Origin of the sequence: Pseudomonas syringae (assembly GCF_023278085.1) — a bacterium.
GTDB lineage: Bacteria > Pseudomonadota > Gammaproteobacteria > Pseudomonadales > Pseudomonadaceae > Aquipseudomonas > Aquipseudomonas syringae_Q.
In genome coordinates this window covers 3,180,001-3,409,643 of sequence record NZ_CP066265.1, presented here as the reverse complement: position 1 = coordinate 3,409,643, position 229,643 = coordinate 3,180,001, and the positions used below count along the sequence as shown (strand labels likewise).

201 protein-coding genes, 1 other RNA gene and 6 pseudogenes (2 of these 208 only partly in view) are annotated in these 229,643 nt (G+C 59.5%); 102 read left to right on the top strand and 106 right to left on the bottom strand.

Annotation, left to right across the window (positions count from 1 at the left end):
• Window positions 1-667: the 5' portion of a DMT family transporter gene (locus I9H07_RS15140; RefSeq protein WP_236425372.1), read on the bottom strand. Its footprint begins 266 nt before the window's first position; only the first 667 of its 933 coding nucleotides appear in the window; the start codon lies at window positions 665-667; its stop codon lies off the left edge, out of view.
• 74 nt (window positions 668-741) lie between these two features.
• Here I9H07_RS15140 and I9H07_RS15135 point away from each other — a divergent pair, with 74 nt between their 5' ends.
• Entirely contained in the window at window positions 742-1,596 is an 855-nt protein-coding gene (locus tag I9H07_RS15135) for a LysR family transcriptional regulator (RefSeq protein WP_236425371.1), read from the top strand.
• 16 nt (window positions 1,597-1,612) lie between these two features.
• Here the strand turns inward: I9H07_RS15135 and I9H07_RS15130 are convergent, their stop codons facing one another.
• The gene (locus I9H07_RS15130) at window positions 1,613-2,629 is read right to left on the bottom strand and encodes a 1-aminocyclopropane-1-carboxylate deaminase (RefSeq protein ID WP_024672013.1); all 1,017 of its coding nucleotides are present in this window, start codon (window positions 2,627-2,629) and stop codon (window positions 1,613-1,615) included.
• A gap of 184 nt (window positions 2,630-2,813) precedes the next feature.
• Here I9H07_RS15130 and I9H07_RS15125 point away from each other — a divergent pair, with 184 nt between their 5' ends.
• Both I9H07_RS15125 and I9H07_RS15120 read left to right on the top strand, forming a co-directional pair.
• Window positions 2,814-3,320, top strand: coding sequence for an Lrp/AsnC family transcriptional regulator (locus I9H07_RS15125; protein ID WP_024672014.1), 507 nt, complete (start codon window positions 2,814-2,816; stop codon window positions 3,318-3,320).
• Window positions 3,321-3,467: 147 nt separating this feature from the next.
• Entirely contained in the window at window positions 3,468-4,376 is a 909-nt protein-coding gene (locus I9H07_RS15120) for a DUF808 domain-containing protein (protein ID WP_058825084.1), read from the top strand.
• Window positions 4,377-4,539: 163 nt separating this feature from the next.
• Here I9H07_RS15120 and I9H07_RS15115 read toward each other — a convergent pair whose 3' ends face one another.
• The 6 genes from I9H07_RS15115 to puuE all read right to left on the bottom strand — a co-directional run bounded on the left by I9H07_RS15115 (window position 4,540) and on the right by puuE (window position 10,305).
• Window positions 4,540-5,325 (bottom strand): outer membrane protein OmpK, encoded by a 786-nt coding sequence (locus tag I9H07_RS15115; RefSeq protein WP_024673698.1) that lies wholly within the window; start codon window positions 5,323-5,325, stop codon window positions 4,540-4,542.
• Between the two features lie 365 nt (window positions 5,326-5,690).
• A complete protein-coding gene (locus tag I9H07_RS15110) occupies window positions 5,691-6,968 on the bottom strand; it encodes a urate hydroxylase PuuD (protein ID WP_236427092.1) in 1,278 nt (425 codons plus the stop codon).
• Between the two features lie 5 nt (window positions 6,969-6,973).
• Complete coding sequence (locus tag I9H07_RS15105; RefSeq protein WP_024673700.1) at window positions 6,974-7,486, bottom strand: ureidoglycolate lyase; 513 nt, start codon at window positions 7,484-7,486, stop codon at window positions 6,974-6,976.
• A 343-nt stretch (window positions 7,487-7,829) separates the two neighbouring features.
• A complete protein-coding gene (gene alc, locus I9H07_RS15100) occupies window positions 7,830-8,825 on the bottom strand; it encodes an allantoicase (RefSeq protein WP_024673555.1) in 996 nt (331 codons plus the stop codon).
• Window positions 8,826-8,851: 26 nt separating this feature from the next.
• Complete coding sequence (uraD, locus tag I9H07_RS15095) at window positions 8,852-9,382, bottom strand: 2-oxo-4-hydroxy-4-carboxy-5-ureidoimidazoline decarboxylase (RefSeq protein ID WP_236425440.1); 531 nt, start codon at window positions 9,380-9,382, stop codon at window positions 8,852-8,854.
• Entirely contained in the window at window positions 9,379-10,305 is a 927-nt protein-coding gene (gene puuE / locus I9H07_RS15090) for an allantoinase PuuE (RefSeq protein ID WP_236425441.1), read from the bottom strand. The genes uraD and puuE overlap by 4 nt, the downstream gene beginning before the upstream one ends.
• A gap of 369 nt (window positions 10,306-10,674) precedes the next feature.
• On the opposite strand from puuE, the gene uraH reads away from it, so the two are divergent.
• Together uraH and I9H07_RS15080 are read left to right on the top strand one after the other, a co-directional pair.
• A complete protein-coding gene (gene uraH / locus I9H07_RS15085) occupies window positions 10,675-11,028 on the top strand; it encodes a hydroxyisourate hydrolase (protein ID WP_024647445.1) in 354 nt (117 codons plus the stop codon).
• Between the two features lie 122 nt (window positions 11,029-11,150).
• Complete coding sequence (locus tag I9H07_RS15080; RefSeq protein ID WP_236425442.1) at window positions 11,151-11,900, top strand: GntR family transcriptional regulator; 750 nt, start codon at window positions 11,151-11,153, stop codon at window positions 11,898-11,900.
• Window positions 11,901-12,068: 168 nt separating this feature from the next.
• Here the strand turns inward: I9H07_RS15080 and guaD are convergent, their stop codons facing one another.
• From guaD to xdhA, 4 genes are read right to left on the bottom strand one after another with little or no spacing between them, the layout of a single operon-like run.
• Window positions 12,069-13,382: a guanine deaminase gene (gene guaD / locus I9H07_RS15075; protein ID WP_236425443.1), complete on the bottom strand. Its 1,314-nt coding sequence runs from the start codon at window positions 13,380-13,382 to the stop codon at window positions 12,069-12,071.
• A gap of 26 nt (window positions 13,383-13,408) precedes the next feature.
• Window positions 13,409-14,248, bottom strand: coding sequence for a xanthine dehydrogenase accessory protein XdhC (xdhC, locus tag I9H07_RS15070; protein WP_236425444.1), 840 nt, complete (start codon window positions 14,246-14,248; stop codon window positions 13,409-13,411).
• Window positions 14,241-16,619, bottom strand: a complete 2,379-nt coding sequence (xdhB, locus tag I9H07_RS15065) for a xanthine dehydrogenase molybdopterin binding subunit (RefSeq protein WP_236425445.1) — start codon at window positions 16,617-16,619, stop codon at window positions 14,241-14,243. The genes xdhC and xdhB overlap by 8 nt, the downstream gene beginning before the upstream one ends.
• Window positions 16,612-18,066 (bottom strand): xanthine dehydrogenase small subunit, encoded by a 1,455-nt coding sequence (gene xdhA / locus I9H07_RS15060; RefSeq protein WP_236425446.1) that lies wholly within the window; start codon window positions 18,064-18,066, stop codon window positions 16,612-16,614. Before xdhA ends, xdhB begins: the two co-directional genes overlap by 8 nt.
• 275 nt (window positions 18,067-18,341) lie before the next feature.
• Here xdhA and I9H07_RS15055 point away from each other — a divergent pair, with 275 nt between their 5' ends.
• The 6 genes from I9H07_RS15055 to I9H07_RS15030 all read left to right on the top strand — a co-directional run bounded on the left by I9H07_RS15055 (window position 18,342) and on the right by I9H07_RS15030 (window position 29,535).
• Entirely contained in the window at window positions 18,342-19,001 is a 660-nt protein-coding gene (locus I9H07_RS15055) for a GntR family transcriptional regulator (RefSeq protein ID WP_024675430.1), read from the top strand.
• A gap of 4 nt (window positions 19,002-19,005) precedes the next feature.
• Complete coding sequence (gene smc / locus I9H07_RS15050; protein ID WP_024675431.1) at window positions 19,006-22,494, top strand: chromosome segregation protein SMC; 3,489 nt, start codon at window positions 19,006-19,008, stop codon at window positions 22,492-22,494.
• A gap of 250 nt (window positions 22,495-22,744) precedes the next feature.
• Window positions 22,745-23,608: a cell division protein ZipA gene (zipA, locus tag I9H07_RS15045; RefSeq protein ID WP_236425447.1), complete on the top strand. Its 864-nt coding sequence runs from the start codon at window positions 22,745-22,747 to the stop codon at window positions 23,606-23,608.
• Window positions 23,609-23,738: 130 nt separating this feature from the next.
• A complete protein-coding gene (ligA, locus tag I9H07_RS15040) occupies window positions 23,739-26,102 on the top strand; it encodes an NAD-dependent DNA ligase LigA (protein ID WP_236425448.1) in 2,364 nt (787 codons plus the stop codon).
• Between the two features lie 127 nt (window positions 26,103-26,229).
• A protein-coding gene (locus I9H07_RS15035; RefSeq protein WP_432760452.1) for an IS3 family transposase occupies window positions 26,230-27,560 on the top strand; the annotation gives its coding sequence in 2 pieces (ribosomal slippage) (window positions 26,230-26,685 and window positions 26,688-27,560; 1,329 coding nt in all).
• An 808-nt stretch (window positions 27,561-28,368) separates the two neighbouring features.
• Window positions 28,369-29,535 (top strand): zinc-binding metallopeptidase family protein, encoded by a 1,167-nt coding sequence (locus I9H07_RS15030; RefSeq protein WP_024675434.1) that lies wholly within the window; start codon window positions 28,369-28,371, stop codon window positions 29,533-29,535.
• Between the two features lie 55 nt (window positions 29,536-29,590).
• Here the strand turns inward: I9H07_RS15030 and I9H07_RS15025 are convergent, their stop codons facing one another.
• On the bottom strand, window positions 29,591-30,079 hold the full coding sequence (locus I9H07_RS15025) for a GNAT family N-acetyltransferase (protein ID WP_024675435.1): 489 nt from the start codon (window positions 30,077-30,079) through the stop codon (window positions 29,591-29,593).
• Window positions 30,080-30,305: 226 nt separating this feature from the next.
• Here I9H07_RS15025 and ffs point away from each other — a divergent pair.
• An RNA gene (gene ffs, locus I9H07_RS15020) (signal recognition particle sRNA small type) lies at window positions 30,306-30,402 on the top strand.
• Window positions 30,403-30,610: 208 nt separating this feature from the next.
• Here ffs and I9H07_RS15015 read toward each other — a convergent pair.
• Window positions 30,611-31,489, bottom strand: coding sequence for an ImmA/IrrE family metallo-endopeptidase (locus I9H07_RS15015; protein ID WP_236425422.1), 879 nt, complete (start codon window positions 31,487-31,489; stop codon window positions 30,611-30,613).
• On the bottom strand, window positions 31,489-31,845 hold the full coding sequence (locus I9H07_RS15010; protein WP_236425423.1) for a helix-turn-helix domain-containing protein: 357 nt from the start codon (window positions 31,843-31,845) through the stop codon (window positions 31,489-31,491). The genes I9H07_RS15015 and I9H07_RS15010 overlap by 1 nt, the downstream gene beginning before the upstream one ends.
• 131 nt (window positions 31,846-31,976) lie before the next feature.
• Here I9H07_RS15010 and I9H07_RS15005 point away from each other — a divergent pair, with 131 nt between their 5' ends.
• Entirely contained in the window at window positions 31,977-32,264 is a 288-nt protein-coding gene (locus I9H07_RS15005) for a DUF3892 domain-containing protein (protein WP_236425424.1), read from the top strand.
• A gap of 491 nt (window positions 32,265-32,755) precedes the next feature.
• Here the strand turns inward: I9H07_RS15005 and I9H07_RS15000 are convergent.
• A pseudogene (locus I9H07_RS15000) lies at window positions 32,756-33,069 on the bottom strand (recombinase family protein); the annotation flags it as partial.
• Between the two features lie 31 nt (window positions 33,070-33,100).
• Entirely contained in the window at window positions 33,101-33,745 is a 645-nt protein-coding gene (locus I9H07_RS14995; RefSeq protein WP_236425425.1) for a hypothetical protein, read from the bottom strand.
• 278 nt (window positions 33,746-34,023) lie between these two features.
• Here I9H07_RS14995 and I9H07_RS14990 point away from each other — a divergent pair, with 278 nt between their 5' ends.
• A complete protein-coding gene (locus I9H07_RS14990) occupies window positions 34,024-35,148 on the top strand; it encodes a mechanosensitive ion channel family protein (protein WP_024647635.1) in 1,125 nt (374 codons plus the stop codon).
• A gap of 11 nt (window positions 35,149-35,159) precedes the next feature.
• Here I9H07_RS14990 and acpA read toward each other — a convergent pair whose 3' ends face one another.
• On the bottom strand, window positions 35,160-36,842 hold the full coding sequence (gene acpA, locus I9H07_RS14985) for an acid phosphatase (RefSeq protein ID WP_058391689.1): 1,683 nt from the start codon (window positions 36,840-36,842) through the stop codon (window positions 35,160-35,162).
• Window positions 36,843-36,934: 92 nt separating this feature from the next.
• Entirely contained in the window at window positions 36,935-37,729 is a 795-nt protein-coding gene (locus tag I9H07_RS14980) for a substrate-binding periplasmic protein (protein ID WP_058391690.1), read from the bottom strand.
• Between the two features lie 100 nt (window positions 37,730-37,829).
• On the opposite strand from I9H07_RS14980, the gene dnaX reads away from it, so the two are divergent.
• Together dnaX and I9H07_RS14970 are read left to right on the top strand one after the other, a co-directional pair.
• Window positions 37,830-39,992, top strand: a complete 2,163-nt coding sequence (dnaX, locus tag I9H07_RS14975; protein WP_236425426.1) for a DNA polymerase III subunit gamma/tau — start codon at window positions 37,830-37,832, stop codon at window positions 39,990-39,992.
• A gap of 60 nt (window positions 39,993-40,052) precedes the next feature.
• Window positions 40,053-40,379 carry a YbaB/EbfC family nucleoid-associated protein gene (locus tag I9H07_RS14970; RefSeq protein WP_002552818.1) on the top strand — a complete coding sequence of 109 codons (327 nt, stop codon included), beginning with the start codon at window positions 40,053-40,055 and terminating at the stop codon, window positions 40,377-40,379.
• A gap of 276 nt (window positions 40,380-40,655) precedes the next feature.
• Here I9H07_RS14970 and I9H07_RS14965 read toward each other — a convergent pair whose 3' ends face one another.
• The 5 genes from I9H07_RS14965 to I9H07_RS14945 all read right to left on the bottom strand — a co-directional run bounded on the left by I9H07_RS14965 (window position 40,656) and on the right by I9H07_RS14945 (window position 45,896).
• On the bottom strand, window positions 40,656-42,122 hold the full coding sequence (locus I9H07_RS14965) for an aldehyde dehydrogenase family protein (RefSeq protein ID WP_236425427.1): 1,467 nt from the start codon (window positions 42,120-42,122) through the stop codon (window positions 40,656-40,658).
• A gap of 155 nt (window positions 42,123-42,277) precedes the next feature.
• Window positions 42,278-43,135: a GNAT family N-acetyltransferase gene (locus I9H07_RS14960; protein WP_236425428.1), complete on the bottom strand. Its 858-nt coding sequence runs from the start codon at window positions 43,133-43,135 to the stop codon at window positions 42,278-42,280.
• Between the two features lie 38 nt (window positions 43,136-43,173).
• On the bottom strand, window positions 43,174-44,358 hold the full coding sequence (locus I9H07_RS14955) for an NAD(P)/FAD-dependent oxidoreductase (protein WP_058391694.1): 1,185 nt from the start codon (window positions 44,356-44,358) through the stop codon (window positions 43,174-43,176).
• Between the two features lie 19 nt (window positions 44,359-44,377).
• The gene (locus I9H07_RS14950) at window positions 44,378-44,770 is read right to left on the bottom strand and encodes a RidA family protein (RefSeq protein WP_236425429.1); all 393 of its coding nucleotides are present in this window, start codon (window positions 44,768-44,770) and stop codon (window positions 44,378-44,380) included.
• Entirely contained in the window at window positions 44,760-45,896 is a 1,137-nt protein-coding gene (locus I9H07_RS14945) for a DSD1 family PLP-dependent enzyme (RefSeq protein ID WP_236425430.1), read from the bottom strand. Before I9H07_RS14945 ends, I9H07_RS14950 begins: the two co-directional genes overlap by 11 nt.
• 96 nt (window positions 45,897-45,992) lie before the next feature.
• Here I9H07_RS14945 and I9H07_RS14940 point away from each other — a divergent pair, with 96 nt between their 5' ends.
• Window positions 45,993-46,877, top strand: a complete 885-nt coding sequence (locus tag I9H07_RS14940) for a LysR family transcriptional regulator (RefSeq protein ID WP_236425431.1) — start codon at window positions 45,993-45,995, stop codon at window positions 46,875-46,877.
• 110 nt (window positions 46,878-46,987) lie between these two features.
• Entirely contained in the window at window positions 46,988-47,590 is a 603-nt protein-coding gene (gene recR, locus I9H07_RS14935) for a recombination mediator RecR (protein ID WP_024675799.1), read from the top strand.
• 21 nt (window positions 47,591-47,611) lie between these two features.
• On the opposite strand, the gene I9H07_RS14930 is transcribed toward recR, so the two are convergent.
• Both I9H07_RS14930 and I9H07_RS14925 read right to left on the bottom strand, forming a co-directional pair.
• The gene (locus I9H07_RS14930; RefSeq protein ID WP_024647434.1) at window positions 47,612-47,935 is read right to left on the bottom strand and encodes an EscU/YscU/HrcU family type III secretion system export apparatus switch protein; all 324 of its coding nucleotides are present in this window, start codon (window positions 47,933-47,935) and stop codon (window positions 47,612-47,614) included.
• Window positions 47,935-49,566: a flagellar hook-length control protein FliK gene (locus I9H07_RS14925; RefSeq protein ID WP_058391697.1), complete on the bottom strand. Its 1,632-nt coding sequence runs from the start codon at window positions 49,564-49,566 to the stop codon at window positions 47,935-47,937. The genes I9H07_RS14930 and I9H07_RS14925 overlap by 1 nt, the downstream gene beginning before the upstream one ends.
• A 190-nt stretch (window positions 49,567-49,756) precedes the next feature.
• Between I9H07_RS14925 and ccmA the strand changes: the two genes are divergently transcribed.
• The 10 genes from ccmA to I9H07_RS14875 are packed head-to-tail and all read left to right on the top strand — an operon-like array spanning window position 49,757 to window position 57,139.
• Window positions 49,757-50,398 (top strand): cytochrome c biogenesis heme-transporting ATPase CcmA, encoded by a 642-nt coding sequence (gene ccmA / locus I9H07_RS14920; protein ID WP_236425897.1) that lies wholly within the window; start codon window positions 49,757-49,759, stop codon window positions 50,396-50,398.
• Entirely contained in the window at window positions 50,395-51,066 is a 672-nt protein-coding gene (ccmB, locus tag I9H07_RS14915; RefSeq protein ID WP_236425400.1) for a heme exporter protein CcmB, read from the top strand. The genes ccmA and ccmB overlap by 4 nt, the downstream gene beginning before the upstream one ends.
• 54 nt (window positions 51,067-51,120) lie before the next feature.
• Complete coding sequence (gene ccmC, locus I9H07_RS14910; protein WP_024675795.1) at window positions 51,121-51,924, top strand: heme ABC transporter permease; 804 nt, start codon at window positions 51,121-51,123, stop codon at window positions 51,922-51,924.
• Window positions 51,921-52,097: a heme exporter protein CcmD gene (gene ccmD, locus I9H07_RS14905; protein ID WP_058391701.1), complete on the top strand. Its 177-nt coding sequence runs from the start codon at window positions 51,921-51,923 to the stop codon at window positions 52,095-52,097. The genes ccmC and ccmD overlap by 4 nt, the downstream gene beginning before the upstream one ends.
• Window positions 52,094-52,579, top strand: coding sequence for a cytochrome c maturation protein CcmE (ccmE, locus tag I9H07_RS14900; RefSeq protein WP_236425401.1), 486 nt, complete (start codon window positions 52,094-52,096; stop codon window positions 52,577-52,579). The genes ccmD and ccmE overlap by 4 nt, the downstream gene beginning before the upstream one ends.
• Window positions 52,576-54,549, top strand: coding sequence for a heme lyase CcmF/NrfE family subunit (locus I9H07_RS14895; protein ID WP_236425402.1), 1,974 nt, complete (start codon window positions 52,576-52,578; stop codon window positions 54,547-54,549). Before ccmE ends, I9H07_RS14895 begins: the two co-directional genes overlap by 4 nt.
• Window positions 54,546-55,082, top strand: coding sequence for a DsbE family thiol:disulfide interchange protein (locus I9H07_RS14890; RefSeq protein ID WP_236425403.1), 537 nt, complete (start codon window positions 54,546-54,548; stop codon window positions 55,080-55,082). Before I9H07_RS14895 ends, I9H07_RS14890 begins: the two co-directional genes overlap by 4 nt.
• Window positions 55,079-55,549 (top strand): cytochrome c-type biogenesis protein, encoded by a 471-nt coding sequence (locus tag I9H07_RS14885; RefSeq protein WP_236425404.1) that lies wholly within the window; start codon window positions 55,079-55,081, stop codon window positions 55,547-55,549. The genes I9H07_RS14890 and I9H07_RS14885 overlap by 4 nt, the downstream gene beginning before the upstream one ends.
• Window positions 55,546-56,721 carry a c-type cytochrome biogenesis protein CcmI gene (ccmI, locus tag I9H07_RS14880; protein ID WP_236425405.1) on the top strand — a complete coding sequence of 392 codons (1,176 nt, stop codon included), beginning with the start codon at window positions 55,546-55,548 and terminating at the stop codon, window positions 56,719-56,721. Before I9H07_RS14885 ends, ccmI begins: the two co-directional genes overlap by 4 nt.
• 10 nt (window positions 56,722-56,731) lie before the next feature.
• On the top strand, window positions 56,732-57,139 hold the full coding sequence (locus I9H07_RS14875) for a hypothetical protein (RefSeq protein ID WP_024675788.1): 408 nt from the start codon (window positions 56,732-56,734) through the stop codon (window positions 57,137-57,139).
• Between the two features lie 59 nt (window positions 57,140-57,198).
• Here the strand turns inward: I9H07_RS14875 and I9H07_RS14870 are convergent, their stop codons facing one another.
• Window positions 57,199-58,197, bottom strand: a complete 999-nt coding sequence (locus I9H07_RS14870; protein WP_236425406.1) for a sulfate ABC transporter substrate-binding protein — start codon at window positions 58,195-58,197, stop codon at window positions 57,199-57,201.
• Window positions 58,198-58,311: 114 nt separating this feature from the next.
• Window positions 58,312-59,145 carry an ion transporter gene (locus tag I9H07_RS14865; RefSeq protein ID WP_024675786.1) on the bottom strand — a complete coding sequence of 278 codons (834 nt, stop codon included), beginning with the start codon at window positions 59,143-59,145 and terminating at the stop codon, window positions 58,312-58,314.
• Between the two features lie 223 nt (window positions 59,146-59,368).
• Here I9H07_RS14865 and I9H07_RS14860 point away from each other — a divergent pair, with 223 nt between their 5' ends.
• Window positions 59,369-59,914: a GNAT family N-acetyltransferase gene (locus I9H07_RS14860; RefSeq protein WP_236425407.1), complete on the top strand. Its 546-nt coding sequence runs from the start codon at window positions 59,369-59,371 to the stop codon at window positions 59,912-59,914.
• A 526-nt stretch (window positions 59,915-60,440) separates the two neighbouring features.
• Here the strand turns inward: I9H07_RS14860 and I9H07_RS14855 are convergent.
• From I9H07_RS14855 to I9H07_RS14835, 5 genes are read right to left on the bottom strand one after another with little or no spacing between them, the layout of a single operon-like run.
• Window positions 60,441-61,874 carry an efflux transporter outer membrane subunit gene (locus I9H07_RS14855; protein WP_058391114.1) on the bottom strand — a complete coding sequence of 478 codons (1,434 nt, stop codon included), beginning with the start codon at window positions 61,872-61,874 and terminating at the stop codon, window positions 60,441-60,443.
• A complete protein-coding gene (locus I9H07_RS14850) occupies window positions 61,871-62,755 on the bottom strand; it encodes an efflux RND transporter periplasmic adaptor subunit (RefSeq protein ID WP_236425408.1) in 885 nt (294 codons plus the stop codon). Before I9H07_RS14850 ends, I9H07_RS14855 begins: the two co-directional genes overlap by 4 nt.
• The gene (locus I9H07_RS14845; RefSeq protein WP_024643362.1) at window positions 62,752-62,961 is read right to left on the bottom strand and encodes a DUF1656 domain-containing protein; all 210 of its coding nucleotides are present in this window, start codon (window positions 62,959-62,961) and stop codon (window positions 62,752-62,754) included. Before I9H07_RS14845 ends, I9H07_RS14850 begins: the two co-directional genes overlap by 4 nt.
• Window positions 62,958-65,045 (bottom strand): FUSC family protein, encoded by a 2,088-nt coding sequence (locus I9H07_RS14840; RefSeq protein ID WP_236425409.1) that lies wholly within the window; start codon window positions 65,043-65,045, stop codon window positions 62,958-62,960. The genes I9H07_RS14845 and I9H07_RS14840 overlap by 4 nt, the downstream gene beginning before the upstream one ends.
• Window positions 65,042-65,494 (bottom strand): MarR family winged helix-turn-helix transcriptional regulator, encoded by a 453-nt coding sequence (locus tag I9H07_RS14835; protein ID WP_024672322.1) that lies wholly within the window; start codon window positions 65,492-65,494, stop codon window positions 65,042-65,044. The genes I9H07_RS14840 and I9H07_RS14835 overlap by 4 nt, the downstream gene beginning before the upstream one ends.
• A gap of 556 nt (window positions 65,495-66,050) precedes the next feature.
• Here I9H07_RS14835 and I9H07_RS14830 point away from each other — a divergent pair.
• Window positions 66,051-66,719, top strand: a complete 669-nt coding sequence (locus I9H07_RS14830; RefSeq protein WP_024672323.1) for a polysaccharide lyase family 7 protein — start codon at window positions 66,051-66,053, stop codon at window positions 66,717-66,719.
• A gap of 19 nt (window positions 66,720-66,738) precedes the next feature.
• Here I9H07_RS14830 and I9H07_RS14825 read toward each other — a convergent pair whose 3' ends face one another.
• Together I9H07_RS14825 and I9H07_RS14820 are read right to left on the bottom strand one after the other, a co-directional pair.
• The gene (locus tag I9H07_RS14825) at window positions 66,739-68,127 is read right to left on the bottom strand and encodes a heavy metal sensor histidine kinase (RefSeq protein WP_024672324.1); all 1,389 of its coding nucleotides are present in this window, start codon (window positions 68,125-68,127) and stop codon (window positions 66,739-66,741) included.
• Window positions 68,106-68,795 (bottom strand): heavy metal response regulator transcription factor, encoded by a 690-nt coding sequence (locus I9H07_RS14820; RefSeq protein WP_024672325.1) that lies wholly within the window; start codon window positions 68,793-68,795, stop codon window positions 68,106-68,108. Before I9H07_RS14820 ends, I9H07_RS14825 begins: the two co-directional genes overlap by 22 nt.
• A 170-nt stretch (window positions 68,796-68,965) precedes the next feature.
• Between I9H07_RS14820 and I9H07_RS14815 the strand changes: the two genes are divergently transcribed.
• The 3 genes from I9H07_RS14815 to I9H07_RS14805 all read left to right on the top strand — a co-directional run bounded on the left by I9H07_RS14815 (window position 68,966) and on the right by I9H07_RS14805 (window position 71,044).
• Window positions 68,966-69,571 carry a hypothetical protein gene (locus I9H07_RS14815; RefSeq protein ID WP_010434348.1) on the top strand — a complete coding sequence of 202 codons (606 nt, stop codon included), beginning with the start codon at window positions 68,966-68,968 and terminating at the stop codon, window positions 69,569-69,571.
• A gap of 85 nt (window positions 69,572-69,656) precedes the next feature.
• Complete coding sequence (locus tag I9H07_RS14810) at window positions 69,657-70,277, top strand: cytochrome b/b6 domain-containing protein (protein WP_024672326.1); 621 nt, start codon at window positions 69,657-69,659, stop codon at window positions 70,275-70,277.
• Window positions 70,274-71,044, top strand: a complete 771-nt coding sequence (locus I9H07_RS14805) for a molybdopterin-dependent oxidoreductase (protein WP_236425410.1) — start codon at window positions 70,274-70,276, stop codon at window positions 71,042-71,044. Before I9H07_RS14810 ends, I9H07_RS14805 begins: the two co-directional genes overlap by 4 nt.
• Before the next feature lie 369 nt (window positions 71,045-71,413).
• Here the strand turns inward: I9H07_RS14805 and efeO (I9H07_RS14800) are convergent, their stop codons facing one another.
• The 4 genes and pseudogenes from efeO (I9H07_RS14800) to efeU form a co-directional block, all read right to left on the bottom strand.
• Window positions 71,414-72,238, bottom strand: a complete 825-nt coding sequence (gene efeO, locus I9H07_RS14800) for an iron uptake system protein EfeO (RefSeq protein WP_024646255.1) — start codon at window positions 72,236-72,238, stop codon at window positions 71,414-71,416.
• 29 nt (window positions 72,239-72,267) lie between these two features.
• Window positions 72,268-73,590, bottom strand: a pseudogene (gene efeB / locus I9H07_RS14795) (iron uptake transporter deferrochelatase/peroxidase subunit).
• 24 nt (window positions 73,591-73,614) lie between these two features.
• Complete coding sequence (efeO, locus tag I9H07_RS14790) at window positions 73,615-74,823, bottom strand: iron uptake system protein EfeO (RefSeq protein ID WP_058392779.1); 1,209 nt, start codon at window positions 74,821-74,823, stop codon at window positions 73,615-73,617.
• An 8-nt stretch (window positions 74,824-74,831) separates the two neighbouring features.
• Window positions 74,832-75,686 carry an iron uptake transporter permease EfeU gene (gene efeU / locus I9H07_RS14785; RefSeq protein WP_236424290.1) on the bottom strand — a complete coding sequence of 285 codons (855 nt, stop codon included), beginning with the start codon at window positions 75,684-75,686 and terminating at the stop codon, window positions 74,832-74,834.
• Between the two features lie 277 nt (window positions 75,687-75,963).
• On the opposite strand from efeU, the gene I9H07_RS14780 reads away from it, so the two are divergent.
• Both I9H07_RS14780 and ada read left to right on the top strand, forming a co-directional pair.
• Window positions 75,964-76,662 carry a DNA-3-methyladenine glycosylase family protein gene (locus tag I9H07_RS14780; protein WP_024675455.1) on the top strand — a complete coding sequence of 233 codons (699 nt, stop codon included), beginning with the start codon at window positions 75,964-75,966 and terminating at the stop codon, window positions 76,660-76,662.
• A gap of 69 nt (window positions 76,663-76,731) precedes the next feature.
• A complete protein-coding gene (gene ada / locus I9H07_RS14775; RefSeq protein ID WP_236424292.1) occupies window positions 76,732-77,829 on the top strand; it encodes a bifunctional DNA-binding transcriptional regulator/O6-methylguanine-DNA methyltransferase Ada in 1,098 nt (365 codons plus the stop codon).
• Here the strand turns inward: ada and ampC are convergent.
• Window positions 77,818-78,975 carry a class C beta-lactamase gene (ampC, locus tag I9H07_RS14770; protein WP_236424294.1) on the bottom strand — a complete coding sequence of 386 codons (1,158 nt, stop codon included), beginning with the start codon at window positions 78,973-78,975 and terminating at the stop codon, window positions 77,818-77,820. The genes ada and ampC overlap by 12 nt on opposite strands.
• Before the next feature lie 143 nt (window positions 78,976-79,118).
• On the opposite strand from ampC, the gene I9H07_RS14765 reads away from it, so the two are divergent.
• Both I9H07_RS14765 and zapE read left to right on the top strand, forming a co-directional pair.
• The gene (locus I9H07_RS14765) at window positions 79,119-80,564 is read left to right on the top strand and encodes a SulP family inorganic anion transporter (protein ID WP_024675452.1); all 1,446 of its coding nucleotides are present in this window, start codon (window positions 79,119-79,121) and stop codon (window positions 80,562-80,564) included.
• Window positions 80,565-80,629: 65 nt separating this feature from the next.
• Complete coding sequence (gene zapE / locus I9H07_RS14760; protein ID WP_236424296.1) at window positions 80,630-81,745, top strand: cell division protein ZapE; 1,116 nt, start codon at window positions 80,630-80,632, stop codon at window positions 81,743-81,745.
• A gap of 3 nt (window positions 81,746-81,748) precedes the next feature.
• On the opposite strand, the gene rarD is transcribed toward zapE, so the two are convergent.
• Window positions 81,749-82,633: an EamA family transporter RarD gene (gene rarD, locus I9H07_RS14755; protein ID WP_024675450.1), complete on the bottom strand. Its 885-nt coding sequence runs from the start codon at window positions 82,631-82,633 to the stop codon at window positions 81,749-81,751.
• A 341-nt stretch (window positions 82,634-82,974) separates the two neighbouring features.
• Between rarD and I9H07_RS14750 the strand changes: the two genes are divergently transcribed.
• Window positions 82,975-84,126, top strand: a complete 1,152-nt coding sequence (locus I9H07_RS14750) for an MFS transporter (protein ID WP_058392786.1) — start codon at window positions 82,975-82,977, stop codon at window positions 84,124-84,126.
• Window positions 84,127-84,132: 6 nt separating this feature from the next.
• Here the strand turns inward: I9H07_RS14750 and I9H07_RS14745 are convergent, their stop codons facing one another.
• Together I9H07_RS14745 and I9H07_RS14740 are read right to left on the bottom strand one after the other, a co-directional pair.
• A complete protein-coding gene (locus tag I9H07_RS14745; protein ID WP_236424297.1) occupies window positions 84,133-84,963 on the bottom strand; it encodes a PhzF family phenazine biosynthesis protein in 831 nt (276 codons plus the stop codon).
• A 127-nt stretch (window positions 84,964-85,090) separates the two neighbouring features.
• Complete coding sequence (locus I9H07_RS14740; RefSeq protein WP_236424299.1) at window positions 85,091-85,573, bottom strand: multidrug/biocide efflux PACE transporter; 483 nt, start codon at window positions 85,571-85,573, stop codon at window positions 85,091-85,093.
• Window positions 85,574-85,672: 99 nt separating this feature from the next.
• Between I9H07_RS14740 and I9H07_RS14735 the strand changes: the two genes are divergently transcribed.
• Both I9H07_RS14735 and I9H07_RS14730 read left to right on the top strand, forming a co-directional pair.
• On the top strand, window positions 85,673-86,557 hold the full coding sequence (locus I9H07_RS14735) for a LysR family transcriptional regulator (protein WP_024675446.1): 885 nt from the start codon (window positions 85,673-85,675) through the stop codon (window positions 86,555-86,557).
• A gap of 77 nt (window positions 86,558-86,634) precedes the next feature.
• Window positions 86,635-86,859 (top strand): DUF6434 domain-containing protein, encoded by a 225-nt coding sequence (locus I9H07_RS14730; protein WP_058392788.1) that lies wholly within the window; start codon window positions 86,635-86,637, stop codon window positions 86,857-86,859.
• Between the two features lie 42 nt (window positions 86,860-86,901).
• Here I9H07_RS14730 and I9H07_RS14725 read toward each other — a convergent pair whose 3' ends face one another.
• Together I9H07_RS14725 and katB are read right to left on the bottom strand one after the other, a co-directional pair.
• Window positions 86,902-87,456: an ankyrin repeat domain-containing protein gene (locus I9H07_RS14725; protein ID WP_024675444.1), complete on the bottom strand. Its 555-nt coding sequence runs from the start codon at window positions 87,454-87,456 to the stop codon at window positions 86,902-86,904.
• Window positions 87,457-87,517: 61 nt separating this feature from the next.
• Window positions 87,518-89,023 carry a catalase KatB gene (gene katB / locus I9H07_RS14720; protein WP_024675443.1) on the bottom strand — a complete coding sequence of 502 codons (1,506 nt, stop codon included), beginning with the start codon at window positions 89,021-89,023 and terminating at the stop codon, window positions 87,518-87,520.
• A gap of 562 nt (window positions 89,024-89,585) precedes the next feature.
• On the opposite strand from katB, the gene I9H07_RS14715 reads away from it, so the two are divergent.
• The 4 genes and pseudogenes from I9H07_RS14715 (at window position 89,586) to I9H07_RS14705 (ending at window position 93,109) form a co-directional block, all read left to right on the top strand.
• Entirely contained in the window at window positions 89,586-90,296 is a 711-nt protein-coding gene (locus I9H07_RS14715) for a GNAT family N-acetyltransferase (protein WP_024675442.1), read from the top strand.
• A 129-nt stretch (window positions 90,297-90,425) separates the two neighbouring features.
• A pseudogene (locus tag I9H07_RS25105) lies at window positions 90,426-91,277 on the top strand (MCP four helix bundle domain-containing protein); the annotation flags it as partial.
• Window positions 91,272-92,135 (top strand): methyl-accepting chemotaxis protein, encoded by an 864-nt coding sequence (locus I9H07_RS25100; RefSeq protein ID WP_418903485.1) that lies wholly within the window; start codon window positions 91,272-91,274, stop codon window positions 92,133-92,135. The pseudogene I9H07_RS25105 and the gene I9H07_RS25100, both read left to right, overlap by 6 nt.
• Before the next feature lie 119 nt (window positions 92,136-92,254).
• Window positions 92,255-93,109, top strand: coding sequence for a CAP domain-containing protein (locus I9H07_RS14705; protein WP_236424302.1), 855 nt, complete (start codon window positions 92,255-92,257; stop codon window positions 93,107-93,109).
• 34 nt (window positions 93,110-93,143) lie between these two features.
• Here I9H07_RS14705 and I9H07_RS14700 read toward each other — a convergent pair whose 3' ends face one another.
• The 3 genes from I9H07_RS14700 to I9H07_RS14690 all read right to left on the bottom strand — a co-directional run bounded on the left by I9H07_RS14700 (window position 93,144) and on the right by I9H07_RS14690 (window position 96,088).
• Window positions 93,144-93,572, bottom strand: coding sequence for a nuclear transport factor 2 family protein (locus tag I9H07_RS14700; protein ID WP_024675440.1), 429 nt, complete (start codon window positions 93,570-93,572; stop codon window positions 93,144-93,146).
• Between the two features lie 143 nt (window positions 93,573-93,715).
• On the bottom strand, window positions 93,716-95,344 hold the full coding sequence (locus tag I9H07_RS14695) for a methyl-accepting chemotaxis protein (RefSeq protein WP_236424304.1): 1,629 nt from the start codon (window positions 95,342-95,344) through the stop codon (window positions 93,716-93,718).
• A 126-nt stretch (window positions 95,345-95,470) separates the two neighbouring features.
• The gene (locus tag I9H07_RS14690; RefSeq protein ID WP_236424306.1) at window positions 95,471-96,088 is read right to left on the bottom strand and encodes a TetR/AcrR family transcriptional regulator; all 618 of its coding nucleotides are present in this window, start codon (window positions 96,086-96,088) and stop codon (window positions 95,471-95,473) included.
• A gap of 210 nt (window positions 96,089-96,298) precedes the next feature.
• On the opposite strand from I9H07_RS14690, the gene I9H07_RS14685 reads away from it, so the two are divergent.
• Window positions 96,299-96,817 (top strand): DUF3237 family protein, encoded by a 519-nt coding sequence (locus tag I9H07_RS14685; protein WP_058825055.1) that lies wholly within the window; start codon window positions 96,299-96,301, stop codon window positions 96,815-96,817.
• A gap of 256 nt (window positions 96,818-97,073) precedes the next feature.
• On the opposite strand, the gene I9H07_RS14680 is transcribed toward I9H07_RS14685, so the two are convergent.
• The 3 genes from I9H07_RS14680 to I9H07_RS14670 form a co-directional block, all read right to left on the bottom strand.
• Window positions 97,074-99,191: a TonB-dependent siderophore receptor gene (locus tag I9H07_RS14680; RefSeq protein ID WP_236424308.1), complete on the bottom strand. Its 2,118-nt coding sequence runs from the start codon at window positions 99,189-99,191 to the stop codon at window positions 97,074-97,076.
• A 117-nt stretch (window positions 99,192-99,308) separates the two neighbouring features.
• Complete coding sequence (locus I9H07_RS14675) at window positions 99,309-99,749, bottom strand: GNAT family acetyltransferase (protein WP_058825053.1); 441 nt, start codon at window positions 99,747-99,749, stop codon at window positions 99,309-99,311.
• A 54-nt stretch (window positions 99,750-99,803) separates the two neighbouring features.
• A complete protein-coding gene (locus I9H07_RS14670; RefSeq protein ID WP_058825052.1) occupies window positions 99,804-100,748 on the bottom strand; it encodes an alpha/beta hydrolase in 945 nt (314 codons plus the stop codon).
• 393 nt (window positions 100,749-101,141) lie between these two features.
• Between I9H07_RS14670 and I9H07_RS14665 the strand changes: the two genes are divergently transcribed.
• Window positions 101,142-101,624, top strand: coding sequence for a GNAT family N-acetyltransferase (locus I9H07_RS14665; RefSeq protein WP_024675149.1), 483 nt, complete (start codon window positions 101,142-101,144; stop codon window positions 101,622-101,624).
• A gap of 404 nt (window positions 101,625-102,028) precedes the next feature.
• Window positions 102,029-102,295 (top strand): DUF1652 domain-containing protein, encoded by a 267-nt coding sequence (locus I9H07_RS14660; protein ID WP_024675148.1) that lies wholly within the window; start codon window positions 102,029-102,031, stop codon window positions 102,293-102,295.
• Window positions 102,296-103,239: 944 nt separating this feature from the next.
• Here I9H07_RS14660 and csrA read toward each other — a convergent pair.
• The 3 genes from csrA to I9H07_RS14645 all read right to left on the bottom strand — a co-directional run bounded on the left by csrA (window position 103,240) and on the right by I9H07_RS14645 (window position 105,887).
• A complete protein-coding gene (gene csrA / locus I9H07_RS14655; protein WP_002554157.1) occupies window positions 103,240-103,428 on the bottom strand; it encodes a carbon storage regulator CsrA in 189 nt (62 codons plus the stop codon).
• A 519-nt stretch (window positions 103,429-103,947) separates the two neighbouring features.
• On the bottom strand, window positions 103,948-105,300 hold the full coding sequence (locus I9H07_RS14650) for a GntP family permease (protein ID WP_024675147.1): 1,353 nt from the start codon (window positions 105,298-105,300) through the stop codon (window positions 103,948-103,950).
• Between the two features lie 98 nt (window positions 105,301-105,398).
• Window positions 105,399-105,887, bottom strand: coding sequence for a gluconokinase (locus I9H07_RS14645; protein ID WP_024675146.1), 489 nt, complete (start codon window positions 105,885-105,887; stop codon window positions 105,399-105,401).
• 282 nt (window positions 105,888-106,169) lie between these two features.
• Here I9H07_RS14645 and I9H07_RS14640 point away from each other — a divergent pair, with 282 nt between their 5' ends.
• Together I9H07_RS14640 and I9H07_RS14635 are read left to right on the top strand one after the other, a co-directional pair.
• On the top strand, window positions 106,170-107,186 hold the full coding sequence (locus I9H07_RS14640) for a LacI family DNA-binding transcriptional regulator (protein WP_024675145.1): 1,017 nt from the start codon (window positions 106,170-106,172) through the stop codon (window positions 107,184-107,186).
• A gap of 296 nt (window positions 107,187-107,482) precedes the next feature.
• The gene (locus tag I9H07_RS14635) at window positions 107,483-108,454 is read left to right on the top strand and encodes a YncE family protein (protein ID WP_024675144.1); all 972 of its coding nucleotides are present in this window, start codon (window positions 107,483-107,485) and stop codon (window positions 108,452-108,454) included.
• 115 nt (window positions 108,455-108,569) lie between these two features.
• Here the strand turns inward: I9H07_RS14635 and I9H07_RS14630 are convergent, their stop codons facing one another.
• The 5 genes and pseudogenes from I9H07_RS14630 to glcD form a co-directional block, all read right to left on the bottom strand.
• Entirely contained in the window at window positions 108,570-110,747 is a 2,178-nt protein-coding gene (locus I9H07_RS14630) for a malate synthase G (protein WP_236424310.1), read from the bottom strand.
• Between the two features lie 55 nt (window positions 110,748-110,802).
• Window positions 110,803-111,210 (bottom strand): heme-binding protein, encoded by a 408-nt coding sequence (locus I9H07_RS14625; RefSeq protein ID WP_024675142.1) that lies wholly within the window; start codon window positions 111,208-111,210, stop codon window positions 110,803-110,805.
• Between the two features lie 36 nt (window positions 111,211-111,246).
• Window positions 111,247-112,479, bottom strand: a complete 1,233-nt coding sequence (glcF, locus tag I9H07_RS14620; protein WP_024675141.1) for a glycolate oxidase subunit GlcF — start codon at window positions 112,477-112,479, stop codon at window positions 111,247-111,249.
• A 3-nt stretch (window positions 112,480-112,482) separates the two neighbouring features.
• A pseudogene (gene glcE, locus I9H07_RS14615) lies at window positions 112,483-113,534 on the bottom strand (glycolate oxidase subunit GlcE).
• A complete protein-coding gene (gene glcD / locus I9H07_RS14610) occupies window positions 113,534-115,033 on the bottom strand; it encodes a glycolate oxidase subunit GlcD (protein ID WP_024675139.1) in 1,500 nt (499 codons plus the stop codon). Before glcD ends, glcE begins: the two are co-directional and overlap by 1 nt.
• Window positions 115,034-115,361: 328 nt before the next feature.
• Between glcD and hppD the strand changes: the two genes are divergently transcribed.
• A complete protein-coding gene (hppD, locus tag I9H07_RS14605; protein WP_024675138.1) occupies window positions 115,362-116,438 on the top strand; it encodes a 4-hydroxyphenylpyruvate dioxygenase in 1,077 nt (358 codons plus the stop codon).
• Window positions 116,439-116,494: 56 nt separating this feature from the next.
• Here hppD and I9H07_RS14600 read toward each other — a convergent pair whose 3' ends face one another.
• On the bottom strand, window positions 116,495-118,693 hold the full coding sequence (locus I9H07_RS14600) for a putative bifunctional diguanylate cyclase/phosphodiesterase (protein WP_024675137.1): 2,199 nt from the start codon (window positions 118,691-118,693) through the stop codon (window positions 116,495-116,497).
• The gene (locus I9H07_RS14595; RefSeq protein ID WP_236424312.1) at window positions 118,690-118,983 is read right to left on the bottom strand and encodes a hypothetical protein; all 294 of its coding nucleotides are present in this window, start codon (window positions 118,981-118,983) and stop codon (window positions 118,690-118,692) included. Before I9H07_RS14595 ends, I9H07_RS14600 begins: the two co-directional genes overlap by 4 nt.
• Window positions 118,984-119,016: 33 nt before the next feature.
• On the opposite strand from I9H07_RS14595, the gene I9H07_RS14590 reads away from it, so the two are divergent.
• The gene (locus tag I9H07_RS14590) at window positions 119,017-120,573 is read left to right on the top strand and encodes a sensor domain-containing diguanylate cyclase (protein ID WP_058825044.1); all 1,557 of its coding nucleotides are present in this window, start codon (window positions 119,017-119,019) and stop codon (window positions 120,571-120,573) included.
• A 92-nt stretch (window positions 120,574-120,665) separates the two neighbouring features.
• On the opposite strand, the gene I9H07_RS14585 is transcribed toward I9H07_RS14590, so the two are convergent.
• The gene (locus tag I9H07_RS14585; protein ID WP_024675134.1) at window positions 120,666-121,454 is read right to left on the bottom strand and encodes an IclR family transcriptional regulator; all 789 of its coding nucleotides are present in this window, start codon (window positions 121,452-121,454) and stop codon (window positions 120,666-120,668) included.
• A gap of 139 nt (window positions 121,455-121,593) precedes the next feature.
• Here I9H07_RS14585 and hmgA point away from each other — a divergent pair, with 139 nt between their 5' ends.
• Window positions 121,594-122,898 carry a homogentisate 1,2-dioxygenase gene (hmgA, locus tag I9H07_RS14580; RefSeq protein ID WP_236424314.1) on the top strand — a complete coding sequence of 435 codons (1,305 nt, stop codon included), beginning with the start codon at window positions 121,594-121,596 and terminating at the stop codon, window positions 122,896-122,898.
• Window positions 122,898-124,193, top strand: coding sequence for a fumarylacetoacetase (gene fahA / locus I9H07_RS14575; protein ID WP_058391875.1), 1,296 nt, complete (start codon window positions 122,898-122,900; stop codon window positions 124,191-124,193). Before hmgA ends, fahA begins: the two co-directional genes overlap by 1 nt.
• An 18-nt stretch (window positions 124,194-124,211) precedes the next feature.
• Here fahA and I9H07_RS14570 read toward each other — a convergent pair whose 3' ends face one another.
• The gene (locus I9H07_RS14570) at window positions 124,212-124,826 is read right to left on the bottom strand and encodes a TetR/AcrR family transcriptional regulator (RefSeq protein ID WP_024675131.1); all 615 of its coding nucleotides are present in this window, start codon (window positions 124,824-124,826) and stop codon (window positions 124,212-124,214) included.
• A gap of 195 nt (window positions 124,827-125,021) precedes the next feature.
• Here I9H07_RS14570 and I9H07_RS14565 point away from each other — a divergent pair, with 195 nt between their 5' ends.
• Entirely contained in the window at window positions 125,022-126,113 is a 1,092-nt protein-coding gene (locus I9H07_RS14565) for an MBL fold metallo-hydrolase (protein ID WP_236424316.1), read from the top strand.
• 94 nt (window positions 126,114-126,207) lie between these two features.
• Entirely contained in the window at window positions 126,208-127,143 is a 936-nt protein-coding gene (locus I9H07_RS14560; protein ID WP_236424318.1) for a LysR family transcriptional regulator, read from the top strand.
• 78 nt (window positions 127,144-127,221) lie between these two features.
• Here I9H07_RS14560 and I9H07_RS14555 read toward each other — a convergent pair whose 3' ends face one another.
• The 6 genes and pseudogenes from I9H07_RS14555 to I9H07_RS14530 form a co-directional block, all read right to left on the bottom strand.
• Window positions 127,222-127,365, bottom strand: coding sequence for a hypothetical protein (locus I9H07_RS14555; protein ID WP_236424320.1), 144 nt, complete (start codon window positions 127,363-127,365; stop codon window positions 127,222-127,224).
• Window positions 127,366-127,484: 119 nt separating this feature from the next.
• Window positions 127,485-128,162 (bottom strand): type 1 glutamine amidotransferase domain-containing protein, encoded by a 678-nt coding sequence (locus I9H07_RS14550; RefSeq protein ID WP_024675128.1) that lies wholly within the window; start codon window positions 128,160-128,162, stop codon window positions 127,485-127,487.
• A 165-nt stretch (window positions 128,163-128,327) separates the two neighbouring features.
• Window positions 128,328-129,545: an aldose 1-epimerase family protein gene (locus I9H07_RS14545; protein ID WP_236424322.1), complete on the bottom strand. Its 1,218-nt coding sequence runs from the start codon at window positions 129,543-129,545 to the stop codon at window positions 128,328-128,330.
• 211 nt (window positions 129,546-129,756) lie between these two features.
• A complete protein-coding gene (locus I9H07_RS14540; protein WP_236424324.1) occupies window positions 129,757-130,086 on the bottom strand; it encodes a DUF7693 family protein in 330 nt (109 codons plus the stop codon).
• Window positions 130,087-130,172: 86 nt separating this feature from the next.
• A complete protein-coding gene (locus tag I9H07_RS14535; protein WP_236424326.1) occupies window positions 130,173-131,090 on the bottom strand; it encodes an EthD domain-containing protein in 918 nt (305 codons plus the stop codon).
• 50 nt (window positions 131,091-131,140) lie between these two features.
• Window positions 131,141-132,317, bottom strand: a pseudogene (locus tag I9H07_RS14530) (TDT family transporter).
• A gap of 122 nt (window positions 132,318-132,439) precedes the next feature.
• Here I9H07_RS14530 and I9H07_RS14525 point away from each other — a divergent pair.
• A complete protein-coding gene (locus I9H07_RS14525) occupies window positions 132,440-133,393 on the top strand; it encodes a LysR family transcriptional regulator (protein WP_236423503.1) in 954 nt (317 codons plus the stop codon).
• On the opposite strand, the gene I9H07_RS14520 is transcribed toward I9H07_RS14525, so the two are convergent.
• The 11 genes from I9H07_RS14520 to I9H07_RS14470 all read right to left on the bottom strand — a co-directional run bounded on the left by I9H07_RS14520 (window position 133,327) and on the right by I9H07_RS14470 (window position 147,562).
• Window positions 133,327-134,742, bottom strand: coding sequence for a lipid II flippase MurJ (locus I9H07_RS14520; protein WP_236423501.1), 1,416 nt, complete (start codon window positions 134,740-134,742; stop codon window positions 133,327-133,329). The genes I9H07_RS14525 and I9H07_RS14520 overlap by 67 nt on opposite strands.
• Before the next feature lie 15 nt (window positions 134,743-134,757).
• The gene (locus I9H07_RS14515) at window positions 134,758-135,579 is read right to left on the bottom strand and encodes an acyltransferase (RefSeq protein ID WP_058391884.1); all 822 of its coding nucleotides are present in this window, start codon (window positions 135,577-135,579) and stop codon (window positions 134,758-134,760) included.
• The gene (locus I9H07_RS14510; RefSeq protein ID WP_058391885.1) at window positions 135,576-137,006 is read right to left on the bottom strand and encodes an O-antigen ligase family protein; all 1,431 of its coding nucleotides are present in this window, start codon (window positions 137,004-137,006) and stop codon (window positions 135,576-135,578) included. Before I9H07_RS14510 ends, I9H07_RS14515 begins: the two co-directional genes overlap by 4 nt.
• Complete coding sequence (locus tag I9H07_RS14505) at window positions 137,006-138,106, bottom strand: glycosyltransferase family 4 protein (protein WP_024675119.1); 1,101 nt, start codon at window positions 138,104-138,106, stop codon at window positions 137,006-137,008. Before I9H07_RS14505 ends, I9H07_RS14510 begins: the two co-directional genes overlap by 1 nt.
• Window positions 138,097-139,314, bottom strand: a complete 1,218-nt coding sequence (locus I9H07_RS14500) for a glycosyltransferase family 4 protein (RefSeq protein ID WP_236533848.1) — start codon at window positions 139,312-139,314, stop codon at window positions 138,097-138,099. Before I9H07_RS14500 ends, I9H07_RS14505 begins: the two co-directional genes overlap by 10 nt.
• A gap of 3 nt (window positions 139,315-139,317) precedes the next feature.
• A complete protein-coding gene (locus tag I9H07_RS14495; RefSeq protein ID WP_236533847.1) occupies window positions 139,318-140,631 on the bottom strand; it encodes a cellulase family glycosylhydrolase in 1,314 nt (437 codons plus the stop codon).
• Window position 140,632: 1 nt separating this feature from the next.
• Entirely contained in the window at window positions 140,633-141,811 is a 1,179-nt protein-coding gene (locus tag I9H07_RS14490; protein ID WP_024675116.1) for a glycosyltransferase, read from the bottom strand.
• Window positions 141,811-143,802, bottom strand: a complete 1,992-nt coding sequence (locus I9H07_RS14485) for a GumC family protein (RefSeq protein ID WP_236423497.1) — start codon at window positions 143,800-143,802, stop codon at window positions 141,811-141,813. Before I9H07_RS14485 ends, I9H07_RS14490 begins: the two co-directional genes overlap by 1 nt.
• Before the next feature lie 17 nt (window positions 143,803-143,819).
• Window positions 143,820-144,596 (bottom strand): polysaccharide biosynthesis/export family protein, encoded by a 777-nt coding sequence (locus I9H07_RS14480; protein ID WP_024675114.1) that lies wholly within the window; start codon window positions 144,594-144,596, stop codon window positions 143,820-143,822.
• A 72-nt stretch (window positions 144,597-144,668) separates the two neighbouring features.
• A complete protein-coding gene (locus I9H07_RS14475) occupies window positions 144,669-146,126 on the bottom strand; it encodes a mannose-1-phosphate guanylyltransferase/mannose-6-phosphate isomerase (protein ID WP_236423495.1) in 1,458 nt (485 codons plus the stop codon).
• Window positions 146,126-147,562, bottom strand: a complete 1,437-nt coding sequence (locus I9H07_RS14470) for an undecaprenyl-phosphate glucose phosphotransferase (RefSeq protein WP_236423493.1) — start codon at window positions 147,560-147,562, stop codon at window positions 146,126-146,128. The genes I9H07_RS14475 and I9H07_RS14470 overlap by 1 nt, the downstream gene beginning before the upstream one ends.
• A 527-nt stretch (window positions 147,563-148,089) precedes the next feature.
• Here I9H07_RS14470 and yegS point away from each other — a divergent pair.
• Window positions 148,090-149,010, top strand: a complete 921-nt coding sequence (gene yegS / locus I9H07_RS14465; RefSeq protein WP_024644054.1) for a lipid kinase YegS — start codon at window positions 148,090-148,092, stop codon at window positions 149,008-149,010.
• Here the strand turns inward: yegS and I9H07_RS14460 are convergent.
• Both I9H07_RS14460 and I9H07_RS14455 read right to left on the bottom strand, forming a co-directional pair.
• Window positions 148,994-149,656: a response regulator gene (locus I9H07_RS14460; protein WP_236423491.1), complete on the bottom strand. Its 663-nt coding sequence runs from the start codon at window positions 149,654-149,656 to the stop codon at window positions 148,994-148,996. The two genes, yegS and I9H07_RS14460, sit on opposite strands and share 17 nt — an antisense overlap.
• A gap of 211 nt (window positions 149,657-149,867) precedes the next feature.
• Window positions 149,868-150,299, bottom strand: coding sequence for a hypothetical protein (locus tag I9H07_RS14455; protein WP_024675110.1), 432 nt, complete (start codon window positions 150,297-150,299; stop codon window positions 149,868-149,870).
• A 568-nt stretch (window positions 150,300-150,867) separates the two neighbouring features.
• Between I9H07_RS14455 and I9H07_RS14450 the strand changes: the two genes are divergently transcribed.
• Window positions 150,868-151,794, top strand: a complete 927-nt coding sequence (locus I9H07_RS14450; RefSeq protein WP_024675109.1) for a chemotaxis protein CheV — start codon at window positions 150,868-150,870, stop codon at window positions 151,792-151,794.
• A 102-nt stretch (window positions 151,795-151,896) separates the two neighbouring features.
• Window positions 151,897-152,706 carry an MOSC domain-containing protein gene (locus I9H07_RS14445; RefSeq protein ID WP_236423489.1) on the top strand — a complete coding sequence of 270 codons (810 nt, stop codon included), beginning with the start codon at window positions 151,897-151,899 and terminating at the stop codon, window positions 152,704-152,706.
• 60 nt (window positions 152,707-152,766) lie between these two features.
• Here I9H07_RS14445 and I9H07_RS14440 read toward each other — a convergent pair whose 3' ends face one another.
• Window positions 152,767-154,695 carry a transglycosylase SLT domain-containing protein gene (locus I9H07_RS14440; RefSeq protein WP_236423487.1) on the bottom strand — a complete coding sequence of 643 codons (1,929 nt, stop codon included), beginning with the start codon at window positions 154,693-154,695 and terminating at the stop codon, window positions 152,767-152,769.
• Window positions 154,696-154,899: 204 nt separating this feature from the next.
• Here I9H07_RS14440 and I9H07_RS14435 point away from each other — a divergent pair, with 204 nt between their 5' ends.
• Window positions 154,900-156,810 carry an ATP-binding cassette domain-containing protein gene (locus I9H07_RS14435; RefSeq protein WP_236423485.1) on the top strand — a complete coding sequence of 637 codons (1,911 nt, stop codon included), beginning with the start codon at window positions 154,900-154,902 and terminating at the stop codon, window positions 156,808-156,810.
• Between the two features lie 68 nt (window positions 156,811-156,878).
• On the opposite strand, the gene I9H07_RS14430 is transcribed toward I9H07_RS14435, so the two are convergent.
• Window positions 156,879-157,325 carry a universal stress protein gene (locus I9H07_RS14430; RefSeq protein WP_024675106.1) on the bottom strand — a complete coding sequence of 149 codons (447 nt, stop codon included), beginning with the start codon at window positions 157,323-157,325 and terminating at the stop codon, window positions 156,879-156,881.
• A gap of 143 nt (window positions 157,326-157,468) precedes the next feature.
• Between I9H07_RS14430 and I9H07_RS14425 the strand changes: the two genes are divergently transcribed.
• The 7 genes from I9H07_RS14425 (at window position 157,469) to I9H07_RS14395 (ending at window position 165,903) form a co-directional block, all read left to right on the top strand.
• Window positions 157,469-157,906 (top strand): hypothetical protein, encoded by a 438-nt coding sequence (locus tag I9H07_RS14425; RefSeq protein WP_236423484.1) that lies wholly within the window; start codon window positions 157,469-157,471, stop codon window positions 157,904-157,906.
• 639 nt (window positions 157,907-158,545) lie between these two features.
• Entirely contained in the window at window positions 158,546-160,711 is a 2,166-nt protein-coding gene (fadB, locus tag I9H07_RS14420) for a fatty acid oxidation complex subunit alpha FadB (protein ID WP_236423483.1), read from the top strand.
• A gap of 4 nt (window positions 160,712-160,715) precedes the next feature.
• Window positions 160,716-161,891 carry an acetyl-CoA C-acyltransferase FadA gene (gene fadA / locus I9H07_RS14415; RefSeq protein ID WP_024644065.1) on the top strand — a complete coding sequence of 392 codons (1,176 nt, stop codon included), beginning with the start codon at window positions 160,716-160,718 and terminating at the stop codon, window positions 161,889-161,891.
• A gap of 106 nt (window positions 161,892-161,997) precedes the next feature.
• A complete protein-coding gene (locus I9H07_RS14410) occupies window positions 161,998-162,234 on the top strand; it encodes a DUF1653 domain-containing protein (RefSeq protein ID WP_236423481.1) in 237 nt (78 codons plus the stop codon).
• A 113-nt stretch (window positions 162,235-162,347) separates the two neighbouring features.
• Window positions 162,348-164,960 carry a type I DNA topoisomerase gene (topA, locus tag I9H07_RS14405; RefSeq protein WP_024675102.1) on the top strand — a complete coding sequence of 871 codons (2,613 nt, stop codon included), beginning with the start codon at window positions 162,348-162,350 and terminating at the stop codon, window positions 164,958-164,960.
• Between the two features lie 123 nt (window positions 164,961-165,083).
• Window positions 165,084-165,605: a DUF6586 family protein gene (locus I9H07_RS14400; RefSeq protein ID WP_024675101.1), complete on the top strand. Its 522-nt coding sequence runs from the start codon at window positions 165,084-165,086 to the stop codon at window positions 165,603-165,605.
• 64 nt (window positions 165,606-165,669) lie between these two features.
• The gene (locus I9H07_RS14395) at window positions 165,670-165,903 is read left to right on the top strand and encodes a hypothetical protein (protein ID WP_024675100.1); all 234 of its coding nucleotides are present in this window, start codon (window positions 165,670-165,672) and stop codon (window positions 165,901-165,903) included.
• Between the two features lie 32 nt (window positions 165,904-165,935).
• Here the strand turns inward: I9H07_RS14395 and sulA are convergent, their stop codons facing one another.
• Window positions 165,936-166,406, bottom strand: coding sequence for an SOS-induced cell division inhibitor SulA (sulA, locus tag I9H07_RS14390; protein ID WP_024675099.1), 471 nt, complete (start codon window positions 166,404-166,406; stop codon window positions 165,936-165,938).
• Window positions 166,407-166,415: 9 nt separating this feature from the next.
• Complete coding sequence (gene lexA / locus I9H07_RS14385; protein WP_024644070.1) at window positions 166,416-167,024, bottom strand: transcriptional repressor LexA; 609 nt, start codon at window positions 167,022-167,024, stop codon at window positions 166,416-166,418.
• Between the two features lie 258 nt (window positions 167,025-167,282).
• On the opposite strand from lexA, the gene psrA reads away from it, so the two are divergent.
• From psrA to I9H07_RS14370, 3 genes are all read left to right on the top strand, one after another.
• Window positions 167,283-167,999: a transcriptional regulator PsrA gene (psrA, locus tag I9H07_RS14380; protein ID WP_024675098.1), complete on the top strand. Its 717-nt coding sequence runs from the start codon at window positions 167,283-167,285 to the stop codon at window positions 167,997-167,999.
• 141 nt (window positions 168,000-168,140) lie between these two features.
• On the top strand, window positions 168,141-169,151 hold the full coding sequence (gene nagZ / locus I9H07_RS14375; RefSeq protein WP_058391645.1) for a beta-N-acetylhexosaminidase: 1,011 nt from the start codon (window positions 168,141-168,143) through the stop codon (window positions 169,149-169,151).
• 9 nt (window positions 169,152-169,160) lie between these two features.
• Window positions 169,161-169,901, top strand: a complete 741-nt coding sequence (locus I9H07_RS14370) for an S-methyl-5'-thioinosine phosphorylase (protein WP_024675096.1) — start codon at window positions 169,161-169,163, stop codon at window positions 169,899-169,901.
• A gap of 1 nt (window position 169,902) precedes the next feature.
• Here I9H07_RS14370 and I9H07_RS14365 read toward each other — a convergent pair whose 3' ends face one another.
• Window positions 169,903-170,442 (bottom strand): cytochrome b, encoded by a 540-nt coding sequence (locus tag I9H07_RS14365; RefSeq protein ID WP_058825025.1) that lies wholly within the window; start codon window positions 170,440-170,442, stop codon window positions 169,903-169,905.
• A 202-nt stretch (window positions 170,443-170,644) separates the two neighbouring features.
• On the opposite strand from I9H07_RS14365, the gene I9H07_RS14360 reads away from it, so the two are divergent.
• The 3 genes from I9H07_RS14360 to I9H07_RS14350 are packed head-to-tail and all read left to right on the top strand — an operon-like array spanning window position 170,645 to window position 173,672.
• Entirely contained in the window at window positions 170,645-171,430 is a 786-nt protein-coding gene (locus I9H07_RS14360) for an endonuclease/exonuclease/phosphatase family protein (RefSeq protein ID WP_024675094.1), read from the top strand.
• Entirely contained in the window at window positions 171,427-172,677 is a 1,251-nt protein-coding gene (clsB, locus tag I9H07_RS14355; protein ID WP_236423479.1) for a cardiolipin synthase ClsB, read from the top strand. Before I9H07_RS14360 ends, clsB begins: the two co-directional genes overlap by 4 nt.
• The gene (locus I9H07_RS14350; RefSeq protein ID WP_236423477.1) at window positions 172,674-173,672 is read left to right on the top strand and encodes a lysylphosphatidylglycerol synthase domain-containing protein; all 999 of its coding nucleotides are present in this window, start codon (window positions 172,674-172,676) and stop codon (window positions 173,670-173,672) included. The genes clsB and I9H07_RS14350 overlap by 4 nt, the downstream gene beginning before the upstream one ends.
• 129 nt (window positions 173,673-173,801) lie before the next feature.
• Here I9H07_RS14350 and I9H07_RS14345 read toward each other — a convergent pair whose 3' ends face one another.
• A complete protein-coding gene (locus I9H07_RS14345) occupies window positions 173,802-174,710 on the bottom strand; it encodes a MurR/RpiR family transcriptional regulator (protein ID WP_236423476.1) in 909 nt (302 codons plus the stop codon).
• Between the two features lie 269 nt (window positions 174,711-174,979).
• Between I9H07_RS14345 and I9H07_RS14340 the strand changes: the two genes are divergently transcribed.
• The 15 genes and pseudogenes from I9H07_RS14340 to I9H07_RS14270 all read left to right on the top strand — a co-directional run bounded on the left by I9H07_RS14340 (window position 174,980) and on the right by I9H07_RS14270 (window position 194,521).
• A complete protein-coding gene (locus I9H07_RS14340; RefSeq protein ID WP_236423474.1) occupies window positions 174,980-176,917 on the top strand; it encodes a bifunctional 5-dehydro-2-deoxygluconokinase/5-dehydro-2-deoxyphosphogluconate aldolase in 1,938 nt (645 codons plus the stop codon).
• Between the two features lie 45 nt (window positions 176,918-176,962).
• Window positions 176,963-177,868, top strand: coding sequence for a myo-inosose-2 dehydratase (iolE, locus tag I9H07_RS14335; RefSeq protein WP_058825021.1), 906 nt, complete (start codon window positions 176,963-176,965; stop codon window positions 177,866-177,868).
• 13 nt (window positions 177,869-177,881) lie between these two features.
• Window positions 177,882-178,691, top strand: coding sequence for a 5-deoxy-glucuronate isomerase (gene iolB / locus I9H07_RS14330; protein WP_058391652.1), 810 nt, complete (start codon window positions 177,882-177,884; stop codon window positions 178,689-178,691).
• 27 nt (window positions 178,692-178,718) lie between these two features.
• A complete protein-coding gene (locus I9H07_RS14325; protein ID WP_236423473.1) occupies window positions 178,719-180,221 on the top strand; it encodes a CoA-acylating methylmalonate-semialdehyde dehydrogenase in 1,503 nt (500 codons plus the stop codon).
• A gap of 52 nt (window positions 180,222-180,273) precedes the next feature.
• Window positions 180,274-181,104 (top strand): TIM barrel protein, encoded by an 831-nt coding sequence (locus tag I9H07_RS14320; RefSeq protein WP_236423471.1) that lies wholly within the window; start codon window positions 180,274-180,276, stop codon window positions 181,102-181,104.
• Window positions 181,105-181,148: 44 nt separating this feature from the next.
• A complete protein-coding gene (gene iolD, locus I9H07_RS14315; protein WP_236423469.1) occupies window positions 181,149-183,086 on the top strand; it encodes a 3D-(3,5/4)-trihydroxycyclohexane-1,2-dione acylhydrolase (decyclizing) in 1,938 nt (645 codons plus the stop codon).
• Window positions 183,087-183,148: 62 nt separating this feature from the next.
• Complete coding sequence (locus I9H07_RS14310; protein ID WP_024645530.1) at window positions 183,149-184,159, top strand: Gfo/Idh/MocA family protein; 1,011 nt, start codon at window positions 183,149-183,151, stop codon at window positions 184,157-184,159.
• Window positions 184,160-184,211: 52 nt separating this feature from the next.
• Window positions 184,212-185,072: a sugar phosphate isomerase/epimerase family protein gene (locus I9H07_RS14305; protein WP_024675524.1), complete on the top strand. Its 861-nt coding sequence runs from the start codon at window positions 184,212-184,214 to the stop codon at window positions 185,070-185,072.
• Window positions 185,073-185,130: 58 nt separating this feature from the next.
• Window positions 185,131-186,149, top strand: a pseudogene (locus I9H07_RS14300) (Gfo/Idh/MocA family protein).
• Window positions 186,150-186,629: 480 nt separating this feature from the next.
• Entirely contained in the window at window positions 186,630-187,559 is a 930-nt protein-coding gene (locus I9H07_RS14295) for a sugar ABC transporter substrate-binding protein (protein ID WP_236423467.1), read from the top strand.
• Window positions 187,560-187,627: 68 nt separating this feature from the next.
• Entirely contained in the window at window positions 187,628-189,175 is a 1,548-nt protein-coding gene (locus tag I9H07_RS14290) for a sugar ABC transporter ATP-binding protein (protein ID WP_236423465.1), read from the top strand.
• A 63-nt stretch (window positions 189,176-189,238) separates the two neighbouring features.
• Entirely contained in the window at window positions 189,239-190,264 is a 1,026-nt protein-coding gene (locus tag I9H07_RS14285) for an ABC transporter permease (protein ID WP_024675528.1), read from the top strand.
• Between the two features lie 314 nt (window positions 190,265-190,578).
• Entirely contained in the window at window positions 190,579-190,983 is a 405-nt protein-coding gene (locus tag I9H07_RS14280) for a TraR/DksA family transcriptional regulator (protein WP_002554078.1), read from the top strand.
• A gap of 183 nt (window positions 190,984-191,166) precedes the next feature.
• The gene (locus I9H07_RS14275) at window positions 191,167-192,780 is read left to right on the top strand and encodes a methyl-accepting chemotaxis protein (protein ID WP_236423463.1); all 1,614 of its coding nucleotides are present in this window, start codon (window positions 191,167-191,169) and stop codon (window positions 192,778-192,780) included.
• Window positions 192,781-193,036: 256 nt separating this feature from the next.
• Entirely contained in the window at window positions 193,037-194,521 is a 1,485-nt protein-coding gene (locus I9H07_RS14270) for a T6SS phospholipase effector Tle1-like catalytic domain-containing protein (RefSeq protein WP_236533874.1), read from the top strand.
• Between the two features lie 19 nt (window positions 194,522-194,540).
• Here the strand turns inward: I9H07_RS14270 and I9H07_RS14265 are convergent, their stop codons facing one another.
• On the bottom strand, window positions 194,541-194,780 hold the full coding sequence (locus I9H07_RS14265; protein ID WP_024675531.1) for a DUF2789 domain-containing protein: 240 nt from the start codon (window positions 194,778-194,780) through the stop codon (window positions 194,541-194,543).
• A 437-nt stretch (window positions 194,781-195,217) separates the two neighbouring features.
• Between I9H07_RS14265 and I9H07_RS14260 the strand changes: the two genes are divergently transcribed.
• A complete protein-coding gene (locus I9H07_RS14260; RefSeq protein ID WP_024645520.1) occupies window positions 195,218-195,685 on the top strand; it encodes a hypothetical protein in 468 nt (155 codons plus the stop codon).
• An 18-nt stretch (window positions 195,686-195,703) separates the two neighbouring features.
• Here the strand turns inward: I9H07_RS14260 and I9H07_RS14255 are convergent, their stop codons facing one another.
• The 7 genes from I9H07_RS14255 to I9H07_RS14225 all read right to left on the bottom strand — a co-directional run bounded on the left by I9H07_RS14255 (window position 195,704) and on the right by I9H07_RS14225 (window position 202,871).
• Entirely contained in the window at window positions 195,704-196,084 is a 381-nt protein-coding gene (locus I9H07_RS14255; RefSeq protein ID WP_024675532.1) for a Na+/H+ antiporter subunit G, read from the bottom strand.
• A complete protein-coding gene (locus I9H07_RS14250; protein WP_058825015.1) occupies window positions 196,081-196,359 on the bottom strand; it encodes a K+/H+ antiporter subunit F in 279 nt (92 codons plus the stop codon). Before I9H07_RS14250 ends, I9H07_RS14255 begins: the two co-directional genes overlap by 4 nt.
• The gene (locus I9H07_RS14245) at window positions 196,356-196,844 is read right to left on the bottom strand and encodes a Na+/H+ antiporter subunit E (protein ID WP_024675534.1); all 489 of its coding nucleotides are present in this window, start codon (window positions 196,842-196,844) and stop codon (window positions 196,356-196,358) included. Before I9H07_RS14245 ends, I9H07_RS14250 begins: the two co-directional genes overlap by 4 nt.
• Window positions 196,841-198,526, bottom strand: a complete 1,686-nt coding sequence (locus I9H07_RS14240; RefSeq protein WP_024675535.1) for a monovalent cation/H+ antiporter subunit D — start codon at window positions 198,524-198,526, stop codon at window positions 196,841-196,843. Before I9H07_RS14240 ends, I9H07_RS14245 begins: the two co-directional genes overlap by 4 nt.
• Window positions 198,523-198,867, bottom strand: a complete 345-nt coding sequence (locus I9H07_RS14235) for a Na+/H+ antiporter subunit C (RefSeq protein WP_007251310.1) — start codon at window positions 198,865-198,867, stop codon at window positions 198,523-198,525. Before I9H07_RS14235 ends, I9H07_RS14240 begins: the two co-directional genes overlap by 4 nt.
• Window positions 198,867-201,785 (bottom strand): monovalent cation/H+ antiporter subunit A, encoded by a 2,919-nt coding sequence (locus I9H07_RS14230; RefSeq protein WP_024675536.1) that lies wholly within the window; start codon window positions 201,783-201,785, stop codon window positions 198,867-198,869. The genes I9H07_RS14235 and I9H07_RS14230 overlap by 1 nt, the downstream gene beginning before the upstream one ends.
• Before the next feature lie 162 nt (window positions 201,786-201,947).
• Window positions 201,948-202,871 (bottom strand): DMT family transporter, encoded by a 924-nt coding sequence (locus I9H07_RS14225; protein ID WP_058391662.1) that lies wholly within the window; start codon window positions 202,869-202,871, stop codon window positions 201,948-201,950.
• 111 nt (window positions 202,872-202,982) lie between these two features.
• On the opposite strand from I9H07_RS14225, the gene I9H07_RS14220 reads away from it, so the two are divergent.
• Both I9H07_RS14220 and I9H07_RS14215 read left to right on the top strand, forming a co-directional pair.
• Entirely contained in the window at window positions 202,983-203,552 is a 570-nt protein-coding gene (locus I9H07_RS14220; protein ID WP_024675538.1) for a helix-turn-helix domain-containing protein, read from the top strand.
• A gap of 69 nt (window positions 203,553-203,621) precedes the next feature.
• Window positions 203,622-205,034 (top strand): FAD/NAD(P)-binding protein, encoded by a 1,413-nt coding sequence (locus tag I9H07_RS14215; protein WP_058825014.1) that lies wholly within the window; start codon window positions 203,622-203,624, stop codon window positions 205,032-205,034.
• Window positions 205,035-205,472: 438 nt separating this feature from the next.
• Here the strand turns inward: I9H07_RS14215 and I9H07_RS14210 are convergent, their stop codons facing one another.
• Together I9H07_RS14210 and ssuD are read right to left on the bottom strand one after the other, a co-directional pair.
• The gene (locus I9H07_RS14210) at window positions 205,473-206,579 is read right to left on the bottom strand and encodes a sigma-54 interaction domain-containing protein (protein WP_058825226.1); all 1,107 of its coding nucleotides are present in this window, start codon (window positions 206,577-206,579) and stop codon (window positions 205,473-205,475) included.
• Complete coding sequence (gene ssuD / locus I9H07_RS14205) at window positions 206,579-207,718, bottom strand: FMNH2-dependent alkanesulfonate monooxygenase (protein WP_058391663.1); 1,140 nt, start codon at window positions 207,716-207,718, stop codon at window positions 206,579-206,581. The genes I9H07_RS14210 and ssuD overlap by 1 nt, the downstream gene beginning before the upstream one ends.
• Window positions 207,719-208,008: 290 nt before the next feature.
• Between ssuD and I9H07_RS14200 the strand changes: the two genes are divergently transcribed.
• Both I9H07_RS14200 and ligD read left to right on the top strand, forming a co-directional pair.
• Window positions 208,009-208,920, top strand: a complete 912-nt coding sequence (locus tag I9H07_RS14200) for a Ku protein (RefSeq protein WP_236423461.1) — start codon at window positions 208,009-208,011, stop codon at window positions 208,918-208,920.
• A gap of 36 nt (window positions 208,921-208,956) precedes the next feature.
• Window positions 208,957-211,542 (top strand): DNA ligase D, encoded by a 2,586-nt coding sequence (ligD, locus tag I9H07_RS14195; protein WP_236423460.1) that lies wholly within the window; start codon window positions 208,957-208,959, stop codon window positions 211,540-211,542.
• A 75-nt stretch (window positions 211,543-211,617) separates the two neighbouring features.
• Here the strand turns inward: ligD and pssA are convergent, their stop codons facing one another.
• Entirely contained in the window at window positions 211,618-212,961 is a 1,344-nt protein-coding gene (gene pssA / locus I9H07_RS14190) for a CDP-diacylglycerol--serine O-phosphatidyltransferase (RefSeq protein ID WP_236423458.1), read from the bottom strand.
• 785 nt (window positions 212,962-213,746) lie between these two features.
• Between pssA and I9H07_RS14185 the strand changes: the two genes are divergently transcribed.
• Window positions 213,747-215,933 carry a TonB-dependent receptor gene (locus tag I9H07_RS14185; protein ID WP_236423457.1) on the top strand — a complete coding sequence of 729 codons (2,187 nt, stop codon included), beginning with the start codon at window positions 213,747-213,749 and terminating at the stop codon, window positions 215,931-215,933.
• Window positions 215,934-215,978: 45 nt separating this feature from the next.
• On the opposite strand, the gene I9H07_RS14180 is transcribed toward I9H07_RS14185, so the two are convergent.
• Window positions 215,979-217,121 (bottom strand): glycerophosphodiester phosphodiesterase, encoded by a 1,143-nt coding sequence (locus tag I9H07_RS14180; protein WP_058825128.1) that lies wholly within the window; start codon window positions 217,119-217,121, stop codon window positions 215,979-215,981.
• 258 nt (window positions 217,122-217,379) lie between these two features.
• Here I9H07_RS14180 and I9H07_RS14175 point away from each other — a divergent pair, with 258 nt between their 5' ends.
• From I9H07_RS14175 to I9H07_RS14165, 3 genes are all read left to right on the top strand, one after another.
• Window positions 217,380-218,312, top strand: coding sequence for a 2-hydroxyacid dehydrogenase (locus tag I9H07_RS14175; RefSeq protein ID WP_024672926.1), 933 nt, complete (start codon window positions 217,380-217,382; stop codon window positions 218,310-218,312).
• A 107-nt stretch (window positions 218,313-218,419) separates the two neighbouring features.
• Entirely contained in the window at window positions 218,420-219,157 is a 738-nt protein-coding gene (locus I9H07_RS14170) for a CTP synthase C-terminal region-related (seleno)protein (RefSeq protein WP_236423455.1), read from the top strand.
• The gene (locus tag I9H07_RS14165) at window positions 219,154-219,483 is read left to right on the top strand and encodes an antibiotic biosynthesis monooxygenase family protein (RefSeq protein WP_236423453.1); all 330 of its coding nucleotides are present in this window, start codon (window positions 219,154-219,156) and stop codon (window positions 219,481-219,483) included. Before I9H07_RS14170 ends, I9H07_RS14165 begins: the two co-directional genes overlap by 4 nt.
• Window positions 219,484-219,485: 2 nt before the next feature.
• Here the strand turns inward: I9H07_RS14165 and I9H07_RS14160 are convergent, their stop codons facing one another.
• The 3 genes from I9H07_RS14160 to I9H07_RS14150 all read right to left on the bottom strand — a co-directional run bounded on the left by I9H07_RS14160 (window position 219,486) and on the right by I9H07_RS14150 (window position 222,526).
• Window positions 219,486-220,904, bottom strand: a complete 1,419-nt coding sequence (locus I9H07_RS14160; RefSeq protein ID WP_058391671.1) for a short-chain fatty acid transporter — start codon at window positions 220,902-220,904, stop codon at window positions 219,486-219,488.
• A 217-nt stretch (window positions 220,905-221,121) separates the two neighbouring features.
• On the bottom strand, window positions 221,122-221,778 hold the full coding sequence (locus I9H07_RS14155; RefSeq protein WP_058825123.1) for a CoA transferase subunit B: 657 nt from the start codon (window positions 221,776-221,778) through the stop codon (window positions 221,122-221,124).
• 46 nt (window positions 221,779-221,824) lie between these two features.
• Window positions 221,825-222,526: a CoA transferase subunit A gene (locus tag I9H07_RS14150; RefSeq protein WP_058391673.1), complete on the bottom strand. Its 702-nt coding sequence runs from the start codon at window positions 222,524-222,526 to the stop codon at window positions 221,825-221,827.
• Between the two features lie 129 nt (window positions 222,527-222,655).
• On the opposite strand from I9H07_RS14150, the gene I9H07_RS14145 reads away from it, so the two are divergent.
• The 3 genes from I9H07_RS14145 (at window position 222,656) to I9H07_RS14135 (ending at window position 224,648) form a co-directional block, all read left to right on the top strand.
• Window positions 222,656-223,546: a LysR family transcriptional regulator gene (locus tag I9H07_RS14145; RefSeq protein ID WP_024673764.1), complete on the top strand. Its 891-nt coding sequence runs from the start codon at window positions 222,656-222,658 to the stop codon at window positions 223,544-223,546.
• An 88-nt stretch (window positions 223,547-223,634) separates the two neighbouring features.
• Window positions 223,635-223,916, top strand: a complete 282-nt coding sequence (locus I9H07_RS14140) for a hypothetical protein (RefSeq protein WP_024673029.1) — start codon at window positions 223,635-223,637, stop codon at window positions 223,914-223,916.
• Between the two features lie 123 nt (window positions 223,917-224,039).
• Complete coding sequence (locus I9H07_RS14135) at window positions 224,040-224,648, top strand: LysE family translocator (protein ID WP_024673028.1); 609 nt, start codon at window positions 224,040-224,042, stop codon at window positions 224,646-224,648.
• Between the two features lie 36 nt (window positions 224,649-224,684).
• Here the strand turns inward: I9H07_RS14135 and ssuE are convergent, their stop codons facing one another.
• Window positions 224,685-225,266: an NADPH-dependent FMN reductase gene (ssuE, locus tag I9H07_RS14130; protein WP_024673027.1), complete on the bottom strand. Its 582-nt coding sequence runs from the start codon at window positions 225,264-225,266 to the stop codon at window positions 224,685-224,687.
• 407 nt (window positions 225,267-225,673) lie between these two features.
• Here ssuE and I9H07_RS14125 point away from each other — a divergent pair, with 407 nt between their 5' ends.
• Both I9H07_RS14125 and I9H07_RS14120 read left to right on the top strand, forming a co-directional pair.
• A complete protein-coding gene (locus tag I9H07_RS14125) occupies window positions 225,674-226,867 on the top strand; it encodes a cysteine desulfurase family protein (RefSeq protein ID WP_024673026.1) in 1,194 nt (397 codons plus the stop codon).
• 57 nt (window positions 226,868-226,924) lie between these two features.
• Window positions 226,925-228,733, top strand: a complete 1,809-nt coding sequence (locus tag I9H07_RS14120) for an aminopeptidase P family protein (protein ID WP_024673025.1) — start codon at window positions 226,925-226,927, stop codon at window positions 228,731-228,733.
• A 27-nt stretch (window positions 228,734-228,760) separates the two neighbouring features.
• On the opposite strand, the gene I9H07_RS14115 is transcribed toward I9H07_RS14120, so the two are convergent.
• A complete protein-coding gene (locus tag I9H07_RS14115) occupies window positions 228,761-229,075 on the bottom strand; it encodes a hypothetical protein (RefSeq protein ID WP_024673024.1) in 315 nt (104 codons plus the stop codon).
• Window positions 229,076-229,240: 165 nt separating this feature from the next.
• Window positions 229,241-229,643 carry the end of a threonine/homoserine exporter RhtA gene (gene rhtA / locus I9H07_RS14110; RefSeq protein ID WP_058825118.1) on the bottom strand. The gene runs 485 nt beyond the window's last position, so the window shows 403 of its 888 coding nt (coding positions 486-888); the start codon falls outside the window, past its right edge; it ends in the stop codon at window positions 229,241-229,243.

The window sequence follows — 229,643 nt, the reverse complement described above, 5'->3', positions numbered from 1 at the left end:
CGGGGGCCAGGCTGCCTTGGGTGCCCTGAATAATGGCGAATGCGAAGCTGGAAACACAGCATTGCAGCCACAGGTTGGGCAGCAGGTCCATCGGTGGCGATGCACTGGAGCGTTTTTGCCATAGCGTCGCGACGGCCAGCGAGAACATCCCCAGCAAGGGCAGGCCGTAGGCCCATAAGGGCGCTTCACCCCAGGCCAGTGCGCTGTGGGTGACCAGCACCACGCCGATCAACCCCACCACCAGCCCCGCCCAGATGTGCCAGCTCAATCGCTGCCCGAGAAATACGGCAGCCAGCAACGCCATGCCCATCGGCAGCAGATCGGCAAACAGTGCGGCGAGGCCTGCCGGTACGCCCAGCGCGATGCCTTGTGTAACGCCCGCCACGTAGCCAGTCATTGCCAGCAGACCGATTCCGGCGTTTTTCAGCAACAGGGCAGGCGGGATGTGTAGCAACTGCCTTGCGACAAACGGCAGCAGGATCAGCGTGACTACCACGCAGCGCCAGAACACCACCAGCAACGGCGGCGCGTAATCAAGAGAGAAACGCGCACCGACGAAGCCTGAGCTCCAGGTCAGCAGCAGCGCTGCTTCGAGCAACGGCAGAGGAATGGCCTGATGCCAGGCAGGCCGCGAGGTGTTCGGAGAGATCGATAAGTATTGGTTCATCGACACACGCTAGGTGATCAGCGTAATCTTATAAATAAAAATTATGTGCAGCAGTTATTCGGGAATACTGAAGAATGACGGCAATACTTGATATCGAACTGGTACGCACTTTTCATGCAGTGGCGCGCATCGGGAAGTTTTCTGCGGCGGCCGAGCAACTGCATAAAAGCCCGGCGGCGGTAAGCGTGCACATTCAGCGGCTTGAAGCGGTGGCAGGCGGCCGCTTGCTCAACCGTGATAACCAGGCAGTGTCGTTGACGGCGCTGGGCAAGCGCTTGCTCCTGTCCACGTCAGAGTTGTTGTCCACCCATGACCGGGTGCTGGCTGACCTGCATGGCACCCACCTGGCGGGTCGTATCACCCTGGGGGTTCCGGATGAATACGCGGTGCACGTCATCCGCGACATCCTGCCGGTATTCGCGGCAGCCTGGCCCAATGTGGTGCTGGAATTGAAAACCGCGCCCAGCTACACCCTGCGTGAGCAGGTCATGCGCGGAAAACTGCAGGCAGCGGTCATCGCCCAGCCCAAAGGGCCACTGAATGCTGAAACAGTGTTTCTGGTCTCCACCAAACCGGTCTGGGTCGGGCCGGAAAACACCACGCTGGCGTCGACAGACCCGTTGCCGCTCGCCATGCATGCAGCGCAATGTCCCTATCGTGAAGTGATGGTGGAGACATTCAAACAGGCCGGCCGCAAAACCCGCGTGGTACTGGAGAGCCCGTCCAATCAGGCCGTCAAGGCCTGTGTGGAAGCGGGGCTGGCGATCAGTCTGATTGACCGAAGCGGCGTCACAGACGCCATGCAGATACTTAACGACCTGCCGGAGATAGCCGAGCACGAAATCGTATTTCTGCGCTCGCCTGCCTCACAGGCCGACGAGGCGGTGAGTCTGCTGGCGCAGGCGATGCAGAAGTATTTTCGAATTTAAGCGGGGCAATTACCGCTCAACCATCCTTGAACAAAAAGCTGTAAGCATTCAGCGCCGGAACGCCGCCCAGGTGGGCGTAGAGCACTTTCGAACCTTCGGGGAATTCGCCGTTGCGCACCATGTCGATCATGCCGTGCATGGATTTTCCTTCGTAGACCGGGTCGGTCAATACGCCTTCGAGTCGGGCGCAGAGGCGGATGGCTTCCAGCGTGCCATCGTTGGGCAGGCCGTATTCGGGGTAGGCGTAGCGGGTGTCGAGCACCACGTCTTCGGCGGTGATTTCACGGCCGAGTTCGACCAGTTTTGCGGTGTTGCGGGCAATGCGCAGAACCTGTTCGCGGGTCTTGTCCGGTTTGGCCGAGGCATCGATGCCGATCACCCGGTGCGCACGGCCATCGGCAGCGAAGCCGACCAGCATGCCGGCATGGGTACTGCCGGTGACCGAGCAGACCACGATGTAGTCGAATTTGAAGCCCAACTCTTCTTCCTGCTGACGCACCTCGTCGGCAAAGCGTACAAAACCCAGTCCACCGTAGGGATGTTCCGAGCAACCGGCTGGAATCGGGAACGGTTTGCCGCCACTTTCAACCACGTCAGCCATGGCTTTTTCCCAGCTCGGACGAATGCCGATGTCGAAACCGGCCGAGTCCAGACGCACATCGGCGCCCATGATGCGCGACATTTCGATGTTGCCGACCCGGTCGTACAGCGCGTCCGAGTAGTTGACCCAGTTTTCCTGAACCAGTACGCACTTCATGCCCAGATGCGCCGCTACGGCCGCGACCTGACGGGTCTGGTTGGACTGAATGCCGCCGATGGACACCAGCGTGTCATAGCCGCCCTCGATGGCTTCAGGCACCAGGTATTCCAGTTTACGAGTCTTGTTGCCGCCGAAGGCCAGACCGCTGTTGCAGTCTTCACGCTTGGCATACAACTCGACTTTGCCACCCAGATGCTCGCTCAGGCGTTTCAGCGGCGTGATGGGTGAGGGGCCGAAGGTCAGAGGGTAGCGTTTGAACTTGCTCAGGTTCATATCAGGTCTCCGTCGAGAAGTGGGTGCAGGCGTTAAAGGTCAGGTGCCAGGCTTGATTACATGCCTGAGGTGAGTTCTATGATAGGAAATGGCGTGATAATCGTGGTTGCAAAGAATTGTCTATTTGCAAAATCAGCGTTAGTGTCAGGGGCTTAAAGCGAACTTTTATGTTGTGAAATCGACCATGAAAGCAATAAATGAACGCACCAGGAAGCCGGGTACTGACGCGGCACCGCTGCTGGACCGGATCGACCGCGCCATTCTCAAGACGCTGCAACGGGATGCGTCTATCTCCAATGTGGCGCTCGCCGAAAAGGTCAAACTGAGCCCGCCTGCCTGTTTGCGACGGGTAGAACGGTTGAAAGAGTCGGGGGTCATCAAGGGGGTTGTCGCGCTGCTCAACGGTGATGTGCTGGATGCCGGAATGGTGGTGTTGATCGGCGTCGTGCTGGACCGCTCGACACCGGACTCGTTTGCACAATTCGAAGCGGCGGCGCAGAAGGTTTCCGGCTGCATGGAGTTTCACGTGGTGACCGGCGAGTTCGACTATTTCATGCTGCTGCGCACTAAAGACAGCCAGAGTTTCAACCGTCTGCATGCCGAACAGTTGTTGTATTTGCCGGGCGTCAGGCAGATTCGCTCGTTCATGGGGTTGCGTCAGGTGTTGTCGACCACGCAGTTACCGATCTGATAGTTGTTCAGAGTGCCCGGCCTGGAGTTTGCAGCGTCAAACGTTCACGTCTGACAACGGTCAGAGTTGCTGACTGCAACACGATTGACCCCGGCGCGTGATTCAATAAGCGCCGTTTCTTTTTTTACTTGCTCAAGGATTTTCATTTTGGCTGCTGGAAGCTTGCTTACTCTGCTTGACGATATTGCGACCCTGCTGGATGACGTGGCGCTGGCCACCAAGAAAACCGCAGGCGTGCTGGGCGATGATCTGGCGCTGAATGCCCAGCAGGTCACAGGTGTTACCGCTGATCGCGAGTTGCCGGTGGTCTGGGCGGTGGCCAAGGGGTCCTTGCTCAACAAAGCGATTCTGGTGCCGGCCGCGCTGCTGATCAGTGCCTTCGCACCTTGGGCAATCCTGCCGCTGCTGATGATCGGCGGTGCCTTTTTGTGCTTCGAAGGTTTCGAGAAAATCGCCCATAAATGGCTGCATCCCGAAACGGGTGAGGAGCATGACCAGCGCAAGCAGGCGGCTACCGATGCCTCCGTGGACATGGTTGCGTTTGAAAAGGAACGCATCAAGGGCGCAATTCGTACCGACTTCATTCTTTCGGCGGAAATCATCGTGCTGGCGCTGGGTGTGGTCTCGGCCCGGCCGTTCATGGATCAGGTCGGTGTACTGGTGATTGTTGCCGTACTGATCACCGTCGGCGTTTACGGGCTGGTGGCCGGTATCGTCAAGCTTGACGACCTGGGCCTGTACCTGAAAAAGACCGCAAGCTCGGCTGCACAAAAAATCGGCGGCGCTTTGCTGTGGCTGGCTCCCGTGCTGATGAAGGTACTGTCGATCGTCGGCACTGCAGCCATGTTCATGGTGGGTGGCGGAATTCTGGTGCACGGCCTGCCGTTCGCCCATCATTGGGTCGAAGGCATCACTGAGGCTGCGTCTGCTGCTGTGGGTGGGCTGTCGATGATCGTCCCGACCCTGATCGATGCCATCGCCGGGATCGTTGCCGGTGCCGTGCTGGTGCTGATAGTGACGCTGGTGAGCAAGGTCTGGAAAGCGGCGAGGGAGTGACTGGAGGCTCTGACTCTCGTGCCAATGCTCCGCGTTGGCATGTATCCCGTGACGCTCCGCGTCACAAATCTGCGTTGCGCCGCCCCCTCAAGGCTGGACGCAGAGCGTCCAGAAATGCATGCCCACGCAGAGCGCGGGAACGAGAGCCATCAGCATTACCCGCTTAGAAGAACACCTTGACCAGCAAACTCGCGGTGTTCTGATCGGTGTCGAATGAACTCGTGTCCTTGATGCCGTACTTGTTGGTCCAGTAGTCGTATTCGATACCGACATACAGCTGACGCTCAGGGTAATTCAGCGCCTTGCCCAGGTCATACTTGATCTGTGGGTTGAAGTGCAGGTTGGAGTGGTAAGTGCCGCGTGAGGTCTTGTCGTTATCCACTACCCAGTCCATGAAACCGTCGATCAGCACATCCGATTTGCCGACAGGAATGGTGTAGGACCAGACTGGAGTGATCTGCCATACGCCATCACCTGGACGATTGCCTTCGGTCTGACGCTGGTAGAAGTTCAGCTGGAAGTAGTCGAACCCCGGAATCTTCAAATCAAACGCCGGGCCGATCAGGTAGGACTCGTTATCGCCTTCGCCAAACTCGTAAGTTGCTGCGATCAGCACATCGCTGATCGGGCCGAACTCAAACTTCTGGCCGAATACTTTGCCCAGCGACAGCCGCGGCGAGAATTCGCCGTAGTAGGTGTTATCGCCAGCTGTCGCGTCTTTCTTGCCGTTGTAGAAGATCTTGTCGACGAAGAAGAAGTTGTCGCCGTACTTCCAGCTGTCCGCATGCTCAAAGGTGAACGTCTGCTGATTTTCCGGGTTGACAGCAAAGTCTCGTCCATTGAGATAGGTCAGGCTATTGCTCTGCCACTGGAAGATATCCCCTGCCATGGCGGGTGCGGCGGACAGCAGACTGCTGGCCAGTAACACACTGGAAAACGTACGGTTCATGCGGTGAGCCCCTTGGTATGGATCGTGATTTTGCAGACCGGCGTTCTTTAAGTGACGCCTTGTCTGTTCTTGCAATAATTTGTCTGTCTGGTCAGCTTTGTGTTGTTAGCAAGAGCTGCGCCAATCCGTGAAAAAAGTTTAAGTAATCCCCAAACCGGCACTGATGTGTCGGTTTCAAGTCATTTTTCGAGCTGATGGGATCCTGAATGCTCGGTCAGCCAGTTGGCCGTCCGGTCAGATTCAATGATCAGGAAAGTTATGCGGCGGGTGGGCAGCGGCGGCGGAGGATACTGACTCGCGTCGCCGTGCTCAAGTGCTCCAGAGCAGGGCGTCTGGAGCGAAAACAGGGCATGTGCCCGGTGGTGTCAGTTGATGTGTGCGCCTTGATCGATCCACGCGCCCACCAGATCACGCTCCTGCTGGGTCATCTGGGTGATGTTGCCCAGTGGCATGATCGGCGCCGTGATCGCCTGCGCCTTGATGCGCGGTGCCTGTTGCTGGATCTGTTCCGGCGTATCGAACATCACGCCTGCCGGAGCGACGCTGAATAGCTGGCTGGTCGGCGTGGCCGAGTGGCAGACCGAGCAGCGTTGCTGGATCACCTCATGCACCTTGGTGAAGTCCGCGCCGGCGACTTTGGCAGGCTCCGCCTGGGCGGGCGGAGTCACTGGCTCTGGGGGGTTCTCATCGGCCCGGTGACCGCCGACCGCCGTGCCCGGCAGTGGCTGATAGACGATTTTTGCAGCCGGTTGCGCCGGGCCTGTCACATAGGCCAGGCACAACATGCCCAGCGCAGCGACCGGTAGGGTCCAGGCGAATCGATGGCTGTCATGCCGGGTATTGAAATAGTGCCGCACCAGCACCGCCAGCAGCGCGATGCCCGCCAGAATCAGCCAGTTATATTCACTGCCGTACGTACTCGGAAAGTGATTGCTGATCATGATGAACAGCACTGGCAGCGTGAAGTAATTGTTGTGCCGCGAGCGCAGCAGCCCCTTGGCCGGCAGGCTCGGGTCCGGGGTGCGGTTTTCAGCGATGGCGGCGACCAGCGCGCGCTGCGCCGGCATGATGATGCGAAATACGTTGCCGACCATGATGGTGCCCATGATCGCGCCAACATGCAGGTACGCACCACGACCGCTGAACACCTTGCTGAAGCCATAGGCCGCCGCGACCAGCAGCAGAAACAGGACAACGCCCAACAGGGCAGGGCGCTTGCCCAGTGGCGAATCGCAGAGAAAGCTGTAGATGAACCAGCCGACGAACAATGAACCCAGTCCGATGTGCACGCCTTCGGCACCGCTCAGGCTGCTGCCCGGTGCCAGCAAGTACAGCGTCGGGTTGGCGTAAAACACCACGCACAGCAGCGCGACCCCCGACAGCCAGGTCGAATAGGCTTCCCATTTGAACCAGTGCAGGTTCTCCGGCATGGTCGGTGGCGCGAGCTTGTATTTCTCCAGGTGATAAATGCCACCGCCATGGATCGCCCACAAATCCCCCGACAACCCTTCACGCGGGTTGCTGCGGTTGAGGTTGTTTTCCAGCCAGACAAAGTAGAACGATGCGCCGATCCAGGCGACACCCACAATCATGTGAACCCAGCGCACGCCGAGATTCAGCCATTCCATCAGATGTGCCAGCACAGTGTTTACCCTTCCAGTGGGTTGGGATCGAGAACCAGCAACTGGTGCTCGGCAAAATAATGTTCGTCACAGTTGTTGCCGGAGCCACTGCGATCAACCACCAGAAAATCATCCTGTTTTTCGATCGTCAGCACCGGGTGGTGCCAGACGCCGCGATGGTAATTGACACCCTGCCTGCCGTTGGAGACGAACGCGCGGGTCAACGCCGATTCAGGTGCATCGCCAAGCGGCGCGACTACGATCAGAAACGGCTTGCCGAGCAGCGGAATGAACGCCTGACTGCCCTGCGGATGACGCTCCAGCATGCGGATGGTCAGGGGCATCGGCAGTGCTTCGGCGCGGAAAATACTGATGATCGCCTTGTCATCCGGTTGCGCGGTTTCGACTTCGGCCAGACGATGAAAACGCATGGTCGAGCCGTTGTTGATCATGAAGTGATCGCTGCCGTCGGTTTCGATGACATCACCGAAAGGCGCAAAGGCTTCCTTGGTCAGCGGCTCGATTGTCAGTGTGCGCATGCGGCTTCTTCTTCAATGGTTTTGTTGATCGTGCCAATGCTCCGCGTTATACACACGTCCGCTTTTGATTCTGGCCGAAGGCCGTAGGAGCGAACTTGTTCGCGAAGACGTTGGTCCAAACGCCCTATTTGACTATCGTGGCAACGCTCCGCGTTGACATGCATTTCGTGACGCTCTGCGTCACAACTCTGCGCTGCGCCACCCACTCAAGACAGGACGCAGAGCGTCCGGAAATGCATTCCCACGCGGAGCGTGGGAACGATAATCTGTTGCCTGTTGCCTGTTGCCTGTTGCCTGTTGCCTGTTGCCTGTTGCCTGTTGCCTGTTGCCTTCTGGTGCGCCTTTACCTGGACACCTTGCCCAACACCCGCAACCGGCTCACGCCACCGTCCGGGAAAACATTGAGGCGGATATGGGTGATCGGGCCGATGGCTTTTACCTGCTCGGCGAACTCATGTTCGGCGTGCATGGTGAGTTTCTGGCTTGGCAGCAGTTCGCGCCAGAACAGGCTCTGGGTTTCTATCTGGCTGTCGGTACCGCCTTTGACAAACGCACCCTGGATAGAGCAACTGTCCGGATAGTTGCCCTTGAAGTGCAGGGTGTCGACGATGACTTTTTCGACTTCGCCCTGATGCCCCAGCGCCACGATCACCCAGTCGTTGCCCGGTGTGCGACGGCGTGCGGTTTCCCAACCGTCACCCATATTCACGCCACGGCCGGGGTTGAGGATATTGCTCATGCTGCCGTAATGCTCGTCTGAACAGGCAATCGAACGGCCGCCATTCAGCGCGGCAACCAGGTCGATCTGCTCGCTTTCGCTGACTTTCGACCAGTCGCGATGCGGTACGCCATACACCCGCAGGCGCGCTACGCCGCCGTCCGGGTAGATATTGAAGCGCAGATGGCTGAACGGCTGGTCGTGACTGATTTCATGGTAGTGATGACTGTTGCCCTTCAATTCCACCGACGACAGCACTTCGGTCCACGCCGTGTTTTCGTCCGGCTCGCCTGATGCCAGAAAGCACGCTTCCAGCGACGCAGAAGGCGGGAAGTTGCCGGTGAAGAACGAGGTGTCGATGTCCACGCCTTTGAGGGTGCCCGCCACGCCGAGGCGGATTACCGCGCTGTCATAACCTTCGAAACGCTTGCGGCGCGACTCCCAGCCGTCCATCCACTTGCCGTTGTCATCGAACACGCCTTCTTTCCAGACCGCAGGCGTTGGCTGGAACAGGCGGTTGGCGTCGGCGAACCAGTCATCGGTAACCGAAAGGATTTTTGTGCCCAGACGTGCGTCGGCCAGGTTCACGAACTTCTCGAACGGTGCGGCGTAAACTTTCATGCTTTTTGTCTGCCTTCTGAATACGGTTATGACTGCGACGCGTGAAGCGCCTGTAGACGAAACAGTGCGATCTTGTTGATCTCGGCCAGGGCGCAAGCGAACTCCGCCTCGGGCGAGTGATGGATGCGTTGCTCGAACGCCGCCAGAATTTTATGCCGGTCGCTGCCCTTGACCGCCATGATGAACGGAAAGCCGAAGCGGGCCTTGTAAGCCTCGTTCAGCTCGGTAAAGCGCTGAAATTCTTCAGGCGTGCAAAGGTGGATACCGGCACCCGCCTGTTCATCGGTACTGGCCTGAGTCAGTTCGCCCTGAACCGCAGCCTTGCCTGCCAGGTCCGGGTGAGCCTTGATCAGTGCCAACTGTTGTTCATAAGTGGCATTGAGCAGAATCTCGCTCATGCGCGCATGCAGGGTGGCAAGCTGATCCAGTTCCGGATCTGCGCCTTGGTCAAACGCTTGTTGGGCGATCCATGGCGAGTGCTCGTAGACATCGGCGAAGGTCGCGGTAAACGCATCGCGGCTGAGGGTCGAGGGCTTCAGGTTCTGCAACTCGCTCATAGCGCCGCCTTGGTAAAGGGATGTTCAGTGTGCCAGTGGCGAGCTATGTCCACACGGCGAGTGAACCATACCTGCTCGTGGCCTTTGGCGTATTCGATAAAGCGTTTGAGCGCAGCAAGGCGGGCAGGGCGGCCAATCAGGCGGCAGTGCAGGCCAATCGAAAGCATCTTCGGCGCGTCTTCACCTTCGGCGTACAGCACGTCGAAAGCGTCTTTCAAATACTGAAAGAACTGCTCGCCGTTGTTGAAGCCCTGCACCTGAGTGAAGCGCATGTCATTGGTGTCCAGCGTGTACGGGATCACCAGATGAGGCTTGCCGGTCGGGTTGTTCGGCTCCCAATAAGGCAGGTCGTCGTCATAGGTGTCGCAGTCGTAGAGAAAGCCGCCTTCCTCCATGACCAGCCGCCGTGTATTCGGCCCGGTGCGCCCGGTGTACCAGCCCAGCGGACGTTCACCGCTGATCTCGGTGAGGATCTGGATCGCCTGGCGCATATGCTCGCGCTCTTCGGCTTCGTCCATATTCTGGTAGTCGATCCAGCGGTAGCCATGGCTGCAAATTTCGTGACCGTCAGCAACCATGGCGCGGATCACGTCCGGGTGACGTTGCGCCGCCATGGCAACCGCGAAGATGGTCAGGGGAATGTCGAACTGCCTGAACAGTTTGAGAATGCGCCACACACCGGCACGGCTGCCGTACTCGTACAGCGACTCCATGCTCATGTTGCGCTGGCCTTGCAGCGGCTGCGCGGCGACCATTTCAGAGAGAAAGGCTTCGGACTCCTTGTCGCCGTGCAAGATATTGCGCTCGCCGCCTTCCTCGTAATTCAGCACGAACGACAAGGCGATGCGCGCATTGCCCGGCCAGCGGGGATGAGGCGGGTTGCTGCCGTAACCGATCAGGTCGCGAGGGTATTCAGCACTCACTGCAAGCTTCCTTATGTGCGTGGTATCAGGTGCAATGCGAGAAGCAGGCAAGGCACTGCAAAGTGAAGATTGTATACAATTTGTTTTGCAGGTTGTAACCCTGAACTATTCTTCATCAACGGTCATCGTTGCTCATCAGTTAAGCAAGAAACCTGCCTGACTGGTCAGTTAAAGCAAAAAAACCTGATGATTTTCCTTGGCTTCACTGAAACTGGCGTTCTATCGTCGTGCTTTGTTCAGGTTGATGATCAGCGGCGAATTCATTGTGTACAGGTTTTTGCAAAAGTGTCTTAATCGGTGGCAATTGCACACTGGCGGGCACCCGATTGGTGCGCTGCTTTCGATCACTCGCAGGCAAGGGGCGACGTTTTGGGAAAATTGACCACACACGTGCTGGACTCCGCCCATGGTTGTCCGGGCAGTTCGATTCGTATTGACCTGTATCGCGTCGACGATCAGCAGTTGCTGCACATCGTCAGCGTCGTGACCAACAGTGATGGACGCTGCGATGCGCCGTTGCTGCAAGGCGACGACTATCAGTCTGGCGTGTATCAGTTGCACTTTCAGGCGGGCGATTACTACCGCGCACGAGGCGTGGTGCTGAACGAACCCGCGTTTCTCGATGAGGTGGTGCTGCGCTTCGGTATTGATGCAGGTCAGGAACATTTTCATGTGCCGCTGTTAATCTCGCCCTACAGCTACTCGACTTACAGAGGCAGCTGACTCTCTTGCCCGCCCCACACTGCGGGCTTTTTTTCGCGCGCGTTTCCTGAGCCGCGTCCTGTTGCCGGCCTGTGTACAATGCGCCAGCCCCGACGCCGTCATCCATTCGCGCACGAGTATTCATGAACGATCAGTCCCTGCCCCTCAAGAAACAGCCGCGCAGCCTCGACAGTAGCCGCAGCGTTACTCAGGACGATGTCGTTTACGAGCACATTTTCGATGCAATTCTCGAGCAGCGCCTGGCGCCCGGCACCCGGTTGAGTGAAGAGGCACTGGGCGAAATTTTCGGTGTCAGCCGCACCATCATTCGTCGGGCGCTGTCGCGGCTGGGGCACGAAGGCGTTGTGCTGTTGCGCCCCAATCGCGGTGCAGTGGTCGCCAGCCCCAGTGTCGAAGAGGCGCGTCAGGTGTTCTTCGCCCGGCGCATGGTCGAGCAAGCCATCACTGAGCTGGCCGTCGAACATGCCACTGCCGAACAGCTGGCCGAGCTGCGCCAAATGGTCAGCGACGAGCGCGACAGCTTTGCCCGCGGTGACCGGGGCGCGGGCATTCGTTTGTCCGGGGAATTCCATCTGCAACTGGCGGTGGCTGCGAAGAACGCGCCATTGATCAGCTTTCAGCGCAGCCTGGTGTCGCAGACTTCACTGATCATTGCCCAGTACGAAACCGGCAGCCGCACGCACTGTTCCTATGATGAGCACACCCAACTCATCGATGCCATTGAAGCCCGCGATGCTCCGCTGGCCGTCGAATTGATGATGCATCACATGGACCATATCGACAGCAAACTCAACCTCGACCAGGACAGCGCCTCGGATGATTTGCAGGCGGTGTTTTCGCATGTGCTGGGCAAGAAAAGGCCGGGACGGTAAGGCTGCTCATCCGGAAATTTCTCGTTCCTCACGCTCTAGCGTGGGAATGCGTTGGGTGACGCGCCGCGTCACAGATCTGCGCAGCGCCACACACTCAAGATCGGACGCAGAGCGTCCAGAAATGCATGCCAACGCAGAGCATTGGCACGGTAGCCAATCACATTCGCTTCAACCCCGTTCATGCACCAACCGACCACCCGACCAAGTCTGTTTCACGGTCCGGTCGTCGCCAATTGTCATCAGCACAAACAGAATCTCTTCGATGCCTTTCGCCTGCTTAAGCCGATAGGACAGTAAAGGCGTGGCGTCGTAATCAAGCACCAGAAAGTCGGCCTCGTTGCCGGGTTTGAGGCTGCCGACCTTGTCTTCCAGGCGCAGCGCGCGTGCGCCGCCCAGCGTTGCCAGATGCAGCGATTTGAACGGGTTCAGGCGTGCGCCCTGCATCTGCATGACTTTGTAGGCTTCGTTCAGGGTCTGCAGAATCGAAAAGCTGGTGCCGCCGCCCACGTCGGTGCCCAGGCCGACATTGACCTTGTGCTTCTCGGCCATTGGCAGATTGAACAGGCCGCTGCCCAGAAACAGGTTGGAGGTCGGGCAGAAGGCGATGGCCGAGCCGGTCTGCGCGAGGCGCGCGCACTGTTCGTCGCACAGGTGTACGCCATGGGCAAATACCGAGCGCTCGCTCAGCAGGTTGAAGTGGTCATAGACGTCCAGGTAATGCTTGCGCTCTGGGAACAGGGCCTTGACCCACTCGATCTCCTGAAGGTTTTCGCTGATGTGGGTCTGCATGTACAGGCCGGGGTACTCGGTCAGCAACTGGCCAGCCAGACTCAACTGTTCCGGGCTGCTGGTCGGCGCGAAGCGCGGGGTCACGGCGTAGCTCAGGCGACCCTTGCCATGCCAGCGTTCGATCAACGCTTTGCTATCGGCGTAGCTGGAGGCTGGCGTATCGACCAGGTAATCCGGTGCGTTGCGGTCCATCATCACTTTGCCAGCGATCATGCGCAGATCGAGTGCTTGCGCCGCGCTGAAAAACGCTTCCACAGACTCCTTGTGTACGCTGCCGAATACCAGTGCCGTGGTGGTGCCGTTGCGCAGCAGCTCCTTGATGAAGATGTCCGCGACCTGCGCCGAATGCGCGGGGTCGGCAAACTGGCTTTCACAGGGAAACGTGTAGGTGTTGAGCCAGTCCAGCAGTTGCGCGCCATACGCGCCGATCATGCCGGTTTGCGGCAAATGAATATGCGTGTCGATGAAGCCCGGCGTGATCAGGGCGTTCTGATACTCGATCAGCTCGACCTCACTGTCGAGGCCGTCGAGCAGGTCAGCGGCATGGCCCACCGACACAATTTTACCGTCCTCGACCAGCAGCAGGCCGTCGGCGAAGTATTCATAAGACGCTTCGATCGCTACTTCAGCCGGGTCGGCAATGCTGTGGACGATGGCGGCGCGGTAGGCTTTACGGCTGGACACTGAACTCATGGCACTCTCGTTGTGACTGACTGCGGTCATTGCGACTGGCTGCGGCGTGAGGCAGGCAGCAGTCTGGCAATAGGTTTTGCGTTGGCACTCTGTTGGCCAAAGCTGACGTTGTAGGTGGCGATCACTTCTGCGGCGATAGACACTGCAATCTCGATGGGCAACTTGCCTTTGACCTCGGCCAGGCCCATAGGGCAACGCATGCGTTGCAGCAGGCTGGCGTCGAATCCGCGTTCACGCAAGCGATGCTCGAACTTGACCCGTTTCGTCTTCGAGCCGATCAACCCGAAATAACCGAAGTCACCTCGCGTGAGGATGGTGGCGGTCAGCTCCAGGTCGAGCTGATGGTTGTGAGTCATTACGATGCAGTAAGTGCCGACGGGCAACTGCGCAACTTCATCGACGGGCTCATCGTTGAGGATCTTCAGCACGCCCTCGGGCATTGTTTCCGGGAATTCGTGTTCACGGCTGTCGATCCAGCGCACGCGGCAGGGCAGGCTGGCCAGCAAGGGCACCAGCGCGCGGCCGACATGACCAGCGCCGAACACTGCGATCTGAGCAACGGGCTCGCCCATCGGTTCGAACAGCAGCACGTTGACGCCACCGCAACACTGACCGAGGCTTGCGCCCAGATTGAAGCGTTCGAGCCGGGTCTGCCGGGTGCCGCTGGCCAGCATCTCGCGGGCGATTTCCATGGCCTTGTATTCCAGATGCCCACCGCCGATGGTGTCGTAGATGCGCTCGGCACAGACCACCATTTTCGACCCGGCGTTCCGCGGCGTCGAACCCAGCTCCTCGATGATCGTTACCAGAATGCCAGGTTCCCTGCGGGCCTGAAGCTCGGCCAGGGCACTGATCCAGTTATTCATGACGGGTGCGCTCTGCAATGTGCAACTGACGCATCTGCTCGCACCCCCACAGCACTTTTTCCGGCGTCGCCGGGGCATCGATGTTCGGCTGATGACGGTAATCGCCCAGGCTCGCCACTGCGTCCTTGATTGCACACCATGCGGCGATGCCGAGCATGAAGGGCGGCTCGCCCACGGCTTTGGAATGGAACACCGTGTCTTCCGGATTCTTGCGGTTTTCGACCAGCTTGACCCGCAAGTCCAGCGGCATGTCGGCGACCGCCGGGATCTTGTACGACGCCGGGCCGCTGGTCATCAGTTTGCCTTTGTCATTCCACACCAGCTCCTCGGTAGTCAGCCAGCCTGCGCCCTGAATGTAGCCGCCTTCGACCTGGCCGATGTCGATGGCCGGGTTCAGCGAAGCGCCGACGTCGTGCAGGATGTCGGTGCGCAAGGTTTTGTATTCGCCGGTCAGGGTGTCGACGATCACCTCGACGCAGGCGGCACCAAACGCGTAGTAATAGAAAGGCCGGCCACGTGCCTGGCTGCGGTCATAAAAAATCTTCGGCGTCTTGTAGTAGCCGGTGCTGGACAGCGACACCTGCCCCATCCACGCCAGTTGCGCCAGCTCGGCAAAGGGCAAAACGATCTCACCGATCCGCACATGGCCGTTACGAAATTCGACTTCGGTTTCCGCCACCTCGTAATGCCGGGCGGCGAATTCGACCAGACGCTGCTTGAGGATTTCCGCAGCATTCTGCGCCGCCTTGCCATTCAGGTCGGTGCCGCTTGAGGCGGCAGTCGGCGAGGTGTTCGGCACCTTGTCGGTGTTGGTTGCCGTGATCTGAATGCGCTCGATATCCACTTGAAACACTTCCGCCACGACTTGCGCGACCTTGGTGTTCAGGCCCTGGCCCATTTCGGTGCCGCCGTGGTTCAGGTGGATGCTGCCGTCGGTGTAGATATGGATCAGCGCACCGGCCTGATTGAGGAAGCTGGCGGTAAAGGAAATGCCAAATTTGACCGGCGTCAGCGCCAGGCCTTTTTTCAGGATCGGACTGTTGGCGTTGAAGGTCCGAATGGCTGCGCGGCGCTCGACGTACTGGCTGCTTTGCTCCAGATCCGCGGTCATTTCTTCCAGCAGATTGTGCTCGACGGTCTGATAGTAATGAGTGACGTTGCGCTCGGTTTTGCCGTAGTAATTGGCTTTGCGCACCGCCAGCGGGTCCTTGCCCAGAAAGCGCGCAATGCAGTCCATGACTTCTTCGATCGCCACCATGCCTTGCGGGCCGCCGAAGCCTCGGTAGGCGGTGTTGGACGCCGTGTGGGTCTTGCAGCGATGACCATTGACCGTCGCTTCGCCCAGGTAATAGGCGTTGTCGGCATGGAACATGGCGCGGTCGACGATAGACGCCGACAGGTCTGGCGAATAGCCGCAGTTGGCGGCCAGATCCAGTTCGATGCCTTGCAGCCGGCCCTCGTCATCAAAGCCCACGTCGTATTCGATGTAAAACGGATGGCGCTTGCCGGTCATCTGCATGTCTTCGAAGCGTTGCAGGCGCATCTTGGTCGGCTGCCCGGTCAGGCGCGCAATCACCGCGCACAGGCAGGCCGGGCTGGCCGCCTGGGTTTCCTTGCCACCAAAGCCACCGCCCATGCGCCGCATGTCGACCACGATATGGTTCATCGGCACGTCCAGCACTTCGGCTACCAGTTTCTGGATCTCGGTGGGGTTCTGGGTCGAGCAGTAAACAATCATGCCGCCGTCTTCAGTCGGCATGACCGAAGAAATCTGCGTCTCCAGATAGAAATGTTCCTGGCCACCAATGTGCAGATTGCCTTGCAAACGATGGGTTGCAGCTTCCAGAGCCGCTGCAGAGTCGCCGCGCTTGTGGGTGTGGCTGTCGAGCACGAAATGCTTCTGGCGCAACGCCTGAACCACATCCAGTACGGGTTCCAGATCCTCGTACTCGATGATCGCCGCCATCGCCGCCTGGCGCGCGACATCCAGATCGCGCGCGGCCACAGCGAGCACTGGCTGGCCGAGGAACTCCACCTTGTCGATGGCCAGCAACGGGTCGCCCGGCAGCAGCGGCCCGATGTCCTTCAGGCCGGGAATATCCTCATGGGTGATCGCAATTCGTACGCCTTCAAAGGCGTAGCAGGGCGCCGTGTCGATGCTGATGATCCGCGCATGGGCGCGGTCCGACATTCGTGCATACACATGCAGCTGATTGGGAAACTCCAGGCGGTCGTCGATATACACCGCTTCGCCAGACACGTGTTTGTCGGCGCTGTCGTGCTTCACGCTACGGCCAACACCGGTGCTCAAGCCCTGTTGAAACAGCGCCAGCATCTCGGCCTGGGTCGGTTGCGGGCTGTGCTTAGACATAGTCGGTCACCCGCGTTGCTACGGCTGGATGCTGCACTTCGATGAAGTATTTGCGCAGCAGGTTCTGGGCGCTCAGCAAGCGGTATTCCTTGCTCGCGCGGAAATCCGACAGCGGGGTGAAATCTTCGCTCAGGGCCGCACAGGCATGCTCGACGGTTTCGTTGTTCCACTGCTTGCCGATCAAGGCCCGCTCGCAGGCCGCAGCGCGTTTCGGAATCGCCGCCATGCCGCCAAACGCCACGCGTGCTTCGCGAATCACGCCGTCTTCGAGGGTCAGGCGAAACGCCGCACAGACCGCCGAGATGTCATCGTCCAGTCGTTTGGAGACTTTGTAGGCGCGAAACGTCTGCCGGGGATTGGCGGTCGGCACGATGATCTTTTCGATGAACTCACTTGCCTGGCGTGCGGTGACCTTGTAATCGATGAAGTAGTCTTCCAGCGCTAGGGTGCGCTGAGTACTGCCCTTGCGCAGCACGATCTGTGCGCCGAGGGCGATCAGCAGCGGCGGGGAGTCACCAATCGGTGAGGCGTTGCCGATGTTGCCGCCCAGTGTGCCCTGATTGCGAATCTGCAACGAGGCGAAGCGCTGCAACAGCTCGCCAAAGTCCGGGTATTCAGCGTTCAGCGCCGCGTAGCAATCGGTCAGCGGCGTGGCCGCACCGATTTCCAGGCGGTCGTCAAAGCGCTCGACGCGCTTCATCTCGGCGATGTGCCCGACGTAAATCATGGCAGGCAATGGTTTGTGAAACTGGGTCACTTCCAGCGCCAGATCGGTGCCGCCTGCCAGCAGCCGGGCCTGCGGGTTGGCCTGATACAGGTTGGCAAGATCCGCCACAGTCAGCGGGATCAGGCAGTGTTTTTCGCCGTCGTCGAGTTCACCGGTCTGGTCTGGCGTGATCGCACGCAGGCGCTCGATGGTCTGCGCCTGGCGCTGATCGAACTGGTCAGGCAGACGCTGAGCGCAAGACTGCTCGGCAGCGGCCAGAATCGGTCGATAGCCGGTGCAACGACACAGGTTGCCGGCCAGCGCTTCGTGGGCCTGATGCGCGTCGGCGTCGGTGCTGTTCTTTTGCAAGGCAAACAGCGACATCACAAAGCCTGGCGTGCAGAAGCCGCATTGTGAGCCATGACACTCGACCATGGCCTTTTGCACGCTGTGCAACTGGCCCTGATGCTTGAGGTCTTCGACGCTGATCAATTGCTTGCCATGCAGCGACGCCACAAAGGTCAGGCACGAATTGAGGCTGCGGTAACGTAATTGTTGCCGGCCATCCGCGTCGCTGTGCAGCTCGCCGACGACCACCGTGCAGGCGCCACAGTCACCGCTGGCGCAACCTTCCTTGGTACCGGGCTTGTGTGCCTGCTCACGCAGGTAGGTCAGCACGGTCATGTTCGGATTCAGGGCGCGCTCGGTTTTTAGCTCTTGGTTCAAAAGGAACTGAATCACGGCGCAAAGCCCTCACATTTATTGTCATCAGACATGTCGATGAATCTATCAGCTCTGTTTATTGGGTCAATTTGTTTCTGACCTGAAAGTCAGGAAATTCAGTTTTTCGTCGATCTGCCGATCAAAGGCAGCGTGGTTCTTGCATCGTCCGCCGGGCGATGTCCAAGGTTTTGCTCATTTCGTGCCAGTTTCCGCGTTTATGGCCCTGCGCCACTCACGCCGGTTGCGATACACTTCGCGGCTAGCAGCAGAACTGGTCTTTTTGAAGGATAGTCATGACGTTCAAGGCACCGGACAGCCTCGCTGAGCAAATTGCTCATCACCTTGCCGAGCGAATCATTCGCGGTGAGCTCAAGCCTGGAGAGCGAATCCAGGAGCAGAAAGTCACGCAGGCGTTGAACGTCAGCCGTGGCTCCGTGCGTGAAGCATTACTGATTCTTGAACGCCGCCATCTGGTGGTGATTCTGCCGCGTCGTGGCGCGCAGGTGACGGTGCTCAACGCGCATAACGTCACCAGCCTGTGCACCTTGATGAGCGAGCTGTACATTTTGCTGGCCAACGCCGTGGTCGAGCGCTGGAAGACCGAAGACGATCTGCTGCCGTTCCTGCAGATTCAGCAGCGCCTGCAAGCCAGCTTCGAACAGCAGGATGCCAAGGCCTTCGTCGAGGAAAGTTTCAATGTCATGCGTGCGGCCTATCCGTTCGCCGACAACCCGTATCTTCAGGAAACCGTGGAGAACCTGCAGCCGTCCATGAGCCGCAGTTATTTCCTGGCGCTCGAACAGCGCAAGGCCGAAATGAGCGACTACCTGGCGCTGTTCGGCGACCTGCTCAATGCCGTGAAGGCGCGGGATCTGCCGCAGATTCGCACCGTGCTGGTCAGCTATGGCCAGCGCAGCTGTCAGCTCGTGCTGTCCGCGCTGGCAGCGGGCTGACGCCATGCGCCTGAAGTGCATCAAGCTGGCGGGGTTCAAATCTTTCGTCGATCCCACCACGGTGAACTTCCCCAGCAACATGGCGGCCGTTGTCGGCCCCAATGGGTGTGGCAAGTCCAACATCATCGACGCCGTGCGCTGGGTCATGGGCGAAAGCTCGGCCAAGAACCTGCGCGGCGAGTCGATGACCGATGTCATCTTCAATGGCTCGACCAGCCGCAAGCCGGTCAGCCAGGCGAGCATCGAGCTAGTGTTCGACAACTCCGACGGCACCCTGGTGGGCGAATACGCGGCCTACGCGGAAATTTCGATCCGCCGCAAGGTAACGCGCGACAGCCAGAACAGCTATTACCTCAACGGCACCAAATGCCGTCGACGTGACATTACCGATATCTTCCTCGGCACCGGCCTGGGACCACGCAGCTACTCGATCATCGAGCAGGGCATGATCTCCAAGCTGATCGAAGCCAAGCCCGAAGACCTGCGCAACTTCATCGAAGAGGCTGCCGGGATTTCCAAGTACAAGGAGCGCCGACGGGAAACCGAAAACCGCATTCGTCGCACCCATGAAAACCTGGCGCGTCTGACCGACCTTCGCGAAGAACTGGAGCGTCAGCTGGAGCGACTGCACCGCCAGGCGCAGGCCGCCGAGAAGTATCAGGAATACAAAGCCGAAGAGCGCCAGCTCAAGGCGCAGCTGTCGGCCTTGCGCTGGCAGGCGTTGAACGAGCAGGTCGGGCAGCGCGAAGCGGTGATAGGCAATCAGGAAGTCGGCTTTGAAGCGTTGGTGGCGGATCAACGCAGCGCTGACGCCAGCATCGAGCGCCTGCGTGACGGCCATCATGATTTGTCCGAGCGCTTCAACCTGGTGCAGGGGCGCTTCTATTCGGTCGGCGGCGACATTGCCCGGGTCGAGCAAAGCATCCAGCACGGCCAGCAACGTCTGCGTCAGTTGCAGGACGATCTGCGCGAAGCCGAACGCGCGCGCCAGGAAACCGAATCCCACCTGGGGCACGACACCACGTTGCTCGCTACCCTTGGTGAAGAGCTGGAAATGCTTGAGCCCGAGCAGGAAATGACCAGTGCTGCTGCCGAGGAATCAGCCATTGCGCTGGAAGACGCTGAAGCCGCCATGCAGGGCTGGCAGGAAAAGTGGGACGTCTTCAATCAGCAATCCGCCGAACCGCAGCGTCAGGCGCAGGTTCAGCAATCGCGTATTCAGCAATTGGAACAGAGCATCGAACGCCTGGCCGAGCGTCAGCGACGTCTGGCCGAGGAACGTCAATTGCTGGCGGCCGATCCGGAAGACGCGGCCATTCTCGAGCTCAGTGAAGACCTCGCCACCCGCGACCTGACCCTTGAAGAGCTGCACATGGGCGAAGAGCAGGCGGTCGAGCGTCTGGAGCAATTGCGCGACGCGCTGCAAAACGCCAGTCAGGCGCAGCAGCAGGCGCAGGGCGAACTGCAGCGGCTCAACGGCCGACTGGCCTCGCTGGAGGCTTTGCAGCAGGCGGCACTCGATCCCGATACCGGCACCGCCGAATGGCTGCGTGATCAGCACCTTGCCGAGCGCCCGCGTCTGGCCGAAGGGCTGAGTGTCGAGGCAGGCTGGGAGCTGGCCGTGGAAACCGTACTGGGTGCCGACTTGCAGGCGGTACTGGTCGATGACTTTGACGGACTCGATCTGGCCAGCTTCGAACAAGGCGATCTGCGCCTGCTCAGTGCCGGTGCGGACAACGTGCGCGTGGCTGGCAGCCTGCTGGAGAAGGTCGACAGTACGGTTGATCTGTCAGCCTGGCTGGGGCAGGTGATTCCGGTCGAAAATCTTGACGACGCGCTGGCGCGACGTGCGCAATTGAGCGCAGGACAAAGCCTGATCAGCCGTGATGGTTATTGGGTCGGGCGGCACTTTTTACGGGTCAGACGCGCCAGTGAAGCACAGAGCGGTGTACTGGCGCGTGGTCAGGAATTGCAGCGACTGGGGCTGGAACGTGACGAACGTGAAGCGACGCTGGCAACGCTGGAAGAGCAGCTGCTGAATCTGCGCGAGCAACAGTCGCAGCAGGAAGAGGCCCGTGAGCAACTGCGCCGTCGTGTGCAGGACGAGACCCGTCAGCAAAGCGAACTCAAGGCGCAGCTGTCGGCGGCCAGGGTCAAGGTCGAGCAGTTGACCCTGCGCCGCACGCGCCTGGACGAAGAACTGGCCGAGCTGGCCGAGCAGCGCGCTGCCGAGCATGAACAGCTTGGCGAGTCGCGCCTGCAATTGCAGGACGCGCTGGATGCCATGGCGCAGGACACCGAGCAGCGCGAAGTGCTGCAGGCCCAGCGTGACTCGCTGCGCGAGCGTCTGGACCGGATACGTCAGGATGCGCGCCAGCACAAGGACCACAGCCATCAACTGGCGGTGCGTCTGGGTTCGATCAAGGCGCAATACGATTCGACGCGTCAGGCGCTGGAGCGCCTGCGCATGCAGTCCGAGAGGCTTACCGAAAAGCGCGAGCAGCTCAGCCTCAATCTGGAGGAGGGCGAGGCACCGCTTGAAGAGCTGCGCCTCAAGCTTGAAGAGCTGCTGGAGCGGCGCATGGTGGTCGATGACGAAATGCGCATCGCCAAGAATGCGCTGGAAGACGCCGACCGCGAACTGCGTGAAGCCGAGAAGCGCCGCACCCAGGCCGAGCAGCAGTCGCAATTGCTGCGCGGTCAGCTGGAGCAGCAACGGCTGGAGTGGCAGTCGCTGACCGTGCGCCGTACGGCCTTGCAGGACCAGTTGCACGAAGACGGCTACGACTTGCACGGTGTGCTGGCCACGCTGACCCCGGAGGCCAGCGAACAAGCCGCCGAGCAGCAACTGGAAAGCATCGCCGGGCGTATTCAGCGGCTGGGCGCGATCAACCTCGCGGCCATCGACGAATACCAGCAGCAATCCGAGCGCAAACGCTATCTGGATGCGCAGGACGCCGATCTTGTGGAAGCGCTCGACACGCTGGAAAACGTCATCCGCAAGATTGACAAGGAAACCCGAAATCGCTTCAAGGATACCTTCGATCAGATAAATAGCGGAATTCAGGCACTTTTTCCGAAAGTTTTCGGTGGAGGCTCAGCTTATTTGGAACTGACGGGCGAAGATCTACTCGATACAGGGGTGACAATCATGGCGCGTCCCCCTGGCAAGAAAAACAGCACCATTCATTTGCTGTCGGGTGGAGAGAAAGCCCTGACTGCACTGGCGCTGGTTTTTGCGATTTTCAAGCTCAATCCTGCACCGTTCTGCATGCTCGATGAGGTTGATGCGCCGCTGGATGATGCCAACGTGGGCCGCTATGCACGTTTGGTGAAAGAAATGTCACAAACGGTGCAGTTCATCTACATCACCCACAACAAGATCGCCATGGAAATGGCTGATCAACTGATGGGGGTGACGATGCACGAGCCCGGTTGTTCGCGGCTTGTGGCCGTGGATGTGGAAGAGGCCATGGCGCTGGTGGATGCCTGAGTGAACGTTCACCGGCGCGGGGAAACCCCGTGAAAAAGCCGGAAAATGTCACAGTTGTGCGGTAGATGGCACTTCGGGCAACAAAGAGACGTAACAGACGGTGTAAAGTTACCTTTGGTCGTGCTAGTTTAGTGACCACTTTTTTATTTTCGCGTGGGCAAAATGCCAGTCAGAACATAGACTTGGCACCACGTATTAAAGGGGTTTAGGCCCTTATTTTCAGATTTCTTCATTAGAGGCACTGGATTACATGGAAATCGGTCTGCGCGAGTGGCTGATCGTCATCGGCATAATAGTCATCGCCGGTATTCTCTTTGATGGCTGGCGCCGTATGCGCGGCAGCAAAGGTAAATTGAAATTCAGGCTGGATCGAAGCTTTTCCAATCTTCCGGAGGAAGAGGAACCGACGACGGCCGAAGTGCTGGGGCCGCCCCGTGTGCTGGATACTCATAAAGAGCCGCAACTGGACGAGCACGACCTGCCGTCGATGAGCGCCAGCCCGCGTGACAAGAAGCGTGGCAGTGAAAAGCGCGGTGGTGACAAGAAACGCAAGGATGAACCGCAGCAGGGCGACCTGAATCTGGATGCCGACGGCCCGAGCCTGTTCACGGCGCACGACGATGATTTTCCGGATGACAAGCCTGCCCAGCGCATCACTGAAGACAAGGACCTGCCTCCGGTCGAAGAAGTACTTGTCATCAGCGTGATCTCGCGCACCGAAGGCGGCTTCAAGGGCCCTGCGTTGTTGCAGAACATTCTGGAGAGCGGCCTGCGTTTCGGCGAGATGGACATTTTCCATCGTCACGAAAGCATGGCAGGCAACGGCGAAGTACTGTTTTCGATGGCCAACGCAGTCAAGCCGGGCGTGTTCGATCTCGACGATATCGACCATTTCAGCACCCGTGCAGTCAGCTTCTTCCTTGGGCTGCCAGGTCCGCGTCATCCGAAGCAGGCTTTCGATGTCATGGTTGCGGCCGCTCGCAAGCTGGCCCACGAACTTGATGGCGAACTGAAAGATGACCAGCGCAGTGTCATGACCGCACAGACCATCGAGCATTACCGCCAGCGCATCGTTGAATTCGAGCGCCGTGCGCTGACCCAGCGTCGCGGCTAAGCGCTTCTTGGAGAGCTCCCTGACTGAAATCGCGCCTTGGCGTGCCTTCAGGGGGAGCTGGACCGCAACAGAACAGAACCAACAGATGAGCAGCCTCGGCTGCTTTTTTGCTTTTTGAGAGAACACCCGTATGAAGGCCGTCGAAACCCGAATCCTCGAACTGCGTGCAGAGCTGGATCAGCACAACTACCGCTATCACGTTCTGGATGAGCCAAGTATCCCGGATGTCGAGTACGACCGCCTGTTCCACGAACTCAAGGCCCTTGAAGCAGACAACCCGCATCTGGTGACCCCGGATTCACCCACGCAACGGGTGGGCAGCGCTGCATTGTCGGCATTCACCCAGGTGCGCCATGAAGTGCCGATGCTCAGCCTGGGCAACGCCTTCGAAGAGAACGACCTGCGCGAGTTCGACCGCCGGGTGACCGAGGGGCTGGACTTGCCTGCTGGTGATCTGTTCGGTTCAGGCAGCAAGGTCGAGTACAGCTGCGAGCCCAAGCTGGACGGTCTGGCGGTCAGCCTGCTGTATCGCGACGGCGCGCTGGTGCGCGGGGCAACGCGTGGCGACGGCACCACCGGCGAAGACATCAGCGTCAATGTGCGCACGGTGCGCAACATTCCGCTCAAGCTGCAAGGCAAGGGCTGGCCGGATGTGCTGGAAGTGCGCGGCGAAGTGTTTATGTCCAAGGCCGGTTTCGAGCGCCTCAATGCCAGCCAGCTGGAAATCGGCGGCAAAACCTTCGCCAACCCGCGTAACGCAGCAGCGGGCAGCCTGCGCCAGCTGGACTCCAAGATCACCGCCAACCGCCCGCTGGAGTTCTGCTGCTATGGCCTGGGTCAGACGTCGGCAGAAATTGCCGACACTCATATTGGTGTGCTTAACGCGCTTAAAAAATGGGGCATGCCGGTCAGCCGCGAACTGAAACTGGCTGATGGCGTCGAGGAGTGCCTGGCTTACTACAAAGACATTGGCGAACGACGTCTGTCGCTCAGCTATGAGATTGATGGCGTAGTGTTCAAGGTCAACAGCCTCGCGGCCCAGCGCGAACTGGGTTTTCGGGCGCGCGAGCCTCGCTGGGCCATCGCCCACAAATTCCCGGCAATGGAAGAACTGACCGAACTGCTGGACGTCGAGTTTCAGGTTGGCCGTACCGGTGCAGTGACGCCGGTTGCGCGCCTCAAACCGGTCAAGGTTGCCGGCGTCATGGTGGCCAATGCCACGTTGCACAACATGGACGAAGTGGCGCGGCTGGGGTTGATGATCGGCGATAGCGTGATCATTCGTCGCGCCGGTGACGTGATTCCTCAGGTGGTGCAAGTGGTGGTCGAACGTCGCCCGGAGACCGCGAAACCAGTCGAGGTCCCGCAGACCTGTCCGGTGTGCGGCTCGCAGGTCGAGCGCACGCAGTTGATCAAGCGCAGCAAGGGCAAGGAAACCATCAGCGAAGGCGCGGTGTACCGTTGCGTCGGGCGTCTGGCCTGCGGTGCGCAGTTGAAACAGGCGATCATTCATTACGTGTCGCGTCGCGCCATGGACATCGAAGGCCTGGGCGACAAGACCATCGAGCAACTGGTCGATGAAAAGCTTATTGGCTCGCCTGCCGACCTGTACAAGCTGAAATACGACCAGATCATCGACCTGGAAGGCTTCGCTGAAATCTCCAGCAACAAGCTGCTCAAGGCCATCGCCGACAGCAAGCAGCCGACCCTGGCGCGCTTCATCTATGCCTTGGGTATCCCTGACGTAGGTGAGGAGACGGCCAAGGTGCTGGCGCGTTCGCTGGCGTCGCTGGATCGCGTGAAGCAGGCGTTGCCGGAAGTGCTGACTTATCTGCCGGATGTCGGTCTGGAAGTGGCTCACGAGATTCACAGCTTTTTCGAGGATGAGCACAACCGCAATGTCATCGACGCGCTGCTCGGCGAATGCGGGCTGCAACTTCAGGATCAGGGCGAACTGGGTGCCGAATTTGCGGCCAGCACCACGCTGGAAGGGCTGATCGACAAGCTGCACATCCCGTCGGTAGGGCCGGGCGCTGCGCAGAAGCTGGCCGAGAAATTCGGCACGCTGGAAGCAATCATCAGCGCCGACTGGCTGGACATGCGCCAGGCGCTGCCGGAGAAGCAGGCCAAATCGGTCCGCGACTTCTTTGACGATAGCGCAAACGCCGAGCGCGCCCGCGCCATCGAAGCGCAGTTGAAAGACTTCGGCATGCATTGGCGCAGTGAGAAGAGGGCCGTCGAAGGCCTGCCTCTGGCGGGTCAGACCTGGGTGCTGACCGGTTCGCTGGAGCGCATGAGCCGCGACGTCGCCAAGGAAAAACTCGAAAGCCTCGGTGCCAAGGTCTCTGGCTCGGTATCGGCCAAGACCCACACCGTCGTCGCAGGGCCCGGTGCCGGCTCTAAATTGACCAAGGCCAACGAACTGGGACTGACCGTGCTGGACGAAGACGCGCTGCTCAAGCGCCTGACCGAGCTGGGCGTAGCGGTTGATTGAGGAAGGCCGACGCTCCGTATGCCCTGATTATCGTGCGACGCTCCGCGTCGCATGCAGTTCTGGACGCTCTGCGTCCGATCTTGAGTGTGATGGTGCGGCGTAGATCTGTGACGCGGAGCGTCACGCACTGCATTCCCACGCTGTGGACTACCCCCAAGCGTACCTGGAAGGCAACATTGGCTTTCGTAAGGTCGCCAGCCAGTTCTCTATCGATTTCAGTCTGCTTCGACGCTGGGTCGCTAATTACAAGAGCCATGGTCACACCGGCCATCGCAAGCCGGGTCTTCGGTACAGCAAAGCCTTCAAACGCTCAGTGCTTGAGCACAAGCGCGAGCACGGGCTGTCACTTCGCCAGACCGCAGCGCATTTTGGTATTGGTGATCCTGGCCAAATAGTCATTTGGGAACAGCAGCATTACAGTAACGATCTAGCCCCGTGTGTTCCCACGAGAAGAAAGCCTGCTGCCATGCCCAAGAAGCCTTATCCCACCGAACCCGTAACCGCCGACGATACGCAGAAGACGCGCGACCAGTTAATGGCCGAGCTTGAATACCTGCGCATGGAGAACGCTTACCTAAAAAAGTTGGAAGAGCTGAAGGAGCAGCAACGACGGCAAAAGAAAAAGTCCTGATCGTCAAACAACTGAAAAACCGGTTTCCGCTCTGCGCCCTTCTGAAGCTGGCGGGCTTGGCGCGCAGCACGTTTTACTATCAGGTTCAGGTGCAATCCAGGCCCGATCCAGATGCCGCTCTGAAGCAGGAGATAGAGCGTGTTTATCACGAGGAGAGAGGTCTTTATGGGGCTCGGCGTATCACGGCGGTCATTCGCAACTCAGGTACGTTGGTTAACAAGAAGGTTGTAGAGCGATTGATGGCTGAACTGGGCCTGAGATCAGTTGTGAGACCCAAAAAATACCGTTCCTATAAGGGACTTGTCGGAAAAATTGCGCCGAATTTGCTGGAGCGTAAATTCACCGCACAACGTCCGAACCAGAAATGGGTGACCGATGTGACCGAGTTTAAAGTGGCCAATCGAAAGCTGTATCTCTCGCCTGTGATGGACTTGTACAACGGTGAAATCGTGGCGTACGAAGTGTCTACCAGGCCGTGCTTTGAGCTGGTCACCAATATGCTGGACAAGGCGCTGCAGCAGCTGCAAGACGAGCCGAAGCTTGTGATGCATTCGGATCAGGGCTGGCAATATCAACACGCGCAGTACCGTCAAAAGCTGGCGGTAAAGGGCGTGAAGCAAAGCATGTCTCGTAAGGGAAATTGCTTGGACAATGCCGCAATGGAAAGCTTCTTTGGTACGCTGAAGTCCGAGTTTTTCTATTTGAAACGATTTGAAAGCATAGAAGAGCTGAAGGCAGGTCTGGATGAGTACATTCACTACTACAACATCAAGCTGAAGCTAAACGGTCTGAGCCCCGTAAAATACCGGGCTCAGGCAGCAAGCTAAAACCGTCCAACTTTTGGGGGGGCAGTCCACTGGAGCGTGAGGAACGATAATCTCGACTACCGTGCGACGCACCGTTTTCGCCCAAGCAAACGCGGTCGACGCTATCCGTCCCCGTCGCCCGATAATAACTGGGACTGAACATGCTGGACGAAGACGCGCTGCTCAAGCGCCTGACCGAGCTGGGCGTAGCGGTTGATTGAGGAAGGCCGACGCTCCGTGTGCCCTGATTATCGTGCGACGCTCCGCGTCGCATGCAGTTCTGGACGCTCTGCGTCCGATCTTGAGTGTGATGGTGCGGCGTAGATCTGTGACGCGGAGCGTCACGCACTGCATTCCCACGCTGGAGCGTGAGGAACGATAATCCGGACTACCGTGCGACGCACCTTTTTCGCCCAGGCAAACGCGGTCGACGCTATCCGTCCCTGTCGCCCGATAATAACTGGGGCTGAACGTGCTGGACGAAGACGCGCTGCTCAAGCGCCTGACCGAGCTGGGCGTGGCGGTTGATTGAGGAAGTCCGGCGCTCCGTATGCGCTGATTATCGTGCGACGCTCCGCGTCGCATGCAGTTCTGGACGCTCTGCGTCCGATCTTGAGTGTGATGGTGCGGCGTAGATCTGTGACGCGAAGCGTCACGCACTGCATTCCCACGCTGTAGCGTGAGGAACGATAATCCCTACTACCGTGCGACGCACCTTTTTCGCCCGAGCAAACGCGGTCGACGCTATCCGTCCCCGTCGCCCGATAATATTTTGAACCCCTGAACCGTCGGCATGATCTAGTCCATGCAAGGTCAACGGGAGATCGCCATGTATCGCTTTTTCGAGCAATTGAGTTCACGTATTACCGCCCCATTTGTTGGCGAGACCAAACGTAACAGCAAGGTCTGGCAGTGCACCTGTGGCCAGTCGGTGTTTTTCCCCAATTCGCAATGCCTTGCCTGTTCCGCAGCGCTGGGCTATCTGCCAGAGCAGGGGCGTGTCGCGACGCTCGAAGCGGGGCCTGCGCCGACCACCTGGCGTCTCAGTGACGAACCAGGTGCCGGGCTGTATCGACGTTGTGCCAACCTCGATACCCCGGCAGCCTGCAACTGGCTGTTCCCGGAACATAACGCGGGTGAGTTCTGCGTCGCTTGCAGTCTCAATCGCACCATTCCCGACCTGTCCGTCGCCGAAAACGGCGAGCGCTGGCGCAAGGTCGAGACCGCCAAGCGTCGTCTGGTTGCGCAACTGATCTCTCTGGGGCTGCAGGTCATCCCCAAGAGCATTGATGAAGAAACCGGCCTGGCCTTTGATTTTGTCGGCGTCGATCTGGAAGGCAAACTGCCGACCACCGGGCATGCCAATGGCCTGATCACCCTGAACATCGAAGAAGCCGACGATGCGCACCGCGAAGCGATGCGGGTGCAGATGCACGAACCGTATCGCACCTTGCTCGGCCACTTCCGCCACGAAGTCGGTCACTATTACTGGGACCGGTTGATTGCCGATACCTACTGGCAGGATGGCTACCGCAACCTGTTTGGCGACGAGCGTGCCAGCTATGCCGATGCGCTCGATCATCACTACAAGAACGGCGCGCCCGACAACTGGCAGGAAAGCTTCGTCAGCGCCTACGCCACCATGCACCCGTGGGAAGACTGGGCCGAAACCTGGGCTCACTACCTGCACATGATGGATGCGGTCGATACCGCGCTGGGTTTTGGCATGAGCGCCCGCGACATGGAACTCGACTACCAGCCATTCCCGCTGGAAGTGCTTTACGACCCGCAACACCCTGGCGGCCCGGCGTTCTTGTCGTTCGTCAACGCCTGGATCGAGCTGGCAAGTATGCTCAACGAACTGTCACGCAGCATGGGTCAGCCGGATTTCTATCCGTTCGTGCTGCCGCCAGCCGTGATTGCCAAGCTGCACTTCATCCATCTGGTGATTCAGGATGCAGGCGGCAAGGCTGACGAGGTCTTGCAGGCTCAGTAACAACCGGCACAGCGCCTGACACGCCAACGTGTCAGGCGCCCGTTCAGCAACCGCCTCAGAGCGTCAGCACCAGCCTTCGCTCAAAGCCGATCCGCCCGCGATAGGCCTCACCGGTGTCTATCCAGCCCTGACCTGTATACAGCCCGATGGCAGCGCTGTTGTCCGCGTCCACCGACAGCATCAACTGCGTGATGTCCGGCCATTTCAGTTTCAGTGCGGCAGGCAGCGCTTGCAGGCACGCCTTGCCAAGCCCCTTGCCCTGTTCACGACGATCGATCTGCAGCGCATGCAGCGTCGCAGCCAGGTCTTCCTCAGCCCAATGCGGCAGACAGTCGCCACGCTTGAGCAGGAAAAAGCCGACCGGCTTCTCGTCCGCCAGAAGCACAAAGCCACGCACATTCGGATTGGGGTTAACCAGCAGGGTATTGAGTGCGGTGTAAATGTCGCCGGAGAACTGCGTCTGTTCCTGCGTGACCTCCAGCTGTTCCAGTTGCTGGCACTGGGTGGGAGTGAGATCTTCGTAGCCGACCAATCGAGTCTGCATGAGCAACCTGCTGGCTGATGATTGTTGAGGCGCGCAGAGTACCTGATCATCACGGGGTGTTTCGAGGATTTGCAGAGCCACCGGCGAACATGGATTCCCGTTTCAGCCCCCGCACACAAGTGCTTGAGCGCTATCGAAATTTTTATCCGGGACAACGGTTGTAAACTCGCGCAAGACCGGTACAATGGCGCGGCTCGCCAACTGGTGAGTGTCGTTATGGTGACCCTATCGGTCCCCCCGCAACGATTACCCGTGAACCTGGTCAGATCCGGAAGGAAGCAGCCACAGCGGGAACATTGTGTGCCGGGGTGTGGCTGGTGGGGTTACCACCTATCTCTAGGTCCTTGAATTTACAGGGATATCTCAGTAAAGATCTCGAAGTTTGACAGCGTTCAGGCGTACCCGTCTGGTATAGACTTGATGACATATATAGTGTTCCTGAAAGTCACTGAAGCTCAAGCTTTGACTGCCTTCCTCCACAAGCCTGTGGTGGGTGACAATTCCTGGTTTTTTGGCTGACGTGCAATGTGCCTATTTCTTGAAGTGTGGTGTCCACGACTCAATTAGAGACTCCTCTTCTTCTTCGTCCTCTGGCTCAGGGACGTTGATGTCATAAAGCACGGTTAGTGTTTTGCCGTAGCGGCCAAGTCCAACTACATCTTCGCTGATCTCAATGCTTCTTCGTCCGCCAAACCAGTCCTGAAGGTTGGACGTTGCCTCGATTCGTTCAGCGTGCAAAACGTTTTCTGGCACTTGGTTGAAGGAGAAAGTAGCTGTGTTACGTGGGATTCCTGCCCGCTTCTTTAGCCAATCTATTCCTTCAACATTCTTAAGTGCCGATGACATGAAGCAGTGGTCGATGGTACTGCCCTGACTGATGATGAGTGCAACTGGTTCGCGGGTGCATTGGGTGTACCGTATGCCAGTAGCATGCAGCGACGTCTTGCAAAGCTCAGCGAGGTTCTCGATTGCCAAAAGTCCAGTACCGGCTTTTTGAATGGCTGGATAAAACAAATGTCTGGGCATCAGAAAGCTTGCGGCAAAACGGTCTGCTTCCGCTTCATACTTGTTTCCAGATGAAAATCCGGCTCGCGATTGGTGCGAGCCGCTATCACCCCTTATGACAGCATCCATGTGGCCTGGAAGGAAATAATGCCCCAGCTCATGTCCCACACTGAAGTTTTCAAAACCTTCGTTTTGAAGATGGGTAGCGTAAGCAATGGCGAAGTCGTTACCAAGGCGCACCAACATTCCTGAGACTCCTGCACTTTCCATTGGCTTTGCTATGACCTCGATGCCTCGGTCGCGAGCAATTGCTTTGGGGTCGATGGGCAAACTTACGACCCCCATCCCTTTGATGATTTGTTCAGCCGCCATCGAAGCTGAGGCGTAGGGGTCGTTCTTGGACATTACTTATCTTTTTCCAGTGCGCGTTTGGCCAGCATCATGATCAGGTCGTCAGCCATTTTTCTGTCGGAGCCATCAAGTGACTCATAGTGACGGTGCAGACGATCAGCACCAGCAAGGTCTTTGAACTCCTCAACGCGACCTAAAAGGTAGTCAGTGGTAACGTCAAGGCTATCTGCAAGGATGCGAAGGTTGTCGAAGGATGGTTTTCGAGTGCCAGTTTCAAAATGGGAAATTGCTGAAGGCTGCATACCCGTTTTTTTGCCGAGTTCGGCTTGATTTAGACCGCGATACTCGCGTGCGGTACGCAATCGACTCGGGAATGCCTCGGAGGGAGATAGGGGGGTTGACTGCTGCATGACGGAACCGTATAGTTTGAGTTGACTGTTTCGTCATTGTCTTCAAGGCCTTTTATTTTGGCCAAAAGCATGACGAATTCGTCAAACTATAGATGACGATACTTGCGCATGCAAGAAGGAAGGTAATTGTTATGGCTGATGTACAAGTGACCTGTATCACCAAACCCAATGCGCAGAGTGCGCATGAGCACATCACCCACCTGGGCAACCCTGCTGGGCAATGGGTGTGGACTCGTGAACAGGTGATTCAAAGCATCGACGATAAAACCAACACATTTTATGTGGTTGATCCTGTTAATGGTAAACGTGCAAATATCGGTGTAGTAAGGATGGTAGGGAAGGCGCCATATGTACGTACTTATTCAGATGGTGACTGGAACAACAACTTGCTATCCCTTAACCAGTGCCCACTGAAATAATCGAGGACATGCTTATGAGTACAAACAAAAAGCCAGGCGAAAGCACTGGAAGCAAGGGCGGGATTTATCAAGAGATCGGTCCACGTGGAGGTAAACTACCGAACTACACAACTGTGCCGGACAACCGTCAGCTTCCTCCAACGACAAAGCCTGGTCATGCATGGGTCCCGGTAAAAGTAACCCCCGATAGCAAGCGATAAGTCATGTACCTTTTCCACGGGTGGCTAGTCCACCCATTTTTTATCCGCCGCCAAAATTTCTGGTGCGCTTGGATAGCGGTTTAGGTTTCTAACTGGAAAAATAATTCTGGTAGTTTTGCCTGACCCGCTAAGCCATGTGCGAGGGAGCAAAATAATCGCTGTCAAAATCTAGAAATAAGCTTTGCGCCCTTTAGCTGCTGACGATACCAGCAGGCACAAGGCGAGTATCCATCACTCCACCTTTGTTTCTTTCTTGATCCTGTACGCAGTGGCAACACCACAGTCAGCCAGTCAGCTTGGCAATCTGCTCAGCGGCATGATTGGACGCTTGAGCATGAGCGACTGCATATCAGCCACTTGGCTGCGTTCCTGCTTTTACCTGTACCTGCGGGCTTCCATTCGGGATCAGCAGCACGCTTGTTTTCCAGATATTGCTTGACGCGTTCCACGCGTTTCTCTTGATCCAGTCTTGCCATGGTTGCCATCAGATAAATCAACATATTGTTGACCACATCCATGATTTGTCCCGTCATCCCCTTGGCCTCAACGAGCAGGTGGCTGGTAGGTAAATCAGCTACAACCAGACGTAACCCTCTACTTTTGATAGCTTCAGGGGATTGGAGCTCTCTCTGGAACCTAGCCTGCGAAAAACTTCGCTCCAAGCGCGAAGGACCCGACAACAAGTACTGCGATGGTGGCCAGCGTACCCCGCAGGTGAGCCGGTTTCATGTTATTGATAATCTCCCCAATTCTGAGCTCATCAGGGTTTTTGGCTAGGCTGGTTTTCTTAGATGGCTGCGTCAGCTTGTTCTTCCAGCTGGAAAGCACGCCGTTGAATTCTGGGCTAGCCAAAATGGAAGGATCAACCGGCACTGACTGAACATACCAATCATAACCTCGTTCCAGCAGCCCTTCGTTCTTCACCCCTGTTTCCACAATGACCATCAACGGATGGCCACGGCTATATGCCATAGCCGCCTCAATTTGATTCCAAGGTGTTGCTAGCTTCACATCCAAAACGGAAGATTCTTTCAAGCCTCCCCGCCTCTCAACACCATTAGGAAAATACATACGCTCTAGAGCGATTACCACCGTTCCAGAGCACTTATCTAGGAGCTCTGTCACTGTTTTCAACGGGGAGTCGACACTGAACGCATTCCGGCCAACAGTGTGTGGGATGAGCCCCTCACTGCGAAGGCGCTCTTCAACAGCACGAACAAAAGATTCCTGCTGTTCTGTTGCCGTTCCACCAACGCTGACGAAAACATTCAATTCGTTCATAACGGGAGTTCTTCCTTGGGTGATGTGGTGGGAGGCAGAGTAAGTGATCAGGCGCAGCAGCACACCCTCACATATTGTTCATCTCCAACGACTCAGCGTCGTGCAGTGTCCCGCGTCGGCCAATCACCCGCCAATCCGACTGAACCCTCACTCCCACACGCCACCTAATCCCCTTACGCGTCGCTTGAAACCGTTTTACGGCAAGGGGCAATTCAGGTCGCTGCGGGTGTCACGGGCTTTTCGGTCAGGCGTCTCGCAGCATTGGAGCCGGGGGCCGGATGGAACAGGACATCATCAGATTTTTCACAGACTCGCAATTTCTGGGCATTTCGCTCGCTAACTGGATACTCGCCATTTTCGCCTCGACCCTGAGTTTTATTCTGGTCAGGGGTGTCATCGGTTTTGTACTCAGGAAGATGCGCTCGCGACCGGATGCGCCGACTACGCATATGCGCTACATCGTCGTGCAAGTGTTGTCGGGCACCAGCAATACCTTATTGCTGCTGGCGTCGATTTTGATCGGGGTCGGCATGCTCGATTTGCCCGAGCGCTGGCTAGGGCGGGTCAGCAGCCTGTGGTTCGTGGTTGCGGCCTTGCAGGTCGGGTTGTGGGCGAACCGGGCGATTGCGCTGGCATTGCAGCGTTACTTCATCCGTCACAACGCGGGTGGGACGTTTCAGGGCAGTGCCCTTGCCACGTTGAGTATGTGGGGCGCGAAAGTGTTGCTGTGGGCCACGGTGGTCATGGCGATGCTGTCCAACGTCGGGGTCAACATCACGGCGTTTGTCGCCAGTCTCGGCGTGGGCGGCATCGCGGTGGCACTGGCGGTGCAGAACATTCTGGGTGATGTGTTCGCCTCGCTGTCCATCGCGGTGGACAAGCCGTTCGAGATCGGCGATTTCATTGTTGTTGGGGAGTTGGCGGGTACGGTGGAGCATATCGGTCTGAAGACCACGCGTATTCGCAGTCTGGGCGGCGAGCAGATTGTGATGGCCAATGCGGACATGATCAGCAACACCATCCAGAACTACAAACGCTTGCAGGAGCGGCGCATTGTGTTCGACTTCAGGCTGACCTATGACTGCTCGGTCGATCAGATTCGGGAGGTGCCGAAAAAGGTCGAGGCGATCATCAATGCGCAAAAGCTGGCGCGCTTCGACCGCTCGCATTTCCGGGGGTTTGGCGAGACATCGCTGGAGTTCGAGACCGTTTTCATCGTGCTCGACCCCAGCTACAACGTCTATATGGATGTGCAGCAGGCGATCAATCTCGAGATCATGGAAGCCTTCGCCGAGATGGAAGTGCGCTTCGCATTCCCGTCCCGCACGGTGTATGTGGCGTCCTTGCCACCCGTGAAAACCTCACGGCCTACCGCGCTGGAGGCTGCCGACGCGAACGCGTAAGGCCGCGTTTGTCAGGCGGGAAAGTGCAAGGCGTTGGTCAGGTCGCCCATGGGCGTCTGGCCACGCGCGATCATGGCGTCGTCGCGGCGTTTCAGGCCGTCGAGTTTTTCCAGGCCGTGGACGCGGGTAATCAGGCGCAGGATCGACGCGGTGTCGTAAACCGTGTGGTCCACCTTGCCCTTGCGGGCGAAGGGTGAAATGACCAGTGCCGGAATACGCGTGCCGGGGCCGAAGCGGTCGCCTTTTGGCGGTGCCACGTGGTCCCACCAGCCGCCGTTTTCGTCGACAGTGACGACGATCACCATGTTGTCCCACTGCGGGCTGTTGCGCAGTACCTTGATGACCCGGTCGATGTGTCGGTCACCCGACGCCACATCGGCATAACCGGCGTGCATGTTCAGGTTGCCCTGGGGTTTGTAGAAGGTCACGGCTGGCAACTTGCCCGCTTCGGCATCGGCCAGGAAGCGGTTAGTGCTTGACTCGTCACCCAGGCCACCGTCACGCAGACGCTTTTTGCGCTCGGTGGGGTTTTGCGGGCCTTGCTGTTTGAAGTAGTTGAACGGCTGGTGGTGGTATTGGAAGTTAGGGATTTTCGGGATGCCGGTAGAGTCCTTGAACTCGTCGAGCGTCACTTGCCAGGCGCCGGCGTACCAGGCCCAGTCGACATTCCTTTTCGACAGTTTGTCACCGATGTGCTCGTGGCTCTGCGGCACCAGCACGTTGGCCAGGTCAGGTTTCGAGTAATCAGGGTTTTGTGGGTCGCGCAACCATGTCGGCCAGTAAGGCGGGGCCATGGTGTTGACCGCGTAGCCATCCGGCGTGATCGCGCTGGGGCCGAATTGCGGCGGACCTTCCATGGCGCTGGCGGGTGACTTGTCCAGCGGTTTGAGGCGCGAGTCCAGCGGGTTCATGCTCTGCAGCGACGCGATCTGCGACTTTGCAACCGAATCGGCGGCGTTCGGATAGATCGGCGCGGTGGCCGAGATCAGGTATTGGTGGTTGAGGAACGAACCGCCAAATGCGCCCTGGAAGAAGTTGTCGCACAGCACGAACTCTCTGGCGACGTCCCACAGGCGCAGCGAGTACTGGCTCTGCGCGTAGTTGCCCATGGTCAGCCCGCCAGCATCGGCCCAGGCCACGAACCGGTCGTTCCTGCCATCGTTGATCTGCATCTGGTTCTGATAAAAGACATGCCAGAGGTCGCGGGTGACCAGGCTCAGCGGCAGGTCTTCGGCATTCGGGCCTTTCAGCGGGAAGGGCGCGTTGGGCAGATTTTCCTGAAACTGCACGCCGACCGGATAGGTCACGCCGTCGACCGTCTGAGGCCCGACCTGCAGCACGCCGCCCCAGGCTGGCGGCAGCTTGTCCAGCAAGGTGCCGTTGCGGTCGCGCTGCTGATACTCGGCAGGCCTGAGGGAAGACAGCGGCTTCTGCACCCCGGGGAAATCCCCGAACAGGTTATTGAAGCTGCGGTTTTCGGCGTAGATCACCACCACCGTTTTCACGTTTTCACGCAGAGCCCGGTCGAGTGCCGGTCCGGCAAGGTGATGCCGATCAGGTTCGGCAGGCGGCCGTTCGTGAGCCGATACATAACCGCTGAGCGTGACGCCTGCGCCCAAGGCTGCCATCCCGCCGAGAAAGCGACGACGGCTGGGGTTTTCGTTGTTGTCTTCGTCGTCTGGTCTGTCGCTCATCGCCTGATACCTGCCTGAGTTTATGTGTTACCAAAGATTTCAGGCGAGGTTAGCGGTGAAACATGACGGTTTTGCGACAGCGAAGCTGAAGGTCATGGCACCGGCAAGGCGGTGTAATGATCGATGATTTGTTGGAGTTCGCCTGACTGCTGCATCTGCACCAATGTGCGCAGAATCCTGCCGACCGGCAGGTTGGCTTCATTGCGGATCATGCAGGCGGCAGGTTGCTCGGAGACCAGCGAGATGGGCTTGAGTCGCTTGCCGGTCGGCAAGCTCTTGTTGACCCAGTCGAGGATCAACTCGCTGGTCACGGCGTAGTTGTAGCGTCCGGCCATGAGCTTGCCCAGGGTCTGAGTCTGGGTGCGTGCGTCCTCACGGACCAGTTGATGGTTGTCGAACAGATGTTGCAGGGCAGGGTAGTTGTAGCCGAGCACGGTGCCCACGGTTTCATTGTCGAACTGCTCGGGGTACGGACCGGCAGCCGTTTCGGCGGAGGCGACCAGCCAGTCGCGTTGGTAAAGGATTGGCGCACTCCAGAGGTAATCGCCGGACAGGTCCGGATACCACGCCTGGGCGCTGTAACAATACATGTCCACCTCGCCGCGCTCCAGCGCCTGCTGGATACGCGTGCGCGGCATGATGTGGTATTCGGCTTCAAGGCCGACGTGATGCGCGATGCTTTGCATGATGTCGAACAGGATTCCGGAGCGCGGCTGGTAGTTGACGATCTGTATCATCGGCATGGTCCAGCCCTCGTTCACCGCAAAACGAAGGGGAGGCTGTGCAGCATTGCCAGTGCAGGCACACAGCCACAGCAAAACCGCCGCGATTCCACGCAGTGGCCGCAGCATTGCAAAAGCCGGAATATGACGCGTCAATACATTCATTTGCCTAGCGTAGACACAATAGAGACGGACACCAGATGCAATTTTGCCCCTGCTCGGCTAGCATTGGCGGTCTTCCGCTTACCAGTCGCGACGGTTTTCAATGAGTTATCAGGTTCTTGCACGTAAATGGCGTCCGCGCTCGTTCCGCGAAATGGTCGGCCAGGCTCATGTGCTCAAGGCCCTGATCAACGCGCTGGACAGCCAGCGCCTGCATCACGCCTATCTGTTCACCGGTACACGGGGCGTCGGCAAGACGACCATTGCGCGGATCATCGCCAAGTGCCTGAACTGCGAAACCGGCATCACGTCGACGCCCTGCGGCACCTGTTCGGTGTGCAAGGAGATCGACGAAGGCCGCTTTGTCGACCTGATCGAGATCGACGCCGCCAGCCGCACCAAGGTCGAAGACACCCGCGAGCTGCTGGACAACGTGCAGTACGCGCCTAGTCGTGGCCGCTTCAAGGTCTACCTGATCGACGAAGTGCACATGCTGTCCAGTCACTCGTTCAACGCCTTGCTCAAGACACTCGAAGAGCCGCCGCCCTACGTCAAGTTCATCCTCGCCACCACTGACCCGCAAAAGCTGCCGGCGACCATCCTGTCGCGCTGCCTGCAGTTCTCCCTGAAAAACATGACGCCGGAGCGCGTGGTCGAGCATCTGACCCACGTGCTGGGCGTCGAGAACGTGCCTTTCGAAGATGACGCGCTGTGGCTGTTGGGCCGCGCTGCCGACGGTTCGATGCGCGATGCGATGAGCCTCACCGATCAGGCGATTGCCTTCGGCGAAGGCAAAGTCATGGCCGCCGATGTGCGCGCCATGCTCGGCACGCTGGATCATGGTCAGGTGTTCGATGTGCTGACCGCGCTGCTCGAAGGCGATGCGCGCGGTGTGCTGGAGGCGGTGCGCCATCTGGCCGAGCAGGGACCTGACTGGAGCGGCGTGCTCTCGGAAATACTCAACGTGCTGCACCGCGTGGCGATTGCCCAGGCCTTGCCTGAGGGCGTCGACAACGGGCATGGCGACCGCGAGCGGGTGCTGGCCCTGGCGCAGGCGCTGCCTGCCGAAGACGTACAGTTTTATTACCAGATGGGCCTGATCGGCCGACGCGACCTGCCGCTGGCGCCTGATCCGCGTGGCGGTTTCGAGATGGTCCTGTTGCGCATGCTCGCGTTCCGCCCGGCTGACAGCGAAGACGCGCCCAGGCAGCCACTAAAGCCGGTGGGGATCAGCCAGGCCACGGTTGATTCCCGAACAGCAGTGGCTGATGTGACGCCTGTTGCATCGGCAATGCAGGTAGCGCCAGTCATGGCGGCTCCCGATCCGGCATTCGAGGCGGTGGTGCCTGCGGCCGCTCCAGTGCAGGCCGCTGCGGTGAAACCCGAGCCGGTCGTGACGCCAGAACCCAAGCCCGAGCCGGTCGAAGAAATCGATCTGCCGTGGAATGAACCCAAAGCGCCGGTTGCCGATAAAACGCCCGAAGCAGAGCCAGATGTTGCGGCAGACGCAGAACCGCTAGCCGAGCCGGTGCTGGAAACTGTTTCTGAGCAGCCCGACCTCACGCCGATGCCTACCCCTGCGCCAGCCAGCCCGGTGCCGGATGCGCCGGAGGCCGAGGCTTCGCAACCGGTCGAGGAACCGCAGGCCACGCCAGCGATGCTCGAAGCGATTCCTGATTCCGCCTATATGTCAGCGCCGATGGATCGCGATGACGAGCCACCAGCGGACGACGATTACGTCGAGCCGGACATCGACATCGATCCGGCGTCCTACAGCTACCTTGACGAACTGGCGCATGAAAGCGTGGTCGAGCTGGAGGCGGTCGAGCCAGAACCGGCACCCGCTGCCATGCCTGCCACCGGTCTTGCTGCCGAATGGCTGGACGTGTTTCCGAAACTGCCGATTTCCGGCATGACCGGCAGCATCGCCGCCAACTGCACGCTGATCGCGGTCAATGGCGACCACTGGCTGCTGCACCTGGACCCGGCGCACAGCGCGCTGTTCAACTCGACCCAGCAGCGCCGCCTGAACGATGCGTTGAACCAGTACCATGGGCGCACGATCAACCTGAGTATCGAGCTGATCAAGCCCGAGCAGGAAACCCCTGCCCAGGCCGCCTCGCGCTTGCGTGCCGAACGCCAGCGTCAGGCCGAAGCCTCGATTCAGGCTGATCCGTATATCCAGCAGATGCTGCAACAATTTGGTGCTGTGATCCGGGAAGACACGATCAAACCGGTGGACGCGCCTGTGGTGCAGACTCAATAAACCAGATTTGGCGCCAATGGCGCCGTGCAAACGAACCATCCATTTTCGAGGAGATATCCCATGATGAAAGGTGGCATGGCTGGCCTGATGAAGCAGGCGCAGCAAATGCAGGAAAAAATGGCCAAGATGCAGGAAGAACTGGCCAACGCGGAAGTCACCGGTCAATCGGGCGCAGGCCTGGTGAGCGTAGTGATGACCGGTCGTCACGACGTCAAGCGCATCAATCTGGATGACAGCCTGATGCAGGAAGACAAGGAAGTACTGGAAGACCTGATCGCCGCTGCCGTCAACGACGCCGTGCGCAAGATCGAACAGGCCAGCCAGGACAAGACCGCTTCCATGACGGCGGGCATGCAACTGCCACCGGGCATGAAACTGCCGTTCTGACGGCGGGTTGCGCGATGATCAATGCCAGGCCAGGTGCCTGGCATTTTTCTGCCTGCGTTTCTTGATACACAGATCTGAAACCTGGCTGACTCTCGTGCCAATGCTCCGCGTTGGCATGCATTGGGTGACGCTCCGCGCCACACATCTGCGTCGCGCGGCATTGCTCAAGACTGGACGCGGAGCGTCGCACGATAGTTGAGGTAGCCCGATTTTTCGGGCTCATCGAGCCTCAGGTATAACGCTGAGCGCGGAGTATCAGCACAAGTGTTAGCTCGGTCAAACCGCACCAAAGCCGACAATTGCCTTGATCTCCAGATACTCTTCGAACCCATGCACGCCATATTCGCGGCCATTGCCCGAGCGTTTGTAGCCGCCGAACGGGGCCATCGGGTTCCAGGCGGGGTAGTTCAGGTGAACCTGGCCGGCACGGATGCGCGAAGCCACCGAGCGCGCCTGTTCAAGGTCCTGACCTTGCACGTGTGCGCCCAGCCCGTACACCGTGTCGTTGGCAATCGCGACCGCTTCATCAATGGTGTCGTAGGCAATCAGGCACAGCACCGGGCCGAAGATTTCTTCCTGGGCAATACGCATCGACGATTCCACCTCGGAAAACACCGTTGGCCGGGTATAGAAACCTTGCTCGTGGCCCTGCACACGCCCCGGACCGCCGCAGACCAGTTTCGCGCCTTCACTGATCCCTGCATCGATCATCGCCTGCACGCGATGAAACTGTGCTTCGTTGGCGATAGGGCCCAACACAGTGTCTTCCGACTGCGGGTCGCCGACGATAATTGTTTTCGCCGTCTCGGCAGCCAGTGCTTCGACTTCTGCCAGGCGGTCTCTCGGTACGATCATGCGGGTGGGTGCGCTGCATGACTGGCCGACATTACGGAAGGCAGCCATCACGCCCGGTGGCACCGCCTTGGCGAAGTCGGCATCCGGCAGCAGAATGTTCGGTGATTTACCGCCCAGTTCCTGCGTGACCCGCTTCACGGTCGGCGCTGCGGCCTGAGCGACCAGTGCGCCTGCGCGGTTGGAGCCGGTGATCGAAATCATGTCGATATCCGGGTGCGCAGCCATCGCCCCACCCACTTCCGCGCCGCTGCCGTTGACCAGGTTGAACACCCCCGGCGGCAGACCGGCGTCATGCACCAGTTGCGCGAACAGCAGGGCGCTCAACGGTGACAGCTCGCTGGGCTTGAGCACCACGGTGCAACCCGCTGCGATAGCCGGTGCGACTTTGGCGGTGATTTGATAGAGCGGCCAGTTCCACGGCGTGATCAGCGCGCAGACGCCAATAGGTTCGCGGTTGATGGCCGTACCGTTTTCCACCGTCTGGAAGCGATAGGTCGCCAGCAGATCGCGCGCGACCCGCACATGTTCGGCAGCCAGTGGCACCTGCATGGCGCGGGCCGAGCTGATGGCGGCGCCCATTTCCAGCGAGATCGCCTGTGCCAGTTCTTCCTTGCGCTCGATGATCAACGCATGAATGCGGCCGATAATCTGCGCCCGAGCCTCGGGTGAAGTGGCGGACCAGCCCGCAAACGCCGCACGCGCTGCTGCCACTGCACGATCCACATCGGCGGCAGAACCACTGGCGACATGCGCCACCACTTGTTCGGTCGCCGGGTTGATCACCGGAATACTGGCCGGGGCGAGCGGGGCGCACCATTGACCGTCGATATAGAATTTCTGCGAGGTGTGCGGATCAACGCGGTGGCTGTTCAAGGACTGAGTGGTCATCCAGCGGGCTCCCCGGAGCAATGATGATTTGATATCAATAAGCTAACAAAGGGTTCTGGCTAAAAAGCGTCTAACTTCAGGGCCGCAAAGAATAATCTGCTGTATGCAGCCCGCTGACATGGCGGACCTGTTTCGGCCCGCAATTCGCCCTTGTTTCAGCCAATGGCCTGCGTCACCAGGGCAAACTGCTGCACGTCGGGGCTCGCTGGCGGAGGCGTGCCGAGTACCATGCGCGGCGCGCGGTCGACACAGGGCAAACCGAGGCTTTCCAGCCATGACGCCAGCCCGCAGTCAGCCAGAATGTCGAAGCGCACAAACTGTTCAGGTATTAGTCGCAGCAAGTGGCTGATCAACTGCCTGGCCTGCCCGACATCCCGCGCGACCACCGGGCCGATGATATGCCCACGACCAAAGCGCCTCAGCAGGGCGATGCCCTGCAACTGGCCGTCATGTTCGATACCCACCGCCTGCTCGGCATCCCGCAGCAGATCGGTCAGCACGACAGTACGGTCCAGGCCGCTGCCTGCGTTGGCCAGCCGGATCAGTTGCGGATGATCATCCGGGCCTAACGTCCGAAGCTGCAAACCGTCGCTCAGTGTTTCGGTTTCAGGCAACCGAGGAATGCCCTGATGTTGCTGAATTCGGGCGAAATCGACAAACCCAAGACTCCGGTAAAGCGGCGCGCCCAGTTCCGTGGCATTGAGGATCGGCGTGCGTGGTGCTGTGGCTTGCAGACAGCTATTCATCAGTCGACGACCAATGCCCTTGCCCTGATGCTCGTCGCTGACAATCACCAGGCCAATCGACGACCAATCGCCCTGATGGCAGGTGAAGGCTACGCCAACCAGTTGCCCGTCACATTCGGCGACAAAGCCTTCGGAGGTGCGCTGCACCATCGCCCAGTCTTCTTCACGATGTGGCCATTTGAGGTGAACCGAGAGCGCATGGGCTGCCGGCATATCCGCAGCAGTCACTGGGCGATACTGATAACGGGATTCTGACGTGGCGGGCATGGCGCCTCCTTGAACATGAATTAGGTGATCGGTCGGGCTCATATCAGCTTGCCTGCACTCATCAGGCTGGAGACAAAGGGCATCTCTATGGCGCCGGGGTCGGTAAAACGGCGGATATCGAACGGGCTGATCAGCGTGCGGGTGCTGCCGGTGCTGATCAGCTCGGCCATCACGTCGCCCACGCCTGGGCCGAGCTGGAAACCGTGGCCGCAGAAACCGAACGCGTAGAACAGGCCGTCCACCTTGCCGCTGCGGCCCATGATCGGCAGCGAGTCCGGCGTGTAGCTTTCAATGCCGCTCCAGACGCGGATGATGTTCAGCTTCTCTGCGCCAGGCAGCAGGCGGCTCATCTGCTTCATCTGATTGATCAGGCTTTCCGGTTTGAAATAGGCGCGGCGGTTGAGCATGTCCGGCTTGTTGCGATTGCCGCCGCCGATGATGATGTTGCCGCGCGGGATCTGCCGGAAATAGATCACCTCTTCCTTGATCTTGGTGAACACGCCGATCACTGTGGGCAGGGCGTAGGGCACCGGTTCGGTCACCGACATCTGCGGGCCGTTCGGTTCAAGGGGCACCGGCTCGCCGAACTGCTCGGCCAGCTTCGCCGCCCACGCCCCGGCAGTGATCAGCAGTTGCTCGGCGATGAACAATTGCCCGTCGGTGGTGGTGACCTGAAACTCGCCGCCGACCTTCTGCACCTCGGCCACTTCAGTGCGTTCCTCGATCCGTGCCCCGGCGCGGATTGCTGCCCGGGCGAAGGCGGGCGCTGCCAGACGCGGGTTGGCGTGCCCGTCATGAGGCGCATAGGAGCCGCCTTTGACGTGCGGGCCGAGAAACGGGAAACGCTCATGCAGCGCCGTGCCCCTGATCACCTGCAAATCCAGTTCGCGGGCTTCCGGGGCAGCGGCGTAGGCTTCCAGTTCGGCGATCTCGTCTTCGCGATAACAGACCCGCATGTGGCCGCTGGGGATGAACTCCAGGTCTTCGCCGATCAGTTGCGGCAGGCGCTTCCACAACGCCCAGGAGCGATTGGACAGCTCCAGCTGGCCGAGAAACCGCCCTTGGCGGCGCACGTTGCCGAAGTTCACGCCGCTGGCGTACTGGCCGATCTGGTCACGTTCCAGCAAGGTCACCGAGCGGCCGTGCTGGCGCAGAAAAAACGCCGATGACGCGCCCATGAAGCCGCCCCCGATAATCAGAACATCGCTTTTCTGTGGGTTCATCTGGTGCTCCCGATTCTGTTCATTGTGCGGCGCGTGCCAGGGCTTCGATCTCGATCAGGTAGCCGTGGTGCAATTCGGGAACCGGCACCACCGCGCGGGCCGGGCGATGTTCACCCAGATAACCCGCGTAGATCCGGTCGAAGGCGGGCCAGTGCCGGATGCCTGCGACGTACACCGTGACTTTGAGCAGATCATCCGCACCACAGCCCGCCGCGCCGAGGATGGCGAACAGGTTATCCAGTGCGATGGCCGCCTGAATTTCAAACGGTTCATCAACACTGTGGCTGCCGTCGGCGCGGACCGGCAATTGCCCGGAAACATGCAGCGTGCCCTGATGCAGCACCGCATGGGAATAATGCCCGCCCGGCGCTGCGGCCGAGGGCGTGCAGATCAGTTCGATATCACCAGCCATGCAGACGACTCCAGGTGTGCACTGCGCCTTCGGCGTCGCAGGCGTGGTAGTCCGGGAATTGCGCACCGGTCGCGCACGCGTGATTGGGCAGAATGCGCAAACGGCTGCCGATGGGGAAGCGGCCCGTGAGGTTCGCGCTGTCGCCTGCCGCCAGGGTGATAATGCCGTGCTCCTGATTGGCCCCGGTCACCCGTGCGCCGTCGATCCATTCACCGCTGTCAGTGCAGACCTGACCGTAACCGAAATCCTGCCGCTGGCGCTGGGTGCCGCGATCCCGGCTCATGGCCATCCAGCCTGCGTCGACAATGATCCAGCCTTTGTCCTGCTGATGACCGATAACCGTGGTCAGCACGCTCAAGGCCAGTTCGTCCGCCCGGCACACGCCGATGTTGTGCATCACCAGATCGAAGAACACATACACGCCAGCCCGTACTTCGGTGACGCCTTCCAGACCCTGCGCAGATAACGCCGTGGGCGTGGAGCCGATGCTGACGTCAGGGCAGGGCAGCCCGGCGTCACGAATGCGTTCGGCGGCGCTGACACACAGCACACGTTCCTGCTCGGCCAGGGCCTGCAAGGCTTCCGGCGTGTCGAGGTCGTAGCTGGAGCCTGCGTGGGTCATGACCCCGCGCAATTGCATGCCGCCGTCGACCAGTATTTTCGCCACATCGATGAGCGCGCTGTCGGCGACGGTCAGCCCGGAACGGTGGCCGTCGCAATCGATTTCAATCCACACCTCGAAGCGCTCGTCATGCTGCTGGCCAAAGGCGACGATGGCCTGAGCCGCGACCACGCTGTCAGTCAGGATGCTCAGGCGGCAGCCGTTGCGCCGCAACCTGAAGGCCTGATCCAGTTTGCCGGGCGCAATGGCGACGGCATAGAACACATCGTGGATGCCTTCGGCAAAGCAGTGCTCGGCTTCTTTCAAGGTAGAAACCGTCACGCCGCTGGCGCCTGCGGCAATCTGCGCCTGAATGACCGGCAGTGACTTGCTGGTCTTGACGTGCGGACGCAAACGCACGCCCAGTTCATTCATGCGCTGCTGCATGCGCTGGATATTGCGCTGCATGCGTGGCACATCCAGCAGGGCGACGGGCGTATCAAGAGAGGACAGAGAGGCTGACATGGGCAGGGCTCGCATGGCGGGGTACGAGCAGCACTCTACTCACGGATGATGAAGCTGTGGTTCAATGAATTGTCATCAATCCTTAAGCTGAACTGAATGATTGCCATCGAAGACCTGCGCCTGGCTGTGACCCTGTCGCGTTGTGAGTCCCTCAGCGCTGCTGCTCGCGTCCTGAATGTGTCGCCGCCAGCACTGTCGATGCGCCTGCGCAAGCTGGAGACGCAGTTGGGCATCACCTTGGCCAATCGTGACGCCAGACGCCTGAGCCTGACCGCCGATGGCGAGCGGTTCGCCCGGGAAAGCGCGCATCTACTGGAACAACTGGAAGCGCTGCCGGAGTCCTTCAAACAGCGCGACGAGCGACTGGTGGGCACCCTGCGTCTGGCCGCGCCGTTCGGGTATGGGCGTCAGCGTATCGCGCCGCTGCTGTCGCGCTTCGCCAAACTGCATCCGCAGCTGTGCCTGCATCTGGACCTTCGCGAAACGCCGTGGCCAGATCGTCACGACAGCGATGCCGTGATTCATATCGGCAGCCTCAATGACAGCCTGTGGATCGCCAAACCTCTGGCACAGAACCACCGCTGGCTGTGCGCCAGCCCGTCCTACCTTGAGCAGCACGGCGTGCCTTCGACGCCGGACGAGCTGGGTGGCCATCGCTGTATCTGCATCCGCGAAAACGACGAGGACGTCACCCTCTGGCACCTGAGCAAAGGCCAGGCGAAAAAGACCCTGCGCATCGAGCCCGCGCTACTCAGCAACGATGGCTCGGTGGCGCGGCGCTGGGCCGAGCAGGGGCAGGGCATCGTGTTGCGTTCGCAATGGGATGTCAGTGATGCCATCGCCAGCGGCACTCTGCGGCGGGTGCTTGCTGACTGGCAGCTGGCTAGCGCGCCGATCAATCTGCTGGTTCCGTTGCGCAAGCACCGCAGTGCTCGAGTTCAGGCGCTGACGGAGTTTCTGGAGACGGCGTTGAAGGGCTGATCAAAGTAATCGTGTATGCGCTATTGGTCGCAGCGTTGCACACCTCAATTGACGCTCACAGCAACGCACGGGTATAAACCGCGTCTTGTGTTTTTGTCGGATTTTTCTCCATGAGCTTCAGCCCCCTGATTCGCCAGTTGATCGATGCCTTCCGCGTACTGCCGGGTGTCGGTCAGAAAACCGCTCAACGCATGGCGTTGCAGCTGCTGGAGCGCGACCGCAGCGGCGGCTCCCGGCTGGCGCTGGCGTTGGGCAAGGCGATGGATGGCGTCGGGCACTGCCGCTCGTGCCGCACCTTGACTGAAGAAGAACTCTGCCCGCAATGCGCCGATCCACGTCGCGACGACACGCTATTGTGCGTGGTCGAGGGACCAACCGATGTGTACGCAGTGGAGCAGACGGGGTATCGCGGTCGCTATTTCGTACTCAAGGGCCACCTGTCGCCCCTGGATGGTCTGGGCCCGGACGCCATCGGTATTCCACAACTGATGGAGCGCATCGCTCAGCAGGGCACGTTCACCGAAGTGATTCTGGCCACCAACCCCACGGTGGAGGGTGAGGCCACTGCGCACTACATCGCCCAGTTGCTCAACGACAAAGGCCTGGTCGCTTCGCGTATTGCCCACGGCGTACCGTTGGGTGGCGAACTGGATCTGGTCGACGGCGGCACCCTGGCGCACTCATTTGCCGGACGCAAGCCGATTGCGCTGTGAAGCCGGGGAGCGCTTCTGCTGTCACCAGCGTGGCGTGATGTCGCGTTCCACGGGCGGCGCGTCCGGGTCCTGACCCACCGGAAACTTGCCTTTCAGGTGCCAGGCAAACGCGATGATTTCGGCGATTGTGCGGTATAGCGGCTCGGGAATGCTGTCACCCAGCTCCATGCGGGCCAGCAGTTTGACCAGCTCGGCATTCTCGTAGATCGGCACTTCGTATTCCCGGGCAATCGCCAGAATGGCTTCGGCCAACTGGTCGTCACCCTTGGCGCTGAGGGTCGGCGCGCTCTGGCCGTCATAGCTGAGGGCGATTGCCTGGCGCGGGCTGTGGTCAGGTTGGGTCATCAGGCGTTCTCGTCGATCCAGCGTTGTTCAAGGGCAGTGCGGGGTCCCTGCGGCGGCGTGCCGTGGTTGCATGCCAGCTCGCCGACCGTCAGACCACAGGCTGTCAGCCGCTCGCGCAAATGCCCCAGTTCATGTTCGATCAGCGCCGCGCTGTCGGGGCGTTCGGCCCACAGTTGGCTGGACAGCGTGCCACGCAGCAGTTGCGCATTGACCTGCATAGGCCCGAGTGGCTCGAGATCGAACGCCAGATCGACTTTCCAGAGCCTTTCGCGGTTCTCGGTGATCTCAATGTTGTCCCGCTCTTCGCCGGTTTCCGGGTCCGGCTTGTCTTCGCGCTGCACTTTTACCTGCAATGGCACGATGTCATGGGCGTTGCGCATCGGCACTTCAAGTTGCCAGGTGGTCACCTGGGTGCCGTCGGCATTGGTCCGGGTCTGCTCCAGCCCGCCCAGTTGATGGCTTTGCAGGCGTGAAACGGCGGCGGCGGCCAGCTTCAGCAGGATCTCCAGATCGTCTTCTTTCTCGCCGCCGACATTGCGCGACGGCAGCGGGAAGCTGCCTGGCGGCGTGCGTGCGGCAACCATGCCCAGCGTTCCCAGTGCATAGCGCATCGCATTGGGCATGGCGCGCGCCAGGGTATTCGAAGCTGCTGCTGCACCATAAGACTGATTTTCCGGCAGCCCCGGCAGAATCTGACTGATCAGGCGCATCAGATTGGCCTTCATGTCCGGGGCTTGCATCGGGTTCAGACCGGCCAGCAGTTTGGCCTCTAGAAACGCGCCGCTGGCGTTGAGGGCCTGAGCGACACCTTTAGGCGTGGTCATTTGCTGAATGTCGGGCAGGTCGTCGAGCAACTGGGCGATGCTGGCCTGCAGCTGTGCGCTGATCGGGGAGCTGGCCGGGTTGCCATTGAGCGGGTTACTGCCCGGCAGGTTCTGCAGGGCGTTGATCAGGTTTTCCAGCGAGCCCTGACGATTTTGCTGGGTGGCCAGCTGCTGGGCCAGCGCCAGTTGATCGAAACGGCCGGGCAGGGCGACGAAGTTCAAGGCCTGGCTGCCCTGCACCTGGGCGCTGAGCAGGCTGCCGACGGTCAGGGGTTGCGGGCTTTCGATGGTCAGGCTGGAACCCGCCAGGGCGGTGTTGAGCAGCATGACGATGGAGCGATAAGTGGGCGCCGTGGCCGCCGGGTTGGTTACGGTCGCCGGATTGACCGCCGGGCTGAGTTCCTGGCTGGTCAGCACCTTGCCCTGCAACAGGGTGCCAGGGGGCAACTGCCGAGTGTCGAGGCTGGTCATCGAGTTCTTCAGCGCGTTGTTAAGTTGTTGCAGGCTCAGGGTCAGTTCGTTGGACGACGCCTGCGCCACTTGCAGCAGGCTGCCGGGCGTGAACGGTACGCTGCTGCTGACCGGCAGATTGGTCTGGGTGCCGTTGGCCAGCACCAGGCGCAGCAGCAACTGGAAATTCTGGTTGACCTGCTTGAGGGTCAGCACTTCGGCGTCGACGGTTTCGCCTTCGGGAATCAGGTTTTCCGAAGAATGCAGCAGGGTCAGGACCTGCGCAGGAGAGACGCCGGCGCGCAGCAGTGTCGTGATGGGGGTTGTCGCCGGAACGCTGGTGATGTCGCCTGTCATTGAAATGTCGACCTGAGGAAATTGCCCCTTTGATAACAGGACTCGCATGTATAATACCGGCCGAAACCGGGCCGGGCGCCATTAACTTCTCTTCATGTAACGGCTGCATCAATCCCGACTTGAACCGTCCTTCAATCCGTATGTGTCTGTTTTGGCACATTTCGCGACGCAACAGCACTGGAAATGCTCAATGATCCCGGTCTCCCCATTTTTGCAAGCGAAGGCTCTGGCCTGTGAGCGGGACTGGCGGGTGCTGTTCGAAAACCTCGATCTGCAACTGCGTGCCGGTGAGATGCTGCAGGTCAGCGGCCCCAATGGCTGCGGCAAGACCAGCCTGCTGCGGGTGTTGTGCGGGTTGATGCAGCCCACCGCCGGGCAGGTACTGCTCAACGGCCAGCCGCTGGACCGGCAGCGTGCAGAGCCCGGCCGCAACCTGCTGTGGATCGGCCATGCGCCAGCGCTCAAGGACCTGCTTACGCCGCTGGAAAACCTCGCATGGCTGTGTGCCTTGCATCAGCCAGCCAGTGCCGACGCTATTGTGCAGGCGCTGGGTTCGGTCGGGCTGACCGGTTTCGAGGACGCGCCCTGCCACACGTTATCGGCCGGGCAACAGCGTCGTGTGGCGCTGGCACGCCTGTATTTGCCTGGCCCGCCGTTGTGGATGCTCGATGAGCCTTTTACCGCGCTCGACCGGCAAGGCATCACCCAGCTGGAAAATCACCTGGCAGAACACTGTGAGAACGGCGGTATGGTCGTCATGACCACTCACCACACCTTGAGTCGCGTGCCTGCGGGTTATCGCGACTTCGATCTGGCGCAGTGTTCAGCATGAACAGTGTCTTTATATTGTTGGTGGTGCGTGAAGCAAGGCTGCTGGCGCGTGGTCCGGCAGAACTGCTTAATCCCTTGGTGTTCTTTGCGCTGGTGATTGCCTTGTTCCCGCTGGCCATCGGCCCGGACGCGCAATTGTTGCAAACCTTGTCGCCCGGACTGGTCTGGGTCGCGGCCCTGCTGGCCGTGTTGCTCTCGCTGGACGGGCTGTTTCGCAGCGATTTCGAGGACGGCTCGCTGGAACAGTGGGTCCTTTCGCCGCACCCTTTGGCGCTTCTGGTTCTGAGCAAAGTGCTGGCACACTGGGTTTTTTCCGGGCTGGCGCTGGTACTGTTGTCGCCCGTGCTGGCGTTGATGCTCGGTTTGCCGGTGAGCTGCCTGCCGGTGCTGATGCTTTCGCTGCTGCTGGGCACGCCGGTACTCAGCCTGATGGGCGCAGTGGGCGCAGCGTTGACGGTCGGATTGAAGCGCGGTGGCCTGTTGCTCGCCTTGCTGATCCTGCCGCTGTATATCCCGGTGCTGATTCTGGGCAGTGCGGCGCTGCAAGCCGCCCTGCAGGGCATGCCCGCGACCGGCTACCTGTTATGGCTGGGCAGCCTGACGGTGCTGGCGATCACCCTGACACCCTTTGCAATAGCTGCCGGCCTGAAGATCAGCGTCGGTGAATAATCGAGGTTCCGGGATCGGTACTGCCGATGCCCTGCAAAACCCTGGAAACACCTGATGAAAAGCGATGCCATGAAAAGCAGCATTGGTTGGGCCTGGTTTCATACCCTCGGCTCGCCGAAAGGGTTTTACCGGATCAGCGCACGCCTGCTGCCTTGGCTGAGCGTCGCCGCCTGTCTGTTGCTGGGTATCGGCATCGTCTGGGGCCTGGCGTTCGCGCCGCCGGATTACCAGCAGGGCAACAGTTTCCGGATCATCTACATCCATGTGCCTGCCGCGCTGCTCGCGCAGTCCTGCTACGTGATGCTGGCCGCGTGCGGCGTGGTCGGGCTGGTGTGGAAGATGAAACTGGCCGATGTCGCGCTGCAATGCGCCGCGCCCATCGGCGCCTGGATGACCGCGCTGGCGCTGGCGACCGGCGCTATCTGGGGCAAGCCGACCTGGGGCGCCTGGTGGGTCTGGGATGCGCGGCTGACCTCGATGCTGATTCTGCTGTTCCTGTATTTCGGCCTGATCGCGTTGGGCAATGCGATCAGCAACCGCGACAGCGCCGCCAAGGCCTGCGCAGTACTGGCCATCGTTGGCGTGGTGAATATCCCGATCATCAAATACTCGGTGGAGTGGTGGAACACCCTGCATCAGGGCGCCACGTTCAGCCTCACGGAAAAACCGGCGATGCCTGCCGAAATGTGGCTGCCGTTGCTGTTTACGGTCCTGGGTTTCTACTGTTTCTTTGGCGTCGTGCTGATGTTGCGCATGCGCCTGGAAGTGCTGCGTCGCGAGGCGCGGACCCAATGGGCCAAGGCGGAGATCATGCGCAGCCTGGGGCAACCGCCTGCGCAGCCGGAGAACAGGCCTTGAGCTTCGAATCGTTCAGCGATTTTCTCGCCATGGGTCGTCACGGGCTGTTCGTCTGGTCGGCTTACGGCGTATGTATGTGGGTGTTGCTGCTCAATGTGGCGTTGCCAGTACTGGCGCGGCGGCGGTACTTGAAGCAACAGGCGCAGCGCTTGAAACGGGAGCACAGGCCGTGAAGACGCTGCGCAAAAAACGTTTGCTGATCATTCTTGCCGTGCTGGCCGGTGTCGGCCTGGCCTTGAGCCTGGCGCTCAGCGCGCTGAAGGAAAACATCAATCTGTTCTACACACCGAGCCAGATCGCCAATGGCGAAGCGCCGCAGAATGTGCGTATTCGGGCCGGTGGCATGGTGGAAAAAGGCTCGTTGCAGCGCTCCGCCGACTCGCTGGACGTGCGCTTTGTGGTCACCGATTTCAACAAGTCGGTGACGATCACCTATCGCGGTATCCTGCCTGACCTGTTCCGCGAAGGGCAGGGCATCGTGGCGTTGGGCAAGCTCGATGCTCAGGGTGTGGTGGTGGCCGATGAAGTGCTGGCCAAACACGACGAGAAATACATGCCGCCGGAAGTGACCAAGGCGCTGCGTGAAAGCGGCCAGCCAGCACCGGCTGCGTCCCCTGCGCCTGCGAGCATGCCCGCAAGGCAGGCTGACAAATGATTCCCGAACTCGGCCATCTGGCCATGATTCTGGCGCTGGGCTTTGCGCTGGTGCAGGCCATCATTCCACTGATCGGTGCCTGGCGGGGCGATCATTTGTGGATGAGCCTGGCGCGCCCGGCAGCCTGGGGGCAGTTCGGTTTTCTGATATTCGCCTTCGGTTGCCTGACCTACGCCTTCATGGTCGATGACTTTTCCGTCGCGTATGTGGCGCAGAATTCCAATACCGCGCTGCCGTGGTACTACAAGTTCAGCGCCGTGTGGGGCGCGCATGAAGGCTCGTTGCTGCTCTGGGCGCTGATCCTCGGCGGCTGGACCTTCGCCGTGTCGGTATTTTCCCGGCAATTGCCACACGTGATGCTGGCACGGGTGCTGGCAGTGATGGGCATGATCAGCCTGGGTTTCCTGCTGTTTCTGATCCTCACCTCTAACCCGTTCGCACGTCTGTTACCGCAGATGCCCGCCAACGGTCGCGATCTCAACCCGTTATTGCAGGACATCGGCCTGATTGTGCATCCACCGATGCTGTACATGGGTTACGTCGGTTTTTCGGTGGCCTTCGCGTTTGCCATTGCGGCCTTGCTTGGCGGGCGACTCGACGCTGCCTGGGCACGCTGGTCAAGGCCGTGGACGCTGGTGGCCTGGGCCTTTCTCGGCATCGGCATCAGCCTCGGTTCATGGTGGGCCTATTACGAACTCGGCTGGGGCGGCTGGTGGTTCTGGGACCCGGTGGAAAATGCCTCGTTCATGCCGTGGCTGGTCGGCACCGCGTTGATCCACTCGCTGGCGGTCACGGAAAAGCGCGGCGTGTTCAAGAGCTGGACGGTATTGCTGGCGATTGCGGCGTTTTCCCTGAGCCTGCTGGGCACCTTTCTGGTCCGTTCCGGGGTGCTCACTTCGGTGCATGCCTTTGCCTCGGACCCGGCGCGTGGCGTGTTTATCCTGATGTTCCTGCTGGTCGTGGTCGGTGGCTCACTGACTCTGTTCGCGATTCGTGCGCCGGTGGTGAAAAGCCACGTCGGCTTTGGCCTGTGGTCGCGGGAAACCTTGCTGCTCGGCAATAATCTGCTGCTGGTGGTTGCCGCTTCGACGATCCTGCTCGGCACGCTCTATCCACTGGTCATCGACGCCCTGAGCGGCGCCAAGATGTCGGTCGGCCCGCCGTATTTCAACGCGTTGTTCGTGCCGTTGATGGGCGTGTTGCTGGCGGTCATGGCGGTCGGCGTAGTGGTGCGCTGGAAGGACACGCCGCTGAAGTGGCTGCTGGGCATGCTCGCCCCGGTGCTGATCGGCAGCGCGCTGCTGGCGGTGATCGCCGGGCTGGTCATGGGCGATTTTCAGTGGGCGGTGCTGGCGACCTTCATGCTCGCCGCCTGGGTGCTGCTGGCCGGGCTTCGCGACCTGTTCGACAAGACACGTCACAAGGGCCTGCTCAAGGGCGCGCGCAGCCTGACCCGCAGTTATTGGGGTATGCAGTTGGCGCACCTTGGCATTGTGGTGTGCGCGCTGGGTGTGGTCTTGTCCAGCCAGAACAGCGCCGAGCGCGACCTGCGTATGGCCCCCGGCGAGTCCACCGAGCTGGGCGGTTACGTGTTCGTGTTCGAGGGCGCAAAGCACTATGAAGGGCCAAATTTCATCTCGGACCGTGGCACTGTTCGTGTGTTGCGCGGCGGCGTGCAGCTCACCGAATTGCACCCGGAAAAACGCCTGTACACCGTGCAACAGTCGATGATGACCGAAGCAGGCATCGACGCCGGTTTCAGCCGTGATCTGTACGTGGCGCTGGGTGAACCATTGGGCAATGGCGCCTGGGCGGTGCGGGTTCACGTCAAACCCTTCGTACGCTGGATCTGGTTCGGCGGGTTGCTGACCGGGCTGGGCGGTGTACTGGCGGCGCTGGACCGCCGTTATCGCACCCGAGTCAAAAGCAGGGTGCGTGAAGCGCTGGGCCTGTCGGGAGCTACGCTATGAAACGCTGGATCATGTTACTGCCGCTGGTGCTGTTTCTCGGCGTGGCGGCGTTTCTGTATCGCGGCTTGTACCTGGACCCTGCCGAACTGCCCTCGGCGCTGATCGGCAAGCCGTTTCCGGCGTTTTCGTTGCGCGAAGTGCAGGGCGAACGAGTGTTGAGCCGTGCCGATCTGCTGGGCAAACCGGCGTTGGTCAACGTCTGGGGCACCTGGTGCGTGGCGTGTCGGGAGGAACATCCAGTGCTCACTCGTCTGGCGCAACAGGGCGTGTTGATTTACGGCGTGAACTACAAAGACGTCAACACCGATGCAATCAAATGGCTCAAGGAGTTTCATAATCCTTACCAGCTCAATATCCGTGACGACGAGGGCTCGTTGGGCCTGAACCTCGGGGTTTACGGCGCACCGGAAACCTTCCTGATCGACAGTCAGGGCATCATTCGTTACAAGCATGTCGGGGTTGTCGACGATGCGGTCTGGCGTGAAAAACTCGCGCCGCGCTATCAGGCGCTGGTTGACGAGGGGCGGCCATGAAGCGCTGGCTTTTCGTCTTGCTGCTGAACCTGTTGCCGTACGGTATCGCCCAGGCGGCCATTGATGCCTACACCTTTCGTGACGACGCCGAGCGTGCTCGTTACAGCGAACTGACCCGCGAGCTGCGTTGCCCCAAATGCCAGAATCAGGACATCGCCGATTCCAACGCGCCAATTGCCGCCGACCTGCGCAAGGAAATCTACCGCATGCTGGGTGAAGGGCAGAGCAATCAGCAGATCATCGATTTCATGGTCGACCGCTACGGCGACTTCGTGCGCTACAAACCGAGCCTCAATGCGCGCACCTGGCTGTTGTGGTTCGGCCCGGCCGGTCTGTTGCTCGGTGGCGTTGTGGTGATCGGTTTTATCGTCGTGCGTCGTCGCAAGCAGCGCTCTGAACACGCGGCGCAGTTATCTGACGACGAGCAACAACGCCTCGCCAGACTGCTGGACGAGCACCGCACATGATTGATTTCTGGATGGCGATCGGCGCGTTGCTGCTGGTGGCACTGGGCTTTTTACTGATCCCGGTGCTGCGCGGCCATCGTGCGCAGCGGGAAGAAGACCGCACCGCGCTGAATGTCGCGTTGTATCAGGAGCGACTGGCCGAGTTGCAGGCGCAACAGCAGCAGGGCGTGCTGTCGGCAGATCAGTTGCAGGACGCGCGCGCCGAAGCTGCCCGGGAGTTGCTTGCCGACACCGAAGGCGCTGAACCCGCTCGCAGCTCCCGGCTGGGCAGGCCTGCCTTGTTGCTGGCTTCGGTACTGGTGCCGCTGCTCGGGCTGGCGGGTTATCTGACTCTGGGGGCGAGTGACCGCGTCGAGCTGAGTCGTGAATTTGCTCAGCCGCCGACCTCGCTGGCCGACATGACCCGGCGGCTGGAGCGTAGCGTGCAGGCCCAGCCGGATTCGGCCGAGAACCTGTATTTTCTGGCGCGCAGCTATATGGCGCAGAATCGTCCCGGCGATGCTGCACGCCTGTTCGAGCGTTCGGTTGCCTTGGCCGGAAGGCAGCCGGAGTTGCTCGGGCAATGGGCACAGGCCCTGTATTTCGCCAGCGACAAGCACTTCACCCCACAGGTGCAAGCGCTGACCGATGAAGCGCTGCAGGCCGATCCCAAGGAAGTCACCAGTCTCGGTTTGCTGGGTATCGCTGCGTTTGAAACACAGCGTTATCAGGCAGCGGTGGATTACTGGACCCGGCTGCTGGCGGCGTTGCCGGCGCAGGATGCATCGCGTTCAGCGCTGGAGGGCGGTATTGCCCGCGCTCGGGAGCACCTTGCCGGGCAGCCGCTCAAGGCAAAGGCACTCAACGTGCGTGTCGAACTGGCTGCGTCGCTGAGAGGTAAAGTACAGCCGACTGACAGCGTGTTCATCTTTGCCCGTGCCATCAATGGCCCTGCCGCGCCACTGGCGGTCAAGCGCATCACCGTGGCTGACCTGCCTGCCGAAGTTGAACTCAGTGATTCGGATGCAATGCTGCCACAACTGAAACTGTCGACCTTTGCGCAAGTCCAACTGGTTGCGCGAGTGTCTCGCGCGGGGCAGCCAACCACCGGTGAGTGGGTCGGCCGCAGTCAGCCGCTGGCCAGCAATACCTCTGCGCAGCAGGTGTTGACCATCGAAAGTCCGGATAACTAGAGAATCGCTTATGTACCGTACCGCACGCATCACCTTGTTGGGTTTGGTCGTTGGCCTGAGTGCCTGTGCCGTCCAGCATCCGGCACCGCCGCACAGCCAGGAACCGATCCCGACTCTACCGGGCGGCCAGCAGCCCGGCGCTCCACGGCCGACGCCGACACCTGCGGAGCCCGCGAAGGCACCTCCTGCCGGGCCTAAAACCTCGGCCAGTTTCGCGCCGCCGCCGGGGGGTGGCAGCCATTGGGATGCGCGTCTGGGCGTGTACGTCATGGATGATCAGCCCAATACGTTCTACCGCCAGCGCACCTATTACCAGTGGAACAACGGCTGGAGCTGGGCAACCAGTCCCGATGGCCCATGGCAGGCGACCGACGCCAGCGGCGTACCGGCGGGGCTGGGTAAACAGTTCAGTAACTGAGTGGCGCCTTAACAAAAACGGCGACCTTGAAGGTCGCCGTTTTGCATTGCGCGAGACGTTTATTTGCCCGGATAGATCTGATCGAACACGCCACCGTCAATGAAGTGGGTCTTCTGCACGGTGCGCCAGTCGCCGAACGTTTTCTCCACTGACAGGAAGTCCACTTTCGGGAAGCGATCCTGGTACTTGGCGAGAACCTGCGGATCGCGCGGGCGCAGGTAGTTGTTGGCGGCGATTTCCTGGCCTTCTGGTGACCATAGGTACTTAAGGTATTCCTCGGCCAGTGAGCGGGAGTTCTTCCTGTCCACCACTTTGTCGACGACACTCACCGGCGGCTCGGCTTCTGCCGACACGGACGGGTAGACCACTTCGAACTGATCGCGACCGAATTCGCGGGCGATCATCTCGGCCTCGTTTTCGAAGGTGACCAGCACATCACCGATCTGGTTGGTCATGAACGTGGTGGTCGCGCCACGACCGCCCGTGTCGAGGACCGGCACGTGGCGGAACAGATCGCCGACGAACTTCTTCGCTGCGGCTTCATCGCCGCCGTTTTTCAGGGTGTAGCCCCAGGCCGAGAGGTAGGTGTAGCGGCCGTTACCCGAGGTTTTCGGGTTGGGCACGATCACTTCGACGCCATCCTTGACCAGGTCCGGCCAGTCTTTCAGGGCCTTGGGGTTGCCCTTGCGTACGATAAACACCGTGGCCGAAGTGAACGGCGCGCTGTTGTTCGGCAGGCGGGTGACCCAGTCCTTAGGCACCAGCCCGCCGTTGTCGGCCAGCGCATTGATGTCGGTGGCCATGTTCATGGTGATCACGTCGGCCGGCAGCCCGTCGATGACCGAACGCGCCTGCTTGCTCGACCCGCCAAACGACATCTGCACCGTCACGTCTTCGTTCTTTTCGGCTTTCCAGTGCTTCTGGAAGGCGCTGTTATAGTCCTTGTAGAAATCACGCATCACGTCGTAGGAGACGTTGAGCAGCGTCGGAGCTGCCTGGGCGGCGCTGGCAAAAGCCAGGCCTGCGGCCAGTAGCGAGGCGGCGAAGAGTTTATTCACTGCAGGGTCCTTGAGAGTGGTGTGACAAAAGAGTGGTGTGACAAAGCCTGATGGCGTAATGCCGCGACACTATCAGCATCGCGCCTGCGGTTTAAAGACCGAAAAGGTCTTTGCTTATGCCTTGTGCTCCAGTTTCGCAAACAACTGATTTCCGCAACGCGAACAAAACGCCGCATCGTGCTCATGGACGTTCTTCGAGCAGACCGGGCAATCGTGCTTCAACTGTTCGCCGCGCATGGCATTGGCCAGTTCGGCGGTGAATATTCCGGTGGGCACGGCGATGATCGAGTAACCGATGATCATCACCAGCGACGAGAGCATCTGACCGACCGGCGTTTTGGGCACGATATCGCCGAAACCCACGGTGGTAAGGGTCACGATAGCCCAGTAAATGCCTTTGGGAATGCTGGTGAAGCCATGCTCCGGGCCTTCGATCACATACATCAGCGTGCCGAACACCGTGACCAGGGTCGAAACGGTGACCAGAAACACGATAATCTTCTGTTTGCTGCCGCGCAGCGCTGCCAGCAGGTAGTTGGCCTGACGCAGGTAGGTGCCGAGCTTGAGCACCCGGAAAATCCGCAGCATACGGATGATCCGCACGATCAGCAGGTACTGGGCGTCGCTGTAATAAATCGACAGCACGCCCGGCACAATCGCCAGCAGGTCCACCAGGCCATAGAAGCTGAAGGCGTACTTCAGCGGCCGGGGTGAACAGTACAGGCGCAGGATGTATTCAATCGCGAACAGCAGCGTGAACCCCCATTCGACCCAGGCGAACAGCATCGCGTAATCGCGATGAATGCTCTCGATGCTGTCGATGACCGTGACCAGCAGACTGAGCAGAATCGCCACCAGCACAATCTTGTCAAACATCCGCCCGGCAGGCGTATCGGCTTCAAAGATAACGATATGCAGCCGCTCGCGACGGCTGAGAGAGGTGTCCATGGTGCTTCCCGATGCAAAGATCGGCAGAGCCTAGGAGTATTGGGTGGGTGAGTGCAAGTAGGGTGGCGAAGATCGGACGCGGAGCGTGAGGAACGATAACCTCAGCTATCGTGCGACGCTCCGCGTCGTCATGCCGTTCGGGACGCTCCGCGTCTTCTTGCCACTCAAACTCGTATGACAAACCAGGTGGAGAGCGTCGGCTATGACTGACGCGGGAGGACACATGCAGTATTCAGGCGAGGGCTTTTCTCTCAGGGTGTTGACGTTTGATGATTCTGAGTTGATCCACCGTTACGAAAATGCCAATCGCAGGCATCTGCAGCCTTGGGAACCGTTGAGAGGCGAGGACTACTTCATCCTCGAAAACGCCCGATCACGGGTTCAGCAGCAGTGGGAAAGCATGCAGGCCTGCAGCGCGTTTTTTTTCCTGATCACGGAGCCCGAGCGCGGCGAGCTGCTGGGGCGGTGCAGTTATACGAATATCGTGAGGGGGGCTTTCCAGGCCTGCCACCTTGGTTTCTCGCTGGCCGAAACGGCTCAGGGCCGGGGATTGATGAAACGGGCGCTTGAGGTGACCAATCGTTACTGTTTCGAGCAGATGGGCCTGCACCGGATTATGGCCAATCACATGCCGGCCAATGTGCAAAGCGAGCGACTGCTGCAGTCGCTGGGCTTTGAAAAAGAGGGCTATGCGCGTGCCTACCTGAACATTGCCGGGGTCTGGGAAGATCATGTTCTGAGGTCGTTGATTAACCCGGGAGTGACCTGATGACGGAGCGGAAAGTGACTTGAGTCGGGCTTTGATCTTTCTCATGACTCTCGTGCCAATCGCTCCGCGTTGGCATGCATTTCGTGACGCTCTGCGTCGCAATTCTGCGTCCATCACATGTGTTCAAGATCGGACGCAGAGCGTCCAGAACTGCATTCCTACGCTGGAGCGCGAGGAACGAGAATCTTGTAACTATCGTGCCAATCGCTCCGCGTTGGCATGCATTTCGTGACGCTCTGCGTCGCAATCCTGCGCCGCAGTATGCGCCCAGCATCAGACGCGAAGCATCCAGAAAGACGCTACCACGCTGGTGCGCTGATCGTTCAGGCTTCTGCCCGCAGGGCGTCGGAGCGAACTTGTTCGCGAAGGGGCCGGGATATTCTTTGAAAATGTATCGTCTGTATTACCGTCTTCGCGAACAAGTTCGCTCCTATGGCCTTCGGCCAGAATCAAAGGCGGACTGGTGTATAAAGATGAGCGCTGGAGCGTGGGAACGAGAGTAAAGCGTAGCATTGCCGGGCGCATCTTACTTCCCGGCCACGCCATCCTTCTCCCAACCGCCGCCCAGTGCCAGAAACAGGTTGATCTGCCCCATGGCCACTTCGGTGTTGGCCTCGGCCAGTTGCGCGCGGACGTCGGTGTAGGTCCGGGTCGCTTGCAGATCTGCGAGGAACGATGCGCGTCCGGCCTGATAGAAACGGTGGGTCTGGTCAGCCGCCTCCCTGGCCGATTGCTCGGCGTCTTTCAGCGCATCGCGGCGGTCGAGCAGGGCGGTGTATTGCGCCAGCCCGGTCTGGGTTTCGCGGATGGCGTTGAGCACCACACCATCGAAGCGTGCCAAGGATGCCTGGGCAGATGCTTCAGCCTGATGGATACGCGCCCGCGACCCATTCGACGGGAGGGTCCAGTTCAACAGCGGCCCGAAGCCCCAGCGGTTGGCGGCCGGTTTGCCGAGGTTTTCGATAAGGCCCGTGGTGCCAATGCTCGCGCCGATGCTGATGTCCGGGTAAAGCTCGCCGGTAGCCACACCAATCTCGGCCGTGGACATCGCCAGATGCCGTTCGGCCTGACGCACGTCGGGGCGGCGTTTGAGCAGCGCGGCGCCATCGCCTATCGGCATCACCTGGGCAATGTGTGGCAGCTCGTTGCAGGTGTTGACCCCGGCCGGCAATTGCTCGACCGGTCTGGCGAGCAGCATCGACAGGCGGAACATCGCCGCCTGACGGCGAGCTTCGTAACGTGGCATTTCAGCGCGCAACGATTTGAACTGGGTCTGCGAGCGTGTGACCTGGGTTTCATCGCCACGTCCGGCATCACGCAGGCGCTGGTTGAGGGTCACGCTCTGCTGTTGCAGATCCAGCGATTCGCGGGCGATATCAAGTTCTTCGTTGGCCGCGCAGATCTGTGTGTAGGCGCGCACGACATCGGCGACCACTGTGATGCGTGCTGTATCGACCGCCGCCTGATTGGCATCGACGTTGGCCTGCGCTGCCTCGATGCCACGCTGCAAGGTGCCGAACAGATCGAACTGGTAGGACGTGGTGATACCCACATCGCCGACATTGGACACCGGCACCTTGTCGGTCAGCAGAAACGACTCGCCCGATTCCTGCACCCGTTGCGCGCCGATCTTCGCACCGTTGGTGAAACCGCCCGCTGCCTCGGCTTCTGAGTTCTGATAGCGAGAGCGTTGCAGGTTGGCGGCAGCGACGCGCAGATCGGTATTGGACGCCATCGCCTGGCGCACCAGTTCATCTACACGCGGGTCCTGATACAGACGCCACCAGTGCGCAGGCACCGGCGCCGAGACGGTGTTGACCGAACGGCCCGCCAGTTCGCCCTGCAAATCCGGGCGATTGATCGCGCCGTCTTCCGGCAATCGGTAATCCGGCCCGACTGTCTGACAGGCTGACAGCAGGACGCTCAAACCGAGCGCACTCAGGCGTGCGGCGTGTTTCATCGGCTGGTCTCCTGGGTATCCGCGATGATCGACACCGTCGCGGTCCGCCCGGCGATCATGCGGAAGTCCTTGGGCACATCGTCGAAGGCGATCCGCACTGGAATCCGCTGCGCCAGCCGCACCCAACTGAACGCCGGGTTGACGTTGGGCAGCAGGTTCGAGCCGCTGGTGCGGTCGCGGTCTTCGATACCGGCGACGATGCTCACTACATGGCCGGTCAGCCGGGCGTTGTCGCCGATGACGCGAATGTCCACGCCCTGGCCGACATGAATGCCGTCCAGCTTGGTTTCCTCGAAATAGCCGTCGATGTGGAACGAAGCCGCATCGACCACCGACAGCACCGGACGCCCGGCAGTGACGAACTCATGCTCGCGGGGCGCGCGGTCGTTGAGGTAGCCGTCTACCGGGCTGCGAATCACCGAGCGATCCAGATTCAGTTGCGCAGCGTCCACGGCCACCCGTGCCTCACCCAGCGCTGACAGTGCGCGGGCTTCCCGGGACTGGCTTTCTTCCAGTTGCTCACGGGCGACCAGATTGCCGAGGCTGCGGTTACGCGTGTTCTCGCGCCGCGCCTGCTGCCAGGTTTCCTGGCGCTCGGCGACCGTGGCCTGAGCCTGACGCAACGACAGGCGGAAGCGGTCCTGATCGATGGTGAACAGCACCTGGCCTTTGTGTACCGGCTGGTTGTCAGTCACCTCGACCTTTTGAATCAGCCCGGACACGTCCGGCGCGATCTGCACGACATCGGCGCGAATGTGGCCGTCTCGGGTCCACGGCGCATACATGTAATACATCACCATCCGCCACACGACGACGGCGGCCAGGGTGACAACCAGCAGGGTCAGGACCACGCGGCCCAGTGTCAGTATCGGTTTTTTCATGTCATCAGGTATCGACTGAGAGTATCCACGGCGCCGAGCAACAAAGCGTATAGACCTACGTTGAATAAAGCCCGGTGCCAGACCAGGCGGTAGAAGTGCGCACGCAGCAGCACTGCGTGCACTCCGAGAAACAGCAGATAGGCGATGCCCATCATCGCCAGGAACGTGGGAATGAAGATCCCGCTGATGTCCAGATCACCGATCACAGGGGCGCTCCATCGATGTTGTGCGGCAGTTGCTCGGTCATTTCCCCGCCCACGGTGACGATCTCTACGCCCGGCAACAACGCCAGACGCAGGCCGCTGAGCGCGTGCAGCAGGTGGACACGGGCCGGGTTGTCGCCCATTTCCTGATCGGTCAGCGCGCGGCGCGCGCGGTCCATGGCCATCAACAGGCCTCGCGGTGCGGGCAGTCGTTCACCGGCTTTGCTGCAGTGCTTGAAATAACCGCTGACCTCATCGATCACCTGACGCAACTGCGCTTGGGCAGCGGGTGTGGCACGCCGGGTGTAGGCAAGCAGGTCGAGCATGTTCAGCGCCACTCGCAGTTCGCGCAGGGCAATGCCGGTGTCCTGCGCGGTGAGCGTCAGACGCGGCAGTTGCTGCATCAGACGGTCGAGCATCTGCACGCCCATGCGCCGGTGCTCGGCCAGCGATGATTCCTCGCTGAGGCTGGCAATGTCGCGCCAGCTGAAGCGGGTCAGGCGTTTGACTGCCAGTTCAACCCCGAACGGGCGAAACACCAGTGTCCAGATAAAGGCAAACAACAGCCCGGCCGGACCCGCCAGGTTGGAGTTGAGGAAGTTCATGAAGTCCGCATCGTAGGCGCTCTGGATGCTGATGAAGGACGAGGTGTTGACGATGGTCAGCAGCGTGCCGAGAAAGAAGCGCGGCTGCACGGTCAGGGTGCCGACACAAATGAACGGCACGGCGAAGGCCAGCACCAGCATCGGGAAGTCGTGCAGGTTGGGCAGCACCACGAACAGGTACAGGCTGGCAAACACCACCGACAGCATGGTCCAGAAAAAGAACCGGTAGATTTGCGGGGCCGGGTCGTCCATCGCTGCAAAGAAGCTGCACGACACTGCCGCCAGCGCCACCGCACTGGCGCCGTCCTTCCAGCCGAGCAGAATCCACAGCACCGATGCGGCGATGATCGCCAGCACGGTCGAGGCCACCGAATAGAGCATCAGGCCGCGATCAAGAAACGGCGTCAGCCGGCCCAGTCGCCAATGGCGATACACCGCACGCCAGGGTGTCTGATCGTCGGTCTTGATCGCGTATTGCAGGGTGCGGCAGTCCTGCCACAGATCAATCCATTCGCTGAGGCGGAACAGGGTGTTGGACAGCAGCAACTGATCACGATCGTCCAGTTGCACGGAGTCCGGTTGCAAGCGCTCCAGCTCAGCGTGCAACTGCTGCCATTGCTCGTCTTGCGGACCTTCGGCGGTATTTTTCAGCCAGTCGTAGACGTGCTGCAACAACGGCGAGACGCTAGCCAGAAGCTCGGGCGTGCGCCGTTCCAGCGCCCATAGCGCGTCGTCAAGTGCATCAATGACCGGCAGCAGATGGATCATCCGGCCGCGCAGTTCGTTGGCGTTGCGCACGGTTTGCTTGCGTGCGCCTTCGTGGCGTAACTGGCCGATCATCATTTCCAGCGAGTTGAAACTGCCGACCATCGCGTTGCGCAGTGCGCCGATTTCCTCGGCCTGACAGCTGCGACTGATGAAGCGCTCGCTGTAGGTCGAGGCGTCACTGAACCACTTCTCCGTAGTGGCCTGAAACACCGGTGCCAGGCGGCGCGGCCAGAACATCGCGCCGATGACCGCAGCGCAAATGATGCCGAGGAAGATTTCCTCGGTGCGCGACACGGCGATATCGAATACCGCCTGTGGATTGTCGACCACCGGCAGGGAAATCAGCGGCATGGTGTAGCCGGCCAGCATCAGCGCATAGCTGTTCGCGGTGCGCAGGTGCAGGGACAGAAACAGCAGCGTACCGGTCCACAGCCCGACCACGATGGCCAATAACAGCGGTGTTTGCACGAACATCGGCACCAGCAGTACGGAAGCCGCCGCACCGGCCAGCGTTCCGGCAGCGCGGTACAGCGCTTTGGAGCTGGTCGGGCCTACGAACGGGCTGGAGACGATGTACACGGTGGCCATCGCCCAGTACGGGCGGGGCATTTCCATCAGCAGCGCGATATAAAGCGCCAGCATCGACGCGCCGAAGGTGCGCACACCGTAGAACCAGTCGCGTGCCGGTGGCACGCTGGAGAAAAAACCGTTCAAACCGGGCTCCCGTGTTCACGCTGCGCGGCATCGGCAAATGCCTGCAACACTCGCACAGTGGCTTCCAGGTCGGCGGGTTGCAGGCCTTGAAGTACGTCGGCGCGCAAGCGGGTCAATTCCGCCTCGATGGCGCTGGCCAGTGCGCGGCCTTTCTCCGTCAGGCTCAAGGCCTTGGCGCGGCGGTCGTTGGGATCTTCAGTACGGCAGACGATGCCGGCCTTGCACAGCTGATCGAGCAGGCGGACCAGCGTCGGGCTTTCCATGCCAGCCGCCTGGGCCACTTTCACCTGGTGCGCGCCGTCGCCCAAGCGCGCGATGGCCAGCAGCGGCCCTGCGCAGGCTTCGGAAATGCCATAGGTCACCAGCGTGTTCTGACAGATGCGTCGCCATTGACGAGAGGCCGCCACCAGACCACTGCTGATTGCCCGATGCAGTGATTCGACAGACATGAAGGCACCAGAGATTTAGTTAGGAGCGATATTGTTAGCAAGGAGATAAATAGCTTGCTAACTAATATCCCGTAACAACTGCTTACAGTCAACCCGAAGCTGCCCGATGGCAGTGAGGTTCTTGAATCAGCGTTGAGGTAAGCCTTCGCAAAATGCCGATTTTGACGCACCTGCGCTTCTTGAAAAGGGGCGCTTTGTCAGTGTCAGGCGCGTTAAGTTCACTCAGACTGAAAATAATCGCGACCGTCTGTCGGTAATTTGCATGATTTTGTTCTGTATGGGTCGCGATACATTCAAAAAAATGACGCCGATCGCGAGAACAGTTCTCACGTTAATCGCAGTCTGCAGGCCAGTAGTGGCACTTGGCTTGGTTACGAAGTTTGATATCGAAGTAGTGGCATTTGGGCGATTTAGGCATTTTGTTGACGCCAATGTGTTGTCGTTGCTGTTTAATAATTAAACGATTAAGCCGATAGTCTCCCTGAACGCAACGGGCTTGCATGCCCGTTCCAGAGCCATCCTGCTGGTGCGCAACGCGTGCCCTGCGAGCTACTCCATGATCGACCTTGCCACCTGGAATCTTTCCGTACCCGTCGGTAGTCCTGCGACCATCATTGAGACCCCCAAATTGGTAAAGGGCTATCGGGACGGCTATTTTCAATCGGGAGACACGCTGTTTTTCTGGGCGCCGGTGACCGGGTCGACCACCGAGAACGCCAAGTACCCGCGTTCCGAGTTACGCGAGACAACGGCCGACGGCAGGGTTTTCAACTGGGCCTATTCCAGTGCCAACAATTTTCTGCGCGCTACGCTGGAAGTCGATCAAGTGCCGTCCAGTGGCAAGATCGTGATCGGCCAGATTCACTGCTACCAGAGCACCGAGCCGCTGTTGAAGGTGGAATACCAGTACAAGGAGAAGCTGAAGACAGGCAACATTGTCGCCAAGTTTCGCCGCACGCCGGATTCGGAAATCGAAGTCATCACCATCGCGCAGGGCGTGCCGCTCGATCAGCAGTTCAACTACACCATCAACCTGTCGAGTACCGGTGATCTGACGGTCAATGCTTTTGACGCGGTCTGGTACGCCAAGCTGGATTCAGCCTGGGGCAGCAAGCTGTTCTACTTCAAGGCAGGGGTCTACACCCAGGACAACACGGGCTACACCACTGAAGGCGGCTCGGCCACGTTCTACAAGCTGGCCATCGCTCACGAAAAGAAGACGTGATCTTTGCGGGCCGGAACATTTACGCCACTGGAAATATCAGGCTGAAGCGGATTCTGCCCGCGGCGGGTTGAGCGACTTCGACCCGGCCGCCATGCAGGTGCATGATCGCCGTGACAATCGCCAGGCCCAGGCCATTGGAGTCAGAGCTTTCATGGCGTGAGGCGTCGCCACGATAGAAACGATCGAACAGCCGGGCGAGGGTGGTCTCCGGCAGCACCGGCCCGCAATTTTCCACATCGATTCTCCAGTGTCGATCAACCGCAGCGACACGCATCAGAATCTCGCTGTCTTCATCGGCATAGCGAATGGCGTTGGCCACCAGATTGCTCAATGCACGGCGCAGCAGGATCGGATCGGCCAGCAGCGTCCCTTGCCCGCGGGTGCTCAGGGTCAGATTGCGTTCTTCTGCCAACCCTTCGAAATAGCCCGCCACTCGTTGCAGTTCATCGTGCAGGTCCAGCGACTGACGTTCCAGCGCGGCCTGGGCTTCATCGGCGCGGGCCAGAAACAGAATGCTTTCCACCAGCCGCGAGATGCGCTCCAGCTCTTCCAGATTCGAGGCCAGCAGCGCCTGATACTCGTCGACGCTGCGGTTCTGGCGCAGGGCAACCTGACAATGGCCCATCAGCGAGCCGACCGGGGTGCGAATCTCGTGGGCCAGGTCGGCAGAAAACTGCGTCAAACGCCGATAACCGTCGTCCAGCCGGTCGAGCATGGCATTGAAGGCGTCGCTCAATTGTTGCAATTCGACCGGCGTATCGCGGCTGTCGAGCCGCTTGTGCAGGCTGGCCGGGGTGATTGCCGCTGCGTGCGCCGCCATCCTGCGCAACGGCCGCAGACCGCGCCGCAGCAGTACATAACCCAGCAGCGCGGTGATCAGAAACACCAGCACCACAGCTATATAGATGCGTTGACGGAAGCTGGCGAGCATGGCCATTTCCTTGACCATCAGGTGCGCCGCCTGCAAGCGCACCTCGACGCCATTGGACACGACCTGTGCCGCCGCAGCACGCAAAGGCACGCCTTGCAGACTCATGCCGCTGCGCAGGTCATCGACTTGTAACGGCTGGTCCTGCGCCACGGTGGGCAGTTCCGGTAGCGGTGCATGTTGCGGGTTGACCGAAATCACCGGCGGCTTGCCCGGTTCGCCGATGATGAAGATGTCTTCCTCGCTGTCGAGCATGTTCTCGAACAGTTGCGGGCTGCCTTTGAGGTTGTCCATGGTCAGGTCGTAGCGCAGCAGCTTGCGAAAATGGTCGAGGCGCGCCAGCACCGCATGGTCGCTGCGTTGCATGACGGTCTGTTCGATGGACTGGTACAGGTAAAGGCCCGCACCGCTGACGGTCAACATTGCCACCAGCGCGAAGGCGAGGGTCGAGCGCAGGGTCAGGGAAGGCTGACGTCGCATGGCCGTACCTCGCACACGTAACCGATGCCGCGCACCGTGTGGATGAGTTTGACCGGATAGGGCAGGTCGACCTTGCTGCGCAGGCGCTTGATGGCAACGTCCACCACGTTGGTGTCGCTGTCGAAATTCATGTCCCAGACTTCCGAGGCGATCTGCGCTCGTGACAGCACATCACCTTCGCGACGCAGCAATAGATGCAGCAGGGCGAACTCCTTGTTGGTCAGCACGATGACTTGTTGCTGACGCGTCACGCGGCGACGCAGCAGATCGAGCTCCAGATCGGCCAGGTGAAAATGATCGGCCTCGCGGACCACGCCACGGCGCAGGATGGTGCGGATGCGCAGCAGCAGTTCGGTGAAGGAAAACGGCTTGACCAGGTAGTCGTCAGCGCCCAGCTCCAGGCCGCGAATCCGGTCCTGCAACTGGTCGCGGGCGGTGAGGAACAGCACGGGCACGTCCTGCCGGGCGCGCAGTACTTCGATGATCTGCCAGCCGTCGATGCCGGGCAGCATCACGTCCAGCACGATCAGGTCGTAACGGTTTTCCAGCGCCAGGTGCAGGCCGTCGGCACCGTGCTGGGTCCAGTCGACCCCGTAGCCGGATTCGCCGAGGCCCTTCTTCAGGTACTCGCCGGTTTTGGTGTCGTCTTCAATTAGCAGGATATGCATCGTTTTGTCCGCTACGCTTTTGCAGGCGCCCTTTTTGCGCCGATGCCGGAGTCTAACCAGTTGCCGACAAGGTGTCCGGCGAATGACAAAAATGTCATTGCCCGGTCATTCTACGGTGCCGGTAGCGGTGCAAGGATGGTTCTCAGATCTCAACTGCCAAGGAAGTACTGATGAAGACTGCACTCTCCACTACGTTTGGCCTGCTGTTGCTCAGCGCCGCTGTCATGACTCAAGCCGCCGATATGAAGGTGGTCAAACCGATGCGCGGGACTGTCGACAGCGTGAGCGCCGACACCCTCGATTTCACCACCCGTTCGGGTCAGCACGAAAGTATCAAACTGACTGACAAGACCGGTATCCGTCTGGTGTCCGAAGCTGACTTCAAGCAAATCAAAGGCGACAGTTTTGTCGGTTCGGCTGCCATACCCCAGGCTGACGGCACGTTGAAAGCGCTGGAAGTGACCGTTTTTGAAGCGAGCCTCAAAGGCAGCGGCGAAGGCCATTACGGCTGGGAAAACGCTGATGGCAGCACCGGCACTATGACCAATGGCACTGTCGGTACGTTGGCCGGGACCGATGGGCGTACGCTGACCGTCAAGTATGAAGGCGGCGAGAAGAAACTGGTGGTGCCACAGGACGTGCCTATCGCCTACGTCGAACCAGGCAAGGTCGATCAACTGACCAAAGGCGCCAAAGTCGTGGTGTTCCCGGCTGACGACGGCAAGTCGGCGCGCGGCGTTGCGGTCGGCAAAAACGGTTTCACACCGCCGATGTAATTGCAGCCGACCACGCGAGGGCAGGTGCCTCCGGTCGCCTGCCCTCGTTACATTCCGGCTATGCCTGATTCAGAGGGATCTCGACATGAAAACCCGTCCCATTCATCCGTGGCCGGTGCGTTTGACTCATTGGGTCAACGCGGTGGGCATGGTCTGCATGTTCATGAGCGGTTGGGCCATCTACAACGCGTCGCCGCTGATGCCGTTCACCTTTCCCAAATTCCTGACACTCGGCGGCTGGCTGGGCGGCTCCATTGCCTGGCACTTCGCGGTGATGTGGCTATTGGTCATCAACGGCCTGGTGTATGTGCTGTATGGCGTGCTCAGTCGCCATTTCAAGCGCGATCTGCTGCCGGTTCGGCCTTCCGAGGTGAAGCGCGATGCTGTTGATGCGATGCGTTTTCGACTGGTGCACGTCAAAGGCCAGTACAACGCCGTGCAACGCCTGATGTATTGGCTGGTGCTGCTCATGGGCGCGCTGGTGGTGGTGTCGGGGCTCGCCATCTGGAAGCCGGTGCAGTTCCAGGAGCTGGTGGCCTTGCTGGGTGGTTTTGATTTTGCCCGCTGGGTGCATTTTGGTGCGATGACGGCGATCGGCGCGTTTGTTGTGGTGCATCTGCTGCTGGTGGTGCTGGTGCCGAGCACCTTGTTACCGATGATTACCGGCGGCCGCCAGCCGAACGAAGAAGGGGCTGCCAAGCCATGAATGAACCTCGTAAACGCATTACCCAGCGCATCCGCCTGGAGCCTGCGCAGCAAAGCCAGTTGATCGATATTCAGCGGCGTTCGTTTCTGCGTGCCGGGCTGACCGTGGGGGCGATGTCAATGCTCACCGGCTGCAACCTGCAGGACGGCGATCAGGTGGACAAGGTGTTGTGGGCCATGTCGCGCTGGAACGACCGGGTTCAGGCCTGGCTGTTCAATGGCCAGAAACTGGCGCGGACCTATAGCAAGGCGCAGTTGACCAATCCGTTCCCGTTCAATGCGTTCTACCCTGAGTACAACGTGCCCGAGCTTGAAATTGCCGACTACCGGCTGGCCGTTTCAGGGCTGGTACGTGACAAGCAGCCGTGGACGCTGGAAGCGTTGCGCAAGTTGCCGCAACGTACCGACATCACGCGACTGATCTGTATCGAAGGCTGGAGTGCAGTAGGGCAGTGGGGCGGCGTGCCACTGAAGACATTTCTGGAGTACATCGGCGCGGACACCACAGCGCGATTCGTCGGCTTCAAGTGCGCCGACCGCTATTACTCAAGCCTGGACATGCCCACCGCATTGCACCCGCAGACCCTGTTGGCGCTGGACTTTGGGGAAGTCGCCCTGCCACCGGACTACGGCTACCCGCTGCGCGTGCGAGTCCCGACCAAACTGGGCTTCAAGAACCCCAAGCACATCGTCGAGATCTTCGTCAGCAACGAAAATCCCGGCGGGTACTGGGAGGATCAGGGTTATAACTGGTTCAGCGGGATCTAAGGGCGGGACGCAGAGCGTCCAGAACGGCATGGCGACGCGGAGCGTCGCACGATAGTTGAGGTTATCGTTCCGCACGCTGCGGAGGGAATACCTGGCGTGACGCTCTGCGTCACAAGAGGATGCAGAGCGTCCAGAGCGGCATGGCGACGCGGAGCGTCGCACGATAGTTGAGGTTATCGTTCCGCACGCTCCAGCGTGGGAATGCCTGTCGTGACGCTTTGCGTCACAAGAGGACGCAGAGCGTCCAGAACGGCATGGCGACGCGGAGCGTCGCACGGTAGTTGAGGTTATCGTTCCGCACGCTCCAGCGTGGGAATGCCGTTCGTGACGCTCTGCGTCACTTGTCTGCGTGGCGCCTTGAGCTTCAGATCAGTTCAAGCCCAGCTTGCCGCGCAGGGTCGAGAGGTCTTCGGCCAGGGTGTTGACCGGACCGACCAGCGCTTTGCGGTCGTTCTCTTTCACTTTGTCGTAGGTTTCAAAGCCGCCGTCTTTGGTCTTGTACTTGGCCAGGATTTTTTCCACGGTGGCGAAGTTCTTGTCGACTTTGGCCGAGAAGGCCTTGTCCTGCTGTTCGATCTGCGGACGGAACAGGTCGACGATTTTCTTCGCGCCGTCGATGTTGCCCTGGAAGTCGTACAGGTCGGTGTGGCTGTAACGGTCTTCCTCTCCGGAGATCTTGGTTGCGGCCACTTCTTCCAGCAGCGCGGCGGCACCGCCGACGACTTTTTCAGGCGGGAAGGTCAGTTCGGCCACACGTTTTTCCAGGTCCTTGACGTCGCTCATCAGTTTGTCGGCGATAGGGCCCTGGTCTTTGGTGCTGTTCTGCGAAAACAGCGCATATTCCAGGCGATGGAAGCCGGTGAAGTCTTCTGCCGTCACGCCCTTTTCGTGGTCATCGACACGCGAGTCGATGGAGGCATCCAGATCACTGAACAGTTCAGCAATCGGCTCGACCGACTCGTAGTACACGCGGGTGGGTGCGTACAGCTTTTTAGCCGTCGCGATGTCGCCCTTTTTAACGGCATCAGTGAATTGCTGAGTGTGGCTGACCAGCTCTTCGATGTTTTCGGTCACGTAAATCTTGTAGTCCGACACCGGGCCTACCAGGTCCAGTGGCGCGGTGGCGGCGAAGGCGGCCAGTGGGGTCTGGAGCAGGCCAAGCGTCAGGAGCAAAGCCAGAGGCGTCTTTTTCATGAGGGTCTTCCGGGTCAGGAGTGGGTAGGTCATGCGGTTTGCTTGGTCGATGCGGCCGCCAGCAGCGAGCGGCCGATGAAATCCTGGTCGCCGGTTACCCCCGGCAGGGTGAAGAAATAGCCGCCGCCGACCGGCTTGAGCTATTCCTCAAGCGGCTCGCCATTGAGACGGCTCTGCACCGTGATAAAGCCTTTTTCCAGATCGGCCTGATAGCAGATGAACAGCAGGCCCATGTCCAGCTGGCCGTTCTTGTTCACGCCGTTGGAGTAATTGAACGGGCGACGCAGAATCAGGTTGCGCTGAGTTTCGGCGGTGCGCGGGTTGGCCAAGCGGATGTGCGAGTCGAGTCGGGTTTTCTTGCCTTCCGGGTCGGCCGCGTAGTTCGGCACGTCCGTCTCGACCTTGCCGTCCATGGGCGCGCCCGTGGTTTTGCTGCGGCCGAAAATCGATTCCTGTTCCTGCAGCGGCGTGCGATCCCAGCGTTCGACGAAATTACGGATGATGCGCACCGCCTGATAGCTGCCATTGGCGGCCCAGGCCGGCTCGTCGCTGCCCGGCTGCACCCAGACCAGTTCGTTCATGGTCTTCTGGTTGTTAGAGTCCGGATTGGCCGAGCCATCGCGGAAACCCAGGAAGTTGCGCGCGCTTTCAGGCGGCTGGCCAGGTTTTTTCGGTGCCTGAGGCGGCACGGTGCCTTCCTGCTTCCAGCGCACCAGCAACAGGTCGGGCAGGTTCTTGACGATGTCGCGCAGGGCGTGAATGTTGCTGTCTGCGGTGTTAGCGCAGAACTGAATGCTCAGGTCGCCATGGCAACTGGCCGGGTCCAGCGCATCGTTGGGGAAGCCGGTCATGCGGCTCAGGCGTTTTGGCTTCACCGAATCCAGACCGAAGCGCTCATCGAACAGCGACTCACCCACCGAGACCGTGATGGTCAGGTTATCCGGGGTGACCACCGGGCCAAGGATGCCCGAGTCCAGTGGCGGCAGCTTCGGGTCGACTTCCGGGACCGGGCCGCCGGTCATCAGGAAGGCGATGCGCTCGTTCAGCGTGCGGAACAGGCGCTGCAGATCATCACGATCAGCGGCCAGTACATCGAATGCCACGAGCATGCCAGCTGCCGGGCGCGGGTTGACGATGCCGGTCTGATGCACGCCGTAATAGGTGTTGTGATCCTCGGTCTTTTCGCTGTTCGGCGCTTCGGTAACCTGTGCCGGTGCTGCGGCAAGCACATTGCCACTCAGGCTGCTGCCTGCCAGCGCGGCACCGGCAGCGCCGAGGCCCATCAGGACACGACGACGCTGAATGGAAGCAGGGGCGTTATTGGCGTCTGGATTGCTGTCCGGGTTTTTCATGGTGATGTGCTGTGCTCCAGTGGATCAGAGGTCAGAAAGGCCGAGTGCCGAGTCGATACCATTGAGTGCGTCAGCCAGCACGCCAGCCTTTTTCGCGATCTGCTGACGTTGCGCCGCGTCCACCTGGTCGTAAGGGCGATACCCGTCAGCGGTGCTCAACGCATCAAGCGTGGTGTCCAGGTCAGCCATCGCGGCATCGATCTTCTGCAACAGATCGCCTGCGCTGCGGGTCAGTAGCGGACGCAGCAGATCGACGATCTTGCGTGTGCCGTCTAGGTTGGCGGCAAAACCGTTGAGGTCGCTGTGGCTGTAGCGTTCTTCCTCGCCGTTGCTGCGCACATCGGCCAGGCTGCGCAGCGTGCGGGTTGCAATGGCGGGCAGTTGCTCCGGCTTCAGGGATTGCGCCAGCAATTGCTGTTTGAGTTGGGTGACATCGGCCTGCAAACGCTGCGCGACCTTCGACAGGCCCTCGACGCTGTGTTGCTCGAACAATGCGTATTCGATGCGGTGGAAGCCGGTAAAGCCCGGGTCCTGCTCACGCTTCTCGTAATAATCGGCGCGGGCGTTGATGGCGTTGTCCAGTTCAGACAGGCGTTGCGCGGCAGGTGCAATGCGCTGATAGGCAGCGCGGGCTGGCAGATACGCCGCTTGCGCTGCGCTCAGGTCGCCAGCGTCGATGGCCTGCTGCAGTGCGGTGACGGCTTTGATCAGCGCCGAGCCTTGCAGGCTCAGGTACACCCGGTATTCGGAAAGCGGGCCGATGAATGCCGTCATTGACGGGCGTGCCTTGGCCTTGGCGTCAGACTCGGCGGTCGGCGTGACGTGCAGGGTGCCTCGCGGGTTGCTGAGCAAGCCGCAGGTGATCGCATAATCGCCGGGTGCCAGGTTGGCGTTGATCACCTGGCTCAGGCCCGGCGCAATGTTTTCCCGTTCTTCGATCACCAGCACGCCGTCGAGAATTTCCCATTCAACGGCCCGCTCGGAGCGGTTGACGATGCGGAACGCGTTCTTGCCTGCCGCCACGGTCAGGGCGTTCGGCTCGCAATTGCGCGCGTGAATATTGACCACGGTTTCAGTACCGGCATTGGCGGCGCGCTTTTTGGCGGCCACCTGCGAGGCGTAATAGAACAGCCCGCCTGCGGCAATCATCAGGATCACGGAGCCTGCGACTGCCAATCGCAGGACATGCGGCGGCCGGGCTTTACCGGAAAGCCCTGAGGGACGGTTAGACATGAGTGCCCTTATTCGTTTGTCACGGAAGATGGGTGTGGCTGTACCGGTTTGCCGGCTTTCGGGGAGTGCGGCATGAAAAACAGCACCAGTGCCCCGATCAGGTAAATCAGATAGACGCTCAGCGTGCTGACCGTCGGCGCGTCCTGGTAACCGAACATACCGGCGAGCACCGAGCCTGTCGGCCCGTCCATCGGCAGCAGCGCGCTGATGTCGAAGACCACACCTTGCAGATGATTCCAGACCCCCGCTTCATGCAGTGCCTGCACCGAGTTGGCGAGGATGCCAGCGGCCACGACCAGAATGAACAGCCCGGTCCAGCGGAAAAACAGACTCAGGTTGAGGCGCATGCTGCCGCTGTAGATCGCCACGCCGAACCCGACCGCCAGTAACAGGCCGAGCAGGGCACCCAGCGGCGCGCCCGACCCTTCGCTCTGTTGAAACACGGCGAGCAGAAAAAATACGGTTTCCAGCCCTTCGCGGGCCACGGCAAAGAAAACCATGGCGATCAGCGCGTAGGTCTGGTTTTTTGAGCCGGCGAGGGCGGCGTCCAGTGATTCGTGCAGCGCATGCTTGATCGAACGCGCCACTTTGCGCATCCAGAACACCATCGAACTGAGGATGCCTACCGCGATAAGGCCGACAATGCCTTCGAACAATTCCTGCTGTTTCTGCGGAAACTCGGCGCTCATCAGTTCCAGCCCGCCACCGACGAACAGCGACAGGGCTGCAGCGAGAAAGACGCCAATCCACACCGCAGGCATCCACTCGCCGCGACCGGTCTGTTTCAGATAACTGGCGATGATGCCAACAATAAGCGCAGCTTCGATGCCTTCGCGCAGCATGATCAAAAACGGAACGAGCATATTCCACCGGGTCGAGACTGAAGAGTGAGCGTGCGTGCTTCGGCGAGCGATCAGCCAGAAACACTGCGTAACATAATGATACTCATTCTTGAATGGGGATAGTTGTTTTTTGTCCGCTGCTCATTTTTAGCCGGTTGTTCAGGTCAGGTTCAGCTATACGGTTTCTGGTTTTTGAACTTTTTCTGGCCCTTTGAAAACCAAACGATCATTTTCGACATCATGCGAAACCGGGGATGGCCACTGACTGGCTGTCCGGCTACCCAACCTGGAACTCACAATGGCATCAGAATCAGACGTCCTCGGCCGCGAGCCCCTGCCCAGGGATTACCCGGCAGAAGATGCGCATGCTCAGGCTGTCGAATCGCTCAAGGCTGTCGACAGGCAATGGGCGTTGCTTATCGAGCACGTCGGCCCCTGCCTGCACCCGCTGACGGCGGCACAGGATCCGTTTCAGGCGCTGGTCAAGGCCGTTGCCTATCAGCAATTGCACGCTAAAGCGGGGGACGCGATGGTCACGCGGCTGCGCGCCCTGTTCCCGGACGTCAGCTTTCCAGGCGCTCAAGCATTGATCGATCTGGATGATCAGGCACTGCGTTCCTGCGGATTCTCGGCATCAAAGTGCCGGGCAATCAAGGCGATTGCTACTGCACGGGTAGAGGGTATCGTCCCTGATGTCAGTGATGCGCTGGCGATGAGCAATGACGAGCTCGTCGAGCGTCTCATTCAGCTACCGGGGGTGGGCCGCTGGACGGTAGAGATGATGCTCATTTACGGGCTTGGCCAGCGGGATGTCATGCCCGCCAGCGACTTCGGCGTGTGCGAAGGCTACAGGCGACTGTATGCTCTCGAACGCAAACCGGGCCACCGGGAGATGGCCCGGCTTGCCGAGCGGTTTGCGCCTTACCGAACGATTGCCGCCTGGTATCTGTGGCGAGTGCCGACCGGCTTCAGCGAGATCGATCGATCTCGAATTTGAAAGCAAGACTCGGAGTGCCTGTCGGATCTGACAAGGATAGGCTCATGGAAACTCAAGGCGAGCAACAACATGGCCAGCACAGACGACACGAAAAAAGCACGTGCTCCGCGAACCGAAGACGACCCGCGCTGGGAGGTCCTCATCAACCGTCGCTCGGGGGCTGATTTTGTCTACGGCGTGCTGACCACCGGCATCTATTGCAAACCTTGCAGCCCCACCCGACTTCCGCGTCCGGAGAACGTCGTTTTCTTTGATACGGCAAGCGAAGCCGAAGCCGCTGGTTTTCGTCCGTCCAGGCGCAGCAGCGATCAGCAAGCGCTGGAACTCAAACATGCTGCAGCGGTTTCCGAAGCCTGTAGAGTGATCGATACGTCCGATTCAATGCCCAACCTTACAGCGCTTGCGGAACAGGTTGGCATGAGCAGTTTTCATTTCCATCGTACGTTCAAGAAGCTGACCGGGTTGACACCCAAAGCCTACAGCGTCGCTTCGATGCGCTCGCGGGTGAAGGTCGAGCTTGCCCATGATGTGACCATCACCCGCGCGCTGTACCAGGCGGGCTACAACTCCAACAGTCGTTTCTATGAGGCTTCGCAGCACATGCTGGGCATGAAACCTTCCGAATACCGGGCGGGCGGCGCCAATGTCGAGATCAGATTCGCCCTGGGTGAAACTTCGCTGGGGTCGATTCTGGTGGCCACCAGCAGCAAGGGCATCTGCGCCATTTCGCTCGGCGATGATCCCGACGCGCTGATTGAAGGTTTTCAGGATCAGTTCCCCAATGCCAATCTGATCGGCGCAGACGCCGGGTTCGAAGCGCTGATCGCTGTGGTCGTGGGCTTTGTGGAGTCGCCTGCGACCGGCCTTGCGCTGCCGCTGGATATTCGCGGCACGGTTTTCCAGGAGCGGGTATGGCAGGCGCTCAGGAATATCCCGGCCGGAACGACCGCCACCTACACCGAAATCGCGACGCAGTTGGGTATGCCCAGTGCCGTCCGTGCGGTAGCCAATGCCTGCGGCGCGAACAGGCTTGCGGTGGCCATTCCCTGCCATCGCGTGGTGCGCAGCGATGGCTCGTTGTCCGGTTATCGCTGGGGTGTCGAGCGCAAGCGCAAGCTGCTGGAAATCGAGTCTGACGGTGCGGCGGGGCTCTTCTCAGGGCGTTGAGCAGCAGCCTGACTGCTCGAGAATCCGGTAAGCCAGCTTCACCCGTTCTTCGTTCGGGTAGTTTCGGTTGGCAAGAATCGCGATACCTAGCTGCTTTTCCGGAATGAACGCCACGTAGCCGCCGAAACCGTTGGTTGAGCCGGTCTTGTTAACCCAGACCGCAGATTGCGCGGCCTGCGGCGGGTCGATGACTTCGGCTTTGCGGGTGTTCAGCATGGCGCTGGCGTTGCCCTCCAGCAGTTGGGGCAAGCGCGCCGGCATCGAATACTGTTCCCAGATCAGGTCCTGAGTCATGTCACCGATTTTGAAATAGCCGGTCCGTGTGTCGTTGAGGGCACGGCGCAGTGGCGCGTCGTATTGACCGAGCCCCATGTTCGCCTCAATGAAACGGATCAGGTCCCGGCTGCTCGATTTCACGCCGTAGGCTTCAGCCGCCAGCGGACCAGGGTTGACCCTGACCGGTTCATCGAGCTTGTTATAGCCCTGCGCGTAAAGCGTCTGCTTTTCGTCGGGCACCTTGACGTAAGTGCTGTTCAGACCCAGCGCCGGAAACAGCCGCTGTTGCAGGGCTTCTTCATAGGGCATGTTCATGCTGCGCGCCGCGACCATGCCGAGCAGACCGACACTGGGGTTGGCATACGTGCGGTGGGTGCCGGGCAGATACTCGGGCTGCCAGGCCTTGAAATAAGCCATCAGCTGGCGAGTGTTCTGCACCTGGTCGGGCACTTGAAGCGGGAAGCCGCCTGCAGTGTGGGTGCCCAGATGAAAAACCGGCACTTTGCCCAGGCGCGTTGCCTGCAACTGCGGCAGGTAAGTGTCGATGCTCTGCGTCAGTGACAGTTGCCCATCGGCCTGCGCCCAGGTGGCGAGTGTGGCGGTGAAGGTCTTGCTGATCGAGCCGAGTTCGAACAGCGTATCACTGGTCACCGGCTGGCCAGTGGCTTTTGAGGCAACGCCGTAGTTGTAGAACTGCTGTTTGCCATTGTGTGTGATGGCGATGGACAAGCCCGCGATGCGGTTTTCCTGCATCACCTTGCTGGCTTCTGCCTGCACAAAAGCGTCAAAGGTGGCAGGCTTGTCCTCGGCAAAAGCGATTGAACTGACCAGCACAAGCCCCGTGCAGAGCAGCGTTCCATTGCGTGACATTCGATAATTCCTTGTTGTTTTGGGTGTATGCCGATCATCAGGAGGTGTGTATCGCAGCCCTGCCGCGGTGGTCGGTCGTCAAAGGTTTGCGTAATATGCCCCCTTTTTTGCGCTTCCTCCATGGAGCGCGGCTCAGGTAAACCATGAAAACTATCCGTATGCGTGCCGAAGTGCTGGCCGGGCTGACCACATCCTTTGCGCTGGTGCCCGAGTGCATTGCCTTTGCGCTGGTTGCCCATCTCAATCCGCTGATGGGGCTTTACGGTGCGTTCATTATCTGCACGCTGACGGCCTTGTTCGGCGGGCGTCCGGGCATGGTCTCGGGTGCGGCCGGTTCGATGGCCGTGGTCATCGTCGCGCTGGTGGTGCAGCAGGGCGTGCAGTATCTGCTGGCCACCGTGCTGCTCGGCGGCTTGATCATGATCCTGTTCGGGCTGTTGCGGCTGGGCAAACTGGTGCGACTGGTGCCGTATTCGGTGATGCTGGGCTTCGTCAACGGCCTGGCGATCGTGATCGCGATGGCGCAACTCGAGCACTTCAAGGTCGGTGAGTCATGGCTCAGCGGCACGCCGCTGTACGTGATGCTTGGCCTGGTGGCGCTGACCATGGCGATTGTCTACCTGCTGCCGCGCATCACCCGCGTTGCACCGCCTGCGCTGGTGGCGATTCTCAGTGTCGGGCTGGCGGTGTACCTGCTTGGCTTGCCGACCCGCACCCTGGGCGACATGGCGCACATTGCCGGCGGTCTGCCGGTGTTCGCCTTGCCGGACATTCCGTGGAACCTGGAGACCCTGCGGATCATCGCGCCTTACGCGATTCTGATGGCATTGGTCGGCCTGCTGGAAACCCTGCTGACCCTGAACCTGACTGACGAGATCACCGAAACCCGTGGCTACCCGGATCGCGAGTGCGTGGCGCTGGGCGCGGCCAACATGGTGTCGGGTGCATTCGGTGGTATGGGCGGTTGCGCGATGATCGGCCAGACCGTCATCAACCTCAGCTCCGGCGGCCGCGGTCGGGTGTCCGGCATTGTGGCGGGCTTGATGATCCTGATGTTCGTGCTGTTTCTGTCGCCGCTGATCGAGCGTATTCCGCTGGCGGCGCTGGTCGGGGTGATGTTCGTGGTCGCCCAGCAGACTTTCGCCTGGGCGTCCCTGCGTGTGCTGCGCAAGGTGCCGGTCAACGATGTGCTGGCGATCATTGCCGTGACCGTGGTCACGGTGCTGACCGATCTGGCCACCGCCGTGGTGTTCGGCATCATCATCGCCGCGATCAACTTTGCCTGGCAGCAGGCCCGCGAGCTGTATGCCGACAGCCATGTCGAAGCCGATGGCAGCAAGGTCTACCACCTGCACGGCACGCTGTTCTTTGCCTCGACCACGCCGTTTCTGGCCCAGTTCGACCCTGCCGAAGACCCGGCACAGGTAACACTGGACTGCCGTCATCTGCGATTTGTCGACTACTCGGCCATTGCCGCGTTGAAAACCCTGCGCGAGCGCTACGCCAAGGCGGGCAAGCATTTGCGTGTGGTACACCTGTCCGAGCGCTGCAAACGACTGCTCAAGCGTGCCGGTGTGCAGCACGCTTGATTGACGTCGCCAGGCCTAGTCTCGTATAGGCTGAATATCGATCCCTGACCCAAGGTGTGTGCCTGATGGATGCCGTCTCTCCGCTGGATGCTTACGAACGTGCGGTGCAGCGTGGTTTTCAGCCCGATCAGGCGCAGTTGCAGGCGGTGCAGCAGTTGCAGGCGTGCTATCTGGCGCTGGCCGAGTCTCGCGGTCGGGCGCGGGGCGTCTATCTGTGGGGGCCGGTCGGGCGTGGCAAGACCTGGCTGATGGACCGCTTTTTCGAAAGCCTGACGGTGCCCGCCCGGCGTCAGCATTTCCATCACTTCATGCGCTGGGTCCACAAACGCATGTTCGAACTGATGGGCACGCCTCAGCCGCTGACGGTCGTCGCCAAGGAGCTGGCGCGTGACGTGCGGGTGATGTGTTTCGACGAACTGTTTGTGACCGACATCGGCGATGCGGTGATCCTCGGCGGGCTGCTGCAAGTGATGTTCGAACAGGGCGTGGTGCTGGTCTGCACCTCCAACCAGCCGCCGGATCAGTTGTACAGCCATGGGCACAACCGCGAGCGCTTTCTGCCTGCCGTTGCTGCCATCCAGAAATACATGGACGTCGTTGCGGTGGACGGAGGCGAGGATCACCGTCTGCATCCCGGCCAGTTGCACCAGCGCTACTGGATTGCCGAAGCCGGTCGGCCTAGTGCCCTGCAGGGCATATTCGAGGCCCTGAGCGCAGGCCAGCCGGTTCACGACTCGCAGGTCATGCTGGGTTACCGCAGCATCAATGTGCTTCAGCATTCCGACACGGTGGTGTGGTGCCGCTATCGCGACCTGTGCGAGCAACCGCTGGCGGCCATGGACTTCATTGCCCTGTGTGATCGCTTTTCAGTGATTCTGCTCAGCGACGTGCCGGTCCTCGGCGCTGCACAGCGCGAAGCGAAGATTGCCCGTGGCACCGAGGATGGCGTGGAGCAGGTGACCGCAGGGGATCGCGAACTGCCGCAGTTGTCGCCCAACGACGATGGCGTGCGGCGTTTCATTGCGTTGGTAGACGAGTGTTACGACCGACGCATTCCACTGTACGTCGAGGCGCCGGTGCCCATGGACGAGCTCTACACTCAAGGTTATCTATCGTTCGCCTTCCGCCGTACCCTGAGCCGACTTCAGGAAATGCAACTGGAGCGTTTCGCCGGGTCGTGATGCTCAGGCCGCATCCCGGCGACGCTGGGCCAGCATATGCTTGGCGCCTTCGATCATCAGCACCACGACCGCCAGCCAGATCGGCAGGTAAGTCAGCCATTCATCGCGGCTGATGCTTTCACCCAGCAACAGCGCGACGCCCACCAGCAGGATCGGTTCGACATAACTGAGCAGCCCGAACAGGCTGAACGGCAGCAAGCGGCTGGCGATGATGTAGCTGACCAGCGCCGAGGCGCTGATGACTCCCAGCAATGGAATCAGCAGGTACAGCAACGGTGCCTGCTGGATCGCTTGCGGATGACCGTTACTGATGAACCACAGGCCGATCGGCAGCATGAGCAGCATGTCAAACCACAGCCCGCCCAAATGGTCGGTCTTGAGCTTGCGGCGTAACACGAAATACAGCGGATAGCCGCCCGCGACCAGCAGGGTTTCCCAGGAAAAGCTGCCCAGCCGCCATATTTCATGGCCGACCCCGATCACGGCAAACCCGGCGGCGACTTTTTGCAGGTACGAGAGGTGTTCGCCATACACCAGGCGGCCGGTAAAGATCATGCTCAACGGCAACAGAAAATAACCCAGCGACACCTCCAGGCTGCGCCCGTGCAGGGGTGCCCACATGAAGATCAGCAACTGCGCGCCGAGCAACAATGACGACAGCAGCAGCCCGAAGATCAGCAGCGGTTGCTGCCTGAGCCGGGCCGCCAGATCGCGGACTAGCCGCCAGTCACCGCTGACCAGCATGAACAGCGTCGCGCACGGCACTGTCAGCAGCATGCGCCAGCCGAAGATCTCCTCGCCATCCAGCGGGCTCATCAGCGAGGTATAGAAATACATGACTCCGAACAGCACGGAAGCCAGGACCGACAGCACGACACCTTTGTACACAACGGCCTCTTGAAATTGATTTGCCCCGGAAGGGAGCAGGCGGCCGCCATTTTAGTGCGCCGGTGTATAAAAAGCTGTAGCTCCAGCCTCTATGAAGGCATGTTCTTTAAAGTTCTTTGACCGGGCAGTTGCGGCCTCAGCCAGCCGTTTCCAGAAACGGCCAGAGGGCGCTCGCGTTGAGATCAGGGATCACATCGCGCGTCCCGGCTTGTCGAAGCCGATGCAATAGCAACGGAACGCGCTCCATTTCGGCGCATCAGAGGGTTTGGTTAAACGATCAGCTTTGTTAGGCTGTTGCGCTGGCTGGTGCGCCCCTGGTCCAGTAATCACAAGGAGCATGCATGACCTCTTTCAGCACCGCAGCCCAGGATGCCAAGGCTCGGGCGGAACAGTCTTCGACGCGTATTGCGTTTTTCATTGCCGGTTTCAGTGTGGCGTCATGGGCGCCGCTGGTGCCTTACGTCAAACAGCGGATGGGGCTTGATGAGGGAACCCTCGGCCTGCTGTTACTATGCCTCGGCGTCGGTTCGATTCTTTCCATGCCGCTGGCGGGGGCGCTGGCAGCGCGGTTCGGTTGTCGGCGGTTGCTGGTCTGTTCGACGCTGTTGATCTGTCTGTGCCTGCCGCTGCTGGCGACGATATCCAGTTTGCCGCTGTTGATCGCCATTCTGTTTCTGTTCGGCGCGAGCATGGGCGGGGTGGATTGCACCGCCAACGTGCAGGCGGTGATTGTCGAGCGTGCCAGTGGCAAGACCATGATGTCGGGGTTTCATGGTCTGTTCAGTCTCGGCGGGATCGTCGGCGCTGCCGGTGTCGCGGGCTTGCTCAGCCTGGGCATCTCGCCGTTTGCGGCGATGCTGATTGTGGTGTTGCTGACGTTGATTGCGCTGGCAAAAGCGGCGCCGAACCTATTGCCCTACGGCAGTCCGTCCGATGGACCGGCCTTTGCGATTCCGCGGGGTGTGGTGCTGTTTATCGGCCTGCTGTGCTTCACGGTATTTCTGGCCGAAGGTGCGATGCTCGACTGGAGCGCGGTGTTCCTGACCTCGTTGCGCGGCGTCGAAGCATCCTATGCCGGGCTGGGCTACGCCGTGTTCGCCGCGACCATGACCCTCGGCCGGCTGTTTGGCGATGCGATCGTCAAGCGGGTCGGCTCTAACCGGGTCATCATTCTCGGCGGGCTGTGTGCCGCCGCCGGTCTGGCCGTCGCCACGCTGATCCCGGTCTGGCAGGCGGCACTGCTAGGTTACGCGCTGGTGGGCGCTGGCTGTTCGAACATCGTGCCGGTCTGCTACAGCGCGGTCGGCAGGCAGAAAACCATGCCGGAAAGCGTGGCAATCCCGGCGATCACCACCGTGGGTTACGCCGGGATTCTGATCGGTCCTGCGGCAATCGGCTTTATCGCCCACATCAGCAGCCTTGAGCTGGCGTTCATGATCGTCGCGGTGATGCTGTTGGGCGTGGCGATTGGCGGCAGCAAGCTGAGGACCTGATCGCGCTTACAACCTGCGCGCCATCCCCGAGACCCGGATCGAACTGCCCGGTTGCCCGGAAATTTCGGCGCGCAGGCGAGAAGGGCTGCCCATGTCTTCGCCTTGCAGGATGTCGATCAGCCCGCCATGTGGCCAGCGGATATCGCGTAGATAACCGCCCAGCGCTGCTGTGGCGGCACCCGTGGCCGGATCTTCGTAAACCCCGCCGAACGCAAAAGGGTTGCGGGTATGAAACAGCTGATCGGTCTCCGCCCAGGCCAGCAGAATGGTTGCCCAGCCCTCACGTGCCATCACTTCGCGTCCGGCCTGTTGGTCGTAATGCATGGCTTTGAGCGCAGCACGACTGTTCAGCGCCAGCATCAGATGCCCGGCACCGCCGTTGATGTGCGCTGGCGCGATGCGCTGATCCAGGTCGTGATGTGTATAGCCGAACAGAGCCAGGGCTTCTTCCAGCAACTGCGCGCTGACCGGTTTACTGAGGGTGGGCGGTGACTGCAATGCTGCCGAGGTCAGCGAACCCTGAGCATGCCCTTCGACTGTGATCTGCGCCTGGTTGAGTGTCAGGTTGAACACGCCGTCGCCTTGCTGCATCGCCAGCGCCGCGCCCAGCGCGATGGTCGCGTGCCCGCAGAACGGCACTTCGGCCAGCGGCGAAAAGTAACGTACCCGCCAGCCGTTCTCTAAAGGGGCGGCAAAAGCAGTTTCGGAAAAACCGACGTCGGCGGCGATCTGCTGCATCACAACATCATCAGGCAGCGAATCGCCAATCCACACGCCTGCCGGGTTGCCGCCCCGGTCTCCATCGCTGAACGCGGCCAGTTTTATTATTTCAGTCATGGGTCGGGGTCCTTGCCGTGTTGGTCAGAGGCCGACAGTGTGCTCTGGGGGCAGTGGGATAATCCAGTGAGAAAGGCTGATGCCGTGCATCTACAACGTTGATGCCTGAAAGCGCTGACGACCAGCCTCAAAGCACCTCGCATCTCGACTCGCGCCGCTCGACCAGCCTCTCGCGCAGTCTGTCGTAGGCCCAGTTGAACAGCAGGGTGTACGGCAGAAACATCAGCAGCAGGCCGATGTCCAGCAGGAAGGCTTGCAGCAGGCTGATCGACAGCCACCATGCGGCCAGTGGCACCACGGCGAGGATCAGTCCGGCTTCGAACCCCATGGCGTGCAGAACACGGGTCATCAGGTTCATGGCGAAGCCGCAGCGTTTCCGGAAGCGGTCGAACAGGGCGTTATAGAGCATGTTCCAGAGCATGGCGATGGTGGAAATCATCACCGTCATGATGCCCATCATTGCCAGTGAATGGTCCATCAGCCAGGCGAGCAGCGGCGCGACCAGAATCACGCCGCCGATTTCGAACAGGGTGGCATGCAGGGCACGTTCGCGGAGGGTTTTGTGCGGCACTGTGGTTGACTGCTCAGCGTGCTGTTGGCGGTGACTCATGATCGGGCTGTCCTTGATGTCCATTCGTGGCAGCATTGTCATCGGTATTTGCGCTAATCTGAAAATCACTACCATCGGTAAAGCCGATAAGAGACTGCCATGAGTTATTCCCCCGAAGCGCTGGAAGCGTTTGTCCAGATTGCCGCACTGGGTTCGTTCAGCGCGGCTGCACGTCGCCTGGGCAAAAGCCAGTCGACCATCAGTGAAGCGATTGCCCGTCTGGAGATCGATCTGGGGCTGGAGTTGTTTGATCGTTCGTCGCGGCAACCGGTGTTGAGCGAGGCGGGGCGGGTCATGCTCGGTCGCGTCGATGATCTGCTGTGCGCCTCCGACCGTCTGCGCCGGGCCGCGGCGCGCCTGTCAGCGGGTGTCGAGCCTCGGCTGACGCTGGTGTTGTCCGACGCCAATCAGTTTGCGGATTTCGAGCGGCTGATGAGCGAACTGGACCAGCGTTTTCCGGAGCTGGAAATGGAGTGTGTGTTTGCCGAGCACGGTGATGCGATCAGCCTGGTGCAATCGGGCAGAGCGTCGCTGGGGTTGTTGTCGGCACAGGCCAGCTATCCGCCGGAGATTGGCCACGCGACCATCGATGAGAGTGCCGATTTCGGTCTGTTCGTGTCGCACAAGCATCCGCTCGCCGCGCTGGAGCGGGTCGATTATCAGCAACTGGCTCGCTATCGCGCACTGCGCCTTAATACGCTGGTCGAGCACAGCATCCCTACCGACGACCTGCCCACCAGCGGCCACCGGCACTGGTCAGCACCGAATTATCTGTTGCTGATGGACATGGCGGCGTTCGGCTTTGGCTGGTCGGCGTTGCCGCGCTGGTTGGTGTCGCGCTACTCGGGCGGGCTGTTGAAGGAACTGACTGTCTCCGGTTGGCCACGTCGCTCGGCGGTCGACGTCATCTGGTCATTCCAGCGCAGTCTGGGGCCGGCGGGTGCGTGGTTGCTGGATTCGCTGGTGCCGTTCGCGGGGGAGTGAGGCGCAATTCAGCGTCGCGACGGTCCTGCAAATCCGCTATAAAAGAGTCTTTCCAACTGACCAAACGGGCACTGCGTATGGCATTCGATTGGCACTCAGACCAGATCACCCGTGACACTCCGGTGGACAGCCACTATCGAAACACACAGAACGTGCGCCGTTTCATGGTCGAGGAGTGCGGCCCGCTGTTCAGATTCGATCGACCATTCATGGCGTGGATCAAGGACGGCAGGCCCAAAGACATGGGGCAGGTTGCGGACCACTGGTTGCAGAGGCGTGCGCAGGCGACAGAAGCAGGTTAACACCGGACCTGCGCGCTGTTAAAAAGTACCAGCCCACCGATGTCATCGTGTGGGCGGTGCCTGAAATTCGCCTTTGGACAAACCCTGTACGTCATTGCCCATGCTGTCACGGAGGCTCAGGTCCGCGCCCTTGTCGGTCAATTCCTTGAGCACTTCGGTGCGTTTGAAGAGGGCTGCATACATGGCTGCCGTCTGCCCGGCATTGTTGGTCAGGTTAGCGCCGCAGTCAGCCTGCACCAGACGCTTGGCAATGCTCAGTTCACCTTTGAAAATGGCGCCCATGAGCGCGGTATTGCCGCGGTTGTCCTTGGCGCAGGGATCAGCCCCGGCGTCGATCAGGCGCACCACTGAGTCTTCATGGCCATGGTAAGCGGCCAGAATCAGGCCGGTGTAGCCTTGCGGGTCACGTACGTTGAGGTCGTAATGAGCTTCGATGAAGGTGTCCAGCATTGGATTGTTGCCTTCACGTGAGGCGTCGAAGAACAACGTGCGAAGCTGGCTGGCGGTCTGTTCGGCTGTGAGTTCCGGAGGCGGTGCAGGTTGCGTGGCGCTGGCGGTTGCGGCAAACAGCAGCAAACCGTAGATGAGGTTTTTCACTGGCGTTCTCCTGGCTGGAACCGTCCCGGCGCACGAGGCACCGGGACGGGACTTCAGCTCATCAGTCCTTCAGGCTGGCAGCCAGCGACTTGACCTTGGCCAGGTCGCCTTTTGCCACTTCGGTTACCCGAGTGCCGTAGGTAGGGTCAGCCTTGTACAGGTACGACAGCATGATGTTTTTGCTTTCGGTATCGGTGTCAGCCAACGATTCGCCGAAGCTCTGCACCAGGTCGGTCTGCTCTTTCGCGGTGTAGGAGCGATACACGTCGCCAGCCTGCTTGAAGTTCTGCTCGCGCGTGATCTTCGCCTGCTGGGTGGTGCCACTGATCGGCAGTTCGCTATAGCGCGCCTTGTCATCGGATGGGCGTGGTTCCAGACGGCTTGGCTCGTAATTCACGCCGCTGGTGGTGTGGCCGCTGTTCATCGCGCCATCCTGGTTGCCGTTATTCACTGCAACTTTAGGCTGGTTGACCGGCAGGCTCAGGCCGTTGGCGCCAAGGCGATACATCTGGGTGTCGGCGTAGGAGAACACACGACCTTGCAGCAGACGGTCTTCCGAAGGCTCGATGCCTGGCACCAGGTTGGCCGGAGCCATGGCGACCTGTTCGGTCTCCTGAAAGAAGTTGTCGACGTTCTTGTTCAGTACCATCTGCCCGATCTTTTTCTCCGGCACGTCAGGCCAGATCTTGGTGGCATCCAGAGGATCGAATTCGAACTTGGCAAGGTCTTCAGGCTTCAGCACCTGGATGTACAGATCCCATTTCGGGAAGTCGCCTTTCTTGATCGCGCCGACCAGGTCATTGGTCAAGTGGCTGTAGTCCTTGGACTGAACCTGAGCGACTTCTTTCGGATCAAGGTTCTTGATGCCCTGCAGCGTCTTCCAGTGGAACTTGACGTAATGCACTTCACCCTTGGCGTTGACCAGTTTGTAGGCGTGCACACCGTTGCCGTCCATGAAGCGATAGCCGGCTGGCGTACCTTCGTTGGAATACAGCAGGGTCAGCGTACGGGTAGCTTCCGGTACGTGGGAGAAGAAGTCGAAGCGACGTGAATCGTTGTCGAGGTTGGTGCGCGGGTCAGGCTTGAAGGCGTGCACCATGTCCGGGAACTTGATGGCATCGCGGATGAAAAAGGTCGGGAAGTTGTTGCCCACCAGGTCCCAGTTGCCATCGGCTGTGTAGAACTTGGTGGCGAAACCGTGGGGGTCGCGCAGGGTTTCAGGCGAATGATTGCCGTGAACCACAGAAGAGAAACGCACGAACACCGGGGTTTTTTCGCCGGATTTGAAAACCGTCGCCTTGCTCAGGTCGCTGATATCGGCCGATGCCGTGAATTCGCCTTTGACGCCCGTGCCGCGGGCGTGAACAACGCGTTCCGGGATGCGTTCGCGATCGAAGCGCTGCAGCTTTTGCAGCAACTGCACGTCTTGCAGCAGGACCGGCCCTTGGGCGCCTGCTGTCTGGGAATTCTGGTTATCGCCGACGTCGGCGCCATTGTCGCGAGTCAGGGTGTCGGCTGCATAGGCGGCCGGCATGCTGATAAGGCCGACTGCAGTTAAACGAACCATGTGTCTGGACCAGTTTAATAACGGCATTTTGAATCCCTCATATTTTTTTAGTAGGCGAAATAATTTTAAGCGGGCGAGGGCAAAACTGTGATTATAAAAATGCATCGGGTTGATTGAAATAAATGCGAGCGAAAGTGCGGGGGACCGCTTCTCTTTTTTGAGAATAGTTGAAATAGCGATCAGTCAGAATCATGGCATAAAGCCGCAGCTTGCATTTTGCTACTTTGCTATCTCTATGAAAGCACGATGCTTTTTATTGAATGTCGATGTTCATTAGAAACGTTATTTCTTCAGCACATGAGCGTTACATAAAAAAGATTATCAACTTCTTCGCCGCGTGGCCATTCGCCAATTCTGTATTCTGATATGGAACGAACGTACTGGATATTGGCCAGTAAAGCTATTGGGTAGTGGCTATTTGATGTTTTATTTGCACCATGAGATGTCTGTTTATGGCACTGATTAATCCATCGCATACCGACTCGGCCTTGCGCACCCGGAAGCGTTATCATGTCCCGTTAGCCTGAGCAGGCAACCTTCACATTCCGGAGTCCGCCGTCCCATGTCCACCGTCATGCTGCTCCAAACCCCGCCACCGGAGTTCATCCGCAGCCAGATTCAGCAAATGGTTGTCGATTATGTGACCGACATCAGCCTGGTCGCCATTGTGCCGGACAACCCGCTGTACAACCTTTATCAGTATGGCGTGGGCTATGAGGTGCATCTTTACCTGAACGCCATGGACGGGTCACAGAGTCTGACCGTCGAGCTGATCGTTGCGCTGGATGAGAACGACCCGGAGATCGTGTTGGGTTTTCTGCTTTACCTGCCGGTACAGGACGATCCGCAGGCGTGTGCCGTGGCCTATATGGCGGTACGCGAAAGCCACCGTCGTCAAGGCATTGCAAGCTCGATGCTGGAAAAAATGGTCGCTCGTTATCCGCATGCCGAGCTGTATTGCGCAGTCGACAAGGTGCCGTACTTTGAATCACAGGGTTTTCAGGTGCTGGGCGCACGTGGACCGCAGGTGATCATGAATACCCGGGACCATGGCACTGACGGCTTGCTGGCAGTCATGGATATCGCACCCATCTACAGCTCGGTGGAGGTGCGCCAGATTCATGCCTATTTGCTCAAACAGCATGGTGAGCAGGCGATGCTCGATGCGGAGGAACAGCGTGATCGCCATCTCGATGAATTGACGCGCCAGGCCAAGACGTTTGCCGGTCAGCGCCTCGCGGGAACCACGACGAAGGCGTTCCGGTTGCATTGACCGCTGGATGATTATTAGAGCGAAGTGCGCTTGATTCTCATCCTTTAGTAGCAGTTTTTGCGTTTGTCAAAGTTATTTTAAAAATAATTCCGAGGGTGGCTGAACGAATTCATATGGGGTGAAGTCATTATGACATCACTGCTGTTCGACACGTCAGTTCAGCGCCAATTTCAGCCTTCACACCCTCGGGTAAGCCTCATGAATTTCCTGCGTCAGTTAACGTTTTCGACCAAGCTCCTATCAGCGTTCATCGCGTGTGCACTGATCACGCTGGCTGTTGGCGGCCTGGGTATGACGGGTGTTACACGTTTGGCCAATGCACTTGAGCTTACTTTTTCCAATAATCTGGTATCGGTCGGTAATACCAATGAGACGCTCTCCAGTCTCACGGCGCATAACCGTGGCCTTTACCGCTTGCTGGATGCGCAGCAGGGGGGAGTACCCGAGGCAGACAAGGAACGTGTTCGTCAGGCGCTGGGCGACGACCTTGCACGTGCGCAGAAAGTCTTCGCAATCTACCGCGCCACCCCCCTGGAAGATGACGAGCGCGCCGCCGGTGATCAGCTTGAGCAAATACTGCCTGCTTATATAGCGGGCACTCAGCAGGTGGTCGAATTGATGAGGGCTGGCGATCTGGATAACGCCCGTACCCGCCTTAACGCGCTTTCCGCAGATGGCTTCACCAAGGCCCGCAGTTACCTGCGGATCATGATCGATTCCAACAATCGCCAGATCAAGGAAGGCGCGGCGGCGGCTGCCGAACTCAAGGCCAATTCGGTGCTGATGCTGGAGGCCGGTGTGGTGATCGCCTTTCTGGTGGCAATCATGATGGGCGTTTTTATCACTCGCATGATCACCCGTCCATTGGCGGTGGCCGTTGCAAGCGCCCGGCGCATTGCCGGTGGTGACCTGACTCAGCCGATCGTTTCTACCAGTGGTGATGAGGCCGGGCAGTTGCTCGACGCGTTGTCCGGCATGCAGACCGGTCTGAAAAGTACCATTCTGCAGATCGCCAGTGCCGCCGACCAACTCGCCTCCGCAGCCGAAGAACTGAGCGCGGTGACTGATGAGAGCACGCGCGGGCTGACTCGCCAGAACGACGAAATCCAGCAGGCGGCTACGGCGGTGAACCAGATGACTGCGGCTGTCGAGGAAGTGGCGCGCAACGCGGTGTCGACCTCTGAAGCCTCGAAGACCGCTACCGAGGATGCGGTTGATGGTCGTGGTCAGGTTGATCACACCGTCAAAGGCATCACCACCATGGTGCACGAGATCACTCAGTCTACCGGTGCCGTTTCCGAACTGGCCGGGCATGTGCGCGAAATCAGCAAGGTGCTGGACGTGATTCGCAGTATTGCCGAGCAGACCAACCTGCTGGCGCTCAACGCTGCCATTGAGGCCGCACGTGCCGGTGAACAGGGGCGCGGTTTTGCGGTGGTGGCTGACGAGGTCCGTGCACTGGCCCACCGTACCCAGGCGTCGACCGTCGAGATCGAAGGCATGATCAGCACCGTGCAATCCGGTGCCGACGGTGCCGTGGCGGCGATGGGCAAAAGCCTGTCGCTGGCCACCAACACTCAGGATCTGGCACTGCGTGCCGGTGCGGCGCTGGAAAAAATCACCCAAGGCGTGGCGACCATCAACGAACGCAACCTGGTCATCGCCTCGGCATCCGAAGAGCAGGCCCAGGTGGCTCGCGAAGTAGACCGCAACCTGCTGAACATTCAGGACCTCTCTACGCAGAGCGCTGCGGGGGCCAATCAGACCAGCGCTTCCAGCCAGGAATTGTCGCGTCTGGCAACGTCGTTCAATACGCTGGTTGCCAACTTCAAGCTTTGAGTGGGGTGCATTTGCCGGTTTGAACGGGCGACAGAATTTGCTGCAGAACGAAAAAGGCGTTGCGCTTGACCGGGTGATTTCGCGCATCATAGGCGTAATCAGCCCGAGAGAGACTTTTCATGCCTGTCATTACCTTCGTTCTGCGCCTGTCATTGCTGTCATTTGGAATGATGTGTGCCAACGCTGTGTTGGCCAGTGAAGAGACGCAACTGGTCGACTCCCTTAACGCCTATCGGGGGCAGGCGCAACGCTGTGGCGAGCAGGTGTCCATGGAGTTGCCGCCATTGGCGACCGATACGCGACTGGTTCTGCCTGCCAACGGCAACCTCGACCTGCAGCAGTCACTGGCCCGGGCGGCCTACCCGATGGTCACCGTGCAGGCGATAAGTCTGTCCGGCCCGCGTGATTCTGCCGCGGCCATGAAGGCGGTTCAGGAAAGCTTCTGCCAGGTGGTGCTGGACCCGCAATTCGTCGATATAGGTGTGAGCCGGGAAGGGCGCGACTGGCGCATCGTGCTGGCGCGTTCTCTGATAGCGTCGCGTCTTGGCGACTGGCAAGCCGAGGGGCAGAAGGTTCTGGAGATGATCAACACGGCTCGTACCCAGGCGCGCCAGTGCGGCGCGCAATCCTATGCGGCCACCACGCCACTGGCCTGGAACCTGACCCTGGGCACGGCTGCGCAAAGCCACTCACAGGCCATGGCCAACAATAATTTCTTCGACCACAAGGATCGGGAAGGCCGCACGCCGGGGGATCGCGCCGAGCTGGCCGGGTATGTCGGCCAGCAGGTCGGCGAGAATATCGCAGCTGGTCAGGACACCGCACGCAAGGTGGTTGACGGCTGGCTGGCCAGCCCCGGTCATTGCGCCAATCTCATGAACCCCGGCTTTCGCGAACTGGGCGCGGCGTATGCAATGGACCCTAAAAGCGATGCAGGCATTTACTGGACAGCGATGTTCGGTACGCAGCAGTGAGTGCGCTCGCTGGCTGCGACGAACAGGGTGAAACCTAGAAGCGGAATGCCTGACGGCCAATCAACTGCCACTGGCCTTTCTGCTTCTGCCAGATCTGGAAGTTTTCGATCTCGGTCGGTACCACCTTGCCGCTGTTGACCGCCTGCGCCGAGAAGTGATTGCGGACCATTGCGACGTCGCCAGAGAGAGTGATTTTCTGATTGAGCATCTTCAGATCATTGAACGCGCTCTTGCCGGTTTCGATGTCGGCGATAAAAGCCTGTTTGTCCTGGATCGTGCCGCTGGAGTGGCCATAGGTGAGGTTATCTGCAGTCAGCGCCTTGAGTTGCTCGATGTCCTTGTGCCACATGGCCTGAGTCAGCTTGTCCACGGCCTTGGCAACATCAGCTTCATCGGAAGGCGCGGCTGCGACGTAACCGGTAAACAGGCATAGAAAACCTATCAGCAGTGTCAGCTTTTTCATGATCGTCCCTTTTTCTTGTCATTGTTGGATGGCTAAGCGCACTCAAACAGACGACTATTTCATCTGTTGTCGTACAACTTAGAGCAGGGTTGCCGATCTGACAAGAAGGCGAGCCGGAAAGCGGGCTTTCCGGCTCGCGATGGTTACACGCGGAACTGTTTGGTCAGGCGGTTCAGGCCGGATGCCAGCTTCGACAATTCGGCGGTGGCGATAGCCGTCTGGTTCGAACCTTCGGACGTCTGGCTGGACAGGTCGCGGATGCTGACCAGGCTTCGGTCGACTTCACGTGCCACCTGAGCCTGTTCTTCGGCGGCGGTGGCGATCATCAGGTTACGTTCGTTGATCTGACTGATGGAGTTGGTGATTTCAAGCAGCGCCTTGCCGGCGCCGTTGGCCATTTCCAGCGTCTTGTGGGCCTGAACGCTGGTCTGCTCCATTGCCGTCACGGCATTACCGGTGCCGGTCTGGATCGAGCCGACCATCTGTTCGATTTCCCGGGTCGATTGTTGAGTCCGGTGCGCCAGTGCGCGTACTTCATCCGCAACCACCGCGAAACCTCGCCCGGCTTCCCCGGCGCGAGCGGCTTCGATGGCCGCGTTGAGCGCCAACAGGTTGGTCTGCTCGGCGATGGCGCGGATCACATCCAGGACCTTGCTGATGTCGGTGGCCATGACCGCCAGCCCTTGCACTTCGGTCGACGTGATCTGCACCCTGGAGACCATCAGGTTGATCGCGGTGACGGTTTCATCGACCTGCGCACGCCCGGCGATGGCCGCTGTGCTGGATTGCGAGGTCACTTCCGATGCCGATGCTGCGTTACTGGCCACTTCTTCGACTGCCGCGCTCATCTGATTGACGGCGGTGGCAGCCATTTCAATCTCGTTGCTCTGACGCTGAATGGTGCGTGAGGCGTCTTCAGTCACCGCATGCATTTCTTCTGTCGTGGCGGCCAGCTGTGTGGAGGAGTCGCCAATCAACGTCAGGGCGCTGCGCAGGTTGGTTTGCATGGTCGCGAGCGCAGCAATCAGTTTCGCCGCCTCATCGGTGCCATTCTGTGGAATGTCCTTGCTCAGGTCATTGGTAGCAATACGTTGCGCGATGATCAGCGATTCGCCAATCGGTCCGGTCAGGCTGCGGGTGTACATCCAGGCGAGGAGCAGGGTGGTGAGCACGCCCACTGCAATGAAGATACCGACCATCCACAACGTTTGCTGATAGGCCGTTTCTGCAGCATCGCCTGCTTTATTTGCTTTGGCATCATTGATACCGATGAGTTTTTTCAGCGTGCTCTCGACCTGATCGGCCGCGCTTTTCATCTCGCCATTGGATATGGCGACTGCTGCTTCAAGATTGCCGGCAGCAACCAACGTCAGGTAGCGATCCTGGGCCACTTGGTAATCGGCGTTTGCTTTGGAGAGCTCATCGAATGCCTGACGCCCTTGCGGGGTGACGATCAATTTGCCAAGCGCATCAGAATAACCGGCGATCAGCGAGCGTGACTGCTGAATGTCGCTGAGCGCCTTGGTCTTTCGATCCTGTGGTTCGATAGGGTTTCGCACGCGGGCATTGTTACCCCTGATGGCAACAAACTCCCGGTCCAGAGAACCGAGCAGTTTGACGCTCGGTAGCACATTGGTTTCGATGAATTTTTCGGCGGCGTTGAGTTCCGCCGCCTGCCGCAAGGCAAGTAACCCCAGGGCAATGATCATCAGGCAGAAAACACCGAAACAAAGTGCCGAGCGTGGGGCCAGGTTGAGTTTTCGCAAGATCATGGGTGTTACTCCGTTGAGGGCAAAAGGCTATCGCCCTCAAACGGATTAACTTGTTTGCAGAAGAGTGAGCAAATGTTTCAGGGTGTTGCAAACAGGGTTGCCAAGTGACAAGTCTTCAGCGCGTTATCAGCGTTTCTCCATACCCAGCATGAATGTGTCCACCGCACGCTCGACCATGGCGCGGATCTCTTCAATGCTTAGCGGCATGGGTGCCTGTTGGTAAAGCCGAATTTCGGTTTCCGCCGTCAACAGCGAGGTAAGCTGCAACGCTGCGATGTGCGGATCGGTGTCGCGAAGCTGTCCTCGCTGCATGGCCAGGGTCATCAGCGAAGTAACGGTCTGCAGGCACTCGCTGGGGCCAGACTCGTAGAACATCATGCCGATATCCGAATGCCCTGATTCAGCGACCACCATGCGATACACCGCGAGTGCTTTGTCATCATTGATAAGCACCATCAACATACGCTCTCCAAAACGGGTGAACAGCGTTCTCAATTCAATCTCTGCGTCGTCGCGGATCGCCAGCTCGGAAACCGCCTCCGCCAGATGGGCTGTCGCCAGTCTGTTGACCACCGCGATGAACAGCACCTCCTTGGAAGGGAAGTAACTGTAGATGGTTGCTTTGGAACCACCCATTCGCTTGGTGACTTCGTTCATCGAAGCGCGCTCGTAGCCCATTTCGAGAAAGACGCTTGCAGCCGCATCGATAATGGCTTCGCGGCGAGCTTCAGTACGCACCTTCATGTATATCCTCAATCCCTTAGTGAACCGTTCGGTACAGTAAGCACAAAATTCTCTAGACTGGAACTGAACCGTTCGGTACGATTTCCGTCGACTCCGTGGAGCTTACTGGAAAAGGAGGCCCAGATAAATGCTGATAGATGGATGCCCCCTTTATTCTGCCAATTGGCCATGCATTGTCAGAATGTACTCAACGATGGAGTTAACAGGCCCATGAATATCATCGATTTCAAGAAACCCGCGAAAAGCGCTCTTCGTGGACATCCGTCAGCGCCCGTGCTCGAAAAAGTACTGACCGTCGTTCTGAAAACAGATGTTCCTGTGCTCATGGGCATATGCAGCGATGGCCTGCGCAGCAACAGCATGATCCTGGGTGGCGAATTTCGCGGTGAGTTCATCAGCGGTTCGGTACTCTCCGGCGGTAGTAGTTCGCTTGTCGAGCTGTCAGCCGAGCTGATCTTTCTGGACACTCGCTTCACCCTGATCACGCAACTGGGCGAGTTGATCAATGTTGAAAGCCGGGGCGTGATGCTGATGGATGAAGCGGGGCAGCAGGAACTGCAAAACGGCATCTGGCCGATCAGCGAAGACCATTACCAATGCACCTGTACGCCGCGCTTTCAGGTTTCCCTGGGCGCTAATGAATGGCTGGATAAAAGCGCCTTCATCGGCAAGATCGAATACATCCATGCCAATGAAACGTTAATGAGCTTTTATAGAATGAAGTTCTGATCCCGGGCACGGCAAGCAATAAACGCCTGAACTCGTCGTTCAGGCGTTAAACAGAGCAAGCCTTCGGGCCTGCTCTTCCGGGTCAACCTTCTGTACGAAAAGTCGGCGAGCGAAGGTCAGGCAAGGCAAAAACAGGCGAGGACCGGCCGGGGTCGCGTTCGACTCTACGTGTTGTAAATGAGCATTCCGATCGGACTCGCGCACGAGCCTGTTTTTAACGCAGCATCACCGAGCGCAGCCACTTTACGTACAGAGCCTAGAACGTGACGCTGGCGCTGAGGCGCGCCGTGCGGGGTTCGCCTACGTTGACCTGCAGCGGGCTGTCGGTGCTGGACGGGTAGTATTGCTTGTCGAACAGGTTATCGACGTTCAATTGCAGACGGGTTTTATAACCTGCCATCGGCACATCCCAGCGCAGGAATGCATCGGCCACGGTGTAACTGCTCATGTAGAACGTGTTGGCGTTGTCACCCGCCCGTTCGCCCACATAGCGCGCGCCACCACCGGCATGCCATTCGCCCAGCCCGGACGGGACTTGCAGGTGATGGGTGAGGTACAGGCTGGCGGTATGTTTCGGTGCCTGACTCAGACGGTTGCCCTCGTTTTTCGGATCATCGAGCACTTCGGTGTGGGTGTAGGCGTAAGTGCCGATCATGTCCCAGCGCTCGGCGATGCGCCCGGTCACGTCCAGTTCCACGCCCTGTGAGCCCACCTTGCCAGCCGCTTCGCTGACGCCGGTAGCGACGGTGGTCACGACGTTTTTCTTCTCGATGTCGAACACGGCGAGGTTGACGTTGAGCTCCGGTGCCAGCGCATATTTGGCACCGACCTCGTAACTGCGGCCTTCTTCCGGGTCGAAGGTGGTGCCATCGTCGTTCACATCCTGGTTAGGCACGAAGGAACGGCTGTAATTGCCGTACAACGAGAGGTCTTCATTGACCTTGAACACCAGACCCGCCATCGGCAGGAATATATCGTCATTTTTGTCCAGGTTAGTGTTGCGGCTGGCACCCATGCCTTGGGCGATGTACTGGTCATAATGCTGATAGCGGCCGCCGAGCACCAGAATCCAGCGGTCATTCAGGTGCCAATTGTCTTTAAGGTAGACCGAAGAAGACGTCAGCTGATTGCTCAGGTTGCTGTTGGCCGCGCTGACAACACTGGGTTCAGCCAGGCCGCCATAGCTCGGCGAGAAAATATTGAAGCCGCCCTGTGCCGTGTTGCGATAGGTCTTGCCGCGATACTTGTCGGAGTCTTCCTGCTCGGCACCGATCAGCAGATCATGTTGCTGGCCAAGAATGTCCTGTTTGCCGATGAAGTCCCAGCTGGCATAACGCGTTTCGTAATCGTAATGGCCGCCATTGGCCTGCCGACGTAGCACGCCACTGCTCGACAGGGTGCTGGGCTGAGCAATCGAAAGGCTGTAACGGTCGTTGTTCCAGCCGTAGGTCAAACGGGTTTTCCAGTCATCGCTGAGTTGGTACTCGAACCGCGCGGTCGCCGTTTCGCTGATGCCGACCGTGTTTGCCCATTTTTCGTCCAGGCGCTTGTTGTAACTGATATCGGCCGGGTGGCCGTTAGTGAAGACCGTGCCGCGGTCGAACGGGCTGATGTAATCGTTGTATTCATAGGCCAGCGTCAGGCTGGCGCGCTCGCCGGTCCATGACAGGGACGGCGCTATAAGGGTGTGTTGATCAACGCCATAGTTACGCCAGTAGTCTTCACTCTGACGTTCGGCCACCAAACGATAGGCCAGCCCCGAGTCGCCCAGCGGACCGGTGGTGTCGATGCCGAGACTGCCGCCGCCTTCGCTGTAGGAAGAACCGCTCAGGGTCGTGCTTTGAACATACTGCGGCTGCTTGCTGATCACATTGATCACGCCGCCGGGTTCCATCGCGCCGTAGAGCAACGAGGCCGGACCCTTGAGCACTTCGACGCGCTCGGTGGTCGCACCGAAGTTCTTCGACACCACCGAGCGCACGCCGTCGCGCAGGATCGAGCCATCGTCGTTGGTGCCGAAACCGCGCTTGACCAGTGAGTCCTTGGTGTTGCCCAGCGTGTTGCCCTGACTGACGCCGCTGACGAACTTCATGGCATCGTCCAGCGAGCGCACGTTGTAATCGGCGATGGTCTGTGGCGTCACGACGTTGACCGACTGAGCTTCTTCCTTGACAGGAACATCACTCTTGCTCGCAGTGCTGGTGCTCTTTGCGCTGTAGCCTTCCTGGCCTTCGGTAGCGACGGCGGAAACCTGCGTGGCGGGCAGCATGGCGGTTTCTGCGGCGCTTACGGCGCCGCTGGACAGCAGCGCCAGCGACAATGCGGACAGCAGAAAGGGGCCGTTACGGCGAGTGCGTTGGGAGGAGGTGCTCAAGGGAGATGCTCTGTCAGGACGTTAATAGCAATAATTGTAATTTGATATTAATTCTCATGTAAATAAATGAATCACCCTGTGTCCCGTTTAATTGATCGCCGAGCGGACGCCGATTGCTCAGGACGGCGCGCAGACGTTGGCGTCAATCCGTCTGCCCATGCTGATGATCGCCTCCTCGGTGTAGCCCAGGGTCTTGTAAAAAGCCTGCACCGCTTCATTGAACGTGTGGATCTGCAGATTGATCTTCACGCAGCCACGTTCGATCAAGGCCTGTTCGGCGTGTTTCACCAGCGCTGACCCCAGGCCCTTGCCACGCTGTTGCGGGTCTACTGCAACCGAATACAGCCAGCCACGATGGCCGTCGTAGCCGGCAAGAATGGTCCCGGCTACAGCGTCGTTCACCATGGACACGAAGAACAGTCGATCCTCGACGGCCAGTTTCTTGTCGATCGACAGGTCCGGGCGGTTATGTGGCTGGCTGTCGTTGAAGACGGTTTTCCAGAGCTGGATGACAGAGAGGCGGTGATGCAGGTCGGAATACTCGACAATGGCGCTCATTGCACAGTCCTTGAGTGATGGGCTGCCAGATTACTGCCCGGTGCCCGAGGCTGTCTAACCGGCATCCTGCCGGGCCTGACCGTGCCTGCTGACTTGCGGTAGCGATGCTGGTGTCCTGAGCAGCGTCTGAATGGCCTGGCCGTAGGCCGGCTGTCCAAGTTGCATGCTGTTGTTGTGCGTGCCGCCGGGGACCAGCAAGAGTCTTTTCGGCTCTCTGGCCGCGTCGAACAGTTGCTCGCTGAAGCGGGAGGGCACGTAGCGATCGTCGGTGCCATGGACGATCAGTACCGGCATGTGGATGTCGGCGATCTTGTCCAGCGAGTCGAACTTCTGTGACAGCAGCCAGCGCACAGGCAACGACGTGTTGGCAAGCGCAGTGGCTACGTCGGCCAGATTGGTGAAGGTCGATTCTATGATCAGACCGCGAGCCTGAATGGGCGTCTGGTCTTTCTCGGTGTCCTGGCCCAGTTCGGCAGCCAGATCAACCGCGACCGCTCCGCCTAGAGAATGGCCGTAGATCAGCCGGCGTTGCGGGTCAGGCTGCAATTGCTTCAGGCGTGCCCAGGCAATGCGTGCGTCTTCATACACGGATTTTTCCGACGGCAACTGGCCCATGCTTTGACCGAAGCCCCGGTAATCGATGGCTAGTATCGAAAAGCCCTGTGCCTTGAGTTGCTGGATACGAAACAGCTGACCGGTCAGGTTCCAGCGTGAACCGTGCAGGTACAGCACGGCGGGTGCATTTTTGTCCGCGGCCGGCCACCACCAGGCATGAATGTTCTGCGCCGTGCCGAATGCCGGGGTACTGAGTTCGATCTCCTGCACATCGGCAGGCAACCCGCTGTACCAGCTGGCTGTTCCGGGCTCGATGCGAAACACGAGCTCGCGTTCTTTATGTTCAAGAACCGAACAGCCGACCGGCAGACCGAGAAGAATCGCCGCAACGCAGATCCATCGAAACGGACGGGCCCTGAAGCGAGCCACAGGTGAGATCGGCATAAAATGAATGTTCCAGTCAATGAAGTGAAATAAATGCCGGTTATGCGTTCGGGTTGCAAGACGAGCCTTGAAACATCGGTTACAGGATATTGCGCGGTTCGGCAACGCGTGGCCTGGTTCTTCCCGCTCACCGAAAAGTGTGCCTGAAGATGCTCGCTCCGCAGCGCAAGGATTATTCTCGACGCTTCAATACCTTGCATCGCGGGCTGGAGAGCAGCGTCAACAAAGCCACTCATTAGCACGATTTGTTATGGAGGTAGCCCTTTTAGATAGCCGGGGATTATGCTGTCGCAGTGCGAGCGCTGTGTTTTTGTCATTGCCGACGCTCGATTCGCTGGCTCACCTACGCTGCCAATTACGGTTTTTTCAGTTTCTTCAAGAGGTTACCGCCTTATGTTCAATCACCGTCCCCTGGAAGAAAAAGACATTCCCGCCGTCTGCGAGTTGCCACAGAACGCCGACGAACTGTTCTACATGTTCCCCAGAGCGACTTACCCGCTGGACGCCTCGCAGTTGCGCGATGCGCTGGAGACCCGTCACGATTCAACCGTCATCGAGATGGATGGCGAAGTCGTAGGGTTTGCCAATTTCGCGCAGTGCCATTTCCGGGGTCGTTGCACGCTGGGAAACGTGATCATCGCGCCAAAAGCGCGATCCAAGGGCGTAGGGCGCTACATGATCACCACCATGATGGGTATCGCGTTCGACAAGCATGAAGCCACCGAGCTGATTGCTTCCTGCTACAACCATAATGTGCCCGGACTTTTGTTCTACCCGCGAATGGGTTTTCGCCCCTATGCCATAGAAGAACGGCGTGACAAGCAAGGCGCCCGTGTGGCATTGATCCATTTGCGGCTTTCCGGGTCGGACCAGTAAGCCAGGCAACTTTTCTGATCGCAGCCAGGTGAGAACCTGGCTGCTGCCATGCAATCCCTCCTGACGTTTTGCACATGAAATCATCGACCGTTCGTCGCTCTTTTTTTAAAAGGCAGAGGCACTTTTATGTGGATTGATCCCCGTCATGTGATGGGTCGCTGAATAACATTAAGGTGAATCGTTTTTTCTATTAACTCTGTCAATGATTGCTTATAAACGGGCTGTTTATATTTGCGTGTACAAGTTGCCTGCCTGTCTGTTTTAGGCGTATAAAGGTTGTAAGAATCAGGCAAGTGGCGACGGATAATTGGCAAGCCTTTACTGGCTGCGTTAAAGCGTCAATTAATAACAAAAAAACGCAAGCGACCACTGTTCGATTGAGTGTTACACATAAGGAGATAAAAATGATTGCCAGTGGATTGTCTACGTTGGAACTTCGCAGCATTGTCGAAGGTGCTTTCCTGCCTTTGCAGTGTACTTGCACCATTGCACACGATCAGTCGATGACGGTGCAGGTTAAAGACCCGTCATCCGGACGAGTGGAATTGCTGGAAACAGGTATTTCGTTGAATCACCTGAAGAACAGTCGCGACATCTCTGCTCTGGTGGCCAAGCTCCGTGGCGGGCTTGCTCACGATGGAGTGGTTCAGGTTCACTACCGCACCGCCTGAATCTGCGCAAACCCGCTGGAAACGCCTGGTTGCGCTCAGGTAGCTCAAAGCCCTTGTCTTTGTTGATCGGGGCTTTTTCGTGTCTGTTTTGCGTGCTGTCTCCCCGACCACCCGATGACCTTCTGGCGTAGCGTTGCGGATCCAGCCACGGGGTGCCTCGTCAGATGGACGGCTGCGCAATACTGCGCTTTTCAACTGCGCCGACAAGAAAACAAGAACACCTCTGCCGCGGCGGCACGTCGCCAGTCACATACCATCGCGCGTTATAAAAACAACAACACCATTCAAATCATGAGCTTGCCAATCGAACAAAAGGCTTGCTCAACGAAACGCCTTGTTTGACACATTCGGTATTGTTTGCACGCATTAACGCGGTGTTGCACGGGCACTACCTTGCGAGCATCCAATAGTTGCAAAAAACATTAATCTAAATGATTGGCGGTGTCCTCGGTTTTTGTTTGGCCAACCTTGCAGTCTGGTCATCAGTTGCCTGCCAGGCTGTTACCGCAAGTGCCCTTATGTTCGAACATGTAACATCCTATTACTTCAGTGCCAGCGCTCTGATACTTCGGAGCTGCTTTGTCTTCCCGTTTGATCGTGCAGGCGCACTGTTTCGTCTCGATCATCCAGCCTGCTGGATGGCGCCAACGTATGAAACGACGGTGGAGCACAACCCTGTCTACAAATCGTGTGGAAACAGCCGTTCGGCCTGTGAGCCAGGCTTGGGGGCAATTCAAGATCGGGCAGCTAACTGACGTTTGAGGGTCGTATCAGCGTGTGGTCATTTCATCATGACGCCAGCCGAGCGGTGCTGGAGGCTGTCATCGCACGGGTGCATCAAAAACCAGCTTCAAGATGCCCATAAAAAACGGCGCCCCAAGGGCGCCGTACGACAGATCCGCCAAAGGCTGGCAGGTCTGCATTGAATAAGGTGTTGGCAGGATTTATTGTGGGTCCTGGTTAGGAGCCAGTTCTGCCTGGATACGTTTGTAGATTTCTTCGCGATGCACAGAAACATTTTTTGGCGCGTTGATGCCCAGGCGGACCTGCAGCCCTTGAACGCCAAGAATGGTGACGGTGATTTCGTCACCAATGTTTATGCTTTCGCCTACTTTGCGAGTGAGTATCAACATAATCTTTTCCTTGATGGCCTCTTGAAAACGCCTCTATCAAGAGGCTGGCGTTTGCCTTTGCGTGGTGATTGTTGCCGAGTGCATCCAGATGCATCCGTCATATGACGTTGCACAGGTGAATTTAATTCCCTCGGTTCATTTTCCTGTCATCGAGATTTGCATGCCCGATACGACGAGTGCGCCAATTCTGCCCGTTTTGACGTGAAAATGCCCGCGTTTACTGGCGCTACATAAAAAGTAACGTGAACAGGGGGCACGTTCAGGCAGCCATTGCCTTGCCGGACGAGATCGGACGGCTCAAATTCCAGATACTTATAAGCGTAGGCTCGACTTGAGAACCTTGCCCGAGCTTTCTGAAAAATCAAATGGAATGCAGTGCGGGGAGGCGTAGGAAGGGGGTGTTGTCGCGTAGCCAATATGAACGCAGGTGGCGTTCTACCGGCCCTGTCGCAGCCCGCAAGCTGCAGTCTAAACCTGTGCCTTCGCGGGTTGTGGCCCGCGAAGGCCTGGTTTTTCGGGCTATACCAGTGTCGACAGCAGCATGATGAAGATCAGGCCGACCACCGAGAGCAGTGTTTCCATCACTGTCCAGGTCTTGAACGTTTCGGCAACGGTCATGTTGAAGTATTGCTTCACAAGCCAGAAGCCGGCGTCGTTGACGTGCGACAGGATCAACGACCCTGCGCCGGTTGCCAGCACCAGCAGCTCACGATTGACGCCAGGAATCAGGCCGACCACCGGGGCGACGATTCCTGCGCCTGTGATGGTTGCGACCGTGGCCGAACCGGTTGCCACGCGAATCACCGCCGCCACCAGCCAGGCCAGCATGATCGGGTTGATCTGTGCCTGCACTGCCATGTGACCGATGACATCACCTACGCCACTGGCTACCAGCATCTGCTTGAAACCACCGCCCGCGCCGACGATCAGCACGATGGCCGCTACCGGTGCAAGGCTCTGGTCAAGCAGCTTCATGATTTTCGAGCGGTCGAAGCCGCGTGCCGCGCCGAAGGTGTAGAACGCCAGCAACAGGGCTGCCAGCAGGGCGGTGATCGGGTGGCCGATCAGGTCCATCCAGATGCGGAACATGTTGTTTTCGGGCAACACCACGTCAGCGAAGGTTTTGAGCAGCATCAGGAATACAGGCAGCAGGATGGTGATCAGCGTAATGGCGAAGCCCGGGAGATTCTCGGTGCTCGATTCCTTGGCGATCTGGTCCATCAGTTCCTGGGAAGGGGTGCCCGGGATGCGCTTGGAAATCCAGTTGCCGAAAATCGGGCCAGCGATGATTGCGGTCGGCAATGCAACGATCAGTCCGTAGAAAATCGTTTTGCCGATGTCGGCACCGAAGATACCGATGGCCAGCAACGGACCCGGATGCGGCGGAACCAGACCGTGTACGGCCGAAAGACCTGCCAGCAGCGGGATACCGATCTTGACGATGGACACGCCGGTGCGGCGCGCGACGATGAACACCAGTGGAATCAGCAGCACAAAGCCGATCTCGAAGAACAGCGGGATGCCCACGAGAAACGCCGCGAACATCATTGCCCAGTGTACTTTCTGCTTGCCGAAGAGGCGGATCAGGGTCTGCGCGATCTGGTCGGCACCGCCCGAATCGGCCATCAGCTTGCCGAGCATGGTGCCCAGCCCAAGGATGATGCCGACAAAGCCCAGCACGCCGCCGAAACCGTCCTGAAACGACTTCATGACTTTTTCCACCGGCATGCCGGAGGTCAGGCCAAGAAAGCCTGCCGCCAGCGTCAGTGCGACAAAGGGGTGAACCTTGAACGTGGTGATCAACAGCACAAGGCCGACGATGGTCACCAGCGCATCGACGAGTAAGAACGTCTCATGGGTCATACCGAACATGGGTGTCTCTCCGGTTATTATTTTAGGTCGCTGCAAACAGCGCCGTGGTTTTATCGTGTGTGCCAAAGACAGCGCTGTCTTTCGCGTTCACACCTTTATCAGGCGTGAGAGTCTTTCCACCATGCTGCGGCTTGTTTGCCAATCACATCGATCGGTTGGGTTGCATCGACCACCAGCGTCAGCGGCTCGCCGGCCGGGGATTCGAGTGTTGCGAACTGACTGTCGACCAGGCTGGCGGGCATGAAATGTCCGGGTCGATGCGAGCAGCGTTCGGTCGCGAGTTCTTTGGTCAGTTCCAGAAAGACGAATCCCAGACCCGGTACGGCGTCGCGCAAGCGCTGACGATAGATGAGCTTGAGGGCAGAGCAGGTCAGGACCGGGTGTTCGCCATTGGCGAGGGCCGCCGCCATCTCTTCACCGAGGCGGGTCAGCCAGCCAGCGCGGTCTTCGTCATTGAGGGGGGTACCGGCGCTCATCTTGTCGATGTTGGCCTGAGGGTGGAACGCATCGCCTTCGATCAGGCGACCGCCACTGTTGAGGGCAATTTCGGCACCGACGGCACTTTTGCCGCAGCCCGACACACCCATCACCACGATGGCGGAAATAGCAGTATTCGCAGTTGTCACAGTAGGCACCTCATCTGGAGACAGCGCTGTCTTTGTCCGGTGGACATCAGGCTCGGCCTGGGCTGTTCCAGTTCTTGTCGTTGTTTTGGGTTCATCATTGATCATCGGAGGCTGTTCTCCGGGGCAACCTGGCAGGGCTCCCGAATGTGAAACCAGCGATAAAGCATTGTCACGTTCCATGAGACAGCGCTACCTTATGGGGCATTCAACACATTTGGCAACCCTTATGTTAGTTGGCAACGCATGACACGCATTGGTTCCCGCTCTACGGGTCGGCCGACCCTCAACGAGGTTGCACGGTTGGCAGCCGTCTCCCCGATTACTGCCTCCCGCGCCTTGCGGGGTGTTGCCACTGTGGCGCCGGAGCTGGCCGAAAAGGTGCGCGCTGCGGCGCAGAGCCTGGGTTACGTGGCCAATCCTGCGGCCAGAGCGTTGGCATCATCCTTCAGCCAGACGGTCGTGGTGCTGGTGCCGTCGCTATCCAACCAGTTGTTCATCGAAACGCTGGAAGCCATTCAGAACGTGCTGCGCGTGCGCGGTCTGGATGTGGTGATCGGCAATTACCATTACTCGCCCGAAGAAGAAGAGAAGCTGCTGCGCAACCATCTGGTCAATCGGCCGCGGGGCATTCTGCTGACCGGCTTCGACCACACGCCTGCTTCGCGGCAGATGCTGGAAACCAGCGGCGTGCCCTGCGTCCACATGATGGAACTGGACACCCGGCTGGGCGCTTATTGCGTCGGTTTCTCCCAGCAGCAGGCGGGGGCCGAGGCCGCGCGTCACCTGTTGGGGCGCGGGCGCCGTCGGCTTACCTACATGGCCGCGCAACTCGACCCGCGCGTGTTGCAACGTGGCGATGGTTTTCGTCAGGTGCTGGAAGAGGCGGGGGTGTTTGACCCCCGCTTGCAGGTCATGACGCGCGAGTCTTCATCGATCGGGCTGGGCGGGGAGCTGTTCGCGCGTTTGCTCGATGAGCATCCGGATGTCGACGGCGTGTTCTTCTGTAACGATGACCTGGCACAGGGCGCGGCGCTGGAGGCCTTGCGGCTGGGCATCGCGATTCCCGAGCGGGTGTCGCTGGTGGGTTTCAATGACCTGCCAGGTTCTGCGCACATGGTTCCACGCCTGACGTCTATCCGCACACCCAGACAGGAGGTGGGACAGCGCGCAGCCCAGCTATTGCTGGGGCTGCTGGATGGCATTGCTCAGGATTCGCAGGTGGATCTCGGGTTCGAACTGGTGATACGGCAAAGCTCCTGAGCGGCGCAGCGGGTCCGGCATGCGCCTGACCAATGGTTACCACGCTTCGCACGTCAGGTGCCGTGGCTGAAAGCCCCGGCACTAAGGCTTCCATTGCATTCTGCACTTACCGCTCAGGGGCATCGACTGTGATTTATGACAGTACCCAACCCCTCCTGTTGAGTATTCAATGACCGTGTGTTTTTGGATCCGAGCGGCATACCAGTCTTGGCCGCATCATTGAATGATGGGGACCTTTCCGGGTATCCAGTCCCCATTCTGGCCGTCTTGCAAGACCTATTGACTGGTGGGAAAAAATGCACAAAAGAGCATCTCAGGACGTTAGCGCTTTGATTCATATCGCCAACCCGGTCAGTGCAGGCATAGCCCTCGATATTGCGTGGTTGACCGGCATCATTCCGCTGGACTTCATGCCCGCAGAGATCGTCATCAGCCCGGATGAAACAACCCTGTATGTCGCCCACGAAAGCGGTAACCAAATCAGCGTGGTCGATATCGACTCATCCAGTGTGGTGGGTACCGTAAAGCGAGCAGGGTCAGGTGCTATCACGCTCAGTCCTGATGGAAAGCGGCTCTACACCATCGGCCAGAAGAAATGTTACGTGGTCGATACCGCCTTGCGTGAAGTGATCCGCATCATCCCGGCGGTCAGCGTGAACAGGATCCTGTGCAGCCCGGACGGCCGATTCATCTGCCTGTCTTTTCAGGACGCGGCAGGGGGGCTGATCAGGATTATTGAAACGGAAAACTACACGGTCGAAAACGATTTCGATCTGGGCTCTCTGTCCATGGCTTCACTGGCGCTGGCGGTCAATCCCGAGAGCAATCGGATTTACGCCACGACCGTGCTGGATCGACAGGCGCCCACGGATGTTTCGGCCATCGGTACGCTCGATTACATGCAGGATGATATTCCCGGCTTTGCCGACCCTCGTTCGATGGTCATCAGTTCCGGGGGTGACCTGTTGTACGTCGGCGGTATCGATGAGGTCTATGTTGTGGACGCCACCACCCACAGGATGATCTGTCGGGAAACGCTGGGAGAGGAGGGTTATCCGGTCAAAGTCGTGGGTATTTCCCCGGATAATCGCTACGTCTACGCCGTTTACACCCGCGATTACGACGTATACAGAATCGATACGGTGAAGGGGATCACAACCTGTATCGCGTGTTTCCCTTCAGCGGGTAGCTCGGCGTTGAACAAGTCGGGCAGCTACATCTACACGACCCATGCCGATATGAACTGGATTTCCATTTACACGCTGTAAACCTCCCGCGGTACAGCGAGCTATTGCATTGCTTTGATTTTCACGCCGAATACTTGCTCGTCCCCGACAGTAGGGCACGAGCACGTATTCGGCGTTGGGGTGGCTGTCGGTGTGCTCAGTCCGGTTGCTTGAAGGTAAGCCGGAACTCATGCAGCAGCGGCTCGGTATACCCGGATGGCTGTTCGACACCTTTGAACACCAGGGCGCACGCGGCCTTGAATGCACTGGAGTTCTTGAAGTCTCTGGCCATGGGGCGGTAATGCGAATCCCCGGCGTTCTGTTTGTCCACCACCTTGGCCATGCGCTCCAGCACGTTCTGCAGGTCTTCCTTGCCTACAATATCGTGCAGCAGCCAGTTGGCCATGTGCTGACTGGAAATACGCAGCGTCGCCCGGTCTTCCATCAGGCCGACGTTATGGATGTCCGGCACCTTGGAACAGCCGATACCCTGTTCGATCCAGCGCACCACATAGCCAAGCAGGCCCTGAGCGTTGTTTTCCAGCTCTTCGATAATCTGCTCGTGGGTCCATTCGGGTTTGGCCACCACCGGAATGCTCAGCAAGTCGTCGAGAAAGGGATCACTGTGGTCGGTCAGTGCCTGTTGCTCGAGCTTTTGCTGGATCTGGGCGACATCGACCTGTTGGTAATGCAAGGCATGCAGCGTAGCGGCGGTAGGTGAGGGCACCCAGGCGGTCGTCGCGCCGGATGTGGGGTGAGCGATTTTCTGTTCCAGCATGTCGGCCATGCGATCAGGCATCGCCCACATGCCCTTGCCGATCTGCGCCCGACCGCGCAGGCCGCACGCCAGGCCGACCAGCACGTTGTTGCGTTCGTACGCCTTGATCCACGCAGCGTTTTTCATCTCGCCCTTGCGCAGTACCGGACCGGCCTGCATGGCGCTGTGGATTTCATCGCCGGTCCGGTCGAGGAAACCGGTATTGATGAACGCCACCCGTGCCGCCGCAGCCTCGATGCAGGCCTTGAGGTTGACACTGGTGCGTCGCTCTTCGTCCATGATGCCCATTTTCAGGGTGTTGCGCGGCAGCTTGAGCAGGTCCTCGATGCTGCTGAACAACTGATCGGCGAATGCCACTTCGGCCGGTCCGTGCATTTTCGGTTTGACGATATAAATGCTGCCCGCCCGTGAATTGCCGCGGCGGCTCAGGTCGTGCAAACCAATCAGGCTGGTGATCACTCCGTCGAGGATGCCTTCGGGAATCTGCTGAGCGTCCTGATCGACAATAGCCGGATGGGTCATTAAATGGCCCACGTTACGAATGAACAGCAGCGCGCGCCCTCGCAACGTGATTTTGCCACCGGACGCTGCGTGGTAGGTGCGGTCAGGGTTGAGGCGACGGGTGACAGGCTTGCCGCCCTTGTCCAGTATTTCGCTCAGGTCGCCCTTCATCAGGCCCAGCCAGTTGCGGTAGACCAACACCTTGTCGTCGGCATCCACGGCGGCGACCGAGTCTTCGCAATCGATAATGGTCGAGAGGGCCGACTCCAGCAGCAGGTCCTTGATTCCGGCAGCGTCCGTGCTGCCGACCGGGTGCTGTGGATCGAACTGGATCTCGATATGCAAACCGTGGTGCTTGAGCAGAATCGCTTCTGGCTGGCCCGGTTCGCCTTTGAAACCGAGATACTTTTCCGGTTGTTGCAGAACCGTCGCCGAGCCATCGGCCAAGGTGATGCGCAGTTCGCTGTCTTCGATGTGATACCTGCTGGCATGGCTATGGCTGCCATGGGCAAGTGGCGCACTGGCGTCAAGCAGGTGACGGGCAAAGGCAATCACCTTGGCACCGCGCAACGGGTTGTAACCGGCACGGATCTCAGCGCCGTTGGCGGTGGAAATCACATCGCTGCCATACAGGGCATCGTACAGCGAACCCCAGCGTGCGTTCGCCGCGTTGAGCGCATAACGGGCATTGCTGGCAGGCACGACCAGTTGCGGACCGGCCTGGTCGCTGATTTCCAGATCGACATTGGCGGTGGTCGCACTGACCTGTTGTGGCACGGGCTGCAGATAGCCGATCGAACTCAAAAAGTCGCGGTACGCGGGCATATCACTGATGGGGCCTGGATGCGCCTTGTGCCACTTGTCCAGCTCGGCCTGCAAGCGCTTGCGTTCAGCGAGCAGTTCGCGGTTGCGCGGGACAAGGTCGTGAACCAGCGCATCGAAACCTTCCCAGAATGCTGCCGGGTCCAGGCCGGTGCCGGGCAATACTTCCTCTTCGATGAATCGGTGCAGATTGACGGCTACCTTGAGGCGGTGGCATGTGACGAAATCGGTCATTCAGTGGGCTCCGTGTAGAGGTCACGCTATTTTGTTGTCTGACGGGCAGTCTTCATCAGTCGGCATTCAGCGCGGCAATGCCGGCTTTGGCCACCTGGGCATCCTGCTCGGCTTTCACACCGGAAACACCCACTGCACCGATCACCTGACCGTCGACGATGACCGGCACGCCGCCTTCCAGCGAGGTCAGCAGCGGAGCACTGAGGAATGCGCTGCGGCCGCCGTTGACCATGTCTTCGTAGCCCTTGGATTCGCGTTTGCCCAGTGCCGAGGTGCGGGCCTTTTCAATCGAGATGTAGCTGCTGATCGGCGCAGCATCGTCCAGTCGCTCGAATGCCAACAGATGGCCGCCGTCGTCGACAATCGCGATGGACACCGCCCAGCCATTGGCCTGGGCTTCGTCACGCGCAGCGCCAAGCATCAGGCTGACTTCGGTCTGGGTGAGGACGGCTTTGATTTTCATGAGGGTGCTCCGTAGCAGGGGTTATTCAATAGGAGTTCAGCGCGATTCAGGAGTGCCAATGGCCTCATCAATCAGTTCGATCCAGTGCCGCACGGGCGTTCGCTTGGCGCTTGCCAGGTGAGTCTGGCAGCCGATGTTGGCCGTGGCGATGACCTGTGGCTTGCCGCTTTCCAGCGCGTGCATGCGGTTGTCGCGTAACTGGCGTGCCAACAGCGGTTGGGTCATGGAATAAGTGCCCGCCGAACCACAGCATAGATGACTGTCCGGCACGCTGGTCAGGTTGAAACCCAGTCGCACCAGAACACGCTCGACCTCGCCGCCGAGTTTCTGGGCATGCTGCAAGGTACACGGGCAGTGAAACGCCAGCCGGGTGTCCGCTTTCAGGCCAAGGGCTTCCAGCGGCTCGTCGCGCAGCACTTCGACCAGATCCTTTGCCCGGGCGCTGACAACGGCGGCTTTGTTCGCATAGCGCGGGTCGTTGCGCAGCAGATGGCCGTAATCCTTGATGAACGCCCCGCAACCGCTGGCCGTCTGGACGATACTTTCGGCACCGTCTTCGATGGCTGGCCACCAGGCGTCGATATTGCGTCGTGCGCGATCAAGGCCTGCATCCTGTGCGTTCAGATGATAATCCACCGCACCGCAACAGCCTGCCTCGCCGACCGGGCTGACGCTGATGCCCATACGGTCCAGCACGCGCGCCGTTGCCGCGTTGGTATTGGGTGACAGGCCGGGCTGCACGCAGCCTTCAAGCATCAGCACCCGCCGCGCGTGGCGTGGAACCGGACGCAAACCGGCCGCCTGCGTCGTGGCAGGCAGCTTGTCTTGCAGGTTGCCCGGCAGCAGTGGGCGAAAAGCAGTGCCCAGCCCGATCAGCGCCTTGAACAGGCCGGCGTTGGGCACGATCCGGCGCAAGCCTTCGCGCAGCAATCGTTGGCCTGGTGAACGCGGCACAACGGCGTCCACCGCCGCGCGTCCGATGTCCAGCAGGTTGTGGTAATCGACCCCGGACGGGCAGGTGGTTTCGCAGTTGCGGCAGCTCAGGCAGCGGTCCAGGTGCAGTTGGGTTTTCGCGGTGACCTCGTGGCCTTCCAGCACCTGCTTGATCAGATAGATCCGCCCGCGCGGGCCGTCCAGTTCGTCGCCCAGCAATTGATAGGTGGGGCAGGTGGCATTGCAGAAACCGCAATGCACGCAACTGCGCAGGATGCGCTCGGCTTCTTCGGCGCGCGGCAGAGTTCTGGCGTGTTCGCTCAAGGTGGTCTGCATGCTTCAAAGCTCCGCGTACAGTCGGCCGGGGTTGAAAATGCCCTGTGGGTCGAGCCGGGTCTTGAGTGCCTGGTGATAGCGCAGCAGCGGCAGGGTCAAGGGCTGAAAAGGGCTGTCGACGTGGTTCTGGCGTAACAGGTCGCGTGCCCGCCGACAGTGGTCGCCATGGTTCGAATGACCTCGCTGTCAGCGTCTGATTTCAGCCAGCGTTGCGCGCCGCCCCAATCGATCAATTGCTCGCCCGGTAGGCCCAGCACGCCGGTGTCGGCAGGCACGCAAATGCGCCACAAGGGGCGAGGGTCTTCGAAAAACGCCAGGCGCTGCTCGTTCAATTGCTGCCAGTACGCGGCGTCGATCAGTTCGCCGCCGAGTCGCTGATGCGCTGCCGCCACCGATCCTTCGCCGCCCTCAAGACGCAACCGCAACACCCGGCCGTCTTGGCTGGCGGCGCTGATCGGCATGGGTTGCTGGCCCCATTCCGTCAGGCAGTTCAGGGCGCGGGCGCTGTCCATCTCCAGTGCGATGCTGCTGCACAGGCGTGGTTTGGGCAGCACCTTGAGCGACACTTCGGTCAACAGCCCGAGGCAGCCGAAACTGCCAGCCATCAGACGCGAGACGTCATAGCCAGCGACGTTTTTCATGACTTCGCCGCCGAAGCGCAGGTGCTTGCCAAGGCCGGTGATGACCCGCGTGCCCAGTACGAAGTCGCGCACCGATCCGCTCCATGGGCGGCGCGGTCCTGACAACCCGGCAGCGACCATGCCGCCAAGCGTCGCGGTGCCAGAATCAGGTGGCTCGCAGGGCAACATCTGGCCCGCCGCGTCCAGCGCCTGCATCATTTCGCTCAACGGCGTGCCGGCGCGGGCGGTGATCACCAGTTCGGTGGGGTCATAGCTGACGATGCCTCGATGTTCGCGAGTATCGAGGGGTTCTCCGGTCACCGGGCGGCCGAGAAACGCCTTGCTGTTGCCGCCTTGAATGCGCAGCGGCGTAGCGTCATGCAGCGCCTGGCTGACCTGTTCGAGCAGCGTCTGGCTGGCATCCTTGTCGTTCATCAGAAACGCTCCAGTTCAGGAAAGGGCAACTGCCCGGCGTGAATGTGCATGGCGCCGAATTCCGCACAGCGCTGCAGGGTCGGAATGTTCTTGCCGGGATTGAGCAGGCCGCTGGCGTCGAACGCCGCCTTGATAGCGTGGAAAAAGGTCAATTCGTCGCTGTTGAACTGCGCGCACATCTGATTGATCTTTTCGCGCCCGACCCCGTGCTCCCCGGTGATGCTGCCGCCGACCTTGACGCACAGCTCCAGAATGCTGCCGCCCAGAGCCTCGGCGCGCTCCAGTTCGCCGGGTTGATTGGCGTCGAACAGGATCAGCGGGTGCATGTTGCCGTCACCGGCATGGAACACATTGGCGACGCGCAGGCCGTATCGCTCGGAAAGCTCGCTGATGCCGCGCAGTACACCCGGCAGTTCGCGCCTCGGGATGGTCCCGTCCATGCAGTAATAGTCGGGCGACAGGCGGCCGACGGCGGGGAAGGCGTTCTTGCGTCCGGCCCAGAAACGAACGCGTTCGGCTTCGTCCTTTGCCTGGCGCACCTCGGTGGCGCCAGCGCGCTCCAGCACCTCGCGGACGCGTTCGCAATCGGCATGCACATCGGCTTCGACGCCATCGAGTTCGCACAGCAGAATGGCTTCGGCGTCGACCGGATAGCCTGCGTGAATGAAGTCCTCGGCGGCACGGATCGCCAGGTTGTCCATCATCTCCAGGCCGCCGGGAATAATGCCCGCAGCGATGATATCGGCCACTGCACGCCCGGCTTTCTCTACCGAGTCGAAGGCGGCGAGCAGCACCTTGGCCACCTGCGGGCGAGGCAGCAGCTTGACGGTGACTTCAGTGATGATGCCAAGCATGCCTTCGGAACCGGTGAACAGCGCCAGCAAGTCGAAGCCCGGTGAATCCAGCGTGTCGCCGCCCAGGGTCATGGGCTCTCCCTCAATCGTCAGGATGTCGACCTTGAGCAGGTTATGCACGGTCAGCCCGTATTTAAGGCAATGCACGCCGCCTGCGTTTTCCGCCACGTTGCCGCCGATTGAGCAGGCTATTTGCGAGGACGGGTCCGGCGCGTAATACAAGCCGTGTGGCGCGGCTGCCTGGGAAATGGCCAGGTTGCGCACGCCAGGTTGTACGCGTGCCAAGCGCGCGGCGGGGTTGATGTCGAGGATCTGATTGAAGCGCGCCATCACCAGCAGTACGCCTTTTTCCAGCGGCAGCGCGCCCCCTGACAAACCGGTGCCCGCGCCACGCGCAACCACCGGCACGCCGCGCGCGTGGCACAGCTTGAGCAGCGTCTGTACTTCTTCAAGATGGCGCGGCAGGACCACGAGCATGGGCGTGGTGCGATAGGCCGACAAACCGTCGCACTCGTAAGGCCGCAGCTCTTCGGCGCGATGCAGGATATCCAGATCGGGCAACAGGCGTTGCAGGTCACGCAACAGGTGTTGCTTGTCGACAGCCGGCAGCGCGCCATCGATGCGTTCGTCGTACAGAATATTCATCAAGCCACCCTGGGTTGTTTTTATCGGGTTATCGCATCCTAGCTCATTCGGCGTACGGCTTGAGTTGACAGCGCTGGATGGATCACGCAGCTTACGCATTACGTAATCGGGTTACGAAAATAACAACGGGCAGCACCCGCCCTTTCAAAAGGCACATCCTGATGCACAATCGGACACGCCGGAGTAGGCTGCGCTCATGAAGATTCTTGGTCTGCAACTGATTTTCGGTGATTTTCTCGCGCGCAGCGTGCGAGGGATTCCGTGTGCGCCGCCCGCAGGACAGTGATGCGTTGTTTGTTCACCCTCACTTTCCTGCAAGGAGCCAGTCATGGCTGATCTCTACGAAAATCCTATGGGCCTGATGGGCTTTGAATTCATCGAGTTCGCATCACCGACCCCCAATTCCCTTGAGCCTGTGTTCGAGATGATGGGCTTTACCAAGGTCGCGACTCACCGCTCCAAAGATGTGACGTTGTACCGCCAGGGCGCGATCAACCTGATCCTCAACAACGAACCGCACAGCCTGGCCTCCTACTTTGCCGCTGAGCACGGTCCATCAGTGTGCGGCATGGCGTTTCGCGTCAAGGACGCCCAGCAGGCCTACAACCGGGCGCTGGAACTGGGCGCGCAACCGCTGGAAATCGCTACCGGGCCCATGGAATTGCGCCTGCCAGCGATCAAGGGCATCGGTGGCGCGCCGTTGTACCTGATCGACCGGTTCGGCGAAGGCACGTCGATCTATGACATTGACTTCAATTTCATCGAAGGCGTGGACCGCCATCCGGTCGGTGCGGGCCTGAAATTCATCGATCACCTGACCCACAACGTGTATCGCGGTCGCATGGCCTACTGGGCGAACTTCTATGAAAAACTGTTCAACTTTCGTGAGCTGCGTTACTTCGACATCAAGGGCGAATACACCGGCCTGACGTCCAAGGCCATGAGCGCGCCGGATGGCATGATCCGCATCCCGCTGAACGAAGAATCATCGAAAGGCGCCGGGCAGATCGAAGAGTTCCTGATGCAGTTCAATGGTGAAGGCATTCAGCACGTCGCCTTCTTCACCGATGACCTGATCCAGACCTGGGACGCGCTGAAAGCCACCGGCATGCGCTTCATGACGGCACCGCCGGACACGTACTACGAAATGCTGCAAGGGCGTCTGCCTGATCACGGCGAGCCTGAAGCCGAACTCAAGTCACGCGGCATCCTGCTGGACGGCTCCTCGGAGGGCGGCGAACGTCGACTGCTGTTGCAGATATTCTCCGCCACCCTGATGGGGCCGGTGTTCTTCGAATTCATTCAGCGCAAGGGCGACGACGGCTTCGGCGAAGGCAACTTCAAGGCACTGTTCGAATCCATCGAACGCGACCAGATCCAGCGCGGTGTATTGACACCGGATTGAGCGGCGGTGACGGCGCACTAGAGGTTTTAAAAGAGCCTGCTCACGCGGGCTCTGCGTTATTGATGATCCAGCACACCCGATAGTTGCTCATGGCTCGAGATATAACGCGCAGTGAATTCATGAGCCGTCATAGGACGACCATACAGATAGCCTTGGGCCTCATCGCACAAGTAATGCCGCATCAAATTTTCCTGCTCGCGGGTTTCGATGCCTTCTGCAGTGACTTGCAGGTTAAAGCCGGCCGCCAGCCTGATAACAGCCTCGATGATGACTTCGTCTTTTTTGCTGCGTTCGACGCCACTGACAAACGAGCGGTCAATCTTCAGGCGGGTGACCGGATAGTCTTTCAGAAGGCTCAAGGACGCATAGCCCGTACCAAAATCATCGAACGCAATGCCTACACCCAATGAGCGAAGGTGGCGCAGGGGCTCCATGATTCGCTGCTCGTTTCGCAAAATGGTGTTTTCTGTAATTTCCAGTTCGAGTGAGCAGGCGGGCAAAGAAAAGTCGTTAAGCGCACTTTCAACCATTTCAGCAAAGTCGCGCATGCGAAACTGAGCGGCGAACAAATTGACGCCGATCCTGAACCCGTTACAGCCGTTGTTTCGCCATTGAGCTGCCTGCTCACAGGCTGAACGCAGTATCCATTCGCCCACCGGTATCGCGAGAAGGCCTGCTTCCAGAACAGGTAAAAACACCGCTGGGGACACGACGCCCAGTGTCGGATGGTTCCATCGTATAAGGGCCTCCGCCCCGGTAATAGCGCCATCGGCCAGTCGTATCTGGGGTTGGTAGTACAGCTCAAACTCGTTGTTCGCCCATGCCTGGCGCATTGATGAACTGAGCGCCCCTCTCTTTGACGCTGTCTGTCGATGCTCGGCGGTGAACATACGCACCAGGGATCGCCCGTCAGACTTGGCTTGATAGAGCGCCAAATCCGCGTTGCCCAGCATTTGCTCCCCATCGTAGTCGGAGCCCGACCTTACGGACACGCCGATACTGGCCCCGATATAAATGGAGTTGTCTTCAAACTCTATGGGTTCCTCGATGACTGCAATGAGCGCCAGACCCAGCTCGATCGCTTTGGGCTGATCTGCGGTGTCTGCTATGAAGACTACAAATTCGTCGCCACCCAGACGGGCGACCATATGAAGCGTCGGCACGTGTTCGCGAAGACGATTTGATGTCACTTTGAGGACAAAATCCCCCGCAGCATGGCCCAGCGTGTCGTTGACATCCTTGAAACCATCCAGGTCTATCAGAAGAATTACCGCTGATATTTGTGCGTCACACGCCTCCTTGATCCGCCTTTTGAGTGTTGATCGATTGGCGAGGCCCGTCAGATGATCGTATTCAGCCGCGTGCTTCAGCAGTTTGTCTGCCGCGACCCGTTGAGTGACGTCACGAATGATCGCCCCGAATTGTGGCTCGCCAGCAGCACTCCATTGCGAAAGCGATAGTTCGATGGGTATTTTATGGCCGTCGCGATGTATGGCCGTCAGGTTGACGGATTTTCCAATGATGCTGGCCGGGCCGCCGGCGACCACCCTCGAGAAACCTGCATTGTGTCGGGAGCGCATCTCTGGCGGAATAATGATGTCGAGCGGCTTTCCCACTGCGTCTTCGGATGTATGCCCGAAAATAAGCTCGGCTGCCTGATTCCATGAGGTGATTTGATTTTTGCTGTTTGAGCAGATAATGGCATCAGGTGAAGTCGCCGTGATGTTCATGAACCGGGTATGACTGTCCTCATTCTCGAGCTGGAGCCGACGCAACTCCATTTTTTCAATGACCATGACGGCCAGGTCCTGAAGAACACGCTGGTCACGGTCCGGGAATATCGCTCGGGGCTTATTGTCGATCACGCATAGGCTGCCCAAAACATGACCGGTGGCGGTGATCAGCGGCGCACCCGCGTAAAAGCGAATATGGGGCGCTCCGACAACCAGAGCGTTGGCGCTGAATCTGGCATCCTGCGACGCATCCGGTACCCAGAAAACGTTAGGGCTCATGAGCGCATAGTTACAAAACGAGACATCACGACCCGTTTCGCACACATCGAGGCCGACTCGTGCTTTGAAGAATTGTCGGTCGCGATGGACCAAAGAAACCAGCGCAATGGGTGCATCAAAAATGCGCGATGCCATTTGCACGATCTGATCGTATTCGTGCTCAGGTGGCGTATCCATCAACGCGAAAGCGTTCAACGTCTGAATGCGCTCTTCGTCGTTATCGCTTACTGGGTAAGTGCTCATTCGAGGTTATCGCTAAACGCTGACCGCACATAAAATGCGAAGCGATTGATCGGGATTGTCACTGCTTCAGCACCGATGAAAGTAAACTGCCAGCCTGCGCTTTTATCACGCAAAAAAAGGAAGTTTCGATACATCGCAACACCTCTCAGTAGCGTATCGGCAGCTATTTCAGACAGCTTAGAAACTGTATCGTCCAGAAAGCGGATACCTGTAAAAATCTCTTTCAGCCGAGAAACGTATGCGTCAAGCCCGGGTCCGGGCCTGGTGTCTGGAAGGTACGGAAACTGCATAGGCCGTCTTACCGCCAATTTGATGACAGCCCTATGACGCATCTCTCCTTTATGTCGACGAGGCTCACAGCCTCGGCGCTCACCAAAGCGTTGATTGGCTTCATCGTTCTGGTCTGTCTATCGTTGATTCTGGCTACCGCCTGGCAGATGAACCAGTCCAAACGTGAGCGCGTCGCCACCGCCAGAATTGCGGTTTCCAACATCGTTCTTGCCGCGGAGCAGCAAGCCCAGGACACGATAAAGCAGGCTGATAACACGTTGCGCGATCTTGTCGAGCGTGTTGAACATGACGGGGTCGCAGATGAGCAGCAAGCCCGATTGACGAAGCTGATGGCTCAAGACCTGGTGAACGTGAAAGCGCTTCAAGGGCTCTTTATCTACGATGCGCAGGGCAACTGGGTCGCCAACTCTTCCGCCAAGGGCATACAGACGAAAAACAATGACGATCGCGGGTACTTCATCTATCACCGCGATAACACGGATGAGTCCATCCACGTAGGGTCCATTGTGCAAAGCCGCAATACGGGAGACATGGTCATCCCGATCAGTCGGCGTATCAACGCTGCTGATGGCAGTTTTGCAGGCGTCGCCCTGGCTACGGTCCCCGTGGCGTATTTTCAAACGTTTTTCGAGCGCATGGATGTAGACGACAAGGGCGTCATCTTCCTCGCGCTGAACAATGGCGACCTGCTGGCCCGGCGACCTACATTGACCGCACTGATGACCACCAATGTGGCCAAGGGCGATATCTTCACGCGCTATCTGCCTTACAGCGATAGCGGTACGGCCACGATCAAGTCTGTGGTCGATGGCGTAGAAAGGATATATGCCTATCGGCGGGTGTCCGGATTACCCATCGTCGCCGCTGCTGGCGTCTCCTTCCAGCATGTGTTGGCGCCCTGGCAGGCTTATGCGCAACGGTCCATGACCATAACCGGCATCATTATTCTGGCCTTGGCGTTTTTGGGCGTCTTGTTATACCGGCAAATCCGGCAGTTGATCACTGCGGAAGGCGAACTGAACATCGCTAGAAACGAGCTGGAGATCATCGCTCACACTGACAGCTTGACGCATCTGGCCAATCGACGCGGCTTCGATGCTGCCTTGCAACAGGAGTGGGAACGAGCAAGCCGGGAGCACTCGACTATCGCAATCATCTTGTTGGATATTGACTGGTTCAAGCAATACAACGACATCTATGGCCATCTGCGAGGTGACGACTGCCTGAGGCAGGTAGCGGGGCTCATCGGCAGCAGTATCAACCGGGCCGGGCATATCGCAGCACGTTACGGCGGTGAGGAGTTCGTCATTCTGCTGCCTGAAACGGATTTGGCGGGGGCGCTGAGCGTCGCCGAAAAAGTCAAATCATCCATCTCGGACACTTGTATAGAACACTCCGCCAGCCCGCTGGGCAAACTGACGATCAGTTCGGGCGTGGTGGCGATCAACGCACCCGAGAAAGAGGGGTATACAGCCGCCCTGGAGGAAGCAGATCGACTCCTCTACTTCGCTAAAACCAGAGGTCGCAACCGGGTCGAGAGTCGATTGATTCATGATGTGCAGGGAGCGGGTCGTCTTGCCAAGGTATGACGCGTTATCCCGGATATTTGAGCGTGATGGACTTCTGCACCCAGGCATGTAACGCGCTGAGTGTGGCCATCAGTCGCTCACCTTTTACCGGATCAGGGACTTGTGCCACCGCCCATACGCCCGCTGATCGCCATCGCTGTTTCCAGAAGACGTCTGGCCGCCACGCTCTGCGCCGCGTCATTCAACACTGATCCCGGCCCGACCACCGTAATCACCCCCACCAGCTTGTCGCCCATGGCGAATAGGGGCGAGGACGCCGCGTTGATGCCCGGCATCAGCATGCCCTGAATCTGATGGACGCCGGTGCTGCGGATCTGCTCGATGTGGCGCTCGATTTCGCGCAGTCGAGCAGCATCCAGATGCGGCGTTTCCTGCTCGCGCAGTAGCGCCGTTTCGCGCTTGTCCAGAAAGCTGTCGAACACCAGCCCGGTAGACGAGCTGAGCAGCGGCAGCACCGAACCGATCTGCGTGACCAGCGTTACCGCGCCCCTCGACGGTTCGACGTACACCACCGTCGGGCCTTTGTTGCCCCACACGGCCAGGAAGCAGGTCTGGTTCAGTTCGTCGCGCAGGTTGGCCAGCCACGGCGCAGACACCTTCAGCACGTCCAGCTTGCCCAGCGATGCCAGCCCGACCTGCAACGCTTCTCGCCCCAGCCCGTAATGGTTGTTGACGGCATCCTGTTCGGCAAAGCCGCTGGCAATCAGCGCCTGCAGGTAACGGTGGACCTTGCTCGGTGGCATGCCCAGATGCTCGGCCAGTTTCGACAGCGAGGTGGAAGGCGACAATTCAGCCAGCGCCTTGAGCACGCCCAGGCCGGTTTCGGCAGCCTGAACCTTCTGCTGGCGCCCACCCGCAGGGCTTTCGGTTTCTTGGGTCATGGGAGCATCGCGCCGCTCTGGAAAGGCAGCTTTTATAGCTTGACCGGCTTTCAAACTCAAATTACGTTAATCGTAATCAATTTACGCAAAGTGACATTCCGCTAACCGCTGCGTGACCGAATAACAACAAGAGGTCCAGATGGCAATTCATTCCAGCGCCGACGTACTGGTTTACCAGTCCGGTTTCGGCAACCAGTTCAGCAGCGAAGCCCTGCCAGGCGCTTTGCCGGTGGGTCAGAACTCGCCGCAAAGGCATTCGCTGGGCCTGTACGCCGAGCAATTCTCGGGAACCGCCTTTACTGTGACGCGTAGCGAAGCCCGACGCAGTTGGCTGTACCGGATCAAGCCCTCCGCAGCCCATCCGCGCTATCAACGCATGGACCGGCAGATCGTCGGCCGCGCTCAAGGCCCGATCAACCCCAATCGCCTGCGCTGGAATGCCTTCGAGGTGCCGGCCGAACCCACCGACTTCATTGATGGCCTGATTTCTCTGGCCAGCACCTCGGCGGCGGATCAGGCTGATGGCGTCAGTGTGTACGTGTACGCAGCCAACACCTCGATGCAGCGCGCATTCTTCAGTGCCGATGGCGAATGGCTGATCGTGCCGCAGCAAGGGCGGCTGAGGATCATTACCGAACTGGGCCTGCTGGACATCGAGCCACTGGAAATAGCCGTGCTGCCGCGGGGTCTGAAATTCAGCGTGCAACTGCTTGATGGCGACGCACGCGGTTACCTCTGCGAGAACCACGGCTGTGCCTTGCGCCTGCCTGAACTCGGGCCGATCGGCAGCAACGGGCTGGCCAACCCGCGTGATTTCCTGACCCCGGTGGCCTGGTTCGAAGAACGCGACGAGCCGCTGCAACTGGTGCAGAAATTCCTCGGCGAACTGTGGGCGACGCAACTGGAACATTCGCCGTTCGACGTGGTGGGCTGGCATGGCAACAATGTGCCGTACAAATACGATCTGCGGCGTTTCAATACCCTCGGCACAGTCAGCTACGATCACCCGGACCCGTCGATCTTCACCGTGCTGACCTCGCCAGGTGTCTTCCACGGGCAGGCCAACATCGATTTCGTGATCTTCCCGCCGCGCTGGATGGTGGCAGAGAACACTTTCCGGCCGCCGTGGTTTCATCGCAACCAGATGAACGAGTTCATGGGCCTGATCGATGGCGCCTACGATGCCAAGGCCGAAGGCTTCATGCCAGGCGGCGCGTCGCTGCACAACTGCATGAGCGCCCATGGCCCGGATAACGTCACCGCGGAAAAAGCCATCGCTGCGGACCTGAAACCCCACAAAATCGAAAACACCATGGCCTTCATGTTCGAAACCGGCAAAGTTTTGCGCCCCAGTCGGCATGCGCTGGACTGCCCGCAACTGCAAGCCGATTACGATGCCTGCTGGAATGGCATGGCCAGAACGTTCAACAAGGAACCGTTTTGATGAACAGCGCTTCGAATCGTCGTAGTTGGGTCGCGTCAGCCAACGGTCATGCTGATTTTCCGCTACAGAATCTGCCGCTGGGAGTATTCAGCCACAAGGGCTCCGAGCCGTGCGGCGGTGTGGCGATTGGTGATTTGATTGTGGATCTGCGCGCGGCTTTGCGAGGTGGCTTTTTTCACGGGCCAGCCGCGCACGCTGCCGACGTCGCGAGCCGCGATCAACTCAATGACTTCTTCGCGCTCGGCGCTGCTACGCGGCGGATTCTGCGCTCGGCGCTGCTGCAATTGCTCGATGAAGACAGCCCGCAACGCGCAGCCTTGCAGGCTGTATCGAACGTGCTGCTGCCGATGAACGAATGCACGTTGCACATGCCGGCGCGGGTCGGCGACTACACCGATTTCTATGTTGGCATTCACCACGCGCTGAACGTCGGCAAACTGTTCCGTCCGGATAATCCGCTGCTGCCTAACTACAAGTTCGTGCCCGTCGGCTATCACGGCCGGGCGTCTACCTTGTGCGCCTCCGGTACGCCGATTAAACGGCCCAACGGCCAGACCCTCGCGCCAGGTCAGCAAGTGCCTGAATTCGGCCCTTGCAAACGGCTGGATTACGAACTGGAACTGGGCGTCTGGATTGGCCCTGGCAATACGCAAGGCGACGCCATCGGCATTGATCGCGCCGCCGAGCATATCGCCGGGTTCTGCCTGCTCAACGACTGGTCGGCACGCGACATACAAGCCTGGGAATACCAGCCGTTGGGGCCGTTTCTGTCCAAGAGCTTTGCGACCACTATTTCGCCCTGGGTGGTGACCGCCGAAGCCCTCGAACCGTTTCGCAGCCCCCAGCCGCCGCGACCTGAAGGTGATCCGCAGCCGCTGGCGTATCTGCTGGATCAGAACGATCAGCAGAATGGTGCGCTGGATATCGAGCTGGAGGTCTTGCTGCTCACTGAGCAGATGAAAGCTCAGGGGCAGGTGCCACATCGATTGGGGCTGAGCAATTCACTGCACATGTACTGGACCGTCGCGCAGATGGTTGCGCATCACAGCGTCAACGGTTGCAAGCTGCAACCGGGTGATCTGCTGGGCACCGGCACCTTGTCCGGCCCGCAACCGGGTCAGTTCGGCAGCCTGCTGGAGATGACCGAAGGTGGCAAACAGGTGCTTACGTTGCCAGGCGGTGAGCAGCGAACGTTTCTGCAAAGTGGTGACGAAGTGATCCTGCGTGCCCGTTGTCATCGAGAAGGGCAGGTGTCCATAGGTTTTGGCGAGTGCCGAGGCACAGTGCTGGGTTGAACGAGCGCATCTGCCGAGTCAACGAGTGACTTCATACCAGCCGAGGAACATGTTCAGGGCCGACTCGACAACGTTGCTTTGCTCTTCGGGGGTAAGCAATGGTGCGTTGAACGTGACCTGTGGCCAGAATGCGAATGACTTGAGCAGCGCGTGCATCTGCGTCGCGGCAAAGCCGGGATCGACAGGCTTCAGACGACTGTCCTTCTGCGCGGCGCGAATCCAGGCGCTGAAGGTTTCTTCGCGTTCATTGATGCGGGCCATCCACACCTGCGCGCGCTCGGGCGAATGGATGGTGGCACCGACCACGACCCGTGCCAGATCAACGAAACTGCTGTTGGTGAGGTTACGCATCTTGCCCCACAGCAAGTCCCGCAATTGCTCGCGCAGGCTGGCGTCTGCGTGATAGATCACTTCCGATTGCGGCGGGGCGCAGCTCCACAGGCGCTGGAGCATTTCCGCGAACAGCTCTTCCTTGCTCGGGAAATGGTTATAGACCGTCCGCTTCGAAACCTCGGCCCGCGCCGCAATGCGGTCCATACTGGTGATCTCGAAGCCACGGTCACCGAATTCGGCAATGGCTGCCAGAACAATGGCTTCGCGTTTCTGATCGGTAAGGCGCATGGGTGCGGTCATAGGTTCGCTTCAAACGTGCGTTTAGAGAAAGTTACACTCGACAGTTTACTTGTCGCCGAGGATCATGCAAGCTTAAAACTACACCGTGTAGTGTAAAACACTGTTACATATTTTTCAGCGGACGTCCTGCAACGGGATTCACGTACAAAGTATGCACGGCTGGAGCCTTAACCTGTCCTCAGGAGTCAGCAAACCATGGCCTCGATCCATCAGAAAAAGGATGTCTCTGCACTGCCTGTCCTGTCTCGGCACGAGGGGCGCTACCGCAATCATGCGCCTGTAAAGCCGCTGGGTTTTTTCCGCACGCTCGGTATCTTCTGGAACCAGACCTTCAACAAACCCAAGGACACGCGCCCGGCAGGCGAGATTCCGGTGCAGCCGCTGTCGCGCCAGCAATTGCTCGCGGCGCCGAATAACACGGTGTATCGCCTTGGGCATTCGACGGTGCTGCTGAAGCTGCGCGACCGCTTCTGGATCACCGACCCGGTATTTGCCGAGCGCGCTTCGCCCGTGCAGTGGGCGGGGCCGCAGCGCTTTCACCAGCCGCCGATCAGCCTGGAAGACCTGCCGCCGATTACCGGGGTGATTCTTTCGCACAACCATTACGACCACCTGGACCGCATGGCGATCAAGGCCCTGACCGACAAGACCGAGCACTTCCTGGCGCCGCTGGGCGTGGGCGACACGCTGATCGAGTGGGGTGTGCCTGCGTACAAGGTCCGGCAACTCGACTGGTGGCAGTCCACCGTGGTTGAAGGCATCGAGTTTGTCGCCACGCCATCCCAGCATTTTTCCGGTCGCACGTTGCTCGACAGTAACCGCACCTTGTGGGCGTCCTGGGTGATTGTCGATGCTGACCAGCGTATCTTTTTCAGTGGTGACACCGGTTATTTCGACGGTTTCAAGACCATTGGCGAGCAATACGGACCGTTCGATCTGACCCTGATGGAGACCGGCGCCTACAACGTCGAATGGCCGCAGGTACACATGCAGCCCGAGCAAACCTTGCAGGCGCACCTGGACCTGCGCGGCCGCTGGCTGTTGCCGATCCACAACGGTACGTTCGACCTGGCGATGCATGCCTGGCACGAGCCGTTCGACCGGATTCTGGCACTGGCCTGGGAGCAGAACGTGTCGATCACCACGCCGATGATGGGGCAGCCGTTCTATGTGCAATTCCCGTGTCGCGGCATGACCTGGTGGCTGGGTGTCGATGAGGCCATTGAGCCCGATGCAAAGCGTGCAGACAAGGTCAGGTCTTGCAGCGAACGCCGCCAGAATGCCTGAAATAGCCAGCGAAGAGGGCTGCCTGATTGCATTTTGATGCTATCTTGCTCACGCAGATCTGATCGTCCGGTCGCAGCACCCGCGAGATGCCTCGATGCTCAACAGTAATGCCTTGAGAAAGCTGGACATGCAGGACCTGATGGTCTTTGTCTCGGTGTATGAACAACGCAATCTGACCCTGGTCGCAGATGCGTTGCATGTCAGCCAGTCGACGGTCAGTTACTGCCTGAAAAAGCTGCGCGCCAATTTCGAAGATGACCTGTTCATCAGTACCCGCAACGGCATGCGCCCGACCCGCAAGGCGTTGGCCATGCACGATCATGTGCAGCTGATCCTGCAGACCGTCAATCTATGCCATGACGGCCTGAAGCTGTTCGACCCCACGCGCAGGCCAACCACTTTCAACGTCTGTGCGCCCGAGTATTTCGAGCTGCTGGTATTACCTCACCTGATGCGCGACTTCATTGCGGCAGGTTTCGCAGTGACAGTCAATGTGCAGAAACTGGACAGGCAACTGCCAGTCGAGCAGCTCAACGATGGCCGCATCGATCTTGTCCTGTGTCTGGGGCCAGGTTTTCACCACATGCCTGAAAGCCTGTTTTCGCAAGTCCTGCTGGAAGACGACCTGGTCTGCGTGATGGACACTCGGTTCGCGCCCCAGAGTGCGTTGATCGACACGGCAACCTTCGTCGAGCGACGCCATGTGTACCCAAGGCCGTGGATATCCGACAGCAACATGGTCGAGGGCTGGTTGCATCGCCAGGGGCTGGAGCGGCAAATCGTCGCTCGCGCCGATAGCTACCGCGCGGCGTTGCAGCTGCTGGAAGGCACTGATTTCATGCTTGTGCTGCCACGACGTATCCAGACGCTGCTGGGCAATGAGCCTTGGATTTCGGTTTTCGAGCTGCCGCCGGACTTGCCGGGTTTCAGTCTGGACATGGTCTGGAGCGGGCAGGCTGACCAGGAAGAGGCCAGCGCCTGGCTGCGTGAGCAGATCGTCAAGGTGTGTGCAGAGCGCGGTCTGCTCTGAGTCGTGCCAGGCGCTCGCCGCTGTACACATTCTGACTGACCCTCGTGCCAATGCGCTGAGCGCCGTTTTTCGAGCCTGTCAGGACTTGTCTTTCTGCGGGTCGGGGGAGGTTGCAGGTCGCGCCTGTTCACCTTGCTGATTGAGCGCTTTGTTCTTCTCGCCCACTTTGCCGGCGTTTTCCGGTTTGTGATCGAGGTCTTCGCGTTGGGATTCATCTTTCATGACTGTTCTCCAGATGGACGGGCTATCTGGATATTGGGCTGTGGCGGATCAGCAAGATTCGATTTATATGACGCGCGGTCCGGTGCGGTGTTGTCAGGCACCGAACCACGCAAACCGCATCAGCCAAGCAAGGTCAGCACGTCTTTGGCTGCCTGGGCAGAGCTGGCCGGGTTTTGCCCGGTGACCAGCTTGCCGTCGGTCAGCACGTAAACGCTCCAGTCATCACCCTTGGAGTAATCGCCTCCCAGTTCCTTGAGTGCGTCTTCCACCAGAAAAGGTACGACGTCGGTCAGGCCGACGGCTTCTTCTTCGCTGTTGGTGAAGCCAGTGACACGGCGACCTTTGACCAGTGGCTCGCCATTCTGTGCTTTGACTTTACGCAGCACGCCGGGTGCATGGCACACCAGACCGTGTGGCTTGTCTGCCGCCGCGAAAGCTTCTATCAGGGCAATCGAGTGCTTGTCTTCGGCCAGGTCCCACAGCGGGCCGTGGCCGCCTGGATAGAACACGGCATCGAAATCGGCGGCGTTGACGTCAGCCAGACGGCCGGTAGTGGCCAGCACTTTCTTGGCATCGGCGTCTTTGGCGAAACGCTCGGTCTCAGGTGTCTGTGCGTCAGGCTCATCACTTTTCGGGTCAAGCGGTGGTTGACCGCCAGCAGGCGAAACCAGCGTGACCTCGGCACCGGCATCCTTGAACACGTAGTACGGTGCAGCAAACTCTTCGAGCCAGAAACCGGTTTTCTTGCCGGTATCGCCCAGTTGGTCATGGGAAGTCAAAACCATCAGGATTTTCATATTCATGCTCGTCTTTGAAGGGTTGAGAGGGTGTAGACAGGCGAGAGTCGCAAGTGTTGGGTAAATTTTTCAGCCTCAACGAATCAAGGCCGGATTTCGACGTAATGGCTTGCGTCGAAATCCGGCCTTGCTTCAGAAGCGTTGCTGAAAAGCCTCAGGTAACCCTTATTGCTCTTTGGTCAGGTCCACCAGCGGTTCCTTGCGGACTTCGGTCTCGCGCCCGTCCTGAATCGTCTTGATCTGCCCAAGTGCCTTGTCGACTGCACCTTTATCGGCCAGCAGGCTGTAGCTGATCTGGAACTGACGCTGCTCTTTCGGCGCAATGGTCGGCACCAGATTCAGCGGGCGCTGGAAGCGGCGGTTGTAGGAGAAACTGGTGCCTGGCTCCAGCCCGGTCACGTAGCCCTGGCCTTTGGTGTCAGTGTTTTTCCACAGCGAGAACACTGGCAACTGTTTTGTATTGAAACCGACGGACACACCCAGACTGCCGGCCTTGTTGTGCAGCACGGTCAGCGTGTCACCCTTGGCATCGCCATACGGCACGACGTTGTAGACCGTCTCGTCGTAATCCGGGGTCGGTGCGCGGTAGGTCTGCCAATCGCCCAGATCACCCTTGGCGTTCTCGTTGAACGGCGACACCTGCTTGACCGGCGCCTCGAAGCGCGCGCCTTGTTCCAGGAACGGTGTGCTGAAATTGCTGTGGTACAGCGCCTGGTATTCCTTCGGATAGTCGCCGTTGTTGGTCAGCGTATCGTTGAGCGAGAAACTCGTGCTGCCAGGCTCGGTGACCAGTTCGGTCTGCACCGAAAAGTCGACTTTCTTGAATGCCTGTTCTTTCAGTTCGCCCTTGAGACGGATCGCATACGGCGGTTTTTCGTCGATCTGCAGCGTCACCTTGCTTGCCGGAATGTTGGCGGCGCGACCGTGCAAGGTCAGCAACTCGCCGTTGTCCATGCCCGGATGGCCGACCCATTCGTAGCCGCAGCGCGCGACCAGCTCATTGAAACCTTCCAGCCAACCCAGCCCGCCGCGCCCGTTGAGCTCGATGAACGCCGGGTTGACCACGTCCTTGACTGGCGAATCCCAGCCCATGCGCACATCGCCAACCGACGCCTGCAATACGTTCATGCCGCGCGTCGGCACCACCGACAGCTTCATCGTGCCATTGTCGATGTCGATAATGCTCACGCCTTCCTGCCGACCACCGTGCAACGTGCGCAGGGTGATGGTGAACGGCTTGTCTGTCTTGACGCCCAATTGCTGGCTGGTGATCTGCTGATTCTGGGCAGCCTTGTCGGTATCGAGCAGCACGTAATCCCAGGCAAAAACACTGGAAGCTGCAGTCAATGCGCCGAGGCCTACGAGCAGGGGAAGGGATTTCATGGCGGTGGTCCTTCAGAAATTATTGGAATTATGTTTTTGCAAGAATCGTTCAATCGTGGAGTTAAACGATTCAGCAATCGATTGAGTCTAGCCAAAATGCGGGCGGCTGTGGAGCGGTATTTCAGGGGGGGTGGTGGCGTTGCTCAAAGCGCGAATAAATTGCCCGAGACGACGCCTTCGCAAACAATGCGGATCGCCGCCCCGGTCGCTCCTACAGACGCCCGGCTCCCTTTAGCTCAATGTCTGATTCAACAGCCTCACGCAGCAATCGCTGGATCTGCGCAGCTTCCCAGCCACTGAGCAAGCTGACCGGGTCGGTGCGCAACCAGCTTTCCAACGAGCCCTTCCGGCCATCCGGGCAGAGGCAATACAGGCAGCGATTGGGGCTGTTCTCAGTGACTTCGAGCGTCAACAGCCAGCCGTCGATATCGACATTCTGCAGTCCGTCTTGCGGAGGCTGGCCGACACGCTGTAACGGCCGCGTGCCCATCGCTGCATCTCGCAGTTGCTGGTACACCTCACGAGTAGTCAGCGTTTCCATTGGCTTCACCTAACGCTCTGTTCTTCAACGGGGATACGCTCCGTACTCAGCTCAGCCCATAACCAGGTCAGGCTGGCAGGCGCGTGTCAGACCCCGGATTGCGCCCCAAACAGGCTTTCGATCTCGGGGCGGGTCTGGTTGATTGCGCCCAATTGACGGATCAACTGCGCCTGGCGGCTGCCGCGTATCCCTGCGGTGGTCATGATCGCGTCGCGCACATAGGTGTAGACACCACTGACACCAAACGGCGTTATATAGCGTACATGCTCGCTGATGCCTTCGGTGATCGTCTTGAACTGCTCGCTGGCATACCAGGTTCTGCGCGTCCAGGCCGATTCAAAGACCAGCTCCATCATGACCACATGCAGGCGGGATGCTTCGATTTCATGATTAACGTCCGGCGCAGGCGGGGCTGGCTGGGCGTTGTCGTAGGGCTCCGCGAGGTGCAGACGCAACTTGAGCACGGCATCGGAAGCGGCCATGTCGCGAGCGAGCTTTGCAACCGCTTCGCGTGCGGCAGGCAGGTTATCACTGGCAAGGTGCACGTGCAGGTGCATCTTGTCCTGCATGGCTGTTTCGTTGGGGATCGGATCAGGCAGGCGATCCACCAGCGTGCTGGAGCCATCCAGCACGTCGTAGGCGATGGTTTCCTCGAACATGTTCTGCTCGTCGGAAAACAGCAGCGAGCTGGCGTCCTTGAACTGCTTCTGGTCTTCGGCAGACAGAAAACCGATTTCCACACCGCCATCCAGCACGTAACCCGGCAAAGGCTTGACGCCTTCGATGACCGGCCACTGATGCGCATCCTTTTCTCGGGTCAGGTGATGCTGGACATACCAGCCCAGGCCTGGAAGCCTTGCGCACAACGGGCCGTGAACGTCGCGCCAGTAAGTGGCGAACAGCTCGTGCGGGACGCCATTCCTGCGCAGTACGGTGGTGTAAGAGTTGATAACGATGTTCTGGTCACGGGCGCCGTAATTGTCGGCAAGTGCTGAGGTATGCATGAATACTCTCTGTCCGGAAGGTGTCTGTCTCAGGCGCCTTGCTCTTCAACTTAGTTCAAGGCGATTGACCGACCGGCGCACACTCGTGCGGCAATGCAGGGCGAGACGAACAAGTGACCCCGCCAGGCACCCGCCACCGTATGCACCGCCACGATCGACCACATCACGGCCAGCAGCGCGACCAGTCCCACGCCGAAGACATCGAAGAAACCCAGGTGCAACGTGGCGCCGAGCTTGAGGGTTGCCAGCGCGTACACACCGAGCGGAAAGGTAAACGCCCACCAGCCCAGATTGAATGTCAGGCCCTGCCTGAAATAACGTGCGGTGATCAGCACGGCCAGCGCCATCCACCACAGGCCCAGCCCCCAGAAAAGTAGACCGACCACCACGCCGATGCCTGCCGCCACGCTGCCGACTGACGCCAGCCCATGCGCGGCAAAGATCGCCGGGGCGTCGCTGCCCATCACCAGCATGCCCAATGCGCCCGTACCAATCGGCCCGAGGGCCAGCCAGCTCGACGCCGCCATGCTTTCGTGCGGCAGTTTGTCGCAACACCAGACGCAACAGCAGGATCACCAGAATGCTCAGCGCCACCCGCACCGAATAGGCCCACAGCACATAGCTGGTGATCAGCACGGTGAACTGCGAGTCGGCAGCGGCAAGATGCGTTGTCAGCGACCCGCCACAAGCAGCGGCCACCTCCGCTGCGACCACGGGGAGCAGCCACACAGCGGTCATCTTTTCGATGCTGTGTTCCTGACGGGTGAACATCATGAACGGGATCAGCACACCGCACGCCATGGCCATCGCCACATCCAGCCACCACAACGCTTCGGCAACCGGCACCACGGCATCGCCCCAGCGCGCTGGCCCGAATACCAGCAGGCCGTTGATGAGGGTAGCCAGCCCCATCGGGATGGTGCCGAAGAACATCGAGACCGTTGAATGGCCGAATATCTGCCGGGCTTCGTCGAAGAACAATATCCAGCGGCTCGCATACATCACGCTGAACAGAACAAACAGCGCGATATTCAGAAACCACAGCGCCTCACCTGCGTCGCGCAAGAAGGCCAGATTCCCCGGCAGTTGCGCGAGAGCCAGCGACAGAATGCCGGTGCCCATGGTGACGGCGAACCAGTTGGGGGTGAATTGGCGAATGGCTTCGCGCGGGCTCGCCAGGGCGGCGAAGGGCGCATGGCGCGTGATGACAGTGGCGAAGCTGCTCATGAAGTTCTCCTGCGGGCGGCGGTGGAAGCTGTCAGCAGTTTAAAGATCGACAATGAATTCTCTAAACGGGTAATCTCGGTCTTTGTTACCTTATTTTCAGGTAGATATCACGGAGCTCACCCTTGAGGCTCAGTCTGCGTCAGCTACAGATTTTCTGTGCGATCACCCGCTTTGGCAGTACCACCAGCGCAGGCAACGCGCTGGCGCTGTCCCAGTCGGCAACCAGTGCGGCATTGAACGAACTGGAAAGCGCGCTGGGCACTCGCCTGTTCGACCGGGTGGGCAAGCGCCTGGTACTCAACGACAGCGGCCAGACCTTATTGCCGCGCGCCATGCAAATGCTGGAAAACGCGCAGCAGATCGAAGACAGCTTTCTGTTGCCCGACGCTGCGTTGAATGCCCGTTTGCGCATCGGCAGTAGCAGCACCATCGGCAATTACGAGTTGCCGTCGATTGTCGGCGCACTGCGCGCTTCGGCCCCCTTGCTGCGGGTGGACGTAGACATCGGCAACAGCGCACTGATCGCTCGCAAGGTTGCGCAGTTCGAGATCGACATGGGGCTGATCGAGGCGCCCTGTCACTTGCCGGAACTGATCGCCGAGCCATGGCGGGTCGATGAGATGGTCATTGTTGCTGGCAGCACTCATCCGCTGGCCCGCCAGAAACAGGTGTCACTGAGTGATTTGCAGAACGCCGAATGGCTGTTGCGCGAGCCGGGCTCGGGCACTCGTGAGGAAGTCGAGCACCTGCTGCTCAGGCACCTGCATGACCTGAAAGACATGCGTCAGATAGGCAGCTCCGAAGCGATAAAACGCACCCTGGCGCAGGGCATTGGCATCAGTTGCCTGTCCCGCCGGGTGGTGGCTGACTTGCTGGCGAGCGGGCAACTGCAGACGCTTGCCAGCCCGCTGCCGCCGCTGAATCGCCGCTTCTTCATGATTCGCCATCGCGACAAGTTCATCTCGCCGAGCCTGGAACGTTTCCGGGACACCTGTCGCCAGGCCGCCGATCAGACCGCCACGTTGCGCCAGGGCTTGAGCCACAGCGCCAGCCCGACCAGCAGCGTCGCACCGTAAGCGCAACTCAGCCCCAGTTGCAGCCAGGTGTTTTGCAGTGGATGCAGCAGCAGGGCAGCGATCACCATCAACAGGCTGGCCAGCAGCCAGTGACTGCGCCACGGCAGCACGCTCAACAGCGCCTGACGGCGCATCAGCAGCAGACCGGTGACCAGCGCGCCGCCGAGCGCGGCAATGGCGATGCCGGTCAGGCCGAACACAAAAGGCAGTGTCCCGAGTAGCAGTGCATTACACAGGCTGCCGATCAGCTCACAGTTGAGCGGCAGACGCGTGTCACCGGCGGCGTAGGCATAGCGTGCCAGCAACGCATTCCACGCGCCGAACATCAGCGGTACGGCAAACCACGCCAGCAGCCCCGGCAGCGGGCCATCGTGGGTCTGACCGGGCAACAGCAGGGTGACCAGCGCGCCCGCTGCACCGATCAGACCGGCGACGGCTGGCAAGGTCAACAAGGTGGCACTGCCCAGCCCGCGCCTCAGTAACGACAGGCGCTGATCGCCTGCGCTGCCGCTCATCAGCCCGAGCACTACCTGATTCAGACTCATCAGGGCGATCAGCGGCAGATTGATCAGCTTGCGCGCCAGGTTGACCCAGGTCACCGCGCCCTCACCGAGCAGCGAAGCGACCATTCGCTCAAGCAGTGCCAGGCCCTGACTGGCCAGATTACTGCTCAACAACGGCCCGATACGTTGCAACAGCTCGCGCACCGCACCGGCCTCCGATTGCCACTGCCAGGGTCGCCAGCCCGAGCGATACACGGCTGGCAACAAGACGGCCGGCATCAATACGCTGCCCAGCACGCAGGCGCTGGCCAGGCCGGTGGACGTGGACGCGTGGCCGAATACGGCGAGGTAGATCACCGGCGGCAGGTTGAATAACAGCGAGCCCAGGCCTGCCAGCACAAAGCGTGAACGGGCCTGCAACGGCACGCAAAACAGTGCATGCAGCAGGAAGCCCGGCGCGCTCCACGCCAGCCAGCGCAGACCACTGGCAGACTGCGCATAGCCATCTGCATCAAGCCCTGGCCCGATCAGACGCACCAGCCCATCGGCACCCATTGCCAGCAACAGACTCAAGCCCACGCCAACCAGCATCAGACGCGGCGCCATGCCGCCCAGCCAGCGCTGTTGCCGATCGGCAGAACGCTGCTGATACAGCGGCAAGGCGGCAGCACTGAGCAAACCCGCCGCCAGCGACATGCGCAGCGCTTCAGGCAAAAACATCGAGACCAGAAACGCATCGCTCTGGCTGCCTGCACCCCAGACCGCGACCAGCAGCCATTCACGGGCAAAACCGGCTGCCAGGCCGGTGAGGGTGGCCAGTGTCAGCCAAAGTGTCGAACCCAGCATCGCGCGCGCCGCTGATCAGTGGAACAAGGTGAACAGGCCTTTGCCGCCCACCTTGTAATTGAGGTGACGGGCGCGTTCACCTTTGACCTCGGCATTCGGGCCGCTGACGATGGTGTAGGGCGCGACGGGTTTGGACACCACGCTGTTGCCACCGACCACCGCGCCTTCACCGATGTCGGCGCCAAATGAGAGCAGGGCACGGCTGCAGATCCAGGCGTAATCGTGAATAAACACCGGCCCGCCGACGGCCCAGAATTCAGGCTCGTTGAGGTCGTGTCCACCCGCGATGATCAGCACGTGCGAGGCAATGGTGACGTGATCGCCGATCACCAGCCCGCCGCGGGCATCGAGCTGACAGTGCCAGCCCACCGTGGTGTCACTGCCGATGCGCAGGCTGTCGACGCCCAGCACTTCGGTGTTGCGCCAGACCGTCGAGCCCTTGCCGATCTTCGCCCCGCCAATGCGCAGCCACAGCAGGCGCAGGGTATGGCTCGGAATCTTGCAGATCAGGATGTTATAGGCCTGCTCCCAGACGCGCAGCATGCGGTCGCGCAGGGTCGGCCAGTTGATCCCGTACAAGGGGATCAGTGCGCCGAGGGTTTCGCTGGCCAACAGTTTGTAGAAGCGTCGCGCCAGCGGATGTTCGATTCGCGGCTCGATATTCAGGTAGCAGATGAACGACAGCGTGCGCTCCTTGATACGCGTCTCGAAACACACTTCGTTGTCCAGCATCCACTGGTAAGCCGCTTCCAGCTCTTCAAGCGGCACGGCCATCTTGCGTGCGTAATCAGGCAGCGCCTCTCGGAGGTTATGTGAGTGCAGCATGCGGTGTTTCATACGGAGGCTTCCAGCTCGGGTGAGGCAACGGAGTGTCTAGGGTTTTTTGCAGCATCGGTTTTTGCGGCCAGCGCGCGCAGGCGTCTGGTTTCATGCAGGCTGATGCCGACAAACAGCCAGAACAGCGCGGCCAGCACGCTGGTAAAACTGAAATAGTGATCGAACAGGCCGCTGAACAGGGCCGACAGCACGCCAATCATGCACCCCAACGCGATGGCGTTGTCCCGGGTCAGGACGATTCGCCCGGGTGCCGGGCGTACTTCCTTCCACCAACTGACGGTAACGGCGATGAACAGCAACATGCCGGGCAGGCCGATCTTGTAGATGAAGTTCAACCACAGGTTGGAGATACCGAATTGGGTATAGCCGACTACCGGCGGGTCGGTCTTGAAGCCGATGCCGAACGGGAACGTGGCCATGGCGTCCGGGAAGTGGCTGTACTCCAGGAAACGGATTGCCGTGCTGACGTCGTCATTGGTGAACAGCCCCATCAGCCGCTCTTGCAGCGGGGGATAGAACATCAACAGCAAGACACCGGCCACCATGCCGCCCATCAACAAGCGTCCGAGGTGCGGAACACGTCGGCGGGCCATCCACAGCATGACCGCCACCAGACTCACCAGTGCACCGCGTGAGCCGGTCAGCAACAGGCCGATGGCGCCCAGCGCGGCTACCGCAAGGCCCAGCCTGCGCGCCGATCCGCTGCGGGTCATGCCGAAGCAGAACGCCAGTGGCATCAGCATCGCCAGCGCACCGCCGGCCACGTTGGGGTGCATCCACGGCGAGCCCATGCGGCTGGAAAACGATTGCAGACTTTCGCTCAGGGTATCCGCGCCGCTGTACCCCAGGCTGCCAAGGATCGGGATGATGGCGGTCGCCGAGCCTTTGGTGACATAAATCGAAATCGACAGCAGGAGCATCAGCAGGGTCCCGCCGAGCAGGGCCATGACCACCTTTTCAAGGCTTTTGCGGTCGGTCAGCAGGCGCGGCACCAGAAACAGGATTGACAGGTTGAACAGCCAGCGAACCCAGTTGATCGGGCCGTTGCCCTCGGCGACCACGGTCAACTGGCCGACCAGAAACGGGAAGGCACTGAACAGCATCAGCGCCACCAGCAGTTTCTCGGTGCGCAGCATGCCTGGCACGCGAGGCTGTTCCTGAAACATCGCCTGCAACAGGTAACTGCCCCACGTCAGCATGATCAGCGCTTCGGAGACCGTGGTGCGAACGCCGATCTGCACGGTCGAGTAGGGCAGGAATGTACCGATCAGGCAGAACAGCAACAGGCCCCAGAGCGGACGACGAATCACCGTGGCCGCCGCCGCGAGGCCGACCGCGGCCAGCAGCACGAACGGTGCCGGCAGCAGCCAGATCATCACGCCGAACATCAGGCTGAACAGTAAGCCCAAAGGCATGGCCAGCGGCATCAGCGCAACTCCTCCAGCGCGTCGTGCACGCGTTTGCAAAAAGCGTCCAGGTGATAGCGCTCGGTCCAGTCGCGGGCGACGCCGGGATCATCTTCCGCTGCCTGCGACAGGGTGCCCATCAGGCGAATCAGGTTGCCGCTGTCGGTGGGCGAAAAACGCGGACTGTCGGGCGGTGCCACCTCATCCAGCGACGAACCTGTGGCGACCGCGACCGGTGTCCCGACATTGAGCGCCTCGATCACCGGCAAGCCGAAGCCTTCGCACCACGATGGCTGCCAGAGCCGCTCGGCATTGCGGTACACCGTGTGCAGTTCAGCATCGCTCAAGCCGGTCAGCACGTGCAGGCCCGGCAACTGCCGCTGGGCTTCGGTCAACGGCTCATCGCCACCCACCAGCACCAGCTCGGGGGTGTCGACAAACTGCATGCGTGCGGTCTGCCAGGCATCGACGAACCATTTGATGTTCTTGCGCGGCTCGCGTGTGCCCACGCACAGCCAATAGCGCTGAGGCAGGCGCAACTGGCTGATATCGGCCGGTTCACCAGTAAAGTTCTCTACCAGCAACGGTATGACGCGCAGCTTGTGCTTGATCTGCGGGAACAGTCGCGCGGCTTCATCTGCGGTGAATTGTGACGGCGTCCAGATCTGGTCGGCCACTTTCAACGACCACCTGATCGACAGGTAATCGGTCAACCGGTAGACCCGGGCCTTCAGGCGTGAGCCGTGATTGTTCTGCTGGGTGAGCTGGAACAGGTCATGCAGTTGTAATACGTAGCGCATTCCGGCCGGTTTGCGGCCCAGCGGCAGGCCCATATTGATGTTGGCGACGTAAATCTCGATCCCGGCATCGCGCAGCGCCTCCGGCAGGTAAGCGCCCTCGAAGCGCAGCCGGTCAGGCAGGCGATGCACCGAGTCCAGCGGCGCTGCCCAGCGCGGCGCATGCATCAGGCGACGCACCGGATGGTCATAAGGGGCCACGCCGAACAGTTGCAGCTGGACGTCCGGCTGTGCGCGAAAGGCCCGTTCAAGGGCGAAATTCTGGCGACCGATGCCGCTGATGGGATAACCGGCTGCAGCGCGGTAATCAAGTCCTATACGCATGAGCGCGATCCTTGCTTGGGGAGCGAAAAACGGGTGTAGATCACTTCCAGTTGAGCGGCCGAAACAGACCAGTCATGGCGGGTGCGCACGTCTATGCGGCCCGCCTCACCGATCTGATCGAGCCGGGCAGGTTTGTCGATGTATTCGACGATCAGCGTAGCCAGCCCGGAGGCTTCTTCGCTGCCCAGATAATGCTCGCCGTTGGTAACGAAGAGTCCGGAAACACCCTGCGCGGTAGTCACCACCGGCAGACCGGCAGCCATGGCTTCCAGGGTCTTGAGCTTGGAACCGCCGCCTTGGCGCAAGGGCGCGAAAAACATCGCGGCGGTGGCCTGCACGGTACGCAGGTCCGGGACAAAGCCCAGCCATTCGATACGCGGATCTGGCCAGCGCTCGCGCCAGGTGTCAGGCATGCCAAAACCGCCGATGGCAAAGCGCACCTCCGGCGCCTGCGCCCAGACCCTGGGCATGATGTCGTCCAGCGCCCACTCGACGGCGTCGATATTGGGGCCGTATTCGTAGTTGCCGATGAACAGCAGACGCTGGCTGCTGCGGTCGGCGTGAACGCTGGCGTAGTGGCCGCAATCGACGCTGTTGACCACGTAAGACGTTGCCCTGCCGCTCAGGCGTGAGAGCGCCTTGGCGTCGTCTTCGGTGACGGCAATCAGCTCGCTGCTCTGTTTGAATACGCGTTTCTCCCAGCGCCGGTAACGCCAGCGGTCATACACGGCGAACAGGCTGGCCCAGCGTGGCAGGCGGTCGTAACTGGCTGCACCCAGGTCTGATTCAACGTTGTGCTCGGTGAGCACGAACGGCTTGCCCGAGCGCTTGAGCGCGCGTTCGAAAGGCTGGAAGGAATAGGTGTGCTGCAACTGGATGATGTCCCAGTCTTCCTTGAGCAAGTCTTCGAAAACCTGCTCCAGTTGCGGCGCATAGCCGTTGACGCTGGCCAGCATAGGGGGCGATGCGAAGGCGACAGCCAGCAAAGTGCGCAGGCTGAGCAGCGGGCGTCGGTCGACCACGATCAGGCGTTCCAGCCAGGGCTCCAGCGCGGCGCGGCAACTGTCATCGAGTGGGGTCTTGGACTGCACCAGCAAGGTGATGTGATGCCCGCGCGCGGCCAGGTTGCGCAGCAAATGGTATTCCCGGGTCTTGCCGCCACTGGTGGTTGGCCAGGGCAGGTAGGGGATTGTCCATAGAATTCGCATGGATCAGGGTTTCCATTCCAGAATCTGTAGCGTCGGCTTGAGCAGCAACGTAATGCCTTCGCTGCCTGACAGCGGAACACGCCCGCCGGTGAGTGGGTCATGCAATACGGCGGCCTTGATGTCCGGAAAGGTCAGCGAGGTGCCGGCGGCGCTCCAGAACATCAGCAGGCGCGTGCCGTCGGCACGGCTCCATGGCACGGCATACAGATCGTCCGGCACCCGGCTCACGGCAGGCGCATCGGCAGGCAGCAAACGCGGGCCGGTGATGGACAAAAAGTTTTGTAACGCGGTGTAGACCGGCTTCGGATTGGCTTGCAGATCAAGCAAACCATAGCCCTGGTCGCGGGCCGAGGCGCGTTCATCGAGATCGCTGAGGTTGAAAAGAAAGATGCGCTGGAAATCCATGGCGCTCATCATTGCCAGGCGGCGCAGTGTGAAATCCGCCTGGCCGTCGGTGCCGATCAGCCGCTGCATTTCCACCGGACCCGAATAGCTCGACCAGCCCCATTCGGTGGCCCACACCTGACTGACGCCGTTGCCGTGCAGCAGGTTGTTCATGGCGTTGGCGCGCACCAGAAAATCCCGGTCGGGCACCGAGTCGCCTTCCGGGTACTCGGAGTAGGGGTGGTAGGCGGCCACGATATTCTGTTTGCCAAGGCCGTTTTCGATCAGCGTCTGCAGCATATAACCGGAGGTGCTATGCATCTGGCTGTAATACGCCATGCCTGCGGTCACAATGGTCTTGTCCGGCAGCACAGAGCGAATCGCATTGGCGGTGGTGGTCAGCAACCGAGCGTAGGCTGCCGGGTCTTCCTTGGGCAGCCAGATGATGTTCGGTTCGTTCCACACCTGCCAGTTGCCGACCTGCGGATAGCGTTGGGCGAGGGCGGTCATGCGGGCGGCAAAGAGGTTGAAGTCCATCGGCGGGTACTGATCGCGGCTGGCCGCGTCGGCCGGTGCACTGCTGGCGAAGGGCGCCGAGCCCACCAGGTACGCCAGTGTGTTGTAGTGGCGGGTCTTGATGGCCGCCCTCGCGGCATCCAGTTCGGTCAGCGCGTCTTGATCCTTCTTCGGCTCGATGATCGGCCAGTGGATGGTCAGCCTCACCCAGTTCAGGCCCAGTTCGTCGAGACGGTTCATCTGTTGCTGATAGATGTCCGGAGCAAAGTACTGAAACTGCACGTTCACGCCCAGAAAATCCTTCCAGACCACCTCGCGAGGCGCTTTCAGGACGGTCGCTGCCTGAACGGCGCAGCTCAGCATCGCGGTCATCAGCGCTGCGGTGAGGGTCTGTCGGAATCTGGACGCACGTTGCATGTCATTTCACCTCGCAGGCCTGTCGGAAGACATCCCGAAAACGTTCAGCGGTGAGGCCCCAGACCCGGGACTTGCCCATGTCCAGGGCCTTTACCGCCCATTGCACCACCAGATCCGGCGTCGCGCAGACATGCGTCAGAGCGTTTGCCAGGCCTTCGACGTCGCCTTGCGGATAGATCATGCCGTTGCCGTGTGAGACTTCTTCGGCAAACGAACGGGCGTCCGACGTAATCACGCCGCGCCCGCAGGCCACCGCCCAGGACAAGGCGCCACTGGTACCGCGCAACTGACCGAGAATCTTCAGTTTGCTTGATTCACGATAGGGCAAAACCATCACATGATGCGCCTGAATCACCTGCGGGATCTGTTCGGCCGGCAAGTCCAGTTGCCAGTCGACGAGGTCGGTCAGGCCCAGCCGGCGAATGTGCAGCCGCAACTGCTCCAGGTAGCTGCCGGACGGGCCGAAGGCCATTTCCGGCTCGCTGCCGCCTGCAAGTGTAAGGCGCACGCTTGAACGCAGCGCCGGCTGGGCGGTGAACACGCTGGCCAGCGCATCCAGCAGGTCTTCGATGCCCTTGCCGCGATAGATAAATCCAAAGTACAGCAGGCGCAGTGGTTGCAAGGGCGGCAGGGGCACGGGTTCAATGGCCACATTTCCGTGGTTGATCACCACCATTTGCTCTGGCTTGAGACCCATGCGCTGCCTGAGGCTGCGGCTTCCGGCCTGGGTCAGGGTGATCAGCCGGGTCATGTGCCGGGCCAGCTGCCGTTCTTCGTGCAGGCACAATGGATCGGCCAGCACCGTGGCGATTTCCGGCAACGGCGAACGCATGCCACTGGCCAAGGACAACGGCCAGGGCAGCTTTTCCCGACGCCAGACCAGGCGCTCGGGGTCATGAACGGTGGCGGTCAGTGGCAGCTTTGGAAAACGCCGACGCAGCGCGCGCAGCGCCTGAAACTCTGCGAGCCGCCCGCCGCCCAGTTCGGCATGCACCAGATCAATGCTGCTCCAGTCGGTTTCCCTCACGCGCTGCTCAGCGGCCCGAGGGTCGTTGCCGATCCCTTGCAGCGGCGTGCTGATCTGCAGACCGAGGCCTTCCAGCGCCTGACGAAGGTGCCCGGCATAGTCGGCGATACCGTTTTGTTCAGGTGGCAGCGGGGCCAGCAGGGCAATGCGCATCAGCCTCGGCTCCCGATCCGTTTGAGGAACTTCAGAACCCGCTCCGGCACTTCGAAACGGCGGCGGTTGATGATGATGCCGTCGACTTTCTTGAAGGCGGTATTAAGGTTGTTCAAGGTGTCTTCGAGCATCGGTATCGTGGTTTCCTGAGCCCGCACCACCAGCACGATCAGGTTGGCCTTGCGCAGCAGCACGAAGGCGTCCTGATTGGCGGCCAGGGCCGAGGCATTGATCAGCACGATTTCGCCTGGGCTGGCGGGGCCGCGGCCTTCGGTGCGCACCCGGTGACCCTGTTCCGTCAATAGGGTGCTCAGCCGTTCGATCACGAATGACACACCCGCGCCGGATTTGACCGAGGTGAAGCCGATGGTCAGCCCGCGCTCATCGACCTGATCCAGCGGCAGAATGCCGTACACCCGGTGCAGGTTGGAGGTGAACGCGGCACTGCGTTCCTGCGCTCTTTCCAGATCCGGCAAGCTGGTCCAGACCGGCACGCCGAAGCTGCTTTCGATCTTGTCGCCATCATGAATGCGCTGGTCGAGGAGGTAGAAGAAGTACAGCGCCAGAGCGCCTACCACCATGCTCAGCGGAACGGCCAGAAGCAGCATCAGCATGCTTTTCGGGAAGACCCGGCTGGGATTGAAGGTCGCTTCTTCAATCGACGCGATGTTACTGATCTGGCTATTGTCCAGCTCGCGGTCGATACGTGATTTTTCCAGGCTGTCCTTGTACAGCGCATAGCTTTTTTCTGACGCATCCAGCTCGTTCTGCAGGCGCGAAAGTTCGGGCTCCAGGTTCAATGCCTGCTGACGGTCGCTTTCCAGTTGCGCAATCTGTGCGTTCTGCTGGGCGAGCTGGGTCTGCAGGCGGGCGTAGCTGGTCTGCTGGTCGGCATACACGTTCTGCATGCGGTTGTAGATCGGGTTGGGCGTGATGCTTTCCGAACGCTGGACGGTCGCGTCCTGTTCGTTGAGCAGCTTTTTCAGGTTGGCGATTTCTTCATTGACCGCACGGATCGGCGGCGCCTGTTCCTTGAACGAGCGCAACATTTCCTGACGTTCCACTTCCTTGCCATTGATGCGGTTCTGCAAGTCCTGGCGATTGGGGTTGAGCGCCAGTTCGCGTCCGGCCGAAACTGTCTTGGGCTGCTCGGCCAGCTGTTTTTTCAACAGGTCCAGACCTGCCTTGGTCGAAGCGATGGAGCGGATCGTGTTGTTGCGCTCGGTGCGCAGGTCGTTGAGCCCCTGCGAAGTATCCGCCAGGCGCTGGGAAATGCTCACGGCGCTCAGTTGGTTGAGGTAGTTCTGGATCTGCTTCTTGTACTCGATGATGTTCTCGGCGGTGGTTTTCACTTCCGACTCGTAGAACGCATACAAACTGACCCGGCCCAGGGTTTTGGTCCGTTGCAGCTGGTATTCCTCGATCCAGGTCCGGAGCACGGTCTGTGCGGTGCTCGGATCGTTCCAGGTGAAGGTCAGCTCCATCACCGATGAACCCGGTTCATGGCGCACCTTGAAGTTTTTCTCGAGGTCTTCGGCCAATCGCTCGGCCTGCGCGCGTTTTTCCGCCAGACCGATGAATTGCAGAACGCTGCGAATGCCTTCCACGATGCCGCCAACGACCGCCTTGAGGCCGTTTTTTACCGAGGCCAATACGCCGGTTTCGGGTTGTGCCATGGACAATTCAGCGAGGTATTTCTCGGACACGGCGCGCATGATCGGTCGCCCGGTCAGCATGCGCTCTTCGTCCAGCAAGGGGTCGCGCAGGCCGCTGGGCAATACGATGGCCTGGCGGTCGGAAAGCTCGATCGGCACGGTGTTGCTGTCACGGCCGGGTTTGACCAGCAACAGCGCGGTCGATTCATAGCGATTCGGGAGCAGAAACGCGCCCAGCAGAATGATGACGAAGGTCGCCAGCACAGTAATCTTGACTTCGCGCTTGAAGATGAAGAACAGGCGCAGCAGGTCGCGGAATGAGCGGATGTTGATCATGTCTGTTTCCCTGACAATTAATTGTTGTTGCGCAGCTCGTAGTTCAAGCCCAGGCCGATCGACTTCGCAAAGGGGATCAACTGGTTGAAATACAGGGAAACGCCGTCAACCTTGTTGCCGACCGATGATTTGGGAACAAACACGATGTCGCCGCGCTTCAACAGCACCGGCGCCGTGGGGCCTCCTGCACCTGCCCAGAGGAACTTGCTGTAGTCGAACAGGTAGGTCTTGTAGAGGCCGTTTTCTTCCTGACGCAATAACGCGACCTGACCGGCATCCGCATCCAGCGCCACACCGCCAGCCCCGACGATGGCCTGCTCCAGGTTGGTAGCAATGCTGGTGGACAGGGTGACCGAGTTGCGCACGGCACCGCCCACGAACACGGTATTGCCCGGCGACTGCGAGATATTGATGGTCAGCGCCGTCTCGCGGTAGACGTTCTGCAGCTTGCTTTCCAGCAGGTCATTCAATTGTGGCAACGTAAGACCGGCAGCCTTGACCGTGCCGATGTAGGGGTAGGAAAACGTGCCGTCGTTGAGCACCTGAAACAGCGTCAGCTCATAGATGGAGTTGGCCGTGAACGCTGAAATAGAAGGCGCCTCGCCACTGTTACGCACGATCCTCAGCGTATCGCCGGCCCGAATGCGCTCCGGTGGCAAAGGCTTGCCGGCCAGCGCCCGGCCCGCCGCCTGGCTGGCCTCGATCTGTGCACGATCATCGGGCAGGCCGATTCTCGAAGGGGTATTGCACGCGCTCAACAGCAATAAGCTGGCGATCAGCATCATGCTCTTCATTGTTCCTGAACTCCTGTCATGCACAAATACGGCTCCCTTACGGGTAATAAATTCATGGTGGCGGGGTGCTAATCAGCTCTTTACAGCCTGCTCGGGTACACGTCCGTAAATGTCGGTGAAGCGCACGATGTCGTCTTCGCCCAGGTACTCGCCGCTCTGGACTTCGATCATGACCAGATCGATCACGCCCGGATTGACCAGCCGGTGGGTAAAGCCCGGTTTGATGAACGTCGATTCGTTGGTGTCGAGCATGAATTCGCGCTCGCCATTGGTGACCGTGGCCATGCCGCTGACGACGATCCAGTGTTCGCTGCGGTGATGGTGCATCTGCAGTGACAGGGACGCCTGCGGGCGAACCACAATCCTCTTGATCTTGAACCGCTTGCCTTCTTCCAGCACGGTGTAAGTGCCCCAGGGCCGGGTGACGGTACGGTGCAGACGATAGGCATCGTGGCCCTGACGCTTGAGTTCCTGAGCAATGATCTTCACGTCCTGACTGCGTCGGCCGTCTGCGATCAACAGGGCGTCCGGGGTGTCGACGATGATCAGATTATCGACACCTATGGCGCCGACCAGCCGCTTCGGCGAGTCGATGTAGCAATTAGTGACATCGTGCAGCACGGTTTCGCCATTGCACTGGTTGCCGTGCGCGTCGGCGGCGGTCAGTTCACGTACCGCCTTCCACGAACCGATGTCGCTCCAGCCGAGGTCGCACGGTACGACGGCGACTTTTTCGGAGCGCTCCATCAGCGCGTAATCGATGGAAATGTCCGGCACTAGGCCAAATGCATCGCTGTCCAGCTCGATTTGCAGCTCGCGGTTACCTTCCTTGCGCTGGCTGGATTCCAGGCAGGCCAGCACTGCGCTCAGCACGTCAGGGGCGTGGGTTTGAAATTCGCGCAACACGGCATCGGCGCGCATGCAGAACATCCCGGCGTTCCACAGGTGCTGGCCGCCATCCAGCCAGGCCTGAGCGGTGGCGGCGTCGGGTTTCTCCACAAAACGCGCTACCTGGCAGCCATCCGCGTTGAGCGCCTGGCCTTTCTCGATGTAACCAAAGCCGGTTTCCGGCGCGCTCGGCAGGATGCCAAAGGTGACCAGCCAACCCTCGGCAGCCAGTTGCTGCGCGGCGCTCACCGCCCTGGAAAACGCATCAAGATTGGTGATCAGGTGATCGGCAGGCAGCACCAGCAATTGCGCATCATCCCCATATTGCTGGCTGACATGCAGGGCCGCGGCGGCCACGGCGGCGGCCGTATTGCGTCCGAAGGGTTCGAGGATGAAATCCAGACGCGCCTTGCCTTTGTTGAGCTGGCGATAGTCATCCACGGTACGGAAGTACACTTCCCGGTTGGTGACGGTCAGCAGGCGATCGACGCCAGGCAGGCCGACTGCGCGCAGGAAGGTTTTCTGTAACAGGCTTTCACCGTCCGGAAGGCGCATGAACGGTTTTGGCATGGCTTCGCGCGAGACTGGCCACAGACGGGTGCCGGAGCCACCGGCGATGATGCAGGGAATGAGAGTGCTCATCAGTAAGCCTCGCGGGTGAAGATCACTGCCGGAACAGTGCGCATAAGGATGTACAGGTCGAACCAGACGGACCAGTTTTCGATGTACTCGAGATCGAACTCGACGCGTTTTTCGATTTTTTCAACGGTGTCTGTTTCACCCCGATAGCCATTGATCTGCGCCAGCCCGGTGATGCCGGGTTTGACGCGATGGCGCGACGTGTACTCCTTCACCGCCTGTTCGAACAGAATGCCTGCCGCCTTGGTGGCGGTCGCATGCGGACGCGGACCGACCATCGACATACTGCCGGCGACCACGTTGAACAACTGGGGCAATTCATCCAAGCTGGTCTTGCGAATGAAGCGGCCAACCCGGGTGATTCTGGAATCGCCGCGAGTGGTCTGTTGTTCGGCGGTCGCATCGGCCTGGTGCTGATGCATGGAGCGGAACTTGAACACTTCGATCAAGCGGTTGTTGTAGCCATAGCGTTTCTGGCGAAACAACACCGGGCCCGGCGAGTCGAGCTTGATCGCCAGCGCCACCAGCAGCATGACCGGCGACAACGCCAGCACTGCCAGCGAAGACAGGACGATGTCCTCGGCCCGCTTGATGAATGGCGACCAGCCATTGAGCGGCACGTCCGAGGCATTGAACATCGGCAGCCTGGCGACTTCTGTGATGCGGTTGTGGGTGTGCCGAAAGGCAATCATGTCCGGCACCAGCAGTACGTTCACCGGCAGCCTGCGCAACTCGCGAATGATGTAGTCCATGCGGTTTTCCGCCGTCCAGGGCAGGGCGACCAGTACCTGGGTGACTTTCTCTTCGCGAATCAGCCGCTCCAGATCGCTGGTGTTGCCCAACATGGGCAGATTGGCCACGGTCTTGGGCAGGCGCCCGATGCGGTCATCGATGAAACCGGTCACGCCCGAGCGAATGTCCTGATGCTCGAGCAGGTATTCGGCCAGACGCTGGCCGTTTTCCGTGGCCCCCAGAATGACTGCGTGCTGCAAGAACACACCCTTGCGCATCTGGTGCTTGAATAACATCAGCAGCAGCAGGCGAGTGATGCCGAACAGGGCGAGGCTGCCCAGGTACCAGATGAGCAGTTCTTCGTTGGAAAGGTAGCCGAACATGCCCAGCGCCTGTTGCATGAACAGCAGCAGGCCGAATGCAGCAGACCAAGCCAGGGCCATCGTTCCCATGCGCAAGTCGTTACTGAACAGGGCTTCGGAATAGACCCCCATGGCCTGGAACATCAGTACGCCGACAAAACCGAAGAACAGCATGATCGCCAGATAGCTCTCTGGCGCTTCCGGTCTGCTGTCCTTGGTCAGCAGCATGATCATCAGCCCGGGGAGCATGCAGGCGATGCCGTGGGTCAGACGAATACCGAAGAGAAAGTACTCGACCAGACTGGTGCGGGTGAGCGAAAGACTGTCAACCGGCTGTAACCTCATAAAACTTCTTCACTCCCTGTAGGCGTCCGGTCTCAGCTGACTTCCGAGTTTCTGACTGCCTGTATGCAGCGTCGGAAAAGCATCGTTGTGCTGATTTTCGTTTCAAGCGTAGTCATTGACGTGTCAAGGTGATGGCTAATTGGGACTGTCTTTTGTGAATAACACTTTATATATGTCGTCCGTTTCCGAATTTTATTTAAGACTTTTCAATCGTTTGTGAATGAAAAACCCCTCAAATGAGTGATTTCGTTGTCAGTAAAGCTCATGCAGCGAAAAGTGTTCGGCGAAACGTGTTTCATTCCTGACACACGCCATGATTCAGGCACACTTCTCTGTCGTCAGGCATAGCAATAGCGGGGCCTCAAGCCCGCCTGACTGGCTGAAAAAATTTTCCTCGAACGATGGGCTTTTTTCCGCTGGATGGGGTCACACTCATGCGCCGCGCAAAATGCGGTCGGGCGCTGACAGGCATTGAAAAGAGCATTGCTCACCGGGTTTCATCTGCACGGTTCATCAGAGGAGGTGTCATGACACAACGCAGGGCAATGCTCATTCTTCACGGCAAGCAGTCAGTCAACGAAGACGTGCGTGATGCTGTCGCCGACAAGCGCCAGCAAGGCTGGGAGCTGGACGTCAGGGTCACCTGGGAGGGCGGTGATGCAGCGCGTCTGGTCAATGAAGCGCTGGCCGCCGGGCATCGCCATATCGTAGCGGGCGGCGGCGACGGCACTTTGCGTGATATCGCCGAGGCACTGGCGCTGGCCAACGAACCTGAAGCCAGCCTGACCATTCTGCCGCTGGGCACCGCCAACGATTTTGCCCGTGCTGCCGGTGTGTCGCTCGAGGTATCGCAAGCCTTGCGACTCATGGACGTGGAGCCAAGCGCTGTTGATCTGGGTGAGGTGGGTGGCAAGCTGTTCCTGAATATGGCGACTGGCGGCTTCGGCAGTCAGGTCACCGCCAACACGTCGGAAGACCTGAAAAAGGTGCTGGGTGGCGCGGCCTATCTGTTCACCGGCCTGACGCGTTTCAGTGAGCTGCATGCCGCGCATGGCGAACTCACCGGTCCCGATTTTCACTGGCGCGGCGACCTGCTGGCGTTGGGTATCGGCAACGGCCGGCAAGCGGGTGGCGGTCATGAACTTTGCCCGAATGCGCTGGCCGATGATGGCCTGCTCGACATCAGCATCCTGCCAGCGCCTCAAGAGGTGGTCGGTACGTTCAGGCGGCTGCTGGAAGGGGGGCTGGGCATCGACAACATGTTCATTCGGGCGCGTTTGCCATGGGTAGAACTCAAGTCTGCCCAAGGACTGGACATCAACCTGGACGGCGAGCCATTGTCCGGTGAAGACCTGCGTTTTGTTGCCCGTCCGGGCGCGTTACGCATCCATTTGCCTTTGGATTCACCGTTATTGAGCCGCACGCCGCTGCTCAATCATCCAGACTGATGATCCGTTCGCGCACGCAAAACAGCACCAGGCCGGCGACCTCGTAGATCTGCAAGCGCTTCATGATCTGCGAGCGATGAGTTTCGACGGTCTTGATGCTGAGCCCCAGGCCGCTGGCTATCTCTCGGGTGGATTTGCCGCGCACGATCAGGCGCAGGATTTCGAGCTGGCGCGCCGTGAGGTTGTACCGCTGTTTCGATGCCAGGCGTTTTTCGTGTTGAGTGGCACCGTGGGTGTGCTCGATCACGATGTGCGCAATCGCCGGGCTCAGGTAGCACTCATTGCTGCGCACGGTATCCAGTGCCTGTTTCAGGTCGGTGATCGTGGCGTCCTTGAGCAGGTAGCCATGAGCACCTGCTTCCAGCGCACGCTGGATCATGTCCGGGTCGCTGCACATCGAAAGAATCAGAACCTTGCAGTGTGGATGCGCTTGCCGCAGTTGCTTCAGTACACAGAGGCCGTCGACGTTTTTCATGCAGATGTCGAGCAGGATGATGTCAGGCTGGAGTCTCTGCGCAAGACTCGTCAACTGAGCGCCGTCGGCAGTTTCGCCAACGATGGCATAGCCCGGAATGTTCGACACCAGCGCTCGCACACCGGCTCTGATCAGGGCATGGTCATCGATCAGTAACAGATTGCAGGTCATCGAGGCTCTTCGTGTAAATGGGCCGACTCATGCTGGCGAGCGGCCTCTCTCCAATACTGACGGCAGCGTTCGGGGTAATACTACCCCAGTGATGCCGTTAATCAGTGTTCACCTGTCGGACACCGAATGACGTTCCTGCGACAGCTCACTGAGCTGCACGCAGCCGTGATGATCGATACGGGGGCGGCGGTCCGCTGGCTGGGGGTTACGGTTACTGGCGGGTAGCATCAGCAGGAGAGGCAGGCGATCTGGACGCGCTGGCGAGTTTTTCCAGCAGTTCCAGCTGTTCTTCGTTGTCCATTTTCAACTCTCCCGTGTTCGGGTCGAGCAACTCGACCTGCCATGAAATAAGCGTCAGGCAGTTTTTGACCGTCAACAATGCTTCCTGAGAGAGCTCGTGGGGCTGGCTGCCCATCTCAAGACGCTGACACAGTTGCCTGGAGAAATCGGCGATGCAGGGCACCGAAGCGGCCTGTGCCTCTTGGGCGAGCTTTCGCAGGCTGGTCACCAGGCAGCCAATGGCGTCCTCGTCGTTGGAGATCAGCTCCAGATGCGCCAGGCATTCTTCGGACTTGTACAGGAGTGCCTGAGACGTACTCAGGAACTGGTCATGTTTGTGCTGCCAATCGTTGCTGCTCAACATCCTTTGTCTCCACAGATCATGGATAGCAAACTTCCGCCCAAGGCGGATGGCTGACAGTTAATGTCGATTCCAAACGAAAGTCTGTAGGGCGTTTCTGAATGTTGCAGATAACGAGAATATGGGTGTTTCATACAGGCAGCCCTGAGTAACTCGATTGCTTCGCCGTTGTCGGCATCAGGCCTTCCAAAGGCTGCGTAACACTCAGCAGGTCCGAGGCACCGCGCTACGACGCCGCTCGATTGCATGGACAGGAAAGCTGGCACGGGGCTGGCTCCCTGCAGGCAATGGGAATACGGTCACGATAGTGGCAATTATATGTCGATCATATCAGGTGATCCCTGATTGACTTTTCAGGGATGATCGATGGATGCCCGTTCAAGGCGCGTGATGTGTCACAGATGCAGATGGTTTTGCGAGCGTGTCCGCTCGACGGCGGTGCGACACAAGTAGACCATGATGTTAAAGTGATATCAATGTCTGGGCAAGGTCTTCATTGCTATTAAGGTCCGGCCTTTTCAGCCGATACAGCGTCTACAGACTCATCATGACCATTGCTTCTGGAGCTAAAATGGCAGGCATTCTCGACACAGTAGATCAACGCACACAGCTGGTGGGCGAGAATCGCCTGGAAATCCTCATGTTTCGCCTTGCCGGTCGGCAATTGTTCGCGATCAACGTGTTCAAGGTCCAGGAAGTACTTCAACTGCCCAAGCTGACCCTTATGCCGCAACGTCATTCGTTCGTGTGCGGCGTGGTCAACCTGCGCGGCCAGACGCTCCCGGTGATTGACCTGTCCCAGGCCATCGGTATGCGTCCGCTGGTGCCGGGGCCTGGCAGCACCATCATCGTTACCGAATACAACCGCTCTGTTCAGGCATTCCTGGTCGGCGGCGTGGATCGCATCGTCAATATGAACTGGGATGCGATCATGCCGCCACCGGCCAGTGCCGGCCGCCAGCATTACCTGACCGCGATCAGCAAGGTCGATGATCAACTGGTCGAGATCATCGACGTTGAAAAAGTCCTCGCCGAAATCGTGCCTTACAACGCCAAGGTCTCCCGCGAAAAACTCGAAGATCCGGTGCTGGAACATGCCCGCGGCCGTGAAGTGCTGCTGGTTGACGACTCCAAGGTGGCGCTGGCTCAGTTGCGCGACACCCTGTCGCAACTGGGTTTGAAGCTGCACGTGGCCAGCGATGGCCTCAAAGCGCTGAACATGCTCAAGGGCTGGGCAGACGCTGGCGAAAACGTGCAGGAAAAACTGCTGATGGTCTTCACCGATGCGGAAATGCCGGAAATGGACGGTTATCGTCTGACGACCGAGATTCGTAACGATCCGCGCCTGCGTGCACTGTATATCGTGCTGCACACCTCGCTGTCCGGCAGCTTCAACGAGTCGATGGTCAAGAAGGTCGGCTGCGACAATTTCCTGTCCAAATTCCAGCCCGACAAGTTGGTCGAGGTCGTGCGCGAACGTCTGCTGATGATCATCTGAAAACAGCCCGACCCGTCCATCCATGATGCCTGCCGGAACCGCTTCGTATAAGCTTTGATACCTGCATCAAAGCTTATCGCGCCATTCAAGGAACCGGCCCTCATGTTACGTCTCAGCTCGCTCTATCGCTTCCCGCTCAAGTCCTGCAAGGCCGAGACGTTGCAACGTGCATCGTTTGACTCGATGGGGCTGGCGGGTGACCGGCGCTGGATGCTGGTCGACGCAAGCACTGGCCGGTTCTTCACGCAGCGCGCCATCGCGCATATGTCGCAGTTGTCAGTGCTGTGGAATGCCGGTGGCGGCGTGACCCTTTCTGCGCCCGGTTTCGACTCTCTGGATGTGGCGGTTCCGCTGGATGTCGAGGCCAGCCTGCGTGGCGTGACGGTCTGGCGTGATTCCCTGCAAGTGCCGGATGCGGGTGAGGTGGCGGCCGAGTGGGTCAGTCGCTTCATCGGCAAGCCCACGCGTATGGTGTACATGCCTGTTGAACGCGCGCGCTGGATGCCTGGCGGCCACGGTCACGATGAAGGTCGGGTAAATTTCGCCGATGGTTTTCCGCTGTTGCTGATCGGTCAGGGTTCGCTCGATGACCTGTCCGCGCGCATGGGCAGGCCGATGGAGATGCTGCGCTTCAGGCCCAATCTGGTAATCGAAGGTGCCGAGGCCTTCGCTGAAGATGGCTGGAAGCGCATTCGTATCGGCGATATCGAGTTTCATCTGCTCAAGGCATGCGCACGCTGCATTCTGACCACCATCGATCCTGCCACCGGCGAACGCAGTGCGGACCGCGAGCCTTTCGCCACGCTCAAGACGTACCGCGAAGTGGAGGGCAATGTGATGTTCGGCCAGAACATGGTCAACGACGGGCCAGGAGAGCTTGAAGTGGGAATGCCGGTCGAGGTGCTGGAGTAGCATCGTCGATTCTGGGAAAGCGCTCGACTGGGCGCTTCCCCCGACAGATCTGCCGGGCGATCAGAGGTCGTCGAAGAAACGCTCGTGCCAGTCCACCAGGGGCTGGGGGGAATTGAGCTTCTGGCCGTAGATCACCGAATAAGACAGCACGTTCTGCACATACTGCCGGGTTTCGTCGAACGGGATGCTTTCTACCCAGACATCGAATGCCAGGTGGTTGGCGCCCTTCAGCCACTGCCGCACGCGGCCGGGGCCTGCGTTGTAGGCAGCCGAGGCGAGTACGCGGTTGCCGTTGAACTGGGCGTGTACCGAGCTCAGGTAGGCAGCGCCCAGCTGGATATTGGTGTCCGGGTCCAGTACCTGCTGGGGTGAGGCGAGCGGGATACTGTATTTGCGCGCCGTTTCCTTGGCGGTCGCCGGCATCAATTGCATCAGGCCAGCAGCGCCGACACCCGAGCGGGCGTCGTCCATGAACGCGCTTTCCTGCCGGGTAATTGCAAACACCCAGCTTGAATGCAGGCCCCGTACCCTGGCTTCGCGTACCAGTGTGTCGCGATGCGCCATCGGGAAGCGGATATCCAGATCGTCCCAGTACTGCGCCTGGCTGATGGTGCGGATCGCCGGGAAATACCACTGCATGTCATAGGCCAGTTTGGCCTGGGCAACCATTTCGTCACGATTGAACAAGCGGCTGACGTGATACCACTCGCGTCGGCCGTTGACGATTTCGCCCCGATCATGAAACTCCAGTGCGCGACGCACGCCAGGCGTGTTGCGCACCTTGTTGATCAGCGCCTGGCTGAGCAACAGCGGCTTGTTATTGAGCTGGTACGGGCTCTGGGTGCGGTCGGCGGCCAGGAAGCCATAGAAATCACGCTCCTTGGCGACATCCTTGTACAGCGAGGCAATCAGCGGGCTGTTCGGTTGCGCCAGTTCCAGCGAGCGGGCTTCCCAATAGCGCCAGCGATTGGTCGCTGCCAGATCCTTGGGCAGTCGACGCGCCAGTTCGTAAGCGTCCTCCCAGCGACCCAGGCGCAGCAGCAGGCGCATACGCCACTCGGTGACCGTGTCGTCGCGCAGTTCGGGATCGTATCGGGTCATGACCTCAAGTGCGCGGTCGTCATAGCGACGGGCCAGGGTCAGGCCGATTTGCTTGGCGATCTCGACCTGCTCTTCGCGAGAGAAATGCATGGTCGCGGCATAGCCGTCCAGCATCGACAGGGCTTTCTGCGGGTCCTGTTTGGCGAGGCGGCGCAGACCGAGCCCGACCACGTCGGACATGGCTTCATCTACCGGGGCAAACTGCGAAGGGTTGTTGACCAGTTCCGGCTTCTGCGCGACAGCTAGCAGCAGGCGTCCCTGCGGAGCCAGCGAGTTGAGGCTGTTGACCAGCGTGTTGGCCAGACTGTAATTGGCCGCCTGGGCCGCCAGCTTGGCGCGCTGCCAGCGCTTCTGTTCGGTCAATTGACCCGCTGCCGCCCACTGGGCGAAAAACCCGTCACAGGCAGCCGGTAATGTCTTGCCGGTCATCCAGAGCTTTTCGGCACTGGCATAGCCTTCGGCGCGTTTGTTGTTGTTCAACTGATACTGCCCGTAAAGGCAGTCCAGTTCGACGAACTTCATCTTCGGGTCGTAATACTTGACGAAGGGCTGCCAGTCGCCACGTTCCGCCAGCCAGCGCAACCAGCGCAGCTTCATCCAGTTGGCCTGCGGCAGGTCGCCATGTTCGGCCAGAAACTTTTCGATTTCGGCATTGCTCGCCGTTTTCAGGCGCGCGGTCAGTTCGTCGTACTCAAGGTACGGTTCCAGCGGGTAGTCGGCCAGCGCCGTGCTGTACATCTGATAGGGGCCTGAATCGCCCTTGGCCAGTGCGCGCTTTGCTTCGTCGTAATATTTGCGTTGTTGGTTGAGGTCTACCGCATGAGCAGTCTGGACGGCGGTGGCGGAGAGGAGCAGGCACGATAAAAAGCTGAAAAAACGACTGCGCATGAGACTTCCGAGCAGATGAGTCGGTGAAAAGTACAGCTAGCTTAGCCTTTTGCCAGCTCTTGGTGAAAGCATTGCCGACAAGCTTGACTCATGTAGAAATAATTGGCGGTTATAAAGGTGTCTTGATGTCGATACGGGTGCCACGAAACCCGACATCCGCATGCTATCTCAGGTAGAATGCGCGCCCGGTTTTTGGAGAAGCTCATGACCCTGCTCAAATTCAGCGATGTGTCCCTTGCTTTCGGCGCCATGCCGTTATTGGACAAGGTGTCCTGGCAGATCGCCCGTGGTGAGCGGGTGTGCATCATCGGCCGTAACGGCACAGGCAAATCCAGCATGTTGAAGCTGGTAAAAGGCGTTCAGAAGCCCGACGAAGGCGCTGTCTGGCGCGCGCCAGGTCTCAAGATCGGCGAATTGCCCCAGGAACTGCCGGTAGCCGACGAACGGACAGTGTTCGATGTGGTGGCCGAAGGTCTGGACGGCGTCGGTGCCTTGCTCGCTGAATATCATCATCTGGCGCAGAACTGCGTCACCGAGGAAGACCTGAACAAGCTGATGCATGTTCAGCAGGACCTCGAAGCCCGCGATGGCTGGCGTTTGCAGCAACTGGTCGACAGCACCCTGAGCCGTTTGCAGTTGCCTGCCGACAAGACCCTCGCCGAACTGTCCGGCGGCTGGCGTCGTCGCGTTCTATTGGCTCAGGCGCTGGTTTCCGAACCGGACCTGCTGCTGCTCGACGAACCGACCAACCACCTGGACATCGGCGCCATCGCCTGGCTTGAAGAAGCCCTCAAGGATTTCCAGGGCGCCGTGCTGTTCATCACGCACGACCGGGCGTTCCTGCAAAACCTTGCCACCCGCATTCTGGAGCTGGACCGCGGTGGCCTGATCGACTGGAACGGCGATTACGCCAGCTTCCTGGTTCACAAGGAAGCCGCACTGGCCGCCGAAGAGACTGCCAACGCACTCTTCGACAAGCGTCTGGCGCAGGAAGAGGTGTGGATTCGTCAGGGCATCAAGGCCCGCCGCACCCGTAACGAAGGCCGTGTGCGCGCACTGAAAGAACTGCGGGTAGAGCGCAGCGAGCGCCGTGAACGCACCGGCAAGGCCAACATCCAGCTGGACACTGCCGAGAAATCCGGCAAGCAGGTCATGATCCTTGAGAACGTCAGCTTCGCTCATCCGGGCGGGCCGACGCTGATCAAGGACTTCTCCATGGTCCTGCAGCGTGAAGACCGTATCGGTCTGCTCGGTGCCAACGGTACTGGCAAGACCACGTTGCTCAAGCTGATGCTCGACAATCTGCAGCCGACTGCCGGCAAGGTTGAAGTGGGCACGCGTCTCGACGTTGCTTACTTCGACCAGTTGCGTCACCAGCTCGATCTGGAAAAAACCGTGATCGACAACGTTGCCGAAGGTCGTGATTTCATCGACATCGATGGCCAGAGCCGTCATGTGCTGAGCTACCTGGGTGACTTCCTGTTCAGCCCGCAGCGTGCCCGCACGCCGGTCAAGGCGCTGTCCGGTGGCGAGCGTGCCCGTCTGTTGCTGGCCAAGCTGTTCAGCAAACCGGCCAACCTGCTGGTACTCGACGAACCGACCAACGACCTGGACGTGGAAACGCTGGAGCTGCTCGAAGAGGTGCTGCTGACCTTCAAGGGCACTGTGTTGATGGTCAGTCACGACCGGGCATTCCTCGACAACGTCGTCACCAGTACCCTGGTGTTCGAAGGTGAAGGCAAGGTTCGCGAGTATGTGGGCGGCTATCAGGACTGGCTGCGTCAGGGCGGTTCGCCGCGTCTGCTGGGCGTTGCCGACACCAAGTCAGGCAAGGCCGAGCTGGCCAGTGCAGTGGTCCAAGCGGCTCCGGTCGCCGCGCAGGACATGCCGGTGGCAAAAAAGAAACTCAGCTACAAGCATCAGCGCGAGCTGGAAGCCTTGCCGGCACAGATCGATGAAGTGGAAGGGAAGATGGCTGCCCTGAATGCGGAAATGGCCGAGCCGGATTTCTATCAGCGTTCGGCCGAGCAGACGGCTGCGGTACTGGCGCAGCTGGAAAACCTCCAGGCTGAACTGGATACGCTGCTGGGGCGTTGGGCCGAGCTGGACGAGTAATCGTCCACGGCGTTGACGAGATGCAAAAAAGCCCGGGTAACCGGGCTTTTTGCTATTGCCGCATCAGGTCATTCAGGCTTCTTGAGACGGACCGCCAGCACATCGCACGGGGCGCCATGCACAACGTCGTTGGTGGTTGAACCAAGCAGCAATGCCAGGCCATGACGACCATGGCTGCCGACGACTATCACGTCGCAGCCCTGATTCTTGGCCAGTTGATGGATTTCCTGACGTGGCTGTCCGTAGACCAGATGGCTTTCGCCTTCGTCGACTTCCAGGTCCTTGTATTTGGCCTGCACTTGCTTGAGTTTTTCCTTGGCCTGATCGAACTGCTGCTGTTGCAGTTGCGAAAGGTCCATCGGTACGTCGCCACCGAAGGCCATGGCCATGGGCTCGACGATATGCACGATCGACAACTTCGCGCCGCTGGTTTTTGCCAGCATGCTGGCGCGGCGGATGACCGGGTCACACTCATCGGTGAGGTCAATGGCAACCAGAACGTGTTTATACGGCATGAAGGTGTCCTCCGGGAGAATTGCGATGCTGGGAGTATGGCGCTTTCGTGCGCATCTGGGCAGACCCCAGAGCGGCTTCTTGTGCAAGCCACTGTTTTCAAAAATGTTATGAAAGGTCTGACGAGAGACCGGGGGCAAGAAATATGACGGTCTGGATAATCCTGTCAATCATTTGTGTCATGTTGAGTCCACTGGTCTGGTTGCGTCCCTCGCGCCATCAGAACGGCAGGATGGCGCTGCGCATGGAGGCGCGCCTTATGGGCATGGGCATGCAATTGACGCCGCAAGAGTGGCCGCACTGGCTCGCCAAGGAGCCGCCCAGCCCTTGCGCGCAGTACCATCGCCCGCGCCTGGGTTCGCATGCCGACGCCTGGGCGTATTGGCAGACCGAGCCAGGCGTGTGGCTCAATCGCTGGCGCGAAGTCTGCGAAGACGAGAAGCTGCTGAGCCATTTTCGCACGCTGCCTTCCGATGTCTTCAAGGTCGAAGCCGACTCGCAGATGATCGCAGTGTACTGGGCGGAGAGGGGCGAGCCGCTGGTCCTGCAGCACATCAATGCAGTGCTCAAGGCACTGGCCTGAGCCTGAATCGCAGGCAATAAAAAGCCCGATAACAACATCGGGCCGGGGTTGGCCAGGCAGGCCGATAATTCGTCGCGTGCCGACAGGCTGTAATTGCCATGTCGGCCATCGCTGTTGCGCACCCGCAAATCAGCTGCATTGCGAGCCTCTTGTGGCGCAGTATTGCGACTCTAGACCCTTTGCTTCTTTTTGTCGCGGTTCCTGCCAATATTTTTTGCTGATGCTCTATGGTGGTGCGTTTTAAGCTTGATTGACGGGCTCATCCCGGCTCATCAGCGCTAACGCATGACGCTGCGCATTGTGCGGGACAATCCACTATCACTTCGGCGAATGATGGCGGATCGGAGGCGGTCGGGGGCATCATTATGAAGCGCTCACACCTTGCGGCAGACACGCAATTTCCTGAGTGTTTTGTCGAATTGACAATCGTCCGGTTTTGCCCGATGGTGTGCGTACCCAAATCAAACGGGCGTATGAAATGAGCGTTTGGTCGCCAGACGGCTCTTACAGAATCCTGGCTACCACGTCGCAGCGGGTATACGTGTGATTTGGCGTGTTCATCGACGGCGACGTCGTAGCCTCGTCGAACGTTAACGTTCGGCGAGTATTGTTCAGCTTCCATATCGTGGAGATCAGTTGATGATTTACGAAGGTAAAGCCATCACGGTTAAGGCTCTTGAAAGTGGCATCGTCGAATTGAATTTCGACCTCAAGGGTGAGTCCGTCAACAAGTTCAACCGCCTCACCCTCAATGAACTGCGCCAGGCGGTGGATGCCATCAAGGCAGACACGTCGGTCAAGGGCGTGATTGTCAGCAGTGGCAAGGATTCATTCATTGTCGGCGCCGACATCACCGAGTTCGTCGACAACTTCAAGTTGCCGGAAGCCGAACTGGTGGCGGGCAATCTTGAAGCCAACAGAATCTTCAGTGATTTCGAAGACCTTGGCGTACCTACTGTGGTCGCCATCAATGGCATCGCGCTGGGTGGCGGGCTGGAAATGTGCCTGGCCGCCGATTACCGCGTCATATCCAGCAGCGCGCGTATCGGCCTGCCTGAAGTCAAACTGGGTCTGTACCCGGGCTTCGGCGGCACCGTGCGTCTGCCACGCATCATCGGCGCTGATAACGCGATCGAATGGATCGCATCCGGCAAGGAAAACGCAGCAGAAGACGCTTTGAAAGTCGGTGCTGTCGATGCTGTGGTTGCACCTGAAAAACTCCAGGCAGCGGCACTTGACCTGATCCAGCGCGCCATTTCCGGCGAGTTCGATTACAAGGCCAAGCGCCAGCCAAAACTGGACAAGCTCAAGCTGAATGCCATCGAGCAGATGATGGCATTCGAGACCGCCAAGGGTTTTGTCGCAGGTCAGGCCGGGCCCAACTATCCAGCCCCTGTCGAAGCCATCAAGACCATCCAGAAAGCCGCCAACTTCGGCCGTGACAAGGCGCTGGAAATCGAAGCCGCCGGTTTCGTGAAAATGGCCAAAACCTCCGCCGCACACAGCCTGATCGGCCTGTTCCTGAACGATCAGGAGCTGAAGAAGAAAGCCAAGGGCTACGACCAGGTCGCCCGCGACGTGAAACAGGCAGCCGTACTGGGTGCCGGGATCATGGGCGGTGGCATTGCCTATCAGTCGGCGGTCAAAGGCACGCCGATCCTGATGAAGGACATCCGCGAAGAAGCCATCCAGCTGGGCCTGAACGAAGCCTCCAAGCTGTTGGGTGGTCGTCTGGAAAAAGGCCGTCTGACCGCTGCGAAGATGGCCGAAGCGCTAAACGCGATTCGTCCTACGCTGTCCTACGGCGATTTCGGCACTGTCGATCTGGTGGTTGAAGCGGTAGTAGAAAATCCGAAGGTCAAGCAGGCCGTGCTGGCTGAAGTCGAAGCCAACGTGGGTGAAAACACCATCCTCGCTTCCAACACCTCGACCATCTCGATCAGCCTGCTGGCCAAGGCCCTCAAGCGTCCGGAAAACTTCGTCGGCATGCACTTCTTCAATCCGGTGCACATGATGCCGCTGGTTGAAGTCATTCGTGGCGAGAAATCCAGCGAAGAAGCAGTCGCGACGACCGTTGCCTACGCCAAGAAAATGGGCAAGAACCCGATCGTGGTCAACGACTGCCCGGGCTTTTTGGTCAATCGCGTACTGTTCCCGTACTTCGGCGGTTTCGCCAGGCTGGTCAGCGCAGGTGTGGACTTCGTGCGCATCGACAAGGTCATGGAAAAATTCGGCTGGCCGATGGGGCCTGCCTACCTGATGGACGTTGTCGGTATCGACACCGGCCACCATGGCCGTGACGTGATGGCGGAAGGTTTCCCGGACCGCATGAAGGACGACCGCCGCTCGGCCATCGACGCCTTGTACGAAGGCAATCGTCTGGGCCAGAAGAACGGCAAGGGTTTCTACGCCTACGAGACGGACAAGAAGGGCAAGCCGAAAAAGGTCAACGACCCGGCGGTGCTGGAAGTGCTCAAGCCGATTGTCTACGAACAGCGCGAAGTGACTGACGAAGACATCGTCAACTGGATGATGATCCCGCTCTGCCTGGAAACGGTCCGCTGCCTGGAAGACGGCATCGTCGAGACGGCTGCCGAAGCCGACATGGGCCTGATCTACGGCATTGGCTTCCCTCCGTTCCGTGGCGGTGCGCTGCGCTATATCGATTCCATCGGTGTGGCTGAATTCGTAGCCCTGGCTGACCAATACGCCGAGCTGGGTGCCCTGTATCAACCGACCGCGAAGCTGCGCGAAATGGCCGCTAACGGCCAGAGCTTCTTCGGTCAAGCGTCTTCCGAGGTATGAACGTATGAGCCTTAATCCAAGAGACGTCGTGATTGTCGACTTCGGTCGCACACCGATGGGCCGCTCCAAGGGCGGCATGCACCGCAACACCCGCGCCGAAGACATGTCCGCGCACCTGATCAGCAAGCTGCTGGAGCGCAATGACAAGGTCGACCCGGCAGAAGTCGAAGACGTGATCTGGGGCTGCGTCAACCAGACCCTGGAGCAGGGCTGGAACATCGCGCGCATGGCGTCGCTGCTGACCCAGATCCCGCACACCTCGGCTGCGCAGACCGTCAGTCGCCTGTGTGGTTCGTCCATGAGCGCGCTGCACACGGCGGCGCAGGCCATCATGACCAATAACGGCGACGTGTTCGTGATTGGCGGCGTGGAGCACATGGGCCACGTCAGTATGATGCATGGCGTAGACCCCAATCCGCACATGTCCCTGTATGCCGCCAAGGCTTCCGGGATGATGGGCCTGACTGCCGAAATGCTGGGCAAGATGCACGGCATCACCCGCGAGCAGCAGGATGCTTTCGGCCTGCGCTCCCACCAGCTTGCCCACAAGGCGACGCTGGAAGGCAAGTTCAAGGACGAGATCATCCCGATGCAGGGCTACGACGAAAATGGCTTCCTCAAGGTCTTCGACTACGACGAAACCATCCGTCCGGATACCACGCTGGAAAGTCTTGCTGCGCTCAAACCGGCGTTCAATCCAAAAGGCGGGACCGTCACGGCGGGGACTTCCTCACAGATCACCGACGGCGCATCGTGCATGATTGTCATGTCTGCGCAGCGTGCCCAGGACCTCGGGATCCAGCCGATGGCAGTGATTCGTTCGATGGCAGTAGCGGGCGTCGACCCCGCAATTATGGGCTATGGCCCGGTTCCGGCAACGCAGAAAGCACTCAAGCGCGCCGGTCTGAGCATCGCCGATATCGACTTCTTCGAGCTCAATGAGGCCTTCGCTGCACAGGCCTTGCCGGTGCTCAAAGATCTGAAAGTACTCGACAAGATGAATGAGAAGGTTAACCTGCACGGCGGCGCCATCGCTCTGGGCCATCCATTTGGATGTTCCGGTGCGCGCATCTCCGGCACCTTGCTCAATGTCATGAAGCAGAATGGCGGCACCTTCGGTGTGTCCACCATGTGTATTGGTCTGGGTCAGGGCATCGCGACCGTTTTCGAACGCGTCTGATTGCCGAGCGTGATGCAAGCCGGGGCTTTGTGCCCCGGCTTTTGTTTTTTGGAAAAAAACAGTTTTTTAACCAAATGTTTTGAACGTGTTACAAGAGGACGGCAGCATGCGATTGCAACCAGGGCTTTATCGCCACTATAAAGGCCCGCAGTACCGGGTTTTCAGTGTTGCCAGGCATTCCGAGACCGAAGAAGAAGTCGTGTTCTATCAGGCTTTGTACGGTGATTTCGGCATGTGGGTGCGCCCCTTGAACATGTTTCTCGAGTCGGTCCAGGTTGACGGGGAGCAGGTCCCGCGCTTTGCTCTGGTTGAGGCCGAACCGAGCCTGTTTTCCCGAACGTGAGACGGAATGGCACAACAGGCTGTGCTTGACCTCACCTTGTAGCCACTATATATAGCGTGGCCTTTACAAGCTCCTCATTGTCTTTCATCTAGTATTCAGGAATTTTCTGATCCATGGGCAAATCGCTGGTCATCGTGGAATCCCCGGCTAAGGCCAAGACCATCAACAAGTATTTGGGCAACCAGTACGTGGTGAAGTCGAGTATCGGCCATATCCGAGACCTGCCCACCAGCGGTTCGGCTAGTGCTGCCAAAGATCCTGCCGCCAAGCGTGGCAAGGCCGCTGCGGGCGAGGGCCCGGTACTGACGCCGAAAGAAAAGGCTCAGCGCCAGCTGGTATCGCGCATGGGAGTCGATCCGGAACATGGCTGGAAAGCCAAATACGAGATCCTTCCAGGCAAGGAAAAGGTCATCGAAGAGCTGCGCAAGCTCGCCAAGGATGCTGACACCATCTATCTCGCGACGGACTTGGACCGCGAAGGGGAAGCCATTGCCTGGCACCTGCGCGAAGCCATCGGTGGCGATGACAGCCGCTACAAGCGCGTGGTGTTCAACGAAATCACCAAGAAAGCCATTCAGGAAGCATTTTCCCGGCCGGGCGAGCTGGACATTGCACGGGTCAACGCTCAACAGGCGCGTCGCTTCCTCGACCGCGTTGTGGGCTACATGGTGTCGCCACTGCTCTGGCAGAAGGTTGCCCGTGGTCTGTCCGCCGGACGTGTGCAGTCGGTGGCCGTGAAGCTGGTGGTCGAACGCGAGCGCGAGATTCGTGCCTTCAACCCCGAAGAGTATTGGGAAATCCATGCTGATCTGGGCACGGCCAAGGGCGCCAATGTGCGCTTCGAAGTCGCCAGAGAGAAGGGCGAAGCGTTCAAGCCGTTGAACGAAGCTCAGGCCATGGCGGCCCTGGAAAAGCTCAAGGCTTCCAGCTACAGCATCGTCAAGCGTGAAGACAAGCCGACCAGCAGCAAACCATCGGCTCCGTTCATAACGTCGACTTTGCAACAGGCAGCCAGCAACCGCCTTGGCTACGGCGTGAAAAAGACCATGATGATGGCTCAGCGCTTGTACGAAGCGGGCTACATCACCTACATGCGTACCGACTCGACGAACCTGTCGAGCGACGCAGTCAGCATGGCGCGCGACTACATCGAAAGCGAGTTCGGCAAGAAGTACCTGCCGGAAGCGCCGAACGTCTACAGCAGCAAGGAAGGCGCGCAAGAGGCGCACGAAGCGATCCGGCCTTCCGACGTCAACACTCACCCGTCCAAGCTGACCGGTATGGAGCGTGACGCCGAGCGCCTTTACGAACTCATCTGGCGTCAGTTTGTGGCCTGTCAGATGCTGCCGGCGCAATACCTGTCGACCACCGTCACCGTTGCCGCCAGCGATTTCGAATTGCGTGCCAAAGGCCGCATCCTGAAGTTTGACGGTTACACCCGTGCGCTGCCGCAGATGGCCAAGCCTGGCGATGACGACGTGCTGCCGGACATGGCGCAGGGCGAAGTACTGAAGCTGAACACGCTCGATCCGAGCCAGCACTTCACCAAGCCGCCTGCGCGTTACTCGGAAGCGAGCCTGGTCAAGGAAATGGAAAAACGCGGTATCGGTCGCCCGTCGACTTATGCGGCGATTATTTCGACCATCCAGGACCGTGGCTACGTGGCGCTGCATAACCGCCGCTTCTACTCGGAAAAGATGGGCGATATCGTCACCGGACGCCTGTCCGAGAGCTTCTCCAACCTGATGGACTACGGCTTTACCGCCGGGATGGAAGAAAACCTCGACGACGTGGCCAAAGGTCAGCGCGACTGGAAAAACGTACTCGATGAGTTCTACGGCGATTTCCGCAAAAAGCTGGAAGTAGCTGAAGCACCGGACAGCGGCATGCGCGCCAACCAGCCCGTGATGACCGACATTCCGTGCAAGGTGTGCGGCCGTCCGATGCAGATCCGTACCGCTTCGACAGGTGTGTTCCTCGGCTGCTCCGGCTACAGCCTGCCGCCCAAGGAGCGCTGCAAGGCGACCGTCAATCTCACCCCCGGCGACGAGATTGCCGATGACGATGAGGGTGAATCCGAGTCGCGAGTACTGCGCGGCAAGCATCGCTGCCCGATCTGCAGCACGGCGATGGATGCCTACCTGCTCGACGAGAAGCACAAGCTGCACATCTGCGGTAACAACCCCGATTGCACTGGCTACGAGATTGAAGAAGGGACTTATCGCATCAAGGGCTATGAAGGTCCGAGCCTTGAGTGCGACAAGTGCGGCAGCGAGATGCAGCTCAAGACCGGCCGCTTCGGCAAGTTCTTCGGCTGCACCAACGCGGAGTGCAAGAACACTCGCAAGCTGCTGAAAAGCGGTGATGCTGCACCACCGAAGATGGACCCGGTGAAAATGCCGGAGCTCAAGTGCGACAAGGTCGACGACACCTACATCCTGCGTGACGGCGCTTCGGGGCTGTTCCTGGCTGCCAGCCAGTTCCCGAAAAACCGCGAAACCCGCGCCCCGCTGGTCATGGAGATCGCGCCGCACAAGGATGAAATCGATCCCAAGTATCACTTCCTCTGCGAAGCGCCGAAGAAAGACCCGGACGGTCGCCCGACCGTCATCCGCTACAGTCGCAAGACCAAAGAGCAATACGTCCAGACTGAAGTGGAAGGCAAACCTACTGGCTGGCGTGCGTTCTACGACGGCAGTGCCTGGAAGGTTGAAGACAAGCGTTGATCGTAGGCGTCCGGCACTCCCGTGCCGGACACCGGTTTCAATGCGGCTGTGGTCGGTGCCATGCGCAGGTCATGATGGCACCGGCTATGCTGGTCTTATCCCATCGTTATGGAGCGTATCGCCATGGCTCGTGAACTCTATACCCGCACCAACCAGAAGATCTATTTCGCAGGGCTCGCGCTTGAAGCGCTGGGCAGGGCAGAGCAGGGGCAGTTGGTTAACTCTCCGGCGCTGCTGCAGGCCGAGCGTGAATCGGCATTGTTCCACCTGTACGGTGCGTTGCTGGGCCTGTGTCACGAAATCGCCGGGTACTACCGCCTGCCTCAGGCGAGCGCGCGTCGTGCCGAAGACGTACTGACACAAGACGTGTTGAACAGCCTGGCGATTCCCGAACTGGCTGAGCTGGTCGAGCTTGCCCAGCATCGTCATACCTGGCTGGCGCAACTGATTGCAGCCTACAACGCGCTTTTCGAGCCGCCGCGAGCGCCCAGAAAGCCAAAGGGTGATGTTACCCAGCCAATGATTCTGGCGGTGAACCTGGACGACGAGCCGGAGTCTGAACTGGGACGTGAAGAGCTGGAAAGTTGGCGCCAACAGTTGAAAGGGTTGGCGATTCGCTTTCGCGAAGGCTTGAGCGAGTGCTGAAAACCCATGAAGTACAGGCTGGCAGGCTGTTACAATGCCCGCCTATTGCGGAGTAACTGTAACAATGCCTACCTCTTTTCTTGAAATTGTCGAATTACCGGACGGCCGTATAGAACTGCGTCGTGCTGACGACGAAGGTTCGCTGGTCACGCTGGATTTTTCGGCTGACGCCAAGGCGTTCATGCACGGTCAGCATGTTGAAGTTGCCAAGGCCATGCTGAGCGTGGGCGTGCAAATGGCTGGACGCCTGGCTGAAGGTGAAATCGAGAAAGATGACGTTCCACACGTCCTGCACTGAACACACACACACACACAGTGATGACCGGGCTATCAGCCCAGTCGGATGTTCAGGCTTTGAGCTTCACCGATTTTAGCTGCATTGATCAATTGCTGACGCGCTGCTGTGCCAAGCGGGTTGATCCAGCTCACCACCGTATGACTCCTGCCTAGTCTGAGCGCCTCGCGAGTCAGCTCCAGCACGCTCTGTGTGCCGCGCGGCTGGAGCAGCAGGATTCGCTCCCGGTTCAGCCCCGCATCGCGCAGCCAGGTTTGTGTCAGGCTTGAGGGTGGGGCGATCAGGGTCAGCCAGCGAGCGTCTGTCTCTTCACTCAAGTCTCTGAGAATGGGTGCCAGAAGGTTGAGGCAGTTCCCGGCTGCACCGCGCAAAGACAGCTCACTGAAAACTTCTGGATCGTTGCTCCAGGGTGTTTCGACTGCGTCTGCAAGCATCGGGGCGATAGGCTGAGCCATAAACGCCTCGAACAATGGCAATTGCGAATGCGGTGCTTGGTGGAACTGCATAACGTCTCCTTAGCGGCGAATGACGCCGACGCTCAAACCTTCGATAACCAGTTCCTGATCCTTGAGATCCACCTCGATGGGTGCGAAATCAGGGTTTTCAGCCAGCAGCCAGACCTTGCTGCCTTCACGTTTGAAGCGCTTGACGGTTACTTCGTCACCAATCCGGGCCACCACGATCTGGCCATTGCGGGCCTCACGGGTGGTGTGCACGGCCAGCAGGTCGCCATCAAGGATGCCGACGTCCTTCATGCTCATGCCGTGAACGCGCAGCAGGTAGTTGGCGCTCGGGTGAAAAAAGGCAGGATTGATGTTGCAGGACTCTTCTATGTGCTGCTGAGCCAGAATCGGGGCACCCGCAGCGACACGACCGATGACCGGCAGGCTGCTTTCGTCGGCACGGGCTTCGAAGCCGGGGATGCGGATACCGCGTGAGGCGCCGGGGGTCATTTCGATGGCGCCCTTGCGAGCCAGTGCCTTGAGGTGTTCTTCCGCTGCGTTGGGTGATTTGAATCCCAGTTCCTGAGCAATTTCCGCACGTGTCGGCGGGAAGCCATTGTCTTCGAGGCAGCGTTTGATGAAACCCAGGATTTCAGCCTGGCGTGGCGTCAGTTTGATCATGAGGGGCGCTCTGGCTTTTTATACAGTGACTGGGATTATATACAGTGAAAGCCCATTGGCAATCATCCATTTCACTTTCGCCGCCGAGTGGTTGCAAATGCGTGCGCCAAAGTGCGTATATAGAGAAGCCGCTTTAACTGCATTCCACGCTTCAAAGCCGGTTTTCGTGACTGTTCGGCCATAAAATGAACGTGTCTGCTTGACAAGCAGGCGGCCTGATACGTATGTTTCAAACGTTCGTTTGTTAGGCGGAGAGCCATGGCCCAGTCGGAAACCGTTGAACGCATTCTCGATGCTGCGGAACAGCTGTTCGCAGAGAAAGGATTTGCTGAAACCTCTTTGCGTCTCATCACCAGCAAGGCTTCGGTCAATCTGGCTGCGGTGAACTATCACTTCGGCTCGAAAAAGGCGCTCATCCAGGCGGTTTTCTCGCGCTTTCTCGGTCCATTCTGCATCAGTCTCGATCGCGAGCTGGAGCGTCGGCAGGCCAGACCCGAGCACAAGCCGAGTCTTGAAGAGTTGCTGGAAATCCTTGTCGAGCAGGCGCTGGTCGTGCAGCCGCGCAGCAACAATGATCTGTCGATTTTCATGCGTTTGCTGGGACTGGCATTCAGCCAGAGCCAGGGCCACTTGCGTCGCTATCTGGAAGACATGTACGGCAAGGTGTTTCGTCGCTACATGACGCTGGTCAACGAAGCCGCCCCTCGTATCCCGCCTATCGAGCTGTTCTGGCGTGTGCATTTCATGCTCGGCGCTGCCGCGTTCAGCATGTCCGGTATCAAGGCCTTGCGGGCGATCGCCGAGACCGATTTTGGCGTCAACACGTCCATCGAACAGGTCATGCGCCTGATGGTGCCGTTTCTGGCTGCCGGTATGCGTGCCGACACCGGCGTTACCGATCCCGGCATGATCGCCGCCCAGCTCAGGCCGCGTACCAAAAGCAGCTCCAGCACGCCTGCGGTCGCCAAGGCCTGAGGACTGCACTGCCTCTCGCACTGCCTCTCCCATCGCACTGACGCATAGCACTTGCGAATAGCCCGGTCGCATTGCGTCGTGCTTCAGGATCAAGCACCATGCCCGGATTGGACATAGGCACTGGTGTGTAAGGGTTTTTCTATGAGTTCTGGCCTGCAAGGCTCCCTGATGGTCGACGTCGCCGGTACATGGCTGACCAGCGAAGACCGTCAGTTTCTGCGTCAGCCCGAAGTGGGCGGTCTGATCATCTTCGCCCGAAATATCGAGCATCCGCGTCAGGTGCGTGAGCTGAGCGCGTCGATTCGTGCCATTCGCCCGGACCTGCTGCTGGCCGTGGACCAGGAGGGCGGTCGTGTGCAGCGCCTGCGTCAGGGCTTTGTGCGCCTGCCGCCGATGCGCGCAATTGCCGACCGGCCTGATGCCGAATTGCTGGCCGAGCAGTGCGGCTGGGTGATGGCAACTGAAGTGCTGGCCGTCGGGCTGGACCTGAGTTTTGCTCCGGTACTGGATCTGGACTATCAGCGTAGCGCAGTCGTCGGGACGCGGTCGTTCGAGGGCGATCCCGAGCGTGCCGCCTTGCTGGCAGGTGCCTTTATTCGCGGCATGAACGCGGCGGGCATGGCGGCCACCGGCAAGCATTTCCCCGGGCATGGCTGGGCCGAGGCCGATTCTCACGTGGCCATCCCCAATGATGAGCGCAGCCTGGAGCAGATCCGCGCCAATGACCTGGTGCCGTTTGCGCGCTTGAGCCAGCAACTGGCGGCCGTGATGCCCGCCCATGTCATCTACCCGAAAGTCGACGCCCAGCCAGCCGGTTTTTCAAGGCGCTGGCTGCAGGACATCCTGCGCGACGAACTGAAATTCGACGGTGTTATCTTCAGTGACGATCTGTCGATGGCCGGTGCCCACGTGGTGGGTGATGCTGCCAGCCGGATCGAAGCTGCACTGACTGCCGGCTGTGACATGGGGCTGGTGTGTAACGACCGTGCGGCCGCAGAGCTGGCGCTCAGTGCGGCGCAACGCATGAAGGTCAAACCTTCGCCGCGTATCGCCCGCATGCAGGGTCAGGCAACGGCCGGCACTGAATATCGGCAACATCCGCGCTGGCTGGCTGCGCTACAGGCGCTGCGCGCTGCTCAACTGATCGATTAAGGATTTGCGATGACTGTTTACGCGATTATTGGCGGTACTGGCCTGACCCAGCTGGAAGGCTTGAATATCAGGCAGTCGCTGCCGATGAACACACCGTACGGGATGCCGTCCGGAGAAATCCAGATCGGCGACTATGCCGGTCGTGAAGTGATGTTTCTGGCACGCCACGGTCATCCGCACCGCCTGCCGCCGCATCAGGTCAACTACCGGGCCAATATCTGGGCCTTGAAGCAGGCCGGTGCCGAAGCCATTCTGGCCGTGAACGCGGTGGGCGGGATTCATCCTGCGATGGGCACCGGGCATTTTTGCGTACCGCATGATCTGGTCGATTACACCAGTGGCCGTCAGCACACCTTCTTCGCCGATGATCTGGAGCAGGTCACGCACATCGATTTCAGCTACCCATACAGTGAAGCGTTGCGCTCGCGACTGATCGCCGCGCTGGCAGCAGAAGGGTGCGAATTCTCTGATCGGGGCGTCTACGCCTGCACTCAGGGGCCACGTCTGGAAACGGTTGCGGAAATCATCCGTCTGGAACGTGACGGTTGCGACATCGTCGGCATGACCGGCATGCCCGAGGCGGCTTTGGCCCGCGAGCTGGAGCTGGACTACGCGTGTCTGGCGCTGGTAGTCAACCCGGCGGCGGGCAAGTCGACAGCGGTCATTACCATGGCTGAAATCGAGCAGGCGCTGCGCGATGGCATGGGCAAGGTAAAGGCTACGCTTGCCCGGGTGCTTTCCGCTTCCTGAGCTACAGCATGCGTTTGAGGGTGTTGTCCTTGCGCACCAGGTGGTGCCAGATTGCGGCGATCACATGCAGGCCGATCACGTAGTAGAAGATCTTGCCCAGCAACTTGTGCAGGTCTTCGAAGTACTCGGCTGTCTGGTCCGAGGTGGGTAGCGGCCAGGGTATTTGCAGGTCTGTAAGTGGAATCGGCAACGCGCCTTTTTCCACCATCACCGTCAGCAGACCGAGCACGGGCTGTGCGAACAAAAACGCATACAGCGCGTAATGTGACAGGGTGGCTGCTACGCGCAGCGCGCCTTCCAGCGGCGGCGTGATACCGGGCGGGCGGTGACGTCGACGCTCGGCAACGCGAAAGAACGCCATGACCAGAATCAGAATGCCCACCCAGAAATGGCTCTGCACCACCAGCGTGCGGTAGTCGGAGCCCTTGCTGAATTGGGTGCGGCTCAGAATCAGCGTGTACGCCAGCACAATCAGAATCGCCATGATCCAGTGCAGCCAGCGGGCGCGTGGGCTGTAGCGTTGATAAGTCGGTGTATCCACGGTTTGATTCCTTGTGGCTTTTTACAGGCTCGGTTAACAGTTTAGGCCCTCGGCCGCGGTGATGGGTTTCATTTCGGCCGGATTTATTTCAGGGTCGCTACCGACAGCTGAACATGGCTGATTGGCAGCAGGGTTGGCACAGAATGGAACCTGTGTGCACGGGTGGCTTCATATGACGTGAATATCCACCCAGGAGCGAGTCTTGACCAGTGCCAACCCGCCTGCCGGCCCGGTAACGCCAGTATCGGCCAGTGTTTCATTGAATGTACTGACCATGAACATGCACATGGGCTTTGGCATTTTCAATCGTCGCTTCATTCTGCCGGAGTTGCGTGAAGCCGTGCGCAGTGTATCGGCCGATATCGTGTTTCTTCAGGAAGTGCACGGCGAACACCAGAGCCATGCCCGCAGCGTCAAGGACTGGCCGACGATTTCACAGTACGAGTTTCTGGCCGACGCCATGTGGAGCGACTTCGCCTACGGCCGCAATGCGGTGTATCCGGAGGGCGATCACGGTAACGCGCTGCTGTCCAAATACCCGATCATCCAGCACGAAAACCTCGACGTCTCCATCGACGGCACTGAGCAGCGCGGCTTGCTGCACTGCATCCTTGATGTACCGCACGCCGGTCGGGTGCATGCGGTGTGCGTGCACCTGGGGCTGTTTGAGAGTCATCGGCGTCAGCAGTTGAAACTGCTTGCCGAATTGATGTCACGGCTTCCCGAGGGGGAGCCGGTCATCGTCGCCGGTGACTTCAACGACTGGCGCCAGCGCGCCGATGGGTTGTTAAAAGGCACCGGACTGCGCGAGGTTTTTGTGGAGCGCTTCGGGGCACCGGCCAAAAGCTTTCCGGCCCGTTGGCCGTTGCTTCGGCTGGACCGGATCTACGTGCGTAACGCGACTTCCCACAGACCGAAAGTGTTGTCGAGTCGACCGTGGTCTCACCTTTCCGATCATGCGCCCCTGGCGGTGGAGTTGACCTTATGAAAAATGCGACAGGGCAGTGGCGTGATGGCAACTCGGTAGAGCTGCTGATCAATGGCGAAGACTTCTTCACTAGCGTGTTCGAGCGCATACGCGCTGCGCGTAAAGAAGTACTGATCGAGACCTTCATTATCTTTGAAGACCGGATCGGCGAAGGCCTGCAAGAGGCTGTGATTGAGGCCGCCAGCAACGGTGCGAACGTCGTCATCACGGTGGATGATTACGGTACTTCTGACCTGAGTTCGACGTTTGTCAGAACCATGATCGACGCCGGCGTGCAGATTCAACTGTTCGATCCACGCCCTCGGTTGATGGGCATGCGCACCAACCTGTTCCGCCGCCTGCACCGCAAAGTGGTGGTGATCGACGGCGAACTGGGCTTTATCGGTGGTATCAATTACAGCGTCGATCACATGACCGACACCGGCCTGACCGCCAAGCAGGATTACGCCGTTCTGGTGCGCGGTCCTATCGTCGGTGACATTCACAAGAGTGCGATGAGCATGCTCAGTGAGGCGGTCCGCTCGAAACTGACGCCGATCCCGCTCAAGCTCGATCGTGCCGGAAGCGCCAGCATGCTGCTCGCCGAACGTGACAATGGCGAGCACACCAATGACATCGAAGAGCAATACCTTGAGGCGATTCGTGGCGCGACCGAGCGGATTACCCTGGCCAATGCCTACTTCTTTCCCAGCTACCGTTTTCTGCGGGAATTGCGCAATGCCTCGCGACGCGGCGTGAAGGTCACGCTGATCTTGCAAGGCCAGCCAGACATGCCCTTCGTGCGAGTCTGCTCGCGTCTGACCTACACCTACCTGTTACGCGACGGCGTGGTGATTCACGAATACAAACAGCGCGCGCTGCACGGCAAGGTCGCGTTGATTGATCGGGAATGGTCCACGGTAGGCTCCAGCAACCTTGACCCGTTGAGCCTGGCGTTGAACCTGGAAGCCAATCTGTTCATTCGTGATCCAGAACTCAATCAGCATCTTCAGGACCATCTGATGGAGCTTGCCGCCGCGCACAGCACCCAGATGAGCCTGAAAGGGGCGGCACGCGGTCAATGGTGGCGTGCGCCGATGATCGTGTTGAGCTTCTTCTTCCTGCGCCGTTTTCCGGCGATTGCCGGGTTGTTCCCGGTCCATGGCGTACGCCTCAAACCGCTGCGCGCTGGCGATGTGGTGCCGGAGGCGAAAGTGATAGAGCAACAGCTGAACAATCACCCGATGGACCAGGAGAAAACCTTATGACCCAGGCCGCGAGCGCCGCGCCGAAAAGTGCGCACGGAGCCAAATGGAAATGGGCGAAACGGGTCTTCAATGTGTTTTTCTTCATTGCCGTCCCGGTCTTGCTGTTTCTGCTGGTCAAGAACCTCGACTGGCAGGAGGTCAAGAAGGCGTTGGCATCCTACAAGGCCAGCACGCTGGCCATTGCCGCGGTTGTCGCGTTTGCCAGCTATGCGACCTATTGCGGGTTCGACATCCTGGCGCGCTATTACACGCGCCACACCTTATCGATCAAGCAAATCGTGCCGGTGACGTTCGTCTGTTATGCGTTCAACCTCAACCTCAGCTCATGGGTGGGCGGTATTGCGTTGCGCTACCGGCTGTATTCGCGGCTGGGGCTCGACGTTTCGACCATCACCCGGATTTTGAGCCTCAGCCTGATCACCAACTGGCTGGGCTACATGCTGCTGGCCGGTTTTGTATTTTCGATGCGCTTTCTGGAATTGCCCGAGGAATGGTCGATTGGCACCACGACTCTGCAACTGATTGGTTTCGGGCTGCTGGCGGTGTGTTTCGCCTATTTGCTGGCATGCCGGTTTTCCAAAAAGCGTTCATGGACGATTCGTGATCAGGAATTCAATCTGCCGTCGATGAAACAGGCGTTGATGCAGGCCAGCCTGGGCGCCTTGAACTGGTCGCTGATGGCGGCAGTGATTTATACCCTGTTGCCGGACAGCGCGTTTTACCCGGCGATTCTCGGCGTGTTGCTGATCAGCAGCATCGCCGGTGTCATCACCCACATCCCGGCCGGGCTAGGGGTGCTGGAAACAGTGTTCATCACGTTGCTCTCGCATCAATTCTCAAAAGGCAGCCTGTTGGCCGCGCTCATCGGCTACCGCGCCATCTACTTCCTGCTGCCCTTGTTGCTGGCACTGGTGGTGTACCTGGTACTGGAAAAGCGCGCGAAGAAAATGGGTGATAAGAACCAGCAACGGATGGGTGAAGAAGCGAAGTCCTGAGTGCATGGCGCACCGGCTGCTTCGTGAACAATGCGGAACTCCCACAGATACCGGGTCCACACGGCTCCCTGTGGGAGCGACCTCGTTCGCCAAGGCGGACTAACCGATCATTGAGACTGATCCCGGCCCTTAATCATCAAACCCCACCTGTTCATGTATCTCGTCAACCTTCAGCTCCAGACGATACGCCACTGCAATGAACAGCGCCTGGCACAGGCACAGTGTTGCGCTTAAAGAGCGGAAGGCGAATGAGCTGCCTTCGTTGACCAGTAATACCGAGTTGGCGCGCTTGGCCAGTGGTGACAGGTTGCTGTCGGTGATGATCAGTGTCTTGGCCTGATGGTGCTGGGCGATGCGCAGGCAGTGCTGGGTTTCCTTGCCGTAGGGCGTGAAGCTGATAGCAACCACCAGATCATTGGCGCGCACGCTACGCATCTGCTCGCGATAACTGCCGCCCAGCCCTGAAATCAGGTGGATGCGTTTGTTGGTGTGTTGCAGGTTGTAAACCAGATAGTCCGCCACCGCAAACGAGCGCCGCACACCCACCACATAGATATTGTCGGCGTTGACCACCAGATCCACGGCCTTTTCGAACTCGACGTCATCCAGCTCCGCACTCAGCCGCTCCAGCCCGGACAGGGTCGCATCCACACATTCACGGGCCAGATCGCCGGCGCTGGCTTTTTGCGACTTGTTGGCGATCATGCTGCGGATGCGCTGCTGGTAGTTCTGCACCGGCGTGGTCTTGTGCGTGTAAGCCTCACGAAACAGCGCCTGCATTTCACTGAAACCACTGAACCCGAAGCGCTGCGAAAAGCGCACGATGGCGGACGGATGAACCTCGCATTCGCGGGCGATATCGCTGATCCGGTCGACCATGATCCGGTCGCTCTGCTGGCTCATGTAGCTGGCGATACGCTTGAGCTGGCGGGGCAGGCTGTCGTATTCATCGGTGATCAAGCGCAGCAGACCTTCGGCACTGTTGGGTGGCATGTCGACAGTCGCCTCGGCAAGAGTAGGCGGATCGGCGCTGGTCATATTCAAATCCTTTCTGCTTGTTCTGTCGGGGCACGCATCGGTCCGCGTCCCTGATGATAGAGGCGGTTTTCGGCAGCACTGGCGACTATATCTCACCTGCTGGCAGATTGTGACAGTGCATGACGAGCGATGTAGAAAAAATATTCCACTAAAAATAATTATAGAATAAATATTGATTGATGGTTCGCGACGTTTTAGGCTGCATTCACAAAGGCAGCGCGTGCACCTGATGTGCGCACTCCAGGCTGATAAAAATAACAGGAGCCACCATGGGCCAGACTCGCTTTGCCACTGGGCGTCAGTTGGATCTGATTTGCCTCGGACGCCTGGGCGTCGATCTTTACGCGCAGCAAGTGGGCGCACGACTCGAAGATGTATCCAGCTTCGCCAAATACCTCGGCGGCTCATCCGCCAACATCGCCTTCGGTACGGCCAGGCTGGGTTTGAAAACAGCCATGCTCAGCCGGGTGGGCGACGACCACATGGGGCGCTTTCTGATCGAGTCGCTGGCGCGTGAAGGCTGCGATGTCAGCGCCATCAAACGAGATGCCGAACGCCTGACCGCCATGGTACTGCTGGGCCTGAAAGACCGGGAAACGTTCCCGCTAGTGTTCTATCGCGAAAACTGCGCCGACATGGCACTGCGCGCAGAAGACATCGACGAGCAACAGCTGGCGTCCAGCAAGGCATTGCTGATCACCGGTACGCATTTCTCCACCGAGCAGGTGTTCAAGGCCAGCAGCCAGGCGCTGGATTACGCGGAAAAACACAACGTCAAACGGGTCCTGGATATCGACTATCGGCCGGTGCTCTGGGGGCTGGCGGGCAAGGCCGATGGCGAGACGCGTTTTGTCGCCGATCAGCAAGTCAGTCAGCATGTGCAGCGCATCTTGCCGCGCTTCGACCTGATCGTCGGCACCGAAGAAGAATTTTTGATTGCCGGTGGTGCCGACGACCTGCTCGCCGCCTTGCGCACCGTGCGCGAACTGACCGCCGCGACGCTGGTGGTCAAACTTGGCCCACAAGGTTGCACGGTGATTCACGGTGCCATTCCGGCGCGGCTTGAGGACGGTGCGATCTACCCGGGAGTCCGGGTTGAAGTACTCAACGTGCTGGGCGCTGGTGATGCGTTCATGTCCGGTTTCCTCAGCGGCTGGCTCAACGATGCCAGCGATGAACGTTGCTGCCAGCTGGCCAATGCCTGCGGCGGGCTGGTGGTCTCGCGCCATGCGTGTGCGCCTGCAATGCCGACGCCTGCCGAACTCGATTACCTGTTCAACAGCCCCGAGCCGATTACCCGTCCGGATCAGGATGTTGCCTTGCAACGCCTGCATCAGGTCAGCGTGCCGCGCAAACAATGGAAACAACTGTTCATATTCGCGTTCGATCACCGCGGCCAGCTGGTCGAACTGGCGCAGCAGGCCGGACGTGATCTGAACAGCATCAGCGAGCTCAAAAACCTGTTTGTACAAGCGGTGGAGCGAGTGGAAGCCGACTTGCACAAACGGGGCATCGAAGCTGACGTGGGCGTGCTTGCGGATCAACGCTTCGGCCAGGATGCACTTAACGCTGCCACCGGGCGAGGCTGGTGGATCGCGCGCCCTGTGGAAGTGCAGGGTTCAAGGCCGCTGGCGTTCGAGCAGGGCCGCTCCATCGGCAGCAATCTGATCAATTGGCCGCAGGAGCAGATCATCAAGTGCCTGGTGCAATATCACCCTGACGACGAACCGATGCTGCGCCTGGAACAGGAAGCGCAGATCAAGGCGCTGTACGACGCGTCGAAAGTCAGCGGCCATGAGTTGCTGCTGGAGATCATCCCGCCCAAGGATCATCCGTCGTCTTATCCGGATGTGATGGTTCGTGCCGTGAAGCGCCTGTACAACCTGGGTATCTATCCCGCCTGGTGGAAGATCGAGGCGCAGAGTGCGGTGGTCTGGCAGCAACTGGATGAGCTTATTCAACAGCGTGATCCGTATTGCCGTGGCGTCGTGCTGCTGGGCCTCAATGCGCCGGTCGAAGAGCTTGCGCAAGGGTTTGCGCAGGCTCGCCACAGCCATACCTGCAAGGGCTTTGCCGTGGGCCGGACAATTTTTCGTGAGCCTAGCCGGGCCTGGATGGCCGGAGAAATCGACGATGCAGCATTGGTCAGCCAGGTGCAAGGCACGTTCAACTGGCTGATCGAGTCCTGGCGCGAAAGCCGCGCCTGACCCTTTCTCGAACTGATGTTGCGATAACAACAAAAAGGTGCAGCCATGCCTGTTTCAGCTTCTACGCCCAAGATTCGTATCGGCATCAACCCGATCTCATGGAGCAATGACGATTTGCCGGCCCTCGGTGGAGAGACGCCTTTAAGCACCGCGCTGAGCGAGGGCAAAGCCATCGGTTATGAAGGTTTCGAGCTCAACGGCAAGTTTCCCAAGGACGCCAAGGGCGTCGGCGATGTGCTGCGGCCCTATGACCTGGCGCTGGTGTCCGGCTGGTATTCAAGCCGTCTTGCGCAGCGTTCGGTGGCCGAAGAGATCGACGCCATTACTCCACATGTGCAGTTGCTGGCCGAAAACGGCGCGTCGGTGCTGGTGTATGGCGAAGTCGCCGACTCGATTCAGGGCCAGCGTATCCCCTTGGTGGAACGACCGCGTTTTCACACCGATCAAGCCTGGCGCGAGTACGCTGAAAAACTCACCGAGCTGGCGCGTTTCACGCTTTCGCACGGTGTGCGTCTGGCGTATCACCACCACATGGGCGCCTACATCGAATCGCCTCAGGACATCGACAGACTGATGGCGCTGACCGGCAATGAAGTCGGGCTGCTGTTCGATTCCGGGCATTGCTACATGGGCGGCGGTGAGCCCTTGCAGGTGTTGAGCAAGCATATCGAGCGCGTCTGTCACGTACATTTCAAGGATGTGCGCAAGCCGGTGGTGCAACTGGCACGCAACAATCTGTGGAGCTTTCCGGATTGCATCATCAACGGCACGTTCACTGTGCCGGGCGACGGCGACATCGATTTTTCGGCGCTGCTCAAGGTGCTGCTACAGGCGGACTACAGCGGCTGGCTGGTGGTCGAGGCCGAGCAGGACCCGGCGGTCGCGCCCAGTTACGTGTACGCCAAAAAAGGCTATGACACCCTGCGCCAGTTGCTGGCGGATGCGCGATAAGGAGGATTGAATCATGAGTCTGCTGACCAAAAGCAAACCCCAGGGCCGCGACATCGTGGCGCTTGCACCAGGCGTCCTTGAATACGTGGGCTTTGCTGCTTACAGGCTGGAGGGTGGCGAGCGTTTGTCTCTGAGCGCCGAAGAAGACGAGCTGTGCGTGGTGCTGCTTGGCGGGCACGTCAGTGTCAGTGGCGAAGCACCAGGGCAGGGCGCTTTCAGTTGGGAAAATATCGGCGACCGACAGTCAGTGTTTGAAGAAAAGTCACCGTTTGCGGTTTACCTGCCACCGCACAGTCAGGTTGAGCTCGTTGCTCGCGGGCCGGTGCATCTGGGGGTGTGCCGCGCTCCGGGTGATGCGGACAAACAGCTTCCGGCGCGGTTGATCCTGCCCGGCAGCATGAAGCGCAGCGTGCGCGGCAAAGGCGCCAATACCCGCTATGTGTGCGACATTCTGCCGGATACCGAACCGGCGCATTCGCTACTGGTGGTCGAGGTGCGCACGCCCTCCGGGCATTCTTCCAGCTACCCGCCGCACAAACACGACAGGGACAACCTGCCGCACGAGAGCTTTCTCGAAGAAACCTATTACCACATGGTCAACCCGCCTCAGGGGTTCGTTTTTCAGCGCGTCTACACCGACGATCGCAGCATCGATCAGGCCATGGCCGTGGAAAACAACGATCTGGTGACCGTGCCCAGGGGCTATCACCCGGTTTCCGTGCCTTATGGTTACGAATCCTATTACCTGAACGTCATGGCCGGCCCCACGCGCGCCTGGCAGTTCAATAACGATCCGCAGCACAGCTGGCTGCTGGATCTTTAATCCCCTTTTTGCTTCGGAGTCATGCACATGAGCGAGTCACCGGTGATTGGTCATTACATCAACGGACACCTGAGCGACGGCGATGGGCAGCGCTACAGCGAGGTTTTCAACCCGGCTATCGGCATGGTTCAGGCGCGAGTGGCGCTGGCCAGCGTCCAGACGGTGGACGAAGCGGTTGCGGCGGCCAAAGCAGCCTTTCCTGGCTGGGCCGATCAATCTTCACTGCGCCGGGCGCGGGTGATGTTCAAGTTCAAGGAGTTGCTGGACCGGCACCACGACGAGCTGGCGCAGATCATCTGTCGCGAGCACGGCAAAGTGCTGTCCGATGCGCGCGGCGAAGTGGTACGCGGCATCGAAATCGTCGAATTTGCTTGCGGCGCGCCCAGCCTGCTGAAAAGTGATTTCAGCGACAACATCGGTGGTGGCATCGATAACTGGAACCTGCGTCAGCCGCTGGGCGTCTGCGCCGGGGTCACGCCGTTCAACTTCCCGGTCATGGTGCCGCTGTGGATGATCCCCATGGCGCTGGTAACCGGTAACTGCTTCATTCTCAAGCCGTCCGAGCGTGATCCATCCGCCAGTCTGCTGATGGCGAAATTGTTGAAAGAGGCCGGGTTGCCTGACGGCGTGTTCAACGTGGTGCAGGGCGACAAGGTGGCGGTTGATGCCTTGTTGCAACACCCTGACATCGAAGCCATTTCGTTTGTCGGTTCGACGCCGATTGCCGAGTACATCCATCAACAGGGCACCGCCCACGGCAAGCGCGTGCAGGCGCTGGGCGGGGCCAAGAATCACATGATCGTGATGCCCGACGCAGACCTGGATCAGGCCGCCGACGCCTTGATCGGCGCGGCTTACGGTTCGGCCGGTGAGCGTTGCATGGCCATCTCCATTGCCGTGGTGGTGGGTGACGTGGGCCAGCAATTGATCGACAAGTTGTTGCCGCGCATCGACCAGCTCAAGGTCGGCAATGGCATGCAGGCCGATTCGGACATGGGGCCGCTGGTGACTGCCGTGCACAAGGCCAAGGTCGAGGGTTTCATCGATCAGGGCGTGAAAGAAGGCGCGAAGCTGATTGTCGATGGCCGTAACTTCAGTGTGCCGGGTGCCGAGCAGGGCTTCTTCGTCGGGGCGACGCTGTTCGATAACGTTACGCCGCAGATGCAGATCTACAAGGAAGAAATCTTCGGCCCGGTGCTGGGCATCGTGCATGTGGCGGATTTCGCCAGCGCGGTCGAGCTGATCAATGCCCACGAGTTCGGCAACGGTGTGTCGTGCTTCACCAGCGATGGCGGCGTGGCCCGTGCGTTCGCCCGCAGCATCAAGGTGGGCATGGTCGGTATCAACGTGCCGATTCCGGTGCCCATGGCCTGGCATTCGTTTGGTGGCTGGAAGCGTTCGCTGTTCGGCGATCACCATGCCTACGGCGAAGAAGGCCTGCGCTTCTACAGCCGCTACAAGAGCGTCATGCAGCGCTGGCCCGACAGCATCGCCAAAGGGCCTGAATTCAGTATGCCGACTGCCAAGTAGCGTTTATCAACGGGTCGCTTTGATCAATGGAATGTTGCGGAGAACAAGAATAATGAATCAATCCCTGCGCTTCGCCCTGAACCGAATGGCTGCACCGCGCCTTTCGCTGGAGGCCTTTTTAAACATGGCCATCAGCCTGGGTGCCGACGCCATCGAGATTCGCAACGACCTCAAAGGCATCGAGATTGAAGACGGCACCTCACCGGAGGCTGTACGTGAGCTCTGTGCGCGCAAAGGCGTGCAGGTTCTGTCCATCAATGCGCTGTACCCGTTTGATGTCTGGGATGACGAACGCAGTGCGCAGGCAATAAAGCTGGCGCAATACGCTCGTGATTGCGGCGCGCGGGGGCTGGTGTTGTGCCCGCTCAATGACCGTTCCGATCCGCGTAACGCTGCGCAGCGCGCTTCGGGGTTACGCACGGCATTGACCGCATTGGCCCCGATCCTCCGGGATCACGGCATTCTCGGCTTCGTCGAACCGCTGGGTTTCGAAGAGTGCGCGTTGCGCTTCAAGCGTCAGGCGGTAGACGCGATCAGGGCCGTCGGCGGGCTGGATGTCTACCGCTTGGTGCATGACACCTTCCATCACCATCTGGCCGGCGAAGTCGAGCTGTTCCCGGAACTGACCGGTCTGGTACATATCTCCGGTGTCGAGGATGCACAGGCACCGCTCAACAGCATTCGCGACGGTCATCGCGTGCTGGTGGGTGACGCTGACATCCTGGGCAATGCCGCGCAGATCGAGCGCTTGCTGGACGGTGGCTATCAGGGGCACCTGTCTTTTGAGCCGTTTGCCGAAAGTGTCCATGCGCTGGACGATATCGCTCCGGCGCTCTCGGCGAGCATGGCGCATGTGTCCCGCGCGGTAGCTCAACGCCACTGAATTCAACGGATCCAGACCACCTCAAACAAGAACAAGGTGCGAACATGAGTACAACCCGACTGACCATGGCTCAGGCCCTGGTGAAGTTCCTCGATAACCAGTATGTCGAAGTCGACGGCGTGCAGAGCAAGTTCGTCGCTGGCATTTTCACCATCTTTGGCCACGGCAACGTGCTGGGCCTGGGGCAGGCGCTGGAACAGGACAGTGGCGATCTGGTCGTTCATCAAGGCCGTAACGAGCAGGGCATGTGCCACGCCGCCATCGGTTTTGCCAAACAGCATCTGCGTCGCAGAATCTACGCCTGCAGCTCCTCGGTGGGGCCGGGTGCGGCCAACATGATCACGGCGGCTGCCACCGCTTCGGCCAACCGTATCCCGTTACTGTTGCTGCCGGGCGATGTCTACGCCAGCCGCCAGCCCGATCCGGTGCTGCAACAGATCGAGCAATTCCATGACTTGAGCATCAGCACCAACGATGCCTTCAAGGCTGTAAGCAAATACTGGGACCGCATCAACCGCCCCGAGCAGTTGATGAGCGCGGCGCTCAATGCCATGCGCGTGCTGACGGATCCGGCCGAGACGGGCGCGGTTACCTTGGCGCTGCCGCAGGATGTGCAGGCCGAGGCTTACGATTACCCCGACAGTTTTCTGCAAAAACGCGTGCATCGTATTGACCGTCGCCCGCCCAGCCAGGCCATGCTCGACGACGCCTTGACGCTGCTGGCCGGTAAGCGCAAGCCGCTGCTGATCTGCGGCGGTGGCGTGCGTTACTCCGGCGCGGCGGATGCACTGCAAGCCTTCGCCGAGCGCTTCGATATTCCTTTCGCAGAGACCCAGGCGGGCAAGAGCGCCATCGTTTCGGCGCACCCGCTGAACATGGGCGGCATCGGCGAAACCGGCACAGTGGCGGCCAATCGGCTGGCGAAAGAGGCTGACCTGATTATCGGTGTCGGCACCCGTTACAGCGATTTCACCACCGCGTCTAAATGGCTGTTCCAGAACCCGAATGTGCAGTTCCTCAATATCAACGTGGGGGCTTTCGATGCGCAGAAGCTCGATGGCGTGCAGTTGCTGGCCGATGCACAGGTGGCATTGCAGGCGTTGAGCGAAAGCCTGCAAACCAGCGGTTATCGTGCGGCATGGGGTGACGCGCCGCAGACAGCCCGTGCGGAACTGGATGCCGAGGTTGATCGCCTGTATGCGGTCGAGTACCAGAGTGAGCGTTTCGTCCCGGAAATCAACGACCACATGGACCCGGCCGTGCTGCGCGAGTTCATTGAGCTGACCGGTTCATGCCTGACCCAGAGCGGTGTACTGGGCATTCTCAATCAGAATCTGCCCGCCGATGCGGTCATCGTTGCCGCCGCAGGCAGCTTGCCGGGGGACCTGCAACGGGCCTGGCGCAGTACCGGGGTCGACACCTATCACGTCGAATATGGTTACTCGTGCATGGGCTACGAGGTCAATGCCGCACTGGGCGTCAAGCTCGCTGCACCACAGCGGGAAGTCTACGCGCTGGTCGGCGACGGCTCCTACATGATGCTGCATTCCGAGCTGGCGACCTCGATTCAGGAACGGCGCAAGATCAACGTGGTGTTGCTGGACAACATGACCTTCGGCTGCATCAACAATTTGCAGATGGAACATGGCATGAACAGCTTCGGCACCGAGTTCCGGTTCCGTAACGCGGACACCGGCAAGCTCGATGGCGACTTTGTGCCGGTTGATTTCGCCATGAGCGCTGCTGCCTATGGTTGCAAGACCTACAAGGTCAGCACCGCCGAGCAGTTGCATCAGGCGCTCGCCGATGCACGGCTCCAGAGCGTATCGACGCTGATCGATATCAAAGTCCTGCCCAAAACCATGATTCATAAATACCTGTCGTGGTGGCGGGTCGGTGTTGCCGAAGTATCGACCACCGGTACTACCGCTCAGGTGTACGACACACTCAATCGTGAGCTGGCCAAGGCTCGCCAGTACTGATCAGCGTTGCCCGTTCAGACCGCTTGACTCATTCAGGTCTCTACCCAAAAAGGACAATAAAAATGGCATTGAAACTCGGCGTTATCGGCACAGGCGCAATCGGTCAGGATCATATCCGGCGTTGCAGCAAGACACTGGTAGGCAGTCAGGTGGTGGCCGTTACCGACATCAATCTGGAGCAAGCGGCAAAGGTGGTACGCGAGCTGGACATCAGCGCCGAGGTATACGCCGATGGTCATGCGCTGATCGCCGCGCCGGATGTCCAGGCGGTGCTGGTCTGCTCTTGGGGCCCCAGCCATGAAGAGTACGTGCTGGCAGCCATCGCGGCGGGCAAACCGGTGTTCTGCGAAAAGCCGCTGGCGGTCACCGCCAAAGGCTGCCGACACATTGTCGAAGCCGAGATTGCGAGTGGCAGGCGTCTGGTGCAAGTAGGCTTCATGCGTCCTTATGATCAAGGCTATCGGGCCCTCAAATCGGTCATCGACAGCGGCCAGATCGGCGAACCGCTGATGCTGCATTGCGCCCACCGCAACCCGCGTGTGGGCGAGAATTACAAGACCGACATGGCGATCACCGACACCCTTATTCACGAATTGAACGTCTTGCGCTGGTTGCTCAACGACGACTACGTGTCAGTGCAGGTGGTGTTCCCGCGCAAGACCAGCAAAGCCCTGGCGCACATGAAAGACCCGCAGATCGTGATGCTGGAAACCGCCAGAGGTACGCGTATCGACGTGGAGGTTTTCGTCAACTGTCAGTACGGCTACGACATCCAGTGTGAAGTGGTGGGCGAGAGCGGCATTGCCAGACTGCCCGAACCCTCTCAAGTGCAACTGCGCAGCGAAGCCAAGCTGTCGAACGCGATCCTGATGGACTGGAAGGACCGCTTCATCGCGGCCTATGACGTCGAGCTGCAAGACTTCATCGACGGTGTCAATGCAGGAACAATCTACGGGCCTTCCGCCTGGGACGGCTACGCCGCTGCCGTGGCCGCCGATGCCTGTGTGCTGGCGCAGAACAGTGGCGCAGTGGTGCCGGTCACGCTGGAAGTGCGCCCTGCATTTTATGGCTGACAGTTTTTCCGGCAACCGAGACATCTCTCGACAAGAATAACAGGGAGGCATCATGCGAATTGCACTGGACCCTTACATGTACCGCCATCTGCCCCTGCGGGCGATGGTCGATAAAACCGCGGAGCTGGGTTACGACTACATAGAACTGTCGCCGCGTGAAGACTTCATGCCGTTTTACAAATACCCGCGCGTGGACAGGGCGCGGATCAGGGAGTTTCGCAAAGCCCTGAGTGATGCGGGTGTGAAACTCTCTTCGTTGCTGCCGTTGTACCACTGGGCGGCGCCGGACGAAGACCTGCGCATTGCAGCGGTTCGCAACTGGAAGCGAGCCATTCAAGTGGCCGTGGAGATGGACTGCGACCTGATGAACACTGAGTTCAGCGGGCAGTCCGATCACGCACTGGTCTGTGAAAATCAGTTCATGAAGTCCATGGACGAATTGATGCCGCATTTCGAGCGCGAAGGTATAAAGCTCGATATTCAGGCGCACCCCTATGACTTCTGCGAGCGCAACAACGAGTCGGTGGACATCATCCGTGGGCTTGACCGCGACTGGATCAACTACCTGTACGCCGCGCCGCACACTTTTTTCTACGATGACGGCGTGGGAGATATTGCCTCCATGCTCAGGTATGCCGGCGACAAACTCACGCACCTGATCATCGCCGATACCTTCAATCATCGTGCGTCCTCCAACCTGCGCTATATCGTCAACCCACCCGGCGTGACGGCGACGGTGCACCAGCATCTGGACATCGGCCAGGGTGAGGTCAATTGGGACGCGTTTTTCTCGACGCTCAGGGACCTCAAGTTCGACGGCATCGCCACCGTGGCGGTTTTCGCCTGGGAAGAGCGCGCCGACGCGTCGAGCCGGTTCATGCTGGAACGCGTGAAAAGCGAGTTGCTGCGCTGATACAGTGGTATCAAGCGGCTGCATGGCAGCCGAGGCTCATGGACCACAGGAGATAGACATGCGAGCAGGGCTGGTGGGCTATGGCAAAGGGGGGCGTTACTTTCATGCGACGCTCATTTCAAGTTTGCCCGGTGCTACATTTGTCGGCGTGGTGACCCGCTCACCCGAGCGCAAGCAGGAAGTGGGCAAAGACCATCCTGGCGTGCCGACCTTCGACACGCTGGCTGAACTGGTTGCCGCAGGGGTCGATGTGGTGGTCATTTCCACTCCGCTGGCTTCTCGACGGGCGCTGATTCTGGAGGCCATTGAACTGGGCGTCGGAGTGGTCAGCGACAAGCCCTTCGCCAGTGACGCCGCGCACGCGCGTGAGCTGGTAGAAGCGGCCGAGAGACGTGGCGTACTGCTCAGTGTTTATCAGAATCGGCGCTGGGATTCCGACTTCCTGACCGTGCGCAAGCTGATCGAGAACCAGGTGCTGGGTGAGGTCAGCCGGTTCGAGTCGAGCATCGAACGCTACTCGCCCCGGTCCGTCGGCAAGGCCAGCGGCGGCGGAATGCTGCGTGATCTGGGCAGCCATCTGGTTGATCAGGCGCTGGTGCTGTTCGGACCGGTCGAGCGGCTGTATGCCGAATTGCGCTTCGCCACCCCGGACGACGAGCTGGACCACACGTTTTTCGTCGCGTTGACGCATGCCAATGGCGTGGTTTCGCACCTGTCCGGCAGTTGTCTGCAAAACACCCCAGACCACGCTTCCGGGTCAGTGGCTCGCAAGGTTGCTACAGCGTCGACGGCCTGGACGGTCAGGAAGAAGCGGCATTTGCTGGCCTCACGCCACGCTCCGAAGGCGAACGCTGGGGCGTCGAAGAGCACCGGCGTTGGGGCTGGTTCGAACACGGCGACCACCGCGAACGAGTGCCTTCGGAGCGCGGTTGCTGGCTTGAATTCTACCGGCAACTGCAATATGCCGTGGACGAGCAGGGCACCAACCCGGTCAACCCTCACGAGGCGATAGCGTCAGCACAGGTCATGGACGCCGCGCGCCTGAGCGCAAAGGAAGGGCGGGTTGTGGTGCTGTAGATACATATTTGACCGAGACAGCGCACATCTCCATCACGGCCCGACACTTCGCAAGCGTCGGGCTTCTGCATCTCTGCAGACGATAAAAAATGAAATGGAATAAAATTCTAAAATGAGTTGAATTGGAAAATATTTTCCAATAGAGTCGTTTTCAGGTTACCGACTATCGAATCACCGGGCATTGAAATCATTTTCAGGCCACGGGAAGCAAGCCAACAAAAACAAAACAAAAGATAGGTACTGTCGATGAAAACCCCTACCTCTGGCCTGACCGCCAAGCATCCTGTCACCCCGTCATTCTGGATCCGGCTCATGGAGCGATTTCTTACGGTCGTCGCTCTCGGTATGTGCGTGCGCCACAAGGACGCGCAACTGTTCTGCATTCCCGGCGCCACCGGGATTCGCCTGCACCGCTGATCCGCCTGATCGCCACGTCTTTACCCGATCCGAACAACAACAAGAATTTGGAGACAGATCCTCATGAAGACCAAGACTGTTTTGACCTCACTGGCCATGGCGCTGATGCTGGGCAGCGGTGCCGCGTTGGCCGATATCAAGATCGGCGTGGCCATGTCGCAGTTCGATGACACCTGGTTGACCTACCTGCGTCAGGACATGGGAGCGAAGGCCAAGGGCATGCCTGACGGCGTGACACTGCAGTTTGTAGACGCCCGGGCCGACGTCAATAAACAGATCGACCAGGTCAAGGAACTCATCAACAAAAAAGTCGACGCTCTCATTGTCAATCCGGTGGACACTGCTGCCACCGCCCGGATCACCAAGGAGGCCGTTGCCGCCGGCATCCCGCTGGTTTACGTCAACCGCCGCCCGGATGAAGCGAAACTGCCTGAAGGCGTTGCCACCGTGACCTCGGACGATACTGAGGCTGGCCGGATGCAGGCGCAGTACATCGCCGACAAGATGGGCGGCAAGGGCAGCGTCATGATCCTGTTGGGCGACCTGGCCAACAACTCCACGCAAAACCGCACCAAGGGCGTCAAAGAGGTATTGGCCAAGTACCCTGACATCAAAATCGATCAGGAGCAGACCGGCACATGGCTGCGCCAGAAAGGCATGGACCTGACCAACGACTGGCTGACTCAAGGGCGAAAATTCAACGCGGTTCTCGCCAATAACGACGAAATGGCCATCGGCGCCGCTATGGCGCTCAAGCAGGCCGGTGTCGACAAAGGCACGGTATTTGTTGCCGGTGTAGACGGTACGCCCGATGGCCTCAATGCGGTCACTAAAGGCGAACTGGCCGTATCGGTCTATCAGGACGCCAAGGGGCAGGCCGACGGGGCGATCGATGCCGCCGTCAAGCTGGCCAAGAAAGAGAAGGTCGAGCCTCAGGCAATCGTTATCCCGTACCGCCTGATCACGCCTGAAAACGTCGCCACCTTCAAATAACAACAGTCGATAGGCCCAAGAGGATTCCGCGATCCTCCCCGTGCCTGCCGCTTGAGGAGTTTGTGATCATGTCCGCTTCTGCCACTGCCCACCCGCCCGCGCAACGTGATGTAGATGCCCAGTCTCCTTATTTGCTGGAAATCAGCCATATCAGCAAAGGTTTTCCGGGCGTGATCGCGCTCGACGATGTTCAGCTTCGTGTACGTCCGGGCAGCGTGCTGGCGCTGATGGGCGAGAACGGGGCCGGGAAGTCGACGCTGATGAAAATCATCGCCGGTATTTATCAGCCCGACGCCGGTGAGATTCGTTTGCGCGGCACGCCGGTGCGCTTCGAAACACCTCTTGCAGCCTTGCAGGCCGGTATTGCCATGATTCATCAGGAGCTGAACCTGATGCCGTTCATGAGTATTGCCGAGAACATCTGGATCGGCCGCGAGCAGCTCAATGGCCTGCACATGGTTGATCATCGGGAAATGCACCGCTGCACCGCCGAGCTGCTGGAGCGCTTGCGCATCAGCCTTGATCCTGAAGAGCTGGTCGGCAACCTGAGCATCGCCGAACGGCAAATGGTGGAGATCGCCAAGGCGGTCTCTTACGACTCCGACGTGCTGATCATGGACGAACCAACCTCGGCAATTACCGAAACCGAAGTCGCACACCTGTTTTCGATCATTGGGGACCTGCGCGCTCAGGGTAAAGGCATCATCTACATCACTCACAAGATGAACGAAGTCTTTGAGATCGCCGATGAAGTGGCAGTGTTTCGCGATGGCGCTTACATCGGCTTGCAGCGCGCTGACAGCATGGACGGCGACAGCCTGATTTCAATGATGGTCGGCCGCGAGTTGACCCAGTTGTTTCCGCAACGCGACAAGCCGGCGGGTGAGCTGCTGCTCTCGGTTCGCGATCTGAGTCTGCGCGGCATATTCAAGGACGTGTCCTTCGACCTGCGCGCCGGGGAGATCCTGGGCATCGCCGGGCTGATGGGCTCGGGCCGGACCAATGTCGCCGAGACCCTGTTCGGCATCACGCCCAGTGACAGCGGCGAGATTCACTTCGACGGCAAGCCGGTACGCATCGGTGATCCGCATCAGGCCATCGAGCTGGGGTTTGCATTGCTCACCGAAGACCGCAAGCTGACCGGCCTGTTTCCGTGTCTGTCGGTGATGGAAAACATGGAGATGGCTGTGCTGGCCAACTACGCCGGGAACGGCTTCGTGCAACAGAAGGCCCTGCGCGCCCTGTGCGAGGACATGTGCAAGAAACTCCGGGTCAAGACGCCGTCACTGGAGCAGTGCATCGACACGCTGTCGGGTGGCAATCAGCAAAAGGCCCTGCTGGCGCGCTGGCTGATGACCAACCCGCGGGTGCTGATTCTCGACGAGCCTACGCGCGGCATCGACGTGGGGGCCAAGGCAGAAATCTATCGGTTGATCTCGCTGCTGGCCAGCGAAGGCATGGCCGTCATCATGATCTCTTCGGAACTGCCGGAAGTGCTCGGTATGAGCGACCGGGTCATGGTCATGCACGAAGGCGAAATGATGGGCATCCTCGACCGGAGCGACGCGTCCCAGGAAAAAGTCATGCACCTGGCCTCCGGTCATCGGGTCCGCTGAGTGTGCAGCACGCGGTTCGGTCGTCAATGGAACGCGTAAAAAAAGAACAAGAGGGTTACGAGCATGAGCAACGCGATTTTGCAAAACAAACCGGCCCTTGCGCCGACCAGAGGCAAACGGCGGCTGCCCACCGAACTGAGCATTTTTCTGGTGCTGATCGGCATCGGCCTGGTGTTCGAGCTGTTGGGCTGGGTCATGCGCGATCAGAGTTTTCTGCTTAATTCGCAGCGTCTGGTGCTTATGATCCTTCAGGTGTCGATCATCGGGCTGTTGGCCATCGGCGTGACTCAGGTGATCATCACAACGGGCATCGACCTGTCATCGGGCTCGGTTCTGGCGTTGTCGGCCATGATCGCTGCCAGTCTGGCGCAAACCTCGGATTATTCCCGTGCCGTGTTCCCTTCACTGACCGATCTGCCCGTATGGATTCCGGTGGTGGTGGGGCTGGGCGTCGGGCTGCTGGCCGGCGCTATCAACGGCAGCATCATCGCCATCACCGGCATCCCGCCCTTCATCGCAACGCTGGGCATGATGGTGTCTGCGCGCGGCCTGGCACGCTTTTACACCGAAGGCCAGCCGGTCAGCATGCTTTCTGATTCCTACACCGCGATCGGTCAGGGGGCGATGCCGGTGATCATCTTTCTCGTGGTGGCGGTTATCTTTCACATTGCCCTGCGCTACACCAAATATGGCAAATATACCTATGCCATCGGCGGCAACATGCAGGCAGCGCGCACCTCAGGGATCAACGTCAAGCGTCATCTGGTCATTGTCTACAGCATTGCCGGGCTGCTCGCCGGGCTGGCAGGGGTGGTTGCTTCGGCACGGGCCGCCACCGGTCAGGCCGGGATGGGCATGTCCTATGAACTGGACGCCATCGCTGCTGCCGTCATTGGCGGCACCAGCCTTGCCGGGGGTGTAGGGCGAATCACCGGCACGGTGATCGGTGCGCTGATCCTTGGGGTGATGGCCAGCGGCTTTACCTTTATCGGGGTGGATGCGTATGTGCAGGACATCATCAAGGGCTTGATCATTGTAGTTGCAGTGGTAATCGATCAATATCGCAACAAGCGCAAAACCAAGCGCTAAGCCAATGCAAGTGACACAAGGGGCCTTATGAGGCCCTTTTGTGCGTCTCATGTTATGGGAATCTTGCAGGAACCGATCGGTTACACATGGGTCAGACCCTCATCACGCCGCACGTGATCGGGTTTCATACTCGCGCTTCAAGGGGTTTTACTGTGATTGTTGTACGAAAACCCTTCAATTTGTGTTGCCGAGCCTGCAAGCCGGCCTTAGACTGCCGCCCCTCGTAAATTGAGTGCCAGGTGGCGCTTGGAGATTATTGGCTTTACGACAACGTCAAGCCGCTCCTCAATGCACGTTTTTTTATAGAGAAATAAATGACAAAGGAAAAGTTGCTGGCCATGCCGGCCGATGACTACATGAACGCCGAGCAGCACGCTTTCTTCGTCGAGCTGTTGCAGGGCATGAAGGTCGAGATCCACGAGCGAATCGAGCAAAGCCGCATTGCCATCGAAAGCCTGGACACGCCTGCCGACCCGGCCGACGCTGCGTCGGTTGAAGAAGAGCGTCACTGGTTGGTGAACGTGATCGATCGCGATCAGCGTATGCTGCCTCAGCTGGAAATGGCCCTGTCGCGCATTGCCGATGACACGTTTGGCTGGTGTGATGACAGCGGCGAGCCAATTGGCCTGAAACGCCTGCTGATCAGCCCGACCACCAAGTATTGCATCGAAGCGCAAGAGCGCCACGAGCAGATCGACAAGCACCAGCGCCAGGCCTGATTCTCAGGCAACAGGGGTTGAGTGACCAGACCGGGAGGCGAGCAATTGCCTCCCGGTTTTGTTGTGCCTGAGATTTATCGAAATCATCAACGCTGATCGCTAATACCATTAGCGCATGGCACATCGCTGTTATCTGACGTTTAATAGGTGCAATAACGATAAATATAGACGGGGTAACGCAACATGGCCGAGAACTTATCCATGGCAGCCGGACTGCCGCTGGCCAATGCGCCAGTTACTGCATTGAAGTGGTGGGTGCCAGCGGTACAAAGTGTTGCCTTGTGCCTGTTACTGGCTGCGATGACCGTCGGCGGGCTGCCCCTCTATGTTGTCGTGCCTGGCGCATTGCTGGTGATCTGGCTGCCGCGATGGTTGCTCCGCCGTCCTGCGGCCGTGTCGGCCCAGGCGGTAGACGCCGACATGACCCGTCTCACCCGCGACCTCTCTCGTACCACCAGTCACAACGCGCTGTCGGCCGCGCAAGTGGCGTTTTCCGTGCGTCAGTTGGCGGGCCGCGTGCAATCGCAGCTTGGCGCTGCAGAGCAGGTGGTCAGCAGCGCCGAACTGATGATCACTACCGAGCAGCAGACGGCCCAGCTCAGCCAGCAGGCGCTGGTGGCCGCCAGCGAGGCGCGGGCGCGTAGCGAAGCGGGCAGTGGCGCGTTGAATGAGTCTATCGAACGGATGCACCAGTTGAGTGATCGGGCAGTCGCCAGCCGCGAGCTGATCGAGGCGCTCAGCCAGCGCAGCGAGGAGATTCAGCGGGTGACCATGGTGATCCAGTCGATTGCCAGTCAGACCAACCTGCTGGCGCTCAACGCAGCCATCGAGGCTGCCCGGGCCGGAGAGCACGGGCGTGGTTTCGCCGTGGTCGCTGATGAGGTGCGCGGGCTCGCCGGCCGGACCGCGAGTGCTACCGGAGAAGTCGGGCAAATGGTGGCCGATATCCAGCAGCGCACTGCGCAGGTCGTCGAGCAGATCCGCCAGTTGTCTGCCGACCTGGACATTGGCGTCGAGCAGGTCGAGCTGACCGGGGAGCACCTCGGCAATATCGCCCGCCTTGCGGTCGAGGTCGAGAGCCAGGTCAGCGAAATCTCCCAGGGTGCCAGGAGCAATCAGGACCAGTTGGCGAGCCTGTTCGAGGCCGTCGAGCACATGCGCAGTGATCTGGCAGTCAGCGACGAGCAGACCCGGCAACTGGCCAGGGCTGCGGTGCAGATGGAAGGGCAGGCCGAGACCATCAGTCAGCGTCTGGCTGAAGTGGGTCTGGATGACTACCATCAGCGGATCTACGATCTGGCCCGCGAAGGCGCACGGCTGATTGGGGAAAAGTTCGAAACCGATATCGAACAGGGGCGCGTCAGTCTGGATGACCTGTTCGACCGCCATTACAAACCGGTCGCGAATACCTCACCGACCCGATTCACCACGCGCTTTGATCGTTACACCGATCAGGTACTCCCGTCGTTGCAAGAGCCGTTGCTCGCGCGGCATGAAGGCCTGGTGTTTGCCATCGCTTGCACCCAGCAAGGTTACGTACCGACACATAACAATGCGTTCAATCAGCCGCTGACCGGGGACGCAGCGGTGGACAATGCGCGCAATCGCAGCAAGCGCAAGTTTGATGACCGGACCGGTATTCGCTGCGGCAGCCATCAGCAACCGGTACTGCTGCAGACTTATACGCGGGACACCGGTGAGCTGATGCATGACCTGTCAGTGCCCATTATCGTCAAGGGGCGGCATTGGGGTGGTCTGCGCCTTGGTTACAAACCGCAAGTCAATTCGAATCACTAGACCTGCGCGTTGCATTTTTATAAATCGCAAAGATTGATCAGGTGCCGGCCCATCTGGTCATTACGCTGAATAGGTAGCGCTGTGTAGGTATCTATTTATAGAATTTTTAAATATAGCGATGTCGCGCGTAGGAAACTTCTGAATAACTTTGCATGGCTTGACTGTTTGTGTGCGCTGAGCAATCTCTTGAATCATTGGTATTAATTTTTGATTTAAGAGCGGCCTTGCCAAGGGCGCATCTACGGACGGAAAAGTGATGAAAAGTATATGGAATATCAAACAGTCAGCCGAAATTTCGGGCGCAGCTACTTTGTATGTTACCGCGCGTATAGGCATATTTTTTGACGGCACCGGTAATAACCGGGTCAACAGTCAGATCGGTGCCGATTGCCGGGCGTTGCTGGAAGTCAATGACGGCAAGCACATCAAGGAGTGCGCCGGGCGACACGCTGATCCCGGCAGTAGTTACAGCAATGACTTGAGTAACATCGCCTTGCTGGTGGGCCTTTATCGTCAGCAGCCGGTCGCCGCCAATGACGGGCAGGGCCTGAGAGTCTATTACCCGATTTATGTAAGCGGTGCCGGGACTACATCGGGCGAGCGTGACTCGGTATGGCCGGGGCAGAGTTTTGGCCGTGGCACCACGGGGGTGGTTTCCAAGGTGGCACACGCGTTCAGAAAGCTGGAATCAGTACTCAAGGCCTTCCCCGCAGATAATCCGGATTGCTTGCTGAAGGCCTTGGAGTTTGACGTCTTTGGCTTCAGTCGCGGCGCTGCGTCGGCCAGGCATTTTGTCAACGAAATCCTCAAGCGTGAAGCCGGCATGCTTGAGCCGATACTTCGCAGCCGCAAAGTGCGGTTGAGCGAAAGCTTTGCCTGGGGTGATGACAGTGTGCGGCTCAAGGTCATTGGTCTGTTCGACACGGTTGCCGCTATCGGCAGCGTCAAGGACCTGGGCAATACGAGTGACGCCAGCAATCGGCGCGTCAACCTGTATCTGCCCCCAGGATGCGCTCAACAAGTGCTGCATCTGGTGGCGCGCGACGAAAGTCGGCGCAATTTCGCGCTTAACAGCATCGCGCCAGGGTGGCCTGTAGAGATCATCTTGCCAGGCGCGCATTCCGATATCGGCGGGGGGTATCCGCCGCAAAAGCAGGAAAAAGGATTATTTACCCCCCCCCGCACTAGCGCTGTGCGGGGCGGCAGGTCTCCGCAAGCGGCGGCTTGCTGGCAGGAAGCACAAGCCGAATTGAGCAAGATGGATGTCAGCCAATGGATTGACCCTCTCGACAGCCAAGCGTCGTTGCAGGTGCAGTCGTGTGCAAGCAGCTGCCATGCCTGCAAGAATCCGCTGAGCAGTGGCGGGGTGGTCGTGGCGGCGGTGGGTATGAATCGGCAGGTCTTCGGCCATCTGTCACGCGTTGCGCTGCAGATCATGCATGCGTTGGCCTGTGATGAGGGCGTGCCGTTCGGTCCCGTTCCGCATGCGCCGCACTTTCAGCTTCCTCCTGAGTTGGAGGGGATTGCCCGCAAGCTGATCGACTATGCGCGAGGGGGGCCTTATACGCTGACGGCTGAGGAAGAGCAGATTCTGCGCTGGCGTTATATTCATCAGTCTGCGCACTGGAGCGCGGCACTGGGCCGGACGGGTAGCCTCAGTGATGCGGTATTCGTCCACGCTCCAGAGCCGGGTGGCCGGATACTGCACCCCAACATCGGGCAGCCCGGCTACCCGCAGTGACACTTGACGCCCGAGTGATTCACTCGGGTGAATCATGCAAAAGTACATTGAGGTCATCGATCACCGGGGCCCATTCGGCGTCTCGATTCAACTCCTCTTTCAGGAAAGCCGCCTGTGTCGGAGTCCAGAAGTCAGCTTCTATCAGCTTGACTCCGTCTTTCAGGCGGTGCTCTGCAACGAAAGCGTCGATACTTTTATCGTCGGAATCAAGCCCCAGTTGAGCGAACAGGTCACTCATGGTGTTCGTATTCAGGTCCATGTCATCTCCTCGACGAGGGGTATCCCCGTGTTGTCATCAGTCCTCTTATGGGAGTGACACCTGCAGGGAAGAGTTCGATGCATTTTACGGCCCCGGGACGTCAATCTTTTTTGCGTCGACGGTAAATGCTATGTTCCCGCTGCGCCCGGGGTTCCCCAGACCTTTGCCCGCCTTCGTGTCGGGGGTTGATGGCGCGTCGGTTTGCCGTGCGCTGACTTCGTTGTGACATTGATGTGTACAAAAGGAATATATCCCGTAGAGGCAATGAGCCGGTAGAATCCGCCTCCAGCCTGCACAGTTCAGTGGTAGCCGACTCATCGTTCCCGAGTGCAGCGCGTCAGCAGGTATCTGGCCGTGCCATGCGGCCTGTGGATGAATCACTTATTGACTGCCTGAGCATCAGGCAGCCTCATTTTTCATGTTTGAGGGTTTGTACTTTGGCTGTAAGTAACCTGGATACCCATGCTTTGTTCGTGCTCGGCGATCTTCGCGCACAATTGGTCAAGCAATTTCAATCCCGTTTTGTCTATATCACCGAGCAATCAGCCGAAGGCATCTACATCGCTGAAATCGACACCGAGACTGCCTTGGTGGTCGATGACAAACCGCGTCTGGAACTCAAGGTTGGCGACCATTTTCGCGCAGCTGTGCTGCCGAGTCGTGAAGGTGGAAAGCTTGAATTGAAATTCCGTGAGGTGAAGGTCACCGTTTACGGATTGGGTGAATACGCCTTCGTCGATACGCCTGAAGGTCACGGTATCGTGTTCAAGGAAGGGCATGGCGTGGTCATGGTCTTTGCCGCAAAAGAACAACTGCTGACCGGTATGAGCAAGGTTCTGAAAACTGCGGTCGGCAAAGCCGCCAAATGGCGCAAGGGCGAACTGACCTTCAAAGCCAGCGAATAACGCTCGCGCACACCGGCTTCAACCTCCGGTCGACTCACCATCGACACGGCCACTGCTGACCTCGGCGGGTACATCATCACCGGCCATACGCTTGCGGAACAGCGCAGTGCGCGCGAGCAGCAGGGTGGTCACAGGCATCGTTATCGCCAGCAACACCGGAATGAGCCAGGCATGGATGACCGGCTCGGACTTCAGCGCCGAGAAATAGATGATCGATGCCAGTGCCACGCACCAGGCACCCAGTGTCGACGCCAGCGCCGGTGGATGCATGCGTTGAAAGAAGTCTTTCAGACGCAGCAGGCCCAGCGCCCCGGTCAGGGCGAACAGGCTGCTGGCGATCAGCAGCCCGGCCGTAAGTATTTCAGCCCAAAAGGGCACGGAAACCGGTAGTTCGTTCATTCGATCACTTCTCCGCGCAGCAGGAATTTGGCCAGCGCAAATGAGCCGACGAAGCCGAACAGTGCGATCAGCATGGCTGCTTCGAAATAGGTGTCACTGGCGTAGCGGATGCCCAGCACCAGCATCATCAGCATGGCGATGATGTACAGGTAGTCCAGCGCCAGTACCCGATCCTGGGCAGACGGGCCCTTAAGCAGACGCAGCAGGGTGATCACCATGGCCAGTGCAAAGATCAGCAAGCTGATCAGAATGGCGTTGTCGAGCAGGGTACTCATTGAAAGATCTCCATCAATGGACGCTCATAGGTGGTCTTGAAGTGTTCGATGAATTGCGCTTCGTCCTGCAGATCGAATACATGCATCAACAGCACGCTGCGATCCAGCGCCAGTTCTGACCAGACAGTGCCGGGCACTACGGTGGTCACGATCGCCAATGCGGCCAGCCCGTGGGCATCGTGCAGGTCCAGCGGGATTCGCACGAAGGCCGAACGGGGTGGACGTCGCTTGAGTCGCCAGATGCTCAGGCCGACCTGAAGGTTGGAAACCACCACGTCACGACCTACCAGCCAGAAGAACTTGAGGATCGTCCCTGGTTTGCGGATGCGCACCGGCAGCGGACGTAACGGCGCCATCAACAACGGTGCAAGAAACCCCAGCAACGCACCGAGCAGCAGGTGGCCGGGGCTGAGCGACAGGTTCAGTACCAGCCACAATACCCAGAGCGCCAGAGACAGCCAGGGCGCTGGAAATAGACGTTTCATGGTTGCCCCTCCGGATTTACATCACGGCTGGTCGGGCCGGGTATGGGGCGTGTGGCGAGCACCGACTGCACGTATTGTTTGGGTTCATGCAGCGCTGCGGCGGTGTCTTGTGTATAGCGCAGCAGCGGCTCGGCCTTGAAGGTCAGCGCTACGCACAGGCCCAGCAGGATGATGATCGGCAGGCACTCGTTGCGCCGCAACAGCGGCGAGGGGCGCTCGTGGGGTGTCCAGAAGCGCTGGGTGCCCAGTCTTGAAAAGGCGATCAGTGACGCCAGCCCGGAAAAGATCAGCAGGCCGATCAGCATCCAGGAGCGGGTCAGCAGCGCTTCGTCCTGGGCGACATCCAGCCCCAGAGGATTGAGCAGGGCACTCAGCAGCGTCAGCTTGCCGATAAACCCGGAAAGCGGCGGCATGCCGATGATCAGCAGCGCGCAGATGATGAAGCTCAGGCCCAGAAAGGCCACGGTCATGGGAATCACCTGGCCGACCACGACTTTTTGTTCGTCGTCCAGATTGGTGCCGGGCGGCGGATGCAGTGACTCCATGGCGCGCGGCAACTGGTCCGCGTCTTCTTCCAAAGGGATTTCGTTGGCCGAGCGCGAGCGCTCGATCAATTCGCCCAACAGGAACATCGCACTCAATGCCAGGGTCGAGCTGACCAGATAGAACAGTGCGCCCGACGTCAGGCTGGGCTGTGCGAAACCGATCGCCGACAGCAGGATGCCTGCCGACACCAGAATGCTCAGGCTGGCCAGGCGCTCCAGACGCTGGGCGGCGATGATCGCTATCGCCGCCGTGAAGATGGTTGCCATGCCGCCAAAGATCAGCCATTCGCCGCCGAAGAATGCAGACGCGCCGGCCTGCCCGGAAAACAGCAGCGTCCACAGGCGCAGCAGGGTGTAGATGCCTACCTTGGTCATGATCGCAAACATCGCGGCAACCGGCGCGCTGGCGGCTGAATAGGCCGGAACCAGCCAGAAGTTCAGCGGCCACATACCGGCCTTGGCCAGAAACGCCGTGGCCAGAATTGCCGCCCCGGCATGCAGCAGGCCCAGATCGGCTTCCGATACCTGGGGAATCTTGATCGCCAGATCTGCGAAATTCAGTGTGCCGGTCACACCGTAGATCAACGCTGCGCCGATCAGAAACAGCGACGAGGCCAGCAGGTTGATCGAAATATAGTGCAGGCCCGCTGACACGCGTGCCCGTCCGGAACCGTGCAGCATCAGGCCATAGGAGGCTGCCAGCAGCACTTCGAAAAACACGAACAGGTTGAACAGGTCGGCGGTCAGAAACGCCCCGTACAGGCCCATGAGCTGAATCTGGAACAACGCGTGGAAGCTGGCACCGGCGCGATCCCAGCGCGCCAGGGCAAACAGCAGCGCGCAGACACCGACGATGCCGGTCAGCACCATCATCAATGCCGACAGATGATCGACGACCAGCACGATACCGAACGGTACGCCCCAGTTGCCCGGAAAATAGACACCAATCGATCCGCTGTTGCCGGTGTGCTGCACCCAGAGCATCAGCACCACCGAGATGCCCAGCCCGAGGATGCTGGACAACAGGTTGATGCGCCCTTTGAGCGGTCGATGCTTTTCGCCCAGCCAGAGCATCAGCCCGGCGGTCAGCAATGGCAGCAGAATCGGCGCGATGATCAGTTGCGTCATCCCGTTCATGCCTTGGGCTCCCGGCCATCGACGTGGTCGGTGCCGGTCAGGCCCCGGGAGGCGAGCAGCACCACCAGAAACAGGGCGGTCATGGCGAAGCTGATGACGATGGCGGTGAGCACCAGTGCCTGCGGCAGCGGGTCAGTGTAATTGAGCAGGTCCTGCGGAATGCCGTCCTTGATGATCGGCTCTTTGCCGATGAACAGGCTGCCCATGCTGAAAATGAACAGGTTGACCCCGTACGACAGCAGGCACAGGCCCATGACCACCTGGAAGGTTCGCGGACGCAGGATCAGCCAGACTCCCGAGGCGGCGAGAACACCGATGGCGACTGCGATAACTTCTTCCATCAGAGAATTCCTTGCGGATTGGCGACCGGCTTGGGCAGTTGGGTAGGGCGATGACTGCGCACCGATTGGTGAGCCAGTGCGGTGAGGATCAACAGGGTTGAACCGACCACCACGGCATATACGCCGACGTCGAAAAACAGTGCGCTGGCGATATGGATGTCACCCAGAACCGGTAAATCGAGATGCGCGGTATGAGTCGTCATGAACGGATAACCCAGCACCATGGAACCGGCGCCGGTCAGGACCGCACACAGCAGGCCGGTGCCCATCCAGCGCAGCGGCCGCAGGCTCATTTGCGCTTCGACCCACTGAGTACCGGCAACCATATACTGCAGAATGAACGCCACCGACATCACCAGCCCGGCAACGAATCCGCCGCCCGGCTGGTTGTGGCCGCGAACGAACAGGTACATCGAAATAATGAAAGCGATCGGCAGCAGCAACCTGACCAGCGCCGCCGGGACCATCATGAAACCGAGCGCCGTGTCACTGGCACCGCGCGGGTTGATCAGGTCGGTCACCACGTCGCGCGCCAGCAAGCGCTGCTGAGTTGGCAGCAGGATGCTTTCCTTGGGAGGACGGAAGCGGCGCAACAGAGCGAATACGGTCAGTGCCACGGCCGCCAATACGGTGATTTCGCCGAACGTGTCGAAACCACGGAAATCCACCAGCATCACGTTGACCACGTTGGTGCCGCCGCCTTGAGGCAGTGCACGGCTCAAGTAGAACGACGAGATGGCGTTGGGCGTCTGGCGGGTCAACATGGCGTAGGACAATATTGCCATCCCCAGGCCGACCAGAACCGCCAGGCCGAAGTCGCGAATACGCCGGGTGCGAGCGCGCAGGCGGGCGCTGAGCGGGGCGACGTCTTCGTTGCGTCGCGGCAGCCAGCGCAAGCCAAGCAGGATCAGCACGGTGGTCACCACTTCCACCACCAACTGCGTCAGGGCCAGGTCAGGGGCCGAGAACCAGACGAACGTGATGCAGGTCATCAGCCCGCACACACTGACCATGACCAGCGCCGCCAGACGGTGATATTTACCCTGCCATGCCGCGCCCAGCGCGCAGGCGATCGCGATTAGCCACAGCGTGACAAACACCCCGGAGCCCGGAATCTTCGGCCGGTCACCCCAGGTCAGGCCGCTGAAATACATCGGAACGAAACCGCCCAGCACGGCAGCCAGCACCAGCAGAAACAACTGCGGCTGCAAGCGACGGGTGCTGACCTTGCGCTCGAAACGGCGTGCCCAGTGCATCAGCACCACCAGACTGCGCTCGAACACACGTTTGCCGTTGAGTCTGCCCACCAGTGGCGGGGCGGTGATGCGCTCCTGCTTGAGCGGCTTGCGCAACAACAGATACAGGATGATGCCGCCCGCCATGGCCACCAGACTCATGATGATCGGCGCGTTCCAGCCATGCCAGATAGCCAGGCTGTACTCGGGCAGCGTGCCGCCCACCACCGGTCGTGCGGCCGCTGCCAGCAGGGGTGCGACCGATTGTGCCGGGAAGATACCGACCACCACGCAGGTCAGGACCAGAAATTCGACCGGCGCACGCATCCAGCGCGGTGGCTCGTGGGGCAAGTGCGGAAGGTCCTTGGCGGCCGGACCGAAAAATACATCGACGGTGAATCGCAGCGAATAGGCGACGCTGAATACGCCGGCGATGGTCGCGACCACCGGCAGCGCCATTTCGATCCACGCCGTGGCCGAGATGAAGACGGTTTCAGCAAAGAACATTTCTTTGGACAGGAAGCCGTTGAGCAGCGGCACGCCTGCCATTGACGCGCTGGCCACCATCGCTAGCGTCGCGGTGTAGGGCAGCAGTTTCACGAGCCCACTGAGGCGCCGGATATCCCGCGTCCCGCTCTCGTGGTCAATGATCCCGGCGGCCATGAACAGCGAGGCTTTGAACGTGGCGTGGTTGAGGATGTGGAACACGGCGGCCACGGCCGCCAGCGGGCTGTTGAGGCCGAGCAGCAGCGTGATCAGGCCTAAATGGCTGATCGTCGAGTACGCCAGCAGTCCCTTGAGATCATTCTGAAAAATGGCTGCGTAGGCGCCCAGAATGAGCGTGCAGGCACCTGCGCCGCTGACCATCCAGAACCATTGTTCGGTGCCGGACAACGAGGGCCACATGCGGGCCATGAGAAACACACCGGCTTTGACCATGGTTGCCGAATGCAGGTACGCCGACACCGGCGTCGGCGCTGCCATTGCGTGGGGTAGCCAGAAGTGGAACGGGAACTGGGCGCTTTTGCTCAGTGCGCCGATCAGAATCAGGGTCAGCAACACCGGGTACAGAGCGTGGGCGCGGATCACGTCACCGGATGCCAGTACGCGGTCCAGGTCGTAACTGCCCGCCACATGCCCGAGGATCATCATGCCTGCCAGCAACGCCAGGCCACCGGCGCCCGTCACCATCAGTGCCATGTAGGCACCGCGCCGGGCGTCGGCGCGGTGATGCCAGTAGCCGATCAACAGGAAGGAAAACAGGCTGGTCAGTTCCCAGAAAAACACGATCTGAATCAGGTTGCCGGACATCACCAGACCGAGCATGGCGCCCATGAATGCGAGGAAAAATGCAAAGAAGCGCGGCACCGGATCGTCCGGCGACATGTAGTAACGGGCGTACAGCGAGACCAGCGCACCGATGCCCAGCACCAGCATGGAGAACATCCATGCGAAGCCGTCGATACGCAGGACAAAATTCATTCCCAGGCTCGGCAGCCAGAAATATTCCTCCCGAATCACGCCGCCATCGGCAATCTGCGGGAACCACAATGCCATCTGGATTGCGCCAACCAAGGCAACCAGACCGGCCAGAAAGGATTCAGCGTTACGCGCGTTGTGCGGCAAAAAGGCCGCCAGACAGCTGCCGATGAAAGGCAGAAGCAGTAGAACTATCAGGGACATAGGCTTCTAATCTGCAGGAGAATGTCAAGCATCATACGTGCCAGAGAACTCAATACCAAACGAACACGTTTCGAAATTTCCTACAAAAAGTGTCTGAAATTTTTACATCAGTGCATCCAGGTTGCGGTAAACAATCATTTTTCACCAACGGCCAAGTCGTCTTCAGTGAGTTTCCCGTGCGCGATTCTGCCCGGTGTCTGCGCTTTGCGTGGCGGGTGAGCGTCGTTTCATCTCGCTGACAATCACTCCGGCCACGATCAGCGCCGCGCCGAGCAGGGCAATCCCCGGCAAGCGCTCACCGGCCAGTCTTCCGACAATCCCGGCCCAGACCGGTTCACCTGCGTAGATCACGGTCGCGCGGGTCGGCGAGACGCTACGTTGCGCCCAGTTCATGGCAATTTGAATCGCGGCGCTCATCGCCCCCAGGCCCACCGCGCTGAGCACCAGCAACCAGGAAAACCCCGGCAGACTTTCCTGTGTTGGCACGATCATCAGAAACGCCAGTACCGAAGCGGTCGCCAGTTGCACCACTGTGACCCGACGTACATCGACCTTGCCAGCATAGGCACTGATCATGATGATTTCAGCAGCGATAGCGACTGTGCTGATCATTGTCACGATTTCCCCCGAGCTCAGGTTCATGGACGCGCCTTGCGGGCCTGAGACCAGCATCAGGCCGATGAATGCCAGAACAATTCCCAGTGTCGGCATCAGCCCCGGCCGCCGCCCGAGTACCAGCCATTGCAGCAGTGGCACACAGGGCACATAAAGAGCGGTGATGAAGGCCGACTGGCTGCTGGGGATGGTCTGCAAGCCGATGGTTTGCAGACCATAGCCCAGCATGATCGACGTGCCGATCAGCACGCCTGCCTTGAACTCCAGCACTGTCAGCCCGCGCAGCACGTTCATCGAGAACAGCGCGACGATCACAGCAGCAGCGGCGAAGCGCAGGCCGACGAAAAACATCGGGCCGCTGACCGTCATCGCGTGCTGCACCAGCAGGAACGTGCCGCCCCAGAGCATGGTGATCAGAATCAATACCGCTTCTGCTTTACTGATGCGGGGCAAGCGGCTGATAGACTTCATGTCAGCTCCGGATTCCTGTTCATTGCGTTGCGTATGATGAGAGGCTGGACGCTTGGACAGCCGCCCTAAAGTGGGCAGTATACTGCGCAGCGGTTTCACGTGAGTACTACCATGCACAAAGAAAACCCCCGACGCGCGCCGGTGCTGCAACATGTCAGCCAGAACGTAAGGCGTCTGCGCAATGCGGCAGACCTCAGCCAGACCGCTCTGGCGGATAAATCCGGTGTCAGCCGACGCATGCTGGTGGCCATCGAGGCCGGCGAGAAAAATGTCAGCCTGGCGACGCTGGACCGTGTCGCCGAGGCGCTCGGAGTTGCATTCAGTGATCTGATTCAGGCCCCTGAAAGCCGTGATCATAGCCGTATCAACGAGCTGGCCTGGGAGGGTACGATTGCTGGCAGCAAAGCGGTGTTGCTGGCCAAGGCGATTGCCCGGCGCGAAGTCGAACTCTGGGAGTTCTGCCTTGAGCCGGGAGACGCCTACGCATCGGAAGCTGATCCCGACGGCTGGAGTGAGCAGGTGTACGTGGTAGAAGGGCACCTGACGCTGCGTCTGGCCGAGCAGGGTGCAGCGCAGCAGATCGGGCCGGGTGAGTTCTTCATGTTTCCCAGCAATCAGCCGCACCGTTATTGCAACGAAGGCGTGGTGCCGTTGCGTTTCGTGCGCAACGTGGTGTTGTAACGCGCTTATCCTTCAGCACACCCGACGAGTACATCCGACTTTATTACAACCCGACCGAGGCGTTGTTCGATGAGTGACGAGCACAACCAGACGGCCGATATTCTGATCATTGGTGGCGGCTTGAGCGGCAGCATGCTGGCTGTGCAGCTGTTACGCCGACCGGGTCAGCGTCGGATCCTGATCATCGAGACCCGCCGCGAGCTGGGTCGTGGCGAGGCCTACAGCGCGACCGAACCGGGGCACACGCTCAATGGCAACGCGGCGCGCATGAGCGTTGATCCGGACAACCCCGATGACCTCACCGATTGGCTGTCCGGGTATCTGGCCGAGGGCGGCTGGCCCGAATCCGTAGAGCAGAAAGTACCGGTGGCCGAGCTGTTTCCACCGCGTGGCGTGTTCGGTCTCTACGTGCAGCAGCGCTTGCGCGAGGCCAGCGCCGTCGGAGCGGTGCATGGCTCGACGGTCGAGCATGTGCAAGGTGAAGCGGTTGATGTTCAGCCTGACGACACCGGTGTCAGTATTACGTTGGCGGACGGTTCTGTGCTTCGTGGCCAGCGTGCCGTGCTGGCCACCGGCATGTACGCCGCTTCACGTACTCCGTTGCGCGAGTCGAACGGGCTGAATACGGCGGGTCTGGACCCTTGGGATGTGGCTGCCATGCGCCAGCTTGATCCGCAGGCGAAGGTCATGATCATTGGCTCCGGGCTGACCATGGTCGACACGGTAGTGTCGCTTGAAAAAGCCGGGCATCGCGGCCCGATTCAGGTCTTGTCGCGCCACGGTCTGCTGCCTCACGTGCGTCGGCAGCCGCCGGAGTGGTCTGACTTTCTGGCCCAGGACACCAGTATCCGCACGACCCGGCAGTTGCTGCGCAAGGTGCGTGAACAATGCGAACTGGCCATCGAAAGCGGGATCGACTGGCAGGCCCCGCTGGATACCGTGCGCGCCAATGTCGGCCGGCTCTGGAATCAGGCGACCGACAGGCAGCGTCGACAGTTCGTACGCCACGTGCGGCCGTGGTGGGAAAGCCACCACCATCGCTCGCCGCCGCCGAGTGCCGCGCTGCTGGCCAGGCTGGTCAGGCAGGGAAGGTTGAGCATTGAGGCGGCGTCCTTGCAGGGTGTTGCGAGTCTGCCTTCCGGGCAGGTGCAGATCCGCGTGCGCTGTCGGGGCGAAAGTGAGCCCTCAGTGCTATTGGGTGATGCGCTGGTAAATTCCACCGGCATCGAATACGACTGGCGTCGCGTGGACCGTCCGTTGCCTCGCCAGTTGCTGGCACGAGGGCTGATTCAACCCGGCCCACTGGCACTGGGCATCGCCGCCGACGCAGGTGGCGCGGTGCTCGATGAACAAGGTCGGTACGCCTCCCGCCTGTTCGCCATGGGCCCGCCATTGCGCGGCATGTGGTGGGAAAGCACTGCAGTCACCGACGTAGCGATTCAGGCCAAAGCGCTGGCAATGCGTCTGGCTTCCCTGGCCTGAAGAGTCATGATAAGTGTTCTTCCAGATACCTCTCGTTTCTCACGCTTCAGCATGTAAATGCCCGTTGTAACGCTCTGCGTCACATATCCGTGATAATGCTTTAGCTTTAGATGTGCTTTTCAACCACGATGGCACTGACGACGCCGATTGCGACGTAAGTGACGGCTGAGCCCTGACACTGATCCGGGGGATGCTCGGCAGGACGCCGAGCAAGCCGCACCGGGCCATGGATGGCCCGTTGCGGCGACCCCCGGATCAGTGACAGGGCGAAGGAACCCGACGAAGTCGGGCCGGAAACGGAGCCTGGGGGTTTGCCTACTTTGGCCCCATCAAAGTAGGTCGCCGAGGGGCGAAAAGGTGCCTTGAGTCGAAAACATATCTAACCGACCTCGCAAAACCTCTGTGTGACGCTGAGCGTTAAGAACTGCATTCCCACACTCATACCGACAAATGCAACATCCGGTCACCCTGCACATTCTCACCCGGCCTGCGCTTATTGACCGCTAGTTCGCCGATCTTGATCAGGCGCGTGCGCGTCACGTTCCGCGTCAGGCCGAGCAGGCTGGCGGTATGCACCTGATTGTGGTGGCAGAAACGATAGGCCGTTCGCAGCAGCGTGTCCTCGACCTTCTCGTGCAAGGCGCCTGCCTGTTCCTCGAACAGCTTCTGAAACGCGCGATTGAGCAACTGCTCGGCGGATTCGTCGGCCTGGCCGTATTCGTCCTGCCGCTCGATTCTAAGGTTCGACATGCGCAGGTCATCACGCTGGATGATGCCGTCACGGCAGACCAGCAAGGTGTGATGAATGACGTTTTCCAGCTCGCGGATATTGCCTGGCCAGCTGTACGTCTTGAGCTTGTGTTCGGCTTCCTCGCTGATCCGCACCGGGCCATGTCGCAGGCGCTGGCTGTAGACCTCGATGAAGTGCCGGGCCAGCGGCAGAATATCCCCCGGCCGCTCGCGCAGCGGGCTCAGTTCCAGGTTGACCACGTCCAGCCGGTAATACAGGTCCTCGCGAAAATGCCCTGCGTTGATGGCTTTTTCCAGTTGCACATTGGTGGCCGCCAGCACGCGCACATCAATCGGAATACTTTTGCGCGAACCCAGCCGCACCACTTCGCGTTCCTGAAGCACGCGCAGCAGCTTGACCTGAAGGGTCATGGGCAAATCGCCGATCTCGTCAAGAAACAGCGTGCCGCCGTTGGCCTCTTCAAACCAGCCGGCCTTGGCGCTGATTGCACCGGTAAATGCCCCTTTGTCGTGGCCGAACAGCTCGGCCTCGATCAGATTCTCGGAAAAGGCGCCGCAGTTGACGGCCACAAACGGCTTGTCACGCCGCGCGCTCAACTCGTGGACATGCCTTGCAACCAACTCCTTGCCAGTGCCGGTCTCGCCGATGATCAGCACGCTGGCGTCGCTCGGTGCAACTTGTCGCACGTGAGCGAGCAGGGCTCTGGACTTCGGGTCTTCGAACACCTGCGCGGTGGCCCTGATCGAGGTCGCCAGCGCAGGCGAGTGCGGTAAGGTCAGCAGTTGCCCGGACATCACTTGGCCTGCGGGGGCAGATCGTTGGCGATCATTTCGCCAAACGGCCCCGTCAGATTGGTGATGCCACGCCCCGCCAGGCTGGCATAAGGCTCAGGCAGCAGCGGGAACACCAGTTCGGCGAAACGGTAGGCTTCTTCCAGGTGCGGATAGCCGGAAAAGATGAAGCTTTCGATGCCCAGGTCCGCGTATTCCTTGATGCGTTCCGCTACTTCCTGCGGGTTGCCGACCAACGCTGTGCCCGCGCCGCCACGAACCAGGCCCACACCTGCCCACAGATTGGGGGCGATTTCCAGATTGTCGCGGCGCCCGTCGTGCAGTGCCGCCATGCGTCGCTGGCCTTCCGAGTCAAAGCGCGAGAAGGATTTCTGCGCCGCCTGAATGGTTTCGTCGCTGATGTGCTCGATCAGGGTGCTGGCGGCTTTCCAGGCTTCTTCACTGGTTTCCCGGACGATCACATGCAGACGAATGCCGAACTTCACGGTACGGCCCTTGCGTGCTGCACGTTCCCGTACATCGGCCAGCTTCTGCGCGACGGCTGCTGGCGGCTCGCCCCAGGTCAGGTAGACGTCCACCTGGTCGGCGGCCAGATCATGTGCCGCGTCCGAAGAACCGCCAAAATACAGCGGCGGATAAGGTTTCTGGATCGGCGGGTACAGCGCCTTGGCGTTCTGTACGCGCAAGTGTTTGCCTTCGAAGTCGACGGCTTCGCCTTGCAATACGCGACGCCAGATCTGCAGGAATTCGTCGGTGACTTCATAGCGCTCGCTGTGATCAAGAAAGCTGCCGTCACCCCGGTTCTCGTCAGGATCGCCGCCGGTCACTACGTTGATCAGCAGGCGGCCACCGGACAGACGATCCAGCGTGGCGGCCATACGCGCCGAAACAGTCGGGGAGATGATCCCCGGACGGATTGCCACCAGGTACTTCAAACGCTCGGTCAGCGGCACCAGTGCCGAGGCGATCACCCATGAATCTTCACAGGAGCGGCCAGTAGGTATCAGCACCCCGTAGTAGCCCAGATCGTCGGCAGCCTGCGCCACCTGCTTCAGGTAATTCAGGGTGACCGGGCGCGCGCCCTTGGTGGTGCCCAGATAGTGGCCGTCGCCGTGAGTCGGAAGAAACCAGAAAACGTTCATGACAAATCCTTGGGAGTGATCAGCTCAACGAGAGCTGACGGGACCTACTGTTGGCTTGCAGACAGTCTGCCAACAGCGTTCGAGGTGGGCCATTTATAGAACGTCTGATTTATTCCGCAAAAGAACGTTAAACCATATTTTTAGATCGTTAAGGAATATGACGGCGACGCTGGCAATGGCTAATCCCTTATAAAGCCTTCTGGTGCAGGCGTTTGGCGGCGCTCGTCAGGCTGCCGAAACTTTTGTCAGGCCTGTCCAGTCACCTGTTCACGATCAACAGGAGTCAGACCATGGCAAGGGCAATCTGGAAAGGCGCGATCAGCTTTGGACTGGTGCATATTCCCGTCGCGCTGGTGTCTGCGACGACGTCGAACAGCGTTGATTTCGACTGGCTCGACAAACGCAGCATGGACCCGGTCGGCTACAAGCGGATCAACAAGGTCACCGGCAAGGAAGTCACCAAGGAAAATATCGTCAAGGGCGTACTGCACGAGAAAGATCGTTATGTAGTGCTCAGCGAAGAGGAAATACGCTCTTCGCACCCCAAATCGACGCAGACCATTGACATATTCGCCTTTGTCGACAGTCAGCAGATTCCCTTGCAGAACATCGATACGCCTTACTTTCTGACCCCGGACAAGCGCGGCGAAAAAGTCTACGCGCTGTTGCGCGAAACCCTGATTGATACCAAAAAGGTCGCGCTGGCCAACGTCGTGCTGCACACCCGTGAGCACCTGGCGGCGGTCATGCCGCTGGAATCGGCACTGGTGATGGTGATCCTGCGCTGGCCCGCCGATGTCCGCGAACTCGATGCGCTGGAACTGAGTGAGGCGGTGACCGACGCGCAGTTGAACAAGAGCGAGCGCGACATGGCCAAGCGGCTGGTCAAGGACATGAGCGCAGACTGGGAGCCGGAAAAGTACCGCGATACCTTTCAGGAAAAGATCATGAAACTGGTCGCAACCAAGGCCAGCGAAGGCAAGATCGAAGAGGTCGAGACCGATCCGGGCGAGGAAGAGCGCAAAAGTGCTGATGTCATCGACCTCACCGACCTGCTGCGCCGCAGCCTGGCGGGCAAGAGCAGTACGGGCAAGCCCAGGGCAAGCAAGCCCGCCGCCAAAGCTGGTGACAAGTCTGCTGCCAAGGATGAGAGCAAACCCAAGCGGCCCGCTGCGCGCAAGAAAACCGGCAAAGCATCCTGAGCCAAAAGCCCCTTGATCCCTCTGGAGAAACCGGCCATGGCCAAGCCAGCCAGTGAATACACACGCAAGCGCAATTTTGATGTCACCTCCGAACCCGCCGAGAGTAAACGCAAGGGTAAGGCGCGCGACGGTGCACTGAGCTTTGTGATTCAAAAGCACGACGCGCGCAACCTGCACTACGATTTCCGCCTGGAACTGGATGGCACGCTCAAGAGTTGGGCGGTCCCTAAAGGTCCGAGCCTGGACCCGAAGCAAAAGCGTCTGGCGGTGCATGTCGAAGATCACCCGCTGGATTACGCCGGTTTCGAGGGCAGCATTCCGCAAGGACAATATGGCGGAGGCGACGTGATCGTCTGGGATAGGGGTATCTGGCAACCCCATGGCGATCCGCAAAAGACCTACGAGGAAGGCAAGCTCAAGTTCACGCTGGTTGGCGAAAAGCTCAGCGGCGAGTGGGCGTTGGTACGCACGCGGCTCAAGGGCAGCGGCAGCAAGGAACAATGGCTGCTGATCAAGGAAAAGGACTCGATTGCCCGACCCGCCGCCGAGTACGACATCACCCAGGAACAACCACAAAGCGTGATCAGCGGCGCGCACGTCGGGGCAGGGCGCGCAGCGTCTGCCAAGCCCAAGCCCAAGCCCGCAACCAGCAAGGCCAAGGCTGCCACGTCAAAAGTTGCAGCGTCAACACCCGAGCCGAAAAGAGTCAAAACAGCGTTCCCGGATGCGCTGTCGCCACAACTGGCAACGCTGGTGGATGCCCCGCCCGCAGGCGAGTGGCTGTACGAGATCAAGTTCGACGGCTACCGCATGCTCACGCGCATCCAGGATGACGAAGTGCGTCTGTTCACCCGTAACGGCAATGACTGGACCGATCAACTGCCTGAACTGGTCAAGGCCCTCAAAGGCTTGAAGTTGCAGGACAGCTGGTTCGACGGCGAAGTGGTGGTGCTCGACGAGCAAGGGTTGCCCGACTTTCAGGGCTTGCAGAATGCCTTTGATGAGGGGCAAAGCAAGAACATCCTGTATTACCTGTTCGACATGCCGTTTCTGAGTGGCGAAGATTTGCGCGAAGTGCCACTGGAGCAGCGTCGTGACGCCCTGAAACAAGTGCTCGACAACCAACGCAGCCGCGTACTGCGCTACTCCGATGCGTTTCAGGCCGGGCACCAGGACATTGTTGCCAGCGCCGCTGCGATGGGCCTCGAAGGGGTGATCGGCAAACGCGTCGGCAGCGCCTATGTGAGCAAGCGCAATCCTGACTGGATCAAGCTCAAATGCCGTTTGCGTCAGGAGTTTGTGATCGTAGGCTATACCGCGCCGCAGGGCAGCCGCTCGGCGTTCGGCGCGTTATTACTGGCGGTCAATGACGCCAAGCAAGGCCTGGTGTACGCCGGGCGGGTTGGCACTGGCTTCAACGAGGCCACACTCAATCAATTGCACAAACAGTTACAGCCTTTGCAGCGCGAGACCTCGCCGCTGGCAAAAAAACTGAGCGCAGCGCAGGCGCGAGGCGTGCAATGGCTGGAACCACAGTTGGTCTGCGAGGCAGAGTTTGCCCAGTGGACCCGCGAGGGTATTCTGCGTCAGGCCGCATTCGCCGGCTTGCGCACTGACAAGCCTGCAAGCGAAGTGGTGCGTGAACAGGCCCAGCCTGCCAAGGCTGCCGGCAAAACCCAGGCCGCTTCAGCCGCTCCCAAAGCGGGCAAGAAAACCGCTCAGGGCAAAGTCGATGTGGCAGGCACCGGCATCAGCCATGCTGATCGAGTGATCGACAGCAAGACCGGCACCAAGAAGATCGAACTCGCGCAGTTTTACGAGTCCATCGCCGAATGGATTCTGCCCTACCTGAACAAGCGTCCGGTGGCACTTTTGCGCTGTCCGGAAGGTATCGATGGCGAGCAGTTTTTCCAGAAGCACGCCGAACATCTGGCCATTCCAGGCATCATGCAGCTTGATCGCGCGCTGGACCCGGGCCATGCCGCGCTGATGGAAATCGACTCGGTGCAGGCGCTGGTCGGTGCGACGCAGATGGGTGCCATTGAATTGCATACCTGGGGCGCGACACGTGACAAAATCGAGACGCCCGATCACCTGGTACTCGACCTCGATCCGGACCCTGCGCTGCCTTGGCGGAGCATGATCGAGGCCACCCAGATGGTGCTCGCCGTGCTGGACGAGCTGGGCCTGGAAGCCTTTCTGAAGACCAGCGGCGGCAAAGGCATGCACATCATCGTGCCCTTGGCGCGGCAGGCCGACTGGGACACCGTCAAGGCGTTTTCCAAAGCCATTGCCGAGTTCGTCAGCCGGCAGTTGCCCGAGCGCTTTACCGCCACCATGGGGCCGAAAAACCGGGTCGGGAAGATCTTCGTCGATTACCTGCGCAACAGTCGCGGAGGCAGTACAGTCACCGCCTATTCGGTACGTGCGCGGCCGGGTTTACCGGTCTCGGTGCCGATTGCACTGGATGAGCTGGCCGGTCTGACGTCGTCGGCGCAGTGGGACATCACCACCCTTCAACAGCGCTTGAGCACACTCAAGGACGACCCTTGGGCGGGCTACAGCAACCGCCGCAAAATCACGCAAAAGATGTGGAAACAGTTGGGGGCCAAACAGCCTTGAGGGCGGGTAGTGAACAGTGCCGTCAGCGGGCGGCCAGGCCTTAACAGGGCTTGGTCACCCGCGTGAGGTAAAGGGTTAGAGAATCCGGTACAGCAAGCGTTCGACCCTGACCCGACTGACCCTGCGCAGGAACTTGCGCACGCCTTCGGGATAGTTGGCCAGGGTGTCGAGCTCATCGTACTGGTTGACGCGTTGGGTGTTGCGCATCAAATGCGCGATCTCTGCCTCGCGCGGATCGGTCCACTGGCCCAGCGGGTCATCGATCAGCAGGCCGTTTTCCAGGTCAAGATTGAACGCGCGCGGGTTCAGGTTGTTGCCGGTCAGCAGGGTATAGCGCTGATCGACCCAGATACCCTTGAGGTGGAAGGTGTTATCGCCGTGCTTCCACAAATGCACGTTCAGGCGCTGCTGGGCGATCGCCTTCTGGTGTTTTTGCGCAAAGCGTCGCAGGCTGATTTCATACAGATAGGGCAGGGCCGAGATCACCTTGAACGGCTCGTCCGGGTCGATAAAAAAATCGTTGGCGGTTTTGTCGCCAATGATGATGTCGACCTGCACGCCACGCTTCAAGGCCCTGTTGATCTCGCGAGTCACGGCCACCGGCAGGTTGAAATACGGCGTGCAGATAGTCAGCTGAATCTTGCTGGAGGCGATCAGGTCGCAGATAACGCGATTGAGCTTGTTGCGTGGGCCGACGCCCAGCAACGGGATCACTCGCAACTCGCCGTTTTCCTTGTCGCCCACCGAGGTGTCGTAGGCTGCGCGCTTCAGATCACCGCGAAACGCGCGAATCTCGCTACGCAGGCTGCGCGAACTCGGTGGCGATTGCAGGTCCAGACGATGCACCGCCGGTGACGGCAGAATTTCCTGCTGCACCAGATTCACGAAGGAGTCGGCCAGCGGCGCGCTTTCGATCAGGTGATAACGGTCGAGGCGGTATTTATCGAGTTTATGCAGATAGACGTTGTTGATGCTCGCGCCGGTGTAAAGCACGCAGTCATCAATCACGCTGCCCTTGAGGTGCAACACGCCAAACAGCTCGCGGGTCTGCACGGGCACACCATAGATCGGCACTTCTTCGTCGTATTCGAGGTTTTGCGCCTGATACCAGGTCGAATTGCCCGGCTGCCGTCCTGCCCCGATCAGGCCCCGCTGCGCACGAAACCAGTCCACCAGCACCGCCACATCCAGCTCTGGCCGGGCTGTCTTGGCGGCATACAGGGCGTCGAGCACTTCCTGGCCTGCCTCGTCCTGTTGCAGGTACAACGCGGTGACGTAGATACGGCGCGTGGCAGAAGCGATCTTCTCCAGCAGACAACGCCGATAGTCGGCAGCAGAAGGAACAATGGAGATAGCATCACTCGGCAAGGCAAAACCGCGAAGCGCTGCCAGGGTCGAGCGTCGGAAAGTGGACTGCATAGGCCTCTCGATGGGAAAACCAACAGCGTGTGAGCTTACACGAGAGTAGGGGGCAGGTGGCTGTCGCCGACCTGTTTCAAAGCATTGCCGGATAGGTGCTTATCGCGCTAAGCAAATGTTCACCCCCCATGCCACTGTGCATTGACAAGCAGTGCACCACGCTTCGCTTCATTAATCCCCGTCACGTCACAACGTCATGTTTCGCCTGAAGCTACTGCGCTTGATGTGCTTTTGATGTGCTTTTGATGTGCTTTTGATGTCCTTTAGATGTGCCTTAAATATGCTTTAGATGTGCTTTTTCGATCGCGATAGCCCTGACGACACCGATTGCGACGTAAGTGACGGCTGAGTCCTGATCCTGATCCGGGGGTAACTCGGCAAGGACGCCGAGTTAGCCGCACCGGGCCATGGATGGCCCGTTGCGGCGACCCCCGGATCAGGGTCAGGACGAAGGAACCCGACGAAGTCGGGCCGGAAACGGAGCCAGGGGCTTTGCTCACTTTGGCCCTTTCAAAGTGAGTCGCCGAGGGGCGAAAAGGTGACCTGAGTCGAACCTTGATTTCACTGCCATCACAGAACCGCTGTGTGACGCAGAGCGTTACGAAATGCGCTATCACGTAAAGCGTGGGAGCGAGAATAGGCGCAAGTTCCACGCTGTAACATCTCGCAGACAAATAAACGATAACCATTCCCAGTAACATCTGATAGCATTTCGCATCAACTGAGTCGGTCATCTCCAGGAAGGTCTCTTCCGATCTCGCTTATCCCGTTAGCAGGATCTCTTCATGCACACCCCCTCTTTTCCGATGCGCCTCACGTTGCTCGCGTTTTGCTGTTCCATGGGTTCTCCGGCCTGGGCCGCTACCGCTGCTGCCAGCCAGCAGGACGGCCCAATGGTGCTGGGAGAGACCGATATCAGTGCCGACAAGGCCGACCCGCATGCCCTTCCACCCGTCTATGCAGGCGGGCAAGTAGCGCGTGGCGGGCAGCTTGGCGTTCTGGGAAATGCCGACATCATGGACGTGCCGTTCACCATGACCAGCTACACCGAGCAACTGATCGAAGATCAGCAGGCCGAAGACGTCGGCGATGTACTGTTCAATGATTCATCGGTACGCCAGTCATCCGGTTATGCCAACGCCTCGAAAGTATTCGTGATTCGCGGCTTCAAACTGACCACCGATGATATTTCCTACAACGGCCTGTACGGCGTACTGCCACGTCAGCTCATATCCACCGACGCACTGGAACGGGTTGAGGTGTTCAAAGGGCCAAATGCTTTCATCAACGGCGTAACGCCAACCGGCTCGGGCATCGGCGGTGGCGTCAACCTGCAGCCCAAACGTGCCCAGGACACACCGACGCGGCGCTTTACCACCGACATCAGCAGCGACGGCCGGGTCGGCGAGCACCTGGACCTCGGTCAGCGTTTCGGCGAAGACAATCGTTTCGGCGCACGCCTCAACCTGTCCCAGCGCGAAGGCGAAACCGGGGTCGAGGACGAAGAGCATCGCAGCAAGCTGTTCGCCCTGGGGCTTGATTATCGGGGTGACAACTTCCGCCTTTCCGGCGACTTCGCTTACCAGAAACAACGTATCAATCAGAGCCGCAACACGGTGTTTGTCGACAGCGCCCTGACCAGCGTGCCGCACGCTCCGGACTCGGATACCAACTACGCGCCGAACTGGACCTGGACCGAAACCGAAGACACCTTTGGCATGAGCCGTGCCGAGTACGACCTCAACGAAGACTGGACGCTGTATGCCGCAATAGGCGCGAAGCACACGCGCGAGGTGGGCATTTATGGCTCGCCAACCGTCCACGATGACGCAGGCAACACCACGGCCGCACCGTCTTTCATCCCGCACGACGAAGACAACAAGACGGCCATGGCCGGTATCAATGGCAAGTTGCAGACCGGCGCGGTCAGCCACAAGGTCAACTTCGGGCTGTCCGGCATCTGGACCGAGCAGCGCAGTGCGTATCTGTTCGGCAGCACCTCCAGCAACAACCTGTATGATCCTGTTTCTCAGGAGCGCCCGGCACTCGACAGTTTCACCGCCGGCGACCTGAATGACCCCGGCATCGTCGGCAAGAGCCGTATGCGCAGCGTCGCGTTTTCCGACACGCTGGGTTTCTTCGATGATCGACTGCTGTTGACCGCAGGCCTGCGTCGCCAGCAATTGCGTGTGCAGGGTTACGAATACGGCAGTGGCCCGCGCAATGCCCTGTATGACGAGGCAATCACGACGCCGGTCTACGGGGTGGTGTTCAAGCCTTGGCAATATGTGTCGTTCTACGCCAACCGCATTGAAGGTCTGGCGCAAGGGCCAACGGCTCCCGATACAGTGACTGTCAACCCCGGCGAGGTTTTCCCTCCATCGCGTTCAAAGCAGGTAGAGGCGGGCGTGAAGCTGGACATGGGCACGTTTGGCGCGAGCCTGGGCGTGTACCGCATCGAGCAACCGGCTGATGGCTACCAGGTGCTGGAAGGCACCGCGTCGCGCTACGTCCGTGATGGCCAGCAGCGCAACCGCGGCGTGGAAATGAACGTCTTTGGCGAGCCTGTCAGCGGCCTGCGTCTGCTGGCCGGTCTGACCCTGATGGACACCGAGGTGAGCGGCACGTCGGGCGGCAGCAACGACGGCAACCGGGCCATCGGCGTGCCGACCTTCCAGTTCAACGCAGGTGCCGATTGGGACGTACCTGGTATCGCGGGCGCTGCGGTCAGCGCGCGCATGTTGCGTACCGGTGGGCAGTATGTCGACGCCGCCAACGCGTTGAGCATTCCGACCTGGAACCGCTTCGATCTGGGCGCACGGTACACCTTCAACGTTGCGCAGAAGGACGTGACCTTGCGTGCCAACGTCGAGAACCTGATGAACAAGGACTACTGGGCATCAGCCAATGGCGGCTATCTGACTCAGGGTGAGCCGCGCACTTTGAAACTGTCGGGCACCCTCGATTTCTGATGAGTCGATAACAGGCCACATCGCCGGATGTGGCCTGTCATTCGATCAGTAGCCGTTACGCTTCAGAATCGCGTCGATGCTTTCCTTGGCCGGCCGACCGTAGAACTTCAACAGTTCTGCGGTACGGTTGGTGAAGAAACCGTCGGCACCGTCTTTGCTGATCCGCTTGAAGTCGGCTTCGTCGTCCACGGTATAAGGGTGGATCACCAGGCCTTTTTCATGCGTGAGGTTGTTCATCCAGGGCTTGACCAGGTCCATGTAGCTCTGGTCGCCGCCTTGCGCCAGTTTTGCCGAAGGGCCAGTGCCGATGGCCCCGTGAGCCTTGGCCCAGTCAATCCACTGCGCGAACTCCTCCGGGGATTTGACTTCCTGCGCCCCGTAATAGCTGGCCTTGTCCTTGAAACCGGAGTCTTTGAACGCGACGCTGGATTTTGGCTCGATCGAGCCTTCGCCAATCCATAACAGCATGACCTTGGGCACGTTCGGCATTTCTTTTTGCAGCAGTTCCAGGCTCTGCTTCTCGAAGGTCTGCAGGACCACGCGGCCGGGCATATGCGCGACGTTGACGTGTCCTGCAGCGGCGGCCGGACGTTCGGTCAGCCAGCCGCGTTTGGTCAGTGCCTTCTTCAGGTCGGCTTCGACACCGGGAAATTTGTTCGGCACCTTGGTTTCGATGTACAGCCCTGGCTTGTTGGCGCCGCCCTCGGCGATATCAATGACTTCGTCCAGCGTAAGGATTTGCAACCCGGCGTAACTGTCGCGAGCCCGGTCCGGGTAGGCCTTGTTGAACCATGAGCCAGCGTCCAGTTGCTTGAGCTCTGCCAGAGTGAATGAACTGACCGGGTCCTTGACCCGCGTCGGGAACACTTGAGCGATGTTGGTCGTGCGTTCCAGCACGTCATCGTGCAGCGCAATCAGTACGCCATCCCTGGTGCGCTGGATGTCCATTTCCAGATAGTCCGCGCCCAGATCCCGCGCCAGGGTGTACGCCGGGATGGTCTCTTCCGGGGCATCGAACGAGGCGCCGCGGTGGGCGATTGCGGCGGGCCATGGCAGGCCGTATTTCTCGCTCAACAGCTTGCCCGGCGCTTCCGCTGCCGATGCCAGGCCCGATGACAGCATCAGGCTCGACATGACAGCCGCAGCCAGGAGCGTGCGTTTCAACAGCGTGGTGGAAAATCCTTGCATGGGCGGGTGGTTCCTTGTTTGCAGAGTGCGTTCGGTTGCGCCAGTCGAACGTGACACGGGGCGCGTCGCTGCGAGCAACGATAGCGCACTATCGTGTTGTCGAGGTCGGTTGAGCCTCAGTCTGTCCGGCAAATGCGTCCACTTTATGAACGAATGGCCTTATCGCGAAGGCTTTTTTCAAGGCGAGCGCCATTGACGCTGCACAAGTGCTTCGAGTCGCGTTACTGTCAGTGTTTTACGGATCGAACGGGAGCGTACATGACAACGGTATTGGTGCTGGTTGAAAGCCTGGGCACGTATCTGCCGATTCTGGAAAGCAGCGGCTTCCAGCTGATTCGTGCGCCGACGGCCGAGCAACGTGCCGAGGCGATTGCCACTCATGGTCAAGGCATCAGCGCGGTGGTAACGCGTGGGCCGTTGGGGTTTTTTGCCGAGGAAATGGATGCTCTGCCGCATTTGCGCATCATCTGCGTAAGCGGGGCAGGTTACGAGAAGGTCGATCTGCCTGCCGCCAGGGCGCGAGGCATCACGGTGACCAATGGCGCCGGAGTCAACGCCGCCACAGTGGCTGATCATGCGTTGGCGCTGTTGCTGTCGCTGGTGCGCGACATTCCGCAGGCCGATGCATCGGTGCGCCGCAGCGAATGGCGCAAGGTCGTACGCCCGTCACTGGCAGGCAAGCGTCTGGGCATCATCGGTCTGGGGGCTGTGGGGCTGGCCATCGCCAAACGGGCGGCCGCGTTCGACATCGTCATCGGTTATCACAATCGCAAGCCGCGCAACGACTGCAGCTACACCTGGCATGCCACGGCGCAGGCGCTGGCGGCCGAGTCGGATGTGCTGGTGATCGCCACGCCCGGTGGCAACGGTACGCAACATCTGGTCGACGCAGACGTGCTGGAAGCGCTGGGCCCCGAAGGGTTTCTGGTCAACATTGCCCGCGCCAGCGTCGTGGATACCCATGCGCTGGTCAGGGCGCTTGAGAACCAGCAGATTGCCGGAGCGGCGCTGGACGTTTTCGACGACGAGCCCAACGTGCCGGACGTGCTCAAGACCCTCAACAATGTCGTCCTTACGCCGCACGTGGCGGGCCTGTCGCCCGAGGCGTCGAGAGACAGCGTGCAAATGGTCAACGATAACCTGCTGGCATTCTTTTCCGGGCAGCCGGTACTGACGCCGGTTACCGAATAAAACAGTGCAGCGCTGCATAAATGATTTGCCTGTTCGCCCATTCTGATTGCGTTTCTGCCTGTTTATAGTCCGATCGGATTTCACAAAAACCGGACAGGGAGCAGGGCATGGGCGCAGTAGCAGAGGTAGCGGTAAAACAGTTGCACATCGGGCTGGTAGGGGATTTCATCGCTGAGGTGGCGGCCCATCAGGCGATTCCGCTGGCATTGCAGATGGCCGCCGACGCGTTGCAGGCGCGGGTTGAGGTTACGTGGTTACCGACGGCGCAGATTGGCGACGGTGCACGTCTTGGCGAGTTCGACGGCTTGTGGTGCGTGCCGGGCAGCCCGTATCTGGACATGCAGGGTGCGTTGACAGCCATTGGTTTCGCCCGCGACAAGCATGTTCCGTTTCTGGGGACGTGCGGTGGTTTTCAGCATGCCCTGGTCGAGTACGCACGCAATTGCCTGGGCTGGGCGGACGCCGAGCATGGCGAAACCGCGCCTGACGCAGGAAACGTGATCATCGAACCGCTCAGTTGCTCGCTGGTCGATGCGCTGGCGCCCATTCACTTATTGCCGGACACGCTGATCGCTCGCGCTTATGGCACGCTGGATATCGAAGAGCGCTATCACTGTCGCTATGGCCTGCGCCGCGAGCTGGAAGCGTCGCTGTTCGGCGCTGAATTGAAAATCAGCGGGCGCGGTCCTGAAGGTGAGGTGCGCTGCATGGAATTACAGGGCCACCCGTTTTTCGTTGCCACACTGTTCCAGCCGGAGCGCGCTGCGTTGGCAGGCATGATTGCGCCTGTGGTCGAGGCATTTATGCGCGCTTGCATCTCGTCTGTTCAGAGCGACAAATCGTGATCGCCGCACGCTTTCCGACGCCTTACTTCGCGGTGGTGTTCACCTCGTTGCGTTCGCCTGACAACAATCAGGCGTATGGCGAGGCTGCACAGCGAATGGTCGAGCTGGCCAGCCGGCAACCGGGTTTTCTCGGTGTCGAGTCGGTGCGCGACGACGATGGGCTGGGCGTGACGGTCTCTTACTGGACCGACGAAGCCGCGATTCTGGCCTGGAAACAGCGGGCCGAACACGCGGCGGTCCGCGAGCAGGGCCGCGCACGCTGGTATCAGGCGTTTACCACGCGGGTCTGCAAAGTCGAGCGCGACTACTCGTTCGGCCAGCTTTAACGTCAGGGCATGACTGGTGGCGTGTAGGTCAGCGTCGTGCCCAGCGCCCACAGCAGAAACAGCACCAGCGGCGCATGGACCAGTAACTGCACGAACGAAAAGCCGATCAGGTCCCGGGCCTTCAGGCCCAATACGCCCAGCAGCGGCAGCATGTAGAACGGGTTGATCAGGTTCGGCAAGGCTTCGGCGGCGTTGTAGATCTGCACGGCCCAACCGAGGTGGTATTGCAGGTCGTTGGCCACCTGCATGACGTAAGGTGCTTCGATGATCCACTTGCCGCCGCCTGACGGGATGAAGAAACCCAAAATGGCCGAGTAGACGCCCATCAGGATCGCGTAGGTATCGTGGGAGGCAATGCTGGTGAAGAAGGTCGAGATGTAATGCGCGAGTGTTTGCGCGTCACCACCTTTGACGGTGGTCAGCAATGCGGCAATCGAGCCATACAACGGAAACTGGATCAGCACGCCGGTGGTGGTCGGCACGGCACGCGCCACGGCATCGAGAAAGCTGCGCGGCCGCCAGTGCAAGAGTGCGCCGAGCATGATGAACAGGAAGTTGTAGGTGTTCAGCCCGGAAATCGCAGTAATCGCCGGTTTGCTGGAAAATTCGCTGAACAGCCAGCCAGCGCCCAGCAGCACCATCAGGATAATCAGCAGCGGGCTGTATTCCAGCCATTCGCCGGGGCGGGTGCGCGCAGGCAGCGGCGGCAGATTGAATGCCGGGTCAACGCCACAGGCTTTGGCATCGCGGGCACTGTTTGGGCCGGGCGCGGTGGCGTAAGCCACGATCAGCGAGATGACGACCAGCGCCGCGAGCATGACACCGGACTGCCAGAGAAAGATGGTTTCAGTGAACGGGATCACGCCAGTGATCGACAGGATCGACGGCGGCAGGCTGGCCGGATTGGCTTGTAATTGCGCGGCCGAAGATGACAGCCCCAGCGCCCACACCGCACCCAGCCCTAGATAGGCAGCGGCGCCGGCAGCGCGATAATCCATGCGCAGGTCAGTGCGGCGGGCGAGGGCGCGAACCAGCAAACCACCGAACACTAGCGACAGTCCCCAGTTGAGCAGCGAGGCGAGCATGGAAATCAGCGCCACCCAGGCCACTGCCGAGCGGCCGTTACGCGGCACTCTGGCCAGGCGGTCGATCAGCCGCACGGCAGGCGGCGAGCTGGCGACCACATAGCCGCCGATGACCACGAACGCCATCTGCATGGTGAACGGAATCAGGCTCCAGAAACCATCGCCGAATGCCTTGGCAGCCTCGGCCGGACGCGCCCCGATGGCCAGCGTTGCCAGGGTGACGATGACCACCGCCAGTGCGGCGAACACCCAGGAATCAGGAAACCAGCGCTCGGCCCAGGCGGCACAGCGCAGGGCAAACCGGGCGGAACGACTTTCTTCTATGTTGGCGGCCATCAGAGGCACCTCTTTTTTGTAATTATTAGTGGGGGAGATCGCAAAGCGGTGTTAGCACGCAACCGTGCACGCCAGATCGGACGCAGAGCGTCCAGAACAGCGCTCCCACGCTGGAGCGTGGGAGCGAGAGTCGCACTCAGATACATTTCTCGTTCCGGCGCTCTGCGTCAAAATGCTGCGCCATGCTGCGGGCATCGGATCGAGAGGCGCAGAACCCTCAGAAACTCATCTCGATCACGTCATCCGGCACGATCAGTTTGCCTGCGGTCTTTGCGACGATTTCTTCCACGCTGACACCCGGAGCGCGTTCGCGGAGGATGAAGGCGCCGTTTTCAATTTCAAGGTACGCCAGGTCGGTCAGCACCTTGCGGATGCAGCCCGCGCCGGTCAGTGGCAGGCTGCAGCGCGGCAGCAGTTTGGATTCGCCGTCCTTTGAAGCATGGGTCATGGTCACGATGATGTTGTCGGCACCGGCCACCAGGTCCATCGCGCCGCCCATGCCCTTGACCAGTTTGCCGGGGATCATCCACGACGCGATATTGCCTTCGACGTCCACCTCGAAAGCGCCCAGCACTGTGAGGTCGACATGGCCGCCGCGGATCATGGCGAAGGATTCAGCCGAGGAGAAAATCGATGCGCCGATACGCGCGGTCACCGTTTGCTTGCCGGCGTTGATCATGTCGGCGTCGATGGTGTCTTCGGTCGGAAACGCGCCCATGCCGAGCAGGCCATTTTCCGATTGCAGCATGACGTCGATATCGTCCGGCACGTAATTGGCGACCAGCGTCGGAATGCCGATGCCCAGGTTGACGTAATAGCCGTCCTTGAGTTCACGAGCGACGCGTTGAGCCATTTGTTCGCGGGAAAGTGCCATGGTCTGAAATCTCTTTGTTGTTGTATGGCCGCACAAGGCTGGGTGATCAGGCTTTTCTGACGGTGCGCTGTTCGATGCGCTTCTCGAAGGTGCCTTGAATCACGCGGTCCACGTAGATACCCGGCGTGTGAATCTCAGTCGGCAGCAATACGCCCGGCTCGACGATTTCCTCGACTTCGACCACCGTGATCCTGCCCGCCGTCGCGACGACCGGATTGAAGTTCTGCGCGGTGTGACGATAGATCACGTTACCGAAATGATCGGCTTTCCAGCCTTTGATCAGTGCGAAATCACCCGTAATGGCTTCTTCCAGAATCACGTTGCGACCATTGAACTGACGGGTCTCCTTGCCTTCTGCCACGGGTGTGCCGTAACCGGTCGCGGTATAGAACGCTGGAATGCCAGCGCCGCCTGCGCGCAGTTTTTCGGCAAGGGTGCCTTGCGGGGTGAGCTCGACTTCCAGTTCACCGCTGAGCAGCTGCTGCTCGAACAGCGCGTTCTCGCCGACATAGGACGAAATCATTTTCCGGATCTGCCGGTCCTCGAGCAGGATGCCCAGCCCAAAGCCGTCGACGCCACAATTGTTGGAGACCACGGTCAGGCCCTTGATACCCATGCGCTTGATCTGCGCGATCAGGTTCTCCGGGATGCCGCACAGGCCAAAACCGCCGCACAGCACGGTCATGTTGTCAGTGAGCCCGGCGAGGGCTTCTTCGTAGGTCGCTACTCGTTTGTCGAGTCCAGCCATGATGATCCGCCTTTTATAGTTGTTGACCGGCAATCGTATTGCCGAAGGATCGTATGGCTTGCATCTTCTCCCGGTATCAATGATTTGTTAATTTTGTTTTTCTGATCAATTGATAAGAAAAACAAATATATGAACGTCAAGCAGCTTCGGGCTTTTCTGGCAGTCGCGCAGTACCTGAGTTTTGCTCAGGCCGGCGAGCGGCTGAACGTGTCGCAACCGGCACTGAGCCTGATGATCAAGGCGCTGGAGGAGGATCTGGGCGGCCAGTTGCTGACGCGCACCACGCGCAGCGTGGGCCTGACGCCTGAAGGAGAAACCCTGTTGCCTCTGGCGCGACAGCTGTTGGCGGACTGGGACAATACCGAGGAGCTGCTGCGTCAGCGCTTCACCCTGCAAATGGGCCGGGTTTCCATCGCGGCGATGCCGTCGTTTGCAGGCAACCTGCTGCCCGGAGCGCTGAAGGTTTTTCGCCGACGTTACCCACGGGTCAATGTCGCGGTGCATGACGTGGTCAATGAGCAAGTGCTGGAAATGGTCCGCCATCGGCGTGTCGAACTGGGGATCGGTTTCGAACCCGAGTCCAGCAGCGCTTTGCTGTTTACGCCGTTTTACATGGATCGCTTCGTGGCTGTGGTTGCGCAGGATTCGCCCTTGGCCGAGCGCAGTGAAGTGTCATGGGAGGAGTTGTTGGGCGAAGATTTCATTGCCCTGCAACGACCTTCCGCCGTGCGCCTGCTGTTGGAGCAGGCTATCGAGCCCTGGCACGGCAAGCTGTCGGTGGCGTTTGAAAGTCATCAGCTTTCCACGGTAGGCCGCATGGTTGCCAACGGTCTGGGCGTCAGCGCGGTGCCGTCGCTGTGCATCGGTCAGATGCAGGAATTGGGCGCGCGTTGCATCGCTCTGGTCGAACCGCGCATCGAACGTCGTATCGGCTTGATGATGCTCGCTGACCACAAGCTGTCGGCAGCCGCACAGGCATTGCGGGAGGTATTGATCGAAAATGCGCGGGCAAGTCGATAGCCACTATCACGGCGGTTGATTTTTGCTGCGGCAGGCGCGGGCGTAACCTTGCTTCATTCCCGAAATGAAGCCCTCCCGGAGACCTCACATGAACCAGCTGTTTGCCTTTGCGCTCGTCCTGACATTCAGCGTAGCCCTGCTTTCTGGCTGTTCCACCCATCATGCGGTCGAGCAGCGCCCGTTCAGTACTCAGGAAAGCCATCAACTGGCCCTCGAAGACCTGAACCGTCGTGGCCTGTCGTTTGATGAGTACCAGGCACGCAAGGCGCAACTGATGGCAGATCCGCAAATTCAACAGGCGCGTGATTTCGACAAGGGCGGTGAAGTAAACGTTGATCTGGGTTCGCAAACACTGCAGCCACAAGGCTGACAGTCTGCGTCATTTTCATTTCTTGCCGAACTGTATGGCTTAAAGTTTCGCCCAACTGTCCGTGTGTTTCCTGTCGAGCGTTCGATAGGGTGAGTGCCCGACTCATTGATCTGGACAGTCTTGATGGTGCTTTCATTTGATCTACTGCTGGCGTTCGCGCTGTTCGCCTTTGTGACCTCAGTCACGCCTGGCCCGAACAACATGATGCTGCTCGCGTCAGGCGTCAATTTCGGTTTCAGCCGCACCCTCCCGCACATGCTGGGCATCAGCGTCGGCTTTTTCGTTCTGGTGCTGGCAGTCGGCTTCGGGCTCGGCAGCGTGTTCAAGGCATGGCCGGTGCTTTACACCGTTCTGCGCTATGTGGGCGCTGCCTATCTTCTGTACCTTGCCTGGAAGATCGCCACGTCAGGCCCGGCCGCCGAAAATATCGAAAGCAAAGGCAAGCCTTTCAGTTTCATGAACGCGGCGCTTTTTCAGTGGGTCAATCCGAAGGCATGGATCATGGCGATCGGGGCAATCAGCACCTACACGCCGATGCAGGGCTATTTCTACAACGTGGTGGTGATCTCGGCGGTATTCGCATTGATCAACCTGCCCAGCGTCGGCGTGTGGGCTGGTTTCGGCAGCCTGCTGCGCAACGTGTTGCGCGATCCCGTCGGGCTGCGGATTTTCAACGGTGTGATGGCCGCCTTGCTGGTCGCATCGCTGTATCCGTTGTTTGTCGAGCATTAAACCTGGCAACAACGAATCATCAGAGGCCCTCCGGTGCTATAGCGCCAGTTGTAAAGGCCCGCCTGCCTGTTTATGACGTGCCTGCAATCGGCGTTGCAGGCCGTGATAGAAGTGTTCCAGCCCTTCGTGCAGACGTTCGATCAGGACGTCGTCCAGTGTCCCGCCTTCTTCATTGTCGCCGTAGCTGATCTGCGTATCGATGGCAAAGATGCCGTGCAGCACTTCCTGGGATTTGAGGGTTGAAAGCACCGGTTTGAGCGCGTAATCCACCGCCAGCATGTGGGCAATGCTGCCGCCGGTTGCCAGTGGCAGCACCACTTTGCCGTGCAGGGCACGTTCCGGCAGCAGGTCGAGCAGGGTTTTCAGCGCGCCGGAGAATGACGCCTTGTAGACCGGCGTCCCGATCAGCAAACCGTCGGCCTGCCTGACGGCTTCGACAAACTCCACCACCTGCGGGCTGTCAAAGCGAGCGAACAACAGGTCTTCGGCATTGAAGTCGCGAATGCGTAATGTGGTCACTGCAACACCATGGCTCTGCAACCAGCTGCTGGCGTGGGCGAGAACAACACCCGAGCGGGATTTGAGGGACGGACTGCCGGAAAGTGAAACAACGAGCATGCGGGAATTCCTTGCGATAAGCGTCACCCTGCCAAGCAGCTAGTGTGCCAGCCTCACGGAATCTTCCCAATTGCCCGGCTGAGCGGGCCCAGAATGTGTTCCACATAACCTCCGCTGATAAAAATAACTGATGCGCCAGCTGATAACTGTTGAACGGCTGTTGCTGCAGCAACAGTCGATTGCTGTCAGATCGGGTTCTGGTCGATCTTGGTGAACAATCAATCTTTATATTCCATTAAGCTATATATAAATTCTAAATTAGAATTTTTAGTTCTATGTCGGTTGATGCATTATCTCCTCATGGTTCGTCACGTGATGGCACTACGTCCAGGCGCGGTTTGCGCGACCAGATCAATGCCCATTGCTGCGAGCAGGGCATCCGGACTGTGCCATTCAGAGGAAATCTCATGAAAGAGTCAGCGCTGTACTTTGATTATGCGGCCACCACACCGGTGGACGAGCGAGTCATCAAAGTGATGGTTGATTGTCTGGGCATGTCGGGAAACTTCGGTAACCCTGCTTCCAGTTCTCATGCGTTCGGGCAAAGAGCCCGCCTGACGGTAGAGCAGGCTCGCCAGCAGGTAGCGAACCTGGTCGGTGCGCAGGCTACGCAGATCATCTGGACCTCTGGTGCTACCGAGTCCAGTAATCTGGCAATCAAGGGCGTGGCTCACGAACGCGCAAAGCGCCTTGCGGCAGACGGTGGACGCGTAACCGGTCATATCATCACCAGCCAGATCGAGCACAAGGCAACACTTGATACTGCCCGTCAATTGCAGGAGGAGGGTATCGACGTCACCTGGCTGGCCCCGGACGCTGATGGCCTGATCAGTCCGGATGCGGTCAGCGCTGCATTACGTGACGATACATTTCTGGTTTCACTGATGTTGGTCAACAACGAATTGGGCACGGTCAACGACATTGCCGAGACCGGCAGGCGGGTACGTGCGCACGGCGCGCTGTTGCATGTGGATGCGGCTCAGGGTGCTGGCAAATTGCCGATCGACCTGAGCCAGATTGCCGTAGACCTGATGTCGTTCTCTGCACACAAGATCTACGGGCCCAAGGGTATCGGTGCTCTGTACGTAGGCCCGCGTGCGCAACAGCGCGTTCTGGCGCAGATCCACGGTGGCGGGCATGAATGCGGCCTGCGTTCGGGCACGCTGGCGACGCATCAGATTGCCGGAATGGGCGCAGCCTTTGCACTGGCCGCCGAGGCGCTTGATCAGGAGATCCTTGAAACAAGGCGGCTGAACGGGCTTTTATGCGAACGCCTCGCGGATATCCCCGGGCTGTGTATCAACGGCAGTCCCACACAGCGGATTGCCAACATACTCAGTCTTACGTTTGGTAACAGAGATCTTGATGTAAAGGCGCTGGGTGAAAGGCTGGCGTTCTCCTCTACCTCGGCCTGCAATTCGGCGAAGAGCGCACCCTCGCATGTTCTCCTGGCTCTGGGGCACAGCCCACAGGCGGCGGGTCAGACCATTCGCCTGAGCCTTGGGCGTTTCACGCGGGACCAGGATATCGAACACGCCGCCGAGGCTGTCCGGGACTGTCTTGCCCGGCCAGCGTTCTGGGCGGTTGCTCAGGCTCGATGAGTACTCCATTATCTGAACCCACGACAGCCGTCAATTTCCGGTTCAGCAGGAGACTCAATGAGTACGCAATCCAGTGCCAGTGCAGACGTGGCAGAACGTTTGGCGCAAACCCGCGCCTTGATGAGGCGCGAGCGCATCGATGCCTGGCTGGTACCGTCAGCGGACCCTCATCTCTCCGAGTACCTGCCCGGCTACTGGCAGGGGCGCCAATGGCTGTCCGGCTTTCACGGCTCGGTCGGTACGCTGATCATCACCCACGACTTCGCAGGCGTATGGGCTGACAGTCGCTACTGGGAGCAAGCCACCAAGGAGCTGGCTGGCAGCGGTATCGAGCTGGTCAAGCTGTTGCCAGGTCAGCCAGGCCCTCTGGAATGGCTGGCTGAGCAGGCCCAGGCCGAAAGCGTGGTTGCGGTTGACGGTGCTGTTCTGGCGGTCGCCTCTTCGCGCACGCTGGCCAGCAAGCTTTATGAGCGGGGTGCGCGGCTGCGTACCGATATCGATCTGCTGATAGAGCTCTGGCAGGATCGTCCTGCGTTGCCAACGCTTCCGGTGTATGAACACTTGCCGCCGCAGGCTTCCCTGAAGCGCGTTGAAAAGCTCGCTCAGGTGCGCAAGATCATGACCGAACGCAATGCTGACTGGCACTTCATCGCCACACTGGATGACATTGCCTGGCTGTTCAATTTGCGTGGCTCCGATGTCTCCTACAATCCTGTGTTCATATCCTTCGCTGTCATCGGGCCTACCGGCGTCACGCTGTTCGTCGACTCGAAAAAAGTCCCCGAAGCCGTCCGCTCCAGCCTTGAACGTGACGGGGTCAACATCGCCGAATACACGCAGATCGGCGCGGCCTTGCGCAAGGTGCCGAAAGACGCGCGGCTGTTGGTCGACCCGGCGCGAGTCACCTGTGGTCTGCTCGATTACCTGGACAGTGAAGTCACGCTGGTCGAAGGGCTAAACCCGAGCACGCTTCTGAAAGCACAGAAGACTGAAACCGACACTGCTCATATCCGAGAGGCGATGGAGCAGGACGGCGCAGCGCTGTGCGAGTTCTTCGCCTGGCTGGACAGTGCCCTGGGTCGTCAGCCGGTCAGCGAACTGACCATCGATGAAATGCTGACGCAGGCGCGTGAGCGGCGTCCGGGTTACGTATCCCCCAGTTTTGCCACCATCGCAGGCTTCAATGCCAACGGGGCGATGCCGCATTACCGCGCGACCGAAGCCGAGCACGCGCGCATCGAGGGTGATGGACTGTTGCTGATCGACTCGGGTGGGCAGTACCCGGGTGGCACAACCGATATCACCCGCATGGTTGCGATAGGAACGCCCAGCGCTGAACAGAAACAGGATTGTGCGCGAGTGCTGAAGGGCGTAATTGCCTTGTCTCGCACGCATTTTCCGAAGGGTATTCTTTCGCCGCTGCTGGATGCGATCGCGCGCGCTCCCCTGTGGACGGAAGGCGTGAATTACGGACATGGCACCGGGCACGGCGTCGGCTATTTCCTGAACGTCCACGAAGGGCCGCAGGTTATCGCCTATCAGGCACCGGCTACGCCTCAGACAGCGATGTTGCCGGGAATGATTACGTCCATCGAGCCTGGGACCTATCGGCCGGGTCGCTGGGGCGTACGTATCGAAAACCTGGTGATCAATCAGCCAGCAGGCAGCACCGAGTTTGGTGAGTTTCTGCGCTTCGAAACCCTGACCTTGTGCCCGATCGATACACGCTGCATTGAGATATCAATGTTGAACGAAGAGGAGCGCAACTGGCTGAACAGCTACCATGCTCACGTCAGGGCCAGACTGAGTCCGCTTCTGCGGGGCGCTGCATTGCTCTGGCTACAGGCGCGCACCGTAGCGGTCTAGGGGAAGGCTTTTGGCATTGCCGCAGCTTCAGTGCTGCGGCAGTGGATCAGCCAGTGGAGCGCGTTTTCTGCAGACGATGATCATGCTGCGACTGGTATAGCCTGCCGGATTGAGCCCGAACGGATAATCTTCTGGCTCTTCTGCGACGTCGCCGGATTTGGCAATCACCTTGAATGACTTCGAGGTGCAGGCATTGGTCGCCAGGTCATAGCATTTTGCCCAGGACGATGAAAGCCCCGAGCAATTGATATGAATGCCACGCTTGCCTTGCATGACCGGTTTGGATGTCGCCGCACAGCCGGCCACCACAAGCATGGCCAATACGATAAAAATGAATTTCATTCCTGTCCTTAGACGGTCAATAGGGGCTGCTGTCCCCGCAGTGGGTGACTCGCACGCCGATGAGACCCCAACGCAAAAATCTTAAACAGATCAATCAGGTGTTTAACATGGCTCAAGCGCGTGACAAATGCTAGTGCCATGTCGTTTCTCGCCCTGAGTCGTCGCTCAGTCAGCCGGAACCAGCTGAGGTTTCTCCTGTGCCGAGCTCAGCGTCGCACCAATCGAGGCAATGATGATCGCGCCGATTGCCAGCCACTGGGTCAATGACAGGTTTTCGTGCAGAAAGATCAATCCTGATAGCGCTGCGAAGACCGGCTCCAGGCTAGCCAATGTGCCGAACGTGCGCGCCGGCATGCGCGTCAAGGCGACCATCTCCAGGCTATAGGGGAGGGCAGTCGACAGGATGGCAACGCCCAGTGCGGCGGGTATCAGCGAGATGTCCAGTAGCGCCCAGCCTGCGTGAACCACGCCGACAGGTCCGATAAAGATCGCTGCAATGATCACCCCCAGCGCTGCCGTCTGAACGCCGTTGTCTGCCCCGGCCTTGTGTCCGAACATAATGTAGATG

Bases quoted from the DNA above. Each gene is read 5' to 3' on its own strand.
- I9H07_RS15135 (WP_236425371.1), top strand. From the start codon at position 742: ATGACGGCAATACTTGATATCGAACTGGTACGCACTTTTCATGCAGTG.
- I9H07_RS15130 (WP_024672013.1), bottom strand. From the start codon at position 2,629: ATGAACCTGAGCAAGTTCAAACGCTACCCTCTGACCTTCGGCCCCTCA.
- I9H07_RS15125 (WP_024672014.1), top strand. From the start codon at position 2,814: ATGAAAGCAATAAATGAACGCACCAGGAAGCCGGGTACTGACGCGGCA.
- I9H07_RS15115 (WP_024673698.1), bottom strand. From the start codon at position 5,325: ATGAACCGTACGTTTTCCAGTGTGTTACTGGCCAGCAGTCTGCTGTCC.
- I9H07_RS15105 (WP_024673700.1), bottom strand. From the start codon at position 7,486: ATGCGCACACTGACAATCGAGCCGCTGACCAAGGAAGCCTTTGCGCCT.
- alc (WP_024673555.1), bottom strand. From the start codon at position 8,825: ATGAAAGTTTACGCCGCACCGTTCGAGAAGTTCGTGAACCTGGCCGAC.
- uraD (WP_236425440.1), bottom strand. From the start codon at position 9,382: ATGAGCGAGTTGCAGAACCTGAAGCCCTCGACCCTCAGCCGCGATGCG.
- I9H07_RS15080 (WP_236425442.1), top strand. From the start codon at position 11,151: ATGAACGATCAGTCCCTGCCCCTCAAGAAACAGCCGCGCAGCCTCGAC.
- guaD (WP_236425443.1), bottom strand. From the start codon at position 13,382: ATGAGTTCAGTGTCCAGCCGTAAAGCCTACCGCGCCGCCATCGTCCAC.
- xdhC (WP_236425444.1), bottom strand. From the start codon at position 14,248: ATGAATAACTGGATCAGTGCCCTGGCCGAGCTTCAGGCCCGCAGGGAA.
- xdhB (WP_236425445.1), bottom strand. From the start codon at position 16,619: ATGTCTAAGCACAGCCCGCAACCGACCCAGGCCGAGATGCTGGCGCTG.
- I9H07_RS15055 (WP_024675430.1), top strand. From the start codon at position 18,342: ATGACGTTCAAGGCACCGGACAGCCTCGCTGAGCAAATTGCTCATCAC.
- smc (WP_024675431.1), top strand. From the start codon at position 19,006: ATGCGCCTGAAGTGCATCAAGCTGGCGGGGTTCAAATCTTTCGTCGAT.
- zipA (WP_236425447.1), top strand. From the start codon at position 22,745: ATGGAAATCGGTCTGCGCGAGTGGCTGATCGTCATCGGCATAATAGTC.
- ligA (WP_236425448.1), top strand. From the start codon at position 23,739: ATGAAGGCCGTCGAAACCCGAATCCTCGAACTGCGTGCAGAGCTGGAT.
- I9H07_RS15030 (WP_024675434.1), top strand. From the start codon at position 28,369: ATGTATCGCTTTTTCGAGCAATTGAGTTCACGTATTACCGCCCCATTT.
- I9H07_RS15025 (WP_024675435.1), bottom strand. From the start codon at position 30,079: ATGCAGACTCGATTGGTCGGCTACGAAGATCTCACTCCCACCCAGTGC.
- I9H07_RS15015 (WP_236425422.1), bottom strand. From the start codon at position 31,489: ATGTCCAAGAACGACCCCTACGCCTCAGCTTCGATGGCGGCTGAACAA.
- I9H07_RS15010 (WP_236425423.1), bottom strand. From the start codon at position 31,845: ATGCAGCAGTCAACCCCCCTATCTCCCTCCGAGGCATTCCCGAGTCGA.
- I9H07_RS15005 (WP_236425424.1), top strand. From the start codon at position 31,977: ATGGCTGATGTACAAGTGACCTGTATCACCAAACCCAATGCGCAGAGT.
- I9H07_RS14995 (WP_236425425.1), bottom strand. From the start codon at position 33,745: ATGAACGAATTGAATGTTTTCGTCAGCGTTGGTGGAACGGCAACAGAA.
- I9H07_RS14990 (WP_024647635.1), top strand. From the start codon at position 34,024: ATGGAACAGGACATCATCAGATTTTTCACAGACTCGCAATTTCTGGGC.
- acpA (WP_058391689.1), bottom strand. From the start codon at position 36,842: ATGAGCGACAGACCAGACGACGAAGACAACAACGAAAACCCCAGCCGT.
- I9H07_RS14980 (WP_058391690.1), bottom strand. From the start codon at position 37,729: ATGAATGTATTGACGCGTCATATTCCGGCTTTTGCAATGCTGCGGCCA.
- dnaX (WP_236425426.1), top strand. From the start codon at position 37,830: ATGAGTTATCAGGTTCTTGCACGTAAATGGCGTCCGCGCTCGTTCCGC.
- I9H07_RS14970 (WP_002552818.1), top strand. From the start codon at position 40,053: ATGATGAAAGGTGGCATGGCTGGCCTGATGAAGCAGGCGCAGCAAATG.
- I9H07_RS14965 (WP_236425427.1), bottom strand. From the start codon at position 42,122: ATGACCACTCAGTCCTTGAACAGCCACCGCGTTGATCCGCACACCTCG.
- I9H07_RS14960 (WP_236425428.1), bottom strand. From the start codon at position 43,135: ATGCCCGCCACGTCAGAATCCCGTTATCAGTATCGCCCAGTGACTGCT.
- I9H07_RS14955 (WP_058391694.1), bottom strand. From the start codon at position 44,358: ATGAACCCACAGAAAAGCGATGTTCTGATTATCGGGGGCGGCTTCATG.
- I9H07_RS14950 (WP_236425429.1), bottom strand. From the start codon at position 44,770: ATGGCTGGTGATATCGAACTGATCTGCACGCCCTCGGCCGCAGCGCCG.
- I9H07_RS14945 (WP_236425430.1), bottom strand. From the start codon at position 45,896: ATGTCAGCCTCTCTGTCCTCTCTTGATACGCCCGTCGCCCTGCTGGAT.
- I9H07_RS14940 (WP_236425431.1), top strand. From the start codon at position 45,993: ATGATTGCCATCGAAGACCTGCGCCTGGCTGTGACCCTGTCGCGTTGT.
- recR (WP_024675799.1), top strand. From the start codon at position 46,988: ATGAGCTTCAGCCCCCTGATTCGCCAGTTGATCGATGCCTTCCGCGTA.
- I9H07_RS14930 (WP_024647434.1), bottom strand. From the start codon at position 47,935: ATGACCCAACCTGACCACAGCCCGCGCCAGGCAATCGCCCTCAGCTAT.
- I9H07_RS14925 (WP_058391697.1), bottom strand. From the start codon at position 49,566: ATGACAGGCGACATCACCAGCGTTCCGGCGACAACCCCCATCACGACA.
- ccmA (WP_236425897.1), top strand. From the start codon at position 49,757: ATGATCCCGGTCTCCCCATTTTTGCAAGCGAAGGCTCTGGCCTGTGAG.
- ccmB (WP_236425400.1), top strand. From the start codon at position 50,395: ATGAACAGTGTCTTTATATTGTTGGTGGTGCGTGAAGCAAGGCTGCTG.
- ccmC (WP_024675795.1), top strand. From the start codon at position 51,121: ATGAAAAGCGATGCCATGAAAAGCAGCATTGGTTGGGCCTGGTTTCAT.
- I9H07_RS14895 (WP_236425402.1), top strand. From the start codon at position 52,576: ATGATTCCCGAACTCGGCCATCTGGCCATGATTCTGGCGCTGGGCTTT.
- I9H07_RS14890 (WP_236425403.1), top strand. From the start codon at position 54,546: ATGAAACGCTGGATCATGTTACTGCCGCTGGTGCTGTTTCTCGGCGTG.
- I9H07_RS14885 (WP_236425404.1), top strand. From the start codon at position 55,079: ATGAAGCGCTGGCTTTTCGTCTTGCTGCTGAACCTGTTGCCGTACGGT.
- ccmI (WP_236425405.1), top strand. From the start codon at position 55,546: ATGATTGATTTCTGGATGGCGATCGGCGCGTTGCTGCTGGTGGCACTG.
- I9H07_RS14875 (WP_024675788.1), top strand. From the start codon at position 56,732: ATGTACCGTACCGCACGCATCACCTTGTTGGGTTTGGTCGTTGGCCTG.
- I9H07_RS14865 (WP_024675786.1), bottom strand. From the start codon at position 59,145: ATGGACACCTCTCTCAGCCGTCGCGAGCGGCTGCATATCGTTATCTTT.
- I9H07_RS14860 (WP_236425407.1), top strand. From the start codon at position 59,369: ATGCAGTATTCAGGCGAGGGCTTTTCTCTCAGGGTGTTGACGTTTGAT.
- I9H07_RS14855 (WP_058391114.1), bottom strand. From the start codon at position 61,874: ATGAAACACGCCGCACGCCTGAGTGCGCTCGGTTTGAGCGTCCTGCTG.
- I9H07_RS14850 (WP_236425408.1), bottom strand. From the start codon at position 62,755: ATGAAAAAACCGATACTGACACTGGGCCGCGTGGTCCTGACCCTGCTG.
- I9H07_RS14835 (WP_024672322.1), bottom strand. From the start codon at position 65,494: ATGTCTGTCGAATCACTGCATCGGGCAATCAGCAGTGGTCTGGTGGCG.
- I9H07_RS14830 (WP_024672323.1), top strand. From the start codon at position 66,051: ATGATCGACCTTGCCACCTGGAATCTTTCCGTACCCGTCGGTAGTCCT.
- I9H07_RS14825 (WP_024672324.1), bottom strand. From the start codon at position 68,127: ATGCGACGTCAGCCTTCCCTGACCCTGCGCTCGACCCTCGCCTTCGCG.
- I9H07_RS14820 (WP_024672325.1), bottom strand. From the start codon at position 68,795: ATGCATATCCTGCTAATTGAAGACGACACCAAAACCGGCGAGTACCTG.
- I9H07_RS14815 (WP_010434348.1), top strand. From the start codon at position 68,966: ATGAAGACTGCACTCTCCACTACGTTTGGCCTGCTGTTGCTCAGCGCC.
- I9H07_RS14810 (WP_024672326.1), top strand. From the start codon at position 69,657: ATGAAAACCCGTCCCATTCATCCGTGGCCGGTGCGTTTGACTCATTGG.
- I9H07_RS14805 (WP_236425410.1), top strand. From the start codon at position 70,274: ATGAATGAACCTCGTAAACGCATTACCCAGCGCATCCGCCTGGAGCCT.
- efeO (WP_024646255.1), bottom strand. From the start codon at position 72,238: ATGAAAAAGACGCCTCTGGCTTTGCTCCTGACGCTTGGCCTGCTCCAG.
- efeO (WP_058392779.1), bottom strand. From the start codon at position 74,823: ATGTCTAACCGTCCCTCAGGGCTTTCCGGTAAAGCCCGGCCGCCGCAT.
- efeU (WP_236424290.1), bottom strand. From the start codon at position 75,686: ATGCTCGTTCCGTTTTTGATCATGCTGCGCGAAGGCATCGAAGCTGCG.
- I9H07_RS14780 (WP_024675455.1), top strand. From the start codon at position 75,964: ATGGCATCAGAATCAGACGTCCTCGGCCGCGAGCCCCTGCCCAGGGAT.
- ada (WP_236424292.1), top strand. From the start codon at position 76,732: ATGGCCAGCACAGACGACACGAAAAAAGCACGTGCTCCGCGAACCGAA.
- ampC (WP_236424294.1), bottom strand. From the start codon at position 78,975: ATGTCACGCAATGGAACGCTGCTCTGCACGGGGCTTGTGCTGGTCAGT.
- I9H07_RS14765 (WP_024675452.1), top strand. From the start codon at position 79,119: ATGAAAACTATCCGTATGCGTGCCGAAGTGCTGGCCGGGCTGACCACA.
- zapE (WP_236424296.1), top strand. From the start codon at position 80,630: ATGGATGCCGTCTCTCCGCTGGATGCTTACGAACGTGCGGTGCAGCGT.
- I9H07_RS14750 (WP_058392786.1), top strand. From the start codon at position 82,975: ATGACCTCTTTCAGCACCGCAGCCCAGGATGCCAAGGCTCGGGCGGAA.
- I9H07_RS14745 (WP_236424297.1), bottom strand. From the start codon at position 84,963: ATGACTGAAATAATAAAACTGGCCGCGTTCAGCGATGGAGACCGGGGC.
- I9H07_RS14740 (WP_236424299.1), bottom strand. From the start codon at position 85,573: ATGAGTCACCGCCAACAGCACGCTGAGCAGTCAACCACAGTGCCGCAC.
- I9H07_RS14735 (WP_024675446.1), top strand. From the start codon at position 85,673: ATGAGTTATTCCCCCGAAGCGCTGGAAGCGTTTGTCCAGATTGCCGCA.
- I9H07_RS14730 (WP_058392788.1), top strand. From the start codon at position 86,635: ATGGCATTCGATTGGCACTCAGACCAGATCACCCGTGACACTCCGGTG.
- katB (WP_024675443.1), bottom strand. From the start codon at position 89,023: ATGGTTCGTTTAACTGCAGTCGGCCTTATCAGCATGCCGGCCGCCTAT.
- I9H07_RS14715 (WP_024675442.1), top strand. From the start codon at position 89,586: ATGTCCACCGTCATGCTGCTCCAAACCCCGCCACCGGAGTTCATCCGC.
- I9H07_RS25100 (WP_418903485.1), top strand. From the start codon at position 91,272: ATGCAGACCGGTCTGAAAAGTACCATTCTGCAGATCGCCAGTGCCGCC.
- I9H07_RS14705 (WP_236424302.1), top strand. From the start codon at position 92,255: ATGCCTGTCATTACCTTCGTTCTGCGCCTGTCATTGCTGTCATTTGGA.
- I9H07_RS14700 (WP_024675440.1), bottom strand. From the start codon at position 93,572: ATGAAAAAGCTGACACTGCTGATAGGTTTTCTATGCCTGTTTACCGGT.
- I9H07_RS14695 (WP_236424304.1), bottom strand. From the start codon at position 95,344: ATGATCTTGCGAAAACTCAACCTGGCCCCACGCTCGGCACTTTGTTTC.
- I9H07_RS14690 (WP_236424306.1), bottom strand. From the start codon at position 96,088: ATGAAGGTGCGTACTGAAGCTCGCCGCGAAGCCATTATCGATGCGGCT.
- I9H07_RS14685 (WP_058825055.1), top strand. From the start codon at position 96,299: ATGAATATCATCGATTTCAAGAAACCCGCGAAAAGCGCTCTTCGTGGA.
- I9H07_RS14675 (WP_058825053.1), bottom strand. From the start codon at position 99,749: ATGAGCGCCATTGTCGAGTATTCCGACCTGCATCACCGCCTCTCTGTC.
- I9H07_RS14670 (WP_058825052.1), bottom strand. From the start codon at position 100,748: ATGCCGATCTCACCTGTGGCTCGCTTCAGGGCCCGTCCGTTTCGATGG.
- I9H07_RS14665 (WP_024675149.1), top strand. From the start codon at position 101,142: ATGTTCAATCACCGTCCCCTGGAAGAAAAAGACATTCCCGCCGTCTGC.
- I9H07_RS14660 (WP_024675148.1), top strand. From the start codon at position 102,029: ATGATTGCCAGTGGATTGTCTACGTTGGAACTTCGCAGCATTGTCGAA.
- csrA (WP_002554157.1), bottom strand. From the start codon at position 103,428: ATGTTGATACTCACTCGCAAAGTAGGCGAAAGCATAAACATTGGTGAC.
- I9H07_RS14650 (WP_024675147.1), bottom strand. From the start codon at position 105,300: ATGTTCGGTATGACCCATGAGACGTTCTTACTCGTCGATGCGCTGGTG.
- I9H07_RS14645 (WP_024675146.1), bottom strand. From the start codon at position 105,887: ATGGGTGTGTCGGGCTGCGGCAAAAGTGCCGTCGGTGCCGAAATTGCC.
- I9H07_RS14640 (WP_024675145.1), top strand. From the start codon at position 106,170: ATGACACGCATTGGTTCCCGCTCTACGGGTCGGCCGACCCTCAACGAG.
- I9H07_RS14635 (WP_024675144.1), top strand. From the start codon at position 107,483: ATGCACAAAAGAGCATCTCAGGACGTTAGCGCTTTGATTCATATCGCC.
- I9H07_RS14630 (WP_236424310.1), bottom strand. From the start codon at position 110,747: ATGACCGATTTCGTCACATGCCACCGCCTCAAGGTAGCCGTCAATCTG.
- I9H07_RS14625 (WP_024675142.1), bottom strand. From the start codon at position 111,210: ATGAAAATCAAAGCCGTCCTCACCCAGACCGAAGTCAGCCTGATGCTT.
- glcF (WP_024675141.1), bottom strand. From the start codon at position 112,479: ATGCAGACCACCTTGAGCGAACACGCCAGAACTCTGCCGCGCGCCGAA.
- glcD (WP_024675139.1), bottom strand. From the start codon at position 115,033: ATGAATATTCTGTACGACGAACGCATCGATGGCGCGCTGCCGGCTGTC.
- hppD (WP_024675138.1), top strand. From the start codon at position 115,362: ATGGCTGATCTCTACGAAAATCCTATGGGCCTGATGGGCTTTGAATTC.
- I9H07_RS14600 (WP_024675137.1), bottom strand. From the start codon at position 118,693: ATGAGCACTTACCCAGTAAGCGATAACGACGAAGAGCGCATTCAGACG.
- I9H07_RS14595 (WP_236424312.1), bottom strand. From the start codon at position 118,983: ATGCAGTTTCCGTACCTTCCAGACACCAGGCCCGGACCCGGGCTTGAC.
- I9H07_RS14590 (WP_058825044.1), top strand. From the start codon at position 119,017: ATGACGCATCTCTCCTTTATGTCGACGAGGCTCACAGCCTCGGCGCTC.
- I9H07_RS14585 (WP_024675134.1), bottom strand. From the start codon at position 121,454: ATGACCCAAGAAACCGAAAGCCCTGCGGGTGGGCGCCAGCAGAAGGTT.
- hmgA (WP_236424314.1), top strand. From the start codon at position 121,594: ATGGCAATTCATTCCAGCGCCGACGTACTGGTTTACCAGTCCGGTTTC.
- fahA (WP_058391875.1), top strand. From the start codon at position 122,898: ATGAACAGCGCTTCGAATCGTCGTAGTTGGGTCGCGTCAGCCAACGGT.
- I9H07_RS14570 (WP_024675131.1), bottom strand. From the start codon at position 124,826: ATGACCGCACCCATGCGCCTTACCGATCAGAAACGCGAAGCCATTGTT.
- I9H07_RS14565 (WP_236424316.1), top strand. From the start codon at position 125,022: ATGGCCTCGATCCATCAGAAAAAGGATGTCTCTGCACTGCCTGTCCTG.
- I9H07_RS14560 (WP_236424318.1), top strand. From the start codon at position 126,208: ATGCTCAACAGTAATGCCTTGAGAAAGCTGGACATGCAGGACCTGATG.
- I9H07_RS14555 (WP_236424320.1), bottom strand. From the start codon at position 127,365: ATGAAAGATGAATCCCAACGCGAAGACCTCGATCACAAACCGGAAAAC.
- I9H07_RS14550 (WP_024675128.1), bottom strand. From the start codon at position 128,162: ATGAAAATCCTGATGGTTTTGACTTCCCATGACCAACTGGGCGATACC.
- I9H07_RS14545 (WP_236424322.1), bottom strand. From the start codon at position 129,545: ATGAAATCCCTTCCCCTGCTCGTAGGCCTCGGCGCATTGACTGCAGCT.
- I9H07_RS14540 (WP_236424324.1), bottom strand. From the start codon at position 130,086: ATGGAAACGCTGACTACTCGTGAGGTGTACCAGCAACTGCGAGATGCA.
- I9H07_RS14535 (WP_236424326.1), bottom strand. From the start codon at position 131,090: ATGCATACCTCAGCACTTGCCGACAATTACGGCGCCCGTGACCAGAAC.
- I9H07_RS14520 (WP_236423501.1), bottom strand. From the start codon at position 134,742: ATGCTGGGTTCGACACTTTGGCTGACACTGGCCACCCTCACCGGCCTG.
- I9H07_RS14515 (WP_058391884.1), bottom strand. From the start codon at position 135,579: ATGAAACACCGCATGCTGCACTCACATAACCTCCGAGAGGCGCTGCCT.
- I9H07_RS14510 (WP_058391885.1), bottom strand. From the start codon at position 137,006: ATGCCGCTGGCCATGCCTTTGGGCTTACTGTTCAGCCTGATGTTCGGC.
- I9H07_RS14505 (WP_024675119.1), bottom strand. From the start codon at position 138,106: ATGCGTATAGGACTTGATTACCGCGCTGCAGCCGGTTATCCCATCAGC.
- I9H07_RS14500 (WP_236533848.1), bottom strand. From the start codon at position 139,314: ATGCGAATTCTATGGACAATCCCCTACCTGCCCTGGCCAACCACCAGT.
- I9H07_RS14495 (WP_236533847.1), bottom strand. From the start codon at position 140,631: ATGCAACGTGCGTCCAGATTCCGACAGACCCTCACCGCAGCGCTGATG.
- I9H07_RS14490 (WP_024675116.1), bottom strand. From the start codon at position 141,811: ATGCGCATTGCCCTGCTGGCCCCGCTGCCACCTGAACAAAACGGTATC.
- I9H07_RS14485 (WP_236423497.1), bottom strand. From the start codon at position 143,802: ATGATCAACATCCGCTCATTCCGCGACCTGCTGCGCCTGTTCTTCATC.
- I9H07_RS14480 (WP_024675114.1), bottom strand. From the start codon at position 144,596: ATGAAGAGCATGATGCTGATCGCCAGCTTATTGCTGTTGAGCGCGTGC.
- I9H07_RS14475 (WP_236423495.1), bottom strand. From the start codon at position 146,126: ATGAGCACTCTCATTCCCTGCATCATCGCCGGTGGCTCCGGCACCCGT.
- I9H07_RS14470 (WP_236423493.1), bottom strand. From the start codon at position 147,562: ATGAGGTTACAGCCGGTTGACAGTCTTTCGCTCACCCGCACCAGTCTG.
- yegS (WP_024644054.1), top strand. From the start codon at position 148,090: ATGACACAACGCAGGGCAATGCTCATTCTTCACGGCAAGCAGTCAGTC.
- I9H07_RS14460 (WP_236423491.1), bottom strand. From the start codon at position 149,656: ATGACCTGCAATCTGTTACTGATCGATGACCATGCCCTGATCAGAGCC.
- I9H07_RS14455 (WP_024675110.1), bottom strand. From the start codon at position 150,299: ATGTTGAGCAGCAACGATTGGCAGCACAAACATGACCAGTTCCTGAGT.
- I9H07_RS14450 (WP_024675109.1), top strand. From the start codon at position 150,868: ATGGCAGGCATTCTCGACACAGTAGATCAACGCACACAGCTGGTGGGC.
- I9H07_RS14445 (WP_236423489.1), top strand. From the start codon at position 151,897: ATGTTACGTCTCAGCTCGCTCTATCGCTTCCCGCTCAAGTCCTGCAAG.
- I9H07_RS14440 (WP_236423487.1), bottom strand. From the start codon at position 154,695: ATGCGCAGTCGTTTTTTCAGCTTTTTATCGTGCCTGCTCCTCTCCGCC.
- I9H07_RS14435 (WP_236423485.1), top strand. From the start codon at position 154,900: ATGACCCTGCTCAAATTCAGCGATGTGTCCCTTGCTTTCGGCGCCATG.
- I9H07_RS14430 (WP_024675106.1), bottom strand. From the start codon at position 157,325: ATGCCGTATAAACACGTTCTGGTTGCCATTGACCTCACCGATGAGTGT.
- I9H07_RS14425 (WP_236423484.1), top strand. From the start codon at position 157,469: ATGACGGTCTGGATAATCCTGTCAATCATTTGTGTCATGTTGAGTCCA.
- fadB (WP_236423483.1), top strand. From the start codon at position 158,546: ATGATTTACGAAGGTAAAGCCATCACGGTTAAGGCTCTTGAAAGTGGC.
- fadA (WP_024644065.1), top strand. From the start codon at position 160,716: ATGAGCCTTAATCCAAGAGACGTCGTGATTGTCGACTTCGGTCGCACA.
- I9H07_RS14410 (WP_236423481.1), top strand. From the start codon at position 161,998: ATGCGATTGCAACCAGGGCTTTATCGCCACTATAAAGGCCCGCAGTAC.
- topA (WP_024675102.1), top strand. From the start codon at position 162,348: ATGGGCAAATCGCTGGTCATCGTGGAATCCCCGGCTAAGGCCAAGACC.
- I9H07_RS14400 (WP_024675101.1), top strand. From the start codon at position 165,084: ATGGCTCGTGAACTCTATACCCGCACCAACCAGAAGATCTATTTCGCA.
- I9H07_RS14395 (WP_024675100.1), top strand. From the start codon at position 165,670: ATGCCTACCTCTTTTCTTGAAATTGTCGAATTACCGGACGGCCGTATA.
- sulA (WP_024675099.1), bottom strand. From the start codon at position 166,406: ATGCAGTTCCACCAAGCACCGCATTCGCAATTGCCATTGTTCGAGGCG.
- lexA (WP_024644070.1), bottom strand. From the start codon at position 167,024: ATGATCAAACTGACGCCACGCCAGGCTGAAATCCTGGGTTTCATCAAA.
- psrA (WP_024675098.1), top strand. From the start codon at position 167,283: ATGGCCCAGTCGGAAACCGTTGAACGCATTCTCGATGCTGCGGAACAG.
- nagZ (WP_058391645.1), top strand. From the start codon at position 168,141: ATGAGTTCTGGCCTGCAAGGCTCCCTGATGGTCGACGTCGCCGGTACA.
- I9H07_RS14370 (WP_024675096.1), top strand. From the start codon at position 169,161: ATGACTGTTTACGCGATTATTGGCGGTACTGGCCTGACCCAGCTGGAA.
- clsB (WP_236423479.1), top strand. From the start codon at position 171,427: ATGAAAAATGCGACAGGGCAGTGGCGTGATGGCAACTCGGTAGAGCTG.
- I9H07_RS14350 (WP_236423477.1), top strand. From the start codon at position 172,674: ATGACCCAGGCCGCGAGCGCCGCGCCGAAAAGTGCGCACGGAGCCAAA.
- I9H07_RS14345 (WP_236423476.1), bottom strand. From the start codon at position 174,710: ATGACCAGCGCCGATCCGCCTACTCTTGCCGAGGCGACTGTCGACATG.
- I9H07_RS14340 (WP_236423474.1), top strand. From the start codon at position 174,980: ATGGGCCAGACTCGCTTTGCCACTGGGCGTCAGTTGGATCTGATTTGC.
- iolE (WP_058825021.1), top strand. From the start codon at position 176,963: ATGCCTGTTTCAGCTTCTACGCCCAAGATTCGTATCGGCATCAACCCG.
- iolB (WP_058391652.1), top strand. From the start codon at position 177,882: ATGAGTCTGCTGACCAAAAGCAAACCCCAGGGCCGCGACATCGTGGCG.
- I9H07_RS14325 (WP_236423473.1), top strand. From the start codon at position 178,719: ATGAGCGAGTCACCGGTGATTGGTCATTACATCAACGGACACCTGAGC.
- I9H07_RS14320 (WP_236423471.1), top strand. From the start codon at position 180,274: ATGAATCAATCCCTGCGCTTCGCCCTGAACCGAATGGCTGCACCGCGC.
- iolD (WP_236423469.1), top strand. From the start codon at position 181,149: ATGAGTACAACCCGACTGACCATGGCTCAGGCCCTGGTGAAGTTCCTC.
- I9H07_RS14310 (WP_024645530.1), top strand. From the start codon at position 183,149: ATGGCATTGAAACTCGGCGTTATCGGCACAGGCGCAATCGGTCAGGAT.
- I9H07_RS14305 (WP_024675524.1), top strand. From the start codon at position 184,212: ATGCGAATTGCACTGGACCCTTACATGTACCGCCATCTGCCCCTGCGG.
- I9H07_RS14295 (WP_236423467.1), top strand. From the start codon at position 186,630: ATGAAGACCAAGACTGTTTTGACCTCACTGGCCATGGCGCTGATGCTG.
- I9H07_RS14290 (WP_236423465.1), top strand. From the start codon at position 187,628: ATGTCCGCTTCTGCCACTGCCCACCCGCCCGCGCAACGTGATGTAGAT.
- I9H07_RS14285 (WP_024675528.1), top strand. From the start codon at position 189,239: ATGAGCAACGCGATTTTGCAAAACAAACCGGCCCTTGCGCCGACCAGA.
- I9H07_RS14280 (WP_002554078.1), top strand. From the start codon at position 190,579: ATGACAAAGGAAAAGTTGCTGGCCATGCCGGCCGATGACTACATGAAC.
- I9H07_RS14275 (WP_236423463.1), top strand. From the start codon at position 191,167: ATGGCCGAGAACTTATCCATGGCAGCCGGACTGCCGCTGGCCAATGCG.
- I9H07_RS14270 (WP_236533874.1), top strand. From the start codon at position 193,037: ATGAAAAGTATATGGAATATCAAACAGTCAGCCGAAATTTCGGGCGCA.
- I9H07_RS14265 (WP_024675531.1), bottom strand. From the start codon at position 194,780: ATGGACCTGAATACGAACACCATGAGTGACCTGTTCGCTCAACTGGGG.
- I9H07_RS14255 (WP_024675532.1), bottom strand. From the start codon at position 196,084: ATGAACGAACTACCGGTTTCCGTGCCCTTTTGGGCTGAAATACTTACG.
- I9H07_RS14250 (WP_058825015.1), bottom strand. From the start codon at position 196,359: ATGAGTACCCTGCTCGACAACGCCATTCTGATCAGCTTGCTGATCTTT.
- I9H07_RS14245 (WP_024675534.1), bottom strand. From the start codon at position 196,844: ATGAAACGTCTATTTCCAGCGCCCTGGCTGTCTCTGGCGCTCTGGGTA.
- I9H07_RS14240 (WP_024675535.1), bottom strand. From the start codon at position 198,526: ATGAACGGGATGACGCAACTGATCATCGCGCCGATTCTGCTGCCATTG.
- I9H07_RS14235 (WP_007251310.1), bottom strand. From the start codon at position 198,867: ATGGAAGAAGTTATCGCAGTCGCCATCGGTGTTCTCGCCGCCTCGGGA.
- I9H07_RS14230 (WP_024675536.1), bottom strand. From the start codon at position 201,785: ATGTCCCTGATAGTTCTACTGCTTCTGCCTTTCATCGGCAGCTGTCTG.
- I9H07_RS14225 (WP_058391662.1), bottom strand. From the start codon at position 202,871: ATGAAGTCTATCAGCCGCTTGCCCCGCATCAGTAAAGCAGAAGCGGTA.
- I9H07_RS14220 (WP_024675538.1), top strand. From the start codon at position 202,983: ATGCACAAAGAAAACCCCCGACGCGCGCCGGTGCTGCAACATGTCAGC.
- I9H07_RS14215 (WP_058825014.1), top strand. From the start codon at position 203,622: ATGAGTGACGAGCACAACCAGACGGCCGATATTCTGATCATTGGTGGC.
- I9H07_RS14210 (WP_058825226.1), bottom strand. From the start codon at position 206,579: ATGTCCGGGCAACTGCTGACCTTACCGCACTCGCCTGCGCTGGCGACC.
- ssuD (WP_058391663.1), bottom strand. From the start codon at position 207,718: ATGAACGTTTTCTGGTTTCTTCCGACTCACGGCGACGGCCACTATCTG.
- I9H07_RS14200 (WP_236423461.1), top strand. From the start codon at position 208,009: ATGGCAAGGGCAATCTGGAAAGGCGCGATCAGCTTTGGACTGGTGCAT.
- ligD (WP_236423460.1), top strand. From the start codon at position 208,957: ATGGCCAAGCCAGCCAGTGAATACACACGCAAGCGCAATTTTGATGTC.
- pssA (WP_236423458.1), bottom strand. From the start codon at position 212,961: ATGCAGTCCACTTTCCGACGCTCGACCCTGGCAGCGCTTCGCGGTTTT.
- I9H07_RS14185 (WP_236423457.1), top strand. From the start codon at position 213,747: ATGCACACCCCCTCTTTTCCGATGCGCCTCACGTTGCTCGCGTTTTGC.
- I9H07_RS14180 (WP_058825128.1), bottom strand. From the start codon at position 217,121: ATGCAAGGATTTTCCACCACGCTGTTGAAACGCACGCTCCTGGCTGCG.
- I9H07_RS14175 (WP_024672926.1), top strand. From the start codon at position 217,380: ATGACAACGGTATTGGTGCTGGTTGAAAGCCTGGGCACGTATCTGCCG.
- I9H07_RS14170 (WP_236423455.1), top strand. From the start codon at position 218,420: ATGGGCGCAGTAGCAGAGGTAGCGGTAAAACAGTTGCACATCGGGCTG.
- I9H07_RS14160 (WP_058391671.1), bottom strand. From the start codon at position 220,904: ATGGCCGCCAACATAGAAGAAAGTCGTTCCGCCCGGTTTGCCCTGCGC.
- I9H07_RS14155 (WP_058825123.1), bottom strand. From the start codon at position 221,778: ATGGCACTTTCCCGCGAACAAATGGCTCAACGCGTCGCTCGTGAACTC.
- I9H07_RS14150 (WP_058391673.1), bottom strand. From the start codon at position 222,526: ATGGCTGGACTCGACAAACGAGTAGCGACCTACGAAGAAGCCCTCGCC.
- I9H07_RS14145 (WP_024673764.1), top strand. From the start codon at position 222,656: ATGAACGTCAAGCAGCTTCGGGCTTTTCTGGCAGTCGCGCAGTACCTG.
- I9H07_RS14140 (WP_024673029.1), top strand. From the start codon at position 223,635: ATGAACCAGCTGTTTGCCTTTGCGCTCGTCCTGACATTCAGCGTAGCC.
- I9H07_RS14135 (WP_024673028.1), top strand. From the start codon at position 224,040: ATGGTGCTTTCATTTGATCTACTGCTGGCGTTCGCGCTGTTCGCCTTT.
- ssuE (WP_024673027.1), bottom strand. From the start codon at position 225,266: ATGCTCGTTGTTTCACTTTCCGGCAGTCCGTCCCTCAAATCCCGCTCG.
- I9H07_RS14125 (WP_024673026.1), top strand. From the start codon at position 225,674: ATGAAAGAGTCAGCGCTGTACTTTGATTATGCGGCCACCACACCGGTG.
- I9H07_RS14120 (WP_024673025.1), top strand. From the start codon at position 226,925: ATGAGTACGCAATCCAGTGCCAGTGCAGACGTGGCAGAACGTTTGGCG.
- I9H07_RS14115 (WP_024673024.1), bottom strand. From the start codon at position 229,075: ATGAAATTCATTTTTATCGTATTGGCCATGCTTGTGGTGGCCGGCTGT.